Source organism: Burkholderia sp. PAMC 26561, assembly GCF_001557535.2.
Taxonomy (GTDB): domain Bacteria; phylum Pseudomonadota; class Gammaproteobacteria; order Burkholderiales; family Burkholderiaceae; genus Caballeronia.
Window position 1 is genome coordinate 1,768,386 of sequence record NZ_CP014306.1, and the last position, 230,686, is coordinate 1,999,071.

General features: G+C 61.1%; 191 protein-coding genes, 1 tRNA gene, 3 pseudogenes and 1 riboswitch (2 of these 196 only partly in view). Of the genes and pseudogenes, 103 read left to right on the forward strand and 92 right to left on the reverse strand.

Going from position 1 to position 230,686, the window contains the following annotated elements; genetic code table 11:
• The 6 genes from AXG89_RS08305 to queA form a co-directional block, all read right to left on the reverse strand.
• A protein-coding gene (locus AXG89_RS08305; RefSeq protein ID WP_062169151.1) for a BrnT family toxin crosses the window boundary here: on the reverse strand, positions 1 to 140 show its 5' portion. 139 nt of this gene lie to the left of the window's left edge; 140 of the gene's 279 nt are visible here — the first part of the coding sequence; the start codon lies at positions 138 to 140; the stop codon falls past the left edge of the window.
• A 186-nt stretch (positions 141 to 326) separates the two neighbouring features.
• Complete coding sequence (gene secF / locus AXG89_RS08310; protein ID WP_062169153.1) at positions 327 to 1,277, reverse strand: protein translocase subunit SecF; 951 nt, start codon at positions 1,275 to 1,277, stop codon at positions 327 to 329.
• Between the two features lie 17 nt (positions 1,278 to 1,294).
• Positions 1,295 to 3,364 (reverse strand): protein translocase subunit SecD, encoded by a 2,070-nt coding sequence (gene secD, locus AXG89_RS08315; protein WP_062169155.1) that lies wholly within the window; start codon positions 3,362 to 3,364, stop codon positions 1,295 to 1,297.
• 120 nt (positions 3,365 to 3,484) lie between these two features.
• Positions 3,485 to 3,808: a preprotein translocase subunit YajC gene (yajC, locus tag AXG89_RS08320; RefSeq protein WP_061998465.1), complete on the reverse strand. Its 324-nt coding sequence runs from the start codon at positions 3,806 to 3,808 to the stop codon at positions 3,485 to 3,487.
• Positions 3,809 to 3,992: 184 nt separating this feature from the next.
• On the reverse strand, positions 3,993 to 5,162 hold the full coding sequence (tgt, locus tag AXG89_RS08325; RefSeq protein ID WP_062169157.1) for a tRNA guanosine(34) transglycosylase Tgt: 1,170 nt from the start codon (positions 5,160 to 5,162) through the stop codon (positions 3,993 to 3,995).
• Between the two features lie 47 nt (positions 5,163 to 5,209).
• A complete protein-coding gene (gene queA / locus AXG89_RS08330) occupies positions 5,210 to 6,253 on the reverse strand; it encodes a tRNA preQ1(34) S-adenosylmethionine ribosyltransferase-isomerase QueA (RefSeq protein ID WP_061998467.1) in 1,044 nt (347 codons plus the stop codon).
• Positions 6,254 to 6,409: 156 nt separating this feature from the next.
• Between queA and recG the strand changes: the two genes are divergently transcribed.
• From recG to ubiA, 6 genes are all read left to right on the forward strand, one after another.
• Positions 6,410 to 8,638 carry an ATP-dependent DNA helicase RecG gene (gene recG, locus AXG89_RS08335; RefSeq protein WP_062169159.1) on the forward strand — a complete coding sequence of 743 codons (2,229 nt, stop codon included), beginning with the start codon at positions 6,410 to 6,412 and terminating at the stop codon, positions 8,636 to 8,638.
• A 146-nt stretch (positions 8,639 to 8,784) separates the two neighbouring features.
• Positions 8,785 to 9,744, forward strand: coding sequence for a hydrogen peroxide-inducible genes activator (locus AXG89_RS08340; protein ID WP_061998469.1), 960 nt, complete (start codon positions 8,785 to 8,787; stop codon positions 9,742 to 9,744).
• A 336-nt stretch (positions 9,745 to 10,080) separates the two neighbouring features.
• On the forward strand, positions 10,081 to 11,565 hold the full coding sequence (locus tag AXG89_RS08345; RefSeq protein WP_061998470.1) for a catalase: 1,485 nt from the start codon (positions 10,081 to 10,083) through the stop codon (positions 11,563 to 11,565).
• Positions 11,566 to 11,632: 67 nt separating this feature from the next.
• Complete coding sequence (locus AXG89_RS42065) at positions 11,633 to 11,794, forward strand: hypothetical protein (protein WP_162916027.1); 162 nt, start codon at positions 11,633 to 11,635, stop codon at positions 11,792 to 11,794.
• Positions 11,795 to 11,975: 181 nt separating this feature from the next.
• A complete protein-coding gene (locus AXG89_RS08350) occupies positions 11,976 to 12,467 on the forward strand; it encodes a Dps family protein (RefSeq protein WP_062169161.1) in 492 nt (163 codons plus the stop codon).
• A 131-nt stretch (positions 12,468 to 12,598) separates the two neighbouring features.
• Positions 12,599 to 13,459, forward strand: coding sequence for a 4-hydroxybenzoate octaprenyltransferase (ubiA, locus tag AXG89_RS08355; protein WP_062169163.1), 861 nt, complete (start codon positions 12,599 to 12,601; stop codon positions 13,457 to 13,459).
• Positions 13,460 to 13,519: 60 nt separating this feature from the next.
• Here the strand turns inward: ubiA and proC are convergent, their stop codons facing one another.
• The 6 genes from proC to AXG89_RS08385 form a co-directional block, all read right to left on the reverse strand.
• On the reverse strand, positions 13,520 to 14,332 hold the full coding sequence (gene proC, locus AXG89_RS08360) for a pyrroline-5-carboxylate reductase (RefSeq protein WP_062169165.1): 813 nt from the start codon (positions 14,330 to 14,332) through the stop codon (positions 13,520 to 13,522).
• Positions 14,333 to 14,351: 19 nt separating this feature from the next.
• Positions 14,352 to 15,053: a YggS family pyridoxal phosphate-dependent enzyme gene (locus AXG89_RS08365; protein ID WP_062169167.1), complete on the reverse strand. Its 702-nt coding sequence runs from the start codon at positions 15,051 to 15,053 to the stop codon at positions 14,352 to 14,354.
• Positions 15,054 to 15,130: 77 nt separating this feature from the next.
• Entirely contained in the window at positions 15,131 to 16,357 is a 1,227-nt protein-coding gene (gene glcF / locus AXG89_RS08370) for a glycolate oxidase subunit GlcF (protein WP_062169168.1), read from the reverse strand.
• Positions 16,358 to 16,374: 17 nt separating this feature from the next.
• The gene (gene glcE, locus AXG89_RS08375) at positions 16,375 to 17,463 is read right to left on the reverse strand and encodes a glycolate oxidase subunit GlcE (RefSeq protein WP_062169170.1); all 1,089 of its coding nucleotides are present in this window, start codon (positions 17,461 to 17,463) and stop codon (positions 16,375 to 16,377) included.
• A gap of 178 nt (positions 17,464 to 17,641) precedes the next feature.
• Complete coding sequence (locus AXG89_RS08380) at positions 17,642 to 19,135, reverse strand: FAD-linked oxidase C-terminal domain-containing protein (RefSeq protein ID WP_061998477.1); 1,494 nt, start codon at positions 19,133 to 19,135, stop codon at positions 17,642 to 17,644.
• 130 nt (positions 19,136 to 19,265) lie between these two features.
• Positions 19,266 to 20,681 carry an FAD-binding oxidoreductase gene (locus tag AXG89_RS08385; protein WP_062000684.1) on the reverse strand — a complete coding sequence of 472 codons (1,416 nt, stop codon included), beginning with the start codon at positions 20,679 to 20,681 and terminating at the stop codon, positions 19,266 to 19,268.
• 181 nt (positions 20,682 to 20,862) lie between these two features.
• On the opposite strand from AXG89_RS08385, the gene AXG89_RS08390 reads away from it, so the two are divergent.
• On the forward strand, positions 20,863 to 21,414 hold the full coding sequence (locus AXG89_RS08390) for a cob(I)yrinic acid a,c-diamide adenosyltransferase (RefSeq protein WP_061998478.1): 552 nt from the start codon (positions 20,863 to 20,865) through the stop codon (positions 21,412 to 21,414).
• A 40-nt stretch (positions 21,415 to 21,454) separates the two neighbouring features.
• On the opposite strand, the gene aroG is transcribed toward AXG89_RS08390, so the two are convergent.
• The 4 genes from aroG to AXG89_RS08410 all read right to left on the reverse strand — a co-directional run bounded on the left by aroG (position 21,455) and on the right by AXG89_RS08410 (position 29,652).
• Positions 21,455 to 22,528 (reverse strand): 3-deoxy-7-phosphoheptulonate synthase AroG, encoded by a 1,074-nt coding sequence (aroG, locus tag AXG89_RS08395; RefSeq protein WP_062169171.1) that lies wholly within the window; start codon positions 22,526 to 22,528, stop codon positions 21,455 to 21,457.
• A 390-nt stretch (positions 22,529 to 22,918) separates the two neighbouring features.
• Positions 22,919 to 24,385 carry a metalloprotease TldD gene (tldD, locus tag AXG89_RS08400; protein ID WP_061998480.1) on the reverse strand — a complete coding sequence of 489 codons (1,467 nt, stop codon included), beginning with the start codon at positions 24,383 to 24,385 and terminating at the stop codon, positions 22,919 to 22,921.
• Between the two features lie 126 nt (positions 24,386 to 24,511).
• On the reverse strand, positions 24,512 to 25,333 hold the full coding sequence (locus AXG89_RS08405; protein WP_062169180.1) for a carbon-nitrogen hydrolase family protein: 822 nt from the start codon (positions 25,331 to 25,333) through the stop codon (positions 24,512 to 24,514).
• Positions 25,334 to 25,407: 74 nt separating this feature from the next.
• On the reverse strand, positions 25,408 to 29,652 hold the full coding sequence (locus AXG89_RS08410; RefSeq protein WP_062169182.1) for a YhdP family phospholipid transporter: 4,245 nt from the start codon (positions 29,650 to 29,652) through the stop codon (positions 25,408 to 25,410).
• Positions 29,653 to 29,860: 208 nt separating this feature from the next.
• Between AXG89_RS08410 and glnE the strand changes: the two genes are divergently transcribed.
• Positions 29,861 to 32,647, forward strand: a complete 2,787-nt coding sequence (gene glnE, locus AXG89_RS08415) for a bifunctional [glutamate--ammonia ligase]-adenylyl-L-tyrosine phosphorylase/[glutamate--ammonia-ligase] adenylyltransferase (RefSeq protein WP_062169184.1) — start codon at positions 29,861 to 29,863, stop codon at positions 32,645 to 32,647.
• 15 nt (positions 32,648 to 32,662) lie between these two features.
• Here glnE and AXG89_RS08420 read toward each other — a convergent pair whose 3' ends face one another.
• The 3 genes from AXG89_RS08420 to AXG89_RS08430 all read right to left on the reverse strand — a co-directional run bounded on the left by AXG89_RS08420 (position 32,663) and on the right by AXG89_RS08430 (position 35,615).
• Positions 32,663 to 32,974, reverse strand: coding sequence for a type II toxin-antitoxin system VapC family toxin (locus tag AXG89_RS08420; protein ID WP_082771372.1), 312 nt, complete (start codon positions 32,972 to 32,974; stop codon positions 32,663 to 32,665).
• Positions 32,975 to 33,050: 76 nt separating this feature from the next.
• Complete coding sequence (recN, locus tag AXG89_RS08425; RefSeq protein WP_062169186.1) at positions 33,051 to 34,706, reverse strand: DNA repair protein RecN; 1,656 nt, start codon at positions 34,704 to 34,706, stop codon at positions 33,051 to 33,053.
• A gap of 6 nt (positions 34,707 to 34,712) precedes the next feature.
• The gene (locus AXG89_RS08430; protein WP_062169188.1) at positions 34,713 to 35,615 is read right to left on the reverse strand and encodes an NAD kinase; all 903 of its coding nucleotides are present in this window, start codon (positions 35,613 to 35,615) and stop codon (positions 34,713 to 34,715) included.
• 242 nt (positions 35,616 to 35,857) lie between these two features.
• Between AXG89_RS08430 and hrcA the strand changes: the two genes are divergently transcribed.
• The 3 genes from hrcA (at position 35,858) to AXG89_RS08445 (ending at position 38,523) form a co-directional block, all read left to right on the forward strand.
• The gene (hrcA, locus tag AXG89_RS08435) at positions 35,858 to 36,874 is read left to right on the forward strand and encodes a heat-inducible transcriptional repressor HrcA (protein ID WP_056356176.1); all 1,017 of its coding nucleotides are present in this window, start codon (positions 35,858 to 35,860) and stop codon (positions 36,872 to 36,874) included.
• A 163-nt stretch (positions 36,875 to 37,037) separates the two neighbouring features.
• Positions 37,038 to 38,105, forward strand: coding sequence for a ferrochelatase (gene hemH / locus AXG89_RS08440; protein WP_061998486.1), 1,068 nt, complete (start codon positions 37,038 to 37,040; stop codon positions 38,103 to 38,105).
• Between the two features lie 10 nt (positions 38,106 to 38,115).
• Positions 38,116 to 38,523, forward strand: coding sequence for an RNA-binding S4 domain-containing protein (locus tag AXG89_RS08445; protein ID WP_062169191.1), 408 nt, complete (start codon positions 38,116 to 38,118; stop codon positions 38,521 to 38,523).
• Here AXG89_RS08445 and AXG89_RS42070 read toward each other — a convergent pair.
• Positions 38,495 to 38,656 (reverse strand): hypothetical protein, encoded by a 162-nt coding sequence (locus AXG89_RS42070; RefSeq protein ID WP_162916028.1) that lies wholly within the window; start codon positions 38,654 to 38,656, stop codon positions 38,495 to 38,497. The genes AXG89_RS08445 and AXG89_RS42070 overlap by 29 nt on opposite strands.
• Before the next feature lie 455 nt (positions 38,657 to 39,111).
• On the opposite strand from AXG89_RS42070, the gene grpE reads away from it, so the two are divergent.
• The 5 genes from grpE (at position 39,112) to AXG89_RS08470 (ending at position 45,527) form a co-directional block, all read left to right on the forward strand.
• Complete coding sequence (gene grpE, locus AXG89_RS08450; RefSeq protein WP_061998488.1) at positions 39,112 to 39,690, forward strand: nucleotide exchange factor GrpE; 579 nt, start codon at positions 39,112 to 39,114, stop codon at positions 39,688 to 39,690.
• A gap of 28 nt (positions 39,691 to 39,718) precedes the next feature.
• Positions 39,719 to 40,114 carry a thioredoxin family protein gene (locus tag AXG89_RS08455; RefSeq protein ID WP_062169192.1) on the forward strand — a complete coding sequence of 132 codons (396 nt, stop codon included), beginning with the start codon at positions 39,719 to 39,721 and terminating at the stop codon, positions 40,112 to 40,114.
• A gap of 195 nt (positions 40,115 to 40,309) precedes the next feature.
• Positions 40,310 to 42,259, forward strand: a complete 1,950-nt coding sequence (gene dnaK / locus AXG89_RS08460) for a molecular chaperone DnaK (protein WP_062169194.1) — start codon at positions 40,310 to 40,312, stop codon at positions 42,257 to 42,259.
• 324 nt (positions 42,260 to 42,583) lie between these two features.
• Positions 42,584 to 43,732, forward strand: coding sequence for a molecular chaperone DnaJ (dnaJ, locus tag AXG89_RS08465; protein WP_061998491.1), 1,149 nt, complete (start codon positions 42,584 to 42,586; stop codon positions 43,730 to 43,732).
• Between the two features lie 10 nt (positions 43,733 to 43,742).
• Positions 43,743 to 45,527, forward strand: coding sequence for a chorismate-binding protein (locus tag AXG89_RS08470; RefSeq protein WP_062169196.1), 1,785 nt, complete (start codon positions 43,743 to 43,745; stop codon positions 45,525 to 45,527).
• 6 nt (positions 45,528 to 45,533) lie between these two features.
• Here the strand turns inward: AXG89_RS08470 and panB are convergent, their stop codons facing one another.
• The 6 genes from panB to hda form a co-directional block, all read right to left on the reverse strand.
• Positions 45,534 to 46,349 carry a 3-methyl-2-oxobutanoate hydroxymethyltransferase gene (panB, locus tag AXG89_RS08475; protein WP_062169198.1) on the reverse strand — a complete coding sequence of 272 codons (816 nt, stop codon included), beginning with the start codon at positions 46,347 to 46,349 and terminating at the stop codon, positions 45,534 to 45,536.
• Between the two features lie 58 nt (positions 46,350 to 46,407).
• On the reverse strand, positions 46,408 to 47,112 hold the full coding sequence (locus AXG89_RS08480; RefSeq protein ID WP_062169200.1) for a deoxynucleoside kinase: 705 nt from the start codon (positions 47,110 to 47,112) through the stop codon (positions 46,408 to 46,410).
• A 39-nt stretch (positions 47,113 to 47,151) separates the two neighbouring features.
• Positions 47,152 to 47,679, reverse strand: coding sequence for a 2-amino-4-hydroxy-6-hydroxymethyldihydropteridine diphosphokinase (folK, locus tag AXG89_RS08485; RefSeq protein WP_062169201.1), 528 nt, complete (start codon positions 47,677 to 47,679; stop codon positions 47,152 to 47,154).
• A 94-nt stretch (positions 47,680 to 47,773) separates the two neighbouring features.
• Positions 47,774 to 49,366: a polynucleotide adenylyltransferase PcnB gene (pcnB, locus tag AXG89_RS08490; protein WP_062169203.1), complete on the reverse strand. Its 1,593-nt coding sequence runs from the start codon at positions 49,364 to 49,366 to the stop codon at positions 47,774 to 47,776.
• Positions 49,359 to 50,045, reverse strand: coding sequence for an HAD family hydrolase (locus AXG89_RS08495; RefSeq protein ID WP_062169205.1), 687 nt, complete (start codon positions 50,043 to 50,045; stop codon positions 49,359 to 49,361). Before AXG89_RS08495 ends, pcnB begins: the two co-directional genes overlap by 8 nt.
• Before the next feature lie 74 nt (positions 50,046 to 50,119).
• Positions 50,120 to 50,845, reverse strand: coding sequence for a DnaA regulatory inactivator Hda (hda, locus tag AXG89_RS08500; RefSeq protein ID WP_178391859.1), 726 nt, complete (start codon positions 50,843 to 50,845; stop codon positions 50,120 to 50,122).
• Positions 50,846 to 51,076: 231 nt separating this feature from the next.
• Here hda and purM point away from each other — a divergent pair, with 231 nt between their 5' ends.
• Positions 51,077 to 52,147, forward strand: a complete 1,071-nt coding sequence (gene purM, locus AXG89_RS08505) for a phosphoribosylformylglycinamidine cyclo-ligase (RefSeq protein ID WP_062169208.1) — start codon at positions 51,077 to 51,079, stop codon at positions 52,145 to 52,147.
• Positions 52,148 to 53,034: 887 nt separating this feature from the next.
• Here purM and AXG89_RS08510 read toward each other — a convergent pair.
• The 4 genes from AXG89_RS08510 to thiL form a co-directional block, all read right to left on the reverse strand.
• Positions 53,035 to 56,340 (reverse strand): DEAD/DEAH box helicase, encoded by a 3,306-nt coding sequence (locus tag AXG89_RS08510; RefSeq protein ID WP_062170429.1) that lies wholly within the window; start codon positions 56,338 to 56,340, stop codon positions 53,035 to 53,037.
• Between the two features lie 61 nt (positions 56,341 to 56,401).
• The gene (locus tag AXG89_RS08515; protein ID WP_062169210.1) at positions 56,402 to 56,902 is read right to left on the reverse strand and encodes a CinA family protein; all 501 of its coding nucleotides are present in this window, start codon (positions 56,900 to 56,902) and stop codon (positions 56,402 to 56,404) included.
• A 58-nt stretch (positions 56,903 to 56,960) separates the two neighbouring features.
• Complete coding sequence (locus AXG89_RS08520; protein WP_236873318.1) at positions 56,961 to 57,497, reverse strand: phosphatidylglycerophosphatase A family protein; 537 nt, start codon at positions 57,495 to 57,497, stop codon at positions 56,961 to 56,963.
• Complete coding sequence (gene thiL, locus AXG89_RS08525) at positions 57,487 to 58,509, reverse strand: thiamine-phosphate kinase (RefSeq protein WP_062170433.1); 1,023 nt, start codon at positions 58,507 to 58,509, stop codon at positions 57,487 to 57,489. The genes AXG89_RS08520 and thiL overlap by 11 nt, the downstream gene beginning before the upstream one ends.
• Positions 58,510 to 58,754: 245 nt before the next feature.
• Between thiL and AXG89_RS08530 the strand changes: the two genes are divergently transcribed.
• The 3 genes from AXG89_RS08530 to AXG89_RS08540 all read left to right on the forward strand — a co-directional run bounded on the left by AXG89_RS08530 (position 58,755) and on the right by AXG89_RS08540 (position 62,642).
• Positions 58,755 to 61,061 (forward strand): NADP-dependent malic enzyme, encoded by a 2,307-nt coding sequence (locus tag AXG89_RS08530; protein ID WP_061998499.1) that lies wholly within the window; start codon positions 58,755 to 58,757, stop codon positions 61,059 to 61,061.
• 637 nt (positions 61,062 to 61,698) lie between these two features.
• Positions 61,699 to 62,079, forward strand: a complete 381-nt coding sequence (locus tag AXG89_RS08535) for a ribonuclease (RefSeq protein WP_082771456.1) — start codon at positions 61,699 to 61,701, stop codon at positions 62,077 to 62,079.
• Positions 62,080 to 62,084: 5 nt separating this feature from the next.
• Positions 62,085 to 62,642, forward strand: a complete 558-nt coding sequence (locus tag AXG89_RS08540; RefSeq protein WP_062000690.1) for a barstar family protein — start codon at positions 62,085 to 62,087, stop codon at positions 62,640 to 62,642.
• A 105-nt stretch (positions 62,643 to 62,747) separates the two neighbouring features.
• Here the strand turns inward: AXG89_RS08540 and AXG89_RS08545 are convergent, their stop codons facing one another.
• The gene (locus AXG89_RS08545; RefSeq protein WP_062169212.1) at positions 62,748 to 63,485 is read right to left on the reverse strand and encodes a 16S rRNA (uracil(1498)-N(3))-methyltransferase; all 738 of its coding nucleotides are present in this window, start codon (positions 63,483 to 63,485) and stop codon (positions 62,748 to 62,750) included.
• A gap of 60 nt (positions 63,486 to 63,545) precedes the next feature.
• Positions 63,546 to 63,959 (reverse strand): VOC family protein, encoded by a 414-nt coding sequence (locus tag AXG89_RS08550; protein ID WP_061998501.1) that lies wholly within the window; start codon positions 63,957 to 63,959, stop codon positions 63,546 to 63,548.
• 311 nt (positions 63,960 to 64,270) lie between these two features.
• Here AXG89_RS08550 and tkt point away from each other — a divergent pair, with 311 nt between their 5' ends.
• The gene (gene tkt, locus AXG89_RS08555; RefSeq protein ID WP_062169214.1) at positions 64,271 to 66,301 is read left to right on the forward strand and encodes a transketolase; all 2,031 of its coding nucleotides are present in this window, start codon (positions 64,271 to 64,273) and stop codon (positions 66,299 to 66,301) included.
• A 68-nt stretch (positions 66,302 to 66,369) separates the two neighbouring features.
• Positions 66,370 to 67,380: a type I glyceraldehyde-3-phosphate dehydrogenase gene (gap, locus tag AXG89_RS08560; RefSeq protein ID WP_061998503.1), complete on the forward strand. Its 1,011-nt coding sequence runs from the start codon at positions 66,370 to 66,372 to the stop codon at positions 67,378 to 67,380.
• Between the two features lie 99 nt (positions 67,381 to 67,479).
• On the opposite strand, the gene fur is transcribed toward gap, so the two are convergent.
• Positions 67,480 to 67,908, reverse strand: coding sequence for a ferric iron uptake transcriptional regulator (fur, locus tag AXG89_RS08565; RefSeq protein ID WP_056356132.1), 429 nt, complete (start codon positions 67,906 to 67,908; stop codon positions 67,480 to 67,482).
• Positions 67,909 to 68,109: 201 nt separating this feature from the next.
• On the opposite strand from fur, the gene bamE reads away from it, so the two are divergent.
• The 9 genes from bamE (at position 68,110) to AXG89_RS08610 (ending at position 77,551) form a co-directional block, all read left to right on the forward strand.
• Entirely contained in the window at positions 68,110 to 68,937 is an 828-nt protein-coding gene (bamE, locus tag AXG89_RS08570) for an outer membrane protein assembly factor BamE (RefSeq protein ID WP_062169215.1), read from the forward strand.
• Positions 68,938 to 69,115: 178 nt separating this feature from the next.
• The gene (gene dapB, locus AXG89_RS08575) at positions 69,116 to 69,913 is read left to right on the forward strand and encodes a 4-hydroxy-tetrahydrodipicolinate reductase (RefSeq protein ID WP_062170435.1); all 798 of its coding nucleotides are present in this window, start codon (positions 69,116 to 69,118) and stop codon (positions 69,911 to 69,913) included.
• Positions 69,914 to 69,947: 34 nt separating this feature from the next.
• Positions 69,948 to 70,652, forward strand: coding sequence for a MotA/TolQ/ExbB proton channel family protein (locus AXG89_RS08580; RefSeq protein ID WP_062169217.1), 705 nt, complete (start codon positions 69,948 to 69,950; stop codon positions 70,650 to 70,652).
• 37 nt (positions 70,653 to 70,689) lie between these two features.
• Complete coding sequence (locus AXG89_RS08585) at positions 70,690 to 71,115, forward strand: ExbD/TolR family protein (protein ID WP_062169219.1); 426 nt, start codon at positions 70,690 to 70,692, stop codon at positions 71,113 to 71,115.
• Between the two features lie 290 nt (positions 71,116 to 71,405).
• Complete coding sequence (gene leuS / locus AXG89_RS08590) at positions 71,406 to 74,000, forward strand: leucine--tRNA ligase (protein WP_062169221.1); 2,595 nt, start codon at positions 71,406 to 71,408, stop codon at positions 73,998 to 74,000.
• Between the two features lie 74 nt (positions 74,001 to 74,074).
• Positions 74,075 to 74,626 carry an LPS-assembly lipoprotein LptE gene (locus tag AXG89_RS08595; protein WP_062000691.1) on the forward strand — a complete coding sequence of 184 codons (552 nt, stop codon included), beginning with the start codon at positions 74,075 to 74,077 and terminating at the stop codon, positions 74,624 to 74,626.
• 20 nt (positions 74,627 to 74,646) lie between these two features.
• Positions 74,647 to 75,762 carry a DNA polymerase III subunit delta gene (gene holA / locus AXG89_RS08600; protein WP_062169223.1) on the forward strand — a complete coding sequence of 372 codons (1,116 nt, stop codon included), beginning with the start codon at positions 74,647 to 74,649 and terminating at the stop codon, positions 75,760 to 75,762.
• Between the two features lie 64 nt (positions 75,763 to 75,826).
• The gene (locus AXG89_RS08605; protein ID WP_205583045.1) at positions 75,827 to 77,104 is read left to right on the forward strand and encodes a glutamate-5-semialdehyde dehydrogenase; all 1,278 of its coding nucleotides are present in this window, start codon (positions 75,827 to 75,829) and stop codon (positions 77,102 to 77,104) included.
• Between the two features lie 30 nt (positions 77,105 to 77,134).
• Positions 77,135 to 77,551: a CopD family protein gene (locus AXG89_RS08610; RefSeq protein ID WP_062000692.1), complete on the forward strand. Its 417-nt coding sequence runs from the start codon at positions 77,135 to 77,137 to the stop codon at positions 77,549 to 77,551.
• Between the two features lie 56 nt (positions 77,552 to 77,607).
• Here AXG89_RS08610 and AXG89_RS08615 read toward each other — a convergent pair whose 3' ends face one another.
• Entirely contained in the window at positions 77,608 to 78,360 is a 753-nt protein-coding gene (locus tag AXG89_RS08615) for a copper homeostasis protein CutC (RefSeq protein ID WP_061998511.1), read from the reverse strand.
• A 592-nt stretch (positions 78,361 to 78,952) separates the two neighbouring features.
• Between AXG89_RS08615 and AXG89_RS08625 the strand changes: the two genes are divergently transcribed.
• From AXG89_RS08625 to AXG89_RS08640, 4 genes are all read left to right on the forward strand, one after another.
• Complete coding sequence (locus tag AXG89_RS08625; RefSeq protein WP_061998513.1) at positions 78,953 to 81,256, forward strand: type I secretion system permease/ATPase; 2,304 nt, start codon at positions 78,953 to 78,955, stop codon at positions 81,254 to 81,256.
• Positions 81,253 to 82,530, forward strand: a complete 1,278-nt coding sequence (locus tag AXG89_RS08630) for an HlyD family type I secretion periplasmic adaptor subunit (RefSeq protein WP_061998514.1) — start codon at positions 81,253 to 81,255, stop codon at positions 82,528 to 82,530. The genes AXG89_RS08625 and AXG89_RS08630 overlap by 4 nt, the downstream gene beginning before the upstream one ends.
• Before the next feature lie 5 nt (positions 82,531 to 82,535).
• Entirely contained in the window at positions 82,536 to 84,575 is a 2,040-nt protein-coding gene (locus tag AXG89_RS08635; RefSeq protein ID WP_062169227.1) for a TolC family protein, read from the forward strand.
• A gap of 270 nt (positions 84,576 to 84,845) precedes the next feature.
• Positions 84,846 to 86,591 carry a YadA family autotransporter adhesin gene (locus AXG89_RS08640; protein ID WP_062169229.1) on the forward strand — a complete coding sequence of 582 codons (1,746 nt, stop codon included), beginning with the start codon at positions 84,846 to 84,848 and terminating at the stop codon, positions 86,589 to 86,591.
• Positions 86,592 to 86,732: 141 nt separating this feature from the next.
• Here the strand turns inward: AXG89_RS08640 and AXG89_RS08645 are convergent, their stop codons facing one another.
• Positions 86,733 to 87,578 (reverse strand): MurR/RpiR family transcriptional regulator, encoded by an 846-nt coding sequence (locus AXG89_RS08645; protein ID WP_062169231.1) that lies wholly within the window; start codon positions 87,576 to 87,578, stop codon positions 86,733 to 86,735.
• Positions 87,579 to 87,851: 273 nt separating this feature from the next.
• On the opposite strand from AXG89_RS08645, the gene edd reads away from it, so the two are divergent.
• The 10 genes from edd to AXG89_RS08695 all read left to right on the forward strand — a co-directional run bounded on the left by edd (position 87,852) and on the right by AXG89_RS08695 (position 100,395).
• Positions 87,852 to 89,699, forward strand: a complete 1,848-nt coding sequence (edd, locus tag AXG89_RS08650; RefSeq protein WP_062169233.1) for a phosphogluconate dehydratase — start codon at positions 87,852 to 87,854, stop codon at positions 89,697 to 89,699.
• A 24-nt stretch (positions 89,700 to 89,723) separates the two neighbouring features.
• Positions 89,724 to 90,359 (forward strand): bifunctional 4-hydroxy-2-oxoglutarate aldolase/2-dehydro-3-deoxy-phosphogluconate aldolase, encoded by a 636-nt coding sequence (gene eda, locus AXG89_RS08655; RefSeq protein ID WP_061998519.1) that lies wholly within the window; start codon positions 89,724 to 89,726, stop codon positions 90,357 to 90,359.
• 186 nt (positions 90,360 to 90,545) lie between these two features.
• Complete coding sequence (locus AXG89_RS08660; protein WP_062169235.1) at positions 90,546 to 91,907, forward strand: GntP family permease; 1,362 nt, start codon at positions 90,546 to 90,548, stop codon at positions 91,905 to 91,907.
• 10 nt (positions 91,908 to 91,917) lie between these two features.
• Positions 91,918 to 92,412, forward strand: coding sequence for a gluconokinase (locus tag AXG89_RS08665; RefSeq protein ID WP_062169237.1), 495 nt, complete (start codon positions 91,918 to 91,920; stop codon positions 92,410 to 92,412).
• Positions 92,413 to 92,865: 453 nt separating this feature from the next.
• Positions 92,866 to 95,943, forward strand: a complete 3,078-nt coding sequence (locus AXG89_RS08670; protein WP_062169239.1) for an Ig-like domain-containing protein — start codon at positions 92,866 to 92,868, stop codon at positions 95,941 to 95,943.
• Positions 95,940 to 96,200 (forward strand): hypothetical protein, encoded by a 261-nt coding sequence (locus AXG89_RS08675; RefSeq protein ID WP_062169241.1) that lies wholly within the window; start codon positions 95,940 to 95,942, stop codon positions 96,198 to 96,200. Before AXG89_RS08670 ends, AXG89_RS08675 begins: the two co-directional genes overlap by 4 nt.
• 338 nt (positions 96,201 to 96,538) lie before the next feature.
• Entirely contained in the window at positions 96,539 to 97,519 is a 981-nt protein-coding gene (locus AXG89_RS08680; protein ID WP_236873319.1) for an Ig-like domain-containing protein, read from the forward strand.
• 317 nt (positions 97,520 to 97,836) lie between these two features.
• Entirely contained in the window at positions 97,837 to 98,373 is a 537-nt protein-coding gene (locus tag AXG89_RS08685; RefSeq protein ID WP_062169245.1) for an Ig-like domain-containing protein, read from the forward strand.
• Positions 98,374 to 98,811: 438 nt separating this feature from the next.
• Positions 98,812 to 99,048, forward strand: coding sequence for a hypothetical protein (locus tag AXG89_RS08690; protein WP_062169247.1), 237 nt, complete (start codon positions 98,812 to 98,814; stop codon positions 99,046 to 99,048).
• Positions 99,049 to 99,555: 507 nt separating this feature from the next.
• Complete coding sequence (locus AXG89_RS08695; protein ID WP_062169249.1) at positions 99,556 to 100,395, forward strand: hypothetical protein; 840 nt, start codon at positions 99,556 to 99,558, stop codon at positions 100,393 to 100,395.
• Positions 100,396 to 100,537: 142 nt separating this feature from the next.
• Here the strand turns inward: AXG89_RS08695 and purB are convergent, their stop codons facing one another.
• Positions 100,538 to 101,926, reverse strand: coding sequence for an adenylosuccinate lyase (gene purB, locus AXG89_RS08700; protein ID WP_062169251.1), 1,389 nt, complete (start codon positions 101,924 to 101,926; stop codon positions 100,538 to 100,540).
• A gap of 154 nt (positions 101,927 to 102,080) precedes the next feature.
• Here purB and AXG89_RS08705 point away from each other — a divergent pair, with 154 nt between their 5' ends.
• Both AXG89_RS08705 and AXG89_RS08710 read left to right on the forward strand, forming a co-directional pair.
• Positions 102,081 to 102,326 carry a FitA-like ribbon-helix-helix domain-containing protein gene (locus tag AXG89_RS08705; RefSeq protein WP_062169253.1) on the forward strand — a complete coding sequence of 82 codons (246 nt, stop codon included), beginning with the start codon at positions 102,081 to 102,083 and terminating at the stop codon, positions 102,324 to 102,326.
• Positions 102,323 to 102,745, forward strand: coding sequence for a type II toxin-antitoxin system VapC family toxin (locus tag AXG89_RS08710; protein ID WP_062169255.1), 423 nt, complete (start codon positions 102,323 to 102,325; stop codon positions 102,743 to 102,745). Before AXG89_RS08705 ends, AXG89_RS08710 begins: the two co-directional genes overlap by 4 nt.
• A gap of 10 nt (positions 102,746 to 102,755) precedes the next feature.
• Here the strand turns inward: AXG89_RS08710 and murU are convergent, their stop codons facing one another.
• Positions 102,756 to 103,448, reverse strand: coding sequence for an N-acetylmuramate alpha-1-phosphate uridylyltransferase MurU (gene murU / locus AXG89_RS08715; protein ID WP_062170438.1), 693 nt, complete (start codon positions 103,446 to 103,448; stop codon positions 102,756 to 102,758).
• Between the two features lie 26 nt (positions 103,449 to 103,474).
• Positions 103,475 to 104,500, reverse strand: coding sequence for an aminoglycoside phosphotransferase family protein (locus tag AXG89_RS08720; RefSeq protein WP_062169257.1), 1,026 nt, complete (start codon positions 104,498 to 104,500; stop codon positions 103,475 to 103,477).
• 272 nt (positions 104,501 to 104,772) lie between these two features.
• Between AXG89_RS08720 and AXG89_RS08725 the strand changes: the two genes are divergently transcribed.
• The 6 genes from AXG89_RS08725 to AXG89_RS08750 all read left to right on the forward strand — a co-directional run bounded on the left by AXG89_RS08725 (position 104,773) and on the right by AXG89_RS08750 (position 112,978).
• Positions 104,773 to 107,160 (forward strand): LPS-assembly protein LptD, encoded by a 2,388-nt coding sequence (locus AXG89_RS08725; RefSeq protein ID WP_062169259.1) that lies wholly within the window; start codon positions 104,773 to 104,775, stop codon positions 107,158 to 107,160.
• A gap of 136 nt (positions 107,161 to 107,296) precedes the next feature.
• Positions 107,297 to 108,670, forward strand: a complete 1,374-nt coding sequence (locus AXG89_RS08730) for a peptidylprolyl isomerase (RefSeq protein ID WP_062169261.1) — start codon at positions 107,297 to 107,299, stop codon at positions 108,668 to 108,670.
• Positions 108,671 to 108,682: 12 nt separating this feature from the next.
• Positions 108,683 to 109,666 carry a 4-hydroxythreonine-4-phosphate dehydrogenase PdxA gene (pdxA, locus tag AXG89_RS08735; RefSeq protein WP_062169263.1) on the forward strand — a complete coding sequence of 328 codons (984 nt, stop codon included), beginning with the start codon at positions 108,683 to 108,685 and terminating at the stop codon, positions 109,664 to 109,666.
• A gap of 34 nt (positions 109,667 to 109,700) precedes the next feature.
• Positions 109,701 to 110,519 (forward strand): 16S rRNA (adenine(1518)-N(6)/adenine(1519)-N(6))-dimethyltransferase RsmA, encoded by an 819-nt coding sequence (gene rsmA / locus AXG89_RS08740; RefSeq protein ID WP_061998533.1) that lies wholly within the window; start codon positions 109,701 to 109,703, stop codon positions 110,517 to 110,519.
• A gap of 233 nt (positions 110,520 to 110,752) precedes the next feature.
• Positions 110,753 to 111,916, forward strand: a complete 1,164-nt coding sequence (locus AXG89_RS08745) for a porin (protein WP_082771373.1) — start codon at positions 110,753 to 110,755, stop codon at positions 111,914 to 111,916.
• Positions 111,917 to 112,033: 117 nt separating this feature from the next.
• On the forward strand, positions 112,034 to 112,978 hold the full coding sequence (locus AXG89_RS08750; RefSeq protein WP_062169265.1) for a LysR family transcriptional regulator: 945 nt from the start codon (positions 112,034 to 112,036) through the stop codon (positions 112,976 to 112,978).
• Here the strand turns inward: AXG89_RS08750 and AXG89_RS08755 are convergent, their stop codons facing one another.
• The 15 genes from AXG89_RS08755 to AXG89_RS08825 form a co-directional block, all read right to left on the reverse strand.
• Positions 112,979 to 113,911, reverse strand: coding sequence for a DMT family transporter (locus AXG89_RS08755; RefSeq protein WP_062169267.1), 933 nt, complete (start codon positions 113,909 to 113,911; stop codon positions 112,979 to 112,981). It abuts the gene before it with no gap.
• Between the two features lie 81 nt (positions 113,912 to 113,992).
• Positions 113,993 to 114,379: a lactoylglutathione lyase gene (gloA, locus tag AXG89_RS08760; protein WP_061998536.1), complete on the reverse strand. Its 387-nt coding sequence runs from the start codon at positions 114,377 to 114,379 to the stop codon at positions 113,993 to 113,995.
• 48 nt (positions 114,380 to 114,427) lie between these two features.
• Positions 114,428 to 115,384, reverse strand: a complete 957-nt coding sequence (locus AXG89_RS08765) for a M48 family metallopeptidase (protein WP_062170442.1) — start codon at positions 115,382 to 115,384, stop codon at positions 114,428 to 114,430.
• Between the two features lie 81 nt (positions 115,385 to 115,465).
• A complete protein-coding gene (locus AXG89_RS08770) occupies positions 115,466 to 116,239 on the reverse strand; it encodes a lysophospholipid acyltransferase family protein (RefSeq protein ID WP_062169269.1) in 774 nt (257 codons plus the stop codon).
• Between the two features lie 43 nt (positions 116,240 to 116,282).
• The gene (gene gmhB / locus AXG89_RS08775; protein ID WP_062170444.1) at positions 116,283 to 116,846 is read right to left on the reverse strand and encodes a D-glycero-beta-D-manno-heptose 1,7-bisphosphate 7-phosphatase; all 564 of its coding nucleotides are present in this window, start codon (positions 116,844 to 116,846) and stop codon (positions 116,283 to 116,285) included.
• Positions 116,847 to 116,857: 11 nt separating this feature from the next.
• Entirely contained in the window at positions 116,858 to 118,957 is a 2,100-nt protein-coding gene (gene glyS, locus AXG89_RS08780) for a glycine--tRNA ligase subunit beta (RefSeq protein WP_062169271.1), read from the reverse strand.
• Positions 118,958 to 118,975: 18 nt separating this feature from the next.
• Positions 118,976 to 119,983 carry a glycine--tRNA ligase subunit alpha gene (glyQ, locus tag AXG89_RS08785; RefSeq protein WP_075358982.1) on the reverse strand — a complete coding sequence of 336 codons (1,008 nt, stop codon included), beginning with the start codon at positions 119,981 to 119,983 and terminating at the stop codon, positions 118,976 to 118,978.
• A 186-nt stretch (positions 119,984 to 120,169) separates the two neighbouring features.
• A complete protein-coding gene (locus AXG89_RS08790) occupies positions 120,170 to 120,652 on the reverse strand; it encodes a GNAT family N-acetyltransferase (protein WP_062169273.1) in 483 nt (160 codons plus the stop codon).
• A gap of 9 nt (positions 120,653 to 120,661) precedes the next feature.
• Positions 120,662 to 122,305: an apolipoprotein N-acyltransferase gene (lnt, locus tag AXG89_RS08795; protein WP_062169275.1), complete on the reverse strand. Its 1,644-nt coding sequence runs from the start codon at positions 122,303 to 122,305 to the stop codon at positions 120,662 to 120,664.
• A gap of 121 nt (positions 122,306 to 122,426) precedes the next feature.
• Positions 122,427 to 123,338, reverse strand: coding sequence for an HlyC/CorC family transporter (locus AXG89_RS08800; RefSeq protein WP_061998541.1), 912 nt, complete (start codon positions 123,336 to 123,338; stop codon positions 122,427 to 122,429).
• 187 nt (positions 123,339 to 123,525) lie between these two features.
• Positions 123,526 to 124,194, reverse strand: coding sequence for a gamma-glutamylcyclotransferase (locus AXG89_RS08805; protein WP_062169277.1), 669 nt, complete (start codon positions 124,192 to 124,194; stop codon positions 123,526 to 123,528).
• A 3-nt stretch (positions 124,195 to 124,197) separates the two neighbouring features.
• Positions 124,198 to 124,665, reverse strand: a complete 468-nt coding sequence (ybeY, locus tag AXG89_RS08810; RefSeq protein WP_062169279.1) for an rRNA maturation RNase YbeY — start codon at positions 124,663 to 124,665, stop codon at positions 124,198 to 124,200.
• A 15-nt stretch (positions 124,666 to 124,680) separates the two neighbouring features.
• Complete coding sequence (locus tag AXG89_RS08815) at positions 124,681 to 125,769, reverse strand: PhoH family protein (protein WP_062169281.1); 1,089 nt, start codon at positions 125,767 to 125,769, stop codon at positions 124,681 to 124,683.
• Positions 125,770 to 125,801: 32 nt separating this feature from the next.
• The gene (gene miaB / locus AXG89_RS08820) at positions 125,802 to 127,163 is read right to left on the reverse strand and encodes a tRNA (N6-isopentenyl adenosine(37)-C2)-methylthiotransferase MiaB (protein WP_062169283.1); all 1,362 of its coding nucleotides are present in this window, start codon (positions 127,161 to 127,163) and stop codon (positions 125,802 to 125,804) included.
• A gap of 126 nt (positions 127,164 to 127,289) precedes the next feature.
• Entirely contained in the window at positions 127,290 to 128,255 is a 966-nt protein-coding gene (locus AXG89_RS08825) for a LysR family transcriptional regulator (protein ID WP_062169285.1), read from the reverse strand.
• Positions 128,256 to 128,358: 103 nt separating this feature from the next.
• Here AXG89_RS08825 and AXG89_RS08830 point away from each other — a divergent pair, with 103 nt between their 5' ends.
• Genes AXG89_RS08830 through AXG89_RS08840 form a run of 3 tightly spaced genes read left to right on the forward strand, consistent with a single transcriptional unit; the run spans position 128,359 to position 130,919 of the window.
• Positions 128,359 to 128,742, forward strand: a complete 384-nt coding sequence (locus AXG89_RS08830; RefSeq protein WP_062169287.1) for a VOC family protein — start codon at positions 128,359 to 128,361, stop codon at positions 128,740 to 128,742.
• 16 nt (positions 128,743 to 128,758) lie between these two features.
• Positions 128,759 to 129,937, forward strand: a complete 1,179-nt coding sequence (locus AXG89_RS08835) for an MFS transporter (protein WP_062169289.1) — start codon at positions 128,759 to 128,761, stop codon at positions 129,935 to 129,937.
• 55 nt (positions 129,938 to 129,992) lie between these two features.
• Positions 129,993 to 130,919, forward strand: coding sequence for a hypothetical protein (locus tag AXG89_RS08840; RefSeq protein ID WP_062169291.1), 927 nt, complete (start codon positions 129,993 to 129,995; stop codon positions 130,917 to 130,919).
• A 61-nt stretch (positions 130,920 to 130,980) separates the two neighbouring features.
• Here AXG89_RS08840 and ribB read toward each other — a convergent pair whose 3' ends face one another.
• From ribB to glpD, 3 genes are all read right to left on the reverse strand, one after another.
• On the reverse strand, positions 130,981 to 131,727 hold the full coding sequence (gene ribB, locus AXG89_RS08845; protein ID WP_062169293.1) for a 3,4-dihydroxy-2-butanone-4-phosphate synthase: 747 nt from the start codon (positions 131,725 to 131,727) through the stop codon (positions 130,981 to 130,983).
• 130 nt (positions 131,728 to 131,857) lie between these two features.
• Positions 131,858 to 132,039: riboswitch (FMN riboswitch) on the reverse strand.
• Positions 132,040 to 132,140: 101 nt separating this feature from the next.
• Entirely contained in the window at positions 132,141 to 132,899 is a 759-nt protein-coding gene (locus AXG89_RS08850) for a helix-turn-helix domain-containing protein (protein WP_082771375.1), read from the reverse strand.
• A gap of 127 nt (positions 132,900 to 133,026) precedes the next feature.
• Positions 133,027 to 134,607, reverse strand: a complete 1,581-nt coding sequence (gene glpD / locus AXG89_RS08855) for a glycerol-3-phosphate dehydrogenase (protein WP_062169295.1) — start codon at positions 134,605 to 134,607, stop codon at positions 133,027 to 133,029.
• Between the two features lie 230 nt (positions 134,608 to 134,837).
• On the opposite strand from glpD, the gene AXG89_RS08860 reads away from it, so the two are divergent.
• Positions 134,838 to 135,218 (forward strand): hypothetical protein, encoded by a 381-nt coding sequence (locus tag AXG89_RS08860; RefSeq protein WP_062169297.1) that lies wholly within the window; start codon positions 134,838 to 134,840, stop codon positions 135,216 to 135,218.
• Between the two features lie 31 nt (positions 135,219 to 135,249).
• Here AXG89_RS08860 and AXG89_RS08865 read toward each other — a convergent pair whose 3' ends face one another.
• Together AXG89_RS08865 and AXG89_RS08870 are read right to left on the reverse strand one after the other, a co-directional pair.
• Positions 135,250 to 135,447 (reverse strand): hypothetical protein, encoded by a 198-nt coding sequence (locus tag AXG89_RS08865; protein ID WP_062000698.1) that lies wholly within the window; start codon positions 135,445 to 135,447, stop codon positions 135,250 to 135,252.
• Positions 135,448 to 135,716: 269 nt separating this feature from the next.
• Positions 135,717 to 136,496, reverse strand: a complete 780-nt coding sequence (locus AXG89_RS08870; protein ID WP_062169299.1) for a DeoR/GlpR family DNA-binding transcription regulator — start codon at positions 136,494 to 136,496, stop codon at positions 135,717 to 135,719.
• A 498-nt stretch (positions 136,497 to 136,994) separates the two neighbouring features.
• On the opposite strand from AXG89_RS08870, the gene AXG89_RS08875 reads away from it, so the two are divergent.
• A complete protein-coding gene (locus AXG89_RS08875; RefSeq protein ID WP_062169301.1) occupies positions 136,995 to 137,822 on the forward strand; it encodes a ferritin-like domain-containing protein in 828 nt (275 codons plus the stop codon).
• 70 nt (positions 137,823 to 137,892) lie between these two features.
• Entirely contained in the window at positions 137,893 to 138,408 is a 516-nt protein-coding gene (locus tag AXG89_RS08880; protein ID WP_062169303.1) for a hypothetical protein, read from the forward strand.
• Positions 138,409 to 138,459: 51 nt separating this feature from the next.
• On the opposite strand, the gene AXG89_RS08885 is transcribed toward AXG89_RS08880, so the two are convergent.
• The 4 genes from AXG89_RS08885 to AXG89_RS08900 form a co-directional block, all read right to left on the reverse strand.
• Positions 138,460 to 139,950, reverse strand: coding sequence for a DEAD/DEAH box helicase (locus tag AXG89_RS08885; protein ID WP_062169305.1), 1,491 nt, complete (start codon positions 139,948 to 139,950; stop codon positions 138,460 to 138,462).
• A 245-nt stretch (positions 139,951 to 140,195) separates the two neighbouring features.
• Positions 140,196 to 140,816: a PAQR family membrane homeostasis protein TrhA gene (gene trhA / locus AXG89_RS08890; protein WP_061998558.1), complete on the reverse strand. Its 621-nt coding sequence runs from the start codon at positions 140,814 to 140,816 to the stop codon at positions 140,196 to 140,198.
• 240 nt (positions 140,817 to 141,056) lie between these two features.
• Entirely contained in the window at positions 141,057 to 142,355 is a 1,299-nt protein-coding gene (locus tag AXG89_RS08895; RefSeq protein ID WP_062169307.1) for a c-type cytochrome, read from the reverse strand.
• Between the two features lie 21 nt (positions 142,356 to 142,376).
• Positions 142,377 to 143,126, reverse strand: coding sequence for a c-type cytochrome (locus AXG89_RS08900; RefSeq protein WP_061998560.1), 750 nt, complete (start codon positions 143,124 to 143,126; stop codon positions 142,377 to 142,379).
• Positions 143,127 to 143,541: 415 nt separating this feature from the next.
• On the opposite strand from AXG89_RS08900, the gene AXG89_RS08905 reads away from it, so the two are divergent.
• On the forward strand, positions 143,542 to 144,477 hold the full coding sequence (locus AXG89_RS08905) for a copper resistance D family protein (RefSeq protein ID WP_062169309.1): 936 nt from the start codon (positions 143,542 to 143,544) through the stop codon (positions 144,475 to 144,477).
• 29 nt (positions 144,478 to 144,506) lie between these two features.
• On the opposite strand, the gene AXG89_RS08910 is transcribed toward AXG89_RS08905, so the two are convergent.
• Positions 144,507 to 144,806: a hypothetical protein gene (locus AXG89_RS08910; protein ID WP_062000699.1), complete on the reverse strand. Its 300-nt coding sequence runs from the start codon at positions 144,804 to 144,806 to the stop codon at positions 144,507 to 144,509.
• A gap of 287 nt (positions 144,807 to 145,093) precedes the next feature.
• Positions 145,094 to 146,242 carry a galactonate dehydratase gene (gene dgoD / locus AXG89_RS08915; protein ID WP_031359553.1) on the reverse strand — a complete coding sequence of 383 codons (1,149 nt, stop codon included), beginning with the start codon at positions 146,240 to 146,242 and terminating at the stop codon, positions 145,094 to 145,096.
• Between the two features lie 120 nt (positions 146,243 to 146,362).
• Between dgoD and AXG89_RS08920 the strand changes: the two genes are divergently transcribed.
• From AXG89_RS08920 to AXG89_RS08930, 3 genes are all read left to right on the forward strand, one after another.
• Complete coding sequence (locus tag AXG89_RS08920; protein ID WP_236873320.1) at positions 146,363 to 147,085, forward strand: FadR/GntR family transcriptional regulator; 723 nt, start codon at positions 146,363 to 146,365, stop codon at positions 147,083 to 147,085.
• Positions 147,086 to 147,229: 144 nt separating this feature from the next.
• Positions 147,230 to 148,261: a DedA family protein/thiosulfate sulfurtransferase GlpE gene (locus tag AXG89_RS08925; protein ID WP_062000701.1), complete on the forward strand. Its 1,032-nt coding sequence runs from the start codon at positions 147,230 to 147,232 to the stop codon at positions 148,259 to 148,261.
• Positions 148,262 to 148,304: 43 nt separating this feature from the next.
• On the forward strand, positions 148,305 to 149,204 hold the full coding sequence (locus AXG89_RS08930) for an alpha/beta fold hydrolase (RefSeq protein ID WP_082771376.1): 900 nt from the start codon (positions 148,305 to 148,307) through the stop codon (positions 149,202 to 149,204).
• Positions 149,205 to 149,262: 58 nt separating this feature from the next.
• On the opposite strand, the gene AXG89_RS08935 is transcribed toward AXG89_RS08930, so the two are convergent.
• The 6 genes and pseudogenes from AXG89_RS08935 to AXG89_RS08960 form a co-directional block, all read right to left on the reverse strand.
• Positions 149,263 to 149,547 carry a hypothetical protein gene (locus AXG89_RS08935; RefSeq protein ID WP_062169311.1) on the reverse strand — a complete coding sequence of 95 codons (285 nt, stop codon included), beginning with the start codon at positions 149,545 to 149,547 and terminating at the stop codon, positions 149,263 to 149,265.
• Positions 149,522 to 149,983 (reverse strand): TIR domain-containing protein, encoded by a 462-nt coding sequence (locus AXG89_RS44610; RefSeq protein WP_075358985.1) that lies wholly within the window; start codon positions 149,981 to 149,983, stop codon positions 149,522 to 149,524. Before AXG89_RS44610 ends, AXG89_RS08935 begins: the two co-directional genes overlap by 26 nt.
• Positions 149,984 to 150,286: 303 nt before the next feature.
• Positions 150,287 to 150,363, reverse strand: a tRNA-Met gene (locus AXG89_RS08945).
• Positions 150,364 to 150,474: 111 nt separating this feature from the next.
• Complete coding sequence (locus AXG89_RS08950) at positions 150,475 to 152,133, reverse strand: MFS transporter (protein WP_062169313.1); 1,659 nt, start codon at positions 152,131 to 152,133, stop codon at positions 150,475 to 150,477.
• A gap of 227 nt (positions 152,134 to 152,360) precedes the next feature.
• A complete protein-coding gene (locus tag AXG89_RS08955; RefSeq protein WP_236873321.1) occupies positions 152,361 to 153,959 on the reverse strand; it encodes a sensor histidine kinase N-terminal domain-containing protein in 1,599 nt (532 codons plus the stop codon).
• Between the two features lie 7 nt (positions 153,960 to 153,966).
• Positions 153,967 to 154,709: pseudogene (locus AXG89_RS08960) on the reverse strand (response regulator).
• Between the two features lie 226 nt (positions 154,710 to 154,935).
• Here AXG89_RS08960 and recA point away from each other — a divergent pair.
• The 8 genes from recA to AXG89_RS09000 all read left to right on the forward strand — a co-directional run bounded on the left by recA (position 154,936) and on the right by AXG89_RS09000 (position 164,361).
• On the forward strand, positions 154,936 to 156,006 hold the full coding sequence (recA, locus tag AXG89_RS08965) for a recombinase RecA (RefSeq protein ID WP_061998620.1): 1,071 nt from the start codon (positions 154,936 to 154,938) through the stop codon (positions 156,004 to 156,006).
• Positions 156,007 to 156,025: 19 nt separating this feature from the next.
• On the forward strand, positions 156,026 to 157,573 hold the full coding sequence (recX, locus tag AXG89_RS44320; protein WP_119024629.1) for a recombination regulator RecX: 1,548 nt from the start codon (positions 156,026 to 156,028) through the stop codon (positions 157,571 to 157,573).
• 132 nt (positions 157,574 to 157,705) lie between these two features.
• Positions 157,706 to 158,371 carry a DUF2889 domain-containing protein gene (locus AXG89_RS08975; RefSeq protein ID WP_062169315.1) on the forward strand — a complete coding sequence of 222 codons (666 nt, stop codon included), beginning with the start codon at positions 157,706 to 157,708 and terminating at the stop codon, positions 158,369 to 158,371.
• A gap of 187 nt (positions 158,372 to 158,558) precedes the next feature.
• Positions 158,559 to 159,725, forward strand: a complete 1,167-nt coding sequence (gene sucC / locus AXG89_RS08980) for an ADP-forming succinate--CoA ligase subunit beta (protein ID WP_062169317.1) — start codon at positions 158,559 to 158,561, stop codon at positions 159,723 to 159,725.
• A 126-nt stretch (positions 159,726 to 159,851) separates the two neighbouring features.
• Entirely contained in the window at positions 159,852 to 160,733 is an 882-nt protein-coding gene (sucD, locus tag AXG89_RS08985) for a succinate--CoA ligase subunit alpha (RefSeq protein ID WP_031359567.1), read from the forward strand.
• Between the two features lie 144 nt (positions 160,734 to 160,877).
• Complete coding sequence (locus tag AXG89_RS08990; RefSeq protein ID WP_062169319.1) at positions 160,878 to 161,588, forward strand: TerC family protein; 711 nt, start codon at positions 160,878 to 160,880, stop codon at positions 161,586 to 161,588.
• A 119-nt stretch (positions 161,589 to 161,707) separates the two neighbouring features.
• A complete protein-coding gene (locus AXG89_RS08995) occupies positions 161,708 to 162,310 on the forward strand; it encodes a pilin (RefSeq protein WP_062169322.1) in 603 nt (200 codons plus the stop codon).
• A gap of 227 nt (positions 162,311 to 162,537) precedes the next feature.
• Entirely contained in the window at positions 162,538 to 164,361 is a 1,824-nt protein-coding gene (locus AXG89_RS09000; protein WP_062169324.1) for a PglL family O-oligosaccharyltransferase, read from the forward strand.
• 108 nt (positions 164,362 to 164,469) lie between these two features.
• Here AXG89_RS09000 and moaC read toward each other — a convergent pair whose 3' ends face one another.
• Positions 164,470 to 164,949 (reverse strand): cyclic pyranopterin monophosphate synthase MoaC, encoded by a 480-nt coding sequence (gene moaC, locus AXG89_RS09005; RefSeq protein ID WP_062169325.1) that lies wholly within the window; start codon positions 164,947 to 164,949, stop codon positions 164,470 to 164,472.
• A gap of 142 nt (positions 164,950 to 165,091) precedes the next feature.
• On the opposite strand from moaC, the gene AXG89_RS09010 reads away from it, so the two are divergent.
• A complete protein-coding gene (locus AXG89_RS09010) occupies positions 165,092 to 166,951 on the forward strand; it encodes a M48 family metalloprotease (protein WP_062169327.1) in 1,860 nt (619 codons plus the stop codon).
• On the opposite strand, the gene AXG89_RS09015 is transcribed toward AXG89_RS09010, so the two are convergent.
• From AXG89_RS09015 to AXG89_RS09040, 6 genes are all read right to left on the reverse strand, one after another.
• Positions 166,948 to 167,511: a DUF2946 family protein gene (locus AXG89_RS09015; RefSeq protein WP_062169330.1), complete on the reverse strand. Its 564-nt coding sequence runs from the start codon at positions 167,509 to 167,511 to the stop codon at positions 166,948 to 166,950. The two genes, AXG89_RS09010 and AXG89_RS09015, sit on opposite strands and share 4 nt — an antisense overlap.
• Entirely contained in the window at positions 167,504 to 168,634 is a 1,131-nt protein-coding gene (locus tag AXG89_RS09020) for a hydrolase (RefSeq protein ID WP_082771377.1), read from the reverse strand. The genes AXG89_RS09015 and AXG89_RS09020 overlap by 8 nt, the downstream gene beginning before the upstream one ends.
• 106 nt (positions 168,635 to 168,740) lie before the next feature.
• A complete protein-coding gene (locus AXG89_RS09025) occupies positions 168,741 to 169,187 on the reverse strand; it encodes a nuclear transport factor 2 family protein (protein WP_061998627.1) in 447 nt (148 codons plus the stop codon).
• 149 nt (positions 169,188 to 169,336) lie between these two features.
• Positions 169,337 to 170,386, reverse strand: a complete 1,050-nt coding sequence (waaF, locus tag AXG89_RS09030) for a lipopolysaccharide heptosyltransferase II (RefSeq protein WP_062169331.1) — start codon at positions 170,384 to 170,386, stop codon at positions 169,337 to 169,339.
• 242 nt (positions 170,387 to 170,628) lie between these two features.
• Entirely contained in the window at positions 170,629 to 170,823 is a 195-nt protein-coding gene (locus tag AXG89_RS09035; protein ID WP_047895834.1) for a zinc-finger domain-containing protein, read from the reverse strand.
• Between the two features lie 93 nt (positions 170,824 to 170,916).
• Complete coding sequence (locus AXG89_RS09040) at positions 170,917 to 171,840, reverse strand: branched-chain amino acid transaminase (protein ID WP_062170460.1); 924 nt, start codon at positions 171,838 to 171,840, stop codon at positions 170,917 to 170,919.
• Positions 171,841 to 172,150: 310 nt separating this feature from the next.
• Between AXG89_RS09040 and AXG89_RS09045 the strand changes: the two genes are divergently transcribed.
• From AXG89_RS09045 to AXG89_RS09085, 9 genes are all read left to right on the forward strand, one after another.
• Complete coding sequence (locus AXG89_RS09045; protein WP_061998629.1) at positions 172,151 to 172,945, forward strand: AzlC family ABC transporter permease; 795 nt, start codon at positions 172,151 to 172,153, stop codon at positions 172,943 to 172,945.
• Positions 172,946 to 172,977: 32 nt separating this feature from the next.
• Entirely contained in the window at positions 172,978 to 173,265 is a 288-nt protein-coding gene (locus AXG89_RS09050) for an AzlD domain-containing protein (RefSeq protein ID WP_442857250.1), read from the forward strand.
• A 406-nt stretch (positions 173,266 to 173,671) separates the two neighbouring features.
• Entirely contained in the window at positions 173,672 to 174,862 is a 1,191-nt protein-coding gene (locus AXG89_RS09055; protein ID WP_062169335.1) for a phosphoglycerate kinase, read from the forward strand.
• 460 nt (positions 174,863 to 175,322) lie between these two features.
• Positions 175,323 to 176,759: a pyruvate kinase gene (pyk, locus tag AXG89_RS09060; protein WP_062000714.1), complete on the forward strand. Its 1,437-nt coding sequence runs from the start codon at positions 175,323 to 175,325 to the stop codon at positions 176,757 to 176,759.
• Between the two features lie 984 nt (positions 176,760 to 177,743).
• Positions 177,744 to 178,808 carry a class II fructose-bisphosphate aldolase gene (gene fba / locus AXG89_RS09065; protein WP_062169337.1) on the forward strand — a complete coding sequence of 355 codons (1,065 nt, stop codon included), beginning with the start codon at positions 177,744 to 177,746 and terminating at the stop codon, positions 178,806 to 178,808.
• A gap of 210 nt (positions 178,809 to 179,018) precedes the next feature.
• Positions 179,019 to 179,921 carry a phosphoribosylaminoimidazolesuccinocarboxamide synthase gene (locus tag AXG89_RS09070; RefSeq protein ID WP_061998660.1) on the forward strand — a complete coding sequence of 301 codons (903 nt, stop codon included), beginning with the start codon at positions 179,019 to 179,021 and terminating at the stop codon, positions 179,919 to 179,921.
• A 53-nt stretch (positions 179,922 to 179,974) separates the two neighbouring features.
• A complete protein-coding gene (gene purE / locus AXG89_RS09075; protein ID WP_062169338.1) occupies positions 179,975 to 180,490 on the forward strand; it encodes a 5-(carboxyamino)imidazole ribonucleotide mutase in 516 nt (171 codons plus the stop codon).
• A gap of 44 nt (positions 180,491 to 180,534) precedes the next feature.
• Entirely contained in the window at positions 180,535 to 181,722 is a 1,188-nt protein-coding gene (locus AXG89_RS09080; RefSeq protein WP_062169340.1) for a 5-(carboxyamino)imidazole ribonucleotide synthase, read from the forward strand.
• Positions 181,723 to 181,727: 5 nt separating this feature from the next.
• A complete protein-coding gene (locus AXG89_RS09085) occupies positions 181,728 to 182,750 on the forward strand; it encodes an L-threonylcarbamoyladenylate synthase (protein WP_062169342.1) in 1,023 nt (340 codons plus the stop codon).
• A 156-nt stretch (positions 182,751 to 182,906) separates the two neighbouring features.
• Here the strand turns inward: AXG89_RS09085 and AXG89_RS09090 are convergent, their stop codons facing one another.
• Together AXG89_RS09090 and dacB are read right to left on the reverse strand one after the other, a co-directional pair.
• On the reverse strand, positions 182,907 to 184,103 hold the full coding sequence (locus tag AXG89_RS09090) for an SGNH/GDSL hydrolase family protein (RefSeq protein WP_086386625.1): 1,197 nt from the start codon (positions 184,101 to 184,103) through the stop codon (positions 182,907 to 182,909).
• 188 nt (positions 184,104 to 184,291) lie between these two features.
• On the reverse strand, positions 184,292 to 185,935 hold the full coding sequence (dacB, locus tag AXG89_RS09095; RefSeq protein WP_231941308.1) for a D-alanyl-D-alanine carboxypeptidase/D-alanyl-D-alanine endopeptidase: 1,644 nt from the start codon (positions 185,933 to 185,935) through the stop codon (positions 184,292 to 184,294).
• A gap of 560 nt (positions 185,936 to 186,495) precedes the next feature.
• On the opposite strand from dacB, the gene AXG89_RS09100 reads away from it, so the two are divergent.
• The 8 genes from AXG89_RS09100 to AXG89_RS09135 all read left to right on the forward strand — a co-directional run bounded on the left by AXG89_RS09100 (position 186,496) and on the right by AXG89_RS09135 (position 196,108).
• A complete protein-coding gene (locus AXG89_RS09100; RefSeq protein ID WP_143325559.1) occupies positions 186,496 to 187,725 on the forward strand; it encodes an OprD family outer membrane porin in 1,230 nt (409 codons plus the stop codon).
• A gap of 11 nt (positions 187,726 to 187,736) precedes the next feature.
• On the forward strand, positions 187,737 to 190,262 hold the full coding sequence (locus AXG89_RS09105) for a family 20 glycosylhydrolase (RefSeq protein ID WP_062169346.1): 2,526 nt from the start codon (positions 187,737 to 187,739) through the stop codon (positions 190,260 to 190,262).
• A gap of 125 nt (positions 190,263 to 190,387) precedes the next feature.
• Positions 190,388 to 191,050, forward strand: a complete 663-nt coding sequence (locus AXG89_RS09110; protein ID WP_061998667.1) for a response regulator — start codon at positions 190,388 to 190,390, stop codon at positions 191,048 to 191,050.
• The gene (locus AXG89_RS09115) at positions 191,050 to 192,360 is read left to right on the forward strand and encodes an ATP-binding protein (protein WP_062169348.1); all 1,311 of its coding nucleotides are present in this window, start codon (positions 191,050 to 191,052) and stop codon (positions 192,358 to 192,360) included. The genes AXG89_RS09110 and AXG89_RS09115 overlap by 1 nt, the downstream gene beginning before the upstream one ends.
• Positions 192,361 to 192,438: 78 nt before the next feature.
• Positions 192,439 to 193,983 carry a DegQ family serine endoprotease gene (locus AXG89_RS09120; protein WP_062000719.1) on the forward strand — a complete coding sequence of 515 codons (1,545 nt, stop codon included), beginning with the start codon at positions 192,439 to 192,441 and terminating at the stop codon, positions 193,981 to 193,983.
• 267 nt (positions 193,984 to 194,250) lie between these two features.
• On the forward strand, positions 194,251 to 194,697 hold the full coding sequence (locus AXG89_RS09125; protein WP_086386628.1) for a hypothetical protein: 447 nt from the start codon (positions 194,251 to 194,253) through the stop codon (positions 194,695 to 194,697).
• Between the two features lie 250 nt (positions 194,698 to 194,947).
• Entirely contained in the window at positions 194,948 to 195,313 is a 366-nt protein-coding gene (locus tag AXG89_RS09130) for a DUF427 domain-containing protein (protein ID WP_062169352.1), read from the forward strand.
• 36 nt (positions 195,314 to 195,349) lie between these two features.
• Positions 195,350 to 196,108, forward strand: a complete 759-nt coding sequence (locus AXG89_RS09135) for a CoxG family protein (RefSeq protein WP_062169354.1) — start codon at positions 195,350 to 195,352, stop codon at positions 196,106 to 196,108.
• Positions 196,109 to 196,119: 11 nt separating this feature from the next.
• Here AXG89_RS09135 and AXG89_RS09140 read toward each other — a convergent pair whose 3' ends face one another.
• Positions 196,120 to 196,761 (reverse strand): TetR family transcriptional regulator, encoded by a 642-nt coding sequence (locus AXG89_RS09140; protein WP_062169356.1) that lies wholly within the window; start codon positions 196,759 to 196,761, stop codon positions 196,120 to 196,122.
• A 453-nt stretch (positions 196,762 to 197,214) separates the two neighbouring features.
• Here AXG89_RS09140 and AXG89_RS09145 point away from each other — a divergent pair, with 453 nt between their 5' ends.
• The 3 genes from AXG89_RS09145 to AXG89_RS09155 are packed head-to-tail and all read left to right on the forward strand — an operon-like array spanning position 197,215 to position 203,327.
• Positions 197,215 to 198,486, forward strand: a complete 1,272-nt coding sequence (locus tag AXG89_RS09145; protein WP_061998673.1) for an efflux RND transporter periplasmic adaptor subunit — start codon at positions 197,215 to 197,217, stop codon at positions 198,484 to 198,486.
• A gap of 37 nt (positions 198,487 to 198,523) precedes the next feature.
• Positions 198,524 to 201,682 (forward strand): efflux RND transporter permease subunit, encoded by a 3,159-nt coding sequence (locus AXG89_RS09150; RefSeq protein WP_062169358.1) that lies wholly within the window; start codon positions 198,524 to 198,526, stop codon positions 201,680 to 201,682.
• A 1-nt stretch (position 201,683) separates the two neighbouring features.
• Complete coding sequence (locus tag AXG89_RS09155; RefSeq protein WP_082771378.1) at positions 201,684 to 203,327, forward strand: efflux transporter outer membrane subunit; 1,644 nt, start codon at positions 201,684 to 201,686, stop codon at positions 203,325 to 203,327.
• A gap of 77 nt (positions 203,328 to 203,404) precedes the next feature.
• Here the strand turns inward: AXG89_RS09155 and AXG89_RS09160 are convergent, their stop codons facing one another.
• On the reverse strand, positions 203,405 to 204,778 hold the full coding sequence (locus AXG89_RS09160; RefSeq protein ID WP_062169360.1) for a nucleobase:cation symporter-2 family protein: 1,374 nt from the start codon (positions 204,776 to 204,778) through the stop codon (positions 203,405 to 203,407).
• A gap of 440 nt (positions 204,779 to 205,218) precedes the next feature.
• On the opposite strand from AXG89_RS09160, the gene AXG89_RS09165 reads away from it, so the two are divergent.
• Genes AXG89_RS09165 through fghA form a run of 3 tightly spaced genes read left to right on the forward strand, consistent with a single transcriptional unit; the run spans position 205,219 to position 208,461 of the window.
• Positions 205,219 to 206,439, forward strand: coding sequence for an AGE family epimerase/isomerase (locus AXG89_RS09165; RefSeq protein WP_062169362.1), 1,221 nt, complete (start codon positions 205,219 to 205,221; stop codon positions 206,437 to 206,439).
• 58 nt (positions 206,440 to 206,497) lie between these two features.
• Positions 206,498 to 207,604 (forward strand): S-(hydroxymethyl)glutathione dehydrogenase/class III alcohol dehydrogenase, encoded by a 1,107-nt coding sequence (locus AXG89_RS09170; RefSeq protein ID WP_062169364.1) that lies wholly within the window; start codon positions 206,498 to 206,500, stop codon positions 207,602 to 207,604.
• 11 nt (positions 207,605 to 207,615) lie between these two features.
• Entirely contained in the window at positions 207,616 to 208,461 is an 846-nt protein-coding gene (gene fghA, locus AXG89_RS09175) for an S-formylglutathione hydrolase (RefSeq protein ID WP_062170464.1), read from the forward strand.
• Between the two features lie 54 nt (positions 208,462 to 208,515).
• Here the strand turns inward: fghA and AXG89_RS09180 are convergent, their stop codons facing one another.
• Genes AXG89_RS09180 through AXG89_RS09190 form a run of 3 tightly spaced genes read right to left on the reverse strand, consistent with a single transcriptional unit; the run spans position 208,516 to position 211,115 of the window.
• The gene (locus AXG89_RS09180; protein ID WP_062000721.1) at positions 208,516 to 209,298 is read right to left on the reverse strand and encodes a metal ABC transporter permease; all 783 of its coding nucleotides are present in this window, start codon (positions 209,296 to 209,298) and stop codon (positions 208,516 to 208,518) included.
• Entirely contained in the window at positions 209,291 to 210,190 is a 900-nt protein-coding gene (locus tag AXG89_RS09185; RefSeq protein WP_062169366.1) for an ABC transporter ATP-binding protein, read from the reverse strand. Before AXG89_RS09185 ends, AXG89_RS09180 begins: the two co-directional genes overlap by 8 nt.
• 28 nt (positions 210,191 to 210,218) lie before the next feature.
• Positions 210,219 to 211,115: a metal ABC transporter solute-binding protein gene (locus tag AXG89_RS09190; RefSeq protein WP_062169368.1), complete on the reverse strand. Its 897-nt coding sequence runs from the start codon at positions 211,113 to 211,115 to the stop codon at positions 210,219 to 210,221.
• A 353-nt stretch (positions 211,116 to 211,468) separates the two neighbouring features.
• Between AXG89_RS09190 and AXG89_RS09195 the strand changes: the two genes are divergently transcribed.
• From AXG89_RS09195 to AXG89_RS09220, 6 genes and pseudogenes are all read left to right on the forward strand, one after another.
• Positions 211,469 to 212,242 carry an L-iditol 2-dehydrogenase gene (locus tag AXG89_RS09195; protein WP_062000722.1) on the forward strand — a complete coding sequence of 258 codons (774 nt, stop codon included), beginning with the start codon at positions 211,469 to 211,471 and terminating at the stop codon, positions 212,240 to 212,242.
• 176 nt (positions 212,243 to 212,418) lie between these two features.
• Positions 212,419 to 213,762: an ABC transporter substrate-binding protein gene (locus tag AXG89_RS09200; protein ID WP_061998680.1), complete on the forward strand. Its 1,344-nt coding sequence runs from the start codon at positions 212,419 to 212,421 to the stop codon at positions 213,760 to 213,762.
• A 199-nt stretch (positions 213,763 to 213,961) separates the two neighbouring features.
• A pseudogene (locus AXG89_RS09205) lies at positions 213,962 to 214,825 on the forward strand (carbohydrate ABC transporter permease); the annotation flags it as partial.
• Positions 214,822 to 215,670: a carbohydrate ABC transporter permease gene (locus tag AXG89_RS09210; protein WP_061998682.1), complete on the forward strand. Its 849-nt coding sequence runs from the start codon at positions 214,822 to 214,824 to the stop codon at positions 215,668 to 215,670. The pseudogene AXG89_RS09205 and the gene AXG89_RS09210, both read left to right, overlap by 4 nt.
• Positions 215,671 to 215,723: 53 nt before the next feature.
• Positions 215,724 to 216,452, forward strand: a complete 729-nt coding sequence (locus AXG89_RS09215) for an HAD family hydrolase (protein WP_062170466.1) — start codon at positions 215,724 to 215,726, stop codon at positions 216,450 to 216,452.
• Between the two features lie 49 nt (positions 216,453 to 216,501).
• Positions 216,502 to 217,623, forward strand: coding sequence for an ABC transporter ATP-binding protein (locus AXG89_RS09220; RefSeq protein WP_062169370.1), 1,122 nt, complete (start codon positions 216,502 to 216,504; stop codon positions 217,621 to 217,623).
• Between the two features lie 66 nt (positions 217,624 to 217,689).
• Here the strand turns inward: AXG89_RS09220 and AXG89_RS09225 are convergent, their stop codons facing one another.
• From AXG89_RS09225 to AXG89_RS09240, 4 genes and pseudogenes are all read right to left on the reverse strand, one after another.
• The gene (locus AXG89_RS09225) at positions 217,690 to 218,637 is read right to left on the reverse strand and encodes a sugar-binding transcriptional regulator (RefSeq protein ID WP_062169372.1); all 948 of its coding nucleotides are present in this window, start codon (positions 218,635 to 218,637) and stop codon (positions 217,690 to 217,692) included.
• Positions 218,638 to 218,767: 130 nt separating this feature from the next.
• The gene (xylB, locus tag AXG89_RS09230; RefSeq protein ID WP_062169374.1) at positions 218,768 to 220,249 is read right to left on the reverse strand and encodes a xylulokinase; all 1,482 of its coding nucleotides are present in this window, start codon (positions 220,247 to 220,249) and stop codon (positions 218,768 to 218,770) included.
• A 131-nt stretch (positions 220,250 to 220,380) separates the two neighbouring features.
• Complete coding sequence (gene dalD / locus AXG89_RS09235) at positions 220,381 to 221,772, reverse strand: D-arabinitol 4-dehydrogenase (protein ID WP_062170468.1); 1,392 nt, start codon at positions 221,770 to 221,772, stop codon at positions 220,381 to 220,383.
• A 390-nt stretch (positions 221,773 to 222,162) separates the two neighbouring features.
• Positions 222,163 to 223,004: pseudogene (locus tag AXG89_RS09240) on the reverse strand (EAL domain-containing protein).
• A 189-nt stretch (positions 223,005 to 223,193) separates the two neighbouring features.
• Here AXG89_RS09240 and hmgA point away from each other — a divergent pair.
• On the forward strand, positions 223,194 to 224,537 hold the full coding sequence (gene hmgA, locus AXG89_RS09245) for a homogentisate 1,2-dioxygenase (protein ID WP_062170470.1): 1,344 nt from the start codon (positions 223,194 to 223,196) through the stop codon (positions 224,535 to 224,537).
• A gap of 10 nt (positions 224,538 to 224,547) precedes the next feature.
• Here the strand turns inward: hmgA and AXG89_RS09250 are convergent, their stop codons facing one another.
• Entirely contained in the window at positions 224,548 to 225,720 is a 1,173-nt protein-coding gene (locus AXG89_RS09250; RefSeq protein ID WP_062169376.1) for an MFS transporter, read from the reverse strand.
• A gap of 192 nt (positions 225,721 to 225,912) precedes the next feature.
• Here AXG89_RS09250 and AXG89_RS09255 point away from each other — a divergent pair, with 192 nt between their 5' ends.
• Positions 225,913 to 226,353: a hypothetical protein gene (locus AXG89_RS09255; protein ID WP_062169378.1), complete on the forward strand. Its 441-nt coding sequence runs from the start codon at positions 225,913 to 225,915 to the stop codon at positions 226,351 to 226,353.
• On the opposite strand, the gene pdeM is transcribed toward AXG89_RS09255, so the two are convergent.
• The 3 genes in view from pdeM to AXG89_RS09270 are tightly spaced (each overlapping or abutting the next) and all read right to left on the reverse strand, a layout consistent with a single transcriptional unit that may run on beyond the window.
• Positions 226,347 to 227,051 (reverse strand): ligase-associated DNA damage response endonuclease PdeM, encoded by a 705-nt coding sequence (gene pdeM, locus AXG89_RS09260; protein WP_062169380.1) that lies wholly within the window; start codon positions 227,049 to 227,051, stop codon positions 226,347 to 226,349. The genes AXG89_RS09255 and pdeM overlap by 7 nt on opposite strands.
• Entirely contained in the window at positions 227,048 to 229,627 is a 2,580-nt protein-coding gene (locus AXG89_RS09265) for a ligase-associated DNA damage response DEXH box helicase (protein WP_062169382.1), read from the reverse strand. The genes pdeM and AXG89_RS09265 overlap by 4 nt, the downstream gene beginning before the upstream one ends.
• Positions 229,624 to 230,686, reverse strand: partial view of an ATP-dependent DNA ligase gene (locus AXG89_RS09270; RefSeq protein WP_062169384.1) — the 3' portion only. Its footprint extends 596 nt past the window's final position; 1,063 of the gene's 1,659 nt are visible here — the last part of the coding sequence; the start codon falls outside the window, past its right edge — the gene reads right to left on this strand; the stop codon is at positions 229,624 to 229,626. Before AXG89_RS09270 ends, AXG89_RS09265 begins: the two co-directional genes overlap by 4 nt.

Consider the following 230,686-nt stretch of genomic DNA (forward strand, 5'->3'; position numbering starts at 1 on the left):
CAGCGATCTTCGCCGAAATCCTCGCTGCGATCCGCAGCGGTCAGAACCGGATGCTTGAAGATTTCGATAGCGTCGTTGAAGTCGACGCCGTGTTTGCGGACGTTGCTCCGATTCTTTGTTTCGTCCCACTCGAATCGCATAGCGCTTCCTGTATTTACGATTGTACATACATTGGGCTGGTTTAGGAACTACGCGGGCTTGCCACCCATATCTGTCTGCACCAGTTCCACCAAATGTTACAAATGCCCGCCTAAAAGCGAAAAAGGCCGATTCTTTCGAATCGGCCTTTCGCACTTCAGATACGTCGAGTCTCTATTCCTGCGCCTTCAAACCTCTGCGCCTGCGTTCGGATCGGTCGGATCGAATTTCGGCTTCTTGTCCTTCACCAGGTCTTCGCGCTTCACGCCAAGCCACATGGCCAGCGCGGCGGCAACGAACACCGACGAATAGATCCCGAACAAGATACCCACCGTCAACGCCAGCGCAAAATAGTGCAGGGTCGCGCCGCCGAAGAAGAACATGGACAGCACCATCATTTCGGTACAGCCATGGGTGATGATGGTTCGCGACATGGTGCTCGTGATTGCGTGGTTGATCACCTCGATCACCGTCATCTTGCGCTGCTTGCGGAAGGTCTCGCGAATCCGGTCGAAGATGACCACCGACTCGTTCACCGAGTAACCCAGCACCGCGAGAATCGCTGCGAGCACCGACAGCGAAAACTCCCACTGGAAGAACGCGAAGAAACCGAGAATGATCACCACGTCGTGCAAGTTGGCGATCACGCCGGCCACTGCGTATTTCCATTCAAACCGGAACGACAGGTAAATCACAATGCCGATCACCACGCATGCCAGCGCAAGCAGGCCGTTGGTCACGAGCTCTTTACCGACCTGCGGACCGACGAACTCCACGCGCTGCAACTGCACCTGCGCGTCCTGGTTCTTCAGCGCGCTCATCACCTGATCGCTCTGCTGCGCCGACGTCAAGCCCTGCTTCAACGGCAAGCGAATCAACACGTCACGCGAGGTGCCGAAGTTCTGCACCTGGGCATCGGGATAACCGAGCGCGCCCAGCGTGCTGCGTACCGGTTCGAGGGGCACGGCTTGCGGGTATTGCACTTCCACCACGGTGCCGCCGGTGAATTCCACCGACAGATGCAACCCGCGATGCAACAGGAAAAATACGGCGGCAAGAAACGTGATGAGCGAGATCGCGTTGAACAGCAACGCTCGCTGCATCAACGGCAAGTCGCGGCGAATACGAAAGAATTCCATGATTTATTCTCCGGGACTCAGTTGGACGAGCCGGGTTTTTTCGGTTCGACACCCGGACCCGAGCGGCGGCGAACAACCGGCTTGCCGTTGCGAAGCGCGGGCGCAGCCTGCTTTTGCGGACGTGCGGGAACCGGCGCCTTGACACGGGCGGCCGGCTGGATGATTTCGTCGACAGGGGAATCGTCGCCGCGCTGATTCGCGAGGTACGCCGCTGTTGCAGCCGCCGTATCGCCGCCTTCCGGACGCCATACCTGTCCAATCGCGAGCGATTGCAGCTTCTTCTTGCCGCCGTACCAAAGGTTCACCAGACCGCGCGAGAAGAACACCGCCGAGAACATGGACGTCAGGATGCCGATACAGTGCACGACCGCAAAGCCGCGAACCGGGCCCGAACCAAACGCGAGCAGCGCCAGGCCGGCAATCAACGTGGTCACGTTCGAGTCGAGAATCGTCGCCCATGCGTGCGAGAAGCCGTTCTGGATCGCGAGCTGCGGCGGCGCGCCGTTACGCAGTTCCTCGCGGATCCGTTCGTTGATCAGCACGTTTGCATCGATTGCCATACCGAGTGCCAGCGCAATAGCCGCGATACCCGGCAGTGTCAGCGTGGCTTGCAGCATGGAGAGAATCGCGACCAGCAGCAGCAGGTTCACCGACAGCGACAGCATGGAGATCAGGCCGAACAGCATGTAGTACGCGATCATGAAGACAGCGATGGCGGCGAAACCGTACTGCACGGAATCGAAGCCCTTCTTGATGTTGTCGGCGCCCAGGCTCGGGCCGATCGTGCGTTCTTCGATGATGTCCATTGGCGCCGCGAGCGAACCTGCGCGCAGCAACAGCGCGAGATCGGTTGCGGCTTGCGGCGAGGGCTGGCCGGTGATCTGGAAGCGGTCGCCGAGTTCCGACTGGATGGTCGCGACCGTCAGCACTTCGCCCTTGCCCTTTTCGAACAGGATCATGGCCATCGGCTTGCCGATGTTGTCACGCGACACGCTGCTCACCGAACGCCCGCCGGCGGCGTCGAGGCGAATGTTGACGGACGGACGCTGATGTTCGTCGAATCCCGCCGATGCGTCGATGATCCGGTCACCCGAGAAGATCACCTGCTTGCGCACGAGAACGGGGCCTGCGTTGCCTTGCGGGAAGAGTTCGTCGCCCGGCGGAACCGGGTCGTTCGGACCGGGATGCGTATTGGTCGGATCGGCGAGACGCGCTTCAAGCGTGGCAGTCCGTCCGATGATGTCCTTCGCCTTCGCCGTGTCCTGCACGCCCGGCAACTCGACCACGATGCGGTCGGCACCTTGCTGCTGGATCACCGGCTCGGCCACGCCAAGTTCGTTCACGCGGTTATGCAGCGTGATGATGTTCTGCTTGAGCGCGGCGTCTTCAACCGTTTTTTGCGCAGCCGGCGTGAACGTGCCGACCACCTGGTAACCGTCGCTGCCTTGACGCGTCGCCCATTGCAACTCGTTCAGGCTGGTCGAAAGCACGGTGCGCGCGGAATCGGCTGCGGCCTGGTCGGAGAAATTCACCACCACGGCCTGGTTCACGCGATTCACGCCGCCATCGCGGATGTTCTTGTCGCGCAAGAGGGCGCGTGCGTCGGTGGCGTTCGAATCCAGCTTCTTGTTCAGCGCGCCTGCCATGTCCACTTGCAACAGGAAGTGAACGCCGCCGCGCAAGTCGAGGCCGAGATACATCGGCAATGCATGCAACGCGGTGAGCCAGCGCGGCGAAGCTGCCTGCAGGTTCAACGCGACGACATATTGCGGATCGCTCGGATCGCTGTTGAGCGTTTTCTGCAACAGATCCTTCACGCGCAATTGCGTGTCCGTGTCTTTCAGGCGCACGCGGATGTTTGCATTGGCCGACGAGTTGTCGAACGTGACTTCGTCAGGCGTGATCTTGCTCGCCGACAGCGCGCTCTCGACATTGGCAAGCGTTGACGAATCAAGCTTGACCGTTACTTTGCCGCTCGATACCTGCACCGCCGGCGCTTCGCCGAAAAAATTGGGCAGTGTATAGACGAGGCCGATGACGAGCGCCACCAGCATCACGGCATATTTCCAAAGTGGGTAGCGATTCATGGGGATGGCCGAACAGGAGAGTTGGCGAGGACGGGATAAGCGATGCGTCCGGCAATGAGCGGGCTGCCGGTTTCAAGACCGAGAGCGCGCGGGCCGCGCCGGACGCGAGACAAGTTGGCCTTACAGCGACTTGATCGTGCCTTTCGGGAGGATGGTCGTGACAGACGCCTTCTGGATGGTGATTTCCGTGCCTTCCGCGATCTCAACGCCTACATACGCGTCCGTCACCTTCGTCACCTTGCCGACAATACCGCCGTTCGTTACGACTTCGTCACCCTTCGCCATCGCGCCCAGCATGTTGCGATGTTCCTTCTGACGCTTCATTTGCGGGCGAATCATGATGAAGTACAACACAGCGAACATCAAGATCAGAGGCAGAAAACTCATGATGCTCGATTGCGCACCGTCGGCGCCTTGTCCGAAGGCTCTTGAAATAAAATCCACGTCGGTCTCTCCGTTATAACGATCAGAAAATTAGCCCGCTATTCTAACACCGGGCTTCGCCGCACAAGCGCGGAATGCGCTTTGTGATCAAGCTGTTAAAGGGCGGCGTAAAGCAATTGTAATGTTTATTGCGTGCGCTGAAGATCGAATGACTGAACGTTGGCCACCCGGTCGACATTTTTTGTCAGTCGATTCCGCGTGCGCGGTTCTCGTGAAACACCTTCACGAACGCACCGAACATATGGTTTTCGATCGAATCGCGGATTTCCTGCATCAGTTGCAAGTAGTAATGCAGGTTGTGGATCGTGTTCAGTTGCGAGCCGAGGATCTCCCCCACACGATGCAAATGGTGCAGATAGCCGCGCGTGAAATTGCGGCACGTGTAGCAGCCGCAGCTTTCATCGAGTGGCTTGAGTGAATTCTTGTGCGCGGCGTTGCGGATCTTCACGTCGCCAAAACGCGTGAACAGCCAGCCGTTGCGCGCATTGCGGGTCGGCATCACGCAGTCGAACATGTCCACGCCCGATGCCACGCCCGCGACCAGGTCTTCCGGCGTGCCCACGCCCATCAGGTAATGCGGTTTGTCGGCGGGAAGCTTCGGGCCGATATGTTCCAGCACCCGCATCATGTCTTCTTTGGGCTCGCCCACCGACAAGCCGCCGATCGCAAAGCCGTGGAACCCGATGTCCGCCAGTCCGGCCAGCGATTCGTCGCGCAAGTCTTCGAACATGCCGCCCTGCACGATCCCGAACAGCGCGTTCGGGTTGCCGCCTTTGGCGAATTCATCGACGGAACGCTTTGCCCAGCGCATCGACATGCGCATGGAGTCAGCCGCGTCCTTGTGCGGCGTGGGTACGCCGTTGGTGGCGTAGGGGGTGCATTCATCGAACTGCATCACGATGTCCGAATTCAGCACTTTCTGAATCTGCATCGAGATTTCCGGCGATAAAAACAGCTTGTCGCCGTTGATGGGTGATGCGAACGTGACACCATCTTCAGTGATCTTGCGCAGGTCGCCGAGGGAGAAGACCTGGAAGCCGCCGGAATCCGTAAGGATCGGCCGGTTCCAGTTCATGAACCTGTGCAATCCGCCATGCGCCGCGATGGTTTCGAGCCCCGGGCGCAGCCACAGGTGAAACGTGTTGCCGAGGATGATCTGCGCGTGCATTTCCTCGAGTTCGCGCGGCGCGACGGCTTTCACCGTGCCGTATGTGCCGACAGGCATGAAGATCGGCGTTTCGACCACGCCGTGGTTCAACGTGACGCGGCCACGGCGGGCCTGGCCGTCAGTGGTGATCAGGTCGAACTTCAGGCCGTTTTCAGGGCGGGACGTGGCGTTGGTTACTTCGTTCATGCAAAGCTCCTGTGCAACCAGAGAACAGTCCGGCGCAGATTGGTAATTTATTGCCGCGTCAGCAACATCGCGTCGCCGTAACTGAAAAACCGGTACCGCTTTTCGATCGCATGCGCATATGCGGCGCGGATCGGGTCCATGCCGGCGAACGCGGAGACGAGCATCATCAGCGTCGATTTCGGCAAATGGAAGTTCGTGACGAGCCGGTCAACTACGCGAAACTGATAACCCGGTGTGATGAAAATATCGGTCTCGGCGCTGGTTTCGGCGAGCGGCCGGCCGGCTTCGTCGGCGTCGCGGGCGGCGGCTTCGAGGGCGCGCATCGACGTGGTTCCAACTGCGATCACGCTATTTCCACGCGCTTTCGTGGCCGCGATCTTGTCGGCGAGCGCCTGCGGCAGCCTGTACCACTCGCTGTGCATCTTGTGCTCCGCGAGGTTTTCCACGCGCACCGGCTGGAACGTGCCCGCGCCGACGTGCAGCGTCAACGTCGCGCGTTCCATGCCGCGGGCATCGAGGGCTTCGAGCAGGTTTGCATCGAAATGCAGGCCCGCCGTGGGCGCTGCGACCGCACCGGGATTGGCCGCATAGACCGTCTGATAGCGGGTTTCGTCGTAGGCATCGGGATCGTGTTCGATGTACGGCGGCAACGGCAAGCGCCCATATTGCTCGATGAGCGTCAGGCAATCCGCCGGGAAATGCAGCGTGTAGAACGGTTCCACCCGCTCGCCGACGGTGACTTCGAACGCATCGGCGAGGACGATCTTCGTGCCCGGCTGCGGACTTTTGCTCGCCCGGATCTGCGCAAGCGCGGTCGTTGCCCCCGTCAGACGCTCGACGAGCACCTCGATGCGCCCGCCGCTGGCCTTCTGGCCGAGGAACCGCGCCTTCAGGACTTTGGTATCGTTGAATACCAGCAGGTCGCCGGGTTCCAGCAGACCGGGGAGTTCCGTGAACTGGCGGTCAGTGAAAGCGGGCGAAGCCGCGCTGTTGTCCACCTCGAGCAGACGGCTCGCGCTGCGCTCGGTGAGCGCCGTTTGCGCGATCAGCTCGGGTGGCAGATTAAAATCGAAGTCGGAAAGCGTGAACATTGGGAAAGCGTATCTGTGCGCGATGGTCCGCGCGGTATTTTGCAAGAATGCGTGCAAGGCGGCGCGCGACGGCACTGTGGTGATGAATGCCCGGCGGCCGCGAAACGAGGCTTCGCCGTGCCGAACGAAGCCGATATTGTACTTTGAAGAGATTAGATGCCCTTGTCCGACCGCCGTTTGCTCGTCGATCCCGATGCCGAAATTGCTCCTGAAGCAGCGGGCGAACCGGACGCGCCCATACAAAAGCCCAAGCGCGCACGCGCGAGAAAACTCGCCGATCTTGAAATCGCGGACAAGGTCCAGCCGCTCAAACCCGCCGCGCCGCCGCCCAAACCCGTCGATAAACTCGCGAAGCTCGGCTTGAAATCGGATATCGATCTGGTGCTGCATCTGCCGATGCGCTATGAAGACGAAACGACCATCACGCCGATCGGTCATCTGATCCCGGGCGACAACACCCAGACCGAAGGCGTCGTATTCGACAACGAGATTGCCTACCGGCCGCGCCGCCAGTTGCTCGTGAAAATGCACGACGACGCCGGCGACGAACTCACGCTTCGCTTCCTCAATTTCTACGGCTCGCAGGTCAAGCAGATGGCGATCGGCGTGCGTTTGCGGGTTCGCGGCGATGTGCGCGGCGGCTTCTTCGGCATGGAGATGGTCCATCCGCAAGTGCGTCCCGTCGATGAAGACACGCCGCTGCCCCAGGCGCTCACGCCGGTTTATCCGAGCACGGCGGGCGTGTCGCAGGCGTATTTGCGCAAGGCCATCGACAGCGCGTTGTCGCGTGTTCATCTGCCGGAACTGCTGCCCGAGAAAATCGCCCGCGCGCATCTTCAGCCGCTGAATGTTCCCGGCCTGCTCGACGCCGTAAGAACGCTGCACCATCCCCATGCCGATTCCGATGAAAACGCGCTGATCGACGGCACGCACCCGGCGTGGACACGTATCAAGTTCGAGGAATTGCTCGCACAGCAGTTGTCGTTGAAGCGCGCGCACGAGGAGCGCCGCACGCGCGCCGCGCCTGTGATGCCGCGTTTGCATGACGCGCCTGAATCGCTCGTCGCGCGGTTTTTGAAGACGCTTCCGTTCAAGCTGACCGGCGCGCAGGAACGGGTGTGCGCGGAGATCTCGGGCGAACTGACGTTGCCGCATCCCATGCAGCGTCTGCTTCAGGGCGATGTGGGCAGCGGCAAGACCATCGTGGCCGCGCTGGCTGCGGCGCAGGCCATCGACGCCGGTTATCAGGCCGCGCTGATGGCGCCGACCGAGATCCTCGCCGAGCAGCACGCGCGCAAGCTCCGCGCGTGGCTCGAACCATTGGGCGTGACCGTCGCGTGGCTTGCCAGAAGCTTGAAAGCGAAGGAAAAGCGCGCGGCGCTCGAAGCGGCGGCGTCCGGCGCGGCGCAGCTCGTGATCGGCACGCACGCGATCATTCAGGACGCGGTGGAGTTCGCGCGCCTGGGCTTCGCGATCATCGATGAACAACATCGCTTTGGCGTGGCGCAGCGGCTTGCATTGCGCGCCAAGGCGCAAAACGCCGGCGATGGCGTGCAGAATTTCCAGCCGCATCAACTGATGATGTCCGCCACGCCGATTCCGCGCACGCTCGCAATGACGTATTACGCGGATCTGGATGTATCGACTATCGACGAGTTGCCGCCGGGCCGCACGCCGATCCTGACCAAGCTCGTTTCCGATAACCGCCGCGACGAAGTCATCGCCCGTGTGCGCGAGGCGGCGCTGACCGGCCGGCAAGTGTATTGGGTTTGTCCGCTGATCGAGGAAAGCGAGACGTTGCAGTTGCAGACGGCGGTGGAAACCTACGAGACGCTGGCCGTGGCGCTGCCCGAATTGCGCATCGGGCTCGTGCATGGCCGTTTGCCGCCCGCTGAAAAAGCCGCTGTCATGGACGCGTTCACGCGTGCCGAAGTCCAGTTGCTGGTTGCAACGACCGTGATTGAAGTGGGCGTGGACGTGCCGAATGCATCGCTGATGGTGATCGAGCACGCCGAGCGTTTCGGCCTCGCGCAGCTTCATCAGTTGAGAGGGCGCGTGGGGCGGGGAAGCGCCGCGTCCGTATGCGTGCTGATGTACGCGGGGCCTTTGTCGCAGACGGCGCGCGCCCGATTGCAGACCATGCGCGAAACCACCGATGGCTTCGAAATCGCGCGCCGGGACCTCGAAATTCGCGGGCCTGGCGAATTTCTCGGCGCACGGCAATCCGGCGCTGCGATGCTGCGCTTTGCCAGCCTGGAAAACGATGGCTGGCTGATCGAGCCCGCGCGCGCGGCGGCCGATCAGATGCTCGCGCAATTCCCTGAAGCCGTCACCAGTCACCTCGCCCGCTGGCTCGGCGCACGCGAGCAATATCTGAAAGCGTGAACGCGGCGGGGTTCCACGGGTCTTAAGCACTCGCATGAAACGCAAGACTGCGTTTTTGGCGCGACTATTCTTGCGCGAGTTGGCGAATCCACCCGACGGGTGTATAAGTCAAATCCTATCGATTCATTGACTCTGATTGGCCCCTAATGACCCTTACCGAATTGAAGTACATCGTTGCAGTGGCCCGCGAGCGGCATTTCGGCCGTGCGGCCGAGGCGTGTTTCGTAAGCCAGCCGACTTTGTCGGTGGCAATCAAGAAGCTCGAAGACGAACTGAACGTACAGATTTTCGAACGCGGTACCAGCGAAGTCAGTGTGACGCCCATCGGCGAACAGATCGTGACTCAGGCGCAGCGCGTCCTGGAGCAGACGCTCGCGATCAAGGAAATCGCCAAGCAGGGCAAGGATCCGCTGGTCGGGCCGCTGCGGCTGGGCGTGATCTATACCATCGGGCCGTATCTCCTGCCCACGCTCGTCAAGCAGATGATCAAGCGCGTGCCGCAGATGCCGCTGATGCTGCAGGAAAACTACACGCTCAAGCTGATCGAACTGCTGAAGCAGGGCGAAATCGATGTCGCCATCATGGCGCTGCCGTTCCCGGAAACCGGCTTGATGGTCCGCCCGCTCTTCGATGAACCGTTCGTCGTCGCCATGCCTGCCGGTCATCCGTGGGAAAACCGCGAGAAGATCAACGCCGATGACCTGAAGCTCGAAACCATGCTGCTGCTCGGCAGCGGCCATTGTTTCCGCGACCACGTGCTCGGCGTATGTCCCGAGTTGATGCGGTTTTCGCAGAACGCGGACGGCATCCAGAAGACGTTCGAAGGGTCATCGCTGGAAACCATCCGGCATATGGTCGCAAGCGGCGTGGGCATTACCGTGCTGCCACGCATGTCGGTGATGGAAGTGAAGCCGCACGCAGCGGGCGTCGATGCCGGTTTGCTCAGCTACGTTCCCTTCAATGACCCCGTGCCGGATCGTCGTGTCGTGCTCGCGTGGCGCAAGAGCTTCACGCGGATGCCGGCCATCGAAGCGATCTGCGATGCAATCGCCGCCTGCAATATTCCCGGCGTAACGCGGCTTGAACTACCCGCCGCAGTCAATTAAGCGTTTCTGCCGCGCCAGTCCTGGCGCGGCCTCTGAATCCATCCCTATTTTTCAAGTCCAACCGTCCCGAGCATTCGTTCGACCTATCGGATAGATTAAGTTAATTGAATTATAAAAATAGATAGCCTTTGTTATGCTTCTTCCCATGGGTCGGCACCGATCCAGCAAAACAACGCCAGAGGAAGCCATGACGATGATCGCTCGCCGCGCCACGCAACTTACCGCGAGTTATCGCGAAGCACGCAGCGTCGTGGTCGACGTGCTGGCCAGTTTCGCCGGCACGTGCTGAACAAACCCCGCAAGAACGCAATTCCCCGAATACTTCAGGAGCACTCGATGACCAATCGCACCCTTACCACCGCAGCAGGCGCGCCAGTCGGCGACAACCAGAACTCCGTGACCGCCGGCCCGCGCGGCCCGATTGCGCTGCAGGATTTCTGGCTGATCGAAAAGCTCGCGCACTTCGACCGCGAAGTGATTCCGGAGCGCCGCGTGCATGCCAAGGGATCGGGCGCGTTCGGCACGTTGACCGTCACGCACGACATCTCGCGCTTCACGAAAGCCAAGGTGTTCGCGGAAGTCGGCAAGCAGACGCCGATGTTCATGCGCTTCTCGACGGTTGCCGGCGAGCGCGGCGCAGCCGACGCCGAGCGCGATGTGCGCGGATTCTCGATCAAGTTCTACACGGAAGAAGGCAACTGGGACGTAGTCGGCAACAACACGCCGGTGTTTTTCATCCGTGATCCGCTGAAGTTTCCCGACTTCATCCACACGCAAAAGCGCGATCCGTACACCAACATGCGCAGCAACGTGGCGGCGTGGGACTTCTGGTCGCGGCATCCGGAGTCGTTGCATCAGGTCACCATCCTGATGAGCGACCGTGGAATTCCGAAAAGCTACAGGCAGATGCATGGTTTCGGGTCGCACACGTATTCGTTCATCAACGCGAACAACGAACGGTTCTATGTGAAGTTCCACTTCAAGTCGCAGCAGCCGCTCGAGAATTTCACCGACGCAGAAGCGTCGGCCGTAGTGGGCAGTGACCGGGAAAGCGCGCAACGCGATCTGGTGGACAACATCGATCGCGGCAATTTCCCGAAGTGGAATTTCCGCATCCAGGTGATGACGGAGGCAGAAGCGGCGACGTATCGCATGAATCCTTTCGATATCACCAAGGTATGGCCGCACAAGGATTTCCCGCTGATCGACGTGGGCACGCTCGAGTTGAATCGCAACGCCGGCAACTATTTCGCGGACGTGGAGCAAGCCGCTTTCACGCCGGCGAACGTGGTGCCGGGCATCGGCTTCTCGCCGGACCGCTTGCTGCAAGGCCGTTTGTTCTCGTATGGCGATGCGCACCGGTATCGCCTTGGCATCAATCACCATCAGATTCCGGTGAATGCGCCGAAGGCTGCCGTGCAGAACTCGTTTCATCGCGATGGCGGCATGCGTGTCGATGGCAACAGCGGCGGCCGCGTGAACTACGAGCCGAACCGCTTCGGCGACTTCTCGCAGGACGCGAGCGTGAATGAGCCGGCTTTGGCCGCGGGTGCGGTGGAGCGCTACGACCATCGTGAAGACACGGACTACTACAGCCAGCCGGGCGACCTGTTCCGCCTCTTCGACGACGCGCAAAAGCAGCGCTTCTTCGGCAACATCGCGCGGCATATCCATGGCGTGCCGAACGAGATCGTCAAGGTTCAGATCGAGCACTTCCGGCGCGCCGACCCCGCGTATGCGGCGGGTGTGGTGAAAGCGCTGGCGGCATTGGGCCAGGTAGTCGAGACCGCCGACGCGGAGCTTGAAGCAGCAATGAAGTAAGCAGACCGGGGCGCTTGAGAAAAAGCGTCCCATCGATTGAAAACGCAGGACTCAAGGAGAAACGGCGATGACACAAGCGATCATGAATATCGAGCGGGCGGTAAGCGGCATTGAGGCCAAAAGCCTGAACGCGTCGCGCGGCATGCGGCTCGCGATCGGTTTTGGCATCGTCGCGGCGAGTTACGCGGCGGTGGTTATCGAAGGATTGCGTGGTGCGGGGCTGGTCTGACAGACTCGTGCGATCCCATCGATGCGCGTCTTATCGACGCGCCCGATACCCTCCGGACCCGCGCTGCACGGCGGGTCCGGCTGCGTTTCTAAGATAAACTCACGAACGCCCGGCGGAACCCGATCCACGATCTGGATCAGTCATTCGCCCGCATTGTTCGTATCACTCTCACGGAGTCACCATGGCGAAGAAAATCGCATCACCGGCTGTGAATATCGGTATCAGCGACAAAGACCGCAAGAAGATTGCCGATGGCTTGTCGCATCTCCTGGCCGACACCTACACGCTGTATCTGAAGACGCACAATTTTCACTGGAACGTTACGGGGCCGATGTTCAACACGCTCCACCTGATGTTCGAAGGTCAATACACTGAATTGGCGCTGGCGGTGGATGCCATCGCCGAACGTATCCGCGCGCTGGGCGTGTATGCGCCGGGCAGCTATCGCGAGTTCGCGAAGCTCTCGTCCATTCCGGAAGCCGATGGCATTCCGGCCGCCGCGGAGATGATCCGTCAACTGGTGGAAGGGCAGGAAGCCGTGGTGCGCACCGCGCGCGCAATCTTTCCGCTAACCGATAACGCCAACGACGAACCGACGGCCGATCTGTTGACGCAGCGCATGCAGATTCACGAAAAGACGGCGTGGATGTTGCGCGCGATGCTGGCGGAGTAAGACGCCGGCTGAGTATCAGTTAGATTGCGATAAAGGCCCCGCGCTCGTCCGAACGCGGGGCCTTATGCTGTGCGCGCCGCTCTAAACCGCGCTGCCTTAAAATACCGTCACTGTCATTCGTGCAACCTGCCATGCTCGCTCGCCTTCCGCTTTATCTCCGCCTCGTCCGCATGGATAAACCCATCGGCAGCCTGCTTTTGCTGTGGCCGACGCTCAATGCGTTATGGATTGCATCGGATGGGCACCCATCGCCTATGCTTCTGCTGATCTTCGTGCTCGGCACGCTGCTCATGCGCTCGGCGGGTTGCGCGATAAACGACTACGCCGATCGCGATTTCGACAAACACGTGAAGCGCACCGAAAACCGGCCGATCACGTCCGGCAAGATTGCCGCGTGGGAAGCGGTGGCGCTGGCGGCGGTTTTATCGGCGATTGCGTTCTTGCTGATCCTGCCGCTCAACACGCTGACGAAAGAGCTCTCGGTGTTCGCGCTTTTTGTCGCGGGAAGTTATCCGTTCACCAAGCGGTTCTTCGCCATTCCGCAGGCGTATCTGGGCATTGCATTCGGATTCGGCATTCCTATGGCGTTCGCCGCCATTCAGGATCACGTGCCGCCGCTCGCGTGGATCATGCTGGCCGCGAACGTCTTCTGGTCGGTCGCCTACGACACCGAGTACGCGATGGTCGATCGCGACGACGACATCAAGATCGGCATCAGGACGTCGGCCCTGACGTTCGGCCGCTTCGATGTCCTCGCGATCATGCTTTGTTATGGCGTGACGCTCGGGATCTATGCGTGGATTGGCGTGACGCTGGCGTTCGGCTGGATGTACTGGATCGGCTGGGCGGCGGCGTTGGCGTGCGCGATCTATCACTACACGCTGATCAGGAACCGCGAGCGCATGTCGTGCTTCGCCGCGTTCAAACATAACAACTGGCTGGGCGGCGTCTTGTTCGCGGGCATTGCGGCGCATTACGCGTTTTTTCGCTAGGCCAGTGATCAGTTGGCGGCTTGAACACTGCTGCGGGCTTTGACCCGCAGCGGCGTTTTCTCAGGCCTTGCCCAGTTCCTCGCCCATCTCTTTCGCCCGCGCATCCGCGGCCAGTGCGCCGCGCACGATTGCATCCTTGACGCCCTGTGCTTCGAAGGAAGCCAGCGCCGCAGCCGTCGTTCCGCCCTTCGATGTGACCCGTTCCCGCAACACACTCGCCGGCTCTCCCGATTGCGCAGCCAGTTGCGCCGCGCCGGTGAACGTCGCCACGGCGAGCGCGCGCCCTTGTTCTTCATCCATGCCGAGCTGACGCGCGGCTTCCTGCATTGCTTCGATGAAATAGAACACGTACGCCGGACCGCTGCCCGAGATGGCGGTGACGGCGTCGATCTTCGCTTCGTCGTCGAACCAGACGGTGTCGCCTACCGCTTCCAGCACCTTCGACGCCAGCGCCTTCGCTGAATCGTCCACGCCGGGCAACGCGGCCAGACCCGTCACGCCCATGCCGATCAACGCGGGCGTGTTCGGCATCGTGCGCACGATTTGCGTGTAGCCGCCAAGCCAGCGCGACAGGTCGGCCGCGCGAATGCCGGCCGCAATGCTGATCACCAGTTGCTTCGACAACACCGGCTGCAGCGCCGCTGCCACGTCCTTCAAGACCTGCGGTTTGACGGCAAGCAGAATGGCGTCGTATTCGCTCAGCTTCGAGTCGATCGATGCGCCTGTCGCCGCGCCGAATTCCTTCTCGACGCGTCCACGCGCTTCCTCGCCCGGATCGACGACATAAAGATCCGCCGCCGCCACGCCACGCTTGATCAAGCCGCCGATAAGCGCCGACGCCATGTTGCCGCCACCAATAAACGCAATTTTCATAGTGAGTTCAGATCGAAAGTCAGTTGGAGCAATCGCGTGCGCCGAAGATTGCCGTGCCGATGCGAACCATCGTCGCGCCTTCCAGGATCGCGGCTTCGATATCCGCCGACATGCCCATGGAAAGCGTATCCAGTTCAAGGCCGTCCGCGCGCAAGGTGTCCATGAGTTCGCGCAGGCGCTTGTGCGGTGCGCGTTGTTCGTCGAGTGTGGCGGCTGGTTCGGGAATCGACATCAAGCCGCGCAGCTTGAGATTGGGCAAGGCTGTGATCGCGTGCGCAATCGCCAGCGCTTCTTCAGGTGTCACGCCGCTTTTCGATTCCTCGCCGCTGACATTCACTTGCAGGCAGACGTTGAGCGGCGCCATGCCGTCCGTGCGTTGAGCCGATAGCCGCTCGGCAATCTTCAGCCGGTCGACGGAATGCACCCAGTCGAAATTCTCGGCGACGACCTTGGTCTTGTTCGACTGCAATGGTCCAATGAAATGCCACTGAATCTCGCTGCGCAAGTCGGCGAGTTCGGCGATCTTCGCGACCGATTCCTGCACGTAGTTCTCGCCGAACGCGCGTTGTCCCGCGTCGAATGCGGCGCGGACATCGCCGGCAGGGAATGTCTTCGATACCGCCAGCAACGCGACCGATGCCGGTTCGCGCGACGCTTCGGCCGCCGCTTTCGCGATGCGTTGACGGACTTCGTCGAGATGAAGGGCTATGTGAGAGGACATGGAAACGGACGCCGCAAGAAAAGCAGAGCTCCGATTATACGGACGTGAGGCGGCTGCACGCCTCGCGCCGGTCGCCGTCAGCCATACAGCAGATGCTCCACGAGCTGGATCCAGTGCACGACAGGTGTCGATGTGCCGCTTTGCAAATGCGCGATACACCCCACATTCGCGGACACGATCATCTGCGGTTCCAGCTTCTCGAGCTTGTCGATTTTCTGATCGCGCAACGTGTACGAGAGTTTCGGCTGCAGCACCGAGTAGGTCCCGGCCGAGCCGCAGCACAAGTGGTTATCGGCGGGAAGGTGAACTTCCATGCCGAGCACCGTCAGCAGGTTTTCAACGCGGCCTCGGATCTGCTGGCCGTGCTGCAGCGTGCACGGCGGGTGAAACGCGACGGTATGGACGGCGCGCCGCCTCACCATTGCGGTCAGTTCTTCTTCGTATTGCGGCAGGATTTCAGCGAGATCGCGCGTCATGTCCACGATCCGCGCGGCCTTCTCCGCGTAAGCCGGATCGTTGCGCAGCAAATGCGCGTACTCCTTGACCGTCGCGCCGCAACCGGATGCATTCATCACGATCGCCTCGACGCCGCTTTCAACATAAGGCCACCACGCGTCGATGTTGTTGCGGATATCGTCGAGGGCGTCGTCGTTGTAGCCCAGATGCAGGCGGATCGCGCCACAACAGCCTGCGTCCGGCGCGGTCAGCATCTGGATGCCCAGTGCATCGAAGACGCGCGCCGTTGCCGTGTTCACGTTGGGCATCATGGCCGGCTGGACGCAACCGGCGAGCATCAGCATCTTGCGTTCGTGGATGTTGGTCGGCGCTGCGAGCGGCCGTTGGGCCACCGGAATCTTGGCGCGCAAGGTCTTTGGCAGGAGCGGCCGGAATTGCTGACCGAGTTTCATCGCGGGCGTGAACAGCTTGCTGTTCGGCAGGAAGTTTGCGAGCAACTTGCGCTGCACGCGCTGGCCGATTGGCCGCTCGACCTTCTCCTCCACGATCTTCCTGCCGATCTCCACCAGCCTTCCGTATTGCACACCCGACGGGCACGTGGTTTCGCAATTGCGGCACGTGAGGCAGCGGTCCAGATGCAGTTGCGTGCTGCGCGTGACGGGCGCGCCTTCCATCATCTGCTTCATCAGATAGATGCGGCCGCGCGGACCATCGAGTTCATCGCCGAGAATCTGGTAGGTCGGGCACGTCGCCGTGCAGAATCCGCAATGCACGCACTTGCGCAGGATGGCTTCGGCTTCGTCGCCGTCGGCCGTGTTGCGCATGAAATCGGCGAGGTTGGTTTGCATTGCGTGGGTCGGTCAGCTTAAAAGTCAGGGTAGAGACGGCCGCGATTGAAGATGCGCGCGGGATCGAAGGCAGATTTCAGGCCACGATGGATTTTCATCATCGGCGCGGGCAGGGGGGTGAAGACGCCGGCATTGCGGTCGTACGATGAACCCGAGCGGAAGATGGTCGCGTGTCCGCCGGCCTGCTTCGCGCTGATGCGCACGGTCTGCGCGTCGGCGTCGGTGATCCACCAGCGTTGCGCGCCGCCCCATTCCATCAGGTGCGGACCCGGGAGATGCATAGGCTCGGCAATCGATGGCAACGACAACCGCCACAGCGCCGATTTCGGCGGCAGCACGGCAAAAAACGGATCGGACTGTTCGCGCAGGCCGCACCAGAAACGATCGGCTTCTACTGCGTCGACCACTTCGCCCCCGAGCGCCGTGCGCGCCGATTTCACAGCGGCTTCCGCGCCGCCGAGCCGCAACGCGAGCGTGTGGTCGCGCCACGCGCTGCCGGTGATCGGCAACGGATGGCCGCCCCATTCGTTGAGCTTGCGCACGGCGTCGGTATCGTTCATCTCGAACTTGAGCGTGATTTCGGCGACCGGTTTCGGCAACACTTTCACCGATACCTGCAGAATCATCCCGAGCGTTCCAAGCGATCCGGCGAGCAGGCGCGAGACATCGTAACCCGCAACGTTCTTCACCACCTGGCCGCCGAAATGCAGCACGTGGCCCTGGCCGTTCATCACCACGGCGCCCAATACGAAATCGCGCGGCGCCCCGGCCGCGGCGCGCCGCGGGCCGGCGAGTCCTGCAGCAATGCAGCCGCCGATGGTTGCATCGTGGCCAAAGTGCGGCGGCTCGAACGGCAGCATCTGGTTGCATTCGTCGAGGCGCGCTTCGATCTCGCGCAGTGGTGTGCCGGCCTTCGCGGTGATCACGAGTTCGGCCGGGTCATGTTCGATGATTCCGCTGTGCGCGCGTGTATCGATGATTTCGCCTTGCAACGTCTGGCCGTACCAGTCCTTCGTACCGCCGCCGCGAATCCGCAAGGGCGCGTTGCTCGCTGTCGCGGCGCGCACGCGCTCGGACCAGCTCGCGACAATGTCTTCCTCGTTCATGGTGTCCTGCGTGTTGATGCTGGCCGTCTGCTGGCCAAATGGCTAGTTTTTGATGCTCCAGACCAGTGTATCGGCGCGTGCTGGTAAGGCCACTCGTATAAACGTGGATATGTTTCCTGCATCTGAACGGCCGCTGATGCCGAAGCGGCCGTTTAGTTGCCACGTCTGAACACGATGCCTAAAAGCGCGGAATTTCCGGATGCGGCAGCAAACCGCCGCGAATGTGCATCTTTCCGTACTCGGCGCAGCGCGCGCGCGTGGGAATGCCTTTGTCCGGATTGAGCAGGCCGGGGGGATCGAAGGCGCGCTTGATTGCGTGGAAAGTGTCACGTTCCTCCGGCGAGAACTGCACGCACATGGAATTGATCTTTTCGATCCCCACGCCATGCTCGCCCGTCACCGTCCCGCCGAGTTCCACGCAGGCTTCCAGGATGTCCGAGCCGAACGCTTCAGCGCGATGCCATTCGTCGAGATCGTTGCCATTGAAGAGAATGAGCGGATGCATGTTGCCGTCGCCCGCATGGAACACGTTCATGCAGCGCAGCGCGTACTTGACTTCCATCTCTTCGATACGCGCAAGCAACGGCCCGATCTGGCGGCGCGGCACGGTGCCGTCCATGCAGTAATAATCCGGCGAGATCCGCCCGGCCGCCGGAAACGCGTTCTTGCGTCCCGACCAGAATTTCAGCCGTTCGGCTTCGGAGCGCGAAATCTGGATGCGGTTTGCGCCGAACTCGCGCAACACGGCCGTCATGCGAACGATTTCTTCGGACACTTCGTCTTGCGTGCCATCGGATTCGCACAGCAGGATCGCCTTGGCTTCGAGGTCGTAACCGGCCTTCACGAATTCCTCGACGGCGCGCGTCGCGGGTTTGTCCATCATTTCGAGGCCGGCCGGAATGATCCCCGCTGCAATGATCGCCGCGACCGCGTTGCCGCCTTTCACCACGTCGTCGAAACTCGCCATGATGACTTGCGCCGTTTGCGGCTTCGGAATCAGCTTGACGGTGATTTCGGTGACGATTGCGAACATGCCTTCGCTGCCAATCAACACCGCAAGCAGATCGAGCCCGGGCGCGTCCAGCCCGAGCGAACCGAATTCGAGAATGTCGCCTTCCATCGATACAGCCCGCACCCGCATCACGTTGTGACACGTCAGGCCGTATTTGAGGCAATGAACGCCGCCGGAATTTTCACTGACGTTGCCGCCGATCGTGCACGCAATCTGCGATGAAGGATCGGGCGCGTAATAAAGCCCATACTGTGCGGCGGCTTCGGAAATGGCGAGATTGCGCACGCCAGGCTGGACGGTCGCGGTGCGCGCGTACGGATCGACTTCCATGATCTTGCGAAAGCGCGCAAGAGACACCACGATGCCATGCCGTATCGGCATTGCGCCGCCAGACAAGCCCGTACCGGCGCCCCGCGGGACGATGGGCACGTCGAGCCGCGCGCAAATCTGCACGACACGCTGAACCTGCGCCTCGGTTTCCGGCAATGCAACGGCAAGCGGCAAGCGTCTATACGCGGCGAGTCCGTCGCATTCGTACGCGGCGGTGTCTTCCTCGCGATACAACAGGCAATGCGTCGGCAGCACGGCCATCAATGCCTGGACCACTTCGCGCTGGCGTTGCGCGAGAATTTCCGGCGAAAGCTCGGCGGGTGCGTTCATGTCTCCTCCCGGCGGTTTGTGCGCTGGAGCATTTCCAACAGCAGATCGCCTGATCTTGCACCTGGGCGTCCCCGCCGTCGATTGGGCTAATTACGGGGACGGAGCGCGTTTTCCCTGAGACGCTGAGTTATCAGGCGTCGTACGTAAAGATCTTGCCTGGATTCATCAGGTTGTTCGGGTCGAGCGCGTGTTTGATCGAGCGCATCACACTGATTGCGTCTTCGCCATGTTCTTCGATCATGAACTGCATCTTGTGCAGGCCGACGCCATGCTCGCCGGTACACGTTCCGCCCATGCGCAGCGCGCGCTGCACGATCCGGTGATTGATGCGTTCGGCTTCTTCGAGCTCTTCCGGCTTCGCGGGATCAAGCAGCATGGCGACGTGGAAATTACCATCGCCGACGTGGCCAACTATCGGGCAAGGCAGCGTGCTCGCCTTCAGATCCTGTTCCGTCTCCATCACGCATTCGGCCAGGCGCGAGATCGGCACGCATACATCCGTGGTCACTGCGCGGCAACCGGGTTTCAATTGCAGCATCGCGAAATAGGCGTTGTGGCGCGCGTTCCACAGGCGGCTGCGATCTTCCGGGCGCGTCGCCCACTCGAAATCCGTGCCGTGATTTTCGGCAATGATCGCCTGCACCGTTTCCGCTTGCTCCTTCACGCTGCTTTCCGTGCCATGGAATTCAAAGAAGAGCATTGGCGATTCGCGGAAAGTCATGTTCGAGTGGCGGTTGATCGAACGCACGGCGAGCGAATCCAGGAATTCGACGCGGGCGACCGGCACGCCCATCTGAATCGTTTCGATGGTCGCGCGCACGGCGTCGCCCATCGACGGAAATGCGCATACCGCCGCCGATACCGCTTCCGGCTGCGGATAAAGCCGCACGGTGATCTCGACGATCACGCCAAGCGTGCCTTCCGAGCCGACGAACAAGCGCGTCAAGTCATATCCCGCCGATGATTTGCGCGCACGCGTGCCGGTCTTGATGACGCGGCCGTCGGCGAGTACGACGGTCAGGCCGAGCACGTTCTCGCGCATGGTCCCGTAACGCACGGCATTCGTGCCCGAGGCGCGCGTGGCGGACATCCCGCCAATGCTTGCGTCTGCGCCCGGGTCGATCGGGAAGAACAGGCCCGTGTCCTTCAATGCTTCGTTCAACTGTTTGCGCGAAATCCCGGGCTGGACCGTGACGGTCAGGTCTTCGGCGTCTATCGACAAGACGCGGTTCAGGCCGGACATGTCGATGGACACGCCACCCTGCACTGCCAGCAAATGACCTTCGAGCGACGAACCATTGCCGTACGGAATCACCGGCACGTTGTGTTCGGCGCACAGCTTCACTACCGTCTGGACTTCTTCCGTGCTCGTCACGAACACGACGGCATCGGGCAATTGCGGGTCGAACGGGGATTCGTCGCGTCCATGGTGCTCGCGCACGGCGGCCGTGGTCGAAATGCGATCACCAAAAGCGGTTTTCAGCGCATCGAGCAGGGTGGCAGGAAAGGTGCGGCGAACGGCGATTGGAGGGACGGGATGATTCACGGCATGTCTCCGGACATCGATGTGACGGACGTTGGGATGCACGAAATCCGGCAATGACGTGCGGGATTCGTGCGTTTTATGCGTCTATTTTACGCCGATACCCCGAGTCCAGCCGATGCCCGGTCGATGCCTATAATGAGCATGGACGCAGACTTTCGTTCGCGTCGACCTGGGAGACAACATGGGCAATCGCCTGAGCAAGATAGCGACACGCACCGGCGACGACGGCTCGACCGGCCTCGGCGACGGCAGTCGCGTGCAGAAAGACGACGCGCGGATCGCGGCCATTGGAGACGTCGATGAACTGAATTCGCAGATTGGCGTGCTGTTGTGCGAAAAACTCCCCGACGATGTCCGCGCGGCGCTGGTCGCGATCCAGCACGATCTCTTCGACCTCGGCGGCGAGCTATGCATTCCCGGCCATTCGATGATCGAAGAGGCGCATCTTGCGCGTATCGATGATTGGATCAACGAGTACAACGCCAACCTGCCGCCGCTGAAGGAATTCATCCTGCCGGGTGGATCGCGGGCGGCAGCGCTTGCTCACGTTAGCCGGACGGTTTGCCGTCGCGCGGAACGCTCGATCGTCGCGCTTGGCCGTGTGGACAAGATCAACGCCGAGCCGCGAAAATACGTGAACCGGCTTTCTGATTTGCTGTTTGTCCTGTCGCGCGTGCTGAACCGCGTAGATGGCGGGTCGGACGTGTTGTGGAATCACGAACGCAAGCTGTAAAGTAAAAGGCCGCGAATCCGTCTTCGCAGCCTTTTTATCTTCAGTTGCCGTTACCACGCGCCACACGACGCTGCTTCACGGCGGTGGCCAGCCCTTCCAGCACGCCCAGACTGTCTTCCCAGCTAATGCATGCGTCGGTCACGCTTTGACCGTAGACCAGCTCGCAGCCTTCCTTCAGATCCTGACGCCCCGCGACCAGATTCGATTCCACCATCACGCCGACGATCCGCTCGTCGCCACCGGCAATCTGCTTGCCGATATCGGCGCAAACCGGGATCTGGTTCTCGTGCTTCTTCGAGCTATTGGCGTGGCTTGCATCGATCATCAAGCGTGCAGCCAACCCTGCCTTGCCGATGTCGCTGCACGCGGCGTCGACACTTTGCGCATCGTAGTTCGGCGCCTTGCCGCCGCGCAGGATGATGTGGCAATCCTCGTTGCCGGCCGTCGACACGATCGCCGAATGGCCGCCCTTCGTCACCGACAGGAAATGGTGCGGCTGCGACGCGGCCTTGATCGCATCCACGGCAATCTTCACATTGCCGTCCGTCCCGTTCTTGAAGCCGACCGGGCACGACAATCCCGAAGCCAGTTCACGGTGCACCTGAGATTCCGTCGTCCGCGCACCGATCGCGCCCCACGAAATCAGATCCGCGATGTACTGCGGGCTGATCATGTCGAGGTACTCGGTGCCGGCCGGCAGCCCTAGTTCGTTGATGTGCAGCAGCAATTCGCGGGCGGTGCGCAGACCGTCATTGATCTTGAAGCTGTTGTCCATAAACGGGTCGTTGATCAGGCCCTTCCAGCCCACCGTGGTACGTGGCTTTTCGAAGTACACCCGCATCACGATTTCCAGCTCGCCCGCGAAACGCTTGCGCTGCTCGACCAGACGGCCGGCGTATTCCATCGCTGCCTTGGTGTCGTGAATCGAGCACGGTCCGATGATCACGATCAGCCGGTCTTCCATGCCGTGCAGGATGCGATGCATCGACTGGCGCGAGTTGTAGATGAGGTTCGAAACCGGCTCGGCGCACGCGAACTCGCGGATCAGGTGAGCAGGGGGCGTCAGTTCTTTCAATTCGCGGATTCGGACATCGTCGGTGTTGTGCGGGGGCATGCTGGTTCTCCAGGAACTCGTTTTGGTGCTGTGTTCAATGTGATGAAAGAAAAAGGCATAAAAAAACCGCCAGACTCGGCTGGCGGTTTTTCGGGAAACTTGGGTTCAGCACAAACGACTCACCCCTCTCGATCCGCCAGCGGCTTGAGATGCCAAAAGAAATAAAAATAAAACTTGGCGGACATGAGGTTTCGGTCTTTGGTAAAAATTGAACGTCTTGCTTTATAACCCCAAACCTGCGCGGGTGGCAAGTTGCAAGGTATCAAAATGCGGATAATCCGCATGCACATGCTATTTTTGCGTGAGACGTGAAGATTTCATGCGGGTTTTACGCATGCTGCGCTTGCTTTCGACAAGCGGCGCGGCATGCGGAAGAGTGGAAGAGTCAGGTCAAACCGTGCCGCCCACTGTCATCTTTTCGATGCGCAACGTCGGCTGGCCCACGCCCACCGGCACGCTCTGGCCTTCCTTGCCGCACACGCCCACGCCGCCGTCGAGCGCCATGTCGTTGCCGATCATGGTCACGTACTTGAGCGATTCCGGGCCGCTGCCGATCAGCGTTGCGCCCTTCACCGGGTACGTCACCTTGCCGTTTTCGATCATGTACGCCTCGGACGCCGAGAACACGAACTTGCCGTTGGTGATGTCAACCTGACCGCCGCCGAAATTCACCGCATACAAGCCGTTTTTCACCGATGCCAGGATTTCGCCCGGATCTTTATCGCCGTTGAGCATGTACGTGTTGGTCATGCGTGGCATGGGCAGCGCCGCGTACGATTCACGTCGTGCATTGCCCGTCACCGGCATTTTCATCAGGCGCGCGTTCAGCGAGTCCTGGATGTAGCCCTTCAGGATGCCGTCCTCGATCAGCGTGGTGCACTGCGTGGGATTGCCTTCGTCGTCGATGTTGAGCGACCCGCGGCGATTCGGCAGCGTGCCGTCATCGACAACCGTGACGCCTTTCGCCGCCACTCGCTCGCCGATCCGGCCAGCAAACGCCGACGAGCCCTTGCGGTTGAAGTCACCTTCAAGTCCGTGGCCGATGGCTTCGTGCAGCAGCACGCCGGGCCAGCCCGGTCCGAGCACGACGGTCATGGCGCCTGCCGGAGCGGGACGCGCGTCGAGATTGACCAGTGCCGCGTGCACGGCCTGATCAACGTAAGTGGAGAGAATTTCGTCGGTGAAATAAGCGTAGTCGTAGCGACCGCCGCCGCCGCCGCTGCCAATCTCGCGGCGTCCGTCTTTCTCGGCGATCACCGTCACAGAAACGCGCACGAGCGGCCGGATGTCGGCGGCCAGGGCGCCGTCGCTGCGTGCGACCAGCACGACGTCGTACTCGCCCGCCAACCCTGCCATGACCTGAACGATGCGCGGGTCGCGTCCCCGCGCCATCTGCTCGACGCGCTCGAGCAATTTCACCTTGGCGGTGGCATCGAGCGATGAAAGCGGGTCCGACGGCAGATAAAGGTCACGGCCGAACACGCCGGTCAGCGAACTCGCCGATTTGATCTTGTGTTTGCCGCCGCCTGCTTTCGCGATCGCGCGCGTCGCCATGGCCGCCTGGCGAATGGAATCAGCCGACAGATCGTCCGAATACGCGAACGCCGTCCGGTCGCCCGACACGGCGCGAACGCCCACGCCCTGGTCGATGCTGAAACTGCCCGATTTGACGATGCCTTCCTCCAGGCTCCACGCCTCGCTGCGGGTGGACTGGAAATAGAGATCCGCGTAATCAACGCGGTGCGTGAAGATCTCTGCCAGCGTGCGCGTAATGGTGGATTCGTCTAGGCCGTAAGGCGTCAGAAGAATCTCTTTCGCGGTGGCGAGATTTCGGATGCCGGGTTCGATGATGTTCATTCGGTGCCTGTGGCGAAGTCTGTAGGGATTAAACGCATTCTAACGTCGGAGTATTTATGCCACACCCTGACCAAATGGAGGGGTACTCCGAAAAAAACAAGCCAACTAAACAAGCTAGCTCCCAAGCTAGCCCAGTACGCGATGACGAAAGGCCGGCAGGCTCTGCCGGACAGACGCGATGCGCGCTTTATCGATATTTCCCGCCGCCACGCCCGGGCCTTCTTCCACCATGGCCACGATCTCGCCCCACGGGTCGATCAGCATGCTGTGGCCCCAGGTGCGGCGCCCGTTCTCGTGTTTGCCGCCCTGCGCTGCGGCGAGCACGTAGCACTGGTTTTCCACCGCACGCGCCTTGAGCAGCGTTTCCCAGTGCGCCTCGCCGGTTGTATACGTGAAGGCGGACGGCACGACCATCAACGCGCAGTCGCCCATCTTTCTATAGAGCTCGGGAAAACGCAGGTCATAGCACACCGACAAACCCACCCGTCCGAACGGCGCTTCGAATGTACGCACTTCGCTGCCCGGGCAGATGGTGCGGGCTTCATCGAAGGATTCCGAGCCTTTCTCCAAGTTGAACAGGTGGATCTTGTCGTAGCGGGCGACCTGCTTGCCGGTGGGATCGAAAACGAGCGTGGTATTGAGCACACGCGACGCCTCCGATGATTCCAGCGGCAACGTCCCACCGATGATCCAGACCCGATGCTCGCGCGCGGCATCGGACAAGAACTGCTGGATCGGGCCCTGGCCGAAGGTTTCGCGGATCGCGAGCTTGTCCGTGTCCTTGAAACCCATGAAGCAGAAGTACTCCGGCAGCAGCACAAGCTTCGCGCCGTCACGCGCGGCTTCGGCGATCAGCCGTCCCGCTTCCGCGATATTTCGGTCGCGATCCGGCACGCTAACCATTTGCAGCGCGGCGACGCGGAAATTTTCGGGGATGCTTTCGCTCATGTCAGCCTTTTAAAAAGGGCACGATAAATGATCGATTTTGCCGTCAACGCAAGCCATTAGCGCGACAAGCGCGCTCAATCCGCCTCTGCGGCAGCAGGAATTTCGATCTTACCCTGATCGCCTTTGACCCGCTGAATGACGGGTTTCGACCACGGGCCGGTAATGGAATAGTCGCGGGTAAAGGCTTTGCCAATCGACTTCGACAACACCAGATCCCCAGCCAGCGTGGCAAGGCCGAGCAGCGGATTGATCACGGCCGCGCCAATGGCCACCGCGCCCGCACTGATCGTCGGGATGACCTTGGCATGCATGTCCTGCGTCTGCTTCGGCAGATCGACGAGACCCGTCAGTTCGACGCGCGCCGGCGGGGTGACCATCTTGAAATCGTCCGTCCGTCCGATGCCATCCTGAACCGTCGCGGTGCCGGTGATCTTCTCGAACGGCAGGCCCTTGCCGACGACATCCTGGAAGTTCAGCGTAAGAAAGTGCGCGAGGCTCTGCAGGCTGAATACGCCGAGCCATTTGACCGCCGCCGCGTTTTTGACTTTCAGGATCTGGCCGTGCTCGAAATCGACGGTGACCTTGCCGTTGAGCGTAGGCATGTCGATCGCGGCGGGGCTGCCGTCCCAGCCGAGCTGGCCCGTGACCGAGCCCTTGCCGTTCTTCACCGTCTGCGGCAAACCCATGCGCTCGACGAGCGCGCCGGCATCGAGGATATCGAGCTTGAAATCGACGGCCGTGCGGCGCGGGCCGTCATCGTCGGAATCGGTTTCCGGATGCGCTCCGGCGCCCGGAATCGTGCGCCAGTTGGCCGTAGCCGAAAGCCGCGCGTCCGGGTTCTCCAGGTCGAGCTTGTCCAGATGCCAGACCGGCACACCGTCTTCCACGCCGTTGCGCGCGTTGACTTCCAGCCGCCCGAGCGTGCGTTCGCGCACCACGAGCTCGTTCACGATCAAGTCGATGGACGGCATGTTGCTCGGCGGCGGCCGGCGGATCATTTGCCCGACCATGTCGTTCTCTGTCTTGTCGGGGATCACGACCTTGGCGAAGCGCGCCTGCAGGGCGCCGGGACTCTCCTTGGTTGCGCCGGGCAGCCATTCGACATATCCCGACACCTGATTCGACGCGATGTTCGCCTTCCACTTGCGGTCGTCGTCACCATCGCCGCGCGTGGCGCCGATGGCCACGTTTTCCCAGCGCCGGGCGAGCAGCTTGAGCGTGGTGAAGTGCAGGGCAATGCGGTCGGGAACGAACTGCTTCGCGACGGTAGACGGAGTCTTGCCGTCCGCCAGCCGGACAGGCGGCGCGGCGGCAGGGGCAGGGGCTGGCATTGGCCCGAGATCCGAGATGGTCTTGCGCCAGGCATCGGCATCGAGTTCATCCAGGTCGACCGCTGCTGTCACGCCTTCGGCCGGAAGATCCGCCGGCTTGTTCACGCCGATGGCACCGCGCTCCACAACGGGCGCCGCCTTGCCTTCGCGCTTGAGCAGGTAGTGCGCATTGACGGGCCCGAGCGTGAGCTTTGCATCGTGTTCCACCTGCGATCCGGCGACGGGCGCGAAGGTGAACGTGAAGGGCATCGGCGCGCCCTGGGCCTTGTTGAACGGCGCAGGGAAATCGAGGCCGAGGCCTGTCAGATCGGAGTTCGCTTCAACGCGCGGCAACGCGTTTTTTACGCCGCGCACGCGCAGGTCGTAAGGCGCTGTGCCGCTGAGGTGTTTGAGCAGCGCCACCGTCTGCGCCTGATTGCGCAGGTTCAGGCTTTGGGCCGCGTCCGCACCGATACGGCCAGTGACATCGAATGCATAACTGCCGTCGGGTTTCACGCCGCCCGTGCCGCGCACGTCGCCGCCGAGGAACTTGCCGGTGATGCCATCAAGCGATGCGGTTTTTTCTCCGAAGCTCGCGCGGCCTCTCAGATTCGACAGGGGCGGAAACGCCTCGTATTCGAGATCGTTGCCGGCGAACGTGAGCGAGCCCTTGTAACCCACGCGTTGTCGCTGACCGGGCGGCGGCGCGACGCGCGGAATCTGCAATTGCAGCGCGAGCGCGGCATTGCCGGTCGCGTGGATCTTGGTCGCGACATGTTGCGAGAGCGAGCCGAGCGAACTGTCTTCTACATAGCGCAGCATGTCGGTGATCGGACCGTGCGCGTCGGCATCGATGATCAGTTTCGATTCACGATTTCCCAGGTCTTCAATGCGCCCCGTGGTCTTGCGCACGCCTATGCCCAGGTAATGACCGCGCGTGATATCGAAGCCGAGTTTGTTTTCGGCCAGATGAAACGTCCCGTCGATACCATCAAAGGCCGGCCATTGATTCGGCGTGCCGTTTGCCATGGTCTTGGGCGGGTAGGGCGTGGGCTCGAACTTGCCGCCGGTGAACGGCGCGACGATGCGGAACTTGCCGGCATCGGGAAAACGGGAATAGGGAAATTTCGTCAGGTCGCCATGAATCTCGATGGTGCCATTACGCGAGACGCCCGCCTGCAACGCGTGTCCGAGATACATGCGCAGCTTCTCGCTGATGCTCGTCGGCAAGAAGTGGGTGAGGCTCGTCACCTTCAGATACTCGGCCGTCGCCTTCAGGTCGAGCGAACCGCGCCCTTCGCCTTCGTTCTTGTAATCGGCCGTGGCGCGGGCTTCGGCGTCGGCGTTCTTCACGTGCAGATTGTCGATATGCGCCGTGATCGCCTTGTGCGGCTTGCCGGGGGCGTTGGCGACGGTCCAGGTCACGCGGCCATCGATCTGATCCATGACGAGGCGCGGGTTGTCGAAGACGCCGGGAAGCGTGATCGCGGTATTTTTTGTATCGATGACCGCGCTGCCGTGGTCCTGGTCTGCGTCGATCCTGCCCCACAGGTTTTCCACGCCTGGAATCCCGGCGCGCGGATGGTTGTTCACCGTCAGGCCCGGCGGCGGTTCCTGCGCCAGCACGCTCACGCCGCGAAGGTCCCCCTTGACGGTGTAACGCGTAGGCGGCTCTGTGCCTTTTTCGCGTTGCGCCTGCGCCTGAGCAGGTGTGGTCGGCGCGGGACGTTCGGTTTCCAGCGTGTAGTTGGCAATCTGTCCGCGCGGATCGAAGCGGATCAGGTCGTTCTGCACCTTCGACGGCAACGGCAGCGCGCGCATGAATTCGCCAAGAATGCCGAGATCCACGAAATCGCCCGACACGCCGAACTTCTGCCCGAGATTCACGGACGCCGCGCGGTATCTGCCGGTAAGCGTGTGCATGGCAAGCAACCGGGACACGGGCGTGCCGTCGGGCATCGGTTTCTGGCCGAGCTCGGCTTGCAGATTGGCGAGATGCAGCGTGTATTCGTTGTCCTGGAAGCCGAGATCCCAATTGAATTTCGCGATGGGCATGTCGAGGCGCGGCTGCGTCGGGCGCACGCGCAGCGCGATGTCCGAACCCGTCAGGTCGCCGCCCGCCGTCTTCAGTTTGCCGTCTGCAAAGTCGAGCCAGATGCGGTTATCGAAGCGGCCGCTGTAGGTCGCGAACGGCATCTTCACGTAGTGCGCGAGCGTGGGTAGATCGACCGGTCCCGTCGATAAATACGCGTCTCCCGTCCAGTTCTCCGGACGGCCCGCCGTGCTGAACCGCGTATGGGTGAAATCCGCGCGGAAATCGAGCGGACCATGCAGCACGTCGCCATCCGGCGGCGCCTGAAGCGCGAGGCGGTGGCGATTGCCATCGGTGAGTATCGCGAGCTTGATGCGCTTGAGCGCAAGTTCCGGCGCGCCGCGCTGCGCGTCATGCCAGCGCAACGTGCCGTCGCGCAGCACGATGGCTTGCTGGCTCAACAGCCAGGTCATGAACGTATTGTTGCCGGTGCGTTTGGCCGGGATCGGCACGCCGGCCACGCTGAACGTGCCGTCCTTGTTACGCGCAATGATGACGTCGGGTCCATCGACGGTCAGGTTCGAGAGCACCGGGATGGGCCCGAGCAGCGAACGCCACGCGACCGTCGCGCTCGCGTGCGGGACAGCGACGCCGGGTGAACCGTCGGCGGCGTCGATGCGCAGGTTGTCTATATCGAAGGAAGGCTGCAGGCCGGACCATTTCGCGGTGATCCGTCCAAGGCGCAATTGCGCATGAATTTTCGCCGATACCATCTGCTCGATGCGCGGCCTGAACGCATCGATCTGAGGCAGCACGGCGTAACGCAAGACCAGATAGATACCGGCGACCGCGAAATACACCACGGCGACCAGCACCAGAAGGACTTTGAGCGCCCGCGTCAAAACGCGCTCGACTCGACCGCCAAGCTTCATTGGTACAGCTTCTGGCAGGTCGGCAAATTCCTTTTGGTCGGACATGCGGCGGCGGATCGGCGATATGGTAGGTTTTCGAGATTTGACGTTGAAATGTAACACAGCGCGCAGTTCAAAAAACTGCGGAGAGACGCTACGATGCGCCCGCTGAGCCGCGCCGGATGGACCTTTCCCGTCTTCTGCGCACTTTGTTACAAAAGCCCCGGCAACGAGCCGGACATGTTTGCAGAGCAATGACCGAGCCCGACTTTCCATGACCGAAGCATCCTTGCTGAGTTCCAGCGCCTCCAACTACGCGGCGCGCCTCTACGCCGCGCGTCCCGAACTGCCGGCGCACATCGCGCAATGGTCGAAGGCGCCGGTCCGGCGCGCGTGGATCGAGGAGCGTCTGGACGCGTTGTGCGACGTGTGTGCAGGCGGTGCCCGGTTCGATGAAGCCCGGCTCAAGACCGCGTTGCGCAGGCTTCGTGGAGAGGTTTTCTGCACGGTGATGGAACGCGATCTGGCTGGTCTCGCCGACGTCGCGGAAGTCACCGGCGCCATGACCGACCTCGCGGAGCTGACCATTCGGCGGGCGTTGGCGGTTTTGTCGGCGGATCTGGAGACCACCTTCGGCGAGCCGCGCGGACAGGACGGACAGCGCCTGACGTTGGGCGTTGTCGGCATGGGAAAACTTGGCGGACGCGAGTTGAACGTGTCATCGGATATCGACCTGATCTTCGTTTATGAGGACGATGGCGAGACGACGGGCGGGGAACGCGCGGCTTTATCGACGCAAGAATATTTCACGCGGCTTGGGCGCAAGCTGATCGGCGCGCTGGCTGAAGTGACGGAAGATGGCTATGTGTTTCGTGTCGATATGCGCCTGCGTCCGAACGGCGATGCCGGTCCGCTGGCCTGCGGACTCGGCATGCTCGAAGAGTATTTTTACGTGCAGGGCCGCGAATGGGAGCGCTATGCATGGATCAAGGGGCGGCTGGTTTCCGAGGGCGAAAGCGAAGCGGCGCAACGGCTCGCCAGGCAACTCGAGGCGCTGTCCACGCCATTCATATACAGGCGGTATCTGGACTACGGCGTGATCAGCGCGATCCGGTCGCTGCATGTCCAGATTCGCCAGGAAGCACAGCGCCGTGCGTCCATGCGCCCCGATAAGGCCGACGACATCAAGCTCGGCCGCGGCGGAATCCGGGAGATCGAATTCAGCGCGCAAGTTTTCCAGTTGATCCGGGGCGGCCAGCTTGCCGATCTGCGGATTCGTCCGACTTTGTCCGTGCTGGAGAAAGCCGTGGCGTACGGACTGATCGCGCCCGCCGTCTGCGCCGAGCTCACCGAGGCATACCTCTTCCTGCGTAAGCTCGAACACCGCTTGCAATATAGAAACGATGCACAGACGCACGCCATGCCGGTCTCGCCGGAGGACCGCGCGGTGCTTGCCGAAACAATGGGCTTCGCCAGTTACGAAGCGCTCAAGGACGCGCTGGAAGCGCATCGGGCGCGCGTCGAATATCAATTCGACCAGACTTTCGCCGACAAGGTGAACGGCGACGGCGGTTGCGGCGTGGCGGAGGATTCGGCGGCTTCGTGGGTCTGGAGCAGCGCGCTCGCCGACGACAGCGCTGAGGAACAACTGCGCGAACGCGTGACGGAACTTGGATTTACCGATGCCCCCGCCGTGCTCGCGCGCTTGCGCAGCGTGTGGACATCGACACGATACGAAGGCCTGCCCGAGCGCAGCCGCGAACGCTTCGACATCATTGCGCAACGCGCGCTCGAAGCCGCGCAGCGAGCGCAACCGCCCGAGCGGCGCGGCGACACGATCGCGCGGTTGTTCGATTTGCTCGAAGCGGTCAGCCGGCGCGGCGCGTATCTCGCGCTCCTGACCGAATATCCGGCCGCGCTGGAGCGGGTGCTGGCGGTGCTGGGTGCATCGCGCTGGGCCGCGGGATATTTGATCCGCCATCCGCAACTCCTGGATGAATTGCTTGACGACGAAGTCATTTCCAGCCCGTTCGACTGGCAGGAATTCCGCACGACCTTGCGCGCGCAAATGGCCGCCGCCGATGGCGCCGAACAGCAAATGGACCTGCTGCGCCACGCGCACCAGGCCGAAGTGTTCCGCATTCTGCTGATTGATCTGAGCGGCAAGATCACGGTCGAGCACGTGAGCGACCTGCTGTCGGCGCTGGCCGATGCCGTGCTCGATGTCACCATCGAAACGGTCTGGGCGCAGTTTCCGAAGCGGCATCGAGAGGTGCCCCGCTTTTCTGTGATCGCATACGGGAAACTCGGCGGCAAGGAGCTGGGTTATGCGTCGGACCTGGATTTGATCTTCCTCCACGACGACCCCGACGATTCCGCCAGCGATATCTACGCCATGTTCGCTCGCCGCCTCGTGACGTGGCTCACCACGGCGACCGGCGCCGGCACCTTGTTCGACGTTGATCTGCGCCTGCGTCCAAACGGCGAATCCGGTCTGCTGGTGACGAGCGTGGAGTCGTTCCGGCGCTATCAGATTCGTGAAGGCGATGCCGCGAATACGGCGTGGGTCTGGGAACATCAGGCTTTGTCGCGCGCACGTTATTGCGCCGGCGATGCCGAAATTGGCGCGCGCTTCGAAGAGATTCGCGCCCACGTCCTGACCATGCCGCGCGACGCCAATGCCCTCGCTCAGGAGATCGTCGCGATGCGCGAGCGCGTGTACGCCGGCCATCCGAACAAGAGCAAGCTCTTCGACCTGAAGCACGATCGCGGCGGGATGGTGGATATCGAGTTCATCGTGCAGTTCTGGGTGCTGCTGCACTCACGCGAGGACGGCGAGTTCGTGCGCAATCTCGGCAATATCTCCCTGCTGGGACATGCCGCGCGCTTTGGCGTGATGAGTGACGAAGAAGCGGAAACGGTGGCGGCGGCTTATCGGCGGTACAGGAAGTTGCAGCACACGCTGCGGCTAGATGGCATGGAAAAGGCGCGGGTCGAGCCAGACGTGGTCGCAGCCGAGAGGGAGGCAGTGAGCGGGCTTTGGGCGCGGGTGTTTGGGTAGTACGAGTAGCGGCGTTTACTTGACCAGGCGAATCGGGCTCGCTTTGTACTCAGCTACCGTTTCGTCATTGGTCAGCAAGGTGATGCCCTCGACCGTTGCTTGCGCAATCAGCAGCCGATCGAATAGATCTTTGTGGTGGTCGGGCAAGTTGGCGACTGCCGCAGTGTGCGCGCTGCTGATCACCAATTCGATGTAGCCATTGTCCAGCAGCGCCCGGCGAAACAGATGCGGATCGACTTTGAAGTCGGGTCTTCCCAGCCCGTTCTTGATTGCCACTTCCCAGACGCTGGCCGCACTGAAGAGTAGTTCGTTTTCCTCATCCTCAATAAGCTCCTTGGCCTTAGCTAACTTAGGTTAGTCTGCCACGAGCGCAAATCGTTGAGTTTTAATGCTACGCGCTGATTCACGCCGCCAGCATTTCCTTCGCGTGCTTGCGCGTGGTGGCCGTGATCTCGAGTCCGCCCAGCATGCGTGCGACTTCTTCCACGCGCTTCGATTTATCCAGAGGCGTAACCGTGCTGACCGTACCGCCCGATGAATCGCCGGCTTTCGCCACCTGGAAGTGATGATCGCCGCGCGCCGCGACTTGCGGCAAGTGCGTGACGCACAGCACTTGCCGGTCGCGTCCAAGTTGATGGAGCAACCGCCCGACGACTTCCGCTACGCCGCCGCCAATTCCCGTGTCCACTTCGTCGAAAATCAACGTGGGCGTCGGGCTCGCCGTGCTTGCAATCACCGCCAATGCCAAACTGATCCGCGCGAGTTCCCCGCCCGATGCAACCTTCGCCAGCGGCCGCAGCGTCACGCCGGCGTGACCGGCCACGCGGAACTCGATCTGCTCGAGCCCGTACGCGCCGCCTTCGGCGAGCGGCACGAGCGCGACCTCGAAGCTTCCGCCGGCCATCGATAATTCCTGCATCCCCTGCGTAACCGCCTTGCCGAGCGACTTCGCGGCCTTTGCGCGCGCCTTCGACAACACCGTCGCTTCAGCCAGATAAGCTTCCTTCGCCTTCGTCACGGCGGCGCGCAACGCGTCGAGATCGGCGGCGGCGTCGAGCGCGGCCAACTGGCGGCGGCGCTCCGCATGTTCCTCGGGCAACGCCTCCGGCTGCATGCGGAACTTGCGCGCGGCCGAATGCAACTGATCCATCCGATGCTCGACCTGCGCCAGACGGTTCGGATCGAGTTCCAGCCGCTGCGCGTAATGCGACAGCGAATACGACGCCTCCTGCAACTGGATCTCGGCGGGTTCGAGCGACGCCAGGACATCGGCAAGTGCGGGATCGATATCAGCGAGACCACGCAGCTTCGACACGATCACGGCAAGTTGCGTGATCATGGCTTCGTCGGATTCGGACAGCGCGTTCAGCGCGCCTTGCACGCCATCGATCAAACTGGCCGAATGCGATAACCGGTGATGCTCCCCGCTGACATCTTCCCATTCGCCGGGCTGCGGCGAGAGCTTGTCGAGTTCGCTCAGTTGCCACGCCAGGCGCTCCCGCTCCAGTTGCAACTCGCGGTCGCGGTTTTGCGCGAGTTCCACCGCGTGCGCAGCGTCGCGCCAGACCCGATGTGTCCGCGCCACTTTCTGCGCGGTTTCGAGCAGGCCGGCGTGGGTATCGAAGAGTTCGCGTTGCGCGTCAGGACGCATCAGCAATTGATGCGCGTGCTGGCCGTGAATGTCGACGAGCATTTCGCTCAGCTCGCGCAACTGCACGAGCGTGGCCGGCGTCCCGTTGATGAACGCTCGCGAGCGGCCGCCGGAATCCACGACGCGCCGGAGCATCACCGTGTCGCCGTCGCCGGTTGCGAGCGCATGTTCGTCGAGCCACTGCACGACCTGCGCGTGCGTTGAAAACTCCGCGGTGATATCGGCGCGTGCCTCACCCGTACGCACGATGCTCGCGTCGGCGCGGGCGCCAAGCGTAAGTGCAAGGGCATCGATAAGAATCGATTTCCCCGCGCCGGTTTCACCCGAAAACACGGTGAAGCCGCGCTCGAACTCGAGGTCGAGCGCAGAAACAATGACGAAGTCCCGAATCGATAAATGACGGAGCATGGGTGTTTAGAGTTTCGAAACGTCTTCGTGCGAAGGATATTCGTTCCAGTGCAGCTTCTTGCGCAGCGTGGCGTAATGGCTATAACCCACCGGATGCAACACTGGCACGGTATGCCGCGATCGCCGCACTTCGATTGTGTCGTTCAGCTCGACGGCAGTGAATGACTGCATGTCGAAGTTCACGTTCACATCACGCCCGCCGATGATCTGGATATCGACCTGGGAGTCGTCCGGCAGCACGATTGGCCGATTGGACAGCGAATGCGGCGCAATGGGTACGAGCACGAATCCCCCCAGTTGCGGGTGAAGAATGGGTCCGGAGGAAGACAGCGCGTAGGCGGTCGAACCGGTTGGCGTCGCCACGATCAGTCCGTCCGAGCGCTGGTTGTACATGAAGCGCCCGTCCACGGAAACACGCAGTTCCGCCATGCCCGAAAAGCCGCTTCTGTTCACCACTACGTCGTTGAACGCCAGCGCGTGGTAGATCGGCTGGCCGTCCCGGACAATGCGCGCTTCGAGCAGGGTCCGCTCTTCGCGCTCGAAACTGCCTCCCAGCATTTGCGGAACGAGTTCCTGCATTTCGGCAAGCGTAATGTCCGTGATGAAGCCGAGCCGACCGTGGTTCACGCCGATCAGAGGCGTCCGGTACGGCGCCAGTTGCCGCCCGAGGCCAAGCATGGTGCCGTCGCCGCCCAGCACGACCGCGACGTCCGCGCGCGCGCCGATCTCGGGCGTGGTCAACGCCGGATAATCGGTCACGCCGACTTCCTGCGCCGTATCGGCTTCGAACACGACGTCGAAGCCGCGCTTCGCGATGCAGGCGGCGAGCGCCGTCAACGGCTCCCTGATGCCGGGCGTATTGTTGCGCCCTACGAGCGCGACGGTCTTGAATTGGGTGCCAATATCCATGGCGGCATTACACCATAGGTGAGTGTCGAAAAGAACCGCGGGCCGCGTCGGGATTACCTTTGGACCCGATCCGGCTTGTTACCGGGGCTGTCCCGTTACGGTAAGGTCCGGCGCGGCAGTTAATTCTCGTTAGAATGATGTGCAACATGAATTGATGACGGACGAATGAAAAAGGGCGGGTTGCTCTTGTTCCTCCAGTCACCGCGTTCGCTGCTCCAACCACGTTGAGCTAAAATTTCCCCATGCTAGACCCACGTGCCCAGACCCTCCTCAAAACGCTGATCGAGCGATATATCGCAGAAGGTCAGCCGGTCGGTTCTCGCACGCTGTCGCGTTACTCCGGCCTCGAGCTCAGTCCCGCCACCATCCGCAACGTGATGTCGGACCTGGAGGACCTCGGGCTGGTGGTGAGTCCCCACACGTCGGCGGGCCGGATTCCCACGCCACGCGGCTATCGGCTCTTCGTGGATACCATGCTGACCGTCGAAACCACCGACGACGAAGCCATGACCTCCGCGGTCAAGATCAAGCTGCAAGGCGGCGAACCGGCAAAGATCGTGGCTGCTGCCGCGAGCGTTCTTTCTAACCTCTCTCAATTCGCGGGCGTCATTCTCACGCCGCGCCGCAGCCATATGTTCAAGCAGATCGAGTTCATGCGGCTGTCGGACAAACGCATTCTGCTGATCATCGTCACACCCGAAGGTGACGTTCAGAACCGCATCATGGCGACCCAGCGTGACTATTCGCCGTCGCAACTCACCGAGGCGTCGAATTACATCAACGCGAATTTCGCTGGCTTGTCCTTCGACGAAGTACGCCGCCGACTTCGCGAGGAAATCGACGCGCTTCGCGGCGACATGACAACGCTGATGCAGGCAGCGGTGGCCGCGAGCGTGGACGAGACCGATCCCGGCGAGACCCTGCTGATTTCCGGCGAACGCAATCTGCTGGAAGTGGCGGACCTCTCCTCCGACATGGCGCGGCTGCGCAAGCTTTTCGACGTATTTGATCAAAAGACGAGTCTCCTTCAATTACTCGACGTGTCGAGCCACGCCCAGGGCGTGCAGATATTCATTGGCGGCGAGTCGAATCTCGTGCCGATCGAGGAAATGAGCGTGGTGACCGCGCCATACGAGGTGAACGGGAAGATCGTCGGCACGCTCGGTGTAATCGGACCTACACGCATGGCGTACAACCGCGTCATTCCAATCGTCGATATCACCGCGCGGCTCTTGTCCCTCTCGCTCAGTCAACAATAAGCCGGTTCCGAAGGGGGAAAATCCCGCAATCCCCCGTCCGACAACTCATCTTGCCCCGTGCGAAGCCGCCGCGCCACTAGGCCGATCGGCCGATGTTGCGTTCCGAAACGCGCCGCTATAATGGGTTTTACTCAATCACGCTGGCTTGCCGAGCTTCTCTTATATGCGCTACGACCTCGAGTTGCCCTCGCAGCCTTCCGCTTCGCATCGCGTTGCCGTGCTGCTGATCAACCTCGGCACGCCGGACGCGCCCACGCCGAAAGCGGTGCGCAAGTACCTCGCCCAGTTCTTGTCGGACCCGCGCGTGGTGGAGATTCCCGCAATTGCGTGGCAGGTCATCCTGCGCCTGGCAATCCTGCCGTTTCGCGGCCGTGCGTCGGCGAAGAAATACGCTCAGGTCTGGTTGCCGGAAGGCTCGCCGCTGCGCGTCTATACGGAAAAGCAGGTCGAGGGGCTACGGCGACTCTTTGCCGTGAACGACTACCATGTAATCGTCGATTACGCGATGCGCTACGGTTCGCCAGGCATTCCTGCGATGCTGAACCAGCTCAAGCTGGAAGGCGCTGAGCGCGTGTTGCTCGTGCCCATGTACCCGCAGTATTCGTCATCGACCACGGCAACCGCCTTTGACGATGCGTTCAATGCGTTGCGGCGCGTACGTAATCAGCCGGAATTGCGCACGATTCGCCATTACGCAGACCATCCGGCGTATATCGGCGCGTTGGTCGAGCAGGTTCGCGAATACTGGCGCCAGCACGGGCAGCCGGACTTCGCTTCGGGCGACAGACTGGTGCTCAGCTTTCATGGCGTTCCCAAACGGACGATGGACCTCGGCGATCCGTATCACGACCAGTGTCAACAGACGGGTTCATTGTTGATGGCGGCACTCGGGCTTTCGCCGGTCGAATGCCGCGTGACATTCCAGTCGCGGTTTGGTCCCGCTGAATGGTTGCAACCGTACACGGCTCCTACGCTCGCCGAACTGGGCGCCGCCGGTGCGAAGCGCGTTGACGTGTTCTGCCCGGGCTTCACGTCGGATTGCCTGGAAACGATCGAAGAAATCGGCATTGAAGTGCGCGATGACTTCCTGAAGGCCGGCGGCAAGGAGTTTCACCGGATCCCCTGCTTGAATGCATCGCCGGCGTGGATCAAGGCGCTCGGGGAAATCGTCGCGCAGCATCTGCAAGGCTGGCCGGTTCAGACGCCACAAGCCTTGAGCGCCGCTGCATAAGGTTCGAGCCATGAACTACGCCATCTCAACCGATTCCAGCGCACGCCTTCGTATCGACAAATGGCTGTGGGCGGCGCGTTTTTTCAAAACGCGTTCGCTCGCAAGCGATGCCGTAGAGAAGGGTCGCGTGCGGATTGGCGGCGCGAACGTGAAGCCATCGAAGGACGTGCGGGTCGGCGATCTGGTGGAGATCGAAATCGAGCACGTGCTCTGGCAAGTGGACGTGGTGGGGATCTGTGAAGTACGCGGTCCGGCAACGGTTGCGCAGACGCTTTATAAGGAAACAGATTCAGGCCGGGAGAAGCGCGTGGCGGAGAGCGAGCGCAGAAAGACGTACCGGGAACCGGCGGCCGCGCTGCAAGGCCGGCCGACCAAACGGGACCGGCGAATTATCGACAAACTTTCAGGTGCTGACTAAACAGGCTTTCCATGGTGGCGGACACGCCGCCATACTCCACGTTGTGATCGTTCACCGCGCCCGACATGCAGATAGTCGTTGTGCCGCCAACGAGTACCAATGCGACCACCGCAATAGCTAAGGTCAGTTTCATGGCACTCCTCGTGGCAACGCAAACGGCTCGAAATACGGACGCTGACATTGGCTCAACAGCTCACTTCAGCGAATAAACAACTTGGAATCTGGCTTTCGTAAGATTAGGGTTAACTAGTGCTTCCGAAGACATGATCGAAGTGTAGGTGACGTGATCGTCCGGCTCAATCTCAATCTGATCACCGGCTGAAAATGGTTGTAACGGGCCGTTTCCGGACTGTAGAAACGACGCCGAAAACCGCGTGCAACCCCTTGAAAACGCTCACGCCAGCCTCAAGTACGTTTTCAGGGCAAGCATCGACGTGCCTCGATTCATTCGTGCTACCTGCCGATACAACCGTGGTGTTTTAGCAACGTTGGCGCGGCAGGTATCATCGGCAGCTTTCCGATGGATCGAAACCGCAACGGTGCTTTCGATTTCATCCGTTTTCATCCTTAGCAAAAATCTCAAGCGACATGGAAAACACGCAAGACAACTCCGCGAGCCAGAATTCCACGCCCGGCGACGAAACGGCGGCTCAACATACCCAGCAGCCGAACCCGGCAGACGCAGCTTTTGCGACGGAAGCGGGCGACGTGAACGAAACCGAAGCTCTGCTCGCCGAAGCGCAGGCCAAGGCTGCAGCGTTGCAGGAAGAGTTTCTGCGCGCGAAAGCCGAAACCGAAAACGTGCGGCGCCGGGCGCAGGAAGACGTCCAGAAGGCGCATAAATTCGCGATCGAAAACTTTGCGGAAAACCTGCTTCCCGTGCTCGATAGCCTGGAAGCTGCGCTTGCGCACTCATCGACCGATCTTGCGAAAGTTCGCGAAGGCGTCGAGTTGACGCTGCGCCAGTTGACCGGTGCGCTTGAAAAAGGGCGCGTGGTCGAAATCAATCCGGTAGGCGAAAAATTCGACCCGCACCGTCATCAGGCGATTTCGATGGTTCCGGCCGACCAGGAAGCGAACACGGTCGTCACGGTGCTGCAAAAAGGCTACGTGATCGCGGACCGCGTCTTGCGACCGGCGCTCGTGACCGTCGCCGCGCCGAAATAGACATCGTCAGGCTGAAATCACCTTTGTCATGGCCAACATCTCCGTCGATGCGACTGCGTTTTCCGTTTTCGAGATGCAGGAATTGAGCGCCGAGACGTTCGATTCCGGCTTGGTATCGGCGGGAGACGAGTTGGCTGTGGTGTTTTTCTGGGGTTTCGAGTGCTTCAACTGCGAGATTGCCAAGAAAGCGATGCTCGCCAAGCCGGATGAGATCCGGGCGCTCGGTTTGAAATGGTTTCACAGCAATGTCTACGAGCACCGGGACCTTGGCCGGCGTTTCATGCTGCATGGCGTGCCGACGTGGTTTTTCTTTTACCGCGGCAAGCGCCTTGGGCGCGCGACCGGATGGCATGGACTTGGGCAGTTCAAGGCCGCTGTGGAAGCTGCTCGCGAGAAGATCCGGATGCTCGGCGCGAAGGCGTGAGCCGATTCCCCGAAAAAGTTGCAGTCAGGATAAAAAAAATGAGGTTGCGTCGGTTTTTGGTCTTGAAAACGATGCGAACGCTCTTATTTGGCGTACAGGGTTAAATTTTGGGCATCGAGAAGCGTTTTTGAACGATAAACACGTTGAAAACGCAAAACCGGATGCGCTGCGATCAAAGTCAGGAGAGTGATAAAAATGGGCAGAATCATTGGTATCGATCTGGGCACGACGAACTCGTGCGTGGCGATCATGGAAGGCAACACCGTCAAAGTGATCGAAAACGCGGAAGGTACGCGTACCACGCCGTCGATCATTGCTTATGTCGACGACAACGAAATCCTCGTTGGTGCGCCGGCAAAGCGTCAGTCGGTGACAAATCCGAAAAACACGTTGTACGCAGTCAAGCGACTGATCGGCCGTCGGTTCGACGAAAAGGAAGTGCAAAAGGACATCGCGTTGATGCCCTACAAGATCGTGCGCGCCGATAACGGCGACGCCTGGGTCGAAGCCCGCGATCAAAAGCTGGCACCGCCGCAAATCTCGGCTGAAGTGCTGCGCAAGATGAAGAAGACCGCTGAAGACTATCTCGGCGAAGAAGTGACGGAAGCCGTGATCACGGTTCCGGCGTACTTCAACGACAGCCAGCGTCAGGCTACGAAAGACGCAGGCCGTATTGCTGGTCTGGACGTGAAGCGCATCATCAACGAACCGACTGCAGCCGCGCTCGCGTTCGGCTTGGACAAGAACGAAAAGGGCGACCGCAAGATTGCCGTCTATGACCTGGGCGGCGGCACGTTCGACGTGTCGATCATCGAAATCGCAGATGTCGACGGTGAAAAGCAGTTCGAAGTGCTGTCCACGAACGGTGACACGTTCCTGGGTGGTGAAGATTTCGACCAGCGCGTCATCGAATACATCATTGGCGAGTTCAAGAAGGAACAAGGCGTCGATCTGTCGAAGGACGTGCTCGCGTTGCAACGCCTGAAGGAAGCGGCGGAAAAAGCGAAGATCGAGTTGTCGTCGGCGGCTCAGACTGAAATCAACTTGCCGTACATCACGGCTGACGCGTCGGGTCCGAAGCACTTGAACCTGAAAATTACGCGTGCGAAGCTGGAGTCGCTGGTCGAGGAACTGATCGAGCGCACCATGGAACCGTGCCGTGTCGCTATCAAGGACGCAGGCGTGAAGGTCGGCGATATCGACGACATCATCCTGGTCGGCGGTATGACGCGTATGCCGAAGGTGCAGGACAAGGTCAAGGAATTCTTCGGCAAGGAACCGCGTCGTGACGTGAACCCGGACGAAGCCGTGGCTGTTGGCGCCGCGATCCAGGGCCAGGTTCTGTCGGGCGATCGCAAGGACGTGTTGCTGCTGGACGTGACGCCGTTGTCGCTGGGTATTGAAACCCTTGGCGGCGTGATGACGAAGATGATCAACAAGAACACGACCATCCCGACGAAGCACGCGCAAGTCTATTCGACCGCCGACGACAACCAGAGCGCCGTGACCATCAAGGTGTTCCAGGGTGAGCGCGAAATGGCGGCAGGCAACAAGCTGCTGGGCGAGTTCAACCTCGAAGGCATTCCGCCGGCAGCACGCGGCACGCCGCAGATCGAAGTGAGCTTCGACATCGACGCGAACGGCATTCTCCACGTCGGCGCGAAGGACAAGGCGACCGGCAAGGAAAACAAGATCGTCATCAAGGCGAACTCGGGTCTGTCTGACGCCGAGATCGACAAGATGGTGAAGGATGCTGAAGCGAACGCTGACGAAGATCATCGTCTGCGTGAACTGGCCGACTCGCGCAATCAGGGCGACGCGCTGGTGCACAGCACGAAGAAGGCCGTGGCTGAGTACGGCGACAAGATTGAAGCGGCCGAGAAGGAACAGATCGAAGCTGCGTTGAAGGATCTTGAAGAAGCGCTCAAGAGCACGGCGAGCGACAAGGCCAGCATTGACGCGAAGATTGAAACGCTGTCCACGGCGTCGCAGAAACTCGGCGAAAAGATGTACGCCGACATGGCTGCAGCCCAAGGTGCTGCGGGCGCGGCGGCTGGTGCAGCGGGCGGTGCAGGCGCGCAGGCGGCGCCGGAGCAGCACGACGACGTTGTCGATGCCGACTTCAAGGAAGTGAAGAAGGACTAAGTCGATTGAATCGCGAAAGCGTGTCATCGGCGAAGGTTGAACCGGTCTTGTGCGACTTCGTGCGGGACCGCGATGGAAGATGTCTTGCGAGAAGTTGAGCGCAAGTACGAAGAACGCGCCTGGCGAGCCAATTGGCTCCCCGGGCACGTTGTTTTTTAGAGGGCGCGGCGCTTTGTGCGAATTATTGTCGCCGGTCACAGGCTGACCGGGCGAATCGTACAAAGGCGAAGCGTCGACAAATCACATGAGTCGCAAGACTCCAGGCATCCAAGAGGGAGCTGTCGGCCTGATCGAAAAGATCGGGCGCGGTGGCGCTGAACCGATATGGCGAAACGGGATTACTACGAGGTTATGGGCGTCGCGAAGAACGCGAGCGACGACGAAATCAAGAAGGCGTATCGCAAGCTTGCGATGAAGCATCACCCCGACCGCAATCCGGATAGCAAGGATGCGGAAGAGCGTTTCAAGGAGGCCAAGGAGGCCTACGAAATGCTCTCGGATCCGCAAAAGCGCGCGGCTTACGACCAGTACGGACATGCCGGCGTCGATCCAAACATGGCCGGTGCTGGCCAGCAAGGTTTCGGCGGGTTCGCCGATGCCTTCGGCGATATATTCGGCGACATCTTCGGGCAGGCGGCCGGGGGCGGCGCGGGTGCAGGCGCCGGACGCGGGCGCGCAGGTCCACAGGTTTATCGTGGTGCAGATTTGCGCTACAGCATGGAAATTTCGCTGGAGCAGGCAGCGCACGGCTACGATACGCAAATTCGCGTACCGAGCTGGGTGAATTGCGAGATCTGCAAAGGCTCGGGCGCCAAGGCCGGCACCAAACCGGAAACATGTCCGACGTGTCACGGACAAGGCACCGTGCGAATGTCGCAGGGTTTCTTCAGCATCCAGCAAACGTGCCCGAAGTGTCACGGCACCGGCACCTTCATTCCTGAACCGTGCGGTCATTGCCACGGCGCGGGCAAGGTGAAGGAAACGAAGACGCTGGAGGTTAAGATTCCGGCGGGTATCGACGACGGCATGCGGATTCGTTCGTCGGGTAACGGCGAGCCGGGCATCAACGGCGGTCCGAGCGGCGACTTGTACGTCGAGATTCACATCAAGCAGCATTCGGTGTTCGAGCGCGATGGCGACGACCTCCATTGCCAGATGCCGATTCCGTTCACCACGGCGGCGCTTGGCGGCGAGATCGAAGTGCCGACGCTGGCCGGGCGCGCGAGCTTTACGGTGCCGGAAGGTACGCAGTCGGGCAAGACGTTCCGTCTGCGCAGCAAGGGCATCAAGGGATTGCGTTCGAGTATCGCCGGCGACTTGTATGTGCACGTCCAGGTCGAAACGCCGGTCAAGCTCACCGATCAGCAACGCGACCTGCTCAAGCAGTTCGAGCGTTCGCTGACGGAAGGCGGCTCGCGTCATAGTCCGCAAAGCAAGAGCTGGTTCGATCGGGTGAAGAGTTTCTTCGATTGAGGCACTGATCATGCAGCAACGCGGCGAGGTTTTCGCGCTGCTCGACGATTGCGACTCGACCGCCGGAAGGCGGTCGAGTCGCCTTTACGCCGGCTTCGTGCGCGAACGGTCGTGTCACGAAGCGGCAGAGCTGGACGACGTGTGCGCGAGCGTCAGGCGAGACCTGCACGACGGTTTGCACGTGGTCGTGCTGGCGGACTACGAATTCGGCCGCAATCTGCAGTTGGCGCAGCCCGGCAATGCCGCGCTGCGCTTTTTGTTGTTTCGCGAATGCAGGTTTTTGTCGCGGGAAGAGGCCGATCAGTGGCTCGCTGAAAACGACAACGGTTTGGCTGACCAGCCGTCGGTGGCGGGAGTGGCGAACATCGAATCGAGCGTGACGCCCGATGCGTTCGAACATGCCATCGCAGGTGTGCAGGAGGCGCTGCAGGCGGGCGACTCGTATCAGATCAATTACACATTCCGTCTCGCGTTCGATGTGTTCGGCTCGGCCATTGGGTTGTACCGAAGGCTGAGGGAGCGGCAACCGGTACGCTATGGCGCGTTGATCGCGATGCCCGACGGGCGTGACGTGTTGTCGTGCTCGCCGGAGTTGTTCATCGAACGTGAGGGTGATTTACTTCGCGCCCGGCCAATGAAAGGCACCGCGCCGCGCAGCGCCGACCCGGAATGGCTGCGAGACGATCCGAAAAATCGCGCTGAGAACGTGATGATCGTGGATATGTTGCGCAACGACATGGCGCGCGTGGCCGTGACCGGAAGCGTCCGGGTGCCGCAATTGTTCACGGTCGAGGCGTACAAGTCGGTGTGGCAAATGACATCGACCGTGGAGGCGCGTTCGCGGCCACGCACCTCGTTCGCCGATATCCTGCGCGCGCTGTTGCCGTGCGGATCGATCACGGGCGCGCCGAAACACAAGACCATGCAATTGATCGACGCGCTCGAAAGCACGCCGCGCGGTATTTATACCGGCGCTATAGGCTGGCTGGACGCGCGTGATGACTTCTGTTTGTCCGTGCCGATCCGCACGATTGAAATCGAGCATGGCCGGGGCAGGATGGGTATCGGCGCGGGTATTGTGCTGGACAGCGTCGCCGCGGATGAATTCGAGGAGTGCCAATTGAAAGCGCAATTCCTGACTGGCTCCGATCCGGGTTTCCAGCTCTTCGAGACCACATTCGCAACGAAGGACGGGATTCGCCATTGGGGCCGGCATCTGGCGCGGTTGGCATCGAGCGCCAGGTGGTGCGGGTTTCCGCTTGACCGGACTGCGCTGCAAAGTCTTGTCGATGAAACCTGCGCCGGGTTTGAACAGGACGCCTCGTACAGACTCAGGATTGCATTGGCGAAAAGCGGCGAGATCAGCGTAATGAGCGCGCTCCTTGCGCCGTTGGCGGAGCAAACGGTGAGCGTGTTGCTGGCATCGGAATATGGCTTCGCGCCGCGCTCTTCCAATGATCCGTTGCTCGAACACAAGACGACATCGCGTGAGGATTACGACCGTGCATGGCGCGAGGCCGAAACGCATGGCGCGTTCGATATGCTGTTCTTCAACGAGCGCGGCGAGCTGACGGAAGGCGGGCGGTCGAACGTATTCTTGAAGCGCGATGGCCGATGGAAAACGCCGCCGCTCGGCGCGGGATTGCTGCCGGGCGTGATGCGCGGCGTTTTGCTGGAAGAGCTGGAAGCAGAACAACGCGCGCTGACGCTCGAAGATTTGAACCGCGCCGAAGCGCTGATGATCTGCAACGCGTTGCGCGGCGCAGTGGCCGCGCGTCTGAAACGCAAGAGCTAATAGCTTCTAAAACGTATGCTCCGGCCCGGGGAAACTCTTCTCCTTCACGGCCTGAACATACGCTTCGACAGCCGCAAAAATACTCGGCTGGCCCTGCATGAAATCCTTCACGAAACGCGGCCGTTTTCCGGGAAAGATCCCCAGCATGTCGTGCAGCACGAGCACCTGGCCTGAACAATCGATACCCGCGCCAATGCCGATCGTCGGGATAACCAATTGTTCCGTGACCTCTCGCGCGAGCAACGTAGGCACTGCTTCGATCACCAGCAATTGCGCGCCGGCTTCCTGAAACGCCAACGCGTCGCGACGCATCTGGTCGGCGCCGGCATCGGTCTTGCCCTGCACCTTGAAGCCGCCGAACGCGTGCACGGATTGCGGCGTCAAGCCGACGTGCCCGCACACCGGAATGGAGCGATCAACCAGGAATCGCACGATCTCCGCCGACCATTCCCCGCCTTCGATCTTCACCATCTGCGCGCCGGCGCGCATCAGCTTCACGGCGTTCGCGTAAGTCTCTTCGCGTGAGCCGACCGTGCCGAACGGCATGTCCGCCACCACGAGCGCATTCTTGTTACCTCGTACGACGGCAGCGGTGTGATACGCGATGTCATCGAGCACCACGGGCAACGTCGTGCCATGGCCCTGCAGCACATTGCCAAGCGAATCGCCGATCAACATCACGTCCACACCCGCGCGGTCGAGCAGCGCGGAAAAGCTGGCGTCGTAACACGTCAGCATCGTGATCTTTTCGCCGGCTTCGCGCATGGTCCGAAGCTTCGGAACGGTGATCGCGGTGCGGCTGGTTTCCTGCAAATACGCCATGGCAATTTCCACATCGACTAGATAAGAGACGGCACGCTGGCGCGCCGCCCGGACGGACTTAGAGTGACGTGCCCTTGACAAAGAATTCCTTGCGCCCGCGCATGGTTTCAATACGTTCGATCAGCAGCGCCAGATCGGCTTCCGATTCCAGCGGGTTCAAATGCTCGGCGTTCACCGTCAATAACGGTGTGGCGTCGTAGTGATAGAAGAAGTCATTGTAGGCGTCGCAGAGGGCGCGCAGGTAGGCATCGGGGATCTGCAACTCCATGGGCACGGCGCGTTTCTGGATGCGCGCGAACAGCACCTCCGGACTGGCCTGCAGATACACCACGAGATCGGGCGCCGGCGCCGGCGCATTGAAGCGCCTCGATACCTCGCGGAACAGCTCGAACTCGTCGTCGGGCAGCGTCAGCCGTGCGAACAGCGCGGTTTTCTCGGTGATGAAATCCGTGATCAGCGGCGTGAGCGCGGATTGCCCGACATGTCCTGCGCCGCCCACGAGCGCCGCGCCGATTTCCTGAGCCTGTTGCGCGCGTTGCAACGCGAACTGCAATTGCGTGGCGAGCGCGTAACGCGAGTTGTCGCGATAAAACCGTTCGAGAAACGGATTCTCCTGCTGGCGCTCGAAAAGCGTACGCATGGACCAGCGCTCCGCGAGCAGCCGCGCGAGCGTGGTCTTGCCGACGCCAATCGGCCCTTCTATCGCTATGTATCTGTGCGGCGGGCGCAATTGCGGCGCGGTGACGGTAAGCGGCGTGCTCATGGCGTTTTCGTGGTTGTGAGGCTATGCGCGAGAGAGCGTTCAGGCTTCGCGACGGGATGTGCAGCGGGAGGCGAAAAGCGGGCACAGATGCGTCGCCACTTTTTCGATGCGTTGGTCTTCGACCGATGCCAGGAACGCATCGGCGCGGCCGCGCTGGGCGATGATCACTTCGCTATCGAGTTCGATCAGCGGCACGAGTGCGAACGCGCGTTCGGTGAGACGCGGGTGCGGGATCACGAGATCGGCTTCTTCAATGCATGAGTCGCCGAACAGCAGGATGTCGAGGTCGAGCGTGCGCGGCGCGTTGCGGTATGGCCGCTCGCGCCCGAAGTGCTCTTCAATGGAATGGCACAGCCGCAGCAAGTGTCGCGCGGGCAGGGTCGTATCGATCTTGACGACACAATTGAAGTAGTCGTCGCCACCAGCGTCGATTGGCGCGGTGCGATAGAGGCTCGATTTCGCGAGCACGCTGATCGTGTGTTGCTGAGCAAGACACACGACTGTGTCTTTCAGGGTCTGGCGCGCATCGCCAAGGTTTGCGCCCAGGCCCAGATAAGCTACCGTCATGGCATGAATCCTACGACTGTCGTTCGGCGAAACACGACGCGAATGCGCTGTCTAGCACGCACAAAGCAGGCGCAAAGCACGCGCACGGGCCGCGTCAATCGTCGCCGTGCCGCACGTCGCGCTCTTCGCGCACATCACGTTCTTCACGAGCCGATGCGTCCCCGCTACTCGCGCCGCCCTCCATTCCGTCACCCGGCCTGCGGCTTTTGGCGTTACTGCTGCGCCGCCGTCGTTTCTTGGGTGCCCGGTCCTTCCCGCCTTGCGAAACAAGTGACTCTCGCGCAGCAGCGTCCCCTTCGATGAAATCCGTCCACCACTGGCCAACCGATGCATCCAGTTCGCCCGATTCACACCGGAGCAGGAGGAAATCATAACCCGCCCGAAACCTTTGGTGTTCCAGCAGCTTCATCGCGCTGCGGCCGGAGCGTTTTTCAAGCCGATGTTGCAGGCCCCAGATCTCCCGCATATCCGATGAAAACCGCTTGTGGATAGCAAGCTTTTCGGTCTGCATGTCGAGCACGTCGTCCATCGCGCGATGCAGCGCCGGCACGGGGAATTCACCGGCGAGCGTGTATTGCTGCCAGCGCGACTGCATGTCGTTCCAGAGCAGCGTGGCGAAGAGGAACCCCGGCGATACCCCTTTGCCCGCACGCACGCGCTCGTCAGTGTTGGTCAGCGCCAGCGTGATGAATTTCTCGCCGTGCGTGGATTCGAAAATCACATCGAGCAGAGGCAATACACCGTGATGCAAACCTTCAGCGCGCAAACGCGTCAGGCACGCGAGCGCGTGGCCTGAGAGCAGCAGCTTGAGCATCTCGTCGAAGAGACGCGCAGCCGGGACATTGCTGATCAAATCAGCCAGTTCCGCAATCGGCGCGCGGGTTGCGGTCTCGATCTCGAAGCCGAGCTTCGCCGCAAAACGCACCACGCGCAGCATGCGCACCGGATCTTCCCTGTAACGCGTCGCGGGGTCTCCGATCATGCGCAGCAAGCGCGCGCGGATGTCGGCCATGCCGTCGTGGTAATCCAGCACGGTTTGCGTCGCCGGATCGTAATACATGGCGTTGATCGTGAAGTCGCGGCGCGTGGCGTCTTCGTGCTGCTCGCCCCAGACGTTGTCGCGCAGCACGCGGCCGCTGGCATCGACTGCATGCGTGCGCGTGTCCATCTCGCCGCGTCTCAAACGTGGCGGAGGTGGCGACGGCGGCGCGTCGGCGGGGGTATCGACGAGAGCACGGAACGTCGATGTCTCGATGATGTCCTGTCCGAACTGCACGTGCACGATCTGAAACCGCCGACCGATGATGCGCGCCCGGCGAAACAGTTTTTGCACCTGGTCGGGCGTGGCGTCTGTTGCAACGTCGAAGTCCTTCGGCGCCACGTTCAGCAGCAGGTCGCGCACGGCGCCCCCCACGATGAACGCCCGATGCCCGGCTTGTTGCAGCCCTTCGGTCACACGGATCGCGTTCTTCGAGATCAGCGACGGGTCGATGCCATGCACGTCCGCCGACAGGATCACCGGCACGTTCGGATCGCGCCTGGCTTCGGCCGGCGCCGCCTTCTTGCGCGTGGTCTTGCGGGCAGGTTTTACATCGTCGCCGGACGCGGCAACGAGCGGGGCGGTCGCCGGAGCGTCCTCTTTGGCGCTTTCCTGGCCGAACAGCTTGCGGATGAGTTTTTTAATCACGTGGGGAGAAGATTTCCAGGATGCGCCAGCCGCGGGACTGCGCATGAGCGCGCAGGGTGTCGTCGGGATTGGTCGCGATCGGGTCGGTGACTTTCTCTAGCAGAGGAATGTCGTTGTGCGAGTCGCTGTAGAAGTAGCTGTGTTCAAAGTCGCCCAGGCTTTTTCCCATGGAAGCGAGCCACATTTCGGTACGCACGATCTTGCCTTCGCGAAAGCTCGGCGTGCCCGTGGGGCGGCCGGTGAGCTCGCCGTTCGGGATATTGTCGACCGTTTCGACCTCGCAGGCGATCAGCGCGTCAATGCCGAATGCCTGGCCGATCGGCGCCGTGATGAACGCGTTCGTGGCGGTCACGAGACAGCAGAGATCGCCCGCTTCCTGGTGTTTGCGCACCAGTTCGAGCGCGGCGGGCTGGATGGCCGGCGTGATGACCTCGCGCATGAACTGCGCGTGCCAGTTGTCCAGTTGCGTGCGCGGATGCCGCGCCAGCGGGGAAAGCTGGGCGTTCAGGTAGGCGTGGATATCGAGCGTGCCGTCCTTGTACTGCGCGTAGAACGCGTCGTTTTGCTTCGCGAACTTTTCGGCATCGACAATACCGAGCCTCGCCATGAAGCGACCCCATTCGTGGTCGCTGTCCGTCGGGATGAGGGTGTGATCGAGATCAAATAGGGCTAGGTTCATGGGAGCGCATTTTACTTGAAGCGGGTGGAAGCGTTCGGCGGGCTGTCGGGACGGCGCGTGCCTGCCGTCCAGGGTCAGAAAAGCTCGGTTTGCGGGCGCGGCGCTTCATCTTCCTTTTTGGCGAGCATCGTACGCAGCAAGGGCAGGGTGACCGCGCGCTTTTGCTCCAGCGAAAAGCGGTCGAGTTCGTCGAGAAGCTTCATCAGGCTTGGCATGTCGCGCCGGAAATGGGTGAGCAGGTAGGCTGGCACGTCATCCGCCAGATCGATACCGCGTTCGCGCGCCGCGTGTTTCAGCGCGGTGGCCTTGCTTTCGTCGGAAAGGGGCGTGAGCTGGAAGACCAGTCCCCAGCCGAGGCGCGTGCGCAAGTCTTCTCTCACCGATAACCCCAGCGGCGCCACGTTCCCCGTCGCCACGAGCGCGCTGGAAGGATGGGCGCGGACCTCGTTGAACAGGTTGAAAAGCGCGATTTGCTGCGCGCCCGAGAGGCGTTCGCAGTCATCGACGGCGTAGATGTTGGCTTTCGGGTCGAAGGTGAATGCGGCGAGCGGCGCCTGCGGACTCAGGAAACGCGCGCGGCCGTTGGCTTCGTGCATCAGCGCCTGCAGCAGGTGGCTGCGGCCGCTGCCCGCCTCGCCCCAGACGTAGAAGGTCCGGTCGGCCACCGGCCCTGTGGCGAGCGCGCCTTCGAGTTCGCGCAGGCGCGTGACCAGCTCGTGGTTGCCGGCGGCGAAAAAATTGTCGAAGGTGGCGAGCGGCGGCGTGCCGAGATCGAGCGTCAGTTGGCGTTGCACGGGCAATCGGTTCCGTCAGGGCGTGTCTTGAAAACGGCGCGCTCAACTTCGCTGATGTCCGGCATGAACCGGTGCAAAAGGCATTGAGCGCAAGGTCGAGACACCCGCCGGATAGGCGTGAGTCTCAAAAAGGGGTGGAACGGTACTTTGGAGCCGCGGCCGGGAACTGCGAGAAATCAGGTTGGACGGCCAGCATCGGTTAAAATCTCATTTTACCGACCTTCTCGCCGATCCCCCATGAATCAACCGAAATCCGCCCCAGAGCGCACGGGCGCACCCGCCCAAGGTTTGTCCTATCGCGATGCGGGCGTGGACATCGATGCCGGCGACGCGCTCGTCGACCGGATCAAGCCATTTGCCAAGAAAACCATGCGCGACGGCGTGTTGGGGGGGATCGGCGGATTCGGCGCGCTGTTCGAAGTGCCCAAACGCTACAAGGAGCCGGTGCTCGTGTCCGGCACCGACGGCGTAGGCACCAAGCTGCGCCTCGCTTTTCAACTGAACAAGCACGATACCGTCGGCCAGGATCTCGTCGCCATGAGCGTGAACGACATTCTCGTGCAAGGCGCCGAGCCATTGTTTTTCCTCGATTATTTCGCCTGCGGCAAGCTGGATGTGGATACGGCCGCGACCGTAGTGCAGGGCATTGCGCAGGGTTGCGAGCTGGCCGGTTGCGCGTTGATCGGTGGCGAGACCGCCGAAATGCCGGGCATGTATCCCGATGGCGAATACGATCTGGCGGGATTTGCGGTTGGCGCGGTGGAAAAGAGCAAGATTATCGATGGCTCGACCATCAAGCCGGGCGATGTGGTTTTGGGTCTGGCTTCGTCGGGGATTCATTCGAATGGGTATTCGCTGGTGCGCAAGATCATCGAGCGTGCGCAGCCGGACCTGAATGCCGATTTTGATGGCCGAACGCTTGCTGATGCACTGATGGCGCCGACGCATATTTATGTGAAGCCGTTGTTGTCGCTGATGTCGCAGATGGCCGTGAAGGGCATGGCGCATATCACCGGCGGCGGGCTGGTCGAGAATATTCCGCGGGTTCTGCGCGATGGCTTGACCGTTGAGCTGGATCATCGGGCGTGGCCGCTGCCGCCGTTGTTCTCGTGGCTGCAGAAGCACGGCGGTGTGGCTGATGCGGAGATGCATCGAGTGTTCAATTGCGGGATCGGGATGGTCGTTGTTGTTGATGCGGCTGACGCCGAAGCTGCAACGGGGATGTTGTCGGCGGCAGGGGAGCAGGTTTGGGCGATCGGGCGGGTTCGGGAGTCTGGGGTGGGGGAGGCGCAGACTGTAGTGGTTTGAGTTTTCGCTGGCGCTCGGGGAGGGGTTTTTGGTCGGTTGCGGTTGCGGTTGGTGCTGGGTTGCTGCTTTTTAGGCTACCGCGCGGTTTGATCTGGCTGATTTTTTTAGCACTATTAGCCACTGTGCGTGGCGGCACTTCATTTCTTTGTCCAACGGCGACAAAGAAACGAAGCAAAGAAAACGCCTTTCCACCGACGGCACATAAGTGTCCCGAGCGTGCAGTGATAACTGTTTGGTACTTCACAAGAACGCTCGACGCCGCAATCAAGAACACTTGAAACCCTCCCCCTCCGAACACGGCAACCCACACGCTTCGCCACCAGTGTGGGAATCCGCTAATTAGGCCTCCGCGCTGCGCGCGCTGGCGCCCAAACGGAGGGCGTGGCTGTACTGGTTCCGTTGCGCCCGTGCTTGCCAGGGATCCCGGTCGCGAAGCCTCGGGTTCAGGATGCTGTGGAGCCGTTATGGGCTTCGCCGTTGGTATGCCTTGGCGAGGTTTCCGTATTGACTGCCACAGTTACTGGTGGCGAAGCGTGTGGGTATCCGTGTTCGGAGGGGGAGGGGTTCAACTGTTGGTGGTTATGGCGTCGAGCGTTCTTCTGAAGTACCAAACAGTTAAAACGTGCACGCTCGGGACACTTATGAGCCCTCGGTGGAGAGGCGTTTTCTTTGCTTCGTTTCTTTGTCGCCGTTGGACAAAGAAATGAAGTCCCGCCACGGACAGTGGCTAATAGTGCTAAAAAAATCAGCTAGAACGAAACGCGCGGTAGCCTAAAAAGCAGCAACCCGGCACCCACTCCGACCCCGACCCCGACCCCGACCCCGCCCCCCGCCCCCCGCCCCCCGCCCCCCGCCCAAGGCGCCAAAAAGCGTCCAAAAAATACACATCACCCCTGCGGCATCGGCGCCAGCAACGCCTCAATATCCTCCGCCGAGAACTTGGCCCCGGCCGCTGCGTCCTCACGCAGAATACTATCGGCGAGAGCGGCCTTACGGTCCTGCATCGCCACGATGCGCTCCTCAATACTCCCCGCCACGATCAACTTGTACACGAACACCGGCTTCAACTGCCCCAACCGATGCGCACGGTCCGTCGCCTGATTCTCCGCCGCGGGATTCCACCACGGATCGTAGTGAATCACGGTATCGGCGGCGGTCAGGTTCAACCCAACTCCACCCGCCTTCAAACTGATCAGGAACAGCGGCACTTCGCCATCCTGAAAACGCGTCACTGGCGTCACGCGATCACGTGTATCGCCCGTCAACGTCACGTACGGCAAACCGGCTTTATCGAGCGCGGCGGCGATGATCGCAAGCATCCCCGTGAACTGCGAAAACAGCAGCACGCGACGTCCTTCTTCAAGCAACTCGGGCAGCATATCGAGCAGCAAATCAAGCTTCGCCGATTCCTCCACGCGCTTCGCCCGCGTGAGCTTCACCAGCGACGGATCGCAGCAAACCTGACGCAGCTTCAACAACGCCTCCAGCACGACGATATGGCTGCGCGCCAAACCTTGATCGGCCACCGCCATTCGCACCTTTTCCTGCATCGCGATTCGCACGGTCTCGTATAAATCCCGCTGCGAACCCTCGAGCGATACAGTCCGCACAATAGTCGTCTTCTGCGGCAATTCCTTCGCGACTTCGTCTTTCCTTCGACGCAACATGAATGGCCGGATCCGCCGCACGAGCAGATCACGGCGCACCGGGTCCTCGTATTTTTCGATGGGCGTGCGCCAGCGTTTGGTGAAATCTTTCTGCGTGCCAAGGAATCCCGGCAGCAGGAAATCGAACTGCGCCCACAACTCGCCCAGGTGATTTTCAAGCGGCGTACCCGTCAGACAAAGCCGATGCCGCGAACTCAAATCACGAATCCCCTTGGCAGCCTTTGTCGCGACGTTTTTCACGGTCTGTGCTTCGTCGAGGATCAGCAAGTGATACTCGTACTGCGACAACATGGCCAAGTCGCGCCACAACAGCGGGTACGTGGTCAACACGAGATCGTGCTCGCTGATCTGATCGAAGCGATCCTTGCGTTGGGGGCCATGCAGGTCGAGCACGCGAAGATCGGGCGCAAACTTCTTCGCTTCCTCTCGCCAGTTGTGAACGAGCGTAGTCGGCAGCACTACGAGCGCGGGACGGTCGAGCCGGCCCGATTCCTTTTCAGCGAGAATGTGGGCGAGCGTCTGCACGGTCTTGCCGAGTCCCATGTCATCGGCAAGCACGCCGGACAGGTTGCGTTCGCGCAAATACTGCATCCAGTTGAGGCCTTCGCGCTGATAGACGCGAAGCTCTGCGTTCAAGCCGCGAGGGACCGGGACTTCACGCAATCCCGGTCCTTCCTGCAATCGTTGCGCGAGTTCACGGATGGAGACATCACCGTGGAACTGCCAGCGGCCGGTGTCGGTGAGCGCTTCCAGACGGCCGGCGTCTTTTTCGGAGACGCGCAGCGGTTGCGTACCGAGGGTGTCAAACAGATCGATCAGCACGCGCACCACCGGCTTGATCCGCGATGCACGCAGCCGCAGTCGTTCGCCGAGATCGGTGTTGAGTTCGATGCCTTCGTCATCCGGAATCGAATCGATCGCCCCCGCCAGCCAGCGCCGGTCGCGCTGGAACAGGTCGGCGAGCAGCGGCTCCAGCCGCACGCTCCGTTCCCCGACGGCAATGCCGAGTTCGAGGTCGAACCAGCCGTCGGTGCTGTGGTGCGCGGTGCCCTGGATATCGTCGATCTCGATGAAATCGAAGCGGAATTCCGGCGACATGGAAATGCGCCAGCCGTCCTCGCGCAACGACGGCACGGTGTCGCTCGTGAACAAGGCCCAGGCGGCCGATGCCGGCAAGCCGAGCACGCCGGCCGGAATGGCCTTCGGTCCGAAGCGCTGGTGCGCCGGAATCTTGCGAAATCCAAGCTCGTAGAGCTGGTTCGAATACCGCGTTTCCACGTCGTGACGGCGCTTCACCTGGACCATGTCGCCGGACTCCGTGCGCAAGATCGTAGTGGCGTGCGTGGGGTCGATGCTGAAGCCGCTGTAATCGAAACTCAGCAGGGCGAAATCCAGCACGCTCGCCCCCGTGCGTTCCTCACGCGGCCGCCATGTTCCGCTAATGGACTGCGTGTCGAGCACGAGCACGGGCACCGGTTCAATATCTACGATCTGTAGATTCAGCGTTTCGTGGCCCGGAGGCGGCGGCAGGTCGGACGCGACCTCGCGCAACATGGCGCCGACAAGCGGCGCTTCGGCGAGCGAGATGGGCGGCATCGCGAGGTAATCGACGAGTTGCCGCGCCGGCTGAGGCATGTCGACGATGCCGGCTTCGCGCGTTTCGGCATCGGCGAACCACAACGGTTCGGTCGTGATGACGAAGGTCGATGCCGGCTCCGTTTGCAGCACGGGCCGCACGCGGTCGTCCGGGTCCGGCGTCCATTCAATGCGTCCCGGCCGCGCTTCGCCCTGCGTCAACGGCCGGCGCGGTTCGCCCACATCCCGCGACGAAGGCGTGGCCGTGAAAAGGCGTCCGGTTGCGAGCATGCGCTGCAGCAAATCCGCGCCTTCTTCGCCGTGCAGGGCGAAGCCGCCGAAGTCGTTGCGCGTGCGTCCGATGATCAGCGCACGAAGAATGGTCAGGTCGTCGTCGCTGACGAATTTCGGCTGTTTGACGAGCGCTGAGTCGAGATTGGTCCAGGGCCGGTCGAGCGTCTGGAGCGAGCCGTCCGGACTCAGGCGCACCTTGTGCAGCGCGACCTCGGGCATGCGCATGACGCGCGACGTGCCGAGCACGTAAGCGAGCGCCAGGGCGCCATTTGCTTCGGTGGTTTTCTTCGCAGCCGTACTGCGTGTCGATGCAAACCGTGAGCGAAATCCTTCAAGCCAGCCGGCGACTTCGGCGCGTACTGAGTCGGGTTCCTCGGGTTTGTCGCTGGCGGTCGCGAGCAACGCGGCGGCAGCGTGCTTGCAGCCGAATCCGACCGGGCACGAACAGCGGCCTTGGGCTGAGATCGCGCCACGGTCGTCACGGAACTTCACTTCGACGTGATACGGCTGGCGCTGGGTGCCTTTCACGTCGGCACGCAGAACGTCGTTGTCCCAGTGCAGGTGCCTGACTTCGTCGACGTACCCGCGCGCCTTGGCCACGGTAGATGCGCCGAGCCATTTGATGATCTGAGCCGTGTCGTAGGCAAACGCCGGCATCAGCACGCCCACCCATGATTCGCGGTTCCGGTTTTTGCCTGTCTAGCCAACATCCGCTTGTTCACCGTTCCCTTCGTTCTAATAGTTCGAGCAGACCGCGCAGCGCATGCGCCGCTGCCTGGGTGCGAATCTGTTCGCGGTCGCCCTTGAACAACTGCGTCTCGACAGAGGTATGCAGCCGGTTGCTCCATGCAAATGAAACCATGCCGACCGGCTTGGTTTCCGTACCGCCGCCCGGACCCGCTACGCCCGTAATGGACAGCGAAACCTGCGCCCGGCTGTTCCTGAGTGCACCTTCTGCCATGGCCTTGGCAACCGGCTCGCTCACCGCGCCGTGACGCTCGATCAGGTCGGCCGGCACGCCGATCATCTCGGTCTTGGCGGCATTCGAATACGTGACGAACCCCCGCTCGAACCACGCGCTGCTGCCGGAAATATCCGTCATCGCAGTCGCGACCATGCCGCCCGTGCACGATTCCGCCGTCGCGAGCATCAGGCGCTCATCACGCAGTTTGTTGCCGGCACGAATGGCGAGCTGGTGGACGACTTTATCGGTGGCCATGATGGGACTCGCTAGTGGGCTGATCGTGTGGGCAGGAGAGAATCGATAACGCGCGGCATCAAATCGTCATGCGCCACAGCGCGATCACGAGCAACGAGAAAAACGCGGCCGCGATGTCATCGAACATGATGCCGAAGCCGCCCTTCAGATGACGATCGAAATAGCTGATGGGCGGCGGTTTAACCATATCGAAGAAGCGGAACACGACAAACGCCCACAACTGTCCGGTGAACGTGGCCGGCGTGACCAGCAGCAACACGAGCCAGAACGCGACGATCTCGTCCCACACGACCGGCGACGGATCCTCGATACCCATTTTCTTCGCCGTGAAGCCGCAGAACCAGCACCCGGCGACGAAGCCCACGGCGATCAGCACGGCCCATTCGGCAACGGTGAGATACGGGTTGAACGCCACGAACGACGCCCACGCGAACAATGTGCCAACGGTGCCGGGCGCAACCGGGGACAAGCCGCTGCCGAAACCCAGCGACAGGATGTGAAGCGGATGCGACAGCATGAAGCGGGCGCTCGTCCGGCGCTTTGGCTTGGGACGCGGTTTGTCGTCGATAGTCTCGGTGATCGGGTCAGTCTGCATGAAAGTGGTCGTAGCCCGATGCCGTAAACGATACGGGACCGGCATGATTGCGCCAGTCGATGGCGGGCGTGTCAGTGAGAGCAGCAAGACCCTCGATTGTACCGATGCGCGTCACGAGCACGCCCACCTGCTTGGCCGAGCGTTGGATTTTTGCGCGCGCCTCGACTGGCGCGGTAAAGCAGAGTTCGTAGTCGTCGCCGCCGGCGAGGACGCACGGCAACTGGGCGGCCGCCGGCAATGCATCGATAACGGGGGAGCGCGGTACGAGATCCACGTCGACGGTCGCGCGCATGTTCGAGCGCTTCAATATGTGCAGGAGGTCGCCCGCGAGGCCGTCGGAGAGATCCAGCGCGGCGTGCGCCACGCCGCGCAACGCAATGCCGAGCGCCACGCGCGGCTCGGGCTGCTCGAGCGCCTTTATCGCGATGGCTGCGCTGGCAGCGTCTTTTATGGACCATTCTTGCCGCTTGATGCCGAGTCCGGCGCGGGCGTTGCCGAGCTGTCCGGATACCCAGATGTCGTCGCCGGGGCGCGCGGCGTCGCGGCGCAACGCGCGTGCGGCAGGAACGTCGCCGAAGACCGTGATGCTGATGGTCACGTGCGGTCCGCCGGTCGTATCGCCGCCGATCAGCTCGCAGCCGTGCGCGTTCGCCATCCGGAAGAGGCCGTCGCTGAACGCCTGGAGCCAGCTTTCCTCGGCTTTGGGCATGGACAACGCAAGCGTGAACGCACGCGGCGCGGCGCCCATTGCGGCCAGGTCCGAGAGGTTCACAGCGAGCGCCTTGTGGCCGAGCGCAAACGGAGAGACATCGGGGAAGAAATGGCGGCCGGAGACAAGCATGTCGGTGGAAATCGCCAGTTGCTGACCGCGCTTGGGCGCGAGCAACGCGCAATCATCGCCGATACCAAGCGTCGCGCCCGCGTCCCTACCCGAGTTTTGAGCCGCCGGTGCGCGGCGCGTGGTCGCGGGTTGGGAGAAATATCGTTCGATCAGGGAAAACTCTGAGAGCATCGGCAGTCCGGCAATGTCGAAAGAGAGATGGAGACGATGCGCCCGCGTTCGTGCGCGTTTCATCTCGATAAAAGGATTTAGCGGCGTAAAGCACCGACAGGCATGTGCTTTCTGCCGCCTTTCGAAGCCTTGTCCGAATGGGCCTCGCGCCGGGAATTGCGGGTATCACCTTCTGGGACGGCCTTTGATTGGCGCTACAATGCGTTCGAACTTCTATTCTAATCTTGCCTAAAGCCCGCCGCCTCATGACCACGCCAGCAGATAACGCCAAAGCCAAACTCCGCGAAGCCGCGCTCGATTACCACGAGTTTCCCACCCCCGGCAAAATCGCGATCGCCCCGACCAAGCAAATGATCAACCAGCGCGATCTGGCGCTGGCCTATTCGCCGGGCGTCGCATTCGCGTGCGAAGAGATCGTTGCGAACCCGCTGAACGCCGCGCGCTTCACCGCGCGCAGCAATCTCGTCGGCGTGGTGACGAACGGCACGGCTGTGCTTGGGCTCGGCAACATCGGGCCGCTCGCGTCGAAGCCGGTCATGGAAGGCAAGGCTGTGCTATTCAAGAAGTTTGCGGGCATCGACGTGTTCGACATCGAGTTGAACGAGATGGACCCCATGAAGCTCGTCGATGTGATCTGCGCGCTCGAACCCACGTTCGGCGGCATCAACCTCGAAGACATCAAGGCGCCGGATTGCTTCATCGTCGAGCGCGAGGCCCGCAAGCGCATGAAGATCCCGGTGTTCCACGACGACCAGCACGGTACGGCCATCGTGGTCGCGGCGGCGATTACCAACGGTCTGGTCGTGGTAGGCAAGAAGATCGATGAAGTGAAACTCGTGGCGTCGGGCGCAGGCGCCGCGTCGCTTGCGTGTCTCGACTTGCTGGTCGAACTCGGCATGAAGCTCGAGAACATCTTCGTGACGGATCTGGCCGGCGTGGTCTACAAGGGCCGAGTGGAACTGATGGACCCGGACAAGGATCGCTTTGCGCGCGAAACGTCCGCACGCACGCTTGCCGACGTCATCGAAGGCGCCGACGTTTTCCTCGGCCTCTCCGCTGGTGGCGTGCTGAAGCAGGACATGGTGAAGGGCATGGCGCCGAAGCCGCTGATTCTCGCGCTCGCCAACCCGACGCCGGAAATCCTGCCGGAACTCGCACTGGAAGTCCGACCGGACGCGGTGCTGGCAACCGGCCGCACGGATTATCCGAACCAGGTCAACAATGTGCTGTGCTTCCCGTTCATCTTCCGCGGTGCGCTGGATGCGGGCGCGAGCACGATCACGCGCGAGATGGAAATTGCCGCCGTGAACGCGATTGCGGAACTGGCGCGTCAGGAACAAAGCGATATCGTGGCGACCGCTTACGGCATCCAGGATCTGTCGTTCGGTCCCGAGTACCTGATTCCGAAGCCTTTCGATCCGCGCCTGATCGTGAAGATCGCGCCGGCGGTTGCCAAGGCGGCCATGGACTCAGGCGTGGCGACGCGTCCTATTGAAGACATGGATGCTTACGAGCAGCACCTGCAGCAGTTCGTGTATCACAGCGGCACGACCATGAAGCCCGTGTTCCAGCTTGCGCGCAGCGTCGAGCCGGACAAGAAGCGCATTGTGTTCGCCGAGGGCGAGGAAGAGCGCGTGTTGCGCGCGGTGCAGATCGCGGTAGACGAGAAGATCGCCAAGCCGATCCTGATCGGACGTCCGGCCGTGATCACGCAACGCATCGCCAAGTACGGTTTGCGTCTGACGCCGGGCGTGGATTTCACCGTGGTAGATACGGATCACGATTCGCGTTATCGCGATTTCTGGCAGACGTATCACACCATGATGGCCAGGAAGGGCATCAGCGCGCAGATGGCGAAGCTCGAAATGCGCCGCCGCACCACGCTGATCGGCTCCATGCTGGTGAAGAAGGGCGAAGCGGACGGCATGATTTGCGGCACGATCAGCACGACGCACCGGCATCTGCATTTCGTCGATCAGGTGATCGGCAAGAAGGCGGGCTGCAGCGTGTACGCGGCCATGAATGCGCTGGTGCTGCCGGGCCGGCAGATCTTCATTGTCGACACGCACGTGAACGTCGACCCGACGCCCGAGCAGCTTTGCGAAATCACGATCATGGCGGCGGAAGAAGTGCGCCGCTTCGGGATCGTGCCGAAGATCGCGCTGCTGTCGCATTCGAACTTCGGCACAAGCAACGCACCATCCGCCATCAAGATGCGCGAGACGCTGGCGCTGCTGAAAGAACGCGCGCCGGAGCTGGATGTGGACGGCGAAATGCACGGCGACGTGGCACTCGACTCGCGGTTGCGCGCCGAAGTGCTGCCGGAATCAACCCTGGAAGGCGATGCAAACCTGCTCGTGCTGCCGAATATCGATGCGGCCAACATCTCGTACAACCTGCTGAAGACGGCCGCCGGTAACAACATCGCCATCGGTCCGATTCTTCTGGGTGCGGCGCAGCCGGTTCACGTGCTTACGGCGTCTGCAACGGTGCGACGGATTGTCAACATGACTGCGTTGCTGGTTGCGGACACGACGGCTGTAGCGCGTTGAAGTAAATCAAGCTCGCGGAAGTTGCGGGATGCGTTGGTAGAAAGGGGTTGCGGAATCGTCGCAATCCCTTTTTTGTTGGGCGACCGAAAATAGACTGTGACTGCTTCAGGCCAAAAAAAAGCGTGCCGGATCGTCCGGCACGCCTCGAGGCATGCAAGGGGATTTGCTTGTCCTCCAAACAGCAGTGGTTCCGATCGTCAGACCGTGAGAGCTTTCCCCAGAGAGGCGACACTGGGTCCACTCCCCAAGCCACGCATGAGAGAATTATTATCCCATCCAAGATAAAAACATCTCAGATCAGTCCGATATTTGATGCCGCCCTAAATTTGATTGCGGCCGGAAAACGCCAGTGGGCCTGCAGCCCGGCCTGACGGCAGGGGACCGGAACTGATTAAAAAACGGGCATCGCCTGAACCAACGTTGATTCCGGCTGTCATTAGCGATACCCTTACGTCTTTCATGGTCGTCAATTTTTGGGGCTTTAAGCGGGATGGGTTTTGTGAAGCGCGCATGGGTTTGTGGTTTCCTGACGGCGCTTTTGGTGGTGCTGAGCGGCTGCGGCAAGAGCGCGCCGGACTCGCCAAGCCCGGGAGGCAACAGTCCCGCAGCAGCGTCGCAGGCCCAGTCGCCGCTCGCAGTGCAGGACAAGAACAGGCCGCAAAGCGATCCGCGCAGAGAGAACAGGCGCGATGCCGCATCAGCGGGTTTGGAGTCGTCACAGACGACTGTCGACGCTGCGCAATTGCCAAAGCAGGCGGTTGTGACGTTACGGCGGATCGAAGCTGGCGGACCTTTCCCGTATGAGAAAGACGGCATTGTGTTTGGCAACCGCGAGCGTATGCTTCCGCCGCATCCGCGCGGCTATTACCGCGAATACACCGTACCTACGCCGCGCGCCCGTGATCGCGGCGCACGCCGGATCGTATGTGGAGGGCCGCGTCGGCAGATCGACAACTGCTTCTACAGCGACGACCATTACGTGAGTTTTAAACGCATTGCGGGATTAACTTCGGGATGAACGGCATGAGCGACAACATCTACGCGCACGACAACGGTGTCGCGGGTGATCTTTTCGCCGGCGATGGCAACATGTTCCAGCGCGTTTTGCGACTCCGCACAACAGACGAAACGAGACCCGACAACGAACCGAGCACGGCGCTGTCATCATTGAACGAGGGGTCTATGAGTCTTTTCAAGACAGTACGATCGAATATCGTGCAGTCGATTCGCGCTTTTCGCGTTCAGGATCTCGCCGACGAAGCGGGCAAGCTCGGCCAGCATTTCCTTTACGCCTACTGTGGTCAGGCGCAGAGCAAGCAGGAAGTGCTCGAAACCATCGCGACGTCCTTCTTGTTTCCCAAGCACTTTGGCAAGAACTACGATGCGCTCTACGACAGCCTGACCGACCTGGTACAGAAAGCCGGATCGCAACCAGGATTCGTGATCGTTCTGGAAGCACTGCCAGTGGCGCAGAAATTCGACAAGGAAGGGCGCGAAACCCTTCTGGACGTGTTTCGTGAAGCGGCGGAGTTCTGGGCGGAGCGACGTGTGGCGTTCAGGGTGTTCTACTCGTTCGCCTGACGCGTTTGCCTGACTCGTTTGCGTGAATTCCGCAGGTTTCATGTCTGACAGATAAGCCGGCCGGCGCCTTTTAGAAGAGGCGCCGGCCGGCTTTTGCGTTCCCAGTCACCATCCGCCCCATTTTGCTGCGAGCGCTGCCAGGACTGCGATGCCGGCCGTCTCCGTGCGAAGAATGCGCGGTCCGAGGCCGAGCGTGGTGAATCCGGCATCGGCGATAGCGGCTTCTTCTGCCGGCGAAAACCCCGCTTCGGGGCCGATTGCGACCGTGACCGGCGAGGTCGGCGCTTTGCCCGGAAGGGAAGCGAAACTCAATTCCGCCCTCGGCGACAACAACAAGCGCAACTCGTCGGTTTCGACGGGCGGCAGGCCATTCAACCATTTGTCGAGATCCAGCGCCGGCGTGACGCCGGGCACGCGATTGCGTCCGCACTGCTCGCACGCGGCGCGCGCCAGAGCCTGCCAATGGCTGTGCCGGCGGATCGCGCGTTCACCGGAAAGCCGCACCACGCCGCGCTCAGTGGTGAGGGGGATTACGGATGCAACGCCCAGTTCCACCGCCTTTTCAATCAGCCAGTCCATCTTGTCGCCGCCTGCCACGCCCTGCGCCAATGTCACGCGATACGGCGTTTCGGCATCGCGTTCGTTGAATGCATCGATGTGCGCGGTCGCCGTGCGCTTGCCGATTTCGAGCAGCCGCGCGCTGTATTCGCCGCCGGTGCCGTCGAACAGGGTGATGGGGTCGTCGGTTTGCAGGCGCAGGACCTGGACGTGCCGGACGACATCGTCTGGCAGCGGCATGATTTCGCCCGCAACGAGCGGGCTGGAAACAAAGAAACGTGGCATGAGAGGGTGCGCCCAAACGCGTGCGGGCGTCCGGCTAGTGATGAAAACGGAGGGTGTCGGTCAGTTCAGGTGCCGGGCGATTGCCCAGCGATACCCATCCGGGTCTTCGAATTGCGCGAACCGGTCGCCCCAGTACTGGTCTTGCGGTTCGATCAGCCCCTTCGCGCCGACGGCAATGGCGCGGCCATAGACGGCATCGACATCATCCACGTACAAGTAGAACGACTGGGGCGCCATCAAGCCCGTGCTTTTCGGTGTTCTTGCGTGCGACCCGTACGCGCCTTCCGGTGCGAACATCAGGATCAACTGTCCGCGATACGTCATCTCGACATGGATCACGGCGCCGTCGTCATTGACGCTGTCGCGTAGTGCAAAGCCTAGCGCCTGCTCATAGAACCCCGTGCTTACGCGAGCATCGCGAACCGTCAGATACGGCGTGAGCCAAGGGACATCGGCGGGGCGGGGGTCGGTCATTTCAAAATCTCCTCGGAGCGCGCTGGTTCATGCATTGTGCCATGGCGGTTGCGGGTTCAAGCCCGGCTTGGCCGCTTTGCGCCCGGATGCCGGATGCAGGTAGCGTGCCCGAGCGCCGGGTCGCAGCCCGTTTTCTTGCGCCCGCTTGAGCGGCCCGGTCGCGCCTGAGTCCCGGAGCCGTCTGCTAGAATGACGGGCTCCCGATCCTCTCCGTTTCTCGTCGCTCCGGTTGCTGAAAACGTGGTTTCGTCGTTCGCCCGGTGCGTCTCCAGAATCATCCCAGGATCTTTTCAGGACCTACCGGACTCGACATGACATCCCCGACTTCCAGCCAGACCACCCTGATGGCCAACGCAATCCGCGCGCTGGCAATGGACGCCGTTCAGCAAGCCAATTCCGGCCATCCCGGCATGCCGATGGGCATGGCGGAAATCGGCGTCGCACTCTGGTCGCGTCACCTGAAGCACAATCCGAGCAACCCGCACTGGGCCGATCGCGACCGTTTTGTTCTGTCGAACGGTCACGGTTCCATGTTGCTGTACTCGTTGCTGCACCTGACCGGCTACGACCTGCCGATCAACGAACTCAAGAATTTCCGTCAACTGCATTCGAAGACGCCGGGCCATCCGGAATACGGCATCACGCCGGGCGTGGAAACCACCACGGGTCCGCTCGGGCAAGGTCTGGCGAATGCTGTCGGCATGGCGCTGGCCGAGGCGCTGCTCGCCGCCGAGTTCAACAAGGACGGCGCGAAGATCGTCGATCACCACACGTACGTGTTCCTTGGCGACGGCTGCATGATGGAAGGCATCTCGCACGAAGCGTGTTCGTTCGCCGGGACGCTCAAGCTGAACAAGCTGATCGCGCTCTACGACGACAACGGCATTTCAATCGATGGCCACGTCGAACACTGGTTCCACGACGACACCCCGAAGCGCTTCGAAGCGTACGGCTGGAACGTGATCCGCGCGGTCGACGGCCATAACGTCGACGCGGTGGACGCTGCTATTGCGCAGGCCAAGAACTCGGACAAGCCGACGCTGATCTGCTGCCGCACGACCATCGGCAAGGGTGCGCCGACCAAGCAAGGCAGTCACGATTCGCACGGCGCGCCGCTGGGTCCGAAGGAAATCGCAGACGCCCGCGCAGGAATGGGCTGGACGTGGGAGCCGTTCGTGATCCCGCAGGAAGTCTATGCAGCGTGGGACGCGAAGGAATCGGGCGCGCGTGCTGAAGCCGAGTGGAACAAGCAATTCGATGCCTACCGCGCGAAACATTCGGCCGAAGCTGCCGAGTTCGTGCGCCGCATGAAAGGCGAATTGCCGGCGACGTGGGCACAGGACGCGAAGAACATCATCGAAGCGGCAAATCAAAAGGGCGAGACCATTGCCACGCGCAAGGCTTCGCAGCAGACGCTGGACGGCCTTGCCGCCGCGTTGCCGGAATTGCTGGGCGGCTCCGCCGACCTGACGGGTTCCAACCTGACGAACTGGAAGGCGTCGAAGGCGGTGCGCGCCGGCGAGACCTCGAACCAGATCCAGTGGGGCAACCACATCAACTACGGCGTGCGCGAATTCGGCATGAGCGCGGCGATCAACGGCATGGTGGTGCATGGCGGGTATCGTCCGTTCGGCGGCACGTTCCTGACGTTCTCGGACTATAGCCGCAACGCGCTGCGAGTCGCCGCGCTGATGAAAGCGCCGTCCATCTTCGTGTTCACGCACGATTCCATCGGTCTGGGCGAAGATGGTCCGACGCACCAGTCAGTCGAACAAACTTCGAGCCTGCGGCTGATTCCGCACTTACACGTATGGCGTCCGGCGGATACCGTCGAGACCGCTGTGGCGTGGACGTCGGCGATCGACTACAAGGGACCGTCGGCCCTGATCTTCACGCGTCAGAACCTGCTGTTCTCGGCACGCAATGACGTGCAGATCGCGAATATTGCAAAGGGTGGCTACGTGCTGCGTGACTGGAACGACGACATTCCCGCGCGCAAGATCATCCTGATCGCCACGGGTTCGGAAGTCGAACTGGCGCTGAAGGCGGCTGAGAAGCTGGCGCAGGAAGGCATCGGCGCACGGATCGTGTCCATGCCGTGTACCAACGTGTTCGATCAGCAGGACGCCGAGTATCGTGAGCGCGTGTTGCCAAAGGGCGTCGTGCGCGTGGCAATCGAAGCCGGCGTGACGGATTTCTGGCGTAAATATGTGGGTCTCGAAGGCGGCGTGGTGGGCATCGATTCGTTTGGCGAATCCGCGCCTGCCGGCGAGCTTTTCAAGTATTTCGGCTTTACCGTCGAGCATGTCGTGGAGACGGCGAAAGCCGCGCTCGCGGGCTGAACGGACGCTTTGACGAGCGGACCGGCAGCAGCGAACTGAACTTTTTTTCAGCCATCAGGAGATAGACCATGACGATTCGCGTTGCAATCAACGGCTACGGCCGGATCGGCCGCAATACGCTGCGCGCCTTGTACGAAAACGGCAAGAAGCATGACATCGAGATCGTTGCCATCAATGATCTCGGCGATGCCAAGACGAACGCGCACCTGACGCAGTACGACACGGCGCACGGCAAGTTCCCGGGCGAAGTATCGGTTGACGGCGACTACCTCGTGGTCAACGGCGACCGCATCCGCGTGCTGGCCAACCGCAATCCGGCCGAACTGCCGTGGGGCGAGCTGAACGTGGACGTGGTGCTGGAATGCACGGGCTTTTTCACGACGAAAGAGAAGGCCAGCGCCCACATCAAGGGCGGCGCGAAGAAGGTCATCATCTCGGCGCCGGGTGGCAAGGACGTCGATGCAACCATCGTTTATGGCGTGAATCATCACGTGCTGAAGGCGTCGGACACGGTGATCTCGAACGCATCGTGCACGACGAACTGTCTCGCACCGCTCGTCAAGCCGCTGAACGACAAGATCGGTCTGGTGAATGGCCTGATGACGACCATTCATGCATACACGAACGACCAGGTCCTGACGGACGTGTATCACGAAGACCTGCGCCGCGCGCGCTCGGCCACGCACAGCCAGATCCCGACGAAGACGGGCGCTGCATCGGCGGTTGGCCTGGTGCTGCCGGAGCTGAACGGCAAGCTGGACGGTTACGCGATTCGCGTGCCGACCATCAATGTGTCGATCGTCGACCTGTCGTTCATTGCCGCACGCGACACGACGGTGGAAGAAGTGAACTCGATCATGAAGGAAGCATCGGAAGGCGCGCTGAAGGGCATTCTGGGCTACAACACGGCGCCGCTGGTCTCGATCGACTTCAACCACAATCCGGCATCGTCCACGTTCGACGCAACGCTCACGAAGGTGTCAGGCCGTCTCGTGAAGGTGTCGAGCTGGTACGACAACGAGTGGGGCTTCTCGAACCGCATGCTGGACACGGCTGTGGCTTTGGCCAATGCGAAGTAAGGCAGCGAAGCTGACGTAAGCACAAAAAAACCGCCGGTTTGCAAGAACCGGCGGTTTTTTATTTCCTGGCATGACAACGCTACAACCGCTGCGAACGGATCAGTTTTTCCTGTGCGGACACTGTTCCTTCGTGCACGTGCCGTAGAGTGCGAGCGCGTGTTCGTGCAGCTTGAACCCGCGTTCTTTTGCGATATCTTGCTGACGGCTTTCAATTTCAGCGTCGAAGAACTCTTCGACCAGGCCGCAGTCAAGACACACCAGGTGGTCATGATGCGAGCCTTCGTTGAGTTCGAACACGGCCTTGCCGGATTCAAAGTTGCTGCGCGACAGCAGCCCTGCTTGCTCGAACTGCGTCAACACGCGGTACACGGTCGCAAGACCGATATCGAGTTCTTCGTGCAACAGGTTGCGATACACATCTTCTGCAGTCAGGTGGCGCACCGGACTATGCTGGAAAATCTCGAGGATCTTGAGCCGGGGCAGGGTTGCCTTCAGCCCGATATTTTTGAGATCGGCGGGATTGGTCATGGCTAGGCATCCCTAGAGTACAATTCAAGGTTCTCATAGTAATGCGTTTTTACCGTTCTGGTCACCATCCGAACGAAATGGCGCGATCTCCGAAAGACTTCGAAACTTCCTGCGCCCATACGGGCAATGGGCCAGGCGAAGGGTGAAATGAAGGGTGAAATGTTTCCAAAATCTTTATCGAATTGCCGGGAGAGCCGTCGTATGCGCGGAACTTTGATTGCTGCCGCCACCATGACCGTCCTGGCCGGGTTGTCCGCTTGTTCCACCTATGACAGCGTCACGCAGAGCATCGCGCAACACATCACGCCGTATCGGATCACGGTCGTGCAGGGGAATTTCGTTTCGGCAGAAGCTGCGGCGCAGATGCAAGTCGGCATGTCGCGCGATCAGGTGAAAACGCTGCTCGGCACGCCGCTGCTCGCGGACATGTTCCACGCGGACCGCTGGGACTATATTTTCTACTTCAAGCGCGGATCGACTTCGGTTGTTCAGCAGCGCGATTTCGTGGTGAATTTCGCCGGCGATCGCGTGGCGAACTGGACGGGTGGCGAGAACCTGCCGTCGAATCTCGAGCTGCTGGCTGAAATCGATGGCGACAAGGGCCGCAAGATTCCCGCAGCGCCGGTTCCGGGCATGGCGAGCGCAGCCGGCGCCAGCGGCGTTCCGGCTACGCCGGCGGCCACGACCGTCTCGGCGCCGGGTGGCGAGCCCAGCACGCAGCCGGATGCATCGAATGCATTCGCCGGCGACGCCAACCAGCAGGCCGCGCAAGCCGCCAACCGTGCAACGGCGGCCGTGGAAGCACCGACCGGACGTACCCGCTCGTCGGCCATGCCGAACGTGCCGGGCAATCCGAGCCTGCCACCGAACGTCAGCGCTGCCGGCAACTCGCAGATTCAGTTGCAGCGGCGTCCGCAGACGGTGACCATTCCGAACAGTGCTGCAGTCGGGCCTGCCGGTACGTCGCCTACGCCGGCAAACACGGATGGACAGGCAACGTTCTACGTACCATCGACGAAAACCAATTAAGCAGCACGGCGGGCGTCTCCTCATTGGCTGTCCCGCCGTTCTCGCCTGATTGCACTATCTCGCAAGCGGCCAACGCGCCGCTTCGACGCTTCTGATGCTTCTGCACGAATTGCTTGTTGCAATATCGGCAACACCACAGCAGCACAACGCCAATACGCTTCATCACGCGAGACACGCCATGAAAATCGCCATCGCCGGTGCATCGGGCCGTATGGGCCGCATGCTGATCGAAACCGTTCTCAATAATCCCGACGTGACCTTGTCCGGCGCGCTCGACCGCGCGGGATCACCGCAGCTCGGCGAGGATGTGGGTACGTTGCTCGGTAAAACCACGGGCGTGGTTCTTACTGACGATATCGAGCAGGTGTTTGCCGCAAGCGATGTGCTGATCGACTTCACGCGTCCCGAAGGCACGCTCGTGCATCTGGAAGCGGCGTTGCGCCATAACGTGAAAATGGTGATCGGCACGACGGGTTTCAGCGATCAGCAGAAAGCGCAATTGCGTGCCGCCGGAGAGAAGATCGGGGTCGTGTTCTCGGCGAACATGAGCGTGGGCGTGAACGTGACGCTCAAGCTGCTGGAATTCGCGGCCAGACACTTCGATAAAGGCTACGACATCGAGATCATCGAGGCGCATCACCGGCACAAGGTCGATGCACCGTCGGGCACCGCCCTGGCAATGGGCGAGACGATCGCCAACGCGCTCGGCCGCGACTTGAAGGAATGCGCGGTGTACGGCCGGGAAGGCGTGACGGGTGAACGCGATCCCTCCACCATCGGTTTCGCTGCGATTCGCGGCGGCGATATTGTCGGCGACCACACGGTGCTGTTCGCGGGCATCGGCGAGCGCGTCGAGATCACGCACAAGTCTTCCAGCCGTTTGTCTTACGCTCAAGGTTCGCTGCGCGCCGCGCAATTCCTGGCGAGCCGGGAACGCGGAATGTTCGACATGCAGGACGTGCTCGGCTTGCGTTGAGCCAGGCTGCAGATCCCTTCGAGGGCCGTGTTCAATGGCAACAACCGGCATCATTCATTATTTGCAGAGCAGCGACGGCATCACACATGGCGTGGCGGGCGTGCTGCTGGCCATGTCGGTGGCGAGCTGGTGTTTTCTGATCGTGAAGGCATGGGTCCTCGTTCGTGCAAAACGCCAGGGGCCGCGCGCCGTACAGCGGTTCTGGCAGGCGGCGACGCTTGCTGACGGCATCGCGGAGTTGAAGAAAGCCGATCGCGAACGCGTGTATTTGCCGCTTGCGATGGCTGCGTGGCGTGCATCGGAGGCGGAAATGCCGGGTGCGTTGATCGCGCATGTCGAACCCGGCGAGCGTGTGTTGCGCGCGCTCAGGCATGCGCTGCTCGCGTCTCAGCGGCGGCTCGAGTTCGGGCAGGTCTTGCTGGCATCGGTGGGAAGTACCGCGCCGTTTGTCGGATTGCTCGGCACTGTCTGGGGCATTTATCACGCGCTCGGCAGCATTGCCGCCAGCGGGCAGGCGATGATCGAAAACGTGGCCGGTCCGGTTGGCGAGGCGCTGATCATGACGGCGTTCGGACTGGTCGTGGCCATTCCGGCCGTGCTTGCGTACAACGTGCTCGGACGGCTGGTGCGGCAAATCTCGGAAGAACTCGATGGCTTCGCGCACGACCTGCACGCTTACACCAACGGCGCGGCGCCGTGCCGGGTGAAGAGCGCGGCCGTTCAGGACCACGTGGCCTGAGCCGAAGCTTCCCAACCGCGAACCGGACGATTACATCATGGCATTCGGCGGACTGGACAAGAAATCGAACGGCGCTCCCATGGCGGAGATCAACATGACGCCGTTGATCGACGTGATGCTGGTGCTGCTCGTGATTTTCATCATCACCGCGCCTTTGTTCACGCACGCAATCCGGCTGGATCTGCCGAAGGTGGCATCGCAGGTCGTGCGCGAGACGCCGGACACGATCACGCTTTCCATCGATGACACCGGCAAGTTCTATTGGAACGACAAACCGGTCGCCTTCGAGGAGATGCAGGCGCAATTCGCGGCCGAAGGCAAGAAAGCGACGCAACCGGAGTTGCATCTAAGGGCATCGGCGGCGACGCGTTATGACGTGATCGCACGGGTGATGGGCGCCGCGCAAAGCGCGGGCTTGAGCAAGATCGGCTTTGTGACGGAGCCTGCGAAGCCCACGCACTGAGAGAATCCGGGCTTGTGAGGCGAGCCGGTCACCCAAAGGCGCGCCTCGCCAGAACCCTTCGCCTCAACGGTATAATCGCGCTTTGGCCGCGCGGGCGGCCTCCATGTCTACATTGCGTCACCGGGGCATGGAACCACGCTGAAGGAGCGGCCCGGGCACCATGCCAGACGGCCTCGATCTCGACGAGACCCGTGACCGACGCCCGCCGAGCATCGCCCGGAGCCTGGCCGTGACGCTTTTCCGGGCAACACTGCCACATCGCCGCAAGGCAAAACCGCCAAGACCACACCATGCAAGATAAATACGTACCCGCCGACGTCGAATCCGCAGCGCAAAGCGACTGGCGCGCGAAAGATGTCTACCGGTCGACCGAAACCAGCGACAAGCCGAAGTTCTACTGCGTGTCCATGCTGCCGTATCCGTCGGGCAAGCTGCACATGGGCCACGTGCGCAACTACACCATCAACGACGTGATGTACCGGTTCCTGCGCATGAACGGCCACAACGTGCTGATGCCCATGGGCTGGGACGCGTTCGGCATGCCGGCGGAAAACGCGGCGATGGCGAACAACGTGCCGCCGGCGAAGTGGACTTACGACAACATCGACTACATGAAGAAGCAGATGCAGTCGATGGGGCTGGCTATCGACTGGTCGCGGGAAATCGCGTCTTGCAAACCCGAGTACTACAAGTGGAACCAGTGGCTGTTCCTGAAGATGCTGGAAAAGGGCATTGCGTATAAAAAGACCGGCACGGTGAACTGGGACCCGGTCGACCAGACGGTGCTCGCGAACGAACAGGTGATCGACGGGCGCGGCTGGCGCTCGGGCGCGCTCGTGGAAAAGCGCGAAATTCCGATGTACTACATGCGCATCACGGAATACGCGGACCAGTTGCTCGGCGACCTCGACGGCCTCGGCTGGCCCGAGCGCGTGAAGTTGATGCAGCAGAACTGGATCGGCAAGAGCTTCGGCGTGAACTTTGGTTTCCCCTACGAGATCGACGGCGAAAGCAAATTGCTGCGCGTTTTCACCACGCGCGCCGACACCATCATGGGCGTGACCTTCGCGGCGGTCGCCGCGGAACATCCGCTGGCAACGCGCCTTGCTCGCGAGAACCCCGCGTTGCAAACGTTCATTGAAGAATGCAAGCGCGGCGGCGTGGCCGAAGCAGATGTCGCGACCATGGAAAAGAAGGGCATGCCGACCGGCTTCCATGTCACGCATCCGCTGACGCAGGAACAGGTTGAAGTGTGGATTGGCAATTACGTGCTGATGAGCTATGGCGAAGGCGCGGTGATGGGCGTGCCTTCGCACGACGAGCGCGATTTCGCGTTCGCGAAGAAATACAACCTGCCGATCAAGCAAGTGGTCGCGGTCGAAGGCAAGACCTACAGCACGGACGCGTGGGAAGAGTGGTATGGCGAGAAGGGTACGGGCACGCTGATCAACAGCGGCAAGTACGACGGCCTCGGCTTTGAAGAAGCCGTCAACGCAATTGCGGCCGACCTGAAGGCAAAGAATTTCGGCGATAAACAAATCACCTGGCGTCTGCGCGACTGGGGCATTTCCCGCCAGCGTTACTGGGGCACGCCGATTCCAATCATCCACTGCGCCGCGTGCGGCGACGTGCCGGTGCCGGAAGCCGATCTGCCGGTCGTCTTGCCGGAAGACCTCGTGCCGGATGGCACGGGCAACCCGCTTGCGAAGTCGGAAGCATTCGTGAATTGCACATGTCCGAAGTGCGGCGCGCCGGCAAAACGCGAGACGGACACCATGGACACGTTCGTGGATTCGTCGTGGTATTTCTCGCGCTACGCAGCACCCGATGCCAAGACCATGGTCGACGAGCGCACCGATTACTGGATGCCGATGGACCAGTACATCGGCGGAATCGAGCATGCCATTCTTCACCTTTTGTACTCGCGTTTCTGGACGAAGGTGATGCGCGACCTGGGTCTCGTGAACTTCGACGAACCCGCGAAGAACCTGCTCACGCAGGGCATGGTGCTGAACGAAACGTACTATCGTGAAGACGCGGCCGGCAAGAAGACGTGGATCAACCCGGCGGACGTGACCGTGTCGCACGACGACAAAGGCCGCCCCGTCGGCGCCGTGCTGAACGCCGACGGCCAGCCGGTCGTGATCGGCGGCGTGGAGAAGATGTCGAAGTCGAAGAACAACGGTGTTGATCCGCAATCGCTGATCGATGCCTACGGCGCCGACACGGCACGCCTCTTCGTGATGTTCGCGGCCCCTCCGGAGCAATCGCTCGAATGGTCGGGCACGGGCGTCGAAGGCGCAAGCCGCTTCCTGCGTCGCGTCTGGCAACTGGCGCATGGCCGCGCCGACGCGCTCAAGACGCACGGCAAGCTCGATACATCCAAGCTCAACGACTCGGACCGTACACTGCGCCGCGAGATCTACACCATCTTGAAGCAAGCCGACTTCGACTATGGCCGTTTGCAGTACAACACGGTTGTGTCGGCGGCGATGAAGATGTTGAACGCGGTGGACGGCGCGAAAGACGCGACGCCGGCCGTGATCAACGAGACCTTCGGCGTGTTGCTGCGCGTGCTGTATCCCGTCGTGCCTCACCTCACGTTCCAGTTGTGGCAGGAACTGGGTTACGCGAACGTGTATGGCAGTCTGCTCGATGCACCCTGGCCGAAAGTGGACGAAGCCGCGCTCGAGCAATCCGAAATCGAGCTCGTGCTGCAGGTGAATGGCAAGGTGCGCGGCTCGATGATCATGGCCAAGGATGCGTCGCGCGAGGACATCGAAAAGGCTGCGGTTGCGCACGAGATGTTCGAAAAATTCTCGGAGGGACGCACGCCGAAGAAGGTTATCGTCGTGCCGGGCCGTCTGGTGAACGTGGTCGTATGAGCCTGAAATCGCGCGCCGCGCAAATTCTGGAGGACGTTGTGAGCAGCAAAGGCTTCAGTTCGACCCACAAAAAGATCAGCCGACGGTCGGTCCTGTCGCTCGCGTGCGGCGCGTTGCTGCTGTCCGCGTGCGGTTTTCAGTTGCGCGGTCAGCAGGACTACGCATTCAAGCGGCTGGCAATCGTCGGCGGCACGCCGGAGATGCTCGGACGCCTGCAGCGCGTAGTGGAAGGCGGCAGCGATACCGTGATCGTCAAGGCGTCCGAAAAGCCCGACGCCATCCTTTCGCTGAGCGGTGGCAGCGGCATGAGGACGTTGAGCCTGAATGCGCAAGGGGTCGTGCAGGAATACGAGCTCGACTACAACCTGTCTTACTCGATGACCGGCGCCGACGGCACCATTCTCATCCCGTCGAGCACGATCGCTTTGAACCGCGCGCTGACCTATAGCGACCAGTTCACGTTGGCGAAGGGTACGGAAGCGCAGACGCTGTTCCGCGACATGCAGTTCGACGCCGTCGATCAACTGACGCGCCGGCTCGCCGTCGTGCGGTCGCTGCATCCGGCGCCGAGCGAAGCGTTGCCGGGTATCGCGCCGCGTGCGCCGCTGCCTGTGCCGCCGCTTTAAGCGCGCACGCCGAAAACACCATGCAACTTCGACTCGACGCGCTCGATGCGCACCTCGCCAAAGGGCTGAAAGGCCTGTACGTCGTTTATGGCGACGAGCATCTGCTCGTGCAGGAAGCATCGGACAAGATTCGCGCGTCGGCTCGAGCGCAGGGATTCACGGACCGCTCGGTATTCGTGGTCGACCGGTATTTCGACTGGAGTTCGCTCCTTGGTGCAAGCCAGTCGATGTCGCTCTTCGGCGACCGCCAACTCGTCGAGTTGCGCATTCCCACTGGCAAGCCCGGCAAGGAAGGCGGCGAGGCGCTGAAAACGCTGGCCGCCGCCGACAACCCCGACGTCCTCACGCTCATCACCTTGCCGCGCCTCGACGCCGCCACGCAGAAGTCCGCGTGGTTCACGGCGCTGAGCGGCCCGGGCGTGGCGATGAAGATCGATCCGGTCGAGCGCGCGCAATTGCCCATGTGGATCGGGCAGCGGCTGAGCGCGCAGAACCAGCGGGTTGCGCCAGGCGAAGACGGGCGGCGGGCGCTGGTTTTTATCGCCGAACGGGTGGAAGGCAATCTTCTTGCCGCGCATCAGGAAATACAGAAACTCGGGCTTTTGTACCCCACCGGCGTTCTCACGTTCGAACAGATTCACGACGCCGTGCTCAACGTCGCGCGCTACGACGTGTTCAAGCTGAACGAAGCCATGCTCACCGGCGATATCGGCCGATTGACGCGCATGCTCGACGGGCTGAAGGGCGAGGGCGAAGCAGGGACGCTCGTGATCTGGGCGCTGGTCGAAGAAGTGCGCACGCTGCTGCGCATGAAACGCGGCGTTGCGGCGGGCAAACCGCTCGCTACGCTGCTGCGCGAAAACCGCGTCTGGGGACCGCGCGAACGGCTGATCGGGCCGGCGCTTACGCGCGTGAGCGAAGCGGCGCTGGAAAAGGCTTTATCGCTGGCGGCGAAGCTGGATCGGCAAGTCAAAGGCCTGTCCGGCGGAAGCGGTCCGCGAGGCGGGGCCGGTCCCGGCGATCCGCCACCCGATGTGTGGGACGGCATGTTCGAACTCGCGATGACTGTCGCGTCCTCGGGCAGTCCGCTGCAAGGCAATGCGCCGAAACCCGCACCACCTCGGCGACCTGGCTGACATCGGCTTAGAATCAGGCTTATCTTTGCGCTTTTCGGCGCTCCAGTGTTCCAAGAGAATGACGATGACCAACATCGACGAATACATGACCGACCTCGGCCGCCGCGCGCGCCGGGCTTCACGCGCCATGGCGCGGGCCTCGACGGGCGCCAAGAACGCCGCGCTCGCGGCGATTGCGGATGCCATCGAACGCGAGCGCGCCGCGCTGAAAGACGCCAATGCGCGAGATCTTTCCCGCGCCCGGGATAAAGGCCACGACGCTGCGTTCATCGACCGGTTGACGCTTTCGGAGAAAGCACTGAACACAATGATCGAAGGCTTGCGGCAAGTCGCCGCGCTGGCGGATCCTATCGGTGAAATCAGTGGTTTGAAATTCCGGCCGACCGGGATTCAGGTCGGACAGATGCGCGTGCCGCTCGGCGTGATCGGGATCATTTATGAGTCGCGGCCGAACGTGACTATCGATGCCGCAGCGCTGTGCTTGAAGTCCGGCAACGCGGCCATTCTGCGCGGCGGTTCCGAGGCGCTCGAATGCAATGCCGCGCTGGCGAAACTGATCAGCGAAGGACTGGAGGCGGCCGGCTTGCCGCAAGAGGCGGTGCAGGTCGTAGCGACCGCGGACCGCGCCGCGGTAGGCAAGCTGATCACCATGACCGATTATGTGGACGTCATCGTGCCGCGTGGCGGCAAGAGCCTGATCGCGCGCTTGATGGAAGAGGCGCGCGTGCCGATGATCAAGCATCTCGACGGTATCTGCCACGTGTACGTGGATGACCGCGCCGATCTCGTCAAGGCGCTGAATGTTTGCGTGAACGCGAAGACCCATCGGTACGGTACCTGCAACACCATGGAAACGCTGCTGATCGCACGCGCGATTGCAGCGGACGCGCTGCCGATGTTGGCCAACGCATTCAGGGCGAAGGACGTGGAATTGCGCGTGGACGCGGCGAGCCGTGCCGTACTCGACAATGCGCGCTACGACGGCCCGCTCGTTACCGCCACGCAAGCCGACTGGAATACGGAATACCTTGCGCCGATCTTGTCCGTCAAACTGGTCGACGGCGTGGATGACGCTATCGATCACATCAACACTTACAGCTCGCATCACACGGATGCAATCATCACCGAAGACCACGACCGCGCCATGTCTTTCTTGCGCGAAGTGGATTCGGCAAGCGTGATGGTCAACGCCTCCACGCGTTTCGCCGATGGTTTCGAGTTCGGCCTGGGCGCGGAAATCGGTATATCGAACGACAAGCTGCACGCACGCGGGCCGGTCGGGCTGGACGGTTTGACATCGATGAAATATGTGGTTCTAGGCCACGGCGAAGTTCGCCAATAACCCCGCCTACCAAGCGAGAAAATGTCTCAGATGCTCTGGATCAAAGCGTTTCACATAGTACTGGTGGCCTCGTGGTTTGCCGGCCTGTTTTATCTTCCGCGCATCTTCGTCAACCTTGCAATGGAAACGGAACCGGCGGCCATCGCCCGCTTGCTGATCATGGCGCGCAAGCTGTTTCGCTTCATGACGTTCATAGCAGTGCCGGCTTTGGCTTGCGGGTTATGGCTCTTGCTGGTGGTGGGTATTGGCCAGGGTCAGGGATGGATGCATGCAAAACTGACCATAGTCGTACTGATCATTATTTACCACGCTTACTGCGGCGTCCTGCTGCGCACGTTCGCACGTGGCGAGAACAAACGCTCGGACAAGTGGTACAGGATGTTCAACGAACTGCCTGTGCTCGGTTTGCTTGGCGCGACACTGCTGGTTGTTCTCAAGCCGTTCTGAATTCAAGCTTGTTGCACTAGAAGAAACGCCGGACGCAAGTGCCGGCGTTCTGCATTTCAGCCGTCATTCGCCTTTGCAATGATCTGCTTCACAAGTTCAGCCGACGTCTCCACGATGGCATATTCATCCTGCCCCGGCCCCCCCATCTTTACCCGCTCATTGCGATACCGCATGCCGCTTGCCACAGGCGCGCGGGCAGAGGTGTGATATTCGATGCACCCGGTTTCAGCGACCAGTTGCGCGATGTTGTTCAATCGCACCCCGGCGCCGGGCATGACGACCATCCGCTCCCCGGCTGCCTCGCGAAGTTTGTTGATCAGCGCGGCGCCTTGCGGTGCGGTGGCTTCCTGCCCGGAGGTGAGGAGGTGGCTGCATCCAGCATCGACGATGTCCTCCAAAGCTTTGAACGGATCACGCGCGACGTCGAACGCGCGATGAAACGTCACCGCCATGGGGGCTGCCAGTTCGACCAGTTGCCGCGTACGAGACACGTCGATGTCACCGTCGGCAGTGAGCAGCCCGAGCACCACGCCATCCACGCCGAGCTCCTTGCATGCGCGAATGTCCCGCTCCATCACCTCGAATTCGATGCCCGAATACAGAAAGTCGCCGCCGCGCGGGCGGATGATCACGTTCAGCGCAATCTGCAGCTTGTCCCGCGCGCTCAGGATCGCGCCGTAAGAGGGCGTGGTCCCGCCTTCCAGCAAGTTGTCGCAGAACTCGACACGGCTCGCGCCGCCGGCTTGGGCCGCCAGGCATGAAGTAACGGAACCGGCGCAGATTTCGAGCAAAACAGAGGGTATGGACATCGAAGGGCTTTCCCGATCAAGGCGCAGGTTGCAGCTTAAATCAGCCGTGCTGATATTTCAGCGTGCGCTCGAGACATACGAACATGATTTTGAATAACGCTCGGGTCAAATTCATCTCGACTTTCGTTCTGTCCGGCGCAGCGTCGTAACCAGGGGCACGAATCGACAGCCGCACTTTCAATACGCGAAACGACGGCTGATCTGGCGCGGGCGTTTTCACCTGCGATTTTTACGTTGCAACCTCCGCTTCACGTCTCCCTACGGCATAAGTCGTTAATTCTGCTGCAAAAAGTTCTTCTTGGAATCGCCTATCCGGCATCTGTTTAATTAGGACGTTTCTCATGGTTTTCCGAGTCATCGACAACGAAAATCAACCCATCGCATTAGATCAGTGCGCCCAGTAGCAATTACGGATTCCTTTCCGGTCTTGTATTTAAGACGCTTCCGATTTTCCGCGTCCATGCCCGTACAGATAATGCACGCGCTGAAATAAATGCAATCCGCGACGAATCGTTTCACGTCAATTTAGCGACGTATCCACCTCGGCCGGTCAACGGGCATCATCCACGCCGGCGCTCAAAAGTCAAAAGCCATGAAAAATGAAGTACCGGGCGCAGTAACGCCCATTCAGCCGGACGATGACAACGCCTTGGCGTTATCGAAGAAGGTCGACGATACCCTGCTGCGAAGTCTCGTATGGATGGCGGCCTATCACGGCAAGCCGACCAGCGAGGCGGCCATGCTGTCGGGCTTGCCCGCGGGACGTTTTATTTCGCCGAAGCAGGCGCAACTCGCCATGGAGCAATCGGGCTTTTCGGTGGGCGTGATCGAACGCCAGCCACACGAAGTCTCGCCCATGTTGCTGCCCGTCGTCCTGTTCAGAAAAGACCATGGTGGTTGTGTGCTGATCGGCCGCTCGCCGACCGACGTCAAGCTTATCAAGCCGGCAGCGCAAATCAAAGAGGGCCAGCAGCCAGCCGAAGACGAAATGGAAGCGGCTTATCTCGTCGTCCTGCCGGAAGCCGGCTCGAAGGTCGTGGCAATCGGCGTGAGTCAGCTCAAGGCGAATTACACCGGCTTCGCCATGCTCGTGAAACCGGTCGGGCGCAATGACATGCGGGCCGGACGCCCGGAAGCCAAGGAAAGCGGCCACTGGCTGCTGAGCACCTTGTGGCGCTATCGCCGTTATTACTGGAGCGCCGCCCTCGGCGCGCTGCTGATCAACGTGCTGGCGCTTGCCGGCACCTTCTTCACCATGAACGTCTATGACCGTGTTGTGCCGAATCAGGCGTTCGTCACACTGTGGTCGCTCGCCATCGGCGTGGCCATTGCCATGCTGTTCGAATTCATTTCGCGCAACGTCCGGGCACATGTGCTCGATGTCGCGGGCAAGAAGGCCGACCTGATCATGGGCGCCATGCTGTTCAAGCAGGCGCTGGCCATCCGCATGGAGCACAAGCCGACGTCATCGGGATCATTCGCCAACCAGTTGCGCGAGTTCGAATCAGTGCGCGACTTCGTTGCTTCCGCAACGCTTGCAACCATCTCCGATCTTCCGTTTACGTTGCTTTACATTGCGGTGATTTTCATGATCGCCGGGCCGCTTGGGTTCATCCCGCTGGCGCTGATTCCGGTGATTATCGGCGTGAGCCTGTTCATTCAGTGGCCGCTCAAGAAGACGATGAAGGAAAACCTGCGTGAATCGTCGTTGAAGCAGGGCGTGTTGATCGAAACGGTGGAAGGCATCGAAACGCTCAAGGCCACGGGTGGCGAGCGTTATATGCAGGAGCGCTGGGAGCTGTTCTCGGCCAAGGCCTCCGATACCTCGATGAAGTCGAAGCGCCTCTCCACGCTGGCCACCAACTTCGTCACCTGGATCACCCAGTTCGAAACCGTGATGATCGTGGTCGCCGGTGTGTACCTGATCTCGGACGGCAAGCTGACCCAGGGCGCGTTGATCGGGTCAGTGATCCTCGCGAGCCGCGCATTGGCGCCGCTTGCCCAGGTAACGGGTCTCGCCGTGCGCTTCCAGCAAGCCAAGGCTGCGATGGATTCGCTTAGCGCTCTGATGAAGAAGCCGGTCGAACGCGATCCGGAAGTGGATTACCTCGACGGTCCGGTGGTGACAGGCGCGATCGAACTGAAGGGCGTGGGTTTTCACTATCCATCTCCGAACGGCATGAAGCCGCCCGAGTTCCTGAAGAACATCAACATCAAGATCGAAGCCGGCGAGCGCGTAGGGATTTTGGGGCGCGTGGGAAGCGGCAAGTCGTCGCTGCTGCGGGTCATGGCGAATCTTTACCGTCCGACAAGCGGGCAGCTATTCAGCGACGGCATCGATGTATCGCAAATCGATCCGTCCGACTTCCGCGCTTCGGTAGGTTATGTCGCACAGGACAGCCGCCTGTTCTACGGGTCGTTACGTCAGAACGTGATGATCGGCCGCCCCGATGCATCCATTCATGAACTGCTGCGAGTCGCGAAGCTCACCGGGCTGGACGCCATGGCTGCCAGCAATCCAAGTGGCTGGAACATGCAGATCGGCGAGAACGGCGATGGTCTGTCCGGCGGCCAACGCCAACTGGTCGCACTGGCCCGCACGCTGATCATGCGCCCGAAATTGCTGCTGATGGACGAACCCACCAGCGCCATGGACACCCAGACCGAAGCCGCGTTCATCCGCGATCTGGCGAGCACCACGCAGGACACCACTTTCGTCGTGGTCACGCATCGTCCGTCTTTGCTGCAACTGGTCGACCGGATCATCGTGGTCGATGGCGGCAGGGTCGTCACCGATGGTCCGAAAGAAGATGTATTGGCCGCGTTGCGCACGCCGGCCGTCACACACGCGACGTCCGGGCATGAAGCCGCGAGCGCCACGAAGGAAACAGCATGAAAACACTTACCAAGATTGGCCGCTGGATTCGCGGCCTGACACCGGCTGGCCGCCGCAAGAACGCCGCACCGCGCATTCACCCGGCACACGCCGCGTACATGAACGATCTGCGCGAATCGCTGCTGGCGCAATCCATTCCCGGCACGATGATCGTGCTTTATCTGGTCGCCGCCATCATGGTGTGCGGTCTGGTCTGGGCGAAATTCGCCCGTGTTGAAGAAGTCACGCAGGCTCAGGGAAAGGTCATTCCTGTGAGCCGGGAGCAGATCATCCAAAGCCTGGAGGGGGGCATTCTTTCGGACATGCGCGTGAAGGAAGGCGATGTGGTCGAGAAAGGCCAACTGTTGCTCAATATCGATCCGAAGCGTGCCGACTCGAGCTACGCAGAAGGCTTGTCGAAGCTGATCGGCCTGCAAGGCAAAGTGGCGCGCCTCAAAGCCGAAGCGTTCCATACGGCCCTCGTTTTTCCTGCCGATGTCGCCGCAGACCAGACGGTCGTGCAAAGCGAAACAATGGCCTATCAGGCCCGTCGCCGGGCGCTGGAAGATAGCGTGTCGTCGCTTCAGCGCAGCTACACGCTCGCCATGAACGAATTGAACATGACCGAGCCGCTGTCCAGACGCGGTCTTATTTCGGAAACCGAAGTATTGCGCATGAAACGTAGTGCAAACGACCTGCAATCGCAGATCGTCGAGCGCCGCAACAAGTATCAGGCCGATGCCAACGACGAATTGTCGCGGCTCGAGCTGGAACTCTCGCAGACCAAGGAGAACCTCGTTGGACGCGCCGACGTGCTGAAGCGTACGACGCTCGTGGCGCCGGTCAAAGGCACCATCAAGGACATCAAGGTGACGACGCTCGGCGGCGTGATCCAGCCTGGTCAGCAAATCATGAGCATCGTGCCGTTCGCGGACCAGTTGATCGTCGAAGCACACGTGAAGCCTTCGGATGTTGCTTTCCTCAAGCCGGGACTGCCGGCCATGGTGAAGGTTTCGGCCTATGACTTCGGAATCTATGGGGGCTTGAAAGGGCATGTGATCAACATCAGTCCGGACACGCTCGTCGATGAAAAAGCTGCGCCCGGAAAGGCCGATGCAATCTATTACCGCGTCCAGGTCCTGACCGATAAAAGCGAACTCACGGCGGCAGGCAAGCACCTCCCGATCATTCCAGGCATGACCGGCAACGTCGAGATTCGCACGGGCGAAAAGACAGTCCTTTCGTACCTGCTGAAACCGATTTTCAAATCGCGTGAAGCGTTCCGCGAGAGATAAGCATCATGTCAAATACAACACGCATCGCCCGGCCTGACCGCGGCGAAGAGAAACTTATCAAAGATGTCTATCGCCGCCGGCCGCTGGTTTCGTCATTTGGCGTGCTGGTCGGTTCCGGAGTGGTTGCAATGGCAGCACTGCCGTCGGTCGCCAAAGCGAAGTCAGCGCTTGACGACATGGCGTGGCTTCCGCAGAACGCGCAGTTGTCGAATGGTGCTGCAACGGTGCCCAGGGCCATAGTGGCGTCGCCATTGCGCACCATCAGCGCATCGCCGAACGGTGGCAACGAGTTGGCGCCGGTGGCGCATACCGCCCAGCCGGTGCAGCCAGCTGTTACGCGGATCATTGCGCCGGCGGCACCTGTCAACGCGGCACCGCGTCCGCGCGGTTTCGCCGACATGGGTTTTGCGCCTACCGTTCCGGTGCAGGCGGCAGTAAGCGCGCCAGTGGCGCAACGGCCGGTCCAGATTGCGCGGCAACAAGTTGTAGTGGGTGTATCGGCCTCGCCGATCCGTCCTTCGCTTGCAGAGAACCCCGCGCATGACATGCAGGCTGACCTGCAGGCGATGCGCGCCGAGATGGCGCGATCCGCCGCGACGGCGCAGGAACCAGTCATCGTGGCACCCTCCAAAACCATGTTGGCCGCGCCGTCCGCGTTGCCGCCCATGCGCGTCGAAGACATCAAGCCGGGGCCTGCGCCTGCGGGATTGGATGCGGACACGCCCGCCGAGGTGAAGGGTCAGCGCAAGACGCGCAATGCTGACCGCGGCTATGCGGACTGGCTCGACGACAAGGAAGGTGCGAAAGCACAGGTCGATCGTTCCGTGGTTCCCGAGCAGGCGGTGCGCAGCGCATTGCGTGGGGCCGTGGATACCGCCGCAGAGCGCAACGCGGCGATCCGCCAGGCACGCAACGACTGGGAAGCCGCGAAATACGATGTCGACCAGGTCAAGGGCCAGCGTTGGCCGCAGGTTCAGGTCGGGGGCAATTCGCCGGCACTGACAGGATCCCATACGACATTCGATGACAGCAACCGTGCCTCGGCCAATGTCAGCGTCACGACCATGGTGTATGACTGGGGGAAGACGAGCAAGAATATTGCAAGTCGCTCGAAGACCGCGGAAGCGGCAGAGTTCTATCTGAAAACAATCGAGCAGCAGAATGCATATGACGTTTCGTCGACGCTCGTGGATCTCGCAAAATACCGCGCGGTCTACGCCGCCGGTGACAGCTATGTGAAACGGATGTCGGCGCTGGTCGACATGCTGGTCGAAATTACCAAGGTCGATCCAGGCCGCCTGAGCGAGTTGAGCCAGGCAAGAGCGCGCCTGCTGCAGGCGCAGACGTCGCAGGATACAGTCGCCGCGCAGGTTCGCTCGCTCGAACTCAACGCCCGCAAGCTCGTTGGCGATCAGGAAACGGCAATGCCGCATGGCACGCGCTGGCAGTTGCGTCTTGATCCACTCGACAGCGCCGTTGCTGCCGTCGCACAAAATCCTGCCATCGAGCAGGCCACGGCCGAAGCCGCTGCTGCAAGCCTGACGGCGAAATCGGTACGGGCAGCTTCGCTGCCGCAGTTGAACTGGGTGATCAACAAGACGACCGCGCACGATTCCTTTAATAACGTGCAGCCGTGGACCACCATGCTCCAGCTCACCTGGACGCCGTTCCAGGGCGGCAGCCAGCGCGCGGCGGAGCGTGCGGCGCTTTCGCGTGCGGCATCGAGCAGCGACAAGCGCGATCAGTTGCAGCTCGATTCGGAATTTCGTGTCCGCGATGCCCACCGCGATGCGATCGCCCTTGCAACGCGGGCCCAGCTGTATGCGCAGTTATCGACGGAAACCGATCTGGTGCGCAAGCAGTTCTTCGAGCAGTGGTATCACCTGAACCGGCGCACGTTGGTCGACGTCTTGCTCGCGGAAGCCGATTTTTATAACAACCAGGTTAGTGAGGTCACGACCCAGTTCGACGCATATCAAGCAATTCTTAAAATCCATTTAAATAATGGGACATTGAATCAGTGGCTGATTGACGGCGCAAGCTGACTTGCCATGGCGTATCTAACCTATTAACCATGATCGGCCGTGGCTGGCCATATAAACGTCCGCTGATGAAATTCGCATCGGTGGACGTTTTTGTTTTTAAAGGGTGTTTTGAAACGACTGAATGTAAAAGGTAAAAACTTGTCTCCGAAGATAATGTGAATAAATTTTAATGATTTAACGTTCTCTTGTTGTTTTGGGGCAACGTAGATTATGAATTAGGATAATTCCTATTATCTCGGTAACCAAGTCTCCGCAAAGGGCGCAAACTCCGTGGTCCTGGGTAGCGGCAGCGATGGTTCGCAAGACAACGTTGTTTCCGTAGGCGGTACCGCTACGGGTACGCAACGCAAGATCGTCAACGTGGCAGCAGGTACGACCACGACGGATGCAGTCAACTACGGTCAGTTGAATGCAGCAATCGCATCGGTCGGCACGGGCGGTTCGAGTCTGGTTACGCAAACCGGTACGGGCGATGTCATGGTGGCCAGCGCGGTCGGCGGCACCCACGTGGACTTTGCAGGCACGGGCAATACGACGCGTGAGCTGATCAACATCTCCGCCGGTACGAAGGATTCGTCGGCAGTGGCGTTGAGCCAGTTGAAGCCGGTGGTTGCGGGCTTGGGCGGTGGTGCAAGCGTCAATGAAACGACGGGTGCTGTGACGGGTCCGACGTATCATGTCCAGAACGGTACGCAGTCCACTGTGGGCGACGCATTGACCTCGCTGGACACGAGCTTGAACGACGTGAAGACGCAGATCAACACGACGACAGGCGCAGGTCTGGTCATGCAGAAGGACAACACGGACGGTGACATCACCATTGGTGCAAACACTGGCGGTAACGTGATCAACGTGTCGAGCAATGCTCATACTCGCAAGATCACCGGTGTAGCCAACGGCGACTTGACCTCGTCGAGCGTCGACGCAGTCAACGGTTCGCAGCTGTACAACGCGGCGAGCGGTCTGGCTACGGCTATCGGCGGCGGCGCTGCGCTGAACGGCGACGGCACGATCACGCAGCCTTCGTTCATTGTTGATGGCAAGCCGGTTCACAATGTTGGCGACGCAGTATCGAATCTTGATGGCCGAGTCACCAACAACACGAACAGCCTGACGCAGTTGCAAACCACGGTGAATAACATCACCAATGCCGGCGGCGTGGCATCGCCGAATGCAGTGTCGTACGACACGTCTGCACACGACGTGATCACGCTGGGCAAGGACGGTGCAGGTGCCACCTTGACCAACCTGAAGGATGCAACGTTGTCGGCTGACAGCACCGACGCAGTAACGGGCAAGCAGTTGTTCGATACGAACAACACGGTTGCCTCCCTGCAGGATTCGATTCAGAACATCGCATCGACCGGTTCCACGAGTATCGGCATCAACGGTACGAATGGCACGAACGGTGCGAACGGCGTAGACGGAGCACCTGCTGCAGCTTCGGCCTCGGGCAACGACGCAATCGCCATGGGCGACAACGCATCGGCTTCCGGCGATCACGCAGTTGTGATTGGCGGTGGTGCAAGCGGTACGGCTGACGGCGTTATTGCCATCGGCGGTAACTCGAACGCCAGCGGCAAGGACTCGATTGCTATCGGTAACGGTGCTACGGCTCCGGCAACCAACGCTGTCGCACTGGGCGCAGGCTCGGTGGCGGATCGTGACAACACGGTCTCGATGGGTTCGGAAGGTAAGGAGCGTCAGATCACCAACGTGGCAGCTGGCACGAAGGGTACGGATGCAGTCAACCTGAACCAGATGAATTCGGCGGTGGGCGGTGTTGCTCGCAAGGCGTACAGCGGTATTGCGGCAGCCACTGCGCTGACCATGATCCCGGACGTCGACGCGAACAAGACGTTGTCGATCGGTATCGGCGGTGGCACGTTCCAGGGCTATGCAGCAACGGCTATCGGCGGCACGGCTCGTATCACGCAAAACATCAAGGTTCGCGTGGGTGCAGGCTGGAGCGCGGCAGGTACGACGGTTGGCGCAGGTGCTTCGTACCAGTGGTAAGTTGAGCTTGACCCCTGAGGCCCGGTTCGACAAGGACCGGGCCGTAGGAAAATCAGTTTAGAAAATTGTTCTGCTGTACCGTAGTATCTTCAAGCGGGTTCTTCTTCGGAAGGACCCGCTTTTTTTCGTTTGAGCCGTACCTCAATTTCCCACGCGTCGTTTATCCAGCACGTCCTTAGCCTCAGCGAGCCGTTCCGCAAACTCCGGCCCGCGCGCGAGCGCGACCCCCACTGCCAAAATATCCCCGATCGCCAGGTGCGATACGCGCGAGGTCATCGGCGAGAATATGTCCGTGTCTTCGTCGACGTTGGCAAAAAGCCCAACGCTTGCCATGCGCGCCAGCGGCGAGTTGCCATGCGTGATCGCGATCACCTTTGCACCGCTCGCCAGTGCTGATTTCACTGCATCGAGAATGTCACGCGTGCGGCCCGTATTCGATATCACCACCACCACGTCGCCCGCGCCTAATAGCGCCGCCGATGTCGTGTATGTATGCGGATCGGAATACGCGACGCTCGGCACGCCCAGCCGAAAAAACTTGTGCTGGATATCGAGCGCGGCAATGCCCGATCCGCCCGCGCCGTAAAACTCGATACGTCGTGCCTCTGCGAGCAATGCGATCGCCGCCGCGACGCTATCCGACGACAAACTGTTGCGCACCTGCAGCAGCGCCCCGATCGTCCGGTCCAGCACTTTCGCCGCGACACCGGCGGCAGGTTCGTCGGCGCGGACATCGCGGAAGACAGCGGGGGCGGGGACATCGGAGGCAATGCTTTGGGCCAGCCGGATCTTGAACTCACGGAATCCCGAAAATCCAAGCGCCTGGCAAAACCGCGCAATCGTCGGCTGGCTCACGCCCGCGCGCACAGCGAAGTCGGTCATTGCGAGATCGAGAACTTCCCGCGGGGCCTCCAGAACGTAATCTGCGAGCTTTCGCTCGGACGGGCGCAATTGCTCGCGCATTGCTTCGACTTGGGACAGCAACATCGGTAATCTCGCCTATGCTGGAATTGCACGGACTATAGCTGATCGGCCGAAATGTACAAAAACTACAAGAAAATCACTCATCGAGACGGCTGACCGCAGGGCAAGCGACTGAATTTCGGCCTTTCAGCAAAAGCCACACAAAGAAATAAGGGTTTTCCAGATGGAAAGTATGTAGTTTTTCTACTAAAATCCATGGCGATCGCACGGGAAAGTCACAAAAAGCAAAACACCCGCGCGCACTGTTCAATCCCCCGGTAAGGCGAAGGAGTGTCGATGGTTTCCCCGCATTCGCATCTCAACAAGGTCACGCAGCGCGTGATCGAGCGCAGCAAGCCGACGCGTGCGGCATATCTGGCGCGTATCGATGGCGCCCAAGGCCATTTTCCGGCGCGCGGTGCGCTGTCCTGCGCCAATCTCGCGCACGGTTTCGCCGGCATGGAGGGGCAGGAGAAAATCTCGATCAAGGCGATTCGTGAGCCGAACATCGGCATTGTGTCGTCTTATAACGAGATGCTTTCTGCGCACGCCCCGTTCAAGAATTATCCGGACATCATCAAGCACGCCGCACGCGAAGCAGGCGGCGTGGCGCAATTCGCCGGCGGCGTGCCGGCCATGTGCGACGGCGTCACGCAAGGCAACGCCGGCATGGAGCTTTCGCTGTTTTCGCGCGAAGTGATCGCCATGAGCACGGCGGTGGCGCTCACCCACAATATGTTCGATGCCGCGTTGTGCCTCGGCATCTGCGATAAGATCGTGCCCGGCTTGCTGATCGGTGCGCTGCAATTCGGCCATCTGCCGACCATTTTCGTGCCCGCTGGTCCAATGACCAGCGGCCTCACCAACGACGATAAAGCCAAGGTCCGCCAGCAATTCGCAACCGGCGCGTGCGATCGCGACGCATTGCTCGAAGCGGAAGCTGCGGCGTATCACGGCCACGGCACATGCACGTTCTATGGCACGGCCAACAGCAACCAGATGCTGATGGAAGTCATGGGCCTGCATCTGCCGGGTTCGGCGTTTATCCACCCGCACACGCCACTCAGGGACGCACTCACCGCCGAAGCCGCGAAGCGCGTGCTTGAGTTGACGGTGGATCGCGGGCAATACACGCCGGTCGGTCATGTCGTCGATGAAAAATCCATCGTGAACGGGATCGTCGCGCTGCTGGCAACGGGCGGCTCGACCAACCACACGCTGCATCTGGTCGCAATTGCGCGTGCGGCGGGGATTGTCATCGACTGGAATGATTTCGATGAACTCTCGCAAGCCGTGCCGCTCGTCGCCCGGATCTATCCGAACGGCAAGGCCGACGTGAACCATTTCCACGCGGCCGGCGGCGTTGCGTATCTGGTGCGCGACCTGCTCAGCGCGGGGCTGCTGCACGAAGACGTCAAGACCGTCGCGGGCGAGGGCCTGAAGCACTACACGCGCGAACCGAAACTCATCGACGGAAAACTGCAATGGGTCGAAGGCACCGAAACCAGCCACGACACCAAAGTGCTACGCAGCCACAAGGAGCCCTTCGCGCCTGACGGCGGGCTGCGCCTGATGCAGGGCAAGCTTGGCCGTGGCGTGATCAAGATCTCGGCGGTGGCCGACGCGCATCGTCATGTGAAAGCGCCCGCGATCGTGTTCGAGTCGCAGGAACAAGTGCAGGAAGCGTTCGATAACGGCGAACTCAAGCGCGATTTCGTGGCCATCGTGCGGTTCCAGGGTGCACGGGCGAACGGCATGCCGGAGTTGCACCGGTTGACGCCGCTTCTCGGCGTGTTGCAGGATCAGGGCTTCCACGTCGCGCTGGTGACGGACGGGCGCATGTCGGGCGCGTCGGGCAAGGTGCCCGCTGTCATCCATATATCGCCGGAAGCGTTGCTGCACGGGCCGATAGGCAAGGTGCGCACGGGTGACATGATTGTCATCGACGCAAACAAGGGCGTGCTGGACGTCGAACTGGACGAAAAGGAATGGGCTGCGCGCGAAGTCGAGCAGCCGAAACATCAAGCGGGTAACGAAGTCGGTTTCGGGCGCGAGCTGTTCGGTGTGTTTCGCAATGCAGCCATGCCGGCTGAGCTGGGCGCATCAGTATTCGGCCCGATGGTCGGCGAACAGCACAGAGCCTGAGAGACTCTCTATAAGGAGCAGCAAATGAAACAGGTAAGCGAAATCGTGCGCCTTGGGCCGGTGATCCCGGTCCTCGCCTTCGAATCGGCCGAGCAAGGTGAAAACGTCTCCCGCGCGCTGCACGCAGGCGGCGTCAAGGTGCTCGAGATCACGCTGCGCACGGCCGCAGGGCTCGAGGCGATCGAACGCGCCAGTCACCTGGCCGATGACATCGTAGTCGGTGTCGGCACCATCACAAAACCGGAACATTGCGCGCAGGCGAAGAAAGCGGGCGCGCAGTTCGGTGTATCGCCGGGGTTGACAAAGGACATTCACCAGGCGGCGCTCGATTGCGGCCTGCCGTTGCTGCCGGGCGTGATGACGCCGACCGACATCATCACGGCCATGGAACTCGGCTACGAGATCGTGAAGCTGTTTCCGGCGCAGCAGGCGGGCGGTGTGTCTATGTTGCAAGCCCTCAACGGCCCGTTCCCGACGCTCAGGTTCTGCCCGACCGGCGGCATCACTGCCGAAACCGCGCCGAGTTTCCTGGCGTTGCCGAACGTGGTGTGTGTCGGTGGATCGTGGCTGACGCCGAAAGCCGCGCTCGCTGCGCAGAACTGGGAAGAGGTCACGCGCCTCGCCAGGGCGGCAAGCACACTGGCGCCGCCGCAACGCTAAAAAGCAACGCCGCAAACAAGCCCCTGCGCTCATCCCGCCGGGGCTTTTTCACTTTTGGACACACATCGCGCGCGTGTTTCCCGGGCTGCAAGTAAAATCCCGGTGGTTCAATCTCGACTGCGCATGCCGCCCCCGGGCGCATCCGGTTCGCGGCATAAAAAACGTCACATACTTGGGAGGCGCTTAATGGAGCCAGTACAGGGCAGCATGTTGCTGGTGTACGCAGTGATTGCAATTGCGTTGCTGATCTTGATGATCACGCGGTACAAGGTTTACCCGTTCCTCGTCCTGATCATCGTTTCGTTGTTGCTGGGTCTGGCCGTCGGCATGCCCATGGACAAGATCGTCAAGGCGTTCGAGACCGGCAACGGCAACACGCTGGGACACATTGCCATCGTGGTCGGCCTCGGCACCATGCTTGGCAAGATGATGGCCGAATCCGGCGGGGCAGAGCGCATTGCGAATACGCTCATCAACTGGTTTGGCGAAAAACACATCCACTGGGCGATGATGGTCGTGGCGATCATCGTCGGCTTGCCGGTGTTCTTTGAAGTCGGCTTCGTGCTGCTGATTCCGATTGCCTTCAACGTCGCGAAACGCACCGGGAAGTCGCTGCTGCTGATCGGCATGCCGATGGTCGCCGGTCTTTCCGTGGTTCACGGCCTGATCCCGCCGCACCCGGCCGCGTTGCTCGCGGTGCAGGCGTATCACGCGGACATTGGCCGCACGATTGCTTATGGCCTGATCGTAGGTGTGCCGACTGCCGTGGTTGCGGGTCCGCTGTTTGCTCTGCTCGTTTCAAAATACATCAAGTTGCCGGAAAACAATCCGCTGGCGGCGCAATTCATCGATAACCGCAAGGAAGGCGAAGTGCGCGAGCTGCCCGGGTTCGGCATCACGCTGTTCACCATCTTGTTGCCGGTGATCCTGATGCTGATCGGCAGTTGGGCGGACCTAGTCACCACGCCGAAGAGCCTGCCGAACAACCTGCTGAAGTTCGTGGGTACGTCGGACGTGGCGTTGCTGGTTGCCGTGCTGTTCAGCTTCTGGAGTTTTGGTGCATCGCGTGGATTCAATCGCGAGCAGATCCAGAAGTTCTGCGGCGACTGTCTTGCGCCGATTGCCGGCATCACGCTGATCGTGGGCGCGGGCGGCGGCTTCGGCAATGTGCTGCGCGAAAGCGGGATTTCCACGGAACTGGTGCACCAGGCATCGGCTGCGCACTTGTCGCCGTTGCTGCTCGGCTGGTTTGTCGCGGCGCTGATTCGTCTTGCGACTGGTTCTGCAACTGTCGCCATGACGACCGCTTGCGGGATCGTCGCGCCGATCGCCGCGGCGGCCGGCGGCGCCGTGAGCCCGGAATTGCTCGTGCTCGCCACGGGTTGCGGATCGTTGATTTTTTCGCACGTGAACGACGGCGGTTTCTGGCTGGTGAAGGAGTATTTCGGCATGACGGTCGGGCAGACGTTCAAGACGTGGTCGCTCTGCGAGACGATCATTTCAGTGATGGGTTTGGGTCTGACCTTCGCTTTGGCGTCGGTCGTGTAAGGAGAATCAGATGATATTGATCGCGATGGGTGTGTCGGGCTGCGGCAAGACCACGATTGGTGAAATGCTGGCAGAGCGGCTGGGCTGCGGTTTCGCGGACGCCGACAGTTTTCATAGCCAGGCGAACAAGGACAAGATGCACAAGGGCATCCCCTTGACGGACGATGACCGGTGGCCGTGGCTGAAGGCGATCCGTGCATCGATAGAAGAAAAACAGGCGGCGGGTTCGACCGAAGTGTATGCATGCTCGGCGCTCAAGCGCGTGTACCGCGACATTCTTCGCAACGGCAATCAGGACGTGACTTTTGTTTACCTGAAGGGAACGCCGGAGTTGCTGAAAGAACGGATTAAAACGCGTAAAGGCCATTTCTTCGATCCGGCTTTATTGCAAAGCCAGCTTGACACGCTGGAACCGCCCGGAACAGATGAAGCCATTGAAGCGGATATCGCACTGACGCCCGAAGAGATTGTCAGCAAAGTATTAAGTGAAGTTAAGGATCGCTAAGTTGGATCGGAGCGAACTTCAGCGCGTCGGGATAGAAATCAAAAAAATCTCAACAATCCCGGTTTGAATCGATAATTCGTTTCCACACCTCAGAAAAAGACCGTTTCAGCGCCGCGCTGGACCGGTCTTTTGCTTTTCTATACCGTAAAGCGCTCGCCGGCATTGCGTTTGACCGCCTTCATAGTCTGCCCGCTTGGCGCCCTCATCACCTCATCAATCCAGTACAGGACAGTGCGGGCGGGGCGTTGTCGTATCCAGGAAATGCTCCTTGTTGCATTCAAGGGCAGGTCCCGTGTGTGTGCGCGCGTGATCGTTACTCAAGATCGCGAATCACGTTGGGGGTCGTCCGGGTAACGGCTGCTCCCGTGCGTTTTTGGTCGGGCCGGCACGAATCGTTCGTCTTGCGAAAGGATTTCCGTCCCATCGATTTCTTAGTAAAACAGGGTTATAGAAATGGCGATTCAATCCACAGCACCGTCCCAGGCAATCATTACGTCAGTCGGGTCAGCACAGAGCGGTGGTACGGCAGATAATAATCATCCAGTCATTACGGGTAAGGCCGATGCCGGTACCAAAGTCAATGTTTATGACGGCGTCAAGCTGATCGGTACCGCGGATGTCGGCACGGACGGCACGTGGTCCTTCACCGTGCCTGATTCGCTTACGGTTAAAGCAGGCAAGCACACGTTCACCGCCGTTTCCATGGACGGCGACGTGTGGGGTGCGACCTCCGCGCAGTTTGCAGTTACGCTGCCCGGCGGCGCACAAGTGCCGAACCCGCCGGTTGTCGATAGTTTCACCGACAACGTAGGTCCGGTTACGGGTCCGATCACGGCCGGCACCACCACTGACGATTCGAAGCCGGCCATGAGTGGCACGGGTACCGCGGGCGACATCATCAAGCTGTATGACGGCGACAAGGTCATCGGTTCGGCGACGGTCGACCCCGCTGGCAAGTGGACAGTCCAGCCCAAGGACGCCCTGAGCGATGGCGCGCACGACGTCCACGTGACGGAGTCGAACGCAACCGGCGAAAGCGGTCCGACCTCGCCTATTCCGTTCACGGTCGACACCGTAACTCCGTCGACGCCGGTCATCAACGGCGCGACTGATAATGTCGGCTCGATCACGGGTTCCATCCCCGCTGGCGGCACGACCGATGACCCGAAGCCTGAATTCAGCGGCAAGGGCGACCCGGGCGACACGGTCACGCTGTATGACGGCGACACGCCCATTGGCAGCGCCAAGGTAGACGACAACGGCGACTGGAAGATCAAGCCGATCAACAACCTGCCCGACGGCGATCACAAGATCACCGCTGATGAAACGAACGCCGCAGGCAATTCGAGCAAGCCGTCGGAGCCGATCGAGTTCACGGTCGACACGACCAAGCCCAGCACGCCGGAGATCAGCGGCGCGACGGACAACGTCGGCCCCGTCACGGGTCCGATCCCTTCGGGCGGCACGACCGATGACCCGAAGCCGGAGTTCAGCGGCAAGGGCGACCCGGGCGACACGGTCACGCTGTATGACGGCGGCACGCCCATTGGCAGCGCCAAGGTGGACGACAACGGCGACTGGAAGATCAAACCGGTCAACGATCTGCCCGATGGCGACCACAAGATCACCGCTGATGAAACGAACGCTGCGGGCAACACGAGTAGGCCGTCTGAGCCGCTCGAGTTCACGGTCGACACAACAACTCCGTCAACGCCGGTGATCAACGGCGCGACGGACAACGTCGGCCCCGTCACGGGCGCGATTCCATCGGGCGGCACGACCGATGACCCGAAGCCGGAATTCAGCGGCAAGGGTGACCCGGGAGACACGGTCACGCTGTATGACGGCGACACGCCCATCGGCAGTGCAAAGGTAGACGACAACGGCGACTGGAAAATCAAGCCGACTAACGATCTGCCCGACGGCGATCACAAGATCACCGCTGATGAAACGAACGCCGCAGGCAATTCGAGCAAGCCGTCGGAGCCGATCGATATCAAAGTCGACACGGCCAAACCGCAGCCCCCGGCGATCAACAACGTTCAGGACAACGAGGGTCTGGTGACGGGTCCGATCGTGGCCGGCTCGACCACGGACGACACGCATCCGGTGGTATCGGGCTCAGGCAAGGCAGGCGACCTGATCACGCTGCTGGACGGCACGACGGTGGTCGGCTCGGCCCGGGTCGACGAAAACGGCAAGTGGTCGATCAAACCCACCGACCTGGCCAATGGCCCTCATTCGTTGACAGCTACGGACACAAACGCGGCCGGTGTGACAAGCGATCCGTCGACTCCGTTTGCGTTCACGGTCCTCACGGGTGCGCCGGTGGCGCCGACAATTTCCGACGCGATCGACGGGGTTGGCACCATCACGGGTGCAATCCCGAACAACGGCACAACCGACGACGCAGAGCCGACCTTCAACGGTTCGGGCAAGGCTGGCGACATCATCAAGCTGTACGACAACGGCACGACCCTGATCGGCTCCGGCACGGTTGACAAGGACGGCAATTGGTCGATCAAGCCGACGAACGCGCTGTCGGACGATCCGCACTCGATCACGGCAACGGACACGAACCCAGCCGGCACGCAAAGCCCGCCGTCTGATCCGCTCAATTTCACGGTGGACACCAGCAAGCCGGCCACGCCCGGAATTTCCAGCATCACGGACAATGTGGGTCCTGTCACAGGCGCGATTCCGTCCGGCGGCACGACCGACGATTCGCAACCGACCTTCAGTGGCACGGGCAAGGCGGGCGACCTCATCACGATCCTGGACAACGGATCGTCGATTGGTTCGGTGACGGTAGACGACAACGGCACGTGGTCATTCAAGCCGAACAAGGACTTGCCGGCGGACAACAGCATTACCGTGATCGACACGAACAAGGCCGGTACGTCGAGCGATCCTTCGGCTCCATTCCCGTTCACGGTGGACACAAGCCCCGCTACGACTCCGGCCATCATTAGCGCCACCGACGCAGTGGGTCCGGTCAAGGGAACGGTCCCTGATAACGGCGTGACCGATGACGCACTACCGTTCTTCAACGGCACGGGCAAGGCGGGTGACACCGTCAAGCTGTGGGAAGGTACGACGCTGCTCGGCTCGGGCACTGTCGATACAAACGGCAACTGGTCCATCAAGCCAATGAGTGCATTGTCGAACGCCACGCATACGATTACGGCGACCGAAACGAACCCGGCTGGCAACACCGGAAACATATCGGATCCGTTCCATGTGACGGTCCTCACCGGCAATCCCGCAACGCCTGCAGCGCCGACCGTCACGGACAACGGCGCGAATGTGCCGGATGGCGGTACGATGCCCGACGGTCATCCGACCATCAGCGGCAACGGCACGAATGGTGACGTTATCCATATTCTGGATAACGGCAACGAGATTGGCAGCGTGACGGTCAATCCGAACGGCACCTGGTCGTACAGCCCAGGCGCGGACTACCTGACCCCGACTGTTCCGCATGCCATCACGGTGAAGGAAACGAACCTGGCGGGTATGCGAACACGTTGAAGCTCTCGTTGACGGACGTGCTGAATCTGGGCGAAACCGACCTGTTCCAGAAGGACGGCAAGAAGCAGATGATGGTGAACGGCTCGGACGGCGACAAGGTGGATCTGTCGAACTCGCACATTGCCGGTTTGGCGGAAGGCGAGTGGGAGCAGCATGGCACTACGCAGGTGGGCGGCGTGACGTACAACGTGTACGAGCACTCGGGTGCGCATACCGAGTTGCTGGTTCAGCAAGGCGTGCAGATCGTCGTGCATTGAAGCTGAACGCCGGCTCAGGCTTGGGGTAGCTGAGCCGGTGAAATCAAAGGGTGTAATACGAGCCGTTCCAGGTCATTTTGGAACGGCTTTTTGCCGTGTGCGTGGCAGTCGAAACTGAAGATCCTCAAAATAAGTATTTGCTTACTAAACTGCCGCAGGTCGCCGCCTTTAAGACATTTCGTATATCTGGATCGAAAGCCAATGTTCATGCTCCGGCTGCATTTTCGGAAGGCGCAATTCACGCCCTTCGGGAATGTGTTTTGTGTCGATCGGCGCCCGCCTTCCTTGGGCGCAAGGCGTTCCGATCACCGATCTATCCGCACCAAAAGGCGAAAGTAATGACAATTCAAACAACAAGTCCCTCACAAGCGGTTGTGACATCTGTCGGTGGTGTTTCCAACGGGGGTACTGAAAACAGCGCAAGGCCAGTGATCGCGGGCTTCGCTGACGTTGGAACAACCGTGAATGTCTATGACGGCGTAAGGCTGCTGGGTACTGCCGTAGTTGGAACCGACGGTACGTGGTCGCTCACTCCTGGCATCGACCTCAAGAATGCGGTGCATTCCTTCTTCGCAATCGCAGTCGATTCCGCGGGCAACTGGGGTGCTTCATCGGAACCCGCGCGCATTGTGGTGGCGGCGCCCGTGGCTGTTGCGGCTACCGCGCACGAAGTCAGCGGTTTATCCGAGGCTGCCAGCACGATCACCAGCGAAACTGCAAGCGGTCTGCAAGGCGTGCGGGCGTTAAGCCTGGCCGGCGACACCCATGTTGTTGCGCAGGATCAAGGTGTGCTGACCCAGGGGCAGCACATGGCTTCAGGCGTGAGCAACGCGAATGGCGCAGTCAGCGGCCATGACGCGGTGGACCTCGTAGCGAAGCCGGCAGCGTACTCAACGCAATTGGCCGAGCATATTGACGGAGGCCACGGTATGGCAGCCGGCACGCAACACTCGACGAGCGATCATCAGCTTGTGGATTTTGTTTTGTTATCCGAAAAGATTGCGGCGGTGAAGGTCTCGGGTATGGACGTAAGTGAGCTGGGCGGTACTGCGAACACGTTGAAGCCCTCGTTGACGGACGTGCTGGACCAGGGCGAAACCGATCTGTTCCAGAAGGGCGGCAAGCAGCAGATCATGCTGAACGGTATGGATGGCGACAAGGTGGATCTGTCGAACCCGCACATTGCCGGCCTTGCAGAAGGCGAGTGGCAGCAGCACGGCACGGCGCAAGCGGGCGGCGTCACGTACAACGTGTACGAGTACGCAGGTGCGCATACCGATTTGCTGGTGCAGCAAGGCGTGCAGATCGTCGTACATTGACGGTGGACACTCGCTCGCGCTCGAGACAGGCGAGCCGGTGAAAGCACAGGTATGAAACGAGCCGTTCCTGACTTCCGGAACGGCTTCTTTTTGAAACGTCGCCTGTGCAAGGCGTGTTTTATGGACCGCGAGTGCGTAATTTTCTATTGCAGGGTTCGAGTGGATTGGCTTGCGCCGAATGGGTAAGTTAGCGATTTGACCGGCGTGCGACCAGCGGTTGGCCGGGTGATGGATTGGCGACGACCCCGCGTATGAATTGTCTAGCGGGACTTGCAGGTTATTCACACACCGTTTTTCCACCTGAAGGGATCGAACAAATGGCCTCCGCGCATGAAGTGATTTATCTTGCGGTGATTACAGACGTGGACGGCGTGGGTAACGGCGGCGTCATCGAAAATGAAAAGCCGCTGATTTCGGGCAGGGCCGACCCGTTCGCGACTATCGATGTGCATGACGGCACGGCCTTGCTCGGCGTGGCAGCGGCGAATGGACAGGGCGGTTGGACGCTGCAACTCTCCAGTCCACTCTTTGACGGCGTTCACGATCTCTCCGCTACGCAGGACACTGGCTACGGCGTAAGAAGCGTTGCAAGCTATTTCGCGGTTACGGTGAAGGCGTTGGAGGGGGCGCCTATGTCCGCGGACGACGCTTTTGCGCCGGCCACGGCCACGAGCGCGTCCGGGGGCAGCGGGGAACCAGGCGTGCCGTTTTTTCCACCGAATGTGTTCAACTCGCGCCGTGGGGCAGCGGTGAGCAACGCCGCTGATACGTATTCTGCCAATCCCGGCGATGCGCAAGCGTTGGCTATCTCAGCCCTTTCAGCCGATGCGTCTTCTGCTGACCCGCACGCTTGAGGACGTCAGATCAAGATTGAAGATCGAATGAGGGAGGGGCATCGTCATGATGACGTCTTCCGCGGGTCTTCGGACGCTCGACCAAAAGCGCGTTGAATAGGACTTCACGCGCGACGAGCATGCCGCAACTTGGCAGTTTCGACCTCGGCGTCACCTTGTACCGACCGGCTCGGATCTAGCCGCTGTCCTTCCCCGCACGCCCCGCCCCTGCGCATTCGTGTCTCTCCTCGCCAGCCAACCTCCTCGGATGCATCCGGTATATCACCTTACATTCAGGCTACAGACTTTCTGGCGTGCGCGGATTGCCTTTTCTGACCGGCAAGCATCAGATCCTCGACTTGACTCGTTGGCCGCAAGACGGCTGCGGCGAAGATTTCGAGCATCGAAGCGATCGATTCGAGCGGTGACAAGAACGCGCTGGAAAAGTCGATTTCGGACGTGTTGAACTTGGGCGAAATCGACCTGTTCCTGCAGGACGGCAAGACGCAGATGATGGTGAAAGGCTCGGCGTCCGACACACTCAATCTGGACAGCACGCACATTGACAATGTCGCCAATGGCGAGTGGTCACGTCCAGTCGAGTCGCAAGTGGACGGCGTGATGTATCGCGTATCCGAGCACTCAGCCACGCGTGCCGAATTGATCGTTCGAGGCGTGCAGTTGATCGTGCATTGACGTTGAAGATGCCGGCGCGCTTTGTTGTATTGGAACGTGCAGGTCGCTTGAGCCAACGCAGCCTTTAAAGAAGCGTTCCTAGACGCGCTGGAGCGGTTTTCGTACGTGCGTGGTTTGCTCACCTTTGCAACGTTTGAGTTCGAACCATGTGTGTTTAGAGGCAAGCACATGTTTTTTGCGCCAAGTTTGACGCAATCCCATGTGGAAGAACACCAGGCTTTGCAATTGGACACACGCAGACCAACGCGCATTGCCTTCATTGTCACGCTGCCGAAACAGTCCATGCCCCTGTGCGCTTTTGTCCATCTGCTGCACTGCGCAATTCGGAATTGTCCGGTGTCGAACCTTACAACTGCAATTCAGAATCGCCGCACGTGCATGGGGATAGTTGTTTTGGAAACTATCCGCTGCATGCTTTGCGCCGGGCGTCACGAGCCCCGCGACCGATCCTCCGGTCGGACGGCTTCACGTCCTGGCAGTGTTTGAAGTAACAGGAGTCCTATAAGAATGGCGAATCAAACGAAATACCCGATGGATAACACGCTAGCTGGCGGATTCATCGACACAAAACCGGTCTTCAATATGGCATCGCAGGCGTTCAATGCCGCAGCTCCTTACGACAAAGGCGGGTTCGGTCCGGAGCTTCCGGTTGCCGGACACGACGGCTCATGGGTGTACACGTCAGCTGAAACTCTGGCCGGTGGCATGCACACCATTACCGCGGCAGCGGTCACCCCGAGCGGCCAATTTGGCCAAATGTCCGAACCGCTGGTTGTGGCAATCGATTCGAACGCCTCGATGCCTGCCCATATTACGGATTCGAGCCTGCACACCGTTGTGGGCGACCATGACGTGTTCTTCGGGCAGTATGCGGGCAATGAAACCGTTGACCTCGTCGCAGATGCAGCAAAGTATTTCTCCCAGTTCTCGGCGCATATTGCAGGTTCGAAAACCGGCGCCGCGGATACGCTGCACCTGGTCGGTGACCATCAGTTCCTCGACTTGAACTCGCTGACGGGCACGTCGCCGACAGCGAAGCTGTCGGGTATCGAAGTGATCGATCTGGGCGGCCGTTCGAACACGTTGAAGCTGTCGACGGCGGACGTGCTGAACCTGGGTGAAATGGATCTGTTCATGCGTGACGGCCACAAGCAGATGATGGTGAAGGGCTCCTTCACCGACATGGTCGATCTCTCCAGCAGCATGCATGTTCCGGGCGTGGCTGACGGTTATTGGGCCACCCACGGCCAGGCGAAAGTGGACGGCGTGTCGTATAACGTCTTCGAGCACTCGAGCACGAACGTGGAACTGCTGGTTCAGCAGAACGTGAATGTGATGGTGCATTAAGTTGAAGATGTCCACGCTCTGGCCAGTTGGCAGAGCGTGGACTGATTGAACGCAATCACGGTAGTAAAAAAAAGCCGTTCCAGGATTTTCTGGAACGGCTTTTTGTCTTGGTGAAGTAATTTGACCGGGAGCGACGCCGTTTTCAGGCGATCCGCTTGGCCAGCTCCACCGCTTTCCCCACGTATGACGCCGGCGTCATGTCCAGCAACAGCTTCTTCGCGTCATCAGGAATCGCGAGTCCATTGATAAACGTCTGCAAGCCTTCGCGCGTAATGCCCTTGCCGCGCGTCAGTTCCTTCAGTTGTTCGTATGGATTGGCTACGCCATAACGGCGCATCACCGTTTGCACCGGTTCCGCCAGCACTTCCCAGCAGTTATCCAGATCTTCGTTCAGCCGCGCCGCGTTGACTTCGAGCTTGTCGAGTCCGCGTACCAGCGAATCGTACGAAAGCAGCGAATAGCCAAACGCCACACCGATGTTGCGCAACACAGTGGAATCCGTCAGGTCGCGCTGCCAGCGTGAGATGGGGAGTTTATCGGCGAGATGGCGCAGCATGGCGTTGGCGAGGCCCAGATTGCCCTCGGAATTTTCGAAGTCGATGGGATTGACCTTGTGCGGCATGGTCGATGACCCGATCTCTCCCGCCTTGAGCCGCTGCTTGAAATAGCCCACCGAGATGTAGCCCCAGACGTCGCGATCGAGGTCGAGCAGGATCGTATTGGCGCGCGAGATGGCATCGAACAGTTCGGCCATGTAATCGTGCGGCTCGATCTGGATGGTGTACGGATTGAACGTGAGTTGCAGCCGGTCCTCGATCACGCCTTCCGCGAATTCTTCCCAGTCGAAATCCGGATACGCCGACAGATGCGCGTTGAAGTTGCCGACCGCGCCGTTCATCTTGGCAAGCACCGGCACTTCTGCAATCCGCTCGATAGCATTCTGCAACCGCGCTGCCACGTTCGCCATTTCCTTGCCGAGCGTGGTCGGGCTCGCGGGCTGGCCATGCGTGCGCGAGAGCATGGGTTGCGCGGCGTTGGCGTGAGCGAGCTTGATCAGCCGGTCGTGCACCGAGCGCAGTGCCGGCAGCAGGACGTGTTCGCGAGCGCCCGCGATCATCATGCCGTGCGACGTGTTGTTGATATCTTCCGACGTGCACGCAAAGTGGATGAATTCGCTTGCGCGCTCGAGTTCCAGCTGGCCCTTCACGGATTCCTTTAGCCAGTACTCGACGGCTTTCACGTCGTGGTTCGTGACCTTTTCGATGTCCTTGATGCGCGCGGCATCGTGCGCGGTAAAGCGCTCGGCGAGCTGCAGCAGGAAGTCTTCGGACTCGGAGGAGAACGCAGGCACTTCGTCGAATCCGGCTTGCGACAGCGCGATCAGCCAGTGAATCTCGACCTTCACGCGATGTTTCATGAACGCGTATTCGGACAGCCATTCCCGCAGCGCTTCGGTTTTGGCGGCATAACGGCCGTCGAGCGGCGACAGCGCGGTGAGCGCGAAGAGGGTATCGGGATGGATATCGGACATGGTGGGGCCGCGGAGAATAAAGCGAAAGGGAAGGAGGGATTTTAACATTTGCGAACCAGGCGCCGGATTCGTGCACGGCACGGAATCCCGCACTGCCGCCATACCATTCGCTTTATGCTAGCATTGCAGTCAATGACAGCATGCGGAGTTTTGAATGGCAACACTGACAATTCGCAATCTCGATGACCAAATCAAGGCTCTTCTTCGGGTTGAAGCTGCTCGGCACGGCCGCTCCATGGAAGAAGAAGTGCGAGTGATTTTGCAGAACGCATTGGCCGGAACCGCCAACGCGACCGGTTTCGGCAGCCGCGTTCACCAACGTTTTGCAGGCCTTGCGGACAAGGGCCTGACGTTGCCGGAACGATCGGGCCAGCCGCGGGCAGCTGAGTTTCCGGAATGATTGTGCTGGACACAAACGTCTTGTCGGAAATCATGCGCGCCAACCCCGACGAAAACGTGCTCACCTGGCTCGATTCTCAATACGCGCACGAGCTGCACATCACATCCATTACGGTCTCGGAATTGCTGTACGGCGTTGCGCGGCTCGCGCACGGCAAACGCAAAACCGCGCTGCGTGGCGCAATAGAATCGATGCTCGACGGTGAGCTGGCTGGCAGGGTGCTAGCCTTCGACGAAGCTGCCGCGCGCTGCTACGCGATCCTCGTAGCGGAACGCGAAGCGCAAGGCCGGCCGATCAGTTCCGCCGATGCGCAAATTGCCGCGATCTGTCATAGCCGCGATGCAGTACTTGCCACGCGAAACGGCAAGGACTTTGAGGCAACCGGAGTTCCAGTTATCGATCCCTGGACAGCGGCGTAGCGACCAGCACCTACTTGCCCCGCAGCGCCCGATCCAGCGCCTCGAGCTGCGCCACGGTTCCTACGTTCTCCCACTGTCCTTCATAAAGCTCGCCGGTTGCCCGCCCCGCCTTGACCGTCTCCTGGTAATACGGCGTCAATGCACGCCGTGTTCCTGGCGCGAGATCGCGAAACATGCGGGTATCGTACAAACCGATATTGCCGAACGTGAAGCGTGCCGGGCCGTCGAGCGAAAGCGTGCCGTTGGGCTCGAGCGCAAAGTCACCGAGCTTATGAAACGGGGGATTCGTCACCATGACCAGATGCATCGCCGGCTCGGATGCGAGCGCCATCGACGGGACACGCGTGCGCAAGCTCGCGTAGTCGAAATCGCAGAAAACGTCGCCGCTCACCGCCAGGAATATCGCCGGCTCGCCTTGCGTTTCCAGCAGCGGCAAAGCCTTGCCAATCCCGCCAGCCGTCTCCAGCGCGTGCATTTCGTGCGAGTAACGAATCTCGACGCCCCAACGCGAACCGTTGCCAAGATTCGATTGAAGCATGCGCCCGAGCCACGCGTGATTGATCACGATGACTTCAAACCCCGCCGCCGCCAGCCGTTCGATCTGCCAGACAATCAGCGCCTTGCCGCCGACTTTCAGCAGCGGCTTGGGACACGAATCCGTCATTGGACGCATGCGCTCGCCGCGGCCTGCGGCAAAAATCATGGCCTTGGTCAACGTATTCACGGCGCTCAAAACGTATATCCCACATCCACGGCGCGGCCTTCGAGCGTATCGAGCAGGCGCGCAAACGGCCGCAACGGCCTGTAGCGCTCGGACACCTTGCGTGCATAGCCGATAAACCTCGGCAAATCAGCCAGATACTGCGGCTTGCCATCGCGATGATAAATCCGCGCGAACAGTCCCAGCACCTTGATATGGCGCTGCAATCCCATCCACTCGATCTGCCGGTAGAACTCGCCGAAATCGGCATCGACGGGCAAGCCGGCTTTGCGCGCGCCTTCCCAGTAGTAGACGAAGCAGTCGAGCTCGAACTCTTCTTCCCAGCTTATGAACGCATCGCGCAACAGCGAGGCAATGTCATAGCTGAGCGGCCCATACACCGCGTCCTGGAAGTCGAGTACGCCGGGATTGGGATCGGCCACCATCAGGTTGCGCGGCATGAAGTCGCGCAGCATGAAGACCTGCGGTTGCGCCAGCGCGCTTTGCACGAGGACGTTGAACGTGTCGTCGAGCACCTTGCGCTCGGCGGTTTCCAGCGTGTGGCCAAGATGCTTCGCGACGAACCACTCGGGCATCAGTTCCATTTCGCGGCGCAAGAACGCTTCGTCGAAAGCGGGCAAGACGCCTTCCCGCGATGTCACCTGGAACTTGATCAATGAATCTATAGCCGCGCGCATCAACGGCCGGGCGTTTTTTTCGTCGAGCACGGAGAGGTAGGTCGTGGTGCCCAGATCCGTGACGAGCATGAAGCCGGCATTAAGATCGGTTTCGAGGATGTGCGGAACATGCACGCCCGCGTCGCGCAGCAAGCCTGCCACCTGGACAAACTCGCGGCACTTTTCGGGCGGCGGGGCATCGACGGCAATCAGCGTGTTGCCGAACTCGCTTTGCGCGGCCAGCCGGAAATAGCGGCGGAAACTGGCGTCGGTGGAAGCAGGAGCAAGCGTGGCAAGATCCAGTGCGTACCGCTCGGCCACGGTTTGCAGCCAGTCGTGAAGCTGTGTAAGGCGAAAATCAGGGGTTTGGGGCGTCATAAATTCTAGGGGTGAAACGTCTTGCCATATAATACCCCACGACTTTTTTAAGCATTCCGTTTGCATCGCGTGTAACGTCCGGCGCCCCGGCCTGCAGCAAGCCTTAGCGGCTTTTTGCAGGTCAGGAGTTACCGCCCGAACCATCCATCGATCGATTCATTTTCGTTCGCAGCGAACCGTACTCCGGTGGCGCGAGTTCCGGTGGCTGTGCCCGGGTGCTCACGTCCCGGGCGTCGAGCGCCGAGCGTGACGCGATTGAACAGCACTCAAACATGCCGCCACGACAGCTTTCCAAACAAGTTTTATCGCGCGAGTCGCGTGATCAGCGGCCACGCAGGCGGCGGCTGTTCGCAGCGCTGATCGCGGTGCCTGGCCTCATGCCGGCGCTTGCCAACGCGCAGCTATCGGGCGCGGCAGCAGACACTCAGCCGCTCGGGGACCCGTGGAGCCTGCGTCTCGCTCCCCAGCTCGAAGAACGCCCGCTGCGGCAAGGCGATCAGCCTGCCACGTTCGTACTGGGCAACCGCACTTCAGGCACGGCTGACCAGGACATGGCGGCGAAGGGAGCCGCGGAGCTGCGCCGCAACACGTCGGTGATCAAGTCCGATGCGCTGCATTACGACCAGGACACCGACATGGCCGATGCTTACGGCAATGTCAGGATCTTCAACAACGGCAATACGTTCATTGGCCCGGAAGCGCACTTGAAGGTGGAGGCGAACGAGGGTTACATGACGAACCCGAAGTATCGCTTCAACTTGTCGAACGGCTCGGGCAGCGCTGCGCGAGCGGACCTGATCGACAACGAGCAGACCCGCGTGGACCACGGCACTTACACGGCGTGTTCGTGCGAGACGGACCCGGCGTGGTACATCAAGGGCACGTCGTTTGACTTCGATACCGGCGCGAACGAAGGCGTGGCCCATAACGGCGTGTTGTTCTTCCAGGGCGTGCCGGTGTTCGCGAGCCCGTGGATGTCGTTTCCGCTGACCGGCGAACGCCGCAGCGGGATCTTGCCGCCTACGGTATCGCTGAATTCGACGACCGGTTTTGAAGTCTCGCTGCCGTATTACTTCAACATCGCGCCGAACCGCGACCTGCTGGTAACGCCGCGCCTGATGACGCGGCGCGGGATTCAGTTGCAGTCGACCTTCCGGTATTTGTCGCCTACGTATTCGGGCACGATCACCGGGGAATTCCTGCCGAACGACATGCAGACGCATACGAACCGTTATGCGATCTACATTCAGCATCAGCAGAATTTCGGCGGCGGATTCGCGGGTTACATCAACTACAACAAGGTCTCGGACAGCCAGTATCCGGAAGACCTGGGCAACGCCGCGAACCAGTTCCTGAACGGCACGCAAGTGCTGTATCAGCAGGAAGCCGGGTTGACCTACAACAATGGCCCGTGGTCCATCATCGCCCGCGAGCAGCGCTGGCAGACCCTGCCGCCGGCCGTGGCGCCGTATGCGCGCGAGCCGCAGTTGAACGTGCTGTACAACAAGTACAACGTAGGCGGTTTCGACTACGGCGCGGAGATGGATTACACGCGCTTCACTACCACCGTCGACGATGCAACGAAGGGCCAGCGCGCGGTCTTCAACCCGTACTTGAGCTACAGCGTCACGGGCCCGGGTTATTTCGTCACGCCAAAGGTCCAGTACCATCTGGCGTCGTATAACCTGAGCCAGCTTGGCAGCACGGCTTCCGGGACGCCCGTGGGCCAGCCGAAGAGCCTGACGGAATCCATCCCCACTGTCAGCTTCGACACGGGCCTGGTATTCGATCGCTCGGTCACGGTGTTTGGGCAGGACTACATCCAGACGCTGGAACCGCGGCTGTACTACGTGTACACGCCGTATCGGAACCAGGAGTTCGCGCCTGTCTTCGATACCGGCGAGGCCGACTTCAGCCTTGCCGAAATCTACACGCCGAACACTTACGCGGGTAATGACCGCATCGCGGATGCAAACCGTCTCACGGTCGGCCTGACTTCGCGTTTCATCAACCCGGCAACGGGCGACGAACGTGCGCGTTTTGTGATCGCGCAGCAGTATTATTTCCAGCCGCAGCGCGTGACGATTGCGGAAGGCCAGTCGCTGGATCAGGCGAAGCACTCGGACCTGATCGTGGGTGCGTCGTTCAAGCTGGGCGCGGGTTTTTCGCAGGAAACTGCGTTCCAATATAATGCCGACAACAACCAGCTCGTGCGCTCGAGCATTGGTTTCGGCTTCAGTCCCGAAGCGCGCAAGGTCATCAATATTGGCTACCGGTACACGCGGGCGAACGAAACCACGTTGTCCACCCAGCCGATCAACCAGATCCTGGTCTCGGCACAATGGCCGATCACGCGACACATTTATAGCGTCGGCCGGGTGAACTACGATCTGGCGAGCCATCGTCTCGTCGACGGGCTGCTGGGCTTCCAGTACGATGCCGACTGCTGGACGCTCGGCCTCGGCGTGCAGCGTTACGCAAACGGTGTCAATAGCACGGGCAGTAACAGCGCTGGTACCCGAGTGCTGGCTCAAATGACGTTCAAGGGCCTGTCGAACGTCGATAATGGTCTGACCGCGGCGTTCCGTGCCGGCGTCAACGGCTACACACCGCCGCCGCCGCCGCCCGCGCCGCTCGCGCGTTACACCAACTACGAATGAGCGCGTGAATAGAAACGGTCAGGACAGAAAGTGCCGGTGGTATGCGCCGAGGCGTATATTTGCGGGTTGAGCGCAGAAGGCACGCAGCAGCGCAAGGTAATAGGGCCGGTCACCGGCCGCAATCGATGGAGTATCTGTGTCAAACATGAACAAGTTTAAGTGGACAACGTTCGCGGCAAGCGCATGCGCCGCGGCTTTCCTGACCGGCCCGGTGGCGCACGCTCAGGCGTTGTCGGCCACACCGGGCGGCGTGCAGATAGCGGACTCCGTCGTCGCGGTTGTGAACAATGACGTGATCACCGAGCGCGAGCTCAATGACCGCAGCAACCTGATCGTGCGCCGTCTGCAGCAGCAGAACGCGCCGGTGCCGCCGGCCGCGCAGTTGCAACGCCAGGTGCTCGATCAGATGGTGCTGGAACGCATTCAGTTGCAGAAGGCGAAGGAAGACAACATCACCATCGACGCGCCCACGGTGCAGCGCACGCTTGAGCGTCTCGCCCAGCAAAACCAGATGACGCTCGACGTTTACCGCGCGCGCATCGAGGCGCAAGGCGTGCCCTGGGACACCTTTCAACGCGATGCCCGCACGGAGCTGACGCTCTCGAAGCTGCGCGAGAAAGAGGTGGACAGCAAGATCACAGTGTCGGACGCGGAAGTGGCGAACTACGTCGCGAGTCAGCGCGGACCGAACGCAGGCGGTGGCAACGACCTGCATCTGCAGCACATCATGTTCAAGGTGCCGGAAAACGCATCGCAGGCTGACATTGCTGCAATCCAGGCGAAGGCCGAAGCCGTGTTGAAGGACGCGCAGAGCGGTTCGGATTTCGCGAAGCTCGCGAAGAACAACACGCAGGACACCGATGCCGCCAAGGGCGGCGATCTCGGTTTCCGCACGCAGGCTTCGTTGCCGGCATCGATCGTGACGGCGGTGGCGACGCTGCGTCCGAACCAGGTGAATCCGCAACTGATCCGTACCGACGGCGGCTTCGAAATCATCAAGCTGGTCGAGCGCCGCACGGGTCAGGGTCAGGCTGCCGATGCGCCCAAGCTCGTGCAAACGCACGTTCGTCACATTCTGCTGCGCGTGACCGATGGCACGTCGGAACCGGCAGCGCGTCAAAAGCTGCTTGAAATCAAGGCAGACGTGGCGAAGGGCGGCGATTTCGCCAATTACGCACGGACTTACTCTTCGGACGGCTCGGCATCGCAGGGCGGTGATCTCGGCTGGATCAGCCCGGGTGAAACCGTGCCGGAATTCGAGCGCGCCATGAACAACCTGAAAGACGGCGAAGTCAGCGATCCGGTGCGTTCGGAATACGGCTATCACCTGATCCAGGTGCTCGGACGCCGCGAAGCAGAAGGCTCGGTGCAGCAACAGCTTGATCTGGCGCGTCAGGCCATCGGTCAGCGCAAGGCCGAGCAAGCTTATTCCGACTGGCTGCGTGAACTGCGTGACACCGCTTACGTCCAGTACAAGGGCGCCGCCGCACAGCAGGCCCTGAACCAGTAAAAGGTTGTCCGAATGGAACCAGCAAGCCGCTCACTGTCCATAGCCATCACCACCGGGGAGCCGGCCGGCGTTGGTCCTGAACTGACAGTGGCGGCCCTGGCTGACGCGGCTACACGCTGGCCAGAAGTAAAGTTCTCGGTGCTCGCCGACCGCGATCTGATGACCCAGCGCGCGGGTACATCGTCGTGGCTTTCCGGCGATGCGTCGATCAAGATTGAACACCATGCGCTGAGCGTTCCCGTTGTAGCGGGCAAGCTCAATGCTGCGAACGGGCGCTACGTGCTTGGTCTGCTCGATACGGCCATCGACGGCGCGGTCAGCGGACGGTTCGACGCCATCGTCACGGCGCCGCTGCAGAAAAGCACCATCAACGACGCCGGCGTTCCCTTCACCGGCCACACCGAATATCTCGCCGAGCGCACGCATACCCCGCGCGTGGTCATGATGCTCGCAGGCACTGGCGAACGGCCGTTGCGCGTCGCGCTCGCCACCACACACTTGCCGCTGAAGGATGTATCGGCGGCGCTGACGGTGGATGGCATCGTCGAAACGCTGAGCATCATTCATCGCGACCTGAAGGCCATGTTCGGCTTGCCCGCGCCGCGCATTCTCGTCACCGGCCTGAATCCGCACGCGGGCGAAAACGGCTATCTCGGCCGCGAGGAAATCGATGTCATCACCCCGGCGCTGTTGCGCGCGCGCGAACTGGGAATCGATGCACCGGGTCCGTATCCCGCCGACACGCTGTTTCAGCCGCGCTATCTGAAAGACGCCGATTGCGTGCTTGCCATGTTCCACGATCAGGGCCTGCCGGTCCTGAAGTACGCAACCTTCGGCGAAGGCATCAACGTGACGCTCGGCTTGCCGATCATCCGTACTTCCGTCGATCACGGCACCGCGCTCGATCTCGCCGGCACGGGCCGGGCAGACCCGGGCAGCCTGATCGTCGCCATCGATACCGCTGTTGCCATGGCGCGCCATCGTCGCGCGGCCTGATCCCCTTATTTGCAGTTCCTGACCGGTTTCTCCGATGTCCATCAAGCACCAGGGCCACTTCGCGCGCAAGCGCTTCGGGCAGAACTTCCTCGTTGACCAGGGCGTGATCGATTCGATCGTCGATGTCATCGATCCCAAACGCGGCGAACGCATGGTCGAGATCGGGCCGGGACTGGCCGCGCTGACCGCGCCGTTGATCGAGCGGCTGTCCACGCCCGAGTCGCCGCTGCACGCGGTCGAGCTCGATCGCGACCTGATCGGGCGGCTTGAAAAGCGTTTTGGCGAACTACTCGCATTGCACGCTGGCGATGCACTCGCGTTCGACTTCGGCTCGCTCGCGCTGGAAGGCGACACGCCGTCGCTGCGGATTGTCGGGAACTTGCCGTACAACATTTCCAGCCCACTGCTGTTCCACCTCACGGCGTTTGCGCCGAAGGTCATCGATCAGCATTTCATGCTGCAGGACGAAGTCGTGGACCGGATGATCGCCGAGCCGGGAACGAAGGACTTCGGCCGGTTGACGGTGATGCTGCAGTACCGCTATTCAATCGACAAGCTGATCGACGTCCCGCCCGAATCGTTCAATCCGCCGCCGAAGGTGAACTCCGCGATCGTCCGCATGATTCCGTATGCGCCGAACGAACTGCCCGATGTCGATGACAAGGTGCTCGGCGAAGTCGTGCTGGCCGCGTTCTCGCAGCGCCGCAAGATGATGCGCAATACGCTGGGTGTGTATCGTGACCGGGTCGACTTCGATGCACTCGGCTTCGATTTGTCGCGACGTGCGGAAGAAGTGCCGGTGGCCGAATTTGTGAAGCTCGCGCAGATGGTGGCGCAGGCGCGTAGTAATTAAGCGTCAGTTGTTGTTTCTTCCTCTCCCCGCTTCCTTTTCGACGCTTTTCCCCTCTTGACTCCATGCATTCCCTGCATTCTTTCGATGCAAGGAATGCACTGGAGTTAACCGTCTCCTTGCCCTCAAATTAGCGACGCGTTCGCGCAAGCCCGGCCCCAAAGCCACGGCCGCGACGAATTCTGATGCGTGCGGATTTGATTCGCACTACGAGATGACAAAGAGACGGGAGACGCATGAAAACTCTAGGAATTTCTGAGACAAAAAGCAGATTCATCCAATGGCGTTCGCAATGGTGCAAGTTGGGCATTGCCGTACTGCCTGTAGCGTTGAGTTGCGGATCGAGCCACGCGCAGTCAAGCGTGACGCTCTACGGTGTCGCTGACGTCAGCATGCGCTATCTCTCGAATGCCGACGCTCAGGGTAATGGCCGCTTCCTCATGGGCCCGGGCGGTATGAGCGAAAGCCGCTGGGGCATCAAGGGCGTGGAAGATCTCGGGGGCGGCTGGTCGACCATGTTCAAGCTCGAAAACCGCTTCTTCCTGAACAATGGCCAGAGCGATCCGACCATGCCGTTCTTCAACGAAGCGCAGATCGGCATTCAGTCGACATCGTATGGACAGGTTGTGATCGGCCGCCAGTACAACGTGATGATCGAAGGCATCACCATGGGCGGCTACTCAAGCAACCCATGGATTCCATACGACTTCAACTTCCAGCCCGAAGTGACCATGACGGGCGGCATCTGGAGCAGCAACCAGATCCAGTATCACGGCAGGTTCAAGGACTTCCGCATTTCCACCGCGTATTCGTTCAGCGGCAACGCCGGCATGATGTCCTATGGCAGCCAGTACGGCGTGGCCGCGGCGTTCACACCCGGAGGCGGACCCGTCTCGATTGGCGGCGCGTTCAAGGAAACCAAGGACTCGATCAACGGAAGCGATGCCAAGGCGTGGACCGTCGGCGGATCGTACACGTGGAACAAGACGCGGTTCGCACTGGGTTATATCGTCAATCAGAACGACAAGGGCTTCACCACGTTCGCCAACGGACCGTTCTCTGCGCCCGGGCTGGCCGCGCTGAAATATTCGGACTTCAAGCGCCGCCGGATGATCCTTGGCGGCATCACGCAAGAGGTGGGCAGCACCTGGCATTTCGCGGCGAACGTGTGGCGCACGCTGCAGGACGGCAAGGCGCAATCGCAGGACGGTTCGGCGTGGCAGTACCAGCTCGTCGCGGATTACGACTTGTCCAAGCGTACCGACGTCTATCTGGAAGCCGATTATTCGCGCTATAAGGGCGACCTGATCGGCGCGCAGTTGCAGGGCGTGAATGCGCCGGGCCTTGCGCAGAAAAGCACGCAAATCGGTGTGATGACCGGGATTCGCCATCGCTTCTGAACATGCTTTGAGGCGTTCGGACGAACGCCTCGAAACATCGGCGAAAACGAGTGCGGATGATATAACCAGCCGGCGTTGAAAACAGGCAGAAAAACATCCAGGGCTGCGTCACATATCATGCATGAGATCAATTCGCGTCGACTGGCGCATCTTGTTGCGCTGGCCGAAGAGGGCAGCTTTGCGCGTGCGGCGGAGCGCGTGCATTTGAGCCAGCCCGCGTTGAGCCGCAGCATTCAGGCGCTGGAAGACGAATTCGATATCAAGCTCTTCGATCGCGCCGCCCGCGGCGTCGCCACGACCGCCGCCGGAAAACTGCTGGTCGAGCGCGCGCGGCGCGTGCTGTTCGAAGCACGTTGTCTGTTCCGCGATGTCGAACTCATCCGCTCCGACACGCTCGGCGAAGTGCGGATCGGCCTCGGCGCGCATGCCGCCGATATTCTGTTTCCAGACATGCTCGTCGAGTTTGCGCGGAAATACCCGGGCATCAAGATATCGCTGGAGATCGCCGAAGCGGGGAAGTTGATGGAGCGGCTACGCGCCGAACGCGCGGATTTCGTCGTGGTGGATCGCCGGGAAACGGCTATTGCGCCCGATGTCACCATGCATCGGCTGACCGGTCACGACGGCGGCTGGTTCGTGCGGCAGGGGCATCCGCTGCTCGCCCGTGCGCCCGTGCCGCTCGCGGCGCTGCGGGAGTATCCGCTCGTGTCGGTATCGTTGTCGGCGTTCATGGAGGACGCCGTGCGCCGGCTGCTGAAATTTCGCGCGCACGAGGAGATTCCGCTGCATCTGGAATGCAACGATGTCGCCGTGTTGAAGAGCGTCGTTGCGCGCACGGATGCCGTCATGTTTTGTACGGCTTCATCGGTGCAACGCGAGGTGCTTCATGAGCGGCTCGTGCGTGTATCGATCGTGCATCCGCGCAAGCTTGGTTTGCAGTTTGCGCTCGTTTGTCTCGCTGACCGGACGCAATCGGCGGCGGCCGAAGGCGCCCTCGGACTTGCTGCGCAGATCATGAACGAGGCAACCCGGGCAGCCCGCGCAACGGGCCGCTCAAGATGATCAGGCGCGCGCCCGCGCAGCCGGCGCATTCACCAGCCCAATGCCCATCACCACCAGCGCCGCCGCCAATATGAAGCGCGTTGTCAGCGTATCGCCGAGCAGCAGCACGCCGAACGCCACGCCGAAGATCGGCGTGAGAAACGAGAACACGGAAAGCCGCGACGCCATGTAGCGCGTGAGCAGCCAGAACCACGTGAGATAACTCAAGAACGCCACGATGATCGCCTGATACGCGAGACTTGCGATCGCGGTCGGCGTGATCGTGCCGATGTGCGTCTGATCGAGCGCGAAGGCGAGCGTGAGCAAGACAATCGCCGATACACCCAGTTGATAGAACAGCGTCTTGCTCGCGCTCACGCGTGCGAGCGGCGAGGCGCGGATCACGACCGTGGTCGCGGCCCAAAAGACGCCGCCGAGGACGCCGAGCGCATCGCCGGCCGTGCCTTGCCATGTCGATGCCGTATCCGGATTCGGATGCAGGAAGCCGTCGGCGAAAGCGATCGCGATACCGCCGAACGCGACCGCAATGCCGATCCACTGCACGCGGCGAAGTTTTTCGCCTGGCACGAAGAAGTGCAGGCCGAGCGCCATGAAGCACGGCGCGGTATAGAGGAACACGACCATGCGTGTGGCGCTGGTCAGCGTCAGTCCCAGGAAGATGCACACGAACTCGCCGCCGAACAGCACGCCCGCGAGCAGGCCGGACCCGAGGGTATCGTCGCGACGAAAAAGCGCCACGCCGCGCGAACGCGTCCAGAACCACACCAGCACGGTCGCGATGGTGGAGCGAATGCCTGCCTGGAGCAACGGCGGGAACGAGACGTTCGCCCCTTTGATCGCGACCTGCTGGAAGCCCCACACCGCGCACAAGCCGATCATCAACAGGATGGCGGTGGCGTCGGGCGCGCGTCGAACGGGAAGGGCGGTGCTCATGAAGTGTCTCGTCTCTGCTTTTTATTGTGGTGTTGCGAATGCCAAAAACGACAAGGGCCCTGCAGGGCCCGGTCAATCATCTCAAGAGTGCTTCTCGATCAGTTCGACCTTGTACCCGTCCGGGTCTTCGACAAACGCGATGACCGTCTTGCCGCCTTTCACCGGACCCGCTTCGCGCGAAACCTTGCCGCCGGCTTCGCGGATGCGGTTGCATGCGGCGGCGGCATCGTCCACTTCGAGCGCGATGTGTCCATACGCCGAACCCAGGTCGTATTTGTCGACGCCCCAGTTGTAGGTCAATTCCAGCACGCTGTTCTCGCTTTCATCGCCGTAACCGACGAACGCCAGCGTGTACTTGTATTCGGTGTTTTCGCTTTGACGCAGCACTTTCATGCCGAGAATGCGCGTATAGAAGTCGATGGAACGCTGCAAGTCGCCGACGCGCAGCATGGTGTGGAGAAGTCGCATGATGGGGTCCTGTTAGGGTTGTCGTTTTGATGCGTCCTGAACCGGCCGCTAAAGCAAGGGCAGCAGTTCAGGCGGGTGATGCTTGAGCGTGTGCCGCGCTTCCTGGAAGTCCGGAAAAATCGATTCGACGGTGTTCCAGAAACGCGCGCTGTGGTTCATCTCGCGAAGGTGCGCGAGTTCGTGCGCGACCACATAGTCGATGATGTGAACCGGAAAATGGATCAGCCGCCAGTTGAGGCGGATCTTGCCTTCGCTGGAACAACTGCCCCAGCGCGTTGCCGCCGAAGACAACGCGTATGCCTTGTATTCAACGCCGAGTTTCGTGGCATACACCGGCAGGCGCTGACCGAACACTTCCAGCGCCTGTCTATGCAACCAGCGTTGCACGCGCTCGCGAATGAGTTGTGCGTCAGCCAGTGCGGGAAGTCCGAGCCAGAGGGTGTTGGCGGTGGTATCGAAATGCGGTTGAGTCGCGCTCTTTCCGGTCGCACCCGGCGCAGCGGTCATCATCACGCTGATGTTCTGCCCGAGATACGGAAGCTGCGCTCCGTCCTTCCAGACAATACGCGGTACGACGCGTTGTTCAACTCGCGTTTGCCATTCTTCGAGCTTCTTGAAGATCCACTTCTCTTTTTCGATAATCGCACTTTCGATAGCACCGATCGTCACCCAGCGCGGCGCGGTGATCGCAAGGCCGGTGCCGTCGATCATGAAACCGATGGTGCGTCGCGACGAACGCTTCAACCGGTAGTCGAGCAGCTTCGACCCGAGCATGAGATGCCGGGAACGCGTGCCGTCCGGAGCGCGCAAAGGTGGAGCGGGCGGTGCGGTTGTATCGGCCGGCGTGATGTCGCCGCGCAACGTGGCGGGCATGGCAGGCGCGGCAGAACCTGCGGCCGACGATGCGTGTTCCATCGGCGCATCGAGCGGCAGATGGAGCGGCAAATCGAGTTGCGGGTTGTCGAGCGCGGCAGCCTGGTGCTGTCGCGTGGGAGTCTTCTGCATCGGCTCAGCTTGGCGCACGCGGCGCAGGAATGACAAAAGGAACGAAGCTAAAAACATGTAAAGACGATACAGCCGCGGGCGCTACCGTCGGGTCGCCGCGCCTTCGGAGCGCGCGACGAAACGGTCGTCGGGACCATACGAACCCGAATCGATGCGGCGCATTTCTGTCTCGATCCATTGCTCGACGCGAAGGTTGACTTCTTCCGCGGTGAGGCCGGTCGTCTCGATCGGACGACCGATGGACATTGTGACTATACCCGCATATTTGAGAAACGATTTTCGAGGCCAGACGTGCCCTGCGTTATGAGCAATGGGCACGACAGGCGCGCCCGCCGCCACTGCGAACCGCGCGCCGCCCGACTTGTATTTACCTTGCTGGCCAACAGAGGTGCGTGTGCCTTCCGGAAACATGATGACCCACGCGCCTTCGGCCATGCGCTCACGCCCTTGCCGCGCTACTGATTGAAACGCGTCCTTGCCCTGACGCCTGTCGATATGCACCATCTTCAGCATGCCCATGGTCCAGCCGAAGAACGGCACGAACAGCAACTCGCGCTTGAACACATAGCACAGCGGACGCGGCATCAACGCGGGGAACGCGAGCGTTTCCCATGCGGACTGGTGTTTGGACAGCAGCACGGCGGGACCATCGGGCAGGTTCTCCATGCCTTCGATCCGGTAGCGGATGCCGATCAGGTAACGCATCACCACGATCGATGACTTGCACCAGAACGCCGCCATCCAGTAACGCCTTGCAGCGCCCAGGAACGGGAACGTGATGAAGCACATGCACGCGTACGGCACTGTGTACACAACGAAAAAGACCATCAGCAACAGCGAACGAATGAAGCGCATCGGCGTGAAAGAGTTCTTTGGATTCGACGATAAAGCCGGCGCGTCAGTCGTGATCTGCAGCGAGGAAATTCAGCGCGAAAGAGCGCAGGTCGTCGTGTACTTTTGTATTGGGCGGCAGGTTCCCCGCCGCCAGCGTCTTGTGTCCCTTGCCGGTCAGCACCAGATGCGACTTGAAGCCAAGCGCAGCGCCGGCCTGCAGGTCGCGCAGGGAGTCGCCGACCACCGGCGTGTCCTCCGGATCGATCTCGAAACGCTCCACGATCTGCTGCAACATGCCCGGCTTCGGCTTGCGGCAATCGCATTCGTCTTCCTGCGTATGCGGGCAAAAAAACACCGCATCGATACGCCCGCCGACCGCCGCCACCGCCCGGTTCATCTTCACGTGCATGGCGTTGAGCGCGGCCATGTCGAAAAGCCCCCGGCCAATGCCTGACTGGTTCGACGCAATCGCCACGCGGTACCCGGCCTGATTCAGCCGCGCAATGGCTTCGAGACTGCCGGGAATGGCAACCCATTCTTCCGGCGACTTGATGAATGCGTCCGAGTCGACGTTGATCACGCCGTCACGATCGAGAACCACCAGTTTCTTGTTTGCGTTGGTCGGCATGGTGTGTCGCATCAGGCGGCGAGCTTCGAGATATCCGCGACGCAGTTCATCTGCTGATGCAGCGCGCCGAGCAGAGCCAGGCGGTTGTTTCGCAGCGCGGGATCTTCGGCGTTCACCATGACGTCGTTGAAGAAGGTGTCAACCGCGTCACGCAACGCGGACAACGCGGACAGTGCTTCCGTGTAGTTGCGCTCGGCCAGTTGCTTTTGCACCTGCGGCGCAACCTGCTCGAGCTGCGCGTACAGCGCTTTCTCGGCGGCTTCTTGCAGCAGCGCAGGTTGCACGCTTGCCGGCACGCCTTCGGCCGACTTCTTCAGGATGTTCGAGATGCGTTTGTTCGCAGCCGCGAGCGATGCCGCCTCGGGCAAGCTCGCGAATTCACGCACGGCCTCGAGGCGCGCAACGATGTCATCCAGTCGCGTGGGGTTCAGGCTCAGCACGGCATCGATTTCGACCGCGTTGAAACCGCGCTCGCGCAACACGCCCCGCAAACGGTCCATGAAAAATGCGTAGATCGCGTCGGTCGAATCGGCGACTTGCGGCATATCGGCAAACTGCTTTTGCGCGATGCGCAGCAAGTCGAGCAAATCGATAGCCAGTTTCTTTTCCAGCAGAATGCGCAACACACCGAGCGCGTGGCGGCGCAGCGCGAACGGATCTTTTTCGCCCGTCGGCTGCAAGCCGATACCCCAGATGCCCACGAGCGTTTCCAGCTTGTCGGCCAGGGCGACTGCGCTGCTTACGCCGTTAGACGGGGTTTCATCGCCGGAAAAACGCGGTTGGTAATGTTCCGAACACGCGAGCGCGACCTCTTCCGGCTCGCCGTCATGGCGCGCGTAATACGTGCCCATCGTGCCTTGCAATTCAGGGAATTCGCCGACCATGTCGGTGAGCAAGTCGGCCTTCGCGAGCAGGGCGGCGCGCTTCGTCACGGCGACGTTCACGCCGATCATCGGGGCGATTTCGCCTGCCAGCGCTTCGAGGCGCTGCACGCGCTGCAGTTGCGAGCCAAGTTTGTTGTGATACACCACGTTCGCCAGCAGCGGCACGCGGTCGGCCAGGCGCTTCTTCTTGTCCTGCTCGAAGAAGAACTTGGCGTCGGCAAGACGCGGACGAATCACGCGCTCGTTGCCTTCCACGATATCGGCCGGCGTTTCTGTTTCAATGTTCGACACAATCAGGAAGCGCGAGCGCAGCTTGCCGTGATCGTCGGTCAGCGCGAAATACTTCTGGTTCGTCTGCATGGTCAGGATCAGGCATTCCTGCGGCACTTGCAGGAACGATTCGTCGAAACGGCATTGATACACGACCGGCCATTCGACCAGCGCGTTCACTTCGTCGAGCAGCGTCTCAGGCATCACGACGCGATCTTCGCCTGCAAACGCGAGCAACTGCGTGCGGATGGATTCGCGGCGGTCATCGAAATTCGCGACTACACGGCCCTTCGAGCGCAGCGTCTCCGAGTAATCGTCGGCGTGACCGATCGCCACGATTCCGCTCGAGAGGAATCGATGACCCAGCGTGGTATCGCCGGAATCGATGCCAAGCGCGCTCACCGGCACGATGTCGCGGCCATGCAATGCGACCAGCCCATGCACCGGGCGCACGAACTGCACGCTGGTGCCGTCGGGCCGTTGATACGTCATGAGCTTCGGGATTGGCAACTTGCCGAGCGTCTCGGTCAGCGCGGTTTGCAGGCCTTCAGCGAGCGTCGCGCCCGGCGCCGCGTAGCGCAGGAAGAACGCTTCGGCTTTGCCGTCTTGCGCGCGCTCGAGATCTTCGATCTTGAAGTCAGGGAAACCGAGCGCGGCAAGTTTCTTCGCGAGCGGCGGGGTGGGTTGTCCGTCTTTATCGAGCGCTACGCTGACGGGCAGCACTTTCTCGCGCACTTGCCGTTCGGGCGCAACCGCGCGAACGTTCTTGATCAGCACTGCGAGACGGCGCGGTGTGGCGAATTTCTCGAAACTCGCTTCGCCTTCAATGAGGTCGCGCGCGGCAAGCCGCTGCACGATGCCTTCGGCAAACGAGGTGCCAAGGCGCGCGAGCGCCTTTGGCGGCAGTTCTTCGGTCAGCAGCTCGACGAGCAGCGATGCGGGATTGGATTCGGTCATTGTTATGTCGTGCTCTGGTCAGGCCTGATCGATATTGCGCTCGACCTTCAGCGCCGGCACCCACGAGGGCTTGGCGGCGTCTTCGGCGTCGGTGACGACTCCGGCTGCGGCGTGTACGGGGTTGCCCAGCATCGGGAAACCAAGGGCTTCGCGCGACTCGTAATAGCCCTTCGCGACAAGGCGCGAAAGATCACGAATCCGCCCGATGTACGCCGCGCGCTCCGTCACGGAAATCGCGCCGCGTGCGTCGAGCAGGTTGAACGTGTGGCCGGCTTTCAACACGAGTTCATACGCGGGCAACGCCAGCTTCGCGTCGATCATCTTTTTAGCTTCGGCTTCGTAGCTCTTGAAGAACGTGAACAGCAAGTCGACGTTCGCGTGCTCGAAGTTGTACGTGGACTGTTCCACTTCGTTCTGGTGATAGACGTCGCCGTAAGTGAGGCGCCGTGTTTCGGGACCGTTCGGGCCGTTTTCTTCCCATTCGGTCCACACGAGGTCATAGACGTTCTCGACCTTCTGCAGATACATGGCGAGCCGTTCGAGGCCGTAGGTGATCTCGCCCAGCACCGGCTTGCAATCGATACCGCCAACTTGCTGGAAGTATGTGAACTGCGTGACTTCCATGCCGTTCAGCCAGACTTCCCAGCCGAGGCCCCACGCGCCGAGCGTCGGGTTTTCCCAGTCGTCTTCCACGAAACGCACGTCGTTCTGCTTCAGATCGAAGCCGAGCGCCTCGAGCGAGCCGAGGTACAGATCGAGAATATTCTCGGGCGCCGGTTTCAGCACCACCTGATACTGGTAGTAGTGCTGCAGACGGTTCGGGTTGTCGCCGTAGCGGCCGTCCTTCGGGCGGCGCGACGGCTGCACATACGCTGCACGCCACGGTTCCGGGCCGATCGCGCGCAGGAACGTGTGCACGTGCGACGTGCCCGCGCCGACTTCCATGTCGATTGGCTGGAGAAGCGCGCAACCCTTGTTGTCCCAATAGGATTGCAGCGTCAGGATGATTTGCTGAAAAGTGAGCATGAATGCCTTTGAAGCGTGCCTTCGAGGTCGGGCCGGCGGATGAACGTGTCCGGGCGTCCTTCGAAGCGGACCGGAATTCCGACGGCCGGAGGGCTAAAACCTTGAATTTTAGCGGGAATGAGGGGCTAGCGCGACTTTTTGGGGTGGAACGGCGGACTCATAGGCCGTTCGGAGGGGAAATTGGGGTCAAGCGCCGAGACGTTTCACCATCGGTATGCAATCCATTGTCAGGCCGCGCGGCGAGCGGTACTTCGCGATTTCATCGCCGACGAAACCCAGCGAGCGGTAAAAGGGCGCCGCGTTCAGCGTGGAATCCAGCCGCAGCTTCGTGCAACCCCCGGCACGCGCCAGCGTTTCGAGATGCAGCACCATCCCCGCACCTATGCCGCGTTTCATGTACGCCGGGTCCACGAAGATCGCATCGATCTTGCCGGTCGTGACATCGATCATGCCAGTGCCCGCAACGCGCTCATCCACGGTTGCAACGAGGAACCGTTCTTCGACGGCATCGGCGAATGCTTTCGATGTCGCCCCGCCTGTCCATTCGTCGAGTTGTTTGAGCGGATACGCGTTGATGCACTCGCTCATCACGGCGGCGCGGCGGATTCGCCACGCAACGTCGGCGTCGGCGCGCGTGGCTTTGCGGATGATGAAGGCGGGTGAATGCATATGCCGGTTTCAGCTCTTCTTGCGCCCCGGCGCGAACGCGAAGCCGAACGCCAGCAGCAGCAGCGACACCAGGATCACCGTCATGTTGCCGCTCGTCACGTAAGGCGTGCGTCCGGATGTACCTTGCACGGTGGCATCGAGGGAACCCGTCGTGTAGACCGGAAGCCTTGCCACCACCGCGCCGTTCGCCGCGATCACCGCGGTCGTACCGGTGTTCGTGGAACGAAGCATCGGGCGGCCGGTTTCGATCGAGCGCATGCGGGCCATCTGCAAATGCTGGTCGAGCGCAATCGTGTCGCCGAACCACGCGAGGTTCGTCGAGTTCACGAGAATGCCCGCGGGCGCTTCCTGCTCGCGAATCGTGCGCGCGATTTCTTCGCCGAAAATATCTTCGTAGCAGATATCGACGGCAATCGGCTGGTTGTGCACGAAGAACGATTTCTGCACCGGCGGACCGCGTCCCAGGTCACCGAGTGGAATGCCCATGAGCGCCACGAACCAGTGGAAACCCATCGGCACGAATTCGCCGAAGGGCACGAGGTGATGTTTGTCGTAGCGGTAAATATCTTTCTGATTCGGGGTGATGCCGAACAGGCTGTTCGTGTAATCGGTCGCGCGGCCTTCGGGCGAAACCGTCACGCCGATAGCGCCGAACAGAATGGACGAGTTGGTGGTATCGGAGAAATTGCGCAGTGCCAGCGCGAGGTCTTGTGGCACTTGCACGGCGAGAACGGGGAACGCGGTTTCGGGCGTCACGATCAAATCAGCCGGTTTCTCGGTGATCAACTTCTTGTAAAGCTGCAGCGACTGGTTCACGCCTTCCTGCTCGAACTTCATTTCCTGCTTCACGTTGCCTTGCAAGAGCCGCACGGTCAGCGGCGCATTTGCGGGAAGCGTCCATTCGACCAGCGACAGCAACATGCCCGCCACGACCAGCACGATCGCCACGATAAACGGCGCGAACTTCGCGAACGGCGTGTCGCCATGCCGAAACGTATAGAAGCCCTGCACGAGCAACGCGGCCACGAGCGCCAGCGCCCAGCCAACGCCATACACGCCCGCGATAGCGCCATAGCTTGCCAGCGGACCGTCGACCTGGGCGTACCCGCTCGAAAGCCATGGGAAGCCCGTGAAGACCAGTCCGCGCAGCCATTCGCCGAGGGCCCATGCACTGGCGAACGCGAATGCGCCGTGCCATGTGGGGACGAAGCGCGGTTCACCGGCGGCGGGGATTACAGAGCCGTTCTCTTCATACCGCGCCCGTCCCGCACAAAACGACCAAAGAACGCCTGCAAGTGCCGGATAGATCGCGATGTACATGGAGAACAACACGACCGCTGCGGCCGCCAGCGGCGCCGCCATGCCGCCGAAATCGTGCATGCTGACGTAAAGCCACCAGACGCCGGTGACGAAATTGCCGAAACCAAACGCCCAGCCGGTCAGCGCCGCGCCTTTCCATCCGCTGGTACGGGTGAGCCACGCAAAGAACAACGTGAAGATCACGAGTTCGATCCAGCCGCCATGCGGCGTGGGCGCGAATGAAAGGGTGTTCGCGGCACCCAGGATTGCCGCGACGAGGTAATGCCAAAGCGGCAGGGACTGGGCGCTATCAATCCGGTTACTACGCCGGAAGGCAAAACGGGAATCGGCCATGGATTACGAAATCGACTGGAAAGTAGGGGATGACGCGGCGTGACCGTCGCGCGTCATGGTGTGACCGGCAGCATGAGCACGCGGCGTGAAACGGGATTCATGCGCGCGTTCATGCTCGTTCTCAATCGCGGTCTTCGTCGCTGTCGCGGGAGCGGCCATCGAGCGCCGGGGTATTGACCGCGCGCCGCACTCTCAGCACGTGAATCTGGCGGGCATCGCCGCGCAGGATCTCGAACACGAAGTCGTCGATCTTCACCTTCTCCCCACGATGCGGCACGCGGCCGAATCGATGCGTCACCAGCCCGCCGATTGTGTCGACTTCGTCGTCGGAATAATGCGTGCCGAACTCTTCGTTGAACTGTTCAATGCCCGTGAGCGCGCGCACACGATGCCGGCCGTCAGGCGTGGCAATGATGTTGCCGGCTTCTTCGTCGAAGTCGTATTCGTCTTCGATGTCGCCAACAATCTGTTCCAGCACGTCTTCAATCGTGATCAATCCGGCCACGCCGCCGTATTCATCCACCACGATTGCAATGTGATTCCGGTTCACGCGGAAATCGTGAAGCAGCACATTCAGGCGCTTTGATTCAGGAATGAAAACGGCGGGGCGCAGCATGCCGCGGACATCGAATTCTTCTTCGTGGTAATAGCGCAGCAAGTCTTTTGCAAGCAGCACGCCGATTACGTTGTCGCGATTGCTTTCAAATACCGGATAACGCGAGTGCGCTTTTTCCAGCATGAAAGGGATGAATTGCTCGGGCGTTTCAGCAATGTTGATGGCGTCCATCTGGGCACGCGGAATCATGATGTCGCGGGCGCAGAGTTCGGAAACCTGGAATACGCCTTCGATCATGGAGAGCGAATCCGCGTCGAGCAGATTGCGTTCGTGGGCGTCCTGGAGAACTTCCAGCAGTTCGTCGCGAGATTCCGGCTCGTGCGAGATGAAATCGGTCAGGCGCTCGAGCAGCGTGCGCTTTTCCGGTTTGTCGGCAGGTTTGTCGGTATATCGTCGACTGGGATAGGCGTCGTTCATAGTGGGGCGTGCGGAGTGTTCCGAACGCAAAATCACGGAAAGTTAAGAATACACCAAGGAAATTTCGCGCCAATTGATCCGGCGCGAACGCGTGCTACATCGTGTGCAAACATCGTAACTGATAAATATGGGCGCAGTATGTCGGACGCCTGACGTTAGCCAATCGGGCTATGTCCGCCGAAAAACTTTATTCCTGCGATGATTCCGCATCCTTGCATCGTTGCAAAAGCGACTCCAGCGCACGGTCCGGCATGCCGCATTCTCGCAGCGCGGCCACGGTGCGGCTGACGTAGTCGAGCGTGGTGCCGTATCGGCCGGTCGCGCAGCCAAAGACGCGGCGTACGATCGGGTCGCCGAGCTTGCCGGTGTAAGTGGGCGCTTCACGGCGCATGACGAATGAGAGTGCCTCGACCTTCCGGCCATCGATCAACGTGCATGGCAACCAAGCGACGCGATACGAATTCATCGCCATTTCGCGCCGCCACAGCACTTCGAGGTGCTCGTCGGCGCCCTCGGCCGCAAGCCGGAACGCCATGCCGGAACAGGAACCGCCCCGATCCAGCGCGAGGACGAGGCCCGGCTGTTCGGGCGTGCCGCGATTCACGCGCGACCATAAATACAGGCCGCGATGATATCCGTGCACCTTGCTGCGCACCGCTTCCACGGCCGGCAACCCCGGATTCCAGATCAGCGAGCCATAACCGAACAGCCACAAATCCGTCTTGCGATCCCAGTGTGCGAACGCTTTTTCGCGCGATGCCAGCAGTTCCGCGTCGGTAAGCAGGCGCGATTCGGCAAAGACCGGCGGGTAGTCGGTGTCGGGCAATCCAGGAAGGGGGAGAGATATGTCGGTCAAGGCTTAATCAGGCGGCAACGGCAAATAGGGATCGGTGAAACCGAGCTTTTGCATGATGCCGGTTTCGATCGATTCCATTTCATCCGCCTCGGCGGAATCTTCGTGATCGTATCCTTGAGCATGCAGCGTGCCGTGCACGATCAGATGCGCGTAGTGCGCGGCGAGCGGTTTGTTCTGCTCGCGCGCTTCGCGTTCCACGACGGGGCAACACAGGATCAGGTCGCCCGAAACCGGATCGTCTTCCGATTCGGCATACGCAAAGGTCAGCACGTTCGTTGCGTAATTCTTGTTCCGATATGACCGGTTGAGGGTGCGGCCTTCATCGGTATCGACGAAACGCACCGTCAGTTCCGCGTCCGCGAAGAGCGACGCCTTGATCCAGTTGGCGACCGTGGCACGCGGCAAAAGCGCCTTGTGCTCCGGATACGCCTTCGCGGCGGGAAATTGCAGCGTCAATGCAAGTTTCGGCATGACTTTATTCGCTGCTTACTTTGCCGCGGCCGCGTCGGAATCGCGCTGCGACTGCGCGTCATACGCTTCCACAATGCGCGCGACCAGCGGGTGGCGCACCACGTCCACGCTGGTGAAACGAGTCATCGCAATGCCGCGCACGTCCGCCAGGACATGTTGCGCCTCGATCAAGCCGCTCTTGTGACCGCGCGGCAAGTCGACCTGCGTGGTGTCGCCGGTGACGACCGCCTTCGAGCCGAAGCCGATACGCGTCAGGAACATCTTCATCTGCTCGGGCGTGGTGTTCTGCGCCTCGTCCAGGATGATGAACGCGTGGTTAAGCGTCCGGCCACGCATGTACGCGAGCGGCGCGATCTCGATCATCTGGCGCTCGAACATTTTTGCGGTTTTATCGAAGCCGAGGAGGTCGTAGAGCGCGTCGTACAACGGACGCAGATAGGGATCCACTTTCTGCGCGAGATCGCCCGGCAGGAAACCCAGACGCTCGCCAGCTTCCACCGCCGGGCGAGTCAGGACGATGCGCTTTACCTGATCGCGCTCGAGCGCATCGACCGCGCACGCCACCGCCAGATACGTCTTGCCCGTACCGGCCGGGCCGATGCCGAAAGTCACGTCGTGCGCGATGATCTGCTTCAGGTATTCGCGCTGCATGGGCGTGCGGCCGCGCAGGTCCGCACGCCGTGTGTAAAGCTTCGGGCTCGGATCTTCCTCGTCGCCCAGGTCGATGGTGACGCTGGGTTCATCGAACGGATGATCGGGGTCGCCGCGAAAACGCGGATCGACGGGATCGGAATTCAGATTGTTCGATGGCTTTGCGGCATTCAATCCCCGCCGCGCCGCATTGCGCGCCTCGACCAGCGCCAGTTGAATGTCGTCCACCGACAGCGAATCCTTTGCGCGGTTGTAGAAATTCTCAAGCGCCGTGAGCGCCACTTTCGCGCCGCGTCCGCGGATCGTGATCTTGTGACCGCGGCGCGTGAGCGTCACGTCGAGCGCCTGCTCGATCTGCCGCAGGTTTTCGTCGAGCGGGCCACATAGGTTGGCGAGCCGCGCGTTGTCGTCGCGCGGTGCGGTGAATTCCATATGCTGCTGAGCGGTCTTCAAGGCGAGAGTCGGGGTCCTGTCGAAGCTTCAGTTTAGTGAGTCGTGGCCGGCGTCAAAATCAATTCGCCGCGCAACGAATGGGGGTATGCCACGTTGATTTCTACATCGACCATCTGGCCGATCAGCCGTTTGTGCGACGAAATCGGCACCGGGAAATTCACCACACGATTGTTTTCCGTGCGTCCGGCGAGTTCACTCGGGTCCTTGCGCGACGGTCCTTCCACCAGAATACGCTGCACCGAACCCAGCATGGAATTGCTGATTTTCGCGACGTTCGCCTCGATGGTCGCCTGCAGATGCTGCAAACGCTTGAGCTTCACTTCGCGCGGCGTGTCGTCGTGCAGGTTCGCGGCGGGCGTGCCGGGACGCGGGCTGTAGATGAACGAGAAACTCGTGTCGTAGCTCATTTCGTCGATGAGCTTCATCATCTTCTGGAAATCGTCCTCGGTCTCGCCGGGGAAACCGACGATCATATCGGTGGACAGCGACAGATCCGGGCGGATCGCGCGCAGTTTGCGGATCACCGACTTGTATTCGAGCACCGTGTAGCCACGCTTCATGGCCATCAGGATGCGGTCGGAGCCGTGCTGCACGGGCAAGTGCAGGTGGCTCACGAGCTTGGGCACTTTCGCGTAAGTATCGATCAGCCGTTGCGTGAATTCCTTCGGATGCGACGTGGTGTAACGAATCCGTTCGATACCCGGAATCTCCGCCACATATTCAATCAACGTGGCGAAGTCGGCAATATCAGTGGAGTGCTGCGTCACCGGCCCGCGATACGCATTCACGTTCTGCCCGAGCATGGTGACTTCGCGCACGCCCTGGTCGGCGAGTCCGGCGATTTCAGTCAGCACGTCGTCGAGCGGCCGGGAGACTTCTTCGCCGCGCGTGTACGGCACGACGCAATAGCTGCAGTACTTGCTGCACCCTTCCATGATCGATACAAACGCGCTCGGGCCATCCACGCGCGCCGGCGGCAAGTGATCGAACTTTTCGATTTCGGGAAACGAGATGTCGACTTGCGAGCGCCCGCTGGAACGGCGTTTCGCGATCATGTCCGGCAGCCGATGCAAGGTCTGCGGGCCAAACACCAAGTCGACGTAGGGCGCGCGGGAAACGATCGCCGCGCCTTCCTGGCTCGCCACGCATCCACCCACGCCGATGATCAGGTTCGGATTCGCTTCCTTCAATTCACGCACGCGGCCGAGGTCAGAGAAGACCTTTTCCTGCGCTTTTTCACGCACGGAGCACGTGTTGAAGAGGATCACGTCCGCGTCTTCCGGCGTGTTTGTCTGGATGAGGCCATTGGCTGCGTTGAGGACGTCGACCATTTTGTCGGAGTCGTACTCGTTCATCTGGCAGCCGAATGTCTTTACATAAACTTTCTTGGTCATGAATTTCGCCGGTCGCAGTGATTAGTCTGGGGGCGCGGTGTTTGATGCGTTGAAGGGATTCTTTCACGTGTTTTAGCGCTGATTCAGACCTGTTCGGCCGAAATTCGCGCATCGTTTAGCCCAGTATTATAGCGCCCGCTCGACTTCTCGCCCGGGCTGGCCGGGCGGGTAGGCCAGGTCGCCGAGCAATTCTTCCGTCGCGCGCGCGAAGCGTTCAATGAGGAAATCCAGCAGAACGCGTACGCGCGGCGCCATGTACCGGTTCGCATGGAACAGCGCATGGACCGCCGCCTCGTGCGAACACCAGTCGGCGAGCAGCATTTTCAGCGCGCCGGAGCGGACATCGGCGGCAATATCCCATATCGATTTGTGCGCGATGCCTTGCCCCGCCAGCGCCCACGCGCGGGACAGGGCGCCGTCGTTGGTCTCCCAGGCATCGGCAAGCGGGATGATGTGGGAATACCGCTCGTCGCCGCGCACGAAGTTGATTTCGTTCAGCGTACCCGTCGATGTCACCAGTACCGAGAACGAATGCCCGGCGAGATCGGCGGGTGTTTTCGGCTCGCCGTGCTTCGCCAGATATTCCGGCGATGCGCACAGCACACGCCGGTTTGGCGCGAGGCGGCGCGCGACGAGGCTGGCATCGGGCGGAAGTCCGAAGCGGATCGCCAGGTCGATGTCCTCGCGCAACAGGTTCGACACCGAATCCGCCAGGGTCAGCGCAAAGCTGACGTCGGGGTGAATCCGGCTGAATTCGTCAAGCCAGTGGCAGAGCAGGTTGCGCCCGAAATCCGATGTCGCCGAGATCCGCACTTTGCCGCGCACGAGGTTCTGCCCGGCGTGCAACGCGGCTTCGCCGTCTTCAATGGCCTGCAGCGCGATCCGGCAATGCCTGAGATAGAGCTGGCCTTCGTCGGTGAGGCGGAGCTGGCGCGTGGTGCGCTCGAACAATCGCGCCGTGAGGGATTTTTCCAGCTTGAGCAGGCGCGCGCTGGCGGCCGCCGGCGACAAACCCAGCTTCCTTCCCGCCGCCGACAAGCTGCCGAGCGCCGCGGCTTCAACGAACAAGCGCATATCGCCGAGCCGATCCATCGTCACTCTCAATTCAAATTTGATAATGCTTCAAATGCTACGCCAATTATCAAAACCTTTCCTGTAGTGGAGAATTTGATGCATTGCAGCGTAGGAAGTCGATATGAAGCTGGATCACGCCACCATCGTCACGCCCGATTGCGAGCCAATGCGCCGTTTTTTCACCGACGTAGCCGGCATGACCATCGGCCCGCGTCCGCCGTTCGGCATAGGCGGTTGCTGGCTGTATTTGAACGGCGCGCCGGTCGTGCATCTGGTCGAAAGCGGGTCGGTGCTTGCCGCGCCGGCCGGAGGGCGAGCGGCGACGCGTATTGACCACATTGCGCTGCGCGTAACCGATGAAGCCGAATGGCAAACCTTGCTCGCGCGTCTGCACGAGCATGCCGTGCCGTTTTCCGAAGCCGACGTGCCGGTTTCCCGCGAACGCCAAGTGTTCGTGCAGCTTGCGCCCGGCGTGGTCGTCGAATTTGTCGTCCAGCTTTCTTAATACCTAGGACCTTCCCATGCCTATCCCACTTCTAGCGCTTGCCATCAGCGCCTTTGCCATCGGCACGACCGAGTTCGTGATCATGGGCCTGCTACCTGATGTGGCACGCGATCTGGCTGTATCGATACCGTCTGCCGGCTTTCTCGTCACCGGCTATGCGCTTGGCGTAGCCGTCGGTGCGCCGCTGCTTGCCGTACTCACCGCAAAATTGCCGCGCAAACTTTCGCTGCAATTGCTGATGGGCGTATTTATCGTGGGCAACGTCTTGTGTGCCATGGCGCCCGGCTATTCGATGCTGATGGTGGCGCGCGTGGTGACATCGTTCGCGCACGGCTCGTTTTTCGGCATCGGCGCGGTGGTCGCGGCGTCGCTCGTTCCGGCTGAAAAGCGGGCAAGCGCGATTGCGCTGATGTTCACCGGGCTCACCCTGGCGAACGTGCTGGGCGTGCCGTTCGGGACGTTTATCGGACAGCAGTTCGGATGGCGCGCGACGTTCTGGGTGGTATCGGCGCTCGGGCTCGTGTCGCTGATCGGCGTGGCTGCGCTCGTTCCCAACAAACACGATTCAGGACCGTCGAACTTCGGCCACGAACTGCGCGTGCTGAAAGAGCCGCAAGTCTGGCTGGCACTGGCCATGACGGTGCTCGGCTTCGGCGGCGTCTTTGTGGTGTTCACCTACATTGCGCCGATCCTCGAGCAGGTCAGCGGCTTCGGGCCCCACGGCGTGACGCTCGTGCTGGTGCTGTTCGGCGTTGGACTCACGATCGGCAATACGATCGGCGGGAAGCTCGCCGACCGGGCGCTGATGCCGTCGCTGATGGGCATTCTGGTCGCACTCGCCATCATCATGGCCGTGTTCGCAAAGACGAGTCACAACCAGATCCTCGCCGCGATCACGATTTTCATCTGGGGCATCGCCGCGTTTGCGACCGTGCCGCCGCTGCAAACGCGGGTGGTGGAGAAGGCGAAACACGCGCCGAACCTGGCATCGACGCTCAATATCGGTGCGTTCAATCTGGGTAACGCCGGCGGCGCGTGGCTCGGCGGCATGGTGCTGCAGCAAGGTCATCCGCTGGATTCGCTGCCGTGGGTTGCGGCGGTAGTGGCGATCGTGGCGCTCGCCGTGACGTGGTATGCAGGCCGTCTCGATGGCCGTGGCGAAAGCGCCGCCGCCCGTGCGGCTGACGCCGTGTGAGATCCGCAGCCGGGCCGATGTCATTGACCCGGCGACCTCAACCGACTAGCGTGTCGTGCGCGCCGCAATTCGTCACCATGTGGCTGATTGCTGCAATCCGCGTTTCAACACGCTTTTCGACCGGGGTTTTATGGAAGACATCACGCTGAGCCAATGCCTGAGGGGCGCATGGCGCGACGCCGCGCTGTCCGTGCGGCGCATGCCCACGCTTTTCCTGCTGGCGTTCGTCCTCGTGCTCGGCACGGGCATCGCCGGATATCAGGAACAAATCTCAGCGCCGCCTTCGGCCAGCCCGCTTTCATCGATGACCGATGGCAGCGCCGTCCACGGCGCCGCGCTGGGTCATTCGCTCACATCGCTCGGGCTCGCGTTCCTGCAGTCGCTCGTGATCGCGGTGCTGGCGGTTCAGGTGATCCGCTTTTCGATGACGCTGCACGCAAAGCCGGGCGCGTCCGGCGTGGAAGCACAGCCAAAACGCCTCTGGGACGCCGGTTTCCGCCGCTATTTCCTGCTGTGCATCGCTTTAGTCGCGGCCTATGTGGGGGCGACTATCGTAGTGGTGATCGCGTGGATCCTGATGCGGCTGGCGGGATTGTCGAGCGGGACATCGATGGCAGCGACTGCCACGCTCGCCATCCTTGCGCTTTGCGGCATGAGCTACGTGTCGGCGCGCCTTGCGCTGCTGTTTCCTCACACCGCGGCGGGCGGGCGGCTTGCATGGCGCGCCGCGTGGGAAGATTCACGCGGACATTTCTGGGCGATTGCATCGACGGCCGTGGTTGCCATCTTGCCGATCGTGGCGATTGCGACAGTGTTCACCGTGGTCACGGAGATGCTGGCGACGGCGGCTTCCACCGATAGCCTGACCGTGGGTTTGCTGGTCGTGCAGAGCATCGTCACTCTGTTTTACACGGCGACGACCGCGACTTGCTCGGTTTGGCTCTACAAGAAGTTCGGAGCGGTTTTGAAGGCGCAGCCTTGACGTTGTGCTTGAAGAAAAAAACGCGGCTCTCGAGCCGCGTTTTTTTTGTGTGGAAGCCGCGTTAGACGGTTTCATCAGCTGCGTGCGTTTCCTGAAGGGTTTCCCGAGCGTCTGCCAACGCCATCCGGAAATCCGCCAGTTCGGCGATGGTCAGCACCGGGATATTCCGCTCCTTCACGAACGCATCGATTTGCGCGCCTCGTGCCATCGTTCCATCCGGGTTCATGAGTTCGCACAGCACGCCGGCGGGTTTCAGGCCCGCGAGAATCGCGAGATCGACCGTCCCTTCCGTATGTCCGCGCCGCGTGAGAACGCCGCCCGGTTGCGCACGCAACGGAAACACGTGACCCGGACTCACGATATCGCCCGGCTTCGCGCCATCCGCAATCGCCGCGCGAATCGTCGTCAGCCGGTCCACGGCGGACACGCCTGTGGTCACGCCTTCGCGTGCTTCTATCGATACCGTGAAGGCCGTGCCGTACTTGCTGCCGTTGTCGGCGACCATGGGCGGGAGATGCAGCGCGCGCACGGCGTCGTCCGGCAGGCACAGGCACACGATGCCGCTGCACTCGCGGATCATCAGCGCCATGCCTTCAACGTCGAGCTTTTCCGCCGCGTAGATCAGGTCGGCTTCGTTTTCGCGGTCATCGTCGTCGAGCAATGCAACGGCGCGGCCTTCGCGCAAGGCTTGCAGCGCGGCGGCGATTCGGGGAGGGGTCTTGACGGAATTTTCGGCCGAGCGAAGTTGCTCGAAGTCGGCGAATGCGTCGGGAGTGAAGCAATTGAGGCTGGAAGCAGCTACGGACATGATGAAACGCTCTCGCAATAGAAATGGGCGAAAAACGTTTCAGGGCATTGCAAACAGGCAGGACGGCACGCGAGACCTGGCGCGGACGTCAAGACGCCACGACAAACACGCGATACGAACATGACCATCTGCACATCTTCTCTCATCCGGACTATGACCGTCGGCTCTGGCATCTCACCAGATCTGCTGACCCCGTGGCCCGGTTCGTAAAACACTACGATCCGGTCCACGGGCGCTCGCGGGCTCGCATCGGGCTTTGAAAACCTGACGCATACCGCCGGTGGGGAATTACACCCCGCCCTGAAGACGTACTGATTTGTCGCTGGACACTTAAAAACCGCGACTAATTTCAGGATACAACATGCCAGCCAATGTTGCAGCGCCGCTTGGTGGCGGCGCGTTGGCTGGCGAACTTAATTTGTCTCGTCGATACGCCGCGAGTCGCCCGGCACATGCCAGCGCGGTGGCGTTTCCGCATTCACCGTGACCTGATACGCACGCGCTTCCGTGCTCCCGGGATTGCGCAGCGCGTGGGGCTGGTCGGCGTCGAAGACAATGGCGTCGCCAGTGCCGAGCAATTGCGTGCGGTCATGCACGCGCAGCTCCAGCGTGCCGTCGCTCACGACCAGATTGACCGTGGTGCCGGGCGGCCTGGGGCTGCCGGTCTCGGTGTGCAGCGGCGCGATGCGCAACTCATGGAATTCCGCCGATGCCGGCGCGCTCAGCGGAAACAGCGGTCGCGCCGAAAAGCGTCCATTCGATGTCACCAGCCGCGTCGACTGATCGGCCGCGAGAAACTCGATGCCGTTCGTTGCATGACGCCGCAAAAACGCCGCGACCGACACCTTCAACGCGCCGGCGATCTTGTGCAAGACCTTGATGGACGGCACGCTGCGGGCCGATTCTATCTGCGCGAGCATCGCACGGGAAACGCCGGATGCGCGGGCGAGGGCGTCGAGTGAAAGCTGGCGCTCCGCCCGCAGCCTCGCCAGGTTCACGCCGACAAGATATTCCAGTGCGTCGCTTGCTTCCTGAGCGCTCGTCTGAGGAACGTGTTCCTCAAGATGGATTTCCGTCGATGTCGCCCGCGTTGCCTCGGCGCGTTCGGCCGGCTCGCGTGCGTCGTACGATTCGCGCACGAGTTCCAGCGATGAATAAGCCGGTGCAACCATGATGAGCCTCCATTCGGACATGCCGCGCAGACCGGCGCGGCATCGGTGAAGGAAAGACTAGCATCGGCAGAAGTTGCATCAAACGAAGATATCGTCACACCGTTATCAGGCGCGGCAGGATAGTTTTTTACACGGCGGTTCGCGATGGAGCCAGCGGCGCGGATTGAAATTGCGGTTGCGCCCATGCTTGTGTTTGTGCAAACCATCCGTCGATACGCCGCGTCACCTCATCCAGCGATCCGGGCTCCATGTGCAAGCCGAGTTTCGAGCGGCGCCACAGGACGTCGTCGGCGCAGGTCGCCCATTCGTTGTCGCGCAGATAGCGCAGTTCGGCCTCGTAAAGGCCTGGCGCGATGGCTTCGCCCAGACCGGTCAGCGAGGTTGCATCGCCGAGCAGCTTTTGGACACGGGTTCCATAAGCGCGTGCATACCTGTGAGCCAGATCCGCCGGCAGCCATGGCTTGTTCTGCTTCAACGCGGCGAGGAATCTGTCGAAATTCGCATCGGCGATATCGCCGCCCGGCAGCGGCGCACCTTCCGTCCAAGTCTTGCTTTTGGCGGGAGACTGGAGCGCGTCGCCGAGTTTATCGACGGCTTCTTCCGCGAGCTTGCGAAAGGTCGTGATCTTCCCGCCGAACACCGATAACAGCGGAGCCTGGTTCGCGGGGGTATCGAGTTCGAGCAGATAGTCGCGCGTGACGGCCGATGCGTTTTCCGCGTTCTCGTCCTCGAGCAAGCCGCGCACGCCGGAATAGCTCCAGCAGACGTCGTCGGGGCCGATGTGCTTCTTGAAGTACCGGTTAATCGACTCGCACAGGTAAGTAGTCTCTTCGGGGCTGATGGTCACCTTCGATGTATCGCCGTGATACTCCAGATCCGTCGTGCCGATCAGCGTGTAATCGTGCTCGTAGGGAATTGCGAAGATGATGCGCTTGTCCGGATTCTGGAAGATGTATGCGTGGTCATGTTCAAAGAGGCGGCGCGTGACGATATGGCTGCCCTTGACGAGGCGCACGGTATGGCGCGTGTGTGTGCCGCTGCCAAGCGACCCTTTGAGCAGTTTGCTGACCCACGGACCCGCCGCGTTTGCGATGGAACGCGCTTGCACGTCGAACGTCGCACCGTGGTCGTCCACGAGCGTGGCATGCCACACACCGTCGTTGCGCGCCGCGCTGACAAGCCGCGTGCGAGTCTTGATCACCGCGCCGTGTTCCTGCGCATCGACCGCGTTCAGCACGACCAGGCGCGCGTCGTCCACCCAGCCATCGGAATACACAAAACCGCGCTTGATCGAATCGATGAGCGGCGCGCCGGCGGGGTGTTTGCGCATGTCGATGCCTCTCGACCCTGGCAGCAACTGGCGCCGCGCGAGGTGATCGTAGAGGAACAGGCCGGCGCGGATCATCCAGGCCGGGCGCAGGTTGGGCATGTGCGGCATCACGAAACGCAGCGGCCACATGATGTGGGGCGCGGCGCGCAGCAAGACTTCGCGTTCCTGCAACGCCTTGCGTACGAGCGAGTATTCGCCATATTCGAGATAACGCAGGCCGCCGTGAATGAGCTTGGTGCTCGATGACGACGTATGCGACGCCAGATCGTCCTTCTCGCACAACAGCACGCTCAAACCCCGGCCCGACGCGTCGCGTGCAATGCCCGTGCCATTGACCCCGCCGCCCACGACGAGCACATCGAAAAGATTATCTTGCATCGCTTATTCGCCTCATTTGCCTTCGCCGCGCTCCGGCAGAACATAAATGTTCGAATTCGAAATTTAACGAACAAAAACGAAAATGTAAAGTCGGCTGATCGGCTAACGCTTCGTTTTGGCGAATATTCTCGGTTTTCGGTCGTTTACCAGAGCAACGGGCCGTTTGGCCGAGTGGCGCGAAGGCGGCGTCAGACCGATACTGTGGAAAGTGAAAACCGGGAGTAAAGACAATGCGAAAGTTGCTGGTGGCAGGCGCGTTTGGGGCGCTGGTGCTGGGCGGATGTGTTTCGACGCCCGATATGTCGGGGTCGATGGGCGCGCCTTCCTTGAGTGCGCTGCAGTCCATGTGCGGTTCGACCGCCGTGGATTACGGCGCGGATGCGCAGAGCGTGTACTCAGCGTTATTCGATGCGTATGTGGCGCGGAAGCGCGGCAAGGTATCGAAGGATCAGTTCTGCGCGTTCCAGGCGGGGATCGCGGACCAGCATTCGACGTTCGCGGCCAGCCGCACGACTGAAGCGCAAAGCGCATGGGCGACGTTCTTTGCCGATCAGCGGGCGCAAGCGCTCAGTTGGCGCGCCGCCGTCGATCCGACGTTGCGCGCGGGCTGAATGAACAAAGGCGGGTTAAACGAGGCGAGGATTACGAATACCGCTTGATTGCCTTCATCGTGGAGTCGCCAGTAGCCGTGAGGCTCCAGAGCTGAAGTCCCGATGCGAGATTCTCCAGTTGCACGAGCTGACGCTCGAGGAGGGCGTCGAGTTCGTCGCGAACCATGTCCATCTGGTTGGGTGCTTCCTGTAGCAGGAGCAGCGTGGCAAATTCGTGCGGACTGAGCATCGTGTTCTCCATGACGCGTTAAGCGAGGCAGGAACTTCGAGCCGGCAGACCTATGGCGAACAGCCGCTTCCTGAGCCTTGGAAGGCGGCGCTGCGTAGCCGGGATTTGATTGTATGCAAGCGCCGCTCGAGTGCCAAACGCTTGCGCAAAATAATGGGTTTGACTTTTGGGAGGCGCGAAAGCGGTTCGGCGGGAGCGGGAAAACGTAGAGATTACCTGAGGTTCGTGCCGCAGCGCACACATCGATTTCGGTTGCGCTCATCGAAACCTTACTCGGCGATGTACACCTGCGTGTTCGCAGCCTTGAGCGTTTCGGCCATTTCCGGCGGCGTAGGGGCATCGGTGAAAAGCGCGTCGATCTGATTCAGATGACCGAGCCGGACAAGCGCCGGACGGCCAAATTTCGAGTGATCGGCGGCGAGGAAAACGGTGCGTGCGTGATTGATGATCGCTTCGGCCACGCGGACCTCGCGGGTATCGAAGTCGCGCAGTGTGCCGTCGGGTTCAATACTCGACGCCCCGATGATCGCAAAATCCACCTTGAACTGACGGATGAAGTCGATGGCAAGCTCGCCCACAATGCCCTTGTCCCACGGACGGACAATGCCGCCGGTGATCAGTACTTCGCAATCGGGGTAGCCGCTCATCATGGCCGCCACGTTGAGGTTGTTCGTTATCACGTGCAAGCCTCGGTGCCGGTTCAGCGCCCGGGCAACTTCCTCGGTCGTGGTGCCGAGGTTGATGAAGAGCGAAGCCTGATCAGGAATATGCGATGCAACCAGCGCAGCGATGCGGCGCTTTTCATCGTGGAACATGCGCTGGCGCGCCGTGTACGAGACATTCTCCGAACTGGTCGGAAGGCTCGCGCCGCCGTGGTAACGGCGCAGCAGGTTCATGTCCGAGAGCCAGTTGACGTCGCGGCGAATGGTCTGTGGGGTGACGTCGAAATGTGTGGCCAGGTCCTCGACGGTCACGAAGCCATCGCGTTGCACCCAGTCGAGCAGCTCTTGCTGTCGTGCGTTCAAGGTGATGCGGGGATCTCGAGTCATGGCGTCCGTACGTGCGCTTCAATGTCGTGAGGTGGCCGTATTGTAAGGGATAGGCCGCATCGACTGGACGATAAGGCCGTGCGGTATAGACATCCCCACAAGCAAACTCCCTGAGGATGGCAAGTTGATCGCTGAACGTCGATATCTCGCAGCTTCAGGTATTACAACCGTCCCACTTGTCATCCCGCAAACAGCAGTGTGATTGCGCTTTGGCGAAATCGACTTGTAAGCAAGACCAGGCCGCGCTGTTCGCGCACTGGCAACTTACTCCCATGACTCGGTATGATTTGTGCTGAATTAAACAGTATCCGGAACTGACCCATGGCTTGAGCAGTCTCTCTTCGTGCCTGCAGCTTCGCTATAACCCGGCTAATATGCAGGCTCAAAGAAGTCCTCAACCACATGAGAACGCCATGACTTCGTTGTTCATGGCGTTGCCTGATTTTCGGCCGGTTTGGCTGACGGCGCGTTCAATACAGATTTGGGAGCGCGATATTTATGCACACTGAAAGTACCCATGTGATGCCTTGGCGGATCGAAGACATCGACCTGTCCCGGATCGACCGTCGCAAGGCGGCATCCAACGAACATCTGCTTTTGTTGCTGTGTGCGGCCTCGTTCATCGAGAGCGGCACCGATCTCTACACGAGCAACCTGAGCACCTATTTCAACGACGATCCGGAAGTTTCCTCATGGCTCAACACCGAGTGGGAGCCGGAGGAAATGCAGCACGGCCGCGCGTTGAAGACGTACATCAACCATGTGTGGCCCGAGTTCGACTGGGACACGGCCTTCAAGAATTTCTTCGCCGAGTACTCGCTGACGTGTTCGGTCGAGGACTTCGAGAAGACCCGCGCGCTGGAAATGGTCGCGCGGTGCGTGGTGGAGACCGGTACGGCAACCTTGTACCGTGCCATCAATGAATGCTCCGACGAACCGGTGCTGAAGCAGCTCACAGACAACATCCGCACCGACGAAGTCCGTCACTACAAGCACTTCTTCCGCTTCTTCAAGAAGTACAACAAGATCGAAGGCAACGGCCGGTTCGCCGTGCTGGGCGCGCTGCTGCGACGCGTGATGGAAATCAAGAACGAGGATTCCGAGATCGCGTTGCGCCACGTTTTTGCCATCCGCTATCCGGATCGTGCGAACGATACAGCGCATAATCGCGAGCTGGCAGCGCGCGTGAACGCGCTGGTTCGACGCAACTTATCGGCAGATATGTGCGTGAAAATGCTGCTCAAGCCGCTGGACCTGCCCGCACGCATCCAGCCTAGCGTTCACTATCCGATCGCGAAGATCACGCAGCACGTTTTCTTCCGCTGAGCTTCGCTGTGAGTGACGCTTCGATCGATGGCCCGCTTTCGCGGGCCATCGTCCTTTCACGGAGTTCCATATGAACGATCCCTCGGCATCGGGTACACGCGACATCGAGCACGGCACGTTCGACGAATGGCCGTTGCCGCTGCGTGCGCTCTTCGACGGCACATCGATAGAAACGAAAGCGGGTTTCACCGCATCGCTTCTCGCCGCCGATGAAGGCCGCATCCGGACGTCGTTGTTGAGCGTCGGCGAGTTGTTCGCGCCGGACCCCGGCAGCTTGTGCTTTTCGTTGTGGCCGCAGTCGCGGGCGGCGCGGGTGATATCGAAGACCGGCGTGGCCACACTGACCTTCGTCTTCGATGAAGCGTTCTTCCAGGTGCAGCTACAGGCCAAGGTCGTGCCGTTAGGGGACTCGCCGGTGACGTGTTTTATCGCGACGATCGAGAGCGGTGAATGGCAGAAGGTTGCCTACGCGCGGCTCGTGCAGGGAATCGAATTCGCCTTTGCCGAGGGGCAGGAGAACGCCGTACTTGACCGCTGGCGTCACCAGGTGGAAGGACTGAAGCGGGCCGCGAGCGCGGCCCCCTGAAACGAAAACAGCGGAGCTAAAAAGCGCCGCTGTCTGAACTCACCGCATCGATTAACGCCCGCGTTGACCCGTGCGCGGCGTATCGCGCCGGCCAGCACCGCCGCCTTCAGTCCGCGGCATGCCGCCCAGCAACGCGCCAGCCGGTCGTGCGCCTTCCGGCTTGCGCGGAGCGCCGCTGTTGCCGTTGCCGCCCGTCTTGGCCGCTACCGGCTTTTGCGAGCGCGATCCATTGCCGCCACCGCCATTGCCGTTGCCATTCCCCCCGCCGCCATGCGCCGGCTTGGCCGGTCCACGGCCGCCACCGCCATTCGCCTGTTTCGGCGCGCCCTGACGCGGCGAACCTTGACGCGCACCGCCGCCGCCCTGGCTGCGTCGGAGGATCGGTTCCGGCTTCTGGGTCAGATCCGGCTCGAACCCCGCAATCACTTCCTGCGGAATAGGGCGCTTGATGAGCCGCTCGATATCCTTGAGCAACTGATGTTCATCGACGCAAACCAGCGATACCGCTTCGCCCGTCGCCCCAGCACGTCCCGTGCGTCCAATCCGGTGAACGTAGTCTTCCGGCACGTTCGGCAGATCGAAGTTGACCACGTGCGGCAATTGATCGATATCGATACCGCGCGCCGCAATATCCGTCGCCACGAGCACCTGCAGCGTGTTGTCCTTGAACTCGGCCAAAGCACGCGTACGCGCCGACTGGCTCTTGTTGCCGTGAATGGCCAGCGCGCTGATGCCGTCCTTCGTCAACTGCTCGGCCAGGCGGTTCGCGCCGTGCTTCGTCCGCGAAAATACCAGCACCTGGAACCAGTTGTTCTGGCGGATCAGATGCGTGAGCAACTCGCGCTTTTTGTCGCGATCGACCGGGTGGATCTTTTGCGCGATCGCTTCGACGGTCGAGTTGCGGCGTGCCACTTCGATCAGCGCCGGCTTGTCGAGCAGGCTGTCGGCGAGGGTCTTGATTTCATCGGAGAAGGTAGCCGAGAACAGCAGGTTCTGGCGCTTCGGCGGCAGCTTGGCGAGTACACGCTTGATGTCGTGAATGAAGCCCATGTCGAGCATGCGGTCGGCTTCGTCGAGCACGAGGATCTCGAGCTTCGACAAGTCGATGGTCTTTTGCTGCATGTGATCGAGCAACCGTCCCGGCGTCGCCACGACGATGTCCACGCCGCGCCGCAATGCATCGATTTGAGGATTGATGCCCACGCCGCCGAACATCACGGTCGATTTCAGCTTCAGGTACTTGCCGTAAGTCCGCACGCTTTCTTCGACCTGCGCGGCGAGTTCGCGCGTGGGCGTCAGGATGAGCGCACGAACCGGGCGCTTGGCACCGGCCGCAGGGGCGGCTGCCTCGGACAAACGTTGCAGGATAGGCAACGTAAAACCGGCCGTCTTGCCGGTGCCGGTCTGCGCGCCTGCCAGCAGGTCGCCACCGTTCAGCACGGCCGGGATGGCCTGCGACTGGATGGGAGTAGGGGTGGTGTAGCCTTGTTCAAGGACCGCGCGAAGCAAGGGTTCGGACAAGCCGAGGGAATCAAAAGACATAAGTGTTCACAGATTCGGTATGCCGACCGGCGTTGTCGCATAGGCCTCAAATGAGGTGCGCGCGTACGACGATCGAGGAAATCGGGCGGCATGACGATCGGGGCGCTTGCTTGAAGTCAAGCAGGAGCGCCGGGAAAGTTGCCGCGAAGATCAACGCGCTATCAAGACACGCTGACTGGCGTTAAGTTGCATTTGAAGCGCGCACGCTTCAAATCATCAGGCATTGAGTGCCGATCAGGGCAGGCTCACGCAACATAGCGCGCAATGCTGACGAATTGACACAAGCTGCCGCCCAACACGAACAGGTGCCAGATGCCATGGCCGTGCCGGATGCGCTCGTCGTTGATGAAAAAGTAAATGCCGGCGCTGTAGATCAAGCCGCCTGCCAGCAGCCACGCCGTGCCGGCGGGCGGTAATGCTGTAACGAGAGGACGGATGGCTACGAGCGCGAGCCAGCCCATCAACACGTAAATCACCATCGATACACTGCGGGTTCGGCGCCCGAGCGTGAGTTCCTGAACGATGCCAAGAGCAGCAAGCCCCCAGCTTACCCCGAATAGCGACCAACCCCACGGACCGCGCAACGTGACGAGCGTGAACGGCGTGTAGCTTCCCGCGATCAGCAAATAAATGGCCGAATGATCGCATTTCTGCAATACAGCCTTGAGCCGCGGGCTGCGGACCCAGTGGTAGAGCGTTGAGATCGCGTACAAGGCGAGCAGCATGGCGCCATACACGGCAAAGCTCACGATCTTGTACGGATCGCGTTCCAGCGATGCCATGGTCACGAGCGTTGCAAGTCCCGCCACCGACAGTACAGTGCCGACAAGATGGGTAACGCTGTTGAACCGCTCACCAACGTGCATCGAAGAACATCCTCACTGCCTGCGCTGCGTTTTCCGCATGTATCTGCAATCGCCCGGTATTTTACCGCGAGACCGGCTACTCAAACGGATAGTCCCCGACTCGCTTTGATTGCGCACAGGTGCTGCATGCAAATGCCGGGTGCAAAAGTCGAGCGCAAAAAGAAGAAGGGCGCCGCCCCGACTGCGAGGCCTGCGCCCTTCACTGTATTTTACGCTACTAGTCGAACTGGTCTCTTTCGGTCAGTCCAGCGGCGCCGAACGCAGGTTGCTCACTTGTTGCGGCGACACCGGCGTACCGTGGTTGCCCCAGGACATACGAATGTACGTCACAACCGCAGCCACTTCCGTATCCGACAACGCTTGCGCGAACGGCGGCATGCCATACGGATGCGGGTTGCCTTCCGTGCTCGGCGGATAACCACCGTTGAGCGTCATGCGGATCGGGTTCACGGCCGATTGCATCTGGATGGACTGGTTGTTGGCGAGCGGCGGGTAAGCCGGCGGCTTGCCGAGACCGTTCTCCGCGTGGCACTTCGCGCAATTTTCCGTGTAGATCTTCTTGCCCTGGACCAGCAACTCGCCACCAAATTTCTCCGATGTCTCGAACTGCATGGTTTCCGGCGCTTCCTTCTTTTGCGGAATCGACTTGAGGTACGTGGTCATTGCGCCGATGTCTGCGTCCGTCATGTATTGCAGACTGTTGTGAACCACTTCGGCCATTGGACCGAATACGGCGCCACGCTGCGATACACCCGTCTTCAACAGGTCGTTGATATCCTTCGCGTCCCAGTCGCCAAGACCGGCTTCCTTGTTCGACGTGAGCGAAGGCGCATACCAGTTCTGCAGCGGAATCAGGCCGCCGCCGAAGGCTGCCGAGCTCACCGGGCCGCCGAGCGGGTTGATCGAGGTGTGGCACATGCTGCAATGGCCAAGCCCTTCGATCAGGTACGCACCCCGGTTCCACTCGACCGACTTCGTGGGATCCGGCTTGAACTCGCCTTCGCGGAAGAACAGCACGCGCCAGCCAATCAGCATGTTGCGCTGGTTGAACGGGAAGCGCAGTTCGTGCGGACGGCTGGGTTCGTTCACAGGCGGAACCGAGCGCATGTACGCGAACATGGCGTCCGAGTCGGCGCGCGTGACCTTCGTGTAAGCCGTGAACGGCATGGCCGGGTAAAGCAGGCTGCCGTCTTTCGAGCGTCCGTTATGGATCGACCGGTAGAAATCGTCCGATGTCCATTTGCCGATGCCGTATTGATCGTCCGGCGTGATGTTCGGCGTGTACATGGTGCCGAACGGCGTCAGCATGGGCAGGCCGCCCGCGAACGTCTTCCCGCCGCGAACCGTGTGGCAGGCAATACAGTCACCAGCGCGCGCCAGGTACTCACCGCGTTTGATCAGCTCGGTCTGGTCGGCGGGCACGGCGGCGACAGCGCCGCTCGAATGGAATGCGTCGCCACCCGACCAGAGGGCGGCAGCGGCTGCGGCAGCCGTAAGGACGACAACCGCCGAGAGTGCGAACAGGGACTTGCGTTTCATATTCTTATCGCTCCTCGCGCCTTATTGCGGTTCGCTGCCGCAAACGAGCGGCATCTTGCGTGAGCCAGCGGGCGCGGGTACCGGATTGGCCGGTGCGGTTTGCGTGGAAAGCCAGGCGGCGACAGAGGTCACGTCGTCGTCGGTCAGGCGGGATGCGATCTGTTGCATGCAGTCAGGTGCTTTCGCGTGACGCGAGCCCGCACGCCAAGCGCCGAGTTGCGCGCTGATGTAATCGGAGTGCAATCCCACGAGACCCGGAATAGCCGGTTCCATACCAGTGAGCGACGCGCCGTGGCAGGCCGCGCAAGCCGGAATGTTGCGGCTCGGGTCGCCGTTCAGCACGATCTGCTGGCCTTTCGTCACAGTCGATGCCGACACGGTCGGCTTGGCCGGCTGCGGATAAGGCGGGCGCTGTTGCGAGAAATACGTGGCGATCTGGTGAAGGTAGTCGTCGGAGAGATACGTGACGAGGTAGTTCATGGGCGGATACTTCCGGCGGCCTTCACGGAAGTTCTGCAACTGGTTGTACAGGTACTCGGCGGGTTTGCCGGCAAGACGCGGGAAATAGTCATTGTCCGTGCCTTCACCATGCACGCCATGACATGCCGTACAGCCCTGCACGCGTGCTGCCATGGTGTCCGGCGCGACGGGCTGGGCGGCTTGAGCTTCGGCGGCGCCGGCGGCAGCGCTGGCAGTCCCTAAGAGCGCCAGCGCCATTAGCGGGGCGAGCAACGGACGAAAGATGCGTCTTGAAGACACGCGACACTCCATGAATTTCGAGGACCTGCCGAGCTTCGTTCGGCCCGGTGCGAATATGTGGTGAACCATTGCCACATTGGCTCTGCGAGCCTCTGATGCGACGCGGCATTCTATCATCGTTGCCTGATGATGACTATTTGAGCATTGACCTGTTGTGGCTGACTTTCAACCTCTGCGCGACAATTTGCCGCGCGACTGATCGACAGGGGATTTGAAACTCTTCAATCACTGGCGGGGCGTTGCGTTCGACAAAGCATCGACTCGATTTCGACCATTTCTTGCAACTGTCCTTGTCGTGCATTCAATGTGCCCGTTCCGATAGACTCGCGGTCCGGAAGCCCTGTTGCGCCGATCCACGACACCCCACCGAACTTTCAATGCCTTCCTCGTTCGCTTTCAGCATGACTCAATTTCCGCAGGTGTGCGCATGAACGGCGATCCGCTCTGGTTGTCGCAGGTCGTTATCGCTGCGTTTGCCGATATTGCGTTCGCCTGCACGCTCGGCGCGGGATTGCTGAGCGTGTGGTTATCGAAAGAGAAAGCGGTCGAGGCCAAGTCGCCCGCACACGCCGCGTGGCAAAAAGCGCGGCGGTTGAGCATCGGCGGCGCGGTCGTGCTGGCCGCGGCGAATCTCATGCTGGTCTGGCTGCAGGCGGCATCGATGAGCGGCACGCCTTTGTTCGATGCGTTCTCCGCCGTTGTCGCCGTGGTGACCAGCACGCATGCGGGTATCGGCTGGGCGATCGCCTTTGGCGGCAGCGTGCTGCTTAACTTTGCAATGGTGTTCGCGACCGCGAAGGGCAGTCCGCGGCTCGGGTTGTTCGCGGTGGGCGCGATCGTGGCCGCGGCGGGGAAGGCGTCGATTGGCCATGCCGCCGATGCCGGCGCGTTTTCGCTGGCCGAAGGCGTGCAGACCATCCACCTTCTGGCGACCGCGTTATGGGGCGGTGTGGTGTTCGCGGGCGCGTGGAGCGTGTTGTCGGCGTTGGGGACATCGCTGGCGCGGGCGTTTTTGATTCGCACAGCCGGAAAGATGTCGACGATGTCCGTGATCGCCGTCTCGCTGGTGGTAGCGACCGGCATCTACAACGCCTGGCGCGGGTTGGGCGGTTCGGCAGAAGCGCTCGAAGCAAGCGCGTGGGGCCAGGCGCTGGTGGTGAAAGCGGTGCTGGTCGCGACCGCGTTGCTGCTCGGCGCAATGAACCGATGGTCCGTGTTGCCGCGATTGCAGCGCACGGCATCGACAGTCGATGCCCGCACGTTCACCGGCGTCATGCGTGTAGAGGCGGTGTTGATCGTTGCGGTGTTTGTCGCGGCCGCCGTGCTGTCGCACAGCGTGCCGGGGTTTGCATCGGCGGGATGAAGCGCAGGCGAGTGTTGTGCCTGGCGAGCTTATTCGTAACCGAGTCTGTGACTCACTATAGGCGCGCAGAACAGCGCCAGCGCGCAGCCGACTGCCTTGCCCTGCAACTCGATGAACGCCTTGTGCGACATGGGCGATGAAAACAGGACATCGGCCAGTTGCGGCAGGCAAAACAGCACCGCAGCGCCAATGAAGCATTTCGTGACGACCGACAGCCGCCAGTTGTACTGCGCGCCCATCGAGGCGCAGATCACGCGGAGCACGCCGAACAGCACAAGCGCGCCAACGGCCATTTGCGTGCGGATATATTCGTCTGGAAGTGTGTACATGCTGGACTCTTTCGCTTTATCGTCGCGCTCTTCCCGGGCGCATGGGTCGGAACATCAGTACACGAGATAATGCAAGACGCGGGCCAAGCGTCGATGCTGCATGCAAAGCCTTGCTGCAAAAGGGTTCTCCAGAATTACGAACGCCCTTTTTTAACGGCGTAACGCGCTGCGAGAACGTAGTTCAACAGCGCGTTACGTAACGACATCAAGACAAACCGCTGTCTCGACAAACCGTATTCTACGATGCCTTAAGCAACCGTATCGTACGGTGCGCCGCAATTCTCAGATCACCATTCTGCAACGCTGCCATCGGCGTGACGCCAGACCGGATTGCGCCAGCGGTGACCAACCTTCGCCATCTCGCGCACCTTCTCTTCGTTCACTTCGATACCCAAGCCCGGCCCTTGCGGAATCATCACCATGCCGTCTTCGTATTTGAAGACTTCCGGGTTCTTGATGTAGTCGAGCAAATCGTTGCCCTTGTTGTAGTGAATCCCGAGGCTTTGCTCCTGGATGAAGGCGTTGTAGCTGACGGCATCGATTTGCAAGCAGGTCGCCAGCGCGATCGGCCCAAGCGGGCAATGCAAGGCGAGGGCAACGTCGTAGGCTTCGGCCATCGATGCAATCTTGCGGCATTCCGTGATCCCGCCCGCATGCGACGCGTCTGGCTGGATGATGTCCACATAACCGCCGGCCAGGATGTGCTTGAAGTCCCAGCGCGAGTAGAGACGCTCGCCAAGCGCGATCGGCGTGCTCGTCTGGTTCACGATATCGCGCAACGCCTCGACGTTCTCCGACAACACCGGCTCTTCGATAAACAGCAGCTTGAACGGATCGAGTTCCTTCGCGAGGACCTTCGCCATCGGCTTGTGCACGCGGCCGTGGAAATCCACGCCGATGCCGATATTCGGACCCACCGCTTCACGCACGGCCGCGACGTTGTTAATGACCGCCTGGACCTTGTCGAAGGTATCGATGATCTGAAGTTCTTCCGAACCATTCATCTTCACGGCCTTGAAACCGCGATCCACAACGGCGCGCGCATTGTTCGCGACATCGCTTGGACGATCGCCGCCAATCCATGAATACACCTTGATGCGGTCGCGCACCTGGCCGCCGAGCAGCGCGTGAATGGGCACGCCGTGATGCTTGCCCTTGATGTCCCACAGCGCCTGATCGACGCCCGCAATCGCGCTCATGCCGATCGGCCCGCCACGATAAAACCCCGCGCGATACATCACCTGCCAGTGATCCTCGATCAACAGCGGGTCCTTGCCGATCAGGTAGTCCGAGAGTTCATCGACCGCAGCTGCGACCGTGTGCGCGCGGCCTTCCACCACCGGTTCGCCCCAGCCGACGATGCCTTCGTCCGTCGTGATCTTCAGAAAACACCAGCGCGGCGGAACGATAAAAGTTTCGAGTTTCGTGATTTTCATGCTGGCGTCTCCTGATTGTCTGGTGAGTGAGGAACGAGGGTTTCAATGCTATCAAAAATCAGCTCACTCTGTATATTAATAGTACTATTCGACGGAAACGCTTGCCAGTAAAGGGTCCGTTTGTGGGTCCGTATAATCGCGTCATTTTGCGCAAAGGGGAAAGTCATTCAGCACGATCTGCACGGACGCGTCGCGTACGACCTCGGCACTGAAATCTTGCGCGGCGATTTCGCGCCCGCGACCATCTTGCCGCGCGAAGCCGAACTCATGGAGCGCTTTGGCGTGAGCCGGACCGTGCTGCGTGAGGCGTTGCGGACGCTGACATCGAAGGGATTGATTGAATCGCGGCCCCGGATCGGCACGCGCGTGCGGCCTCGCGACGCGTGGAACCTGCTCGATGCCGACGTGCTCGAGTGGTACTCGCGTGTCGCCAAGCCCATGCAGTTCGCGCTCAAGCTGCAGGAAATGCGCGAGATGATCGAACCTTATGCCGCCGCGTTGGCCGCTGCGAATCACGATGAACATGCGATGGCGCGTCTGGCCGACGCCCATCAAGCCATGCTCGATGCCCGCAACGTCGACGAATGGGTGCGCGCCGACCTGCGCTTTCACTTGAGCGTGCTGAACGCGTGCAGCAACGAGTTGCTCGTGCCGCTCGGGACGCTGATCGAGCGCACGCTTGAGGCGCAATTGCAGTTGAATGCGCGTCGGGCGGAGGTGTTCAATGCATCGATGGCCGAACACACGGCCGTCTTCGATGCCATCGCCAAGCGGAAATCAAGCGCTGCGCGTCACGCCATGGCCGGTTTGCTCGGCGTGACGCGAGCGCGGATCGAGGGGTGATCAGCGAGCGTTAATGCGCCTGTAAGCCCGGCGATATTTTCGTTTTCGCTATAAAGTTGCGGGTCAGGCGCGGTTTTGTTGATATCGGTCAAACAGTAAATCTACAGAACGTTGCGCTCTGCACTCAATGCGAGGAGCACGATTTTGCCGCACGTTCCGATCTCTTTAGTGTCGTCCTGGGGCGCGTGGGCCGTGTTCGTCAGCGTGCTCGCTACGCAGCTCGGCGTGCCCATTCCTGCCGCGCCCATGCTCGTGCTCGCCGGTACGCTGGTCGCGGCCGGGCTCGCTTCGTTCTGGCATATGTTGGCTGCTGCGGTGATCGCGGTGGTCATCGCCGATTCTCTCTGGTTTGCCGCCGGAAGGTTTTACGGCCGGCGGTTCCTGAACTCGCTCGTGCGCTTCTCGCTTTCCCTCGATACCACCTTGCGTACCGCCCGGCATTGGTTCGAGCGTTTTGGGGCGCCTTTGCTCGCGTTGTCCAAGTTCGTGCCGGGGCTTGGGCTGGTTTCATCGCCCATGCTTGGGACCACGCAGATCGATGTGCGCGTATTCCTGTTCTGGGATTTCGTGGGCGCGACGCTCTGGGCATCGGCCTGGATGCTGGGCGGCGCGATCCTGAAGGCCGAGGTCGCGGATCTGCTCGTGTTCGTGCGCACATATGGGCTGACCGCGCTCGATGTGCTCGGCATGGCTGCGGGGGTGTTCTTGGCGTATCGATGGGTGCGACGCCTGCAGTTTCGCCGATGGCTCGCGAAGTACCGGATATCGCCCGAGCAGCTCGATGAAATGATGCGCTCCGATGCGCCGCCCGTCATTTTCGATGCCCGGCCGGAAGAGATCCGGCGCAAGGAGGCGCACAGGATCAAGGGCGCGTTGCCGCTGGATCTGCAGGCATCGGGGAAAATCGATGAGATGTTTCGCGAGCGCGAGGTGGTGGTCTATTGCGTGTGTCCGAACGAGGCGACGGCCAAGCAGATCGTGCGGCAGTTAAAGGCGAAGGGGTTCTCGAATGTGCGGCCGCTGAAGGGCGGGCTGGATGCCTGGGAGAAGAAGGGGTTTCCGGTGGAGGCCATTCCTTTGGGCGGTGGGCGGGGTGCTGATGTTGAGGATGCTTCGTTCGATGATCAGGACTCGATGGGCGATATGGTTACCGTTCGGGCTACGGCGCCGGAGTGAGGGTTTGGGTGGTTTGTTGGTTTGCTAATTGGAGTTGCATCGGATGACGCTGTTGGATGGGGTGGATCCCTCGCAACTTTTTGGCTTGCCCATGCCCGATGTGGCAACGCTCGACCACGGCGTGCAAGTGCCCTTTGTACAGACCGGGCACGAGCACCAGGAAGTCATGCTGTTTATTCACGGCTCGCTTTGCGACTTTCGATACTGGAAGCCGCAGTTGGGACCGCTTGGCAGGCAGTATCGATGTGTCGCGCCGAGTCTTTCGCATTACTGGCCTTCCGGGAGGGCAGGGGCGCTTGGGGTGGCGGGGGATTTACGGCCGTTTAGCTGGGATGCCCATGTTGATGAGATGGGGCAGTTTATCGAGCGGCTTGGGGTGGGAGCGGTGAATGTTGTCGGGCATTCGAGGGGTGGGTGTGTGGCGTTTCATCTCGCCGTTCGGTATCCGGAGATGGTGAAGTCGCTGGTGCTGGCTGATCCGGGTGGGGCGGTGGCTCGGGCCGGTGATGATGCGAGGGCGAGGACGGTGCTGCCCGCGCCTGTTAATGCGCTGAGGGCGAAGGCAGCGGAGTTGATTGCTGCGGGTGAGGTTGATGCGGGATTGGAGTTGTTTGTCGATTCAGTGAGCCGGCCCGGGTTCTGGGCGCGGAGTCCGAAAGAGTTTCGGGCCATGGCGATGGATAACGCCGATACCTTGGCGCTTCAATTTCGCGATCCTTTGCCTGCTTACGATGCAAGTGCGGCGGGAAGGGTGCAATGCCCTACGCTGCTTATCGAAGGGGAGAAGAGTCCGAAGATGTTTCGGGATGCGGTGGGAGCGTTGGAAAGGTGGATCGATGGGGCAAGGCGGGTGACGATTGAAGGGGCGTCGCATGGGATGAATGTTACGCATGCGGGGGTGTTTAATCGGGCAGTGAGTGAAAAGGGCCGTGCTCTTTACTGAGCGACAGCCATTACTAAAAGTGCTGTCCAGCTCCGACGCTCAAAGAGCGTCGTCAAATTCAAAGCAGATCAGCAAGATCTTGACGGACAAGAGTTTCCTTGAATTGAGGGATGACCCATCCCTGAAGCGTCCGATTATAAGACGCGTAAGGGAGTGCGGAAAGGAGCTCTCTGTGAACAGGATCGTCACTTTTAAGTAAGAAGGACTTCTTGTATTGCTCGATCTTAATCTTTGCCGTTACCTCCTTGCCCGCCGGAGCAACGTGTTCGCTTGATGCGCCGATATGAGCCCTGATAATCGGGGCAGCAATTTCGATTTCACTTAGATGCGTCTGATCGCGCATAACCTGCAATATTGATGTGCATGCAGGGGTTCACCGCTGAGACCCGATTTGAATCGCGTCGATTCGATTTATATTCGGTTAAGTTCAGGCCGAAAAGATCGGTTGGTAACCTTACGCCTCTTGATTCTGGAACCAGGGAAAAATAACGCTTATGTCCCAGTCGCCCGATAAAAAGCCCTAGCTTGAAGAGGACATTGTCTCGTACCACCTGATGTTGCTCGGATCTCATTATTAAAGTGTCGTCCGGGCTAAATACGAAAATACCGAACTGCGAATCGTCTAGTTCGTCAATTAGACTATTCAACGCGAAAGAAGATGGTTGAAAAACACCACTTTTCCAAACGGTGCACTCTGCTTCCCGAGTTAGATTTGTACGGATTGCATTAGCAATCGGGATCCCTTCTCGGGACGAACTTATAAATACCTTTGGCTTCATCAGTCCTCCTAGCGTTCAACATCAGTGCATCGCAAATTCAGCGACGGGCATGATCGTATAACGCTGTGCGGAGGTTTGACGTCAAGTCGCAAATTTTTACTTTTGGTGACGTTAAGAGAATTGACGCACGACTGAAAATTTCGCGATTAGTGCGTCGCATTGACGCATATTCGTTACGGTGGGCTGATAGAAACAATCGAAAAAGATGACTTTGCCAAATGCGGTAACCGCGACAAAAGATCTTGGATGTTCAACGCAAAAAAGGCTTTGCGGAGTTATCCGCAAAGCCTTTTTCTTACAACTTGGTGGCGAATCAGGGATTCGAACCCCGGACCTGCGGATTATGATTCCGTCGCTCTAACCGGCTGAGCTAATTCGCCAAGAGATCGAGATTATGAAGAGGGTTGCAAAACCTGTCAACCCCTTCCAAGCTGATTCCTATCGACAAAGTGGGTTAGGCGGCAACAGTGCTATCCGCCGCCGCTGGACGATCAATCCGAGTCATAAACCGCCGTCCCCCGGGTCTCCTTCACAAACAGCATCCCGATCACGAACGCGGCCACGGCAATCACAATCGGGTACCACAGTCCTGAAAAGATATTCCCCTTGGCCGCCACGATAGCAAACGCCGTAGCCGGCAGAAACCCGCCGAACCAGCCATTGCCAATGTGATACGGCAGCGACATCGACGTATACCGGATCCGCGCCGGGAACATCTCCACGAGCATCGCGGCAATCGGCCCATACACCATCGTCACGTAGATCATCATGATGGTCAGGATCACGATAGCCATCGGCCAGTTGATCAGCGCCGGATCAGCCTTCGCCGGATATCCCGCCGACTTCAGCGTGCCCGCAAGCGTCTTGTCGAACGCGGCGCCCTGGACCTTCGCATCGGCGGCCTTGCCGTCATACGTGTTCACCACCGTGTCGCCCACCTTGATCTGCGCGACCGTCCCGGCCGGCGCGGCCACGTTCTCGTAGTTCAAGCCGGCCTTCGACAACGCGCTCTTGGCAATATCGCAGGAGCTCGTGAACTTCGATGTACCCACCGGGTTGAACTGGAACGAACACTCGTCGGGATTGGCAATGACGGTGATCGGCGACTTGATGGTCGCGGCTTCGAGCGTCGGGTTCGTGTAGTGAGCGAGCGCGTGGAAGAGCGGGAAGTACGTCAGCGCGGCAATCAGGCAGCCAGCCATGATGATCGGCTTGCGGCCAATCTTGTCGGACAGCGACCCGAAGAACAGGAAGAACGGCGTGCCGATCAACAACGCCACCGCCACCATGATGTTGGCGCTGGTGCCATCGACTTTCAGCGTCTGCGTCAGGAAAAACAGCGTGTAGAACTGGCCCGTGTACCAGACCACGGCTTGTCCCATCGTCAGGCCGAAGAGCGCGAGCAGCACGATCTTCAGGTTCTTCCATTGACCAAATGCTTCGGTTAGCGGCGCTTTCGAGGTCTTGCCTTCGGCCTTGATGCGCTCGAAAACCGGCGATTCGTGCAACTTCATGCGAATCCAGACGGAGACGGCGAGCAGCAGTATCGACACCAGGAACGGAACGCGCCAACCCCACGCACCGAAGGTGTCTTCGCCAACGGCGCTGCGCACCACGAGGATCACGATCAGCGAGATGAACAGGCCGAGCGTGGCCGTGGTCTGGATCCACGCCGTCCACGCGCCGCGCTTGTTGGAGGGCGCATGTTCCGCAACGTAAGTCGCCGCGCCACCGTATTCGCCGCCGAGCGCGAGGCCTTGCAGCAGCCGCATCGCGATGAACAGCACGGGCGCCGCTATACCTATGGTCCCGTATCCGGGCAGCAAGCCGACCACGAACGTCGACAAACCCATGATCACGATGGTCACAAGGAACGTGTACTTGCGCCCGACCATGTCGCCGAGACGGCCGAACACGATCGCACCGAACGGACGCACGGCAAAACCCGCTGCGAAGCCGAGCAAGGTGAAGATGAAGGCGGCTGTCGGGTTCACGCCCGAGAAGAAGGTCCTGCTGATATAGATGGCGAGCGAGCCCGCCAGATAGAAGTCGTACCACTCGAACACCGTGCCCAGCGATGACGCGAAAATCACGCGCCGTTCTTCGCTTGTCATCGGTGCGTGGGAAATGCGTCCCTCGACCGTCGCCATGAATCATCTCCTGATCTTGATTTTTGAATGGCACCCCGCGCATGGCGGCACCGTGCAGCGATTATTGGAGTGAAAACTTACGGCGTTCTGACTGGGTAGGGGTGTGTGGTTTTTGAGATCGCGATGGCGACCGGGTCGAACGTCGGCTATTTTTAATCATTTGACCGTTATTTGCGGGCTAATTTACGTTAATTTCTATATTGTCGGCTTTGCGATCAAGCAATCGCTCAGGGTTTGTCCCGGGCAGGATAAACCCGCTGTAAGCCTACTCTCACAAGCGTTCCCGCCTTTCGGGGCGCTTCGCTGTACACGTGGTCTTCAATGTCGAGCGTGCCACGGTGCATCGTCACGATCTCCCTGACAATGGCCAGGCCCAATCCGCTGCCATCGCCTTCACGTCCGAGAATCCTGTAAAACCGCTCCACCACGCGCGCTCTTTCCGCCACTGGAATGCCCAAGCCCGTGTCTTCGACTTCGAGATAAACGCGGCGCGTGTCCGAATCCTCGGTGCGCACGCGGACCGTGATCCGGCCACCGGGCGGGGTGTAGCGGATGGCGTTATCGATAAGATTCGACAGCATTTCGCGCAGCATCACCACGTTGCCCTCGACCTCGACCGGATGCGGCGGTTCTTCATAGCCGATATCCATGCCCTTCGCCAACGCCGCCTGCACCCAGTCGCGCACGGCAAGCCGCGCAAGATCGGTGAGCTCGACGCGCGAGAAAATCTGCCCGGTCATCCGGTTTTCTGCGCGAGCAAGCGCAAGGAGTTGCGTGACGAGCCGCGCCGCATGCTCGGAACTTGTCGCGATCTGTTCCAGCGAACGCTGGACTTCTGCGGGTACGTCCTGCCGCAGCGCCAGCTCGGCTTGGGTTCGCAAGCCGGCGAGGGGCGTTTTCATTTGATGGGCGGCATCGGCTATGAAGCGTTTTTGCAGCTCCATGTTCTGCTCGAGCCGGTTGAGCAAGTCATTGAACGATGCCACCAGCGGCGCGATTTCCGGCGGCGCGCGGCTCGCTTCGAGCGGCGAAAGGTCGTCAGGACGGCGCGCCCGGATATTCGATTGCAGCGCATGCAGCGGCGCGAGCCCGCGCGACAGCCCGAACCACACCAGCACGATAGCCAGCGGCAAAATCACGAACTGCGGCAGGATCACACCCTTGATGATGTCGTTGGCTAACTGGCTGCGTTTATCGAGCGTCTCGGCCACCTGGACGAGCACCGGCTGCTGCAATGATGGCAATTCGACCGTGGTGTAGGCGACGCGGATATCGTTGCCGCGCAGTACATCGTCACGAAATTCCACAATGCCGGGCTGCGGCCGGTCATCGTCGTGGGGAAGGGGCATGTCGGCGTCGCCGCCCACGAGTTCGCCTCGTGTTCCGAGCACCTGGAAAAAGACGCTATCGACGTTATCCGCCCTCAGGAAATCGCGCGTGGCGTTCGGCAGACGCAATTCCGCTACGCCGTTGACAGGCTGGATTTGCCGGGCGAGCACGTAGGCATCGGTTTCGAGCGCCCGGTCGAACGGCCCGTTGGCTATCGACTTGGCGACCAGATATGTGACGGCGATGCTCATTGGCCACAGCAACAATAGCGGCGCGAGCATCCAGTCGAGAATCTCGCCGAACAGCGAACGCGGCGCCGGTTCGCCGTCGGGCTCGAGCTCGTCGGGCGGCGCGAACGGGTTGGCGTAACGCGCGTCACGAGACACGTCGGGGTCTGCAATGGGTGCATCGAGCAGATCCGGCGACGGGTGCTGCAACGGGTGAGGCGACTCGCGCGACGCCTGGGCGGCACGCTTGGAAGTAGCGGGCGAGCCCATGATGTGGTTACTTGTAGTGAGGGCTGGACGATGCCATCGGGCCGGCGTCCGCGGGTCCTGACGCGACCGGAGCGGCCGCTGGTGCAACGGCTTTTTCAAGGCTATAGCCTAGCCCGCGAACGGTCATGATGCGCGCCCCGCCGGGCTCGATTTTTTTCTTAGCCGATGGACATAGACTTCGATCGCGTTATTGCTGACTTCCTCGCCCCACTCGCAAAGGTGGTTGACGAGCTGTTCCTTCGATACCAGCCGGCCAACCCGCTGCAGCAGGACTTCGAGCACGCCGAGTTCGCGCGCCGACAACTCGATGACCTGGTCGTTGATAGACGCAATGCGCCCGACCTGATCGAATGACAGCGCGCCGTGTTTGACGACTGTCGGGCCGCCTCCGGCGCCGCGCCGGGTGAGGGCGCGCACGCGGGCTTCGAGTTCGTTCAGCGCGAACGGTTTGGCCATGTAGTCGTCGGCGCCGAGGTCGAGGCCCTTGACGCGTTCGTCGACACTGTCGGCGGCTGTCAGGATGAGCACGGGCATCTGGGAATTGCGGGCCCTGAGGCGCCGCAAGACTTCGAGACCGGACATCATGGGCAGGCCCAGGTCGAGGATCAGGAGGTCGAAAGTTTGCAGCGAAAGGGCGGTGTCTGCTTCCACGCCGTGCTTGACGTGATCCACCGCATACCCCGATTGGCGGAGTGATCGAACGAGACCGTCCGCGAGTATGCTGTCGTCTTCGGCAATGAGTATTCGCATCGTAGTGTGCGCAAAAGGCATTGCCGGCACCGCAATTCGCCCGGCGCGGCGGTCTCCAGGTGTTGTGGTGCGCTTGCATGGTCAAGGCGTGGTGTTGAAACTACGCGCGCTGAACCCACTTGCAAAAACACCTGTTTTTTTATACAGTGTCTGTAGCAGTGCACCCAGTGGAGCAAAAGTCCGCGGGCATGCGCCAGATGCCGTTCATCATAGCAAAGGACGATTCATGGAAGATAGCAAGAAAGGCCCGGGCGGGATGTCTGCGGAAAAGAGCAAGGCGCTGGCCGCCGCGCTGTCGCAGATCGAAAAGCAATTCGGCAAGGGGTCGATCATGCGACTCGGCGCCGGCGAAGTCATTGAAGACATCCAGGTGGTGTCTACGGGTTCGCTCGGACTGGATATTGCCCTGGGCGTTGGCGGCTTGCCGCGCGGACGCGTTGTTGAAGTCTACGGTCCGGAATCGTCGGGCAAGACCACGCTGACGCTGCAAGTGATTGCTGAAATGCAGAAGCTTGGCGGTACGGCGGCATTTATTGACGCGGAACACGCGCTCGACATTGGCTACGCGCAGAAGCTAGGCGTGAACCCGTCGGACTTGCTGATCTCGCAGCCGGATACGGGCGAGCAGGCGCTGGAAATCGCGGACGCGCTGGTGCGCTCGGGTTCCATCGACATGATCGTGATCGACTCGGTTGCGGCGCTGGTGCCGAAGGCTGAAATCGAAGGCGAAATGGGCGATTCACTGCCTGGCTTGCAAGCACGTTTGATGTCGCAGGCACTGCGCAAGCTGACCGGCACGATCAAACGTACGAACTGCCTGGTGATTTTCATCAACCAGATCCGCATGAAGATTGGCGTGATGTTTGGCAATCCGGAAACCACCACGGGTGGTAATGCGCTGAAGTTCTACGCATCGGTGCGTCTGGATATTCGCCGTATCGGTTCGATCAAGAAGAACGACGAAGTGATCGGCAATGAAACGCGCGTGAAGGTGGTGAAGAACAAGGTTGCGCCGCCGTTCCGCGAAGCCATCTTCGACATTCTTTACGGCGAAGGCATCTCGCGTCAGGGCGAAATCATCGACTTGGGCGTGCAGGCCAAGCTGGTGGACAAGGCTGGCGCCTGGTACAGCTACAACGGCGAACGGATTGGTCAGGGCAAGGACAACGCACGTGAATTTCTGCGTGAGAACCCGGAAATGGCGCGTGAGATCGAAAACAAGATCCGCGAGTCGCTGGGCGTCAATGCAATGGCTGAGTCACTGCCAGGCGTTGCCGAAGTCGCTGACGAAGAATGAGTGGTAGGCGGTAAAGAAGATGCTGCGCAAAAACCGGTTCGGATCGAAGGCCGGTCGCGACGCGAGTCGTGACTCGGAGCAAGACGTAAAGGACGATCCGGACGGCCCGAATTCCGTAAGCGATGACAGCGAAAGCGTCGACGCTGAGGAAGGGGTTGATCGCTACGAACGAAGCAGCGATCGATACCGCGCAGCATCAAGCGAACGCGCTGGTGCGGAGGGATCTGCACCGGCGCGTCGTTCATTTGGGAACAGCTTTAGCAAGAGCGGTGGCGCTGCCGGCGATAAAACCAGCGGCGGATTCAAGGGCAGCAGCTTTTCGAACAGTAAAAGCAGCGGCAGCAGTTTCGGCAGGAAAAGCAGCTTCGGCAAAAGCGAAAGCGGAGGCGGAAGCCGTTCGAGCCTTTCGCCTGGAACGTCGAAAGCGGAGGCCATCGCAGCGAGCGCTGCCGTTGACAGTGAAAACGCGTCGCCGGATGAAGCCGAGCCGGTGTACGAGCGGTCGAGCGACCGTGCGTTTCCGAAGAAACGCAGCTCGTTTGGCGGCGGGGGCTTAGGGCGGTCGTCTAATGCGAAGGCATCGACGGGCGAATCGGACGACGTCTACGAACGCTCCAGCGATAAAAAATTCGGAAACGGTGGTTCAAGCGGGCGCAAATCATCGTTCGGCGGGAAGGCGGCCACGAAACCTGCAGACGGCGAAGACATTTTCGAACGGTCGACCGAACGCGCGACAAGTCGCAGAAGCGGGTTTGCCAAGAAATCGACCGGGGGCAAATCCGATTCCGATGCAGCAGATCTGGCGAAACAGCAAACCGAAGCGAACGCCGCAGACGCAAACGATCGATTGAAGCAGGCCCGCGCCTTACTTGATCGAGCGGTTATTCAAACGCAGGCGGCATCTGCAAAAAACGCTGCTGCGGGTTCCAATCGAGCAGCCATCACGGGAGAGTTCGAACCCGCCGATCCTTTTGAGCCGTTCGAACAATGCGTTCCGGTCGTCAGCAGCGCGGCAAGCGTGCAAGCCCCAATCTCAGACGCCGACTCCGTCTACACCCGCGGAACCCCGGGCCGAGGCAAACCACCGGCAGCGGGTGACGCTAAAAGCAAACGCCCACAACTCTCGCTGCGCGGTAGAGCGCTCGGCTATCTATCCCGCCGCGAACACAGCCGCGCAGAGCTATCGCGCAAACTCACCCCGCACGTCACCGAAACCGACTCGCTGGAAACCCTGCTCGACGCCCTTGAGCGCGAAGGCTGGCTTTCAAACGAGCGATTCGTCGAGAGCGTGGTTCACCGGCGCGGCGCCAAGCTGGGCACAAGCCGGATCGTGAGCGAGTTGAAGCGAAATGGCATCGATGAAACACTCATCCAGGACGCAAACGCAGCGCTAAAAGACACCGAACTCACCCGCGCCCGCGACGTGTGGAGCAAGAAATACGGCGAGCTGCCAATCACCCCGGCCGACCGCGCCAAACAAGCGCGTTTCCTCGCCACCCGCGGTTTCACCAGCGGCGTGATCATGAAAGTCCTGAAAGCCAGCGACGACGATTTCAGCATCGAATAGTGCTCGCAACCGGCAAAACCAGCACAAAGCAGCCCTGAATCAGCAGTATCCGGCCTTCCGGCAACTGGGTCCGGCTCAAAATGCTCAGTATGGTAAAATCCGTATGTTTTCCCATCCGGCCTTTCTCCACACATGCCGCTTTCTCCGCCTGTTTCCCGTCAGTTGCGCCATCGCCGCGCGATTCGAATGGAAGCGTTTGAGCGTGACGATGGCTTGTGGGACATAGAGGCCTGCCTAACTGATGAAAAGCCGCGCGACGTCAAACTCGCGTCGGGCGTCCGGCCTCAAGGCCTGCCGATCCATGAACTCTGGCTGCGCATCACTATCGACCGCACGTTCGCTATCGTCGAAGCCGAAGCAGCTTCCGACTGGGCGCCGTATGGCCAGTTGTGTTCAGCGTCGAACCCGGCATATCGCGCGCTTATCGGCCTCAATCTCGTACAGAATTTCCGTCGTGAATCCAGCCGCCTGCTGGCCGGCACGACCGGTTGCACGCACCTCACCGAACTCTGCGCCGTCCTTCCCACCGCCGCCATCCAGGCTTTCGCGGGCGAAGTATGGAACACTGAAAAGGGCGGCTCGCCCGGACAGTCATCGGACAATTCGGGGGCGAACAGCACAGCAGCCGACACAGACAAACCGCCTTTCCAGCTCGGCCGTTGCAACGCTTTGCGTTTCGACGGCGACGCTGTCCGGCATCACTATCCACGCTGGTTCGGTCACGCGCCTAGAAACGCGCCGGACGGAACTGCACGCATCGTGGAAAAGGACAGTCCGAAAGACCGGGAGCGCACTTGAGCCAGCTCAGCGAATCCAGCGTGAGCAGGTTCACCAGAACTGGCCGACCACGAAATACCAGCAAGATCAGCAGAATCAGCATGAGTCCGGCGACGTTTGTCATCGCTGCCGGATAGATTGCTCGGCGTAAATCTTCGTATTCAACCATTCGAAGTTCAATCCAACTCTCAGACTGAAGGAATCACGCATGAAGATTCACGAGTACCAGGGAAAGGAAATCCTGCGGAAGTTCGGCGTCGCGGTCCCGCGCGGCAAGCCCGTGTTCTCGGTGGACGATGCGGTCAAGGCCGCTGAAGAGCTGGGCGGCCCGGTATGGGTCGTCAAGGCTCAGATTCACGCTGGCGGTCGTGGTAAGGGCGGCGGCGTGAAGGTTGCAAAGACGCTGGACCAGGTTCGCGAATATTCGAACCAGATCCTCGGCATGCAGCTCGTCACGCACCAGACCGGCCCTGAAGGCCAAAAGGTGAACCGCCTGCTGATCGAAGAAGGCGCGGACATCAAGAAGGAACTGTACATCGGCCTCGTGCTCGACCGTATCACGCAAAAAGTCGTGGTGATGGCTTCGAGCGAAGGCGGCATGGACATTGAAGAAGTCGCGGAAAAGACGCCGGAACTGCTGCACAAGTTCGCCGTCGAGCCGTCGACGGGTCTGCAGGACAAGGACGCCGACGATCTCTCGCGCAAGATCGGCATTCCGGAAGGATCGATCCCGCAAGCACGCGCCATCCTGCAAGGCCTGTACAAGGCATTCTGGGAAACGGACGCATCGCTCGCCGAAATCAACCCGCTGATCGTCACGGGCGACGGCAAGGTGATCGCACTCGACGCCAAATTCAACTTCGACGCAAATGCGCTGTTCCGTCATCCGGACATCGTGGCGTATCGCGATATCGACGAAGAAGATCCGGCTGAAGTGGAAGCGTCGAAGTTCGATCTGGCCTACATCTCGCTCGATGGCAACATCGGCTGCCTGGTGAACGGTGCAGGTCTGGCAATGGCGACCATGGACACGATCAAGCTGTTCGGCGGCGAGCCCGCCAACTTCCTCGACGTGGGTGGTGGCGCCACGACCGAAAAGGTCACGGAAGCCTTCAAGATCATGTTGAAGAACCCGGGCCTGAAGGCGATCCTCGTGAACATCTTCGGCGGCATCATGCGCTGCGACGTGATCGCGGAAGGCGTGATCGAAGCGTCGAAGGCTGTGTCGCTGAAGGTTCCTCTGGTCGTGCGCATGAAGGGCACGAACGAAGATCTCGGCAAGAAGATGCTGGCGGATTCAGGCTTGCCGATCATCGCGGCCGACAGCATGGAAGAAGCTGCGCAGAAGGTCGTCGCGGCAGCCGAGGGCAAGTAAGGGCGAGGATTTTTCCGGCAATTACGAGCGTTCCACCAGACACGAAAGGCGGCGCTTATTCGCCTCGCCGCGGCTTGAAACAAGGCGCGCGGGTGAAAAGCGGCGCTGACGAACAGAGGTCACACCATGTCGATTCTGATCAACAAAGACACCAAGGTTATTACCCAGGGCATCACCGGTAAGACCGGCCAGTTCCACACCCGCGCTTGCCGCGAGTATGCGAACGGCCGTGAGGCATACGTTGCGGGCGTGAACCCGAAGCGTGCCGGCGAAGATTTCGAAGGCATCCCCATCTACGCAAGCGTCGCGGAAGCGAAGGCTGAAACGGGTGCAACCGTTTCGGTGATCTACGTGCCGCCGGCTGGCGCCGCTGCTGCAATCTGGGAAGCGGTCGAAGCCGATCTGGATCTCGCCATCTGCATCACGGAAGGTATTCCCGTGCGCGACATGCTCGAGATCAAGGACCGTATGCGTCGCGAAAATCGCAAGACGCTGCTGCTCGGACCGAACTGCCCGGGCACGATCACGCCGGACGAATTGAAGATCGGCATCATGCCGGGTCATATTCACCGCAAGGGTCGTATTGGCGTGGTGTCGCGTTCGGGCACGCTCACGTACGAAGCAGTTGGCCAGTTGACGGCTATTGGCCTCGGCCAGTCGTCGGCGGTGGGTATCGGCGGCGACCCGATCAACGGTCTGAAGCACATCGACGTGATGAAGATGTTCAACGACGATCCCGACACGGATGCCGTGATCATGATCGGCGAGATCGGTGGTCCGGACGAAGCAAACGCCGCTTACTGGATCAAGGACAACATGAAGAAGCCGGTGGTTGGCTTCATCGCGGGCGTCACGGCTCCGGCCGGCAAGCGCATGGGTCATGCAGGCGCGCTGATTTCGGGCGGTGCGGATACTGCCGATGCCAAGCTGGAAATCATGGAAGCATGCGGTATCACCGTCACGAAGAACCCGTCGGAAATGGCGCGTTTGTTGAAGGCGATGCTTTAAGGAACGGCTGATCGACAGGAAACGCGGGGCTTTGCTATGCTTGTGTAAGCCTTTCGTAACGCGTCGGTTATAAAAGCGGGGGAGCTAAGGCTTCCCCGCTTTTTTTTCGCGTGCTTTCTGTCGCTGTCGCTCACCGGTTTTTTCATGCTCGAATTTTTCGCCACCCTCCATTGGGGCGCTGTTCTTCAGATCATCGTCATAGATATCTTGCTCGGAGGCGACAACGCCGTCGTCATCGCGCTTGCCGTGCGCAACCTGCCCGACCAGCAACGCACGCGCGGCGTGCTGCTCGGCACGCTCGGGGCGATTGTCCTGCGGGTTGTGCTGATCGCGTTTGCGGTCGTGCTGCTCGGTATTCCCTTCCTTAAATTCGTAGGCGGCCTGCTGCTGTTGTGGATCGGCGTGAAACTCATGATGCCGGATCACAGTGATCCGAACGTGAAACGCTACGATCAGCTTTGGGCCGCGATCAAGACCATCATCGTCGCCGACGCCGTCATGAGCCTCGACAACGTGATCGCGGTCGCGGGCGCCGCCGAGGCCGCCGACCCGCAGCATCGGCTTGCGTTGGTGATCTTCGGCTTGCTGGTGAGCATTCCGCTGATTGTGTGGGGCAGCACGCTGGTACTCAAGCTGATCGATAAATTCCCGATCGTGATTGCGTTGGGCGCCGGATTGCTCGGGTGGATTGCGGGTGGGTTGATCATCAATGATCCGTTCATCGATCGATGGCCTACGTTGAACGTCCCGAGCGCCGAGTATGCCGCGCAAGTCGCCGGCGCGGTGCTTGTTCTGTCTGTCGGCTGGTTCTTTCGCAGGCGCGTGCAGTCCACGGAATCGAAGGCCGCGCACTGATTTTTCTCGCCGAACGTTAGCCGTTTGGCTGACTGCCGGCGGCTCGCAGGGCTCAATAAGATCGAAGCGTCTGGATTGCATTACGCAGCCAGACGCTTCGATCTTTTGGGAGTTCAGCGATGACAGTAGCGGTGTGCGGGTTCAAGAGCATCAAGGAAGGCAAGTCGTGGTTTCGACGAGCGTGGGCGCGCGGGAAGAAAAAGCGCTCAGGAAGAGGTTTCACGCTGATCGAGTTGATGATCGTGCTGGCGATTGTGGGTGTGGTCGCCGCCTACGCGATCCCGGCTTATCAGGATTACCTGGCGCGTAGCCGGGTGGGAGAGGGTTTGTCGCTGGCGTCGTCGGCGCGTCTGGCTGTGGCTGAGAATGCTGCGAGCGGGTCGGATCTGGGCGGCGGATATTCCACCCCGCCGGGAACGCGCAACGTGGAGTCCATTCACGTGAATGACGACAACGGCCAGATCACGATCGCGTATTCCACGCGCGTGGCGCCCGCGGGCGAGAACACTATCGTGCTCGTACCATCTTCGCCCGACAATGCCGACGCGCCGACCGCGCGCACGGTGCTGACGAAGGGCTCGGTCCAGGCCGGATCGATTACGTGGGAGTGCTTCGCGGCAACGAAAACGGCTTCGTCGTTGCCGGCGCCGGGTGCGGGTCCGCTGCCATCTGAGGCGCCGACTCTGCCACCCAATCTCGCACCGCCTGAGTGCCGCGCTTGATTTGACTATGCTGGTTTGACGGTGCTGAAAGGCTGACCGCAAGCAAACGTAATCGCTGCAGTGACGCATCGAGCGAGCACGCAGATTGCGGTCAGCTTCTTTGTTTCGCCGAAAGCGCCACGAATTTCAAACGATTCTCAGCGATTTCGGCGCATTTCATGCACGTCGCCGCACAGCATGAGTAATTTTTTGTATAGTGCGCCGGTTGCCGACGTTCCCGACCCCTCATGCCTTCAAACATCGCGCGCTACCTTACTCTTGCCGTCCTCTGTCTGGCGCTGACGATTCCGTACGCGGTCGTCAACCACACGTATCCCATTCCGACGTTCTACGCGGAGTACAGCGCGCTCGGGCTGTTCCTTGCGCTCGGCGCCGCCATGGCGCTGGTCGTGCGTTTGTCCGAGCCGCGTATAGCGTTCGCGACGCCTGTCATCGCGTTGATGCCGCTGGTGCTCGGGCTGTTGCTCGTGGTGCAGACGGTCGTGCTGCCGGTCGCGCAGCCATCCATGAACTGGCTCGGCGGCGGGTATCTGCTGGCGTCGTTTATCGCGGTGCATACGGGGTATGGACTCGTGCGCGCCGGAATGGCCGAGCGGGCGTTGCGATGGGGCGCGGCGGCGTTGATTGTCGGCGGCCTCTTTGCCGTGTTCTGCCAGGTCGTGCAGCTCTTTCACATGGAATCGAAGTTTTCGCCGTTCGTGGTGGCGTACAACGTAACCGTCGAGCGCCGGCCGTTCGGCAACATGGCGCAGGCGAATCACCTTGCCACTTATATTGCGTTCGCGACGGCGGGCGCGCTTTATCTCGTGCAGACGCGGCGATTGCCGGTGATTGCGTGGCTTGTGCTTTCGGCGATTTTTTCTGCAGGTTTGGCGCTGACCGTATCGCGTGGACCGTGGTTGCAGATGGGCGTGATCGTGGTCGCCGGTTTGTGGATGGCGTTGATCCAGGGCCGCTCGACCGCCGCCGATGATCCCGACGCGCCTGCGAGTGATGCTTCCCGCAGCAAGGCGCGCGCATGGTTGATCCCCGTCGTCTTGCTCGTGCTGTTCTTCGCGGTGAACGGCGCGATCCGCTGGGCGAATGTGCGTTATCAACTCGACCTGGGGCAGTCGGCAGCGGAGCGCATGCAGGATGCGAACCAGATCGCTCCCCGGCTTGCGCTGTGGAAATACGGCTGGACGATGTTCCTGACGCATCCGCTTCTCGGTGTGGGCTGGGGCGAATTCCCGTTGCACCAGTTCGAGTTCGTGCGCGAACTTGGCGGCGTGGAGATCGCGAATAATTCGCACGATATCTTCATCGATCTGCTCGCGAAAACCGGCCTGCTCGGCTTGGCGATCGTGCTGTTCGGCGTCATTGGCTGGCTTGTGCGCGTGCTGCGCGCGCCGCATACGCCGGCGCGGATTTTTGGGCTCGCGTTGCTGGGTGTTCTGATGATGCACGCGCTCGTCGAATATCCGCAGCAGTACATGTTTTATCTGATGCCCGCCATGCTGATCTTCGGCTTGCTGGAGACGCGGCCTTTGCGTTTGGTATCGCGTTCGTTTTCTTACGGGCTTTATGCGGCGCTGGTCGTGCTCGGGCTGCTTTCGCTTTATCCAGTCCTGCGCGATTACAACCGCGCCGAAGTGCTGTATTACGGCGCCCGGCCGGCGGAGCAGTACGCGGCGGATCCGTCTATCCTGTTCCGCGCGTGGGGTGAATATGGTGCGGCGACGCTGTTGCCCATGAATGGTCAGGATCTTGCCAGCAAGCTCGATATGCACCATCAGGCGATCGCGTTGTTGCCCGGCGAAACCGTCTTGCGCCGATACGCCGTGCTGCAAGCGCTGGCCGGCGAGGATCAGGACGCGCTCGATACCATGGCGAGGCTGAAGATTTTCGCGACCGAGTTGCACGACTGGCCGACACAACTGGCATCGGTATTCAAATCAGTCGATGAGCAGGGCAAGCCGCTCGCCGGATTCAAGGCGGAGCTGGTGAAGTTGTATGGTCTGCCGGCATCTCCGGCAACCGATGATAGTGACGACGATGATGGGGATGATTGAATCCCCGGCGACCTTGTTCTCCAAGAGTTTCGCTCAGAAATAAATCAAGGCCGTTTCAGCGCAAGCTGGGACGGCCTTGGTTCATATGCAACGGGTTAGTTGAAGGAATCAGTCCTTCGCCACCCAATCCCCCGACTTCCCCCCGTGCTTCTCCATGACGCGAACATCGGTGATCGTCATCCCGCGATCCACCGCCTTGCACATGTCATAAACCGTCAGCAAGCCGATCTGCACGGCCGTCAGCGCTTCCATCTCCACGCCGGTTCTTCCAACCGTCTCGACCCGCACTTCGCAATGCACGCCGGGCAAAGTCTCATCGATGGAAAAATCCACCGCCACGCGCGTCAGCGCCAGCGGATGGCATAGCGGAATCAGATCCGACGTGCGCTTCGCGCCCTGGATCGCGGCGATTTGCGCGACACCCAGCACGTCGCCTTTCTTTGCCTTGCCGTCGCGGATCAGCGCGAGCGTGGCGGGCAGCATCGCGATGGAACCGCGTGCAACGGCAATGCGCCGGGTTTCGCTTTTGTCGCCGACATCGACCATGTGCGCTTCGCCAGAAGCATCGAAATGTGTAAGTCCGGACATGAATTCTCCTTGCATCGGGCGCTCATCATACCAGCGGCGTGCGGCGATCCAGGCGGGTGGTCCGTGCGCGCTCACGCTGCTACGATAAGCTTTTCCAGCCGATCGTGACCGCCGCCCCGGCCAACCGTATAGCAAGTTTGCCATGCGTCCAAACCGCCTGATCGCCGCCGTGTTGTGCCTGACCGTGGGCCTGCCTCCCGGCGCGTTCGCGCAGACAGCGGCGCCAACGGCATCAGCATCGGCATCCGCACCGCCATCCGGCGACGCACTGACCACGCCGACCGCTACCATCGATGCCAACGTCTTCGGCCTCTACGGCGGCGCCGCGGCGCGCTTCGCCAACCGTCCGGGCGAAAAAGCGGGACTGCAGGCATCCATGAACGCGCTCCAGCTCCCCGATCTCGGCGATGGTTCCGGCGGCGCGCTCACCCCGCAAGCCGAGCGCCGTCTCGGCGAGCGCCTGATGCGCGATCTTCGGCGCGACCCCGATTACCTCGACGACTGGCTCATCCGCGATTACCTCAACTCGGTGGCGGCGCGTTTGTCGGCGGCTGCGGCGACGCAGTACATCGGCGGTTATTTGCCGGACTTCGATCTCTTTCCCGTGCGCGATCCGCAGATCAACGCGTTCTCGATGCCCGGCGGTTTTATCGGTGTGAATACCGGATTGATTGCGACGAGCCAGACGGAGTCGGAACTGGCATCGGTGATTGGGCACGAGATGGGACACGTGCTGCAACGGCATATCGCGCGGATGATGGGTTCGAGCGAGCGCAGCGGTTATGCGGCGCTCGCGGCCATGCTGTTCGGCGTGCTCGCGGGCGTGGTGGCGCACAGCGGCGACCTGGGGATGGGCATCGCGATGGGCGGCCAGGCGTTCGCGCTCGATAACCAGTTGCGGTTCTCGCGCTCGGCGGAGCACGAGGCGGACCGCGTTGGCTTCCAGATGTTGAGCGCGGCCGGCTACGATCCGTACGCAATGGTCTCGTTTTTCGCGCGGCTCGACCGGACCGCGATGGGCGATAACGGCGTGCCGCCGTATCTGCGAACGCATCCGCTGACGGGCGAGCGCATGGCCGACATGGAAGACCGTGCGCGCCGGGTGCCGTATCGTCAGCCGCGGCAGGAGCCGGAATACGGTTTTGTCAGGGCGCGTGCCCGCGTGCTGCAGGCGAATTCGACGAGTGAATATCGCGATGTCGCCACCCGGCTGCGCTCGGAAATCGAGGATCAGACTGCGCTGAACGTGGCCGCTAACTGGTATGGGATCGCGCTCGCGCAGACGCTGCAGCGCGATTACGATGCCGCGAACGCATCGCTCGCCGAGGCGCGCAAAGTGTTCGATGCCGAGCCCGCGCAGGAGGACCGTCCGGCTTCGGCGGAACAAAAGGCGCCGATGGTTGCCCACGCCAGCAACCCGCTTCCATCCACGTCATCAATCGATGTCGCGTCTCCGGCGAGCGCCGCGCTGGCATCGCTGAACGCTGCAAAAACGCCAGCCACCGTGGTGAATCTCGGCACCATCGCCGCAAAACGTCCGCAGGATCGCAGCTCGCCGAGCCTCGATGTCCTCGCCGCCGATATCGCGCGCCTCGCCGGTCACGACAACGAAGCCATCCATCTCGCCGATATCGCCCAGGTGCGCTGGCCTGCATCGCACGCGGCTATCGAAACGCATTTGCAGGCGTTGTTGTCCGCGCGTCGTTTTACGGAAGCCCAGGCGCTGGCGCGCCGCGAAACCCGCGATGACCCGAATCAGCCCGACTGGTGGCGTTACCTGGCGCAAGCGAGCGCGGGCGCGAACGACGCAATGCAGCAGCATCGCGCGATGGCGGAGAAGCTGGCGCTCGACGGCGCGTGGCCATCGGCTATCCGGCAGTTGCAGGCGGCGCGCGATCTGAAAAACGCGGGTTTCTACGATTTATCGACGATATCCGCGCGGCTGCGCGATTTCGAAACGCGCTACAAGGAAGAGCGCGAGATGGAGAAGGACGACAGTTAGGCCGCCGCTGCCCTGGCCGCAGGACTGGTGACGAAGGCGAAACGTTCCGCCACATCGTGGCGCGCAATGCGTTGCAGCGTTAGATCGACGCCCGGCGCGAAGTGAAAAATGCCGCCGTTTTCATCGAGTTCCGCATTCGATGAAAACAGATCCAGGTCGTGATCGTGCAAGGCGGCAATGCGCGTCGAATCCGAGAAGAGTATGTTCCCTTGGTCATCCAGCCACGCTTCGGATGGTTCGAACCCGCCACCCGCGTGATCCGTCAGCTTGAGCGCGCCATTCGCCTCGGACAGTCGCACGATCCACGGCGTGTACCCCAACTCCACATACACGCGCTGCGGGCCGTTCTGGAAGAACCACTGGCCGGCGTCATCGGCGGCGTAATTGCGGTTGATGAAGCCGAGGAGCGCGTCGTGGCGGATGATATCGCCAGGCAGATTCGCGGCTTGCGCGGCGTCGTCGCGCATGCGCCACTGGCCGCGCCGGTCGAGCAGCAGCCATCCGGTGCAATGCGGAACGTTCGGCCATTTGGCCAGCGCCTGCTTGACGATCTCATCCATGCGTGGAATCCGTAGTGGGTGCTGATGCTGGTGCTGCCTGCTTCACGTGCGTCTGCAAATAACCGAAAACCCGCTGCGACAACCAGTCGATACGCCCCGGAAACGGCCCGATCATGAACCCTACGTGGCCGCCGTGCATGGGTTGATCGAGCGTGACGGTGGCTGATACTTCCGTCGCCGATGGCAGCACGCGCCCCGGCAGGAACGGATCGTTGCGGGCGTTCAGGACAAGCGTCGGCGCGGCGATCTGCGGCAAGAAAGGCCGCGTGGTGGCGCGGGTCCAGTAGTCGTCGGTATCGCGGAAACCGTGGACGGGCGCGGTGACGGCGTTATCGAATGCGTGCATGGTGCGCGCGGCGAGCATGGCGTCGCGGTCGAAAAGGCCCGGGTATTGTTCGAGCTTGGCGAGCGCCTTGCGCTTGAGCGTCTTGAGGAAACTGCGCGTGTAGACCATGCCGAATCCCTGCGATATTGCGTGGCCGCCCGCGTGGACATCGAGCGGCGCGGAGATGGCGGCGGCGGCATCCAGAACGGCTGTGGCGTCCTGTTCCTGCTCGCAGAGCCATCGCAACAACACGTTGCCTCCCAGCGATACACCCGCCGCAACGACCGGCCCATTGTGTTGTGCTTTCAGACGGCGCAGAACCCAGTCGACTTCGGCGCTGTCGGCGAGATGGTAGAAGCGTGGCAGGAGGTTCATCGAACCGCTGCAACTGCGAAAATGCGGCACGACGCCATGCCAGCCGCGCGCCTTCGCTTCGGCCATCAGCACACGCGCGTAATGGGAATCGGAACTGCCTTCCAGACCGTGGAACAGCACGAAAAGCGGTGCCTTGGCTTGAGGCCTTGCGGTGTCTACAGCACTGTCGAGCCAGTCCAGGTCGATGAAATCGCCATCCGGCGTGGTCCATCGTTCTCGTTTGTACTGGACCATCGGCCGGCGGGCGAACAACGCGGGCACGATGGTTTGGGCGTGAGCGCTCGGCAGCCATCGCGGCGCCTGGTACAGCAGATCGATTATCGGATCGACGAGCGCGTCGAGGGCAGAGTCGGGCGCGTCAGTTTCCGATGCCGTCGCGCGCGCCGGGCCGGGAGCAATGAGGTGAGATGAATCGCGTTTCATGGCGCGTTATCAAACGAGGTGCGGTCGGAGCATCGGTACATCGAGGACAGCAATCCCCAAGCCACTGATAAAGGCGTTCCAGCTTGCCGCGCCCGCGAATTCCATTTCAGTGCAGCGGACCCTGTCCATGACGCATCTTGGCAGCAACCTGGCCGGCCGCTTCGTCTGGCATCGCACTCGCGTGGATATGTGCTATGCGCCATTCCCCACGTTCGTGAACCATCACGTAGGTGCTGAAAACCATGGCGGGCGTGCTGCCGGGCTCGGTGGACTGATGCGCTTCGGCGATCGCGTAGACCACGGTGCCGAGACTGTCGTAGACACGGATATCGAGCGGCTCGACTGTGATCGGCAGGTTTTCGAGTTGCGTTGCAAGACCCGCGCGTATGCTGTCCAGGCCGCTCAGGTGCGAGCCGTCCGCACAGATGAACGTGGCGAATTCCTCGTCGATCCACAGCGCCATCACGCTGTCGACATTGCCCTCCGCGACGGCCTGGTAGTAGGCGTTGAGGGTATCGGCGGCGGCTTCGAAGAGGCGGGCAAAACGTGGCATGGCTAGTGGGTCTCTAACGTTCGATGCACGGCGTCCAGTGTTTTGCGGACAAAAAACGCCACGGTTCGGTCAAGTTTCAAAAGCATGCCCCCGCTTGGGTGGCATTGGCATGTCGCAGGCGTGAACTACGTTGCGTGAACTACGTTGCGTCAACTACGCTGCGTCATCAGCATGCCGCGCAGATCGCCGAAAACCTGATCCGCGCCGAGCTCGCGCAGGCAGTTCAGATGACCCAGCGGACACTCGCGGGCAAAGCACGGACTGCATTCGAGGTGCAGCCATTGTACCTTTGCGAGATCGGAGAGGGGCGGCGTGTGGCGCGGGTCGGTCGAGCCGAACACCGCGACCAGCGGGCGGCGCAGCGCGGCTGCGACATGCATCAGGCCGGAATCGTTGGTGACCACGGCGCTCGCACGCGAGATCAGCGCGCACGCTTCGCCCAAAGACGTCTGGCCGCACAGGTTGCGCACGTTCGGCGCGCGGTCCGCAATCGCCTGCGCGAGCGGCGCGTCTTTGGGCGAGCCAAGCGCGACGATCCGGGCATACGGGAACGACTGCGCGATGAACTGCGCCAGAGACGCGAAATGCTCCGGCGGCCAGCGTTTGGCCGGGCCGAACTCGGCGCCGGGGCAGAACACAACGAGCGGCGCGCGGGTATCGAGATTGAAGCGCGTGGAGACGCGTGCAGCTTCGTTCAGGTCGAGATCGAGGCGTGGCACGGGCATGGGAGCCGTGGCGTTTTCCTGCAGCCACGGCAGCTTTGCGCCCGGTGCATAGGCGAGTGCGGCGTACTGGCTGACCATCGGCGGGCGCTGGTCTTTCGGCGGATTGGCGTGCCGCACGTTGAGCAGGCCGTAGCGGCTTTCGCCTTTGTAGCCAACGCGCAGGTTGATGCCCGCCATGAACGGGATCAGCGCCGACTTGAACGAGTTCGGCAGCACGTACGCGGCGTCGTAGCCCACGTCGCGCAGGTCGCTCGCGAGTTGCCAACGGCGCAGCATCTGCAGCTTGCCGTGCGCGAGATCGGTGGCGTAGACATCGTGGATCTCGGGCATGCGCTCGAGCACGGGCGCGACCCAGGCGGGCGCGACGGCGTCGATGACAATCCGTGGGTGCAGTTTCCTGAGCAGCGAGAACAGCGGCTGCGCCATCAATGCGTCACCAATCCAGTTCGGGGCGATAACCAACGCGCGACGCATCTAATTAAATTCCAATCTCGAAAATGACGCAGCACACGCTGTCTTGGCGAGGCGGGTCGGTGCAAATGGGGTGGTTGGCGTCCCGCGCGCAGTGCGCCGGACGTCGATGTGCGGTGTTTTGCCCGTGGATGCCATCAAGCAAAGCACGCGCGTGCAAGCGCGATTCAGTCCGCGACCAGATTGGAGCCGCGGATCGGATTGCCCGAGCGCTTCGTGAAACCGGCTTGGGCCGAGCAGCGCGCTCAATGGCCTTTGATCGTTTCGCCGTCTTTCAGCTTGTAGCGCGTGCCGCAATACGGGCAGCGCGCTTCGCCGTGCGAGATATCGAGGAACACGCGCGGATGCGTGCTCCAGCGCGGCATATTCGGATTTGGGCAGAACGCCGGCACGTCTTTGGCCGACAACTGCACCAGCGGCATTTCCTTCAGTTCGCTCATGAGGAATCTCGTTCGGGTTCGTTTCTACGTTCTATTCTGGGGACGCGGCGAACGGGCTTTTCGCCGGTCCGCCGAGATATTCGCTTGACCGCCTTACTTGACCGTCGACAACCAGTCCGCGTACTTATCGTTCTTGCCGCTCACGATATCGAAGAACGCGCTTTGCAGCTTCTCCGTGATCGGACCGCGCTTGCCTTCGCCGATAGTGCGATTGTCCAGCTCGCGGATCGGCGTGACTTCGGCGGCCGTGCCGGTGAAGAACGCTTCGTCGCAGGTGTAGACCTCGTCGCGGGTGATGCGCTTTTCGATCACCGGAATGCCGAAGTCGCGTGCGAGCGTGATCACCGTGTCGCGCGTGATGCCGTCGAGGCACGAAGCCAGGTCCGGCGTGTACAGCTTGCCGTTGTTCACCAGGAAGAAGTTTTCGCCGGAGCCTTCCGACACGTAGCCGTCGACGTCGAGCAGCAGCGCTTCGTCGTAACCGTCTGTGATGGCTTCCTGATTGGCCAGGATCGAGTTCACATACCAGCCGGACGCCTTGGCGCGCACCATCGACACGTTCACGTGATGACGCGTGAACGACGACGTCTTGACACGGATGCCCTTGGCAATGCCGTCGTCGCCGAGATAGGCGCCCCACGGCCATGCGGCGATTGCGACGTGAATGGTGTTGCCCTTCGCCGATACACCCAGCTTTTCCGACCCCACCCAGATGATCGGGCGGATATAGCAGGATTCGAGCTTGTTCACGCCGACCACTTCGAGCTGCGCCGCTTCGAGCGTGGCGTGGTCGAACGGGACTTCCATCTGGAAGATCTTGGCGGAGTTAAGCAGACGCTTGGTGTGATCCTTGAGGCGGAAGATCGACGTGCCGCTGCCGGTCTTGTAGGCGCGCACGCCTTCAAAAACGCCCATGCCATAGTGCAGCGTGTGGGTCAGCACGTGGATGTTGGCGTCGCGCCAGTCGATCAGCTTGCCATCCATCCAGATCTTGCCGTCGCGGTCGGCCATTGACATACGTTTCTCCTGGCGAGTGTGGTGCACGTGTTTGAATGGGCCGCCGGCGCGGTTCCACGTATGCACGGGAACCCGGATTTCGATGCAGATCCGGCACGCGGCCAGACGGCCAAAGACCGTCATTTTAGCGTCTTTTCGATTAAAAAATGGGCGGCGTCGGCCATTTGGCGCCTTTCACGCCGCTATAATTCGCCTTTCGCCGTCATGCGGTGCGTCCAGCGCGAGCTGAATCGGCGCACAAATAGCGCTCAGCTCACCCCAGGTCACCGTCCGACTGCACCCCGACTGCACCCAACGCGCACTCACATTCATGTTCGACCGGCTGTCCGATACCAACCGACGCGCATTCATCGAGGGCGTCAAGACGCTCTCTCCGGCGGTTCCGGCGACGTTCTCGTGGGGCCTCGTGACCGGTATCGCGATGGCGAAGTCGGTGCTCACCGTGCCGCAAGCGCTCGGCATGTCGCTCGCAGCCTATGCCGGGTCATCGCAACTCGCCGTGCTGCCGCTGTTGGCAGCCAAGCTGCCGCTCTGGACCATCCTGTTGACCGCCGCCATGGTCAACCTGCGCTTCGTCATCTTCAGCGCGGGACTTGCGCCGCATTTCGGCTATCTGCCGCTGCGCCGCCGGCTGGTGCTCGGCTATTTCAATGGCGACATCATCTATTTGATGTTCTCGAAGCGCAATTTCCCGGTCGGCTATCAGCCCGGCAAGGAGGCGTTCTTCTGGGGGCTGGCCGCGACGAGCTGGTCGTCGTGGCAGGTTTCATCGATCGTGGGGATTCTGCTTGCGAGCGTTTTCCCGGATAACTGGGGACTCGAGCTTGCCGGTACGCTCGCGCTCGTTCCGCTGATCGTGTCCGCGATCGCCACGCGCTCCACACTTGCGGCCGTGGGCGTGGCGAGCGTCGTTGCGCTGATCACGCTGGACCTGCCTTATCGGTTGTCGTTGCCGCTGGCGGTCGTCGCGGCGTTGCTGGCCGGGACGTTCGTGGATCTGATGGCGGAGAAGTTGGGCGTGCGCGCCGCGCCGAAAGATCCGGCCGTTGAACCGCCCCGTGCCAAACTCGATGCCCCCGCCAAAAATACCCGGAGCGCCCGGTGACCGCCGCCCAGATTTGGCTTGCCATTGCCGGCATGGCGCTGATCACGGGCCTGACGCGCGCACTGTTCCTGATCGGCGGCGAACGCATGATCTTGCCCGAGCGGGTACAGCGCGCCTTGCGTTATGCACCGGCTGCGGCGCTCGTCGCGGTCGTCGTGCCCGATTTGCTGAGCACGCCGGATGGACTGTCCATCGCGTTTTCGAACCACGCGCTGTATGCGTCGCTCTGCGGCCTTGCCTGGTTTTTGTGGCGGCGGAGCATGCTCGGGACGATCGTCGTGGGCATGATCGTGTTCACCGGATTGCGGCTCTTCGCCTGATTTCATGCTGCGCCGCACCATGATGTGCAAGGCATTGTGAGCAATCCCGAATCCCGGGGATTTGCGTTTGCAGCGTTGGCGGGCGGTGGGTATCGGTTAAAATGGCGATCTTGCTGTCGTGTCCAATGAGGTCGATCGTGTATCCGGCAGTCACCGCACAAGCGCTTCAATCGCTCCAGTCGCTTCAGTCTCCGCTGTCACGCCCAGCCGTTTCGACGCATCGGTCTGCGGCGCGATCCGCTTTGTCGTCTGCATCGGGACTGCATCGTTCGCCCAACCGCAAGCACACCGCTTCCGCTTCAATTTCCCCGTAGCACTCTCTCGCGAGCCGCAGGCCTTTGGTTCCGGCCTGTGATTTCCAATCGCCCGAACCGCTTTCCAATCACCCGCTCACACGCTGACTCCCATGACGAAAGTACTGCGTTTCACCGATCTGATCGCCGAAGGCAAAGTGTCCGGCAAACGTGTTTTCATCCGTGCCGATCTCAATGTGCCGCAGGACGATCAGGGCAACATCACTGAAGACACGCGCGTGCGCGCATCGGTGCCGGCCATTCAGCAGGCGCTTGCCGCGGGCGCGGCCGTCATGGTCACGTCCCACCTTGGCCGTCCGACCGAAGGCCAGTTCAAGCCCGAGGATTCGCTCGCACCGGTGGCCAGGCGTCTTGGTGAATTGCTCGGCCGCGACGTGCCGCTGGTGGCCGATTGGGTCGATGGTGTCCAGGTCCAGCCGGGTCAGGTCGTGCTGCTCGAGAACTGCCGCTGCAACAAGGGTGAGAAGAAGAACGACGACGCGCTGTCACAGAAGCTCGCCAAACTTTGCGATATCTACGTGAACGACGCATTCGGCACGGCGCACCGGGCTGAAGCGACCACGCACGGAATTGCGAAATACGCGCCCGTGGCGTGCGCGGGTCCGCTGCTCGCGGCTGAACTCGACGCATTGGGCAAGGCGCTCGGCGAGCCGAAGCGTCCGCTGGTCGCGATCGTGGCGGGATCGAAGGTATCGACGAAACTCACCATCCTCAAGTCGCTGGCCGAGAAAGTGGACCAGTTGATCGTGGGCGGCGGCATTGCCAACACGTTCATGCTGGCTTCCGGCCTGAATATCGGCAAGTCGCTGGCGGAAAAGGATCTCGTCGATGAAGCCAGGACCATCATCAGCGAAGCGCGTGCGCGAGGGGCATCGGTGCCCATTCCTAGCGACGTCGTGACCGCGAAGGAATTCGCCGCGACCGCGAAGGCCGAAACGAAGGCCGTCGACCAGGTCCAGGACGACGACCTGATCCTCGATATCGGTCCGGACACCGCCAAGGCGCTCGCCGCGCAACTGGAAAAGGCCGGCACGATCGTATGGAACGGTCCGGTCGGCGTGTTCGAATTCGACCAGTTCGGCAACGGCACGAAGACGTTGGCGGACGCCATCGCGAACTCGTCGGCGTTCTCGATTGCAGGCGGCGGCGACACGCTCGCGGCCATCCAGAAATACGGCATCCACGACAAGATTTCCTACATCTCGACGGGCGGCGGCGCGTTCCTCGAGTTCCTGGAAGGCAAGACGTTGCCGGCGGTAGAAGTGCTCGAATCGCGGGCCTGATCTCATGACAAAAGCCACGTCGGAGTCGGATAACGAGCGGTCTGTATTGGCCGTGGAAGAGCTGGCGGAGAAGATGGTCGAGGACGTGGAGGGCAGCGTGGGCGAAGAAGCGCGCCATGCCCGCGCGGTCGAGGCGGTTGCTACGTCTACTGCGTCCACGCCGGACGCGCTTTCATCTGCAGCCGAAAGCGATCAAGGCATTGAAGACGACGCAAAGCCGAAGCGCCCGGCCCGCGTTCCCGCCCGGCGTAGCGGCAAGTTGAAGAAGGAAACGGCGGTCATGATCGGCGGCGCGAGTGCAGCGTCGCTGATACCTGGCCCCGGAGCGTTATCGAACAGCCATCACAAAGCGACGCCGGCACGATCCGGCGCGCGTCCGCAGGCGGAGACAACTGAATCCCCGTCAGCACACCGTACTCGCAGCGCTGTTTCAGGCGATACCACCCAGACGAGGAATTCCATGCATCGCGCTACAAAGATTGTCGCCACCATCGGCCCGGCTTCCAGCTCCCCTGAGATCCTGTTGCAAATGATCCAGGCCGGTCTCGACGTGGTTCGTTTCAACTTTTCCCACGGCACCGCCGACGACCATCGTCAGCGTGCGCAATACGTTCGCGACGCCGCCAAGCAATGCGGCCGCGAGGTTGCGCTGATGGCCGACCTGCAGGGCCCGAAGATCCGCGTGGGCAAGTTCGAGAATGGCAAGGTCACGTTGATTGCCGGCAACCCGTTCATTCTCGATGCACGCTGTGAACTCGGCAACGACGAACGCGTCGGCCTCGACTATCCGGATCTGCCGCGCGACCTGCGCAGCGGCGACGTGCTGTTGCTCAACGACGGCCTGATCGTGCTCGACGTGGTGCGCGTGATTGGTGAAGAGATTCACACGACCGTGAAAGTGGGCGGTGATCTCTCCAACAACAAGGGCATCAACCGGCAGGGCGGCGGGCTGACCGCGCCGGCGCTGACCGAGAAGGACATGGAGGACATCAAGACGGCCATGTCGCTCGGCGCCGATTTCGTAGCGGTATCGTTTCCGAAGAACGCCACGGACATGGAAATGGCGCGGCAACTCGCGAACATTGCGGGCGCGCCTTACGGCATCAAGCCGAAGATGATTGCGAAGATCGAGCGTGCGGAAGCCATTCCGGCGCTGCAGGGCATTCTCGATGCTTCCGACGGCATCATGGTTGCCCGTGGCGATCTGGCTGTGGAAGTGGGCAACGCGGCGGTTCCGGCATTGCAGAAACGCATGATCCGGATGGCGCGTGAGTCGAACAAGTTCGTGATCACCGCCACGCAGATGATGGAATCGATGATCCACGCGCCGGTTCCGACGCGCGCGGAGGTATCGGACGTGGCGAATGCCGTGCTGGATGGGACGGACGCCGTGATGTTGTCGGCTGAGACGGCGGCGGGGAAATATCCGGTGACGACCATCGAGACGATGGCGGCGATTTGCCTTGAGGCCGAGAAATCGGAGCAGAGCGAACTGGACAAGGATTTCCTGGACCGGACGTTCACGCGTATCGACCAGTCGATTGCGATGGGTGCGTTGTTCACGGCGTATCACCTTGGGGCGAAGGCGATTGTTGCGTTGACGGAGTCGGGCGCGACGGCGCTGTGGATGTCGCGGCATTGGTCGCATGTGCCGATTTTTGCCTTGACGCCGCGGATTGGTAGTGAGCGCACTATGGCGCTTTATCGGAATGTTACTTCGTTGCACCTGGATACGAACACCGATCGCGATGTTGCGCTTCAGCAGGCGCTTGAGGTTGTTGTTTCGAAGGGGTACGCGGCGCGTGGGGATATGGTGGTGTTGACTGTCGGGGAGCCGATGGGGCAAGCCGGTGGGACTAACGCGATGAAGATTGTGAGGGTGGGGGATCCGTTTTAAGGGCGCTGGCGCTTGGGGGAGGGGTTTGGGTTCTTAGTGGTTGGGGGTATTTGCTGGGTTGCTGCTCTTTAGGCTACCGCGGGTTAAGTTCTAGCTGATCTCTTTAGCACTATTAGCCACTGTGCGTGGCGGCACTTCATTTCTTTGTCCAACGGCGACAAAGAAACGAAGCAAAGAAAACGCCTCCCAACCGCTAATTCTTAAGTGTCCCGAGCGTGCAGTGACAACTGTTTGGTACTTCACAAGAACGCTCGACGCCGCAATCAAGAACACTTGAAACCCTCCCCCTCCGTCAACGGCAACCCACACGCTTCGCCACCAGTGTGGGAATCCGCTAATTAGGCCTCCGCGCTGCGCGCGCTCTTGCCCAAACGCAAGGGGCGGCTGTACTGGTGAAGAAGTGTCAGGCAAGCGAAGATGTTGTAGACCCGTTACGGGCTCGCAATGGGCTCCGCCGTTGCTATGGGTTGCGCAGGTTTCCGTATTGACTGCCACAGTTACTGGTGGCGAAGCGTGTGGGTATCTGTGTTCGGAGGGGGAGGGGTTCAAGTGTTCTGAATTCCGGCGTCGAGCGTTCTTCTGAAGAACCAAACAGTTGTACGTGCACGCTCGGGACACTTAAGAACTAGCGGTTGAGAGGCGTTTTCTTTGCTTCGTTTCTTTGTCGCCGTTGGACAAAGAAATGAAGTCCCGCCACGGACAGTGGCTAATAGTGCGAAAAAGATCAGCCAAAACAAAACGCGCGAAAGCCTGAAGAGCAGCAACCCGACATAGACCCTGCCCCCGCACCTCTGAACTCCCTCTCTAGTAACCCGCGTGCCCCCCGTAAAAACCTAATCAAAAAGCGCCATTCCGTACGCAATCGCGTCAGGGCGCCCTGTGCCCGAAGCTAAAATCCCGCCCAACCGCCGCAAGCAGAAGGAAAGCCTGCCGCAGGCAAATAAATCAAGACAGAAAAACTAGTTTCATCTCAAGGAGTTAGCAATGCCTCTCGTTTCAATGCGACAACTACTCGATCACGCCGCCGACCACGGCTACGCGCTTCCAGCATTCAATGTGAACAACCTGGAGCAAGTCCAGGCCATCATGGCCGCCGCCGACGAAGTCAACGCGCCGGTCATCATGCAAGCATCCGCAGGTGCACGAAAATACGTCGGCGAAGCGTTCCTGCGCCACCTGATCGAAGCGGCGGTCGAATCCTATCCGCATATCCCCGTCGTCATGCACCAGGACCACGGCCAGTCGCCGGCAGTCTGCATGGCCGCCATCCGCAGCGGTTTCACCAGCGTGATGATGGACGGCTCACTCGAAGCCGACGGCAAAAGCGTCGCATCGTATGAATACAACGTCGATGTGTCGCGCAAAGTGGTCGAGGCGGCGCATTCCATCGGCGTGACGGTGGAAGCTGAGCTCGGCGTGCTCGGCTCGCTCGAAACCATGAAGGGCGACAAGGAAGACGGCCACGGCGCCGAAGGCACCATGACGCGCGAGCAACTGCTGACCGACGTGGAACAAGCGGCCGACTTCGTCAAGCAAACGCAGTGCGATGCGCTCGCAATCGCCATCGGCACGTCGCATGGCGCGTACAAGTTCACCAAGAAGCCGACCGGCGATATCCTCGCCATCGAACGGATCAGGGAAATCCATCAGCGCATCCCGAACACGCATCTGGTGATGCACGGGTCGTCATCGGTGCCGCAGGACCTGCTGGCCGAAATCCGCGAGTTCGGCGGCGACATGAAGGAAACCTACGGCGTGCCGGTCGAGGAAATCCAGGAAGGGATTCGTCACGGCGTGAGGAAGGTGAATATCGATACCGACTTGCGTCTCGCCATCACAGGCGCGATCCGCCGCTATTTCGGCGAGAATCCGTCGAAATTCGATCCACGCGATTACCTGAAGCCGGCGCGCGAAGCCGCGAAGAAAATCTGCCTCGAACGCTACGTGCAATTCGGCTGCGAAGGCCAGGCAGGCAAGATCAAACCAATTCCGCTCGATAAAATCGCCGAAAAGTACAAGTCCGGCGAACTGGCTCAGATCGTGAAGTGAAAGCGAAGTAAGCAAGGTTTACGGCGGTTCGTCCCGAGTAAATTCGAGACAACCGCCGGACGCGTTTACAATGACGCTGAATCGGCCACGAACAGAATCAATACAACCCGCCGTTCCCGCAATTCCCGGGGAACGGCGTGTTGGTTTTTTCGTTTGTCTCCTGATCATTCTTTCCTAGCCCGACGTTGCAGCACTTTTCCGGTAGATGACATGTCCACCCAACATTCCCCGCTGTACGAATCCACGCTGAAATCGGTGCCCCTGCTCGGGCGCGGCAAGGTCCGCGACAATTACGCTGTCGGCACCGACAAGCTCCTGATCGTGACGACCGACCGGCTGTCCGCGTTCGACGTGATCATGGGCGAGCCGATCCCGAACAAGGGCCGCGTGCTGAATCAAATGGCCGATTTCTGGTTCGAGAAACTCAAGCACATCGTGCCGAACCACAATACGGGCATCGATCCGGCGACCGTCGTTTCCGCCGACGAAGCGCCGCAAGTCGCCGGCCGCGCGGTCGTGGTCAAGCGCCTCGAGCCGATTTTGGTGGAAGCGGTGGTGCGCGGTTACCTGGCCGGCAGCGGCTGGAAGGACTATCAGGCGACGGGTTCGGTATGCGGCGTGGAATTGCCGCCGGGCCTGCAGAACGCTGAAAAGCTGCCCGAGCCGATTTTCACGCCGGCAGCGAAGGCCGAAATGGGCCATCACGACGAAAACATCACATACGACGACATGGAACGCCGTATCGGCACGGAACTGTCGGCGACCATTCGTGATATTTCCATCAAGCTGTACAAGGAAGCGGCCGAATACGCGGCGACGCGCGGGATCATCATCGCGGATACGAAGTTCGAATTCGGGCTCGACAACCGCGGCGAACTGTTCCTGATGGACGAAGTGCTGACGGCGGACTCGTCGCGCTTCTGGCCGGCGGACGGTTACCAGGTGGGTACGAACCCGCCATCGTTCGATAAACAATTCGTGCGCGACTGGCTCGAAACGCAATCGTGGGGCAAGACGCCGCCGGCGCCGAAACTGCCTGACGATGTCATCGCGAAGACAGCCGAAAAGTATGAAGAGGCGTTGCAGCGCCTGACCGGCCAGTCGCTGGCGTAAAGTCACGCTTCTCGCCTCGAACGAACAGACCCAAACCACAGGAAAGCAGCACGATGAGCGAAGTCCAGGCCCACACGCATGACGCACCGTTGATCGGGGTGTTGATGGGTTCCAGTTCCGACTGGGACGTGATGAAAAATGCCGTCGCGATCCTGCAGGACTTCGGCGTGCCGTACGAGGCCAAGGTCGTGTCAGCGCATCGCATGCCCGACGAGATGTTCGTCTACGCTGAAAGCGCACGTTCGCGCGGACTGGCGGCGATCATCGCAGGGGCAGGCGGCGCGGCGCATTTGCCGGGCATGCTCGCCGCTAAAACCACGGTGCCGGTGCTGGGCGTGCCGGTATCGAGCAAATACCTGAAGGGCGTCGATTCGCTGCATTCGATCGTCCAGATGCCCAAGGGCGTGCCGGTCGCGACGTTTGCCATCGGCGAGGCGGGGGCGGCGAACGCCGCGTTGTTCGCGGTATCCATTCTTGCTGTGACGCAGAGCGCCTATGCCGACAAACTCGCCGCTTTCCGCGCCCGCCAGAACGACGCAGCGCATGCAATGGTCCTCCCGCCGCTCTAAATCCAGCAGCTTCAGTAACACTTCCGGCTGACCGACCCCACACGATGAACGCACACACCCAACCCAGTTCTCCCATCCAGCCGGGCGCATGGCTCGGCATGGTCGGCGGCGGCCAGCTCGGCCGCATGTTCTGTTTCGCTGCGCAATCCATGGGCTATCGCGTGGCGGTCCTCGATCCGGACGAAACGAGCCCGGCTGGTTCCGTCGCCGATAAACACATCCGCGCCGCCTACGACGACGAAACCGCGCTCACCGAACTCGCGCGCTTGTGTGCGGCGGTATCGACGGAATTCGAGAACGTGCCGTCCGCCAGTCTCGATTTCCTCGCCAAGACCACGTTTGTCAGCCCGGCCGGACGGTGCGTGGCGATCGCCCAGGATCGCGTGGCGGAGAAGCGGTTTATCGCAACCGCGGGCGTGCCGGTGGCACCGCATGTGGTGATCGAGTCGCCGGAAGCGCTCGCGGCCCTGAGCGATGAACAGATCGCCGCCGTCTTGCCCGGGATCCTGAAAACGGCGCGCCTCGGTTACGACGGCAAGGGCCAGACGAGCGTGCGCAACGTCGACGAAGTCCGCACCGCATATGGATCGCTTGCCGGCGTGCCCTGCGTGCTCGAAAAACGCATGCCGCTGAAATTCGAAGTGTCGGTACTGATCGCGCGCGCGGGCGATGGCAAATCTGCCGTTTTCCCGCTCGCGCAGAACCAGCACGTTGGCGGAATCCTGGCGAAGACCGTCGTGCCGGCGCCGGATGCAACCGATGCGCTCGTGGCCCAGGCGCAGGACGCCGCGCTGACGATTGCCGCGAAGCTGGATTACGTCGGCGTGTTGTGCGTGGAGTTTTTCATTCTCGAAGACGGGTCGCTGATCGCCAATGAAATGGCGCCGCGTCCACACAATTCGGGGCATTACACGGTGGACGCCTGCGCGACCAGCCAGTTCGAGCAACAAGTACGCGCGATGACCGGCATGCCGCTCGGCGATACGCGCCAGCATTCGCCGGCCGCCATGCTGAACATTCTCGGCGACGTCTGGTTCGATGGCGCCAAGGCCCACATCCCGCCGTGGCACGAGGTCATCGCCATGCCGACGGCGCGTTTGCATCTGTATGGCAAGGAAGAAGCGCGTCCGGGCCGCAAGATGGGCCACGTGAATTTCACGGCGACGACGCTGGAAGAAGTGCGTGCGGCGGCGCGCGACTGCGCCCGCCTGCTGCACATCGCGCTGGACTGACGAGAATGACCTTCGAAGCACCCAGCGTCGCGCAGGTCACGGAAGCAGCCGCGTTGCTCGACGCCGGCCAGCTCGTCGCGTTTCCGACTGAAACGGTCTACGGGCTCGGCGGCGATGCCGGGAATCCCGAGGCGATCGCGCGGATTTATGCGGCCAAAGGGCGGCCGTCGAATCATCCGGTGATCGTGCATCTCGCGCCCGGCAGCGATCCCGCGTACTGGGTCGAGACGCTTGTCCCCGATGCACAAAAACTGATCGATGCCTTCTGGCCCGGCCCGCTTACGCTGATCCTGAAGCGCGCGGCGCACGTGCCCGCGGCGGTCAGCGGTGGGCAGGAGTCGGTCGCGATCCGCTGTCCGTCGCATCCGGTCGCGCAGGCTTTGCTGAGCGCGTTCAGCGCCTTACGCAACGGTCACGGCGGCGTGGCGGGGCCATCGGCGAACCGGTTCGGGCACGTCAGCCCGACCACGGCGCAACATGTCCGCGATGAATTCGGCACGAGCGTCCATGTGCTCGATGGCGGTGCGGCGAAGGTGGGTATCGAATCGACGATCCTGGATTTATCGCGTGGCTTTCCGGCGTTGTTGCGGCCGGGGCACGTGAGTCCGGCGGAAATTGCGGACGTTCTCGGCGTGATGCCGCGTCTTCCCGATGGCACCGATGCGAGCGCGCCTCGCGCATCCGGGACGCTCAAGGCGCATTACGCGCCGCGCACGCCATTGCGATTGTTGCCGTTCGATGCGCTGGAACCGCTGCTCGCAGCGCACCCTCTGAACGCCGATAAAAAGCTGGCGCTGGTCGCGCGGGCATCGAGCGCGGGGAAATGGGCCGATGCGCCCAACGTCCGGTTCATCGCTGCGCCCGACGATCCGCAAAGTTACGCGCGCGAGTTGTACGGCTTGCTGCGCAAGCTCGATCGCGAGGACGTGGAGCGGATCTTGATCGAGACGCTGCCGGTATCGGCGGAATGGAGTGCCGTGAATGACCGGCTTGGCCGCGCGGCGGCGGCGTTTGAAGAGCAGGAGTGATTGCGTTGACGGGCCTGGTTCGGCTCGGGAATCGGCGCCGGATTAGCATCGTGCGAATCAACCGCCTGGAACAGCCTGCTGCTTGATTCAATCGAAAAAAAACGCCCGGTCTCGAAAGAACCGGGCGTTTCGTATTTCCCCTGCTTCAAACGAAGCTTATTTTCCCAACCCTGCCTTCGCAACCTGCTGTTCAACGTAGGTGGAAAACAGCGCGTGCAGATGCGTCGTCGGATGTACGGTATCCGCGTACATGTAGGTCTGGTCGGCGTTCGCCACCGTGTACGTCTGCGGCGAGCAGAACAGCGACGTGCCGAACGCGGTCGGGTTCGGCTGGCCGGCTTTCGTGGCGGCAGCGATCATCGCGGCAAGATTACAGGCCGTGCCCGTATTCGATACCGAAAAGCCGTTCGACTGATAGTTGGCCTGGACACCATCGACCCACGTGTAGGCATCGACGTAGATCACCTTCGACAACAGCCCCGCCTGCTGCAGCGCGCCTTGCAGCGTGCCGTTGAACAACTGCGTGACTTGCGACAGCGTCACGCCTTTGTCGGCGCTGGCAAGCCCCTGTGGCGATCCGCCGATATCCGGCACATTCGATACCAGCACATGCGTGGCACCTGCCTGAACGACGCGTCCGACGACCGTGGCCAGGTCGATAGCCGCCTGGCTAATCGCGGTCGTCGCGGCTTTTTGCGCCGCGTTGCCGGCGGCAAGCGCATCAGCCGGCGCAAGCGTGCCAGCCGCGACCTGCGCCTGAATTCCCGCAGCAGTCGCTTGCGCGACAGTCAGGTTATAGAAGATGTCATTGGCGCCGCCGTTCACCAGCACGAGCTGGTTGGCGTTGAACGTGCCGTGCGACGCGATGTACTGCGAGACCTGATCGTTGACCGGAATCGTCGTGGCTTGCGAGAAGTCCGCGTTCGCCGTGCCCGGCGTGGCATGGCCGACGCCCGGTTGCAACGTCACGCGCGAGCCGCCTTGCGCATAGCCCAGCCCGGTTCCTGCCTGAAGCGGCACGCCAAAGCCGCCGGTATTCGCGGCGGTGAGCGTGTCGCCGTAATACTGCGCGACGTTTTGCGTCCAGACCTGGCCGGGGTTCGTCGTGAAGCGGCCGCCGCCGAAGTTCGCCGTGGCGACGGGCGCGTACGTGCCGACATCGGACAGGCTGTCGCCGAACGACACCACCTGCAGCTTCACGCCGCCCGCGGGCGTGTTGTTATTGTTGTCATCGCCGCCGCCGCACGCGGCCAATGCGGCGATGGCTGCGCACGCCATCGCGGTTTGCACAGCGCGCAGCCAGTAGGTCCGGCGCGCGGCGGGAATGGTCTGGGCGGGTTTCATCGGCGTCATCTCCTCGTTCCTCGTTTATCTAGTCTGTGGTCTGCATGCCGCTTCGAGGTGCCGGTCGACGAGCGTCTCGGCGAGCCTGTCGGCTTGCGTGGCGATAGCTTACCGAATCTTTTAAGATAATTTGAGTTGTTTCCTACGAGGGTTTCCCTGTGCTTGTGCGCATCGCCGGAGTGGGTTTTGCGTTGCCTTCAATCCATCGATCCCGTGCGGCGCGCGCCTTCGTAGACCCATTCGAGCAAGGCATCGTGCGCGGCGCGCGCAGCTTCGGCACGCGGGTCGTTGATCATGCTCACCACCACGTAGCTTTCGCCGTTCGCCGCGCCCACGTAACCTGCGATCGCGCGGACGTCGCGCAGCGTGCCCGTCTTGATGTGCGCGTTGCCGAGCGCGCCTGCGTTCGTCAGGCGGTTGCGCATGGTGCCGTCCACGCCGGCGATCGGCAGCGATTCCGTGAAGACCTGCGCGACCGGACTGGAATTCGCCGCGGTCAGCAGGTCGGCGAGCGACTGTGCCGTGATGTGTTCTTCGCGCGACAGACCCGAACCGTTATCCAGATACAGACCCGACATGGGCAGGGCGCTTCGATGCAGGAACGCGGTAATGGCTGCCGCCGATTTCTGCGTCGTCGCCGGTGGTTTGCCGGTTGCGGCGCCGATGGTCAGGAACAAATTACGCGCCATCACGTTGTTGCTGAACTTGTTGATATCGCGAACGATGTCCGAGAGCACCGGGCTGCGATGCGTCCCGACAAGCCGCGCGCTGGAAGGCGTCGGGCCTTCGCGCGTCACGCCGGCGAAGGTGCCGCCCGCCTGTTTCCACAGCGCGAGGAAACCGCCCGCGAAAAACGTCGAGTGATCGAGCGCAGCGACGTTGATCGTGCGCGGACCGCAGCGCAGCGGATAGTCGCCAATGAACGATGCCTGCACGAAGCCGCCCGAAGTTTGCGCCACGCTTGGCGACGCCGCCGGGAGCGTCCCCGCGCACGCGCCGCGCGTCACGCGCAATTCGTTATCGATCTGAAGTTGCGCGAGTTGCGGCAAGACGTCGATCGACACGCCGCCTTCCGGATTCGGCGTCAGCGTGAACGACAGCGACTTGAACGCGTAGAGCAGCGGGTCGGGACCGACGTTATAGGGCGCGGTTTCGTCGGCATCGAAGGCGGGGAGGTCGCGTGTCGACGGATCGAAGTAACGCTTGTCCAGCACCAGCGCGCCGTCGATGCCCGAAATGCCGTTGCGGCGGATCTGGTCCACGAGATCGATCAGTTCTTCCGGCACGAGTTTGGGATCGCCGGTGCCCTGGATATAAAGATTGCCGTGAAGGATGCCGTTGGCATCGACTTCGCCGTCGGCATAGGCCGTCGTTTTCCAGCGATAGTCAGGTCCCAGCAGCGACAAACCCGAGTAGGTCGTGACCAGTTTCATGGTGGACGCGGGCATCATCGGCACGTTTGCGTTGAGCGCGACGAGCGGTACGCCGCCGGCGCCGATGCGCTGAACCACCACGCTCATCGACGAAAGCGGTACGTGCGCCCGTGCGAGCGCTGCCATGACGGTGGGCGGCAACGGGCCGGCGGGAACCGCGACGCGCTCGAAGTTGTTCTTCCTGGCGGCCTTCTCGGCCTTGGTGGTCTTGACCGCCTTGGTCGTCCTCGCGACCGCGCTTTTGCCGGCCTGCTTTTGCGATTCTGCTTTTGTGCCGCCGCCGCTGCGGGCCTCGGCGGGCGTGCTCAGGCCCATACCTAGCGCCGATACAACCACGGCCAGCGCCGTGACAGCGCGCCACCCTTTGCCGATGGAAACTTTTGTGGTCTGCAGTGATGCTCTATACATGTGTTCGGATCGTGTTCGTGCTGCGGTTTTGCGGACGCCGGCTAACGGAGTGCCGGTATTGTAGAGGCGCTTGTGATTACGATTGTTAATTCCGCGTCTTTCAGAGTCATCACGGCATGAGGCTGTTGGCGAGACGTCCGGGCAACGCCTGCTCCGCCGCGTTTATCTCTCGGTCGCTGTGCCACAGCAAATCGATATCGATATCGGCCAGACATCAAAAAGGTCATAGACGATTCGACGCAGGTTGCGACGGCGGTGCTGGACAACAGCACCGCCTTTTTTTTGTCGCAAAACGTCGATGAAACCGGGATGCATCAACCGGCCGCTATCCCAAAATTAATACCACTTGAATACCAATTTACGACCGGCTAGTCTTCTTCGTTTAGAGAAATCCATGCGGTGATCAAGAACCGCAGCGAGGGGGAGACGTGACCAGATTCCAGTCATTATGTTTTGCAATCCTAACAACAACGTGCGGTGCGTCGGCAGGGGCTGAACCTCCGGCGTTCGAGGACGACGAACTGACGCGCGGCACCGCGCAGCCTTGGCGTTCCGAAGAGATGCCCAGTCTTTTCTCGAAGTCCGAGACGACCATCAGTACGACGTTTTACTCAAGAAACCGGCATGCGACCGATCACGCCGGTGATATCCATGTCAACGCGCTCTCATTGGGTATTGACTGGCGCTCGGGTTATGCGGCGGGTCCGTGGGGATTTGTCGGCGCGGACGTGTCGGGTTTTACCAACCTTCGGGTCGCGCCGGGCACAGGCTTGTCGGAAGTGCTTTATCACGACTATCGCGATGACGCCGACAAGACCTATGCAACGCTCGCCCATGCTGCGCTGAAATGGCGCAGCACCGCGACGGGCGACGGATGGCAGGTTCGCGCGGGTTATACGCCGCTGAGTGTCGGCACGCTCGGGTCATCGGGCGGATTGCACTCGCACGCGTACCGCGGCGCCGAAGTGAAATATCACGTGGCGGGCTGGGAATTCGGCTACGCGCTCGCCGATCAGTTCCGCAATGAATGGGACAACCGCTTCCGGCCGATGACCAATGCGTGGCATCAGAACCGCGATCAATATGACGGCACGGCGAGCCGGATCGACTATGTGCATAGCGCGGGGATCCGGTACGAGGCGGCTGCCGATACCTATGTCGATGGCGGCGTGGGCGAGGGCAAGCGCTACAGGCGCAACGCGCAGGTTGGCGCGACGCGTGCGTGGCGCACCGGCGAGCACGGCACGGTGACGACGACCGGCTATGCCTTGTGGGGCCGCTATCAGGCGGCGCTCGGACCGGTCGCGTCGCCGGCCAACGAATGGCATGCCAGCACGAGCGTCGGTTACGCGAGCGGTCCTTTCACCGTCAGCATGGGCTTCGGCGTCACGCACGCACCCGACTCGCGCGAGATGAATTTCCGCCTGACGCCTTGGGCCAACAGCGACAACCGCAATCAGATCCAGACCTGGGGCCAGCTCGATGACTTCGTGTGGGACGGCACGCGCGTGATCAAGGCATCGGCGTCGTATCAGATCGGGCCGTATATCGGTGTGCCGGGACTTGCAGTCGGCGTGAGCGGAATTCGCGGATGGGCGATCAAAAACCCCGGACGCGGCGATACATCGGCGAACGAGATCGACTTGAGCGTCACCTATGACGTGAAGGAAGGTCCGCTCAAAGGCGCAGGAATCGGCGTGTTTCCAGCGCGGCTTCGCACCAATGGTTTTTACGGGAAATCCGATCGCAATGACGTGAAGATCATTGCATCGTATAGCAAGACTTTTTGAAGGGAGACATCATGAAACGAATAAACTTCGCGACCGGATTGCTGGCAATGGCAGCGTCCATGCCCGTGTTTGCGCTCACGCCAGCGCTGCCTCCCAAAGCGACACAACCCGTCGCAGCCGCAACTTCCGCCGGCCCGGCGCTGGCCGCGGTGCTTGCGAACGACCTGATGCTGCGCGTATCGATCGATACCAACGATGCCGCCAAGTCGGGCGTGCCATGCGCCGATTTCGGCGCCGACTCGGGCGCGTGCGCAACCGGCCGGCTGGCCCTCGTCAACACGGGACAGGCGCGAATCACGGGCGATGGCTGGAAGCTCTATCTCCACAGCATTCGCCGGATCTTGAGCATCAATCATCCGGACTTCTCGCTGCGCCACCTGACGGGCGACCTGTACGAACTGACGCCGCGAAGCGGCGCGGTGAGGCTTGCCGCAGGCGAGCGGCTGGAAGTGCCGTTTGTCGCTGAATACTGGCTGCTCCGATACAGCGACGTACTGCCCCGGCCCTATGTTGTCGTTGCGGGCGCTGCGCCCGCCGTGCTCAAGCAAAACGACACCGAAGACGAAAGCCGTTACGTCGATGCGCTCCCCGCGAATGACAACGCCCGCATTCCCCTCACGCCCGCGCAGATATTCCGGCAGCAAGCCGAACGCGGCGAACCGCTGCCGGCGCGAGAGGTCGCGGCGCGCGTGTTGCCATCGGCGATGAGGACGAACGTTGGAGAAGGCGAGGCCGATTTGCGCGGGGTCGAAATGTCGCTTCCGGATCTCTCGCCGGGACAGGTCGAAGCGCTGCGTGAACGCGCCGGTTCGCTGGGGCTCGCGAAGCAGGGATTGCCGCTCACCGGTGTGGTCGCGCCTCACGCGCTGCCTGCCGATATCGCCGTGGCCGGCGGTTACCGTGTGCGGATCGCGCCCTCGGGCGTGTCGATCGACGCTTTTGATGCAGCCGGTCTTTACTACGGCGTGCAGACCGTATTGTCGCTGGCGTTGGCGGGCGGCGGACGCATTCCCGCAATGACCATCGAGGATGCGCCGCGCTACGGCCATCGCGGCATGATGGTCGATGTCGCGCGCAACTTCCGGCAACCCGCCACGCTGCGCCGCCTGATCGACCAGATGAGCGCTTACAAGCTCAATCGCCTGCATCTGCATTTGTCCGACGACGAAGGCTGGCGCATCGAGATCCCGGGTCTGCCCGAGCTGACGGCAATCGGCGCCCGGCGTTGTCACGACCTCGGCGAAACCCGTTGCCTCATTCCCCAGCTTGCTTCCGGCCCGGACAACCGCTCAGGCGGCGGCTTCCTGACGCGCGACGAATACATTGCGTTGCTGCGATACGCCAATGATCGTTTCGTGGAGGTCATTCCCGAAATCGACATGCCCGGCCACTCCCGCGCGGCCGTGGTCGCCATGGAAGCGCGGTATCGGCGGCTGCATGCGTCGGGCAACGAGCAGGAAGCGAACGCCTTCCGCCTGATCGATCCTGACGATACGTCGAACACGCTTTCGGTGCAGTTCTACGATCGACGCAGCAATCTGAATCCCTGCTCGAGCGGCGCGCTGAACTTTGCAGGCAAGGTGATTGGCGAGATTGCCGCGATGCATCGCGAAGCGCAGGCGCCGTTGAACGTATGGCATTTTGGCGGCGATGAAGCGAAGAACATCCTCCTCGGCGCGGGTTTTCAGGCGCGCGACGGGAAGGACGCGGACAAGGGCCGTATCGATATGGCGGCGCAAGACAAACCGTGGGCGCGTTCGCCAATGTGCACGGCCTTGCTCAAGCAAGAGGGCATCGAATCGGTCGACGAGTTGCCATCGAGGTTTGCCCGTCAGGTGAGCTCGCTCGTGAACGCGAACGGCATTGAAACAATGGAGGCGTGGCAGGACGGTTTGAAGCATGCCGCCGGTCCACGCGACTTCGCGACGAAGAATGTGATGGTCACGTTGTGGGACACACTTTTTTGGGGAGGCGCGGAAACGGCGCGAAGCTGGAGCGCGAAGGGATATCTTGGGATTCTGGCCTTGCCCGATTACTTGTACTTCGATTTCCCGTACACACTCGATCCACACGAGCGTGGCTACTACTGGGGATCGCGTGCAACGGACAGCTTCAAGACGTTCTCGCTCGCGCCGGACAACCTGCCGCAGAACGCCGAAGTGATGCCGGATCGCGAGGGCAAGCCCTTCGAGGTGACGAGCAATGGCCCGGCGGCGCATGTCTATGGTATGCAAGGTCAGGCGTGGGCCGAAGTGATACGCACGGACCAGCAGTTCGAATACATGGTGTATCCGCGTCTGCTGGCGCTGGCCGAACGCGCGTGGCATCGGGCGGAATGGGAGCGGCCATATAAGGAAGGCGAGCGCTACAAGCTCGGGGACACCGACCTGGTCGACAAACGTGCGTTGGCTCGCGACTGGCAGGGCTTTGCGAGTGTCGTTGAACAGCGCGAGCTGCCAAAACTGAAACTCGCGGGCATTGGTTATCGGTCGCCCAAGCGAGAGGTTGCAGAGACCGGCATCGAAAAGCGCGATTGACGCTATCAGGTTCGCAACGGGGCGTCAGTGAGCTTTAAGTCCCGTTTAAGCCCCGCCCCGCGTGTCCCGGCTAGAATAAACGTCCGGGCCGCGAGGTCGCCAAGCTTAGAGCCGCAGAGCGAATCATGCGAATCCTGCTAGTTGAAGACGACAGAATGATTGCGGAAGGCGTCCGCAAGGCCCTGCGCAGCGACGGCTTTGCGGTCGACTGGGTGCAGGACGGCGAGGCCGCCCTGACAGCCGTCGGAGGCGAACCCTACGACCTGATGCTGCTCGACCTGGGCCTGCCAAAACGCGACGGCCTCGACGTGCTGAAAAGCCTGCGCGCCAAGGGCAACACGCTTCCGGTGCTGATCGTCACGGCACGGGATTCTATCGCCGACCGGGTCAAGGGGCTGGATGCCGGCGCCGACGATTACCTCGTCAAACCCTTCGATCTCGATGAACTCGGCGCCCGCATGCGCGCGCTGATCCGCCGCCATGCAGGCCGCGGCGATTCGCTGATCCGCCACGGCGCCCTGACGCTCGATCCCGTAGGCCATCAGGTCACGCTCGAAGGCAACGCCATCGCACTTTCGGCGCGTGAATTTGCGTTGCTCGAAGCCCTCATGGCGCGCCCCGGCGCCGTCCTGTCCAAAAGCCAGCTCGAAGAAAAGATCTACGGCTGGGGCGAGGAAATCGGCAGCAACACGGTCGAGGTCTACATCCATTCGCTGCGCAAGAAGCTCGGACCCGACCTCATCCGCAACGTCCGCGGACTCGGCTATATGGTGTCGAAGGAAGCCTGATGCATTCAATTCGACGCCAACTGCTGGTGTGGCTGCTGGCGTTGGTTATCGTCGGCGTGGGGTTTGCGGGCTGGCTGATCTACCGGCAGGCGCTCGCCGAAGCCAACGAACTTTTCGATTACCAGCTCGAGCAGATTGCGGCGGCGTTGCCATCGGAACCGTTCTCGTCGGTGCTGCAATCACGCAGCGACAGCGACGAAGGCGTCGTGATCCAGATCTGGAACCGCAACGGCGTGCTGATGTATTACTCGCATCCGCGCGTGCCGCTCGCGCCGCATGCCGAACTCGGCTTTTCCACCGAAGCCACCGCGCGCGGCGAATGGCGCGTATATAGCGCGATCGTCGGCGACAACGTCGTGCAGCTTGCGCAGCCGCTGTCCATCCGCAACCGGCTTGCGGCCGGCGTCGCATGGCGTACCTTGTGGCCGCTCGTGCTGTTGTTGCCGCTGCTCGGCATGGCGATATGGATCATCGTCGGGCGGGGTTTGATGCCGTTGCAGCGCGTGACGCGCGCACTCGATACGCGGCACCCGGAAGCGCTCGAACATCTCCCCGATAACCGCTTGCCCGAAGAAGTCGTGCCCGTGGTGCGCGCGCTGAACGCGCTGCTGGACCGCCTCGCGACCGCGCTCGATACACAAAAGGCCTTCGTGGCGGACGCCGCCCATGAACTTCGCACGCCGCTCGCCGCCGTGCAGATCCAGTCGCAACTCGTAGCCCGCGCGAAGGACGACGATTCGCGCAAGGAAGCGCTCGACGACCTGCAAGCCGGCATTACACGCGCGACGCGCCTGGCTGAGCAACTGCTTGCGCTCGCGCGCTCGGAACCCGACGGCAAGAACACGACCACGCCTGTCGACCTGCATGCGCTGCTCGACGAATGCGTCGGCGCATCGGTGCTGGTGGCGCAGCAGCGCGGCGTGGACCTGGGCATCGAGGCAACCGAGGCGGCGACCGTTGCGGGCGACCCGAACGCGTTGCGCGTGATGTTCAACAATCTCATCGATAACGCCACGAAATACACGCCCGATGGCGGCCGCGTCGACGTTTGCCTGCGCGTGGACGAAGGCCGCCCGGTCGTCGAAATCTCCGATAACGGCCCCGGCATTCCCGCCGAGGAACGCGAGCGTGTGTTCGACCGGTTTTATCGTGTGGGAGCGAGCGCCGACCGTGCGCGAACGGACGTGGCGGGCAGCGGCCTGGGGCTTGCCATCGTGCGCCGGATCGCCGAGCAGCATGGCGCGGCGGTCTCGCTTGCAGAATCGAAAGGTGGCGGTCTGCTGGTATCGATACGCTTCAATGCGGCCTGAATTCATTGCTTTAAGTAACCTTTAAGCGGCGCCCCGTACTCTTCGTTCATCATGAAGCGCATCCCCGAGGAGCACACGATGAAAGCGAAGATCATTACCCGCAGCGCCGTTGCGGTAGCCGTTGCAGTCGCCTTGTCGGCGGGTTACGTCGCCGGCAACCATAACGTCGCCGCGCCCCAGGTCATCACGCCGGCCCAGGCCGCGATGATGCCCGCCGAAGCCGCCGCCAAGACCGGCATCCCCGATTTTTCGGGACTCGTCGAAACCTACGGCCCGGCCGTCGTCAACATCAGCGCGAAACACGTCGTAAAGACGGCTGCGCGGCGTGGCATGAATGGCGGCATGAACGGCGGAGCAAATGGCGGCAACCCGCAACTGCCGATCGATCCGAGCGATCCGTTCTATCAGTTCTTCAAGCATTTCTACGGTAACGGCGTGCCTGGCATGGGCGGCGACGGCAATGGCCCGAACGCCTCCGATACCCCCAGCGAAAGCCTGGGCTCAGGGTTTATCGTGAGCAGCGACGGGTACATTTTGACCAACGCGCACGTGGTCGACGGCGCGAATGTCGTCACGGTGAAAACCACCGACAAACGCGAGTACCGCGCGAAAGTCGTGGGCGCCGACAAACAGTCGGACGTCGCGGTGCTGAAGATCGAAGCGAAGAACCTGCCGATCGTGAAGATCGGCGACCCGAACGGCAGCAAGGTCGGCCAGTGGGTGGTGGCGATCGGCTCGCCTTACGGTTTCGATAACACCGTCACCTCCGGCATCATCAGCGCAAAATCGCGTTCGTTGCCCAACGAGAACTACACGCCGTTCATCCAGACCGACGTACCGGTGAACCCGGGTAACTCGGGCGGACCGCTCTTCAACCTGCAAGGCGAAGTGATCGGCATCAATTCGATGATCTATTCGCAGACCGGCGGCTTCCAGGGTCTTTCGTTCGCAATCCCGATCAACGAAGCGATCAAGGTGAAGGACGCGCTGATCAAGACCGGACACGTGGACCGCGGTCGCCTTGGCGTGACGGTGCAGGGCATGAACCAGACGCTGGCGAAATCGTTCGGCATGCAAAGCGCGAACGGCGCACTGGTGAGTTCGGTGGAACCGGGCGGCCCTGCGGCGAAGGCGGGTCTCCAGCCCGGCGACGTGATTCTGTCGGTGAACGGCCTGGCCGTTGCGGATTCCAACTCGCTGCCGGCGCAAGTTGCCGGTCTGCCGCCTGGAAGCACGGCGAAGGTGCAGGTCTGGCGCGAGAAGGGTACGAAAGACCTGACGGTGACCGTCGGCGCGCTGAGCGACGCCAAGACCGCAAGCACGGGCGGTGCGGACAAGAGCGAATCGGCATCGCAGGACGCGCGTCTGGGCGTGGCAGTCCGGCCGCTGACGCCTGAAGAGAAGCAGAGCGCTTCGTTGTCGCGTGGTCTGCTGGTCCAGCAGGCGGGCGGAGCGGCGGAAAGCGCAGGCATCCAGGCCGGCGACGTGATCTTGGCGGTCAATGGCCAGCCGGTCACGACCGTCGATCAGTTGAAGACGATGGTCAAGAACGCCGGCGACAGCATCGCGCTGTTGATCCAGCGTGACGATGCGCAAATCTTCGTGCCGGTGGATCTCGGCTGACGCGGGATTTCCGGGTTGTGGCCTTGCCGCAGCCCGGAAATAGGGCGGGATGCGGGCATGAACTGTGCTGATTCGTCTGTTCAGATGCTGTATCGACTCGAGTAGTCCGGGAGCTATCGATTACCGTGTACGAGCAGCAATCAGAAGCGCAGCGCCGATGAAGGCGTCTGAAGTCCACAAGGAGCCAAACAGATGACGAAGACGACGAACGCAGCCAGCATCCAGGCAACATCGAAGAAGAAAGCGTTTAAAAAGGTATCGATCGCGATGCTCGCCGCCACGATGACTCTTGGGGTGGCGGGCGGCGCATTTGCGCAGGCATCGAGCGCTGACACCAGCGACATGAGCAGCGCCGGAAATACTAACGGCGGCGGCCTGCCTCAGGTCCAGACGCAGGGCAATGTGTCGTACACGTCCGGTGGCGTGGGGCTGGACGAATCGCATGCACTGATCCGCGAACAGGCGCATTGGCCGCTTTCGTTGCGTTTCACGGGGCCTACTGCGGATTATCTTGCCGACGTGCACGTGCGCATCGCTGACGAAAAGAACGCCGAAGTGCTCAAAACCGATGCAATGGGCCCGTACATGCTCGTGAAATTGCCGCCGGGCCGCTATACGGTCTACGCAAAGTACAAGGATTCGGAAAAGAAACAGGCGGTGACGGTGGCGGGAAACGGCAAGGCAAAGGCCGCTTTCCACTGGTCGAGCCAGTAAGCAGCTCGCTTTCCGAGCCGCGAATCGGAACAAACTGCCGGGAACGGCGCGAACCCGGACACGGTGTGTTGCGCAGGACATAAACCCGCGCACAACGCTTGCACAACTCCCTCGGAGTTGTCTCATAATGAAAGCCACGGGTCCCGGAAAGCCCGTGGTTTTTTTTGTGCATTCGTGCCGCAGTCGCACGACGGCGCATTTCAGTGCCTTGCTTCGAATCCGCATGAATCCAGTCTGAAACCGGGAGCGCATGATGAACACCGACACCCATCTGATTGAAATTTCGCTGAACACGCGCCGGCATCGCGTGATCCATCAGGGCGTGACGTTCGCCGATACCCAGGCGGCCTTGACGCTCGCCGAAACCGGTCTTGACCCGGTGCATTATTTTCCCCGCGGCGACGTCAACATGGCGCGCCTCGCCAGGTCCGCGCACACCTCGCATTGCCCGTACAAGGGCGAAGCCACTTACTACCATTTGCTCACCGAAGAAGGTCCGATCGAAAACGCGGTCTGGAGTTACGAGGAACCGCTGGAAAGCGCCACGCAGATCAAGGGGTATCTGGCGTTCTATCCGACGCGCGTCGATCGTATCGATGAAACGTCGGGCGCCTGATTACTAAACCGCCGCATCGAGTCAGGGGAGGCCGTGATGGAAGTCGCCGATGCTTTACGCATTCCGCTCGCTCCCGCTCTCGTGCGTGAGGCGCTGGGCGACCTGGCGCTGGTGCGCGCGAGTATCGACAATTGCGAATCGCTCTTGCGGCTGGCCGGTGGCGAATACATGCTCGCGATGACCGTGCCGCTCGGCGCGCTGCGCTCGCGTTACGTCATCCGCGCACATGTAGCCGAAGCGCGCCGTTTGCCGCGGCATGACGAGGCCGAGGGCGAAGTCGATGCCCAGACCCTGAGTTTCAAGGCGCGCGGCGAGGGCGTGGGATCGTTGCGCGGACAGATCGCGGTGGCGCTGATTCCGGACGCGAACGGCGAATCGACGTGGATCGAATATACGGTTTGGGCAACGCTCACCGGACCGCTGGCGAGCTTGCCGCCGCGTCAGATCGAAAACGCGCTGCGCGAGGTGGCCGATGATTTTTTCGCCGACTTCTGCGAGGTGGTGCGCGCAAAGCACGGGCATCCGGCAACGCAAGCGCCGGACGCGGCAGTTACCCGACGGCATCTATTCCTGAGGCCCATCGCCATGTCTGCGGCGTTCGCGCGTCCGGCGAGCGCAGCGGCGCAGAAGTCGCGCGCCGCCGCGGCCGATGCCATAGGCGGCGTGTTGCGGCACAGGCTGCATGGGCATGCGCCGCGGCATCATCCGCACAGCATGCCCGCATGGGCATGGGCTGCAATGCTCGGCTGCGTTGCGATCTTTCTGTTTCTCGCGCAGCACTACGGGCTGCAATGAGGCTTAGGGCATTATTCGCCCGGACGCAGCATTGATGGGCTAAAACGCATCACATCGAAACATGAGTCGATCAACCGTTCCGATTCGTTCTTCAGATCTATGCTTTCCGGCCACATCAGCGAATCATAAAGAATGCCCGTAAAGAGCGCATGAAGGATGGTCGTGGCGTGGTGGGTGTCGAGTTGTGCCGGCAACTGGCCTTTATCGACGGCGTTCAACAACCCGCGTTCAATCTTTTCCTTGCCTTCGCGCATGTTCGTCTGATGGCGTTCGCGCACCGGACCCATGTCTTCCACGAACTCGCATTTCAAAAACAGGATATCGAACACGCGGCGCCGCTGTTCGTCCAGTGCGATATTGCGCATGCACCAGATGAAGATGTCGCGCATCCGGCCAAGCGGATTGGGCTCCCTGGTGTCGAGCGTCGCCTCCACCAGTTCGTCGAGCGGTAACAGACTGCGGTCGAACATGGCGGTGAAAAGATCGCCCTTGTTCGCAAAGTGCCAGTAAATTGCGCCGCGCGTCACGCCGGCTTCGAGCGCAATGTCCGCCAATGTTGTTCGCGACACGCCTTTCTCGAAGAATACCCGCTCGGCTGCGTCCAGAATGCCGTTGCGCGTTTCCGCCGCTTCTTCCTTCGTTCGTCGGACCATTATTTAGTCAGTTCCAGCTTGCCTGTTTTGCGCAACGACTCAGCGCTTTCTTACAGTATCCTGCAGCGGCGTCACGCATTTGTTTATCGTCTTTCAAAGCTTCGAGACGATTCCCCTCGCGCTGCTCGTGTTCACGCACGATCGTCTCTTTTACGTTCATTCGTGAATGTATATACAATACCATCCGTCCAACGATAGCCCAAGCCGCATTGACCGGTTAATATCCGACACAGCTTTCAGCCGCCGCCCGTCCGCGAGGCCCATCCCAGGCCCACACAAGCGGCAGTCGCACGACAGAGACGACGCCCGGCGCGGAACACGAATGATGGTCGGGGCACTGGTTCATGCGCCCGCAGGCTACTGGTTTGCGTCTAAAGACGCTTGTTGCGGCCCGCCGGCAGGAGAGGCGGCCGCGCACTTATTTCAATCTCAGTCTTTGACAGAGGTCGCTCCATGCGCGTCGAACGGGTTCCATTCCGCTTAATCACTGCCGCGACGGCTGCCCTAATTCTTGCAGCCTGCGGAGAAAAACAATCGGCACCGCCGCCCCAGACGCCTGAAGTCGGCGTCGTCACCGTCCAGCCGACCACCGTTCCTGTCGTCAGCGAATTGCCGGGCCGCACAAGTGCGTTTCTCGTCGCACAGGTGCGCGCTCGGGTCGACGGCATCGTGCAGCGTCGCGAGTTCACCGAAGGTGCAGATGTGAAGGCAGGCCAGCGCCTTTACAAGATCGATCCGGCGCCTTACATCGCGGCATTGAATACGGCCAAGGCCACGCTCGCGAAGGCCCAGGCCAACGTCGCCACGCAAAACGCGCTCGCCGCGCGCTACAAGGTGCTCGTCGCGGCAAACGCGGTCAGCAAGCAGGACTACGACAACGCGGTGGCATCGCAGGGACAGGCTGTCGCGGACGTGGCATCGGGTAAAGCCGCCGTCGATACCGCCCAGATCAACCTGGGCTACACGGACGTCGTGTCGCCTATCACGGGCCGTATCGGCTTGTCGCAGGTCACGCCGGGCGCTTATGTGCAGGCAAGCGCCGCCACGCTGCTCTCGACGGTCCAGCAACTGGATCCCGTGTATGTCGACCTGACGCAATCGAGCGTGGACGGCCTCAAGCTGCGCCGCGACATTCAGGAAGGGCGCCTGCAGACGGGCGGCCCGAACGCCGCCAAGGTCTCGCTGATCCTGGAAGACGGGCGCACCTATTCGGAACAGGGCAAGTTGCAGTTCTCGGACGTGAGCGTGGACCAGGGCACGGGTTCGGTGACCGTGCGCGCGATTTTCCCGAACAAGGACCGTGTGCTGTTGCCGGGCATGTTCGTGCGCGCCCGTATCGACGAAGGCGTCAACAACAAGGCGCTGGTCGTGCCGCAAGTCGGCGTGACGCATGACCAGAAGGGCCAGCCTACGGCGCTCGTGGTCGGACCGGACAACAAGGTGGCGTTGCGTCAGTTGGTGACGTCCGGCACGTTCGGTTCGGGATGGGTGGTCGACAGCGGCCTGAATGCGGGTGACCGCGTGGTCGTGCAGGGCACGGACAAGGCGCGGCCGGGTTCGACGGTCAAGCCGGTCGACGCGCAACTGCCGCCGCCAGGCGCCCAGGGTGCTTCCGGCGCTGACGCAGGCTCGGCTCCGGCGGCTGCCGGCGCCAGCGGCGCGGCGGCTTCGAGCGCTCCGGCACCGGCTTCCGCCGCGGCAGCTTCCGCAGCATCAGGCGCGTAATACGGCGCAATTGACGGAATAACAGGGAGCCTGTTTCATGGCAAAGTTCTTTATCGATCGCCCGATTTTTGCGTGGGTGATCGCGATTATTCTGATGCTGGCGGGGATCGCTTCGATCTTCACCTTGCCGATCGCGCAGTACCCGACGATCGCGCCGCCAGCCATTCAGATCAGTGCTACGTACCCGGGTGCATCGGCTACGACGGTCGAAAACACGGTGACGCAGGTAATCGAGCAGCAGATGAGCGGCCTCGATCACTTGCTGTACCTGTCGTCGACCAGCGATGACTCCGGCACGGCCACCATCACGCTGACGTTCGCCGCCGGCACCAACCCCGACATTGCTCAGGTTCAGGTGCAGAACAAGTTGCAGCTCGCAACGCCGCTCTTGCCGCAGGCCGTACAGCAGCTCGGCACGAAAGTGACGAAGTCGAGCAGCAGCTTCCTGGTGGTGATGGCGTTCGTGTCGACCGACGGCAGCATGGGCCGTTACGACCTGGCGAACTATGTGGCGTCGAAGATCCAGGATCCGGTCAGTCGTATCGACGGGGTGGGTACGGTCACGCTGTTCGGCTCGCAGTTCGCCATGCGAATATGGCTGGACGCAACCAAGCTCAACAACTTCCAGCTAACACCAATCGATGTCAAAAACGCCGTATCCAACCAGAACGTGCAGGTTGCGGGCGGCGGTCTCGGCGGCACGCCGGCGGTGCCTGGCCAGATGCTGCAGGCGACCATTACGGAAGCCACGCTGCTGCAAACGCCCGAGCAGTTCGGCAACATCCTGCTGAAGGTCAACGCGGATGGCTCGCAGGTGCGCATCAAGGACGTCGCGCGCATCGAGCTGGGCGGTGAGAACTACAACTTCGACACGAAGTACAACGGTCAGCCGACCGCCGGCTTCGGTATCCAGCTTGCCACGGGCGCCAACGCGCTGAATACGGCAAAACTGGTGCGCGCGAAAATCGACGATCTGTCGAAGTATTTCCCGCCGGGTCTCGTCGTGAAGTATCCGTACGACACCACGCCGTTCGTGAAGCTGTCCATTGAAGAAGTGGTCAAGACGCTGATCGAAGGTATCGTGCTGGTGTTCCTGGTCATGTACCTGTTCCTGCAGAACCTGCGCGCCACGCTGATCCCGACGATCGCCGTGCCGGTGGTGCTGCTGGGCACGTTCGCGGTCATGGGACTGGTCGGATTCTCGATCAACACGCTCTCCATGTTCGGGTTGGTGCTCGCCATCGGCTTGCTGGTGGACGATGCCATCGTGGTGGTGGAAAACGTCGAGCGGGTGATGGCCGAGGAGGGACTGTCTCCGAAGGAGGCGACCCGCAAGGCCATGGACCAGATCACTGGCGCACTGGTCGGCGTGGCGCTCGTGCTGTCGGCGGTGTTCGTGCCGGTGGCGTTCTCGGGCGGTTCCGTCGGCGCGATTTATCGTCAGTTTTCGCTGACCATTGTTGCGGCCATGATCTTGTCCGTGCTCACCGCGTTGATTCTGACGCCGGCATTGTGCGCGACGATCCTGAAGCCTATCGACAAGGACCATCACGTCGAAAAGAAGGGTTTCTTCGGCTGGTTCAACCGGATGTTCACGAAGAGCCAGGACAAGTATCACAGCGGCGTGGAGCACGTGATCAAGCGCTCGGGCCGTTGGCTCATCATCTATCTCGTGGTGATCGTGGCGGTGGGTTTCCTGTTCGTGCGTCTGCCGAAGTCGTTCCTGCCTGACGAAGACCAGGGCACCATGTTCGTGATCGTCCAGGCGCCGGCAGGCTCGACGCAGGAACGCACGGCCAAGGTTCTCGCCGATATCTCCGACTGGCTGCTGAAAGACCAGAAGGACATCGTCGAAGCCGTGTTTACGGTGAACGGTTTCAGCTTCGCCGGCCGTGGCCAGAACTCGGGTCTCGTGTTCGTGCGGATGAAGGACTACGCGCAACGACAGCACGCGGACCAGAAGGTGGGCGCGCTGGTCGGGCGCATGTTCGGGCACTTCTCGTCGTACAAGGACGCGATGGTGATTCCGGTGAACCCGCCGTCGATTCCTGAACTCGGCACGGCGTCGGGCTTCGACTTCGAGCTTGAGGATCGTTCGGGTCTCGGTCACGACGCACTGATCCAGGCACGAAACATGTTGCTCGGCATGGCCGCGAAGGACCCGACGCTTGCGCAGGTCCGTCCGAACGGCTTGAACGATACGCCGCAGTTCAAGGTGAACATCGATCGTGAGAAGGCGAGTGCGCTGGGCGTGTCGCCGGCGGATATCGACAATGTGTTCTCGATTGCGTGGGGTTCGGCGTATGTGAACAACTTCCTCGACGTCGATAACCGGATCAAAAAGGTCTACATCCAGGGCGACGCGCCGTTCCGCATGAACCCGGAAGACCTGAACGACTGGTATGTGCGCAACAGTTCCGGTGGCATGGTGCCGTTCGGTGCATTCGGCTCGGGCAAGTGGATCTACGGTTCGCCGAAGCTCGAACGCTACAACGGTATTTCCGCAGTGGAAATCCAGGGTGCGGCGGGTCCGGGCAAGTCGACGGGTCAGGCCATGGCGGCAATCGAGGCCATCGCGGCGAAGTTGCCGGCCGGTATTGGTTACGAATGGACGGGCTTGTCGCTGCAGGAACGTCAGTCGGGTTCGCAGGCGCCGATTCTTTACGGCATCTCGATTCTCGTCGTGTTCTTGTGTCTCGCGGCGCTGTATGAAAGCTGGTCGATTCCGTTCTCGGTGATTATGGTCGTGCCGCTCGGTATTCTGGGCGCGTTGCTCGCGGCTACCTTGCGCGGACTGGAAAACGATGTGTTCTTCCAGGTCGGCCTGTTGACTACGGTGGGGTTGTCGGCGAAGAACGCAATTTTGATCGTGGAATTCGCACGCGACTTGCGCTCGCAGGGCCGAACGACGGTCGAGGCGGCCATGGAAGCGGCGCGCTTGCGGTTGCGCCCGATCCTGATGACGTCGCTCGCATTTATTCTCGGCGTGCTGCCGCTCGCGATCAGTAACGGCGCGGGTTCGGCAAGCCAGCACGCGATCGGTACGGGCGTGATCGGCGGGATGTTGACGGCGACCTTCCTGGCGATTTTCATGATCCCGATGTTCTTTGTCGTGATCAGCAAGATCAGCCATGACAAGGGCACGCCGCATCACGAACACGGTGGCACGCCTGCTCCGGCCAAGGAAGGAAATTGAGATGCTAAAACACTCCTTGATAGCGGCAGCGGTCGCGCTTTTCGCGGCTGGCTGCACCATGGCGCCGAAGTATGTGCGCCCGGCGGCGCCAGTCGACCAGACGTTCCCGCAAGGCGGCGTCTACGACAAGCAGCCGACCGCCACCTCGGGCGATGCAAGCAACCGCACGGCCAATGCAAAACCGGCGGTGGATATCGGCTGGCGTGATTTTTTCGCCGATGCCCGCTTGCAGCGGATCGTTGAAATTGCGTTAAAGAACAACCGTGATCTGCGCGTGTCCATGCTCAACGTCGCTTCGGCGCGCGCGCAGTACCAGATCACACGCGCCGGTTTGTTTCCGACACTCGATGCAGTCGGCTCGCAAACCAAGCAGCGCACGCCGAAGGATTTATCGTTCTTCAACCAGACCATTTCGAACCAGTATTCGGTGGGTGTGAATGCATCGTGGGAAATCGACTTCTTCGGGCGGATTCAAAGCCTGAAGGATCAGGCCCTGGCGCAATACTTCGCGCTGGCTGAGACTCGCAAGGCGGCGGAAATTTCGCTCGTCTCGCAAGTCGCCGATCAGTACCTGACCATGCTTTCGGCCGACGACCAGCTCACCGTCACGCGCAACACGCTGAAGACGGCGGACGAGTCGTATCGGATCACGAAGCTGCAGTTCGATAACGGCGTGGGTACCGAGCTCGATGTGCGTCAGGCGCAAGGCGTTCAGCAACAGGCTGCCGCCAACCTGCAGTCACAAATGCGTTTGCGGGCGCAGGCCGAGAATGCGCTGGTGCTGCTGGTAGGCGAGCCGTTGCCCGCCGATCTGCCGCCTGGCTTGCCGCTCGACAGCCAGAACCTGCTCGCCGATATCCCGGCCGACTTGCCGTCCGACCTGCTCGCGCGGCGTCCGGACATTGCGTCGGCGGAGCAGTCGTTGCTCGCGGCTAACGCGAACATCGGCGCGGCGCGCGCAGCGTTCTTCCCGAAAATCTCCCTGACGGGAAGTTTCGGGACCTTGTCGCCGTCGCTGGGCGGATTGTTCAAGCCGGGTTCGGCGGCGTGGTCGTTCGCGCCGCAGATTTCGATTCCGATCTTCGAGGGCGGCACGAACATCGCCAATCTCGACGTGGCGCAGATTCAGAAGCGCATCGAAATCGCGAACTACGAGAAGGCGATTCAAACTGCATTCCGCGAAGTGGCGGACGGTCTGGCGGCACGCGGCACTTACGATCAGCAGATCACAGCGCTCGAATCGTTCACGAAGTCGCAGTCACGCCGTCTGGAATTGTCGGACCTGCGTTATCGCAACGGCGTGGACAGCTATCTCTCGGTGCTGACGGCGCAAGATGATTTGTACACCGCGCAGCAATTGCTGATATCGGCGCGGCTTGATCGCGCGACCAACCTTGTGGATTTGTATCGCGAGCTGGGTGGTGGCTGGATCGAGAATGCAGGCGATCAGCCACGTCCGGCGGATCTGATTCCGGATTACCGCGATATCGGTACGCCGGCGACGGCGGCTCCGGCTGCTGCTTCGAGTGCGACCGTGGGTTCGGTTTCCACAGGACCGGCGAAGCTGGTGCCGGTGCAGCATCTGGTCCCGGTTGCAAAGCCGCAAGTTGATGCTGAAGGGAAGGCGGTTGGGTCGGCGGGATAAGCGGGTTAGTTGGATCGTGTGAAAAAAAACCGCAGCCTTGGCTGCGGTTTTTTAATGCTCGTTTAGAACGGGCTTTTTCACCGATCCGCCTTCGCCGTCCCATCGAAATCATGCCCTGCTCGCCGGATCGCGCACGTCGCATCGCGTTCCTTCTTCACTCCGTTGAACACGATATTGAGCAGCACCGCCGACACCGACGCCAGCAAGATCCCGCTGTGCAAAATCGGCTCGAGTGCGTGCGGCAATTGCGAAAAGAACTTAGGCGCAACCACCGGCACAAGCCCCATCCCGATACTCACCGCCACGATAAACAAATTGTGATGGTTTTTCACGAAGTCGACCTTCGACAACACCTTGATGCCGTTTGCCGCGACCATCCCGAACATGACGATGCCCGCACCGCCCAGCACGAACGGCGGCACCGACGCCACCACTTGCGCCATCTTCGGAAAAAGCCCGAGCGCCACCAGAATTACGCCCCCGGTCGCGCACACAAAGCGGCTTTTCACGCCGGTCACGCCGATCAGCCCGACGTTCTGCGAAAACGATGTATGCGGAAACGAATTAAAAAGTCCGCCGATCAACGTACCAAGGCCATCGACTCTCAGGCCGCGAACCAGCGCATCCTGATCGACAGGGCGCTCGACCATGTCGCCGACGGCGAGGAACATGCCCGTCGATTCAATGAACGTGACGAACATGACGATGACCATCGTCGCGATGGACAGCGGGTCGAAGTGCGGCAAGCCGAAGTGAAACGGCAGCACGATGCCGACCCACGGCGCGCTCGTCACGCCGTTCAGGTCGACGCGTCCGAGCGACATCGCGATTGCAAACCCCGCCACGATTCCCAGCAGCACCGAAATGTTCGCGATAAACCCGCGCCCGAACTTGTTGATCAACAAAATCAGCACGAGCACGACCAACGCGAGCAGCAGATACACCGGATTGCCATACTCGGGATTTTCCACACCGCCGGCTGCCCAGTTGATCCCGACGCCCATCAGCGATAAACCGATCACCGCGATCACCGTTCCGACCACGACGGGCGGGAAAAACCGCAGCAACTTCCCGATCATCGGTGCAAGAAAGATCCCGATGACCCCCGCCGCAATGGTCGCGCCGAATATATCGAGAATGCCGAGCCCGGGATTCGTGCCGATGGCGACCATCGGACCGACGGCCGCGAACGTGCATCCCATGATGACCGGCAAGCGGATGCCGAAGATCCACAGGCCGAGCGTCTGGATCAGCGTCGCAACGCCGCATGAGAACAGATCGGCGCTGATCAGGAACGCGATCTGGTCCTTCGGCAACTTGAGCGCCGCGCCGAGAATCAGCGGTACGGCGACGGCGCCCGCATACATCACGAGTACATGCTGGATGCCCAATGTAAGCAACTGGGCGGCGGGTAAGCGTTCGTCGCACGGATGAACCGGGTTTGATGCCATGTCTTTGTCTCTCTCCATACAGTTTGATCGCCGTGCCATCCGGACGTCTTGTTTGAGCGATCCAAGGTAAGTGGCTTAAAAAACAAGAACAAGTCGACGTTGGCGTATGGCCCCCTTAGCCGGGCTGATATGGCCCGAGTGGCTTAACATTGCGCGTGGCGCGGCGAAGCGTTGGCTGGCGGGCGTTGAACGATTTGCGTCGCGCGAACGTGGGCACTTATATGCGAGGCGTGGTTATGATGGTTATCGGCCGGGACGCATAGTCCGTTTTTGGGTGGTGCGGCGAGGGCACGGGGTAAACCCGTCGCAACCGGGTTTTTCATGCTTTTTCATGCATTCCCGGCGCTTTCAAAACCGGGTTTTACGCCTGCGCTTAAACTAACGCCGCACACACAAAGTCACGAACACGAGCTTTTCAAGAATCAGCAGACCTCATACAAATGTCCGATACCGCCAAGCCCCAGACTCCCTTCCCCGAATTCCGCTCGCGCGAGTTCCTGCTCGACCATGCGTTACGGACCATGACGTTTTATCACCCGCATTGCATGGATCCGGCGGGCGGTTTCTATCATTTCTACAAGGACAACGGCGCCGTCTATGATCGCAAGACGCGGCACCTTGTATCGAGTACGCGTTTCGTTTTCACCTACGCAATGGCCTACAAGCATTTCGGCCTCGATGAATATCGCGGCGGCGTGCGTCATGGCATCGAATATTTGCGGGAGTTTCATCGGAATCCGGCAACGGGCGGTTATGCATGGACGCTCGATGGCCGACAGGTCACCGATGGCACCAATCACTGCTATGGCCTTGCGTTTGTGGTGCTCGCGTATGCGAAGGCGCTCGAAGCCGGATTCGAAGAAGCGCGGGCCTATCTGGAAGAAACTTGGGACCTGATGGAAGCGCGTTTCTGGGACGCTGAACACGGCCTGTACAAGGACGAAGCGAGCGCTGATTGGTTGGTGTCGGACTATCGCGGGCAGAACGCCAACATGCACGCTTGCGAAGCGATGCTCGCCGCATTCGAAGCATCAAAGGACGTGCGTTACCTCGACCGTGCCGCGCTGCTCGCAGACAACATGGTCAACCGTCAGGCCGCGCTTGCCGGCGGGCTCGTCTGGGAACACTACAAGCCGGACTGGTCGGTGGACTGGGATTACAACAAGGGCGACAAGTCGAATATCTTCCGTCCGTGGGGATTCCAGCCGGGACATCAGACGGAATGGGCGAAGCTTTTGCTGATCCTCGACCGGCATCGTCCGGAAGCGTGGCACGTGAAGCGCGCGCGTGAACTCTTCGACAAAGCCATCGAACTCTCGTGGGACCACGAGCATGGCGGCATGGTTTATGGCTTCGACGTGGAAGGCAAGTTTTACGACGAAGACAAGTATTTCTGGGTCCAGGCCGAATCGCTGGCAACAGCCGCGTTGCTTGCCGAGCGCGGGGCGCGTGACGGCGACGCCGCCGCCGCGACCCGTTACTGGAATGATTACGACCGGTTGTGGGCTTATAGCTGGGAACACTTTGTCGACCATAAGTGGGGCGCGTGGTACCGGATCCTCGCGCGCGACAACACCAAGTACAGCGACGAGAAAAGCCCTGCGGGCAAGGTCGACTATCACACGATGGGCGCATGCTACGAAGTCCTGAACGTAGTTTGAACGCAGCCCTGAGAATCCCTGAATCAACGATTATCGATTATCGAAAGGAGTCGGACACATGAAGACGAAAGCCGCCATTGCATGGGAAGCCGGAAAGCCGCTGACCATCGAGGAAGTGGATCTTGAAGGGCCGCGCGCCGGCGAAGTGCTGATTGAAGTGAAAGCAACAGGCATTTGCCACACCGATTACTACACGTTATCCGGCGCAGACCCGGAAGGCATTTTTCCGGCGATCCTCGGGCATGAAGGCGCGGGCGTGATCGCGGATGTAGGTCCGGGTGTCGGCACCTTGAAGAAGGGCGATCACGTCATTCCGCTCTACACGCCGGAATGCCGCCAGTGCAAATTTTGTCTCTCGCGCAAGACCAACTTGTGCCAGGCCATTCGGTCCACGCAAGGCCGCGGGTTGATGCCGGACGCGACGTCGCGTTTTTCCATCGGCGGGAAACCGCTGTTCCATTACATGGGGACATCGACGTTCTCGAACTACATCGTCGTGCCGGAAATCGCGGTCGCGAAGGTACGTGAAGATGCGCCGTTCGACAAGATCTGCTATATCGGCTGTGGCGTGACAACGGGCGTCGGCGCGGTCGTGTATTCGGCGAAGGTCGAAGCGGGTGCGAATGTGGTCGTGTTCGGTCTGGGCGGTATCGGCTTGAATGTGATCCAGGGCGCGAAGATGGTGGGCGCCGACAAGATCATTGGCGTCGATATCAATCCGGGCCGTGTGGAACTCGCGAAAAAGTTCGGCATGACGCACTTCATCAACCCGAACGAAGTGCCGAACGTGGTCGATCACATCGTCCAACTTACCGACGGCGGCGCTGATTATTCGTTCGAATGTATCGGCAACACGAAGGTGATGCGTCAGGCCCTCGAATGCACGCACAAGGGCTGGGGACAGTCGTTCATCATCGGCGTGGCAGCGGCGGGCGAGGAAATCTCGACGCGTCCGTTCCAGCTCGTGACCGGCCGCGAATGGAAAGGCTCGGCGTTCGGCGGCGCGCGCGGACGCACGGATGTGCCGAAGATCGTCGACTGGTATATGGAAGGCAAGATCAATATCGATGACCTGATCACGCACACACTGCCGCTCGAGCGCATCAACGAAGGTTTCGACCTGATGAAGAAGGGCGAGTCGATCCGCTCGGTGGTTCTGTACTGAGGATGACGACGATGCTGGAACTCGTGGAAGAACATCGCTGCTTTAGCGGCGTGCAGCGGACATATAAGCACGACTCGCAAACCATCGGCTTGCCGATGCGATTCTCTGTCTTCCTGCCGCCGCAAGCCGCACACGGCAAGGTGCCCGCGTTGTTTTATCTCGCGGGTCTCACGTGTACCGAGGAGACGTTTGCGATCAAGGCGGGCGCGCAGCGTTTTGCGAGCGAGCATGGCATCGCGCTGATCGGGCCCGATACCAGTCCGCGCGGCGCGGGCGTTCCGAACGAGGGCGCAGCGTGGGATTTCGGCGTGGGTGCGGGGTTTTACGTCGATGCCACGCAGGAACCCTGGGCGCGCAATTATCGGATGTACTCGTATGTGACGCAGGAGTTGCGCACCACGGTGCTGGCCGAGTTGCCCGTTCGCGAGGATCGTCTGGGTATCTTCGGCCACTCGATGGGCGGTCACGGCGCGCTGGTTCTGGCGCTGAGGAATCCGGACATCTACAAGTCGGTATCGGCGTTCGCGCCGATTGCCGCGCCTTCGCATTGCCCGTGGGGCGAGAAGGCGTTTTCAGGTTATCTGGGTGATGATCGGGAAACGTGGAAGCAGTACGACGCGAGCGAACTGGTGAAAAGCGCGAAGACGAAGTTCGATGCAGGGATCCTGATAGATCAGGGTCTTGCCGATAATTTCCTCGCCACGCAACTGCATCCGGAGATTTTCGAGGCGGCCGCGAAGGTGGCGGGGCAGACGGTGACGCTGCGCCGGCATGAAGGGTATGACCACGGGTATTACTTCATCTCGACGCTTATCGGCGAGCATGTGGCGTTTCATGCGCGGACGTTGTGCGCGTGAGGCAAAGTTGGACGGGAGCGCCGTGGGCGCTTTCGTTCTCGCAGTGATTGCGATCTACTTTCGACCCAACAAACTCACCCCGTAAACCCCTGCCGACAGCATCGTGATCCAGAAGCTCGTTGGCCAGTCGGTGTAATACGCCAGCGTCAGCCCGACCCACGCCTGTCCCAGCGCGAAAACGGCCGCGAGCATCACGCCGGTCGACAACCGCGTCGCCACGTTTTGCGCTGCCGCTGCCGGTCCGACCATCAGTGCGAACACGAGCAACACGCCGACGATCTGCGTCGATGCCGCCACTGCCAGCGCCGTGATCGCGAGGAACAGCACGGACACGAGCCGCAGCGATACCCCTTTGGCCTCAGCCAGCTCCGGCTGCAGCGACGCGAACAACAACGGCCGCATGATCACGGCCAACGCGCCGAGACTGACCACGGCGAGTCCAACCAGCACCAGAAGCGTTTCGTGACTCACGCCAAGCACGTTGCCAAAAAGCAGCGCGGTTGCCTGGCTTGCATACGCGGTGAAGAAGTGCAGGAACAGCAACCCGAATCCCAGCGATAAAGACAGGATCACGCCGATGGCAACATCACGTCCCGTGAGCTTTTCGCCCAGCGCGCCCATGCCGACGCCCGCAACGAGCGTGAAGCCGATCATGCCCCAGAGCGGCGAAACGCCCACGAGCACCGCGCCGGTCGCGCCCGTGAAACCCACGTGCGACAAGGCGTGGCCCGCGAACGTCTGACCGCGCAGCACCAGAAAGTACCCGACAATGCCCGCCAGTATCGCGACGATTCCCGACGCTGCAAAGGCGTTGCGCATGAACTCGTATTCAAACATCGTGGGAATGCGTTCCGGAGTGGTGATGACCGTGATCGTGACCATGGTCATGGTCGTGAGAATGCGAATGACCGTCGGGGCCGTCTTCGTGGGCGTGATCGAGCTTGTCGACTTCCACGTCGCCGGCCATGACGAAGATGCGGCCGTTCACGCGCATCACGTCGATCGGCGATCCATAAAGCTGCGAGAGAACCGGCTTGGTAATGACTTCATCGATCGTGCCGAGCGCCGCGCGGCCATTGCCGAGATACAGCACGCGGTCAATGGAGTTCAGCAGCGGATTGAGTTCGTGCGCCGAGAACAGCACGGTAATCCCGAGCTCGCGCTGCACGCGCCGCACGAGATCGACAACGCCGGTCTGGTGACGCGGATCGAGACTGATCAGCGGTTCATCGAGGAGAAGGAGTTTCGGGTCGCCGAGCAGGCATTGCGCGAGCAGCAAGCGCTGACGTTCGCCGCCAGACAACTCGGACAAAGGACGCGCGGCGAGCGCGCGGCCATCGACGAGATCGAGCACGCGATCCACGTCGGCTTGTGCCGCGGCACTTGCACGCGGCAAACCCCAGCGGTGACCATCGGCGGCCATCGCGACAAAATCGCGGCCACGCACGCGCCGTCCGGCAAGACCGCTGCGTATCTGCGGCATATAACCAATCGATGCATTGCCGCGCACCACCGCCGCGCCGTTCACGCGGATCGCGCCTTGGGACAAGGGCAGGAGCCCGAGCATCGCGCGCATGAGCGTGGTCTTCCCGGCGCCATTCGGCCCCAGCACGCCGATAAACTCACCCGCCGCGACGCTGAAGCTCGCGTCGTTCAGGATCGGCCGGCCGCCGAGTTCAAGCGTGACGTGCTCGACGGTTAGCGCCCCCGCTTTTGTCGATGCCGTCATCAAGACGCATCCTCGAACGTCCAAACACTCATCTCGTCTTTCCCTGCAACGCAGCCGACAACGCGTCGAGCTGCGAGGTCATCCATGTCTGGAAGGTCTTGCCGGCGGGCAGCGTCTCGGTGACGCTGATGCTCGGCACGTGTGAATCGTGAGCTACTTTCAGCATGCGCTTGGTCAACGCTTCCGTTGCCTGACTGTTATAGATCAGCACGTGCACCTGACGATCACGCAAATCCTTTTCGAACGCGGCGATATCCGAGGCGCTCGGTTCCGTATCGTTCATGGCGGCAAGCTGGAAGCGGGCATTGCGCATATCGAGGCCGATCGCATCCGACATATAGCCGAATACAGGTTCCGTGGCCGTCACGGGCACGCCCTTGAACTGGCTTTTGAGCGCGGCGACACGCGTGTCGATGGGTTTCAACGACGTCAGGAACGTATCCAGTCGCGCATCGTAATCAGCCTTGTGCGCCGGGTCTGCCTGGACCAGATACGCGCTTACCGCTTTTGCGACAGTCGGCATGGTGGCCGGGTCATACCAAAGGTGGGGATTATCGCCGGATTTCTTGCCTGTCAGTTGAGCCGCGACGATTGTCGTGCGTCCTTTTCCCTTCGATGCCCCAAGCAGCTTGTCCATCCACGGATCGTAGTCGGCGCCGTTATACACGACAAGCGCCGCGTTCTGCAACGCGCGGGCGGTCTTCGGGCTGGCTTCGAAGAGATGCGGATCTTCGTCGGGGTTGCTCAGGATGCTGGTCACCTGGACGTGATTGCCGCCGAGTTGCTGCACCACATCGCCGTAGAAATTCTCGGCCGCGACCACCGCGACTGTCCCGTTGGCCGCGGTTTGCGCCACGGCTGTCCCGCCGAAGCTTGCAGAGAAAAGGGCAGTGCAGGTCAATAAAGCAGCGACAAGTTTGCTCATGGCGTTTCCTGGGATGGGTTTGTAAGGACGAGGAGCCCATATCAAAGGCGACGTCCGAATTGACCGCGATGATATAACGTATCACTCGATCATGCACCTTTGGACGTATGACCAAAGCATGTCGAGCACGCTTTCGGGCGTATCGACGCGTCCCGCAAAGCCACGCCGGTTGGGGTTTTCCCGCAGTTTTAGGTGCCTTTCCCGCGTCGCAGCATCGAAACATCACAACGTGCCTTGACACCGCCTCACGCGTCACCGATCATTCGACCACGCAGAGAGCAATTGATCACGCGATGAGCGTTCGCTCACTGCCCGAGCGAACAAAGCGGTCAAAAGACGAACCGGAGACAACCGTGAAATTGCAGGACAAGGTAGCTATCGTGACGGGTGCGGCCAGCGGTATCGGCGAAGCGGTCACCAAACGATTCCTGGACGAAGGCGCAAAGGTCGTCGTCGTCGATTTGAAAGATGAAGCCGAACTGGCGCAGCGTTTTGCGGATTACGCGGGCAACGTACTGGCAGTCAAAGCCGACGTCACCAGGCGCGAGGATCTGGAGCGCATTGTCTCTTCTACCGTCGACAAGTTCGGCGGCATCGACATCCTGTACAACAACGCGGCGCTCTTCGACATGCGCCCGATCCTCGACGAATCCTGGGACATCTTCGATCGTCTTTTCGCGGTGAACGTGAAAGGCATGTTCTTCCTGATGCAGCTCGTCGCGCAGCAAATGGTCAAGCAAGGCCGTGGCGGCAAGATCGTCAACATGTCGTCGCAGGCGGGTCGCCGCGGCGAGGCGCTAGTTTCCCACTATTGCGCAACCAAGGCCGCCGTGATCAGCTACACGCAATCGGCAGCACTTGGTCTTGCGCAGCATGGCATCAACGTGAACAGCATCGCACCGGGCGTGGTCGATACCCCGATGTGGGAAACCGTCGATGCGCTTTTCGCAAAATATGAAAACCGTCCGCTCGGCGAGAAGAAGCGCCTGGTCGGCGAAGCGGTACCGCTGGGGCGCATGGGCCTGCCGAACGATCTGACGGGCGCGGCCTTGTTCCTGGTATCGGCGGATTCGGATTACATTACCGCGCAGACGCTGAATGTGGATGGCGGCAACTGGATGAGCTGAACCTGTGGGCGGCGATGGCATTGAAAGCCGCATCGAAATCCGCCCGCAACGAATTCACGTTTCACGAGTACCAGAAAGTACGTAGTAGCCCGTATCAATCCGATCAGCCGATGATCGACGCGTCATGCAAGCCCGCAGCACGAGCGCCGTGCTAACGATAAAGGAGACGAAACAACATGAAACGCGCCACATTCACTCTTAAAAACCTGCCGATGCGCTCATTCGCGTGCGCCGCATTCGCTGCAGCCGCGCTTGTGCCGGTTGCCTCGAAGGCCGCGACCGTGACCATCGCGACACTTAACAACCCGGACATGATCGAGTTGAAGAAGCTGTCGCCGGCGTTCGAAAAAGCCAATCCGGATATCCAGTTGAAGTGGGTCATCCTGGAAGAAAACGTGCTGCGTCAACGCGCCACCACCGACATCACCACGAACAGCGGCCAGTTCGACGTGATGGCGATCGGTACGTACGAAGCGCCGCAATGGGGCAAGCGCGGCTGGCTCGTGCCAATGACGAATCTCCCGGCTGACTACGATCTCGACGACGTGGTGAAGACCGCACGCGATGGCCTCTCGTATAACGGCCAGTTGTACGCGCTGCCGTTCTATGTCGAAAGCTCGATGACGTATTACCGCAAGGACCTGTTCGAAGCGGCCGGCCTGAAGATGCCGGATCAGCCGACCTACGACCAGATCAAGCAATTCGCCGACAAGCTCACCGACAAAGCCAAGGGCCAGTACGGCATCTGCTTGCGCGGCAAGGCGGGCTGGGGCGAGAACATGGCGTTCGTATCGACGCTCGTGAATACGTACGGCGGCCGCTGGTTCGACGAGAACTGGAAGGCGCAGCTCGACACGCCGGAATGGCACAAGGCGATCACGTTCTACGCCGACTTGCTGAAGAACGACGGTCCTCCGGGAGCCAGCTCGAACGGCTTCAACGAGAACCTGACGCTGATGTCTTCGGGCAAGTGCGCAATGTGGATCGATGCCACGGTTGCAGCCGGCATGCTCTACAACAAGTCGCAATCGCAAGTCGCGGACAAGATCGGCTTTGCTGCAGCGCCGGTTGCCGTGACGCCGAAGGGCTCGCACTGGTTGTGGTCGTGGTCGCTGGCCATTCCGAAGACGTCGAAGTCGCAAGACGCCGCGAAGAAGTTCGCGACGTGGGCGACATCGAAGGAATACATCCAGTTGGCTGCGAAAGATGAAGGCTGGGCATCGGTTCCTCCGGGCACGCGCAAGTCGACCTACGCCAATCCTGAGTACAAGAAGGCTGCGCCGTTTGGCGACTTCGTGCTGAGCGCAATTGAATCGGCTAACCCGAACGATTCTTCGATGAAGAAGATTCCGTACACCGGCGTTCAGTTCGTCGGCATTCCGGAGTTCCAGTCGTTCGGAACGGTGGTCGGCCAGTCGATAGCAGGCGTGGTTGCAGGACAAACCACTGTCGATGCAGCATTGAAAGCAGGCAACGCGACCGCGGACCGTGCGGTGAAGCAAGCCGGTTATCAAAAGTAATCCGAAGTAAGTTCTCTGGCAGTCGAGGCCCACACTCCTGGCGCCTAATGTAGTACAGCAGGTCGCGCCGCTCTTTCATCAAGAGCCCACGCGCGCGGCCTGCGCTTCATCGAGAGGTGACACGACCATGAGTCAACTTAATCCCCCCATATCGAATACGTACGCGGAGTCCGCGGCGGAGCGCGACAAGAAACGCGCGAAGTCGGTGCGCTGGCTAATCACGCCGTCGACTGCCGTATTGTTTTTGTGGATGGCCATCCCGCTTGCGATGACCATCTGGTATTCGTTTTCGAAATACAACTTGCTGAACCCGGACGTAAAGGGCTTCGCTGGCCTCGATAATTACGAGTTCCTCGCGACCGACCCGGCCTTCGGTCCGTCGATTGTCCATACGCTGGTGCTGATCGGTTCCGTGCTTGCCATTACCGTGATCGGCGGCGTGCTGCTCGCAGTGTTGTTCGATCGGAAGTTCATCGGGCAGGGCATTGCGCGATTGCTGGTGATTGCCCCGTTCTTCGTCATGCCGACGGTCAGCGCGCTGATCTGGAAGAACATGATCCTGCACCCGGTCTACGGACTGGTCGCTTCAGCAATGCGATCGATGGGGATGCAGCCGATCGACTGGTTTGGCGAGTATCCACTGTTTGCGGTGATCATGATTGTCGCGTGGCAATGGCTGCCGTTCGCGTTCCTGATTCTCTTCACGGCGATCCAGTCGCTCGACCAGGAGCAAAAGGAAGCGGCGCGGATCGACGGTGCGGGCGCTTTCTCGATGTTCTTCTACATCACGCTGCCGCACCTGAAGCGCGCGATTGCCGTGGTCGTGATGATGGAAACCATTTTCCTGCTGTCGATCTTCGCCGAAATCTATACGACAACCGGCGGCGGTCCCGGCACAGCGACGACCAACCTGTCGTACCTGATCTACTCGCTTGGCTTGCAGCAATTCGACGTGGGCCTGGCATCGGCGGGCGGCATTCTGGCGGTCGTGCTGGCGAATATCGTGGCGTTCTTCCTCGTGCGGATGCTCTCGAAGAACCTGAAAGGGGAGTACGAATCATGAGCCATCCCGTTACCGCAACAACGTCCGCGCCGTTTCTCGATACGCTCAAGCGCAGCGTGCTTGGCGTGATTGCCTGGCTGTTCGCGCTGCTGCTGTTCTTCCCGATCTTCTGGATGACCATCACGGCATTCAAGACGGAGCAGCAGGCGTATTCGTCGTCGCTCTTTTTCACGCCGACACTCGACAGTTTTCGCGAGGTCTTCGCGCGCAGCAACTACTTTGCGTTTGCGTGGAATTCCATCCTGATCTCGGTCGGCGTCACGGTGATCTGCTTGTTGTTCGCCGTGCCGTGCGCCTATGCAATGGCGTTCTTCCCGACGAAGAAGACGCAGAAGGTTCTGCTGTGGATGCTGTCGACGAAGATGATGCCGTCGGTCGGCGTGCTGGTGCCGATCTACTTGCTGTGGAAGAACACCGGCATGCTCGACACCGTGTGGGGCTTGATCATCGTTTATACGCTGATCAATTTGCCGATCGCCGTATGGATGTCGTACACGTACTTCAACGAGATCCCGCGCGACATTCTGGAAGCAGGCCGTATAGATGGCGCGGCGACGTGGCAGGAAATCGTCTATCTGCTCATGCCCATGTCTTTGCCGGGACTCGCGTCCACGGGTCTGCTGCTCGTGATCCTGTCGTGGAACGAGGCATTCTGGAGTATCAACTTGTCGAGCTCGAACGCGGCGCCGCTGACAGTGTTCATCGCTTCGTATTCAAGTCCTGAAGGGTTGTTCTGGGCCAAGCTTTCGGCGGCGTCGTTGCTGGCGGTTGCGCCAATTCTGATCGTCGGCTGGCTGTCGCAGAAACAGCTCGTGCGCGGACTGACCTTCGGCGCAGTGAAGTAGCGCAGTGACGTCGTACATGTAGCACTTTAGAGGCCGATCCAGTGAACTTGAACTTGTCCCAAGCCGGCGCAGCGGGTGCATCCAGTGCAGCCGCTGCCCACGACGATCACCTGCTGATCTGCGATTGCGACGGCGTGCTGATCGACAGCGAAGCCATCGCGGGCCGCATGCTCGTGCAGGAGATCGAGACGCTCTGGCCCGGCGTGGACGCTGAACCGATCGTCACGCCGCTGCTCGGACTGCGCATTGAAACGGTCCTCAGGCGGGCGGCTGAAACGCTTGGGCAGACGCTCGATGCCGCGCAGATCGATGCGATCCGGGCGGTCGTGGAAGCGTCGGCGGTAGAAGCGCCGGCGGTCGATGGCATTGATTCAGCGCTCGGCCGCATTTCGCTGCGCAAGGCCTGCGCGAGCAACAGTTTTACGTCGTATGTGGAAGCCGTGCTGAGCCGCACGGGCCTCGTGCGCTATTTCGGCGAGCGTCTTTTTTGCGCCGACACGGTCGCGAATCCGAAGCCCGCGCCCGACGTGTATCTGGCGGCTGCACGCACCTTGCGTGTCGCGCCCGAGCGTTGCGTGGTGGTGGAAGACAGCGTGACCGGTGTGACGGCGGCGTCAGCGGCGGGTATGACGGTGCTGGGTTTCGTGGGCGGCGGTCATGCAAGTGAAGGACAAATCGATGCGCTGAAACGTGCTGGCGCAAGTGTCGTGTTCGACGAGATGGGGCAGCTCCCCGCGCTTGTCGAACAGTGGCTGCAAAACGCAAGCTTTGAACTGCCTTGAGCCTTGTGCTCGCAGAAAACAAAGCGAAGTTAAAGACGGAGACTCCATCATGGCAAGCCTTAATCTGCGCAACATCAACAAGCGCTACGAAGAAACCGAAGTCATTCGCAGCGTGAACCTCGATATCGCCGACGGTGAGTTCGTCGTGTTCGTGGGCCCGAGCGGTTGCGGCAAGTCCACGTTGATGCGGATGATCGCCGGACTCGAAGACATCAGCGGCGGCGACCTGACCATCGACGGCGTGCGTGTGAACGACGTGCCGCCCGCCAAGCGCGGCATTGCGATGGTGTTCCAGTCGTACGCGCTGTATCCGCACATGACGCTCTACGACAACATGGCGTTTGGTCTAAAGCTTGCGGGCACCAAGAAGCCGGAAATCGATGCCGCGGTCAAGCAAGCGGCGAAGATCCTGCACATCGATCATTTGCTCGATAGGAAACCGAAGCAGTTGTCGGGTGGTCAGCGTCAGCGCGTGGCGATCGGCCGGGCGATCACGCGCAAGCCGAAGGTGTTCCTCTTCGATGAACCGCTTTCCAACCTCGACGCCGCATTGCGCGTGAAGATGCGCTTGGAATTCGCGCGCCTGCACGACGAGTTGAAGACCACGATGATCTACGTGACGCACGATCAGGTCGAAGCCATGACGCTCGCGGACAAGATCGTGGTGCTGTCGGCGGGGAATGTGGAGCAGGTCGGTACGCCGAATCAGCTTTATCACGCGCCGCAGAACAAGTTCGTGGCGGGTTTCATCGGTTCGCCGAAGATGAATTTCTTCAATGGCGAAGTCACGCAAGTGCTGAGCGATGGCGTGCTCGTCAAGTATGAAACAGGCGAGACGCAACGCGCTGCAGTTGAACCGGGCAGCGTCAAGGTCGGCGATTTGGTGACAGTCGGGATTCGTGCCGAGCATCTCCATGCGGGCACAGCGGCGACGGTGGAGCACGGGGTATCGGCGAAAACGATGGCCGTCGAGTCGCTCGGCGATGCCGCGTATCTGTACGCGGAGTCATCGGTGGCGCCGGAAGGGATCATCGCCCGGATTCCGCCGCTCGAGCGTCATTCGCGAGGCGAAGTGCTGAAGCTTGGCGCAATGCCAGAGCATTGCCATTTGTTCAATGCCGAGGGCATTGCGTATCAACGGAAGATCGTCGAGGTGTTGTCGGCGGCTTGATGGTTTGACGAGCTCACGCGAAAACGCCCGGACATGTCCGGGCGTTTTTTGATCAAGGTCTCTGAATCAGGCTTCCAAAGCAGCCTGCGCGCACAACTCATCCGTCACCAACCCCGACAGCCATTTCCCCTTCAACGCAGCGATAACCGCTGCGCGCTTCCTGATCCCGCCCGCAAAGCCGATGGTCGGTCGCTTCGGCGGCGTATCGAGCGGCAAGCTCGTCACGCGCTCGCCGGTTGTCGATTTGACCCTGACGCCTTCCGCATCGATGGGCAAGCCAAGCAGCTCGGCCACGGCGCCGCCTTCCATCATCTCTTCGACTTCAGCGGTGGTAATAAACCCGTCCTCATGCAGCGGGCAATTGATCCCCATGTTGCCGATGCCGACGAACGCCACATCGGCATTCTCGGACAATGCATCCACGATCCTGTACAAGCGGTGATTGACCCATTGCGCGCGCTCGGCGCGGCTGTCGGCCATCAACGGAGCGGGCAGCATGAAGTGCTTGCCGCCGGTCTTCTCGGACAAGTGCTGTGCAACGTCGTACCGGTTCGATGAGCCGTCCTGGGCGATCGCCCCGACCATGGAGACCAACCTGTGCTGCGGCCGCTCCAGTTGCCCGATTTGCGCGACGACGGCCTTGAGTGTCCGGCCGCTGCTGATCGAGATGACGAGCGGTTTTTCGTCGGTGAGATAACGCTCCATGACTTGCGCGCCCGCCACCGCCAGCTTGCGGTCAACTTGCTCGGGTGAATCGCCGTCAATAGGCACGACTTCGCACATCGACAAGCCGTATCGCTTCGATAACTGCGCCGCCAGCGACAAACAATCCGCCACGCGATGATCCACGCGCACGCGAATCAAGTTCTTTTCCACCGCAAACGCAACGAGGCGCTGCGCGACTGGACGCGAGATCTGCAGCTTCTCCGCGATTTCGTTCTGCGTGTTTCCCGCGACGTAATAGAGCCACGCGGCGCGAGTGGCGAGATCGAGTTTTTCGTTGGACTTGGGCACGGGAGCTCGATGTCAGGTCGTTTATATCGAATGCAAATGTAGATCGCGCGCCCGAGGAGGCGCGCGGATTTATCGATATTGTGCACGCTCGGCGCGAAAGGTTTTGTTGGAAACCTTCCGCACCGGATCTTCAGGCGAGGCGTGGGCGCGCCGGATCGAACAACGGCTTCACGTGCTGATACAACTCGCGGAATCCTTTCAGCCGCTGGCGCAGGATTGCATGACGTTCCGGGTTTGGAATGAATTCGTCCTTCACCGGCGGTTTCGCCAGAACGACGGCGGGGTCGCCGCCTGCCGCGAGCCAGCCGAGACGCGCTGCGCCCAACGCCGCGCCCGTCTCGCCGCCGCCGTGCGTGCGCGTGCGGGTGTTGAGGGCATCGGCCAATAACTGGCCCCAGTACTTGCTGCGCGCACCGCCGCCCAAGAGCGACAACGCGTGTACTTCCGTGCCGGCGGCCTGCAAGGCGTCGAGGCCATCGGTCAGCGCCAGCGTCACGCCTTCCAGCACCGCGTAGCCGAGCAGCGCGCGATCGGTTGCGTGCGTCATGCCGAAGAACACGCCCTGTGCATAAGGGTCGTTGTGCGGCGTGCGTTCGCCGCTGAGATACGGCAGGAACAGCGGCGCGATCTCGAGCGCAGCCGGATCGAGCGCTTCGATTTCGGCGAGCAGCGTGGGTTCGTCGGTAGAGGTCAGTTTGCAGACCCAGCGCAAGCAACTCGCCGCCGACAACACCACGCTCATCTGATGCCATCTGTCGGGAATGGCGTGGCAGAACGCGTGCACGGCGGACGCCGGATTCGGCCTGAAGCGATCGCCCACCACGCACAGCACGCCCGATGTTCCAAGCGACAGGAAGCCATCGCCAGGTTCTGTCGCGCCGATACCCACTGCGCTCGCCGCGTTATCGCCACCGCCTGCCGCGACGATCACGCCATCGCGCAGACCGAGTTCGCGCGCAAGCTCCGGCAGCAACGTGCCCGACGGTTCGCTGCCTTCGGCAAGCGCCGGCATCTGCGCGCGCGTCATGCTGCATGCGGCGAGCAGTTCGTCGGACCAGTCGCGGCGGGCGACATCGAGCCACAACGTGCCCGCTGCATCCGATGGATCGGACACTTTCGTGCCCGTCAGATGCAGGCGCAGATAATCTTTCGGCAACAACACGCAAGCCGTCCGGTTGAAGATATCCGGCTCGTTATGCTTCACCCAAAGCAGTTTGGGCGCGGTGAAGCCGGGCATCGCGAGATTGCCGGCAATGCGATGCAACTCCGTCGCGGTTTGCGTGAGTTCGTCGCATTCCTTGTCACTGCGCATGTCGTTCCAGAGAATCGCCGGACGCAGCACGCGATCTTCGGAATCGAGCAGCACCGCGCCGTGCATCTGTCCCGACAAACCGATACCGCGAATCTGCGCGAACTCTTGCGGGAATTTGTCGCGCAAGGCGAAGAGTGCAGCGCGCGTGCCGTCCCACCAGTCGAGCGGATTCTGCTCCGACCAGCGGGGTTTCGGACGCGATACGGTGAACGGCGTACCCGCCGTGCCGATGACGCTGCCATCGCTTGCAAGCAGCAGGACTTTTACTTCGGAGGTGCCGAGATCGATGCCTAAATACATGGACGAACCCTTGATGAAGGCTTGAAGCGGAGAAAACCGGAGGCGCTAATGTAGCGCCGCTGCTGGCGTTACGCCATTGGCATAACACCGGACGGCGGTCACGAGATGTGGGAGGCTCAGGCGCGGCCGGCTCAGCCGCGCTTGGCGAGCCAGGCATCGACGCGGCCAAGCGCTGCGCGCAGCACGCGTTCGAGATCGGCGCTTTGCGCGAGGCTGCCCCAAAGCAGCTTGTCCGCGACGAAAGCCTTCACCGGATCGGCGGCTTCGAAGAAAGCATGCGCGGTCGCCGCGTCCATCACGCCGTCCTGATACGCGTACGGCAGCTTGCCTTCGTGCCAGCGTTCGAGGAAACGGAAGAACAGCGCGGGAAGCATGGCGGTCGCGTCCGGATCGGCCTTGCGCGCGAAACATTCACGCAACGTCGGCGCGATAAAACCCGGGATCTTCGAAAAGCCGTCGGCGGCTACGCGCTGGTTCGTGTCCTGGATATACGGATTGACGAAGCGGTCCAGCACGACATCGCGATATTTCGCCAGGTCGATGGGGCTCGGCGACAGGCTCGGAATCACGTCCTGGGTGACGTAGTCATCGGCGATTGCGCGGATCTCCGCGTCCTGCGTGCCTTCATGAATGTATTGATAACCAACGAGCGTCCCCGCCCACGCAATGCAGCTGTGCGTGGCGTTGAGGATGCGGATCTTGGCTTCCTCGTAGGGATGCACCGAATCGACCATTTCCGCGCCGACCTTTTCCCATGCAGGACGACCGGCAATGAACGCGTCCTCGATCACCCACTGGATGAACGCTTCGCCCATGACCGGCGCTTTGTCGTCGAAACCAGTTGCGGCCAGCACGCGCTCGCGGACATCGGGCGTGGGACGCGGCGTGATGCGATCGACCATCGCGTTCGGGCATGAGGTGTTTGCGATCATCCAGTCGCGCAGCGCAGTTTCGCCGCGCAATTGCAGGAATTCGAGCATGCCGGCCTTGAACCGGTCACCGTTGCTGCGCAGGTTGTCGCAGTTCTGCAGCGTCACCTTGCCGGCGTTCTGCTTCATGCGGGCGTCGAGAATCGCGGCGAGCGCGCCGTAGATGGTCGTGCGCGCGCCTTTCAGGTCGGCCGCGAGATCGGGATTTGCGCGGTCGAGCTTGTGGTGTTCATCGAGGTAATAACCGCCTTCGGTTACCGTGAACGATACGATCTTGCACTCAGGCGCCGCGCCCGCCGCGATCAGCGCGTCGAGGTCCGCGGCCCATGGCACGACCTTTTTGATCGAGCGGATGGTTTCGTACTTGCGTTCGCCCTGCGGCGTGACGGTTTCTAGGGTGTAGGTGCCGTTTTGTGCGGCAAGCGCCTCGAGTACGGCGTTCATGTCGCCGCGAATGTTGCCGACGGTCAGCGACCATTGTGTATCGCCCGATTCAATCAGCTTGTGCAGATACCACGCCTGATGCGCACGATGAAAAGAGCCTGCGCCGATGTGCAGGATCACATCGGCGGTTGTTGGGTTTGCGGACGTCATGGTGTCTTCCTCTGATCTGGATGCGCCGCGGGGCATGCCCGGCGCGGTGCTATGTCTCTTGCCGCGGCGTGTTCCGGCGGTTTTGCTTCCACCGGTTTGCGTTGCCACGATCATTTGCTCGTTCTGTGAGCGAATGATCGTATTCGATTCGATGAAAGTCAAGGCGCTCTGCAGCATTCAAGACCGCGGATTCGTTGCTGCTCTGCACAATTTATTTGGGTTTTCCGCCGGTCGTGCATTGCCTTGGCGCAGGTTGGGCCATGCAAACCGAGTTCGGCATCAGCCATCGATGCGATGCAGAACAGGTTGTACGGTGGCTAAAGCGTTGCGTGCCGGGCGCGTGAAAAAGATCTGATCGGCAGCGGATTCACCGAGCGGCGAATCCTCGAATTACTTGCTTGAGCGCGAACGGCCCAATACGTCGATGTCATGCGCTTCAAACGCAGGTCCCTGCACAAAATTCACATCGAACTGTTGTAGCGCATCGAACTGCGCCTCATCCAACACGTTGCTGAAGATCAGCGGGATCTTCAACCGGTGCGCATACCCGACCAACGGCTTGACCACCGAATCCCGCAACGCGGCGCCGGCATCCATCTTGATGAAATCAAGCCGCGCCATATCCGACACCGCCATGATCTGCCCCGCGTTCGCCAGATTCCCCGCAACTTTGAAACCGTACTTCTGATAGCTTTTGACCAGATACCCAAGAAACGTCCGGTGCGCGACCGCCGCCGACGGCAATTCAATCACGATCCTCGCCGGATTCAACCCGAACTCGATCAGCACAGAAGAAAAGTGCTTCCCATGGTCGTACTTCACGCTCTTCAGCAAGCGCTCGTGAACCCGCAAGAACAACAACCCGGGCCGCTGCGCGCCAAAAAATTGAACGCATGCAACGCACGTGAAAGACGGTCGAGCGCGACGAGTCGCGGGTCGTCGTCGAGTTGCGCGAATGGATCGAACGGCGCGCCGTCCGCGGTGAGCGTCAATGCCTGGAAACCGAGTTCATCGCCGAAACGCTCCGCGCTCTCAACCGATGCAGTCAGCGATTGCGGCAAGCCGCGCGTGCTGACATCGAAGATGGGCTCGTAGGCGCTCGCGAGTGCAAAGCTCTCGTAAAAGGCAATGGCCGATTCCGCACGCGCCCCTTCGCCCATGACAATGCGCGCGCCCGGAAACGGATAGTCCGAGGCGCGCGAGACGAGTTGCTGGACGGTCGGTGCAATCATTCAGGCGAAGTTCTCGAGCAATGTTGTGTCGATGGTAGCAGTGCCATGCATGCGGCTTTGCACAAAATCCACATATCGATATGCACCGGTATCAATCTGCTGCTTCATGCTTAGGGTTAACAATAGTTTTACGTATCGTAATTGGTTTTACCATGCGTAATCGAACGCATGTCGCTTGAGGACCAGTCCATGAACCCAGAATCGCCCGGTGCTTTCACGAGCCATACCCATGTCAGCCGGCTGTACCAGTCAGGCTTCGCCGCCGACTTCGCAACCGAGGCGCTGCCCGGCGCGTTGCCGCTCGGACGTAATTCGCCGCAGCGCGTGAGCTACGGTTTGTATGCCGAGCAGCTTTCCGGCACGGCATTTACCGCGCCGCGCGGACATAACCGGCGGTCGTGGTTGTATCGGATCAGGCCGGCGGCGGTGCATCAGCCGTTCACGCAAGTCGAAGCCTGCAACAAACTCGTGGCGAACTTCGCCGACGTGCCGCCGACGCCGCCCAATCAGCTTCGATGGGACCCGTTGCCCATGCCTGATGTGCCTACCGATTTCATCGATGGCTGGGTCACGATGGCCGGCAACGGCGCCGCCGAATCCATGCAAGGCTGCGCCATCCATCTGTACGCAGCGAATCAATCGATGCAGGACCGGTTCTTTTATAACGCCGACGGCGAACTGCTGATCGTGCCGCAGGAAGGGCGCTTGTCGATCGCGACAGAACTCGGCCGCCTCGATATTGAACCGTTCGAAATCGCCGTCATTCCTCGCGGCGTGCGCTTTTCCGTCTCACTGCCCGATAACACCGCACGCGGGTATATCTGCGAAAACTTCGGCGCGTTATTGCGCTTGCCGGACCTGGGTCCCATCGGCTCGAATGGTCTTGCGAACCCGCGCGACTTTCTCACGCCGCATGCAGCGTATGAAGATCGCGAGGGCGCGTTCGAACTCGTGGCGAAGATGAACGGCGTGTTGTGGCGAGCGGACATTGGCCATTCGCCGCTCGATGTAGTCGCGTGGCACGGCAACTACGCGCCGTACAAATACGATTTGCGTCTGTTCAATACCATCGGCTCGATCAGCTTCGATCATCCCGATCCATCGATCTTTCTGGTGCTGCAATCGCAGACCGATACGCCGGGCGTCGATGCCATCGACTTCGTGATTTTTCCGCCGCGCTGGCTGGCAAGCGAGAACACATTCAGGCCGCCGTGGTTCCACCGGAACGTGGCGAGCGAATTCATGGGTTTAGTCCACGGCGTGTACGACGCAAAGTCCGAAGGGTTCATGCCGGGTGGATCGAGCCTGCATAACTGCATGTCGGGACATGGTCCGGATGCGGGTACTTTCGAGAAGGCGTCGAACGCCGATACATCGAAGCCTGTGAAAGTGGGCGACACAATGGCGTTCATGTTCGAAACGAGCACGCTGATCAAGCCGACGCGCTTCGCGCTCGAAACCGCGCAATTGCAGGCGCATTACTACGAATGCTGGCAGGGGCTCGCCAAGCATTTCAACCCTGAGAAGCGGTAAGCCTCTCTGCTCAAACCGCCTGTCCGATACCCATGCGTCGCGCGCGTTTATCGAGCGTCGCCGAGAGCAACGTGAGGCCGAACGCGCAGCAAGCCATCAGTACGCCAACCCACGGAAGCGTGCTGAGCGACGCGCCGGCGCCAATCGCCATGCCGCCGAGCCACGCGCCTGTTGCGTTGCCGAGATTGAACGCGCCCTGATTCAGGGTGGATGCAAGATTGGGTGCATCGCTTGCACGATTCACGATCAGCATTTGCAACGGCGGCACGATTCCAAACGCGAGCACGCCCCAGATGAAGATGGTGACCATTGCGGGGATAGCGGCGTGCATGGTCGCGGCGAAGATCGCTTGCACGACGATGATCAGAATCAGGAACGTCAGCAGCGAGCGCAACAACTTCCAGTCGGCAAGCCTGCCCCCAAGCGTGCTGCCGACCGTCAGCCCAAGCCCGAACAACAAGAGCACGAACGTGACCGCGTGCGGTGAAAAACCGGTGACGTCTTCGAGGATCGGCGTGATGTAGGTGAAGACGGAAAAGAGGCTCGCCGATGCCAGCACGCTGATGCCCAGCACCATCAGCACTTGCGGGTTTTTAAGCACCTTGAATTCGCGCAGGATGCTGGATTCACGCATCTCGATGTGCTTTGGCAAGCAGACCCACAACGCACCGGCCGCAGCCAGGCCGATCAACGTGACGACCCAGAACGTGGCCCGCCACCCGGCCGCCTGACCGAGTGCGGTCCCAAGCGGTACGCCGAGCACGTTTGCAAGCGTGAGGCCGGTGAACATCAACGCGATGGCTTGCGCGCGGCGGTTCGGCGCGACGAGATCCGCCGCCACGACCGAGCCGATGCCGAAGAACGCGCCGTGGCAGAACGCCGTCGCCACACGCGCGGCCATCAGCACCCAGTATCCCGGCGCAACGGCGCACAGCATGTTGCCGATGATGAACACGCCCATCAGGACCATCAGCGCTTTTTTGCGCGGCATCTTCGCGGTGACGATGGCGAGGATCGGCGCCCCGATGGTCACGCCCAGCGCATAGCCGGACACGAGCATGCCGGCGGCGGGTATCGATACACCGAGATCGCGCGCGACGTTGGGCAACAAGCCCATGATGACAAATTCAGTCGTGCCGATGCCAAACGCGGCGATAGCAAGGGCGAGAAGGGGCAGAGGCATGGAGTGCGCGGAGGTCGGGCGGGGGAGGGGTCAAATTGTACCGAACGTTTCCCGGTTGATCGGTGGAAACCCTGAGATTTCGCGCGTTGATTCGACGAGCTGGACTATTTAGCTTTTCCCGGGCGTGCGGGAGTTGCTTTTCGCTATCGACGGGTCTAGGTTTCGGGGTGTCGTTTTCAACAAGGACGTGCGATGCCCGTACTGCGGATCTTTTTTTCGTTGCTGCTTGCCATGCTCTTGACGCCCGGCGCGTTCGCGCAAGACGCGGATTCAGGCGCCGGACCCATCCGCACCGTAGCCGGAAGCGTGACCTTCGTTCAACAGGGAAATGGCATCGACGCGCAGCTCGACGGCACGACGTTCGACCGTTTGAGCGCGCGCCGTATCGTGCATCATGTCGAGCCGTCGGGTGCGCGAATGATCGTCGAGGCTTCCGATGGCGGTGCGCCCGAACTCCTTCTCTACGACTTCACGAAACGCCCGCCGGCAGTCGAGCGCGTCGGACGGCGCATGAAGCTGACCGGCGTGTTCTGGCAGCGCGATGAAGTCGTGCTCAAAAGCGCCGAAGGCTGGTACAGGTTCCAGCGCGGGACGCTGACGAAGCTGACGTCATCGAAGACGGTTTATCACTGAGCTTGAGGAGCTTGAGGAGCTTGAGGAGCTTGAGACTGGGGACGTACTGCCATCACGCGTTCGCCCGCGACCACGAAGATGCGTTCGTTGCGGGCGTTTTCATTGACCTCGTAACCGCCCGTGAACGCGCCGAACGCGGGCAGGACGCCGGCATCGGCGGCAAAGCGAAAGCACGGCAAACGCACGCTGTCGCGCCGGGTCGCCACGCGATAAACCGGGTGCTCATGCCCGGCGAGCGCAAATGCGCCCGCCACGCGCTGCGGGTAATGACACAAAGCCCACGGCCCCAGCCGATACGGCTCGTCGACCACCTCCATGCCCAGCGCCTCAGGCGGTCCGCCGGCATGACGATCGTGATTGCCTTCCACCAAGATGAGTCGCAAACCGGCATGCCGCGAACGCCACTCGGCAAGCGCGTGTAGCGTCGCTGCCGCATGTGATTCCCTCGCGTGCAGCAAGTCGCCCAGGAAGACGACGCAAACCGGTCGATGCATTGAAATCAACACGTCGAGACGGCCAAGCGTTTCCGCGGTCGATCCTTCCGGCACCGGAATTCCGCGCGCGCGAAACACGGCGTCCTTGCCGAAATGCGCATCGGCGACAAACAACGTCTTGAGCACCGGATCGAATGCCGCGCGTGCTGCCGACAACACCAGCGCATGCCCGCCAACGTCCACCGTCAATGCTTCGATCATCATGCACGCGCCGCCTTTTCCAGGTCGGCGAGCATGCGCGCGACGCGATCCGAGAGCTTTTCGGTACTCACTTTCTCGCGAAGCCGCGCGATGATCAGCGGGAATGCAAACGGCGTCGGCTTCTTCGGATGCGTGAGCGCGAGGCGGCTCGTGCTCATGCTCTGAAGCGCGGCGCGCATGCGTTCAAGTTCGAGTTCCTGCAACATCACTTCTTCCTCGGCCTGCGCGAGCAGCAGGTTGTCGCTGTCGTGCTGGCGAAAAACTTCATAGAACAATCCACTCGATGCCTGCAATTGCCGCGCGCTCTTCTGCTGCCCGGGATGACCTTGGAAGATCAGTCCGGATACGCGCGCAATCTCGCGAAAACGGCGCGCCGCGAGCTCGGACGAATTGAGGCTCGCAAGAATGTCATGTTCGAGATTATCGGGCGAAAAGAGGCCTTCCTGAATCAGCGTTTCCCAGTCGAATGGTCGCGCCGAGAGCAACTCGAAGCCGTAGTCGTTCATCGATATGGAGAAAGTGCTCGGCTGATCGCGAGCGACGCGCCAGCCGATCAGCGACCCAAGGCCGATGTGCGCCATGCGTCCCGCGAACGGATAACAAAACAGATGGTGCCCTTCGCGCGAACGGATCATCTCGACCAGCAGCACGCCCGGCTCCGGCAACGCGGACCACTTCGCCTGCAATTCGAGCAGCGGGCGCACGGCCAGCATTTCGGGTTCATCGTAGACGCCGTTGACGGCCCGCGCGAGCATCATCAGTGTAGCTTCGGCAAGTTCGGACGAAAGCGGCATGCGGCTGCCGGCCCATTGCGGCATCGCGCCGCGCGATGACGTCGCGCGCTTCACATACGCGGTCATGTCGCGCACGCGGATCAGTTCCAGCGCGCGTCCGCCGAAGGTGAAGACATCGCCGGGTTTCAGGCGCGAGATGAACGACTCTTCCATCGACCCGATCCGGCCGCCCGTCATGTACGCCACGTTGATGGTCGCGTTCGCGACGATCGTGCCGACATTGTTCCGGTGGCGCCGGACCAGGTCCTCACGCGGCACGCGATACACGCCGTCGGCATCGGGCGTCACGCGATGAAAGTCCGGGTACGCCGCGAGCGATGCGCCACCGCGCTCCACGAAGGCCAGCGCCCAATTGAATTCCTGCTGCGTGAGGTCGCGATACGCGTAGGTCGTGCGGACTTCGTCGAAGAGATCTGGCGCGTTGAAGCCCCCGCCAATGGCAATCGTCACCAGATGCTGCACGAGGACATCGAGCGGCTCGTAGGGCATCTCACGGCCTTCTATGTGCCGTTCTTCAACCGCCCATCGCGCGGCGGCGGCTTCCACGAGTTCGAGCGCGTGTGTCGGAACGATGGTCACGCGCGATGCGCGCCCCGGCGAATGTCCCGAGCGTCCCGCGCGCTGCATCAAACGTGCGACGCCCTTCGGCGAGCCGATCTGGAACACCCGGTCGACCGGCAGGAAGTCGACGCCGAGATCCAGGCTCGATGTACACACCACCGCTTTGAGCTGGCCGTTCTTCAGGCCCAGCTCGACCCATTCGCGGACTTCCTTGTCGAGCGAACCGTGATGCAGCGCGATCAGCCCGGCCCAATCGGGCCGCAGGTCCAGCAGCGCCCTATACCAGATCTCCGACTGCGAGCGCGTGTTGGTGAAGACGAGCGAACTGCGCGCTTGATCGATTTCAGCGGCAACGGGTTCGACCTGCCTCACACCCAGATGACCGCCCCAGGGAAAGCGTTCGATGGTGTCAGGTATGAGCGTATCGACGATCAGCGTTTTCGGCTGCGCGCCGCGCACCGCAACGCGCGGCGTTTTCACGGGCGCGAGCAACGCGTCCTTCGCCAGTTCGAGATTGCCGAGCGTCGCCGATAACCCCCAGACCTGCAGCCCCGGCCGCCAGCGCGTGAGGCGTGCGATCGCAAGTTGCGTCTGCGTGCCGCGCTTGTTGCCGAGCAGTTCGTGCCATTCATCGACGACGACCAGCCTGACGTGCTTCATTTCATCGATGGCGTTTGCGCGCGTGAGCATCAGCGTGAGGCTCTCGGGCGTGGTCACAAGCGTCGATGGCATGCGTTTGTTCTGGCGTGCGCGTTCGGCGGATTGCGTGTCGCCGGTGCGCAAGCCGATGCTCCAGGGCACCGCGAGTTCGGTCACCGCGGTTTGCAGTGCGCGGGCGGTATCGGCGGCGAGGGCGCGCATCGGCGTGATCCATAACACGGTCAATGGCGCCGGAGCCTTTTGCTCACGTGCATACGCGGCCAATGCGCCGAGCCACACGGCCCAGGTTTTCCCCGCGCCCGTTGTTGCATGAAGAAGGCCGCTCGAACCGCTCTCGATTGCCTTCCATACTTCACGTTGAAACGGAAACGGCTGCCATGCATTGCGCTCGAACCACGCGGCGAGGCGTGTATCGAAAGGCGTGGTTTCAGCGTCCTGGTCGATCACCACAGGCACGGGCTGGAACAACTCGGCCAGGGCGTCCGCCTTCGCCTGCGCCGCGCGCGTTTTCGGCACCCGGCGTGGACGCGGCGAACGGCGTCTGGAATCAGCGGGCGTGCTCATTGGCCGGCTCCATCAAGAAAACCTTTGAGCATGGTGAGTGTATCGGCGTCGTCGATCTGCTTGTCCGTGCGCCACCGCAACATGCGCGGGAACCTCACCGCAATGCCCGATTTATGGCGCGGACTCGCTTGAATGCCTTCGAAGCCGATCTCGAATACGAGCGTCGGCGTGACGCTCCTCACAGGTCCGAATTTTTCGATGGTCGTCTTGCGCACGATCGCATCGACCTTGCGCATTTCTTCATCGGTGAGACCTGAATAGGCTTTTGAAAAGGGGACGAGCGTGCGCACGCCGTCGGCTTCGTCCCACACGGCGAACGTAAAGTCCGTGTACAGGCTCGCGCGCCTGCCATGACCGCGTTGCGCGTAGAGAAGAACGGCATCGATCGCATACGGCTCGACCTTCCATTTCCACCACGTCCCCGACGCCTTCGTGCGGCCGACGCCGTACATCGAATCGCGGCCTTTCAGCATCAGGCCTTCCACGCCGCGCCCGCGGCTTTCCTCGCGCAACGTGGCGAGCGCGGTCCAGTCGCCGGCGTTCACCAGGGGTGATACGCGCAGCAGATCCACCGCAAGTTCATTGGCCAGCGCATCGAGTTGCGTCCGCCGTTCAGTGAGCGGCGTCAGACGCAGGTCGCGACCATCGGCTTCGAGCAGATCGTACGCAAGAAAGGTGGCGGGCGAGTCGGCCAGCACTTTCTTCGATAATGTCTTGCGCGTGATCCGCGGTTGCAGCCGCGCAAACGGCAACGGCGCATCGGCGCCCGGTTCCCACGCGAGAATTTCGCCATCGATCACTGTGCCATCGGCGAGCGCTTCGCCCAATGCAGCGATCTCGGGGAAGCGGTCGGTGATGAGATCTTCGCCGCGCGACCAGAGCCACACGCGGCCGCCGCGCTTCACGAGTTGTGCGCGAATCCCGTCCCACTTCCATTCGATAACCCAGTCCGACGGCGCGCCAAGCGTCGCGGGATCGGCCTGCAACGGATGCGCAAGAAAGAAAGGGTAGGGCAGGCCGATATCGCTTTCGTGAGGCGCTGCGGTTTCATCGTCGGAC

Excerpts from the sequence above, each read along its gene's own strand:
- secF (WP_062169153.1), bottom strand. The coding sequence starts at position 1,277 with ATGGAATTCTTTCGTATTCGCCGCGACTTGCCGTTGATGCAGCGAGCG.
- secD (WP_062169155.1), bottom strand. The coding sequence starts at position 3,364 with ATGAATCGCTACCCACTTTGGAAATATGCCGTGATGCTGGTGGCGCTC.
- tgt (WP_062169157.1), bottom strand. The coding sequence starts at position 5,162 with ATGAACGAAGTAACCAACGCCACGTCCCGCCCTGAAAACGGCCTGAAG.
- queA (WP_061998467.1), bottom strand. The coding sequence starts at position 6,253 with ATGTTCACGCTTTCCGACTTCGATTTTAATCTGCCACCCGAGCTGATC.
- recG (WP_062169159.1), top strand. The coding sequence starts at position 6,410 with ATGCCCTTGTCCGACCGCCGTTTGCTCGTCGATCCCGATGCCGAAATT.
- AXG89_RS08340 (WP_061998469.1), top strand. The coding sequence starts at position 8,785 with ATGACCCTTACCGAATTGAAGTACATCGTTGCAGTGGCCCGCGAGCGG.
- AXG89_RS08345 (WP_061998470.1), top strand. The coding sequence starts at position 10,081 with ATGACCAATCGCACCCTTACCACCGCAGCAGGCGCGCCAGTCGGCGAC.
- AXG89_RS42065 (WP_162916027.1), top strand. The coding sequence starts at position 11,633 with ATGACACAAGCGATCATGAATATCGAGCGGGCGGTAAGCGGCATTGAG.
- AXG89_RS08350 (WP_062169161.1), top strand. The coding sequence starts at position 11,976 with ATGGCGAAGAAAATCGCATCACCGGCTGTGAATATCGGTATCAGCGAC.
- ubiA (WP_062169163.1), top strand. The coding sequence starts at position 12,599 with ATGCTCGCTCGCCTTCCGCTTTATCTCCGCCTCGTCCGCATGGATAAA.
- proC (WP_062169165.1), bottom strand. The coding sequence starts at position 14,332 with ATGAAAATTGCGTTTATTGGTGGCGGCAACATGGCGTCGGCGCTTATC.
- AXG89_RS08365 (WP_062169167.1), bottom strand. The coding sequence starts at position 15,053 with ATGTCCTCTCACATAGCCCTTCATCTCGACGAAGTCCGTCAACGCATC.
- glcF (WP_062169168.1), bottom strand. The coding sequence starts at position 16,357 with ATGCAAACCAACCTCGCCGATTTCATGCGCAACACGGCCGACGGCGAC.
- glcE (WP_062169170.1), bottom strand. The coding sequence starts at position 17,463 with ATGAACGAGGAAGACATTGTCGCGAGCTGGTCCGAGCGCGTGCGCGCC.
- AXG89_RS08380 (WP_061998477.1), bottom strand. The coding sequence starts at position 19,135 with ATGAACGCACCCGCCGAGCTTTCGCCGGAAATTCTCGCGCAACGCCAG.
- AXG89_RS08390 (WP_061998478.1), top strand. The coding sequence starts at position 20,863 with ATGGGCAATCGCCTGAGCAAGATAGCGACACGCACCGGCGACGACGGC.
- aroG (WP_062169171.1), bottom strand. The coding sequence starts at position 22,528 with ATGCCCCCGCACAACACCGACGATGTCCGAATCCGCGAATTGAAAGAA.
- tldD (WP_061998480.1), bottom strand. The coding sequence starts at position 24,385 with ATGAACATCATCGAACCCGGCATCCGAAATCTCGCCACCGCGAAAGAG.
- AXG89_RS08405 (WP_062169180.1), bottom strand. The coding sequence starts at position 25,333 with ATGAGCGAAAGCATCCCCGAAAATTTCCGCGTCGCCGCGCTGCAAATG.
- AXG89_RS08410 (WP_062169182.1), bottom strand. The coding sequence starts at position 29,652 with ATGTCCGACCAAAAGGAATTTGCCGACCTGCCAGAAGCTGTACCAATG.
- glnE (WP_062169184.1), top strand. The coding sequence starts at position 29,861 with ATGACCGAAGCATCCTTGCTGAGTTCCAGCGCCTCCAACTACGCGGCG.
- recN (WP_062169186.1), bottom strand. The coding sequence starts at position 34,706 with ATGCTCCGTCATTTATCGATTCGGGACTTCGTCATTGTTTCTGCGCTC.
- AXG89_RS08430 (WP_062169188.1), bottom strand. The coding sequence starts at position 35,615 with ATGGATATTGGCACCCAATTCAAGACCGTCGCGCTCGTAGGGCGCAAC.
- hrcA (WP_056356176.1), top strand. The coding sequence starts at position 35,858 with ATGCTAGACCCACGTGCCCAGACCCTCCTCAAAACGCTGATCGAGCGA.
- hemH (WP_061998486.1), top strand. The coding sequence starts at position 37,038 with ATGCGCTACGACCTCGAGTTGCCCTCGCAGCCTTCCGCTTCGCATCGC.
- AXG89_RS08445 (WP_062169191.1), top strand. The coding sequence starts at position 38,116 with ATGAACTACGCCATCTCAACCGATTCCAGCGCACGCCTTCGTATCGAC.
- AXG89_RS42070 (WP_162916028.1), bottom strand. The coding sequence starts at position 38,656 with ATGAAACTGACCTTAGCTATTGCGGTGGTCGCATTGGTACTCGTTGGC.
- grpE (WP_061998488.1), top strand. The coding sequence starts at position 39,112 with ATGGAAAACACGCAAGACAACTCCGCGAGCCAGAATTCCACGCCCGGC.
- AXG89_RS08455 (WP_062169192.1), top strand. The coding sequence starts at position 39,719 with ATGGCCAACATCTCCGTCGATGCGACTGCGTTTTCCGTTTTCGAGATG.
- dnaK (WP_062169194.1), top strand. The coding sequence starts at position 40,310 with ATGGGCAGAATCATTGGTATCGATCTGGGCACGACGAACTCGTGCGTG.
- dnaJ (WP_061998491.1), top strand. The coding sequence starts at position 42,584 with ATGGCGAAACGGGATTACTACGAGGTTATGGGCGTCGCGAAGAACGCG.
- AXG89_RS08470 (WP_062169196.1), top strand. The coding sequence starts at position 43,743 with ATGCAGCAACGCGGCGAGGTTTTCGCGCTGCTCGACGATTGCGACTCG.
- panB (WP_062169198.1), bottom strand. The coding sequence starts at position 46,349 with ATGGCGTATTTGCAGGAAACCAGCCGCACCGCGATCACCGTTCCGAAG.
- AXG89_RS08480 (WP_062169200.1), bottom strand. The coding sequence starts at position 47,112 with ATGAGCACGCCGCTTACCGTCACCGCGCCGCAATTGCGCCCGCCGCAC.
- folK (WP_062169201.1), bottom strand. The coding sequence starts at position 47,679 with ATGACGGTAGCTTATCTGGGCCTGGGCGCAAACCTTGGCGATGCGCGC.
- AXG89_RS08495 (WP_062169205.1), bottom strand. The coding sequence starts at position 50,045 with ATGAACCTAGCCCTATTTGATCTCGATCACACCCTCATCCCGACGGAC.
- purM (WP_062169208.1), top strand. The coding sequence starts at position 51,077 with ATGAATCAACCGAAATCCGCCCCAGAGCGCACGGGCGCACCCGCCCAA.
- AXG89_RS08510 (WP_062170429.1), bottom strand. The coding sequence starts at position 56,340 with ATGCCGGCGTTTGCCTACGACACGGCTCAGATCATCAAATGGCTCGGC.
- AXG89_RS08515 (WP_062169210.1), bottom strand. The coding sequence starts at position 56,902 with ATGGCCACCGATAAAGTCGTCCACCAGCTCGCCATTCGTGCCGGCAAC.
- AXG89_RS08520 (WP_236873318.1), bottom strand. The coding sequence starts at position 57,497 with ATGCAGACTGACCCGATCACCGAGACTATCGACGACAAACCGCGTCCC.
- thiL (WP_062170433.1), bottom strand. The coding sequence starts at position 58,509 with ATGCTCTCAGAGTTTTCCCTGATCGAACGATATTTCTCCCAACCCGCG.
- AXG89_RS08530 (WP_061998499.1), top strand. The coding sequence starts at position 58,755 with ATGACCACGCCAGCAGATAACGCCAAAGCCAAACTCCGCGAAGCCGCG.
- AXG89_RS08540 (WP_062000690.1), top strand. The coding sequence starts at position 62,085 with ATGAGCGACAACATCTACGCGCACGACAACGGTGTCGCGGGTGATCTT.
- AXG89_RS08545 (WP_062169212.1), bottom strand. The coding sequence starts at position 63,485 with ATGCCACGTTTCTTTGTTTCCAGCCCGCTCGTTGCGGGCGAAATCATG.
- AXG89_RS08550 (WP_061998501.1), bottom strand. The coding sequence starts at position 63,959 with ATGACCGACCCCCGCCCCGCCGATGTCCCTTGGCTCACGCCGTATCTG.
- tkt (WP_062169214.1), top strand. The coding sequence starts at position 64,271 with ATGACATCCCCGACTTCCAGCCAGACCACCCTGATGGCCAACGCAATC.
- gap (WP_061998503.1), top strand. The coding sequence starts at position 66,370 with ATGACGATTCGCGTTGCAATCAACGGCTACGGCCGGATCGGCCGCAAT.
- fur (WP_056356132.1), bottom strand. The coding sequence starts at position 67,908 with ATGACCAATCCCGCCGATCTCAAAAATATCGGGCTGAAGGCAACCCTG.
- bamE (WP_062169215.1), top strand. The coding sequence starts at position 68,110 with ATGCGCGGAACTTTGATTGCTGCCGCCACCATGACCGTCCTGGCCGGG.
- dapB (WP_062170435.1), top strand. The coding sequence starts at position 69,116 with ATGAAAATCGCCATCGCCGGTGCATCGGGCCGTATGGGCCGCATGCTG.
- AXG89_RS08580 (WP_062169217.1), top strand. The coding sequence starts at position 69,948 with ATGGCAACAACCGGCATCATTCATTATTTGCAGAGCAGCGACGGCATC.
- AXG89_RS08585 (WP_062169219.1), top strand. The coding sequence starts at position 70,690 with ATGGCATTCGGCGGACTGGACAAGAAATCGAACGGCGCTCCCATGGCG.
- leuS (WP_062169221.1), top strand. The coding sequence starts at position 71,406 with ATGCAAGATAAATACGTACCCGCCGACGTCGAATCCGCAGCGCAAAGC.
- holA (WP_062169223.1), top strand. The coding sequence starts at position 74,647 with ATGCAACTTCGACTCGACGCGCTCGATGCGCACCTCGCCAAAGGGCTG.
- AXG89_RS08605 (WP_205583045.1), top strand. The coding sequence starts at position 75,827 with ATGACCAACATCGACGAATACATGACCGACCTCGGCCGCCGCGCGCGC.
- AXG89_RS08610 (WP_062000692.1), top strand. The coding sequence starts at position 77,135 with ATGCTCTGGATCAAAGCGTTTCACATAGTACTGGTGGCCTCGTGGTTT.
- AXG89_RS08615 (WP_061998511.1), bottom strand. The coding sequence starts at position 78,360 with ATGTCCATACCCTCTGTTTTGCTCGAAATCTGCGCCGGTTCCGTTACT.
- AXG89_RS08625 (WP_061998513.1), top strand. The coding sequence starts at position 78,953 with ATGAAAAATGAAGTACCGGGCGCAGTAACGCCCATTCAGCCGGACGAT.
- AXG89_RS08630 (WP_061998514.1), top strand. The coding sequence starts at position 81,253 with ATGAAAACACTTACCAAGATTGGCCGCTGGATTCGCGGCCTGACACCG.
- AXG89_RS08635 (WP_062169227.1), top strand. The coding sequence starts at position 82,536 with ATGTCAAATACAACACGCATCGCCCGGCCTGACCGCGGCGAAGAGAAA.
- AXG89_RS08645 (WP_062169231.1), bottom strand. The coding sequence starts at position 87,578 with ATGTTGCTGTCCCAAGTCGAAGCAATGCGCGAGCAATTGCGCCCGTCC.
- edd (WP_062169233.1), top strand. The coding sequence starts at position 87,852 with ATGGTTTCCCCGCATTCGCATCTCAACAAGGTCACGCAGCGCGTGATC.
- eda (WP_061998519.1), top strand. The coding sequence starts at position 89,724 with ATGAAACAGGTAAGCGAAATCGTGCGCCTTGGGCCGGTGATCCCGGTC.
- AXG89_RS08660 (WP_062169235.1), top strand. The coding sequence starts at position 90,546 with ATGGAGCCAGTACAGGGCAGCATGTTGCTGGTGTACGCAGTGATTGCA.
- AXG89_RS08665 (WP_062169237.1), top strand. The coding sequence starts at position 91,918 with ATGATATTGATCGCGATGGGTGTGTCGGGCTGCGGCAAGACCACGATT.
- AXG89_RS08670 (WP_062169239.1), top strand. The coding sequence starts at position 92,866 with ATGGCGATTCAATCCACAGCACCGTCCCAGGCAATCATTACGTCAGTC.
- AXG89_RS08680 (WP_236873319.1), top strand. The coding sequence starts at position 96,539 with ATGACAATTCAAACAACAAGTCCCTCACAAGCGGTTGTGACATCTGTC.
- AXG89_RS08685 (WP_062169245.1), top strand. The coding sequence starts at position 97,837 with ATGGCCTCCGCGCATGAAGTGATTTATCTTGCGGTGATTACAGACGTG.
- AXG89_RS08695 (WP_062169249.1), top strand. The coding sequence starts at position 99,556 with ATGGCGAATCAAACGAAATACCCGATGGATAACACGCTAGCTGGCGGA.
- purB (WP_062169251.1), bottom strand. The coding sequence starts at position 101,926 with ATGTCCGATATCCATCCCGATACCCTCTTCGCGCTCACCGCGCTGTCG.
- AXG89_RS08705 (WP_062169253.1), top strand. The coding sequence starts at position 102,081 with ATGGCAACACTGACAATTCGCAATCTCGATGACCAAATCAAGGCTCTT.
- AXG89_RS08710 (WP_062169255.1), top strand. The coding sequence starts at position 102,323 with ATGATTGTGCTGGACACAAACGTCTTGTCGGAAATCATGCGCGCCAAC.
- murU (WP_062170438.1), bottom strand. The coding sequence starts at position 103,448 with ATGATTTTTGCCGCAGGCCGCGGCGAGCGCATGCGTCCAATGACGGAT.
- AXG89_RS08720 (WP_062169257.1), bottom strand. The coding sequence starts at position 104,500 with ATGACGCCCCAAACCCCTGATTTTCGCCTTACACAGCTTCACGACTGG.
- AXG89_RS08725 (WP_062169259.1), top strand. The coding sequence starts at position 104,773 with ATGCCGCCACGACAGCTTTCCAAACAAGTTTTATCGCGCGAGTCGCGT.
- pdxA (WP_062169263.1), top strand. The coding sequence starts at position 108,683 with ATGGAACCAGCAAGCCGCTCACTGTCCATAGCCATCACCACCGGGGAG.
- rsmA (WP_061998533.1), top strand. The coding sequence starts at position 109,701 with ATGTCCATCAAGCACCAGGGCCACTTCGCGCGCAAGCGCTTCGGGCAG.
- AXG89_RS08745 (WP_082771373.1), top strand. The coding sequence starts at position 110,753 with ATGAAAACTCTAGGAATTTCTGAGACAAAAAGCAGATTCATCCAATGG.
- AXG89_RS08750 (WP_062169265.1), top strand. The coding sequence starts at position 112,034 with ATGCATGAGATCAATTCGCGTCGACTGGCGCATCTTGTTGCGCTGGCC.
- AXG89_RS08755 (WP_062169267.1), bottom strand. The coding sequence starts at position 113,911 with ATGAGCACCGCCCTTCCCGTTCGACGCGCGCCCGACGCCACCGCCATC.
- gloA (WP_061998536.1), bottom strand. The coding sequence starts at position 114,379 with ATGCGACTTCTCCACACCATGCTGCGCGTCGGCGACTTGCAGCGTTCC.
- AXG89_RS08765 (WP_062170442.1), bottom strand. The coding sequence starts at position 115,384 with ATGCAGAAGACTCCCACGCGACAGCACCAGGCTGCCGCGCTCGACAAC.
- AXG89_RS08770 (WP_062169269.1), bottom strand. The coding sequence starts at position 116,239 with ATGCGCTTCATTCGTTCGCTGTTGCTGATGGTCTTTTTCGTTGTGTAC.
- gmhB (WP_062170444.1), bottom strand. The coding sequence starts at position 116,846 with ATGCCGACCAACGCAAACAAGAAACTGGTGGTTCTCGATCGTGACGGC.
- glyS (WP_062169271.1), bottom strand. The coding sequence starts at position 118,957 with ATGACCGAATCCAATCCCGCATCGCTGCTCGTCGAGCTGCTGACCGAA.
- glyQ (WP_075358982.1), bottom strand. The coding sequence starts at position 119,983 with ATGCTCACTTTTCAGCAAATCATCCTGACGCTGCAATCCTATTGGGAC.
- AXG89_RS08790 (WP_062169273.1), bottom strand. The coding sequence starts at position 120,652 with ATGCATTCACCCGCCTTCATCATCCGCAAAGCCACGCGCGCCGACGCC.
- lnt (WP_062169275.1), bottom strand. The coding sequence starts at position 122,305 with ATGGCCGATTCCCGTTTTGCCTTCCGGCGTAGTAACCGGATTGATAGC.
- AXG89_RS08800 (WP_061998541.1), bottom strand. The coding sequence starts at position 123,338 with ATGAACGACGCCTATCCCAGTCGACGATATACCGACAAACCTGCCGAC.
- ybeY (WP_062169279.1), bottom strand. The coding sequence starts at position 124,665 with ATGCCGAAACTTGCATTGACGCTGCAATTTCCCGCCGCGAAGGCGTAT.
- miaB (WP_062169283.1), bottom strand. The coding sequence starts at position 127,163 with ATGACCAAGAAAGTTTATGTAAAGACATTCGGCTGCCAGATGAACGAG.
- AXG89_RS08825 (WP_062169285.1), bottom strand. The coding sequence starts at position 128,255 with ATGGATCGGCTCGGCGATATGCGCTTGTTCGTTGAAGCCGCGGCGCTC.
- AXG89_RS08830 (WP_062169287.1), top strand. The coding sequence starts at position 128,359 with ATGAAGCTGGATCACGCCACCATCGTCACGCCCGATTGCGAGCCAATG.
- AXG89_RS08835 (WP_062169289.1), top strand. The coding sequence starts at position 128,759 with ATGCCTATCCCACTTCTAGCGCTTGCCATCAGCGCCTTTGCCATCGGC.
- ribB (WP_062169293.1), bottom strand. The coding sequence starts at position 131,727 with ATGTCCGTAGCTGCTTCCAGCCTCAATTGCTTCACTCCCGACGCATTC.
- AXG89_RS08850 (WP_082771375.1), bottom strand. The coding sequence starts at position 132,899 with ATGGTTGCACCGGCTTATTCATCGCTGGAACTCGTGCGCGAATCGTAC.
- glpD (WP_062169295.1), bottom strand. The coding sequence starts at position 134,607 with ATGCAAGATAATCTTTTCGATGTGCTCGTCGTGGGCGGCGGGGTCAAT.
- AXG89_RS08860 (WP_062169297.1), top strand. The coding sequence starts at position 134,838 with ATGCGAAAGTTGCTGGTGGCAGGCGCGTTTGGGGCGCTGGTGCTGGGC.
- AXG89_RS08865 (WP_062000698.1), bottom strand. The coding sequence starts at position 135,447 with ATGCTCAGTCCGCACGAATTTGCCACGCTGCTCCTGCTACAGGAAGCA.
- AXG89_RS08870 (WP_062169299.1), bottom strand. The coding sequence starts at position 136,496 with ATGACTCGAGATCCCCGCATCACCTTGAACGCACGACAGCAAGAGCTG.
- AXG89_RS08875 (WP_062169301.1), top strand. The coding sequence starts at position 136,995 with ATGCACACTGAAAGTACCCATGTGATGCCTTGGCGGATCGAAGACATC.
- AXG89_RS08880 (WP_062169303.1), top strand. The coding sequence starts at position 137,893 with ATGAACGATCCCTCGGCATCGGGTACACGCGACATCGAGCACGGCACG.
- AXG89_RS08885 (WP_062169305.1), bottom strand. The coding sequence starts at position 139,950 with ATGTCTTTTGATTCCCTCGGCTTGTCCGAACCCTTGCTTCGCGCGGTC.
- trhA (WP_061998558.1), bottom strand. The coding sequence starts at position 140,816 with ATGCACGTTGGTGAGCGGTTCAACAGCGTTACCCATCTTGTCGGCACT.
- AXG89_RS08895 (WP_062169307.1), bottom strand. The coding sequence starts at position 142,355 with ATGAAACGCAAGTCCCTGTTCGCACTCTCGGCGGTTGTCGTCCTTACG.
- AXG89_RS08900 (WP_061998560.1), bottom strand. The coding sequence starts at position 143,126 with ATGGAGTGTCGCGTGTCTTCAAGACGCATCTTTCGTCCGTTGCTCGCC.
- AXG89_RS08905 (WP_062169309.1), top strand. The coding sequence starts at position 143,542 with ATGAACGGCGATCCGCTCTGGTTGTCGCAGGTCGTTATCGCTGCGTTT.
- AXG89_RS08910 (WP_062000699.1), bottom strand. The coding sequence starts at position 144,806 with ATGTACACACTTCCAGACGAATATATCCGCACGCAAATGGCCGTTGGC.
- dgoD (WP_031359553.1), bottom strand. The coding sequence starts at position 146,242 with ATGAAAATCACGAAACTCGAAACTTTTATCGTTCCGCCGCGCTGGTGT.
- AXG89_RS08930 (WP_082771376.1), top strand. The coding sequence starts at position 148,305 with ATGACGCTGTTGGATGGGGTGGATCCCTCGCAACTTTTTGGCTTGCCC.
- AXG89_RS08935 (WP_062169311.1), bottom strand. The coding sequence starts at position 149,547 with ATGCGCGATCAGACGCATCTAAGTGAAATCGAAATTGCTGCCCCGATT.
- AXG89_RS44610 (WP_075358985.1), bottom strand. The coding sequence starts at position 149,983 with ATGAAGCCAAAGGTATTTATAAGTTCGTCCCGAGAAGGGATCCCGATT.
- AXG89_RS08950 (WP_062169313.1), bottom strand. The coding sequence starts at position 152,133 with ATGGCGACGGTCGAGGGACGCATTTCCCACGCACCGATGACAAGCGAA.
- AXG89_RS08955 (WP_236873321.1), bottom strand. The coding sequence starts at position 153,959 with ATGGGCTCGCCCGCTACTTCCAAGCGTGCCGCCCAGGCGTCGCGCGAG.
- recA (WP_061998620.1), top strand. The coding sequence starts at position 154,936 with ATGGAAGATAGCAAGAAAGGCCCGGGCGGGATGTCTGCGGAAAAGAGC.
- recX (WP_119024629.1), top strand. The coding sequence starts at position 156,026 with ATGCTGCGCAAAAACCGGTTCGGATCGAAGGCCGGTCGCGACGCGAGT.
- AXG89_RS08975 (WP_062169315.1), top strand. The coding sequence starts at position 157,706 with ATGCCGCTTTCTCCGCCTGTTTCCCGTCAGTTGCGCCATCGCCGCGCG.
- sucC (WP_062169317.1), top strand. The coding sequence starts at position 158,559 with ATGAAGATTCACGAGTACCAGGGAAAGGAAATCCTGCGGAAGTTCGGC.
- sucD (WP_031359567.1), top strand. The coding sequence starts at position 159,852 with ATGTCGATTCTGATCAACAAAGACACCAAGGTTATTACCCAGGGCATC.
- AXG89_RS08990 (WP_062169319.1), top strand. The coding sequence starts at position 160,878 with ATGCTCGAATTTTTCGCCACCCTCCATTGGGGCGCTGTTCTTCAGATC.
- AXG89_RS08995 (WP_062169322.1), top strand. The coding sequence starts at position 161,708 with ATGACAGTAGCGGTGTGCGGGTTCAAGAGCATCAAGGAAGGCAAGTCG.
- AXG89_RS09000 (WP_062169324.1), top strand. The coding sequence starts at position 162,538 with ATGCCTTCAAACATCGCGCGCTACCTTACTCTTGCCGTCCTCTGTCTG.
- moaC (WP_062169325.1), bottom strand. The coding sequence starts at position 164,949 with ATGTCCGGACTTACACATTTCGATGCTTCTGGCGAAGCGCACATGGTC.
- AXG89_RS09010 (WP_062169327.1), top strand. The coding sequence starts at position 165,092 with ATGCGTCCAAACCGCCTGATCGCCGCCGTGTTGTGCCTGACCGTGGGC.
- AXG89_RS09015 (WP_062169330.1), bottom strand. The coding sequence starts at position 167,511 with ATGGATGAGATCGTCAAGCAGGCGCTGGCCAAATGGCCGAACGTTCCG.
- AXG89_RS09020 (WP_082771377.1), bottom strand. The coding sequence starts at position 168,634 with ATGAAACGCGATTCATCTCACCTCATTGCTCCCGGCCCGGCGCGCGCG.
- AXG89_RS09025 (WP_061998627.1), bottom strand. The coding sequence starts at position 169,187 with ATGCCACGTTTTGCCCGCCTCTTCGAAGCCGCCGCCGATACCCTCAAC.
- waaF (WP_062169331.1), bottom strand. The coding sequence starts at position 170,386 with ATGCGTCGCGCGTTGGTTATCGCCCCGAACTGGATTGGTGACGCATTG.
- AXG89_RS09035 (WP_047895834.1), bottom strand. The coding sequence starts at position 170,823 with ATGAGCGAACTGAAGGAAATGCCGCTGGTGCAGTTGTCGGCCAAAGAC.
- AXG89_RS09040 (WP_062170460.1), bottom strand. The coding sequence starts at position 171,840 with ATGTCAATGGCCGACCGCGACGGCAAGATCTGGATGGATGGCAAGCTG.
- AXG89_RS09045 (WP_061998629.1), top strand. The coding sequence starts at position 172,151 with ATGTTCGACCGGCTGTCCGATACCAACCGACGCGCATTCATCGAGGGC.
- AXG89_RS09050 (WP_442857250.1), top strand. The coding sequence starts at position 172,978 with ATGGCGCTGATCACGGGCCTGACGCGCGCACTGTTCCTGATCGGCGGC.
- AXG89_RS09055 (WP_062169335.1), top strand. The coding sequence starts at position 173,672 with ATGACGAAAGTACTGCGTTTCACCGATCTGATCGCCGAAGGCAAAGTG.
- pyk (WP_062000714.1), top strand. The coding sequence starts at position 175,323 with ATGCATCGCGCTACAAAGATTGTCGCCACCATCGGCCCGGCTTCCAGC.
- fba (WP_062169337.1), top strand. The coding sequence starts at position 177,744 with ATGCCTCTCGTTTCAATGCGACAACTACTCGATCACGCCGCCGACCAC.
- AXG89_RS09070 (WP_061998660.1), top strand. The coding sequence starts at position 179,019 with ATGTCCACCCAACATTCCCCGCTGTACGAATCCACGCTGAAATCGGTG.
- purE (WP_062169338.1), top strand. The coding sequence starts at position 179,975 with ATGAGCGAAGTCCAGGCCCACACGCATGACGCACCGTTGATCGGGGTG.
- AXG89_RS09080 (WP_062169340.1), top strand. The coding sequence starts at position 180,535 with ATGAACGCACACACCCAACCCAGTTCTCCCATCCAGCCGGGCGCATGG.
- AXG89_RS09085 (WP_062169342.1), top strand. The coding sequence starts at position 181,728 with ATGACCTTCGAAGCACCCAGCGTCGCGCAGGTCACGGAAGCAGCCGCG.
- AXG89_RS09090 (WP_086386625.1), bottom strand. The coding sequence starts at position 184,103 with ATGACGCCGATGAAACCCGCCCAGACCATTCCCGCCGCGCGCCGGACC.
- dacB (WP_231941308.1), bottom strand. The coding sequence starts at position 185,935 with ATGTATAGAGCATCACTGCAGACCACAAAAGTTTCCATCGGCAAAGGG.
- AXG89_RS09100 (WP_143325559.1), top strand. The coding sequence starts at position 186,496 with ATGCCCAGTCTTTTCTCGAAGTCCGAGACGACCATCAGTACGACGTTT.
- AXG89_RS09105 (WP_062169346.1), top strand. The coding sequence starts at position 187,737 with ATGAAACGAATAAACTTCGCGACCGGATTGCTGGCAATGGCAGCGTCC.
- AXG89_RS09110 (WP_061998667.1), top strand. The coding sequence starts at position 190,388 with ATGCGAATCCTGCTAGTTGAAGACGACAGAATGATTGCGGAAGGCGTC.
- AXG89_RS09115 (WP_062169348.1), top strand. The coding sequence starts at position 191,050 with ATGCATTCAATTCGACGCCAACTGCTGGTGTGGCTGCTGGCGTTGGTT.
- AXG89_RS09120 (WP_062000719.1), top strand. The coding sequence starts at position 192,439 with ATGAAAGCGAAGATCATTACCCGCAGCGCCGTTGCGGTAGCCGTTGCA.
- AXG89_RS09125 (WP_086386628.1), top strand. The coding sequence starts at position 194,251 with ATGCTCGCCGCCACGATGACTCTTGGGGTGGCGGGCGGCGCATTTGCG.
- AXG89_RS09130 (WP_062169352.1), top strand. The coding sequence starts at position 194,948 with ATGATGAACACCGACACCCATCTGATTGAAATTTCGCTGAACACGCGC.
- AXG89_RS09135 (WP_062169354.1), top strand. The coding sequence starts at position 195,350 with ATGGAAGTCGCCGATGCTTTACGCATTCCGCTCGCTCCCGCTCTCGTG.
- AXG89_RS09140 (WP_062169356.1), bottom strand. The coding sequence starts at position 196,761 with ATGGTCCGACGAACGAAGGAAGAAGCGGCGGAAACGCGCAACGGCATT.
- AXG89_RS09145 (WP_061998673.1), top strand. The coding sequence starts at position 197,215 with ATGCGCGTCGAACGGGTTCCATTCCGCTTAATCACTGCCGCGACGGCT.
- AXG89_RS09150 (WP_062169358.1), top strand. The coding sequence starts at position 198,524 with ATGGCAAAGTTCTTTATCGATCGCCCGATTTTTGCGTGGGTGATCGCG.
- AXG89_RS09155 (WP_082771378.1), top strand. The coding sequence starts at position 201,684 with ATGCTAAAACACTCCTTGATAGCGGCAGCGGTCGCGCTTTTCGCGGCT.
- AXG89_RS09160 (WP_062169360.1), bottom strand. The coding sequence starts at position 204,778 with ATGGCATCAAACCCGGTTCATCCGTGCGACGAACGCTTACCCGCCGCC.
- AXG89_RS09165 (WP_062169362.1), top strand. The coding sequence starts at position 205,219 with ATGTCCGATACCGCCAAGCCCCAGACTCCCTTCCCCGAATTCCGCTCG.
- AXG89_RS09170 (WP_062169364.1), top strand. The coding sequence starts at position 206,498 with ATGAAGACGAAAGCCGCCATTGCATGGGAAGCCGGAAAGCCGCTGACC.
- fghA (WP_062170464.1), top strand. The coding sequence starts at position 207,616 with ATGCTGGAACTCGTGGAAGAACATCGCTGCTTTAGCGGCGTGCAGCGG.
- AXG89_RS09180 (WP_062000721.1), bottom strand. The coding sequence starts at position 209,298 with ATGTTTGAATACGAGTTCATGCGCAACGCCTTTGCAGCGTCGGGAATC.
- AXG89_RS09185 (WP_062169366.1), bottom strand. The coding sequence starts at position 210,190 with ATGACGGCATCGACAAAAGCGGGGGCGCTAACCGTCGAGCACGTCACG.
- AXG89_RS09190 (WP_062169368.1), bottom strand. The coding sequence starts at position 211,115 with ATGAGCAAACTTGTCGCTGCTTTATTGACCTGCACTGCCCTTTTCTCT.
- AXG89_RS09200 (WP_061998680.1), top strand. The coding sequence starts at position 212,419 with ATGAAACGCGCCACATTCACTCTTAAAAACCTGCCGATGCGCTCATTC.
- AXG89_RS09210 (WP_061998682.1), top strand. The coding sequence starts at position 214,822 with ATGAGCCATCCCGTTACCGCAACAACGTCCGCGCCGTTTCTCGATACG.
- AXG89_RS09220 (WP_062169370.1), top strand. The coding sequence starts at position 216,502 with ATGGCAAGCCTTAATCTGCGCAACATCAACAAGCGCTACGAAGAAACC.
- xylB (WP_062169374.1), bottom strand. The coding sequence starts at position 220,249 with ATGTATTTAGGCATCGATCTCGGCACCTCCGAAGTAAAAGTCCTGCTG.
- dalD (WP_062170468.1), bottom strand. The coding sequence starts at position 221,772 with ATGACGTCCGCAAACCCAACAACCGCCGATGTGATCCTGCACATCGGC.
- hmgA (WP_062170470.1), top strand. The coding sequence starts at position 223,194 with ATGAACCCAGAATCGCCCGGTGCTTTCACGAGCCATACCCATGTCAGC.
- AXG89_RS09250 (WP_062169376.1), bottom strand. The coding sequence starts at position 225,720 with ATGCCTCTGCCCCTTCTCGCCCTTGCTATCGCCGCGTTTGGCATCGGC.
- AXG89_RS09255 (WP_062169378.1), top strand. The coding sequence starts at position 225,913 with ATGCCCGTACTGCGGATCTTTTTTTCGTTGCTGCTTGCCATGCTCTTG.
- pdeM (WP_062169380.1), bottom strand. The coding sequence starts at position 227,051 with ATGATGATCGAAGCATTGACGGTGGACGTTGGCGGGCATGCGCTGGTG.
- AXG89_RS09265 (WP_062169382.1), bottom strand. The coding sequence starts at position 229,627 with ATGAGCACGCCCGCTGATTCCAGACGCCGTTCGCCGCGTCCACGCCGG.